We start from the raw sequence: 187,405 nt of genomic DNA, 5'->3' as shown, positions 1-187,405 counted from the left end.
ATAAGCAAAGCTTTCTTATGTTCAAAGCGGAGCGTTGAGGAAGGGCGAGCGCAGTGAGTCAATCCGAAGTTCAAAGCAAACTGGCAAATAGAAATGAATTTGTTTTATAAACATTTAGTCAAAATATATTAACTTGACAAAAACTTAAAAAAGCCCTATTGAGTTTCTCAACTAAAATTCTACTATTACAAGAAGCCAAAATGACACCAGAAGAAAAGGAGGTGGCCTACGTGGTTTATGTCATTTCTGCAATTTTATTTGCTATGATTTTTGCAAAAAAGATCTTTTACTTCTTCGAAATGGCCTATGTAGAATATATCAATAAGCGCCTGTTTTACAATCATATTTATTTCAGAAAACGAGCTTTATCCAACTCGCAACGGTCTATACTGAGACAGTATATTCATTTTTACAATCAACTATCGCTAAAGCATAAGTCTTTTTTTGAACATCGAGTGTATCAGTTTATGAAGAGAACGGAATTTATTGGTAAAGACATTAATGTAACAGACGAAATGAAGGTACTCATTGCAGGAACTGCCGTGAAGCTTACTTTCGGACTTAGGGATTATCATATCAAATCTGTAGAGCGTATTATATTTTATCCAGATGAGTTTTATTCGGAAACCAATAAAGCCTATCATAAGGGAGAGTTTAATTTGGGTTATAAAGCACTTGTTTTCTCTTGGAAGGATGTGTTATACGGATACGAAATAGAAGATGATAATTTAAATCTGGCTGTACACGAATTTACACATGCTATTCATTTTTATTATATGAGAGTGAGACGACAAAGTACAAGTTCAGCAATATTTCTGGATTCTTTTGTTGAGCTGACTAATTTATTGGATGGTAGTCCTGAGCTAAAATTGAAGTTAGTAAAGTCAAAGTTTTTAAGAGATTATGCTTTTACTAATCAATTTGAATTTTTGTCAGTAATCATTGAGACTTTTATTGAATCACCTGATGTTTTTAAAGGTCAATTTCCTAGAATATATAACAAAGTAAAATCAATGCTCAACTTTAATTTTGCAGGCTATTAAATGTCTAATATTGGTTGAACCAATCAAAATGATTATTGATAATTTTAGCTTTATGTTCATTGATATGATCTACAAAATGTTTAGCAATAGAGGATAAGTTTTTTGAGCTAAGCCATATGAGGTTCCAATTAGTAATCATAGGTAGGCCTTTCATAGGAATTACTTGCAAGTCGCCGTTATTGAGTTCGTTTTTGATTCCTATCAATGGCATAATTGAAAAACCTAATCCAGCTATTACAGCCTGTTTAAGAGCTTCATTCGATTTTAATTCCATCTTCTTATAGTTAGATATTTTATGTGAGGCTATAAAATATTCCATCTGATTGCGTGTTGCAGAACCTTGTTCTCTGTAGATAAGTGGAAGTTTTTCAAATACCGTTTTAGATACATTTTTTCCATTATGCTTGTATTGTTTACCTCCAACTAAATACAATTTGTTCTCCATGAGTTGAACACGATCAATTTTTAAATGCTTTGGAATAGTGGATACCATAGCAAAATCTACTAAGTTGTTTTCGAGAGATTTTACTACTTCAGCTTTGTTAGTTACATCCATACTGAGATCAACGCCTTTGTGTTGGTTCATAAATTCAGTTAGGAAATAAGGCATAGCATATTTTGCTGTTGAAACAATAGCTATTTTCAGCATTCCAGATAGTTCTCCTTGAAATGATAGGGCTTTATAATTAATAGCATTGACTTCATTTAGTATTTTTTCTGCAGCAAGAGAGATTTCCTCACCAAAGTCAGTTATGTAAATCTTCCGACCAACAACTTCAAATAGTGGAATTTGAAACTGATCTTGAAATTTTTTTAATTGAATTGACACTGCAGGCTGAGTTAAAAATAGCTCCTCGGATGCTTTTGTAACGCTCTTTAACTGTGATACTTTATGAAATATTTCTAGTTGATGTAAGGTGTAATGCATAACTATTGTTTATGTATAATATAATAAATATAAATAAAAATATATAAACTATACATGTGATATTTGCAAAAAAAATAAACATGAGTGATTTTATATTAAAGAAACAAAGACGTAAAGAAAGCAGAGCAAAATTTTTAACTTCAGCTTTGGCAAAACAGCAATTAGGATTAATTAAACTTGTTTTATTTGTAATGACCTTTGGCATATTTATCTATATGTCTGCTCAGAACAGTAATTTATTTCTTTCCGAATTATTAATATCAGGAGGTATTATAATGATGCTCTTAATTATTCATTTTTTATCAAATAATGATAAATAGGTTTTAGGATTGAGAAGTTATGGACTTACATTTACTTATAGATAATCTTACCAATCCAGCGTTATTATTTTTCTTTTTAGGACTCCTAGCCGTTCAGGTGAAAAGTGATCTTTGTATTCCTGAAAATTCATCTAAATTCATATCGTTATATCTCTTACTATCAATAGGTTTTAAAGGTGGTCAGGAGTTAGCACATAGTGAGTTTAATATAGAAATCTTGTGGGCTCTTTTATTTGGGATTTTTCTGGCTTTACTTGTTCCTGTCTACACGTATTTTATACTTAGAAGAAAGTTTACAGTTGAGAATGCTGGTGCTATAGCCGCAGCCTACGGATCGGTTAGTGCAGTTACTTTTGTAACAACTATTTCTTTTTTAGAGTTAGAACAAATTCCCTTTAGTGGACACATGGTCGCTGTTATGGCATTAATGGAAGCCCCTTCTATTATGATTGGATTGTCTCTCATGACCCTCTTTAAGAAAAATAAAAAGAAAGATGGGGTACCTATGAAGAAGGTATTACATCATGCGCTTACCAATGGAAGTGTACTAATTATCTTAGGAAGTTTAGTTATTGGGCTTTTAGCAAGTGAAGCACAAGCTGAAGGCATTAAACCTTTCACTACTGATATATTTAAAGGGTTTTTAGCAGTGTTCTTACTCGATATGGGTATTACTAGTGGTCGTAAGTTATCTGATTTTATTAAAAAGGGATGGTTTGCTTTAATATTTGCAATCATTATACCAGTTATCAATGGATCAGCTGTTGCTGTATTAAGCGGATTAGTTACAGAAAGCGCAGGAAACAGATTGTTATTTGCTATTCTGGCAGCTAGTGCCTCATATATTGCTGTTCCTGCTGCTATGAAAATTGCAGCACCAAAAGCAAATCCAGGTCTTTATATTCCTATGGCTCTTGCGATTACGTTTCCCTTTAATATTACATTAGGAATGCCATTATATCTATGCATTATAAATTTATCATAATATTTACTTATGATATTTATTAAATATATAAATAAAAATTAATAAAAATAAAATTTAAACTTTGCACTATTAATAAATAAAAAACCATGGAAACATTAGAAGCGACGAAAAAGACACAAAAAATAGATTTGATTAATGGAAGTTATACAGCTTCTGAAGCGTCACATATTATCAATTCTGTACTTAAAGTAAAAATTAATTTTCACAAGTTACATCGCCTATCAATTACTGAAGGAAATGAGAAAGACAAATGTGAGTTTGATAATGGAAGAATCAATGAGTTAATTAATGAGCAGGAAATTGCAAAACAATTCTTCTCTCAAGCTAGACTAGATGGTAAAAAGCTTAAAATGACAAGTACAATTCATATAGAGATTGAAGATTAATTAGGGATTAGAGAATACTAATTAAAAAAGCCCAAATACATTACTTTGGTATTTGGGCTTTTATTTTTTTTACGAATTATCTTTACAATTTAAAAATACCTTGTAGCATGTATTGAAAATGGTTATTGTCAAAGCGGTTATCTTTGTGGTTAAACGCAAATTTACCTACACCTTGTAATCGTATGCCTATATTATCACTAATCCATATGGTGCCACCTAGTAAGAGATTTGCAGAAGTGTTTATTTCATCTATGGAAAATACTCCAAGCCCACCACCGACATATAGATCCAGCCAGTTTAAATTTGTGTTTTTAAATATTTCGTTTGAATAGTAATATTTTAAATAAGTGTTTGTTGAGAAATAAGTAAATTCTTCTGGTAGTTTACCATTATCAATTCTTGAAGTTATTTTAAACTTATTTAATGTAAAGTCTTGTTCAATTGATAAAAATCTAGACCATTGATGTTCAACTGCTAAGGCCAGAGGTTGGCTAAATTCAAATTCATCTAATCTTTCAACAGGATTTCTAGTGCCTAGACTACCCACAGCATTAACACCAACACTAATCATCCAAGAATCTATATTTCGGTATTGATCTTTAGTTAAGCTGGATTGTGAATTGCCATTAAAGCTAAACAACGCAATTAGGATTAAGAGTAAGACAGCCTTTTTCATGTTTTCAATATTGGGTTAACTCAAAGATATGCTTTGAACTAGAATATTACAAATAAAGACAAAGTTATTATATTTTGCCTTATGACTTCATGAATTTTGATTTTAATTCGTTCAGTATTCGTTTTCGATCTTTGTAGATTGCCACTCTGTAGTCTTTATTCTTTAAAAATAAGATGAAACGGGAAGGCACTAATTTAAGGTACTCAACTATTGCTAATCGTTTGGTTCGTATTCGATTTTGTTTAGGTGATTTTAATCTGGCTTCAAAAGTTTTAACTATGGCTACATCTGGCTCAAAACCACTAAGTATGTCTTTAAAGAAAACAGATATAAGATTAAAATAGGATCGTGTGTACTTGTTCTCAACTGCGTTTAATAATTTAGGTGAAGTGTTTAATAGTACAATAGAATCATAGGCTGAGCGCATACTTATATTTGAGTAATAATGTCCTTTATCGTTTATTTGAAAATTAAGAATGTTATGCATAAACATAACAGACTTGTCCGGAATTGCAATGTCTTCGATGTATTGTTTAGAATTAAAAATGTGACTACTTTTTAATAAGTTCTTTTCAGATGTATTAAGCACATATTTATGAAGTTCAACAGCACATAAACTATCCTCTTTAGCTAGTCTGTCCAGATGTTTATGATCAAAAAACTGAGCTCTAACACCTGAGGGTATTATAGAATAACCGTTTTGAATCATTAGGTCAAAAGCATCTTGAATTTGATTTTCATTAACTAAGATATCAATATCTCCAACCATACGTTCTCCTATATCTTGATAATAATCACCCATTAAAAAAGACATGCCTTTCAAGAACGTGTATTCTATAGTATTTGAATTAAAAATTTCAGCTATGGTTTTGGTTTCTTCAATAAGTGCTAGATTTCTGTTCCGGTTTATTGATGTAATATCCTGAAGGTAGTTTTCAAGATCTTTAGGTATATTATCTAGTAAATTTTTCTGTTTTAATCTGCAATAGCATGTTGTTAGAACGAGATGATCACTTGCTACTATCACAAATTGCTCCCAATCAATTTGTTCACTATTTAATTTTTGTTCTAGATCTCCAATAAAATGGTTAAAACTTAAAATATCAGCAATTAGCTGTAAAGTGAACTTATATGTATGGGTTGTTGAAGACAATTTTTTGGTTTAATTCATTTCAAAAATACGTAAAGAAATGACTCTAATGGCTTTATGAATCAAATAGTGTTTTGAATTTGGCTATTGCAAAATCATTATCGCTGTAGTTGAGTTCAAAACATTGCACAGTTTTAAGCCAATTTAGAAATTGTAGTGCGTGTGCATCGTTAGGAGATATCCAAGAATCTGGAATTAAAGTTTCTAATATGTTTTCTAATGAAATAGCTTTTAATTCAGATGCTTGGGATTGGTCGTACTTAACAAGTACTATTTTTTGACAAGGAAGCTTGGTCTTTGATTCTTTGGCGTCATTAGGAATGTATTTTAGATTTACTTTTTTAGGACCGTTGCTATAGGTTTTGAGTGTGTTAAAATTTTCTAATTCTGAAGCAAGCATATCAAAAGCTCCCTTTTTTATAGATATTGCTGAAGGATAGCGATATAAGTTCATGTCTTGATAAAGAGGTGTGAAATCATCTGCAAAAACATCAAAACCTTTTGTCATTAACAATGCAGATAATGTGCTTTTTCCATTTCCAGAATCACCAATAATCATGATAGCTTCTTTTTCATTAGATACGGTAGAAGCATGAAAAGTAGCAATCCATTTTTCTATGTCAGTGTTGTGAACAGTATTGGTAAGTTCTAGGGCAAATTTTCCTTGTAGAAAGTGAGCCATTTTTGTGGTGTAGCTTGCCACATGTGATTTGTTTTTGAAGAAATGTAAAAGATCATCTGTTCTAAAAATATCAAAAACAATAGGATGCTCTAAGTTGTTTTTAGTTTGATAATGGGAAATTTGAGGATGTATTAGACTTTCGAGATGTTTTGATTCAAAATTAATTTCTATACCAACCCCATTGATATTGTATGACTTTGTTATAGTGTCAATAGGAATATTTAGAGATGTACGAGGTTTAGGAGTTTCATTAGGCACTGTAATAGCATCCTTTAAAAATATGGTAATCTCATCGTAAATTGTACTGCATCTATCTGCTTCAATACTCAGTGAGTCATTTAGAGTACTGGTAAATAAAGCTTTTGATTCTACGGAAAGATACAGTTGTATTAATGAAAATAAACTTTCAGAAACTACCACATATCTGTTTGACTGTTGGAACCATAGTATCGAGGTTTCATCTACAGTGCATATGTGTTTCGGAGATAAGTCCGTTTTCAAAATAAAACTAAAAATTAATCAAAAGGATTTCCTCCTGGATCTGGTGGAGAAGATGCCTGTGCTTTTTTTGGATTAAGGATAAGAAACGTACCCATTGCAGTAAGTGCAGCGTACTTGCCCATCTTTTTCATGGCTTCCTTACGAGTGATTTGATTTTGAGGACTATTTCTTTTCATTACAATATATAATAAAGGTCAAAAGTAAATAAAATATTGTTATTAATGCCGTTAATTGATTTATTAATAACCATGTATTTAAATTGATCTTATTTAATAATTACTTTTTGTGTTTTCTGTTGAGAACTGTTACTTAATTTAACTATATAGACTCCAGAGTTGAAATTAGAAATATCAATTTGATTATTGGTACTCGAACTATCTAATGGAGTATTTAAGATCATACGACCTTGTATATCATAGATTTCAGCTTTAGTATCAGTATTCAATTCTCCTTTGATAAATAAAGCTTTAGGTGTTTTAGTTGTGTAAATTTGAACTGTGTCAAAGTTTTCTTCAGGTGTTGATAATACATCTGAAGTGAATCTCAAGAAGAAACGTCCAGTTCCAGAAAGGTCTGTATTTGGTGTAAATACATAATCTGACGTGTTTAATAATGTAAAGGTATTTGTTAAAGTATCTTCCAGATAAACATCAATACCGTCGGCTACATCAGTTTCAAAAATACTAATGGTTAATTGTTGACCTTGACTAGCATTAATACCTAATGGAATAATTACATCATTAATTGCATCATAGTTTAGAGATTGTACAGCTAAATCTAATCCGTTGTTATTTTGTGCTAAGTGAGAATAAAGTGCAAAGTCTGGAGTAACACTATTAAACATAGCAGTATCATAACCAGCATCCATACCTAGAGAAGCATTGTCATTAAAGTAAAAATCGGTTTTAAATAATTCATTTTCACTACGCATTTCAAGTTTTAAATGCGCTATTGGATTACTCATCCTTCCAGGAATGAAATCATCGCTGGTTCCAATAGATCGCATAGATGGACTGAACGTGATAGTACCTCCACCTACTTTAGATGATACAAAAAATCCTTGTCCTGGCGCAATTAAGGCTGTTGGGTTAGCATCAGAATAGGCCTGATTCCAGATAGTGAAGTCATCACTTAGATCTCCATCGTAAGCGTAAACTCCAGATGTAATAGCGTCAAATTCTGAATTATTGGCAGCCAAGAAATCTGCTAGTGTAATGTAAGATGGATAAGGATTTCCTATCAAATTAAAAGTACTACCTGCACCAACTGTTATTGGAACCAAATTGGTAGTAGTTTCTACATTACCAACAAATCTAAAGGTAGATCCAGTTGCTGCTGTAGATGCTGTTCTGTATCCAACACCTGCTTCTACCAGAGAAGCATCGTCTGCTGCTGTATAATTGATATACTCATTTGCAACATTATCAAAAGGTCCGAATAGAAAAGAAGGAACTCCGCCTATTGTTCCAGATGGAATATCAGGATTTGCAGTTCTGAGAGCAAGAAATGTTTGATCCGAATTTGTCACAGGTGCTGCAACCAGGTCATTAAATCCTGTTGTAGAACCTGTAGGTGCAAGTTGGTTGACATGACGATTATAAATAATTTCGCCTTGAGCATTACCAGTAGTAATTAAACTAGAGTAGGATGTAGAAACAGAGTTCATTTCTAAAGTACCAAAATTTACTAAACCAGAGTTTGAGGTAATTGATTGTCCAGCAGAGACTGTGGTTGTTGCAGAATCATTTATATATAAGTTGTTGATTTCAATGTTGGTTCCTACATTGTAAGTACCGTCTAGTACATAAGCGTTTTCTGTCCCAGTACTTCCAGATGGCGGATTAGGAGACCAGCCGTTATCTACATAAAGTAAACCATCAAACACACTGATAAGTTTGAAGTTATCAAATCCGGAGAATCCATTACTACCGTTGTTTCTTACTTTAATTTCTAGAGCTAAAGTTGATACTGCATCTGGGATTTCTAATGTAACAGTTCCTTGATCTGTATCAACAGGTCCATCTCCGTCTAGAAGAAATACTAATGCTTGTGGTACGCCATCATAAATCAATCTGTATTGCGCATCATCAGTATTGTTGACATAACCGTGAATATCCCAATCAAAAGATAAGGTTACATTTTCAAAATTGCTGATATCTATCGGGTCAAGAGTTAAGGTTGCAAAACCAGTAGTTCCATTCTCGCCTTCATCATTAAGATCATGTTCACCAAAGATATTATTTGAAAATGATGGATTGTCTAAAGGAGCAGCACTTGTGATATCTATGACACCATAGTAGCCATCAAACGCCCATCCATTATCAAATAGAGCGACATCGGTTGTGTAAGTCCATTCTGGTGTTGTTCCATCAAAGTCTTGTTGAGCAATAGTAATTAATGGTCCGTCGACATCAAACGGATTGCTAATTGCGGGACTTAGAGCACCACCAAAAGCTAAAAGTGTAGTTACTGTTTCTTTTTCAGTGTAAACAATTGTGTTAAGAATGGCTGTTCCATTGGTCATTGTGTAATCTATAATTCCAGGTTCTAAAGAACCACTGGATACTACCGAAACAGTGCCATTATAATCTAAATCTTGATTATCATTTCCATCTACTGCAAAAACAATTGGTGATGGGGTCATAGTTTCAAACTGAAAGGTGTCTACAGGTTCTTGGTTGAATATTAATGCGTTAGCAGTAACCTCTATTCTGTTATCATCAGCAACAATAGGTGTTTGAGCTCCACCAGCATCAAAGGCCAGGAATACAGATCCGGTAGATCCATCTGCAGTTGCTGAAATAATTGTTAGTTGAATTTGTTCATTGTCTGTCACTGTAGAATCGAACGTTGCATAAACATCGAATACTTTTGAGCTGTCATCAGTTGCTGAAAGACCAGTAATGCCTGTAAATGAGGTAACACCTGAAACTGTAGTTACCTCAGATATATTAATTGCACCATCAAAAATAGCCAATGCAGCAATATTTGAACTGTTAGTAACTCCAAAATCTATTTCCGATAATGTTGTATTTAGTGCATCTGCGTCGATAAGGTCGTCACCACCATCTTGAATAGAGAACTCTCCTATTTTAATAGCGTTTAAAGTTGTTAAGCCTGAGGTTGCATTATATGCAGAGTAATCGATATTATCGTTTGGATCAAATGCTGTAGAGATTATATTAGATTCAGTGCTATTGGGTGTAGTAGCATTAATTGTTCCGCTTAATCTAATTCCGGGCAATACGATTCCAAAGTCTGACCAACTTGGTTCTTGTCTAACCCTTAGCCAGCCTCCATTTGTAAGTCCTCCCCAAGCATAAAGCCTGAAAGTTATAGTGCCTGCAGTTCCTGAATTGATACTTAATCCAGTGATGTTTGTTGTTACGTTTGTAAATGCAGCTAAAGTTTGAGGTGTATTTACTGCAATACCTGCTGTTGCAAAATTATCTAAGCTGTAATACAGTTGCCAATTTTCTGGTCCATTTGTATTACGTCTTAATCTTATGTCTACTGTTTGAATTTCAATATCATTTGTTGCACTGGCAGTAGTAGACCATTGCATGTAATCATTATTGGTTATTGCATCAGCAAGTGAAGCTCCAGTCCAATTGTTGGAAGTAAAGTCTGTACCTGCTCTTAGATTTATGCCAGCTCCTCTAGTAATACCAACAGAAGAAATTGATGGGTCATTACCTGTAGCTGTCGGACCTGCAACATTATCTCTGTCAATTGTAACAATAGGTGTTTGACTAAATCCAATAGCAAAGAAAAAAAATGCAAAAAGCAATAAGTAGTTGTTTTTCATGACTTTAATAATTTTAGTTCTACTGTTAAATTGTTTAAAATTTAAACAAATTTTAAGTAGATTGAGGGAATGTCCAAAGATAGTAAAAGATACGAGTGATAAAAATTAATTACCAGATTTTTAGGGGTGAAACAGCTCTAAATGAAAGGTTTTTCTTTCAAATTTAAAAAGTAAGGCTGTTTTTCATAAAAATAATTAGTTTGGTTATCGTTAGAAAGCCATTATTTTTAGAATATATTTGCCCCATAAATGGTTGCTTTTTTATTAATCAATATCTAGGTTTAGTGTCTGAAAAATCATTAAAAAAACAAGTTATTAGTGGGTTAGCTTGGAGAGGTAGTGCAGACATTTTGCAACAAGTACTTCAAATAGTATTTACGATCATTTTAGCTAGATTATTATCGAGAGCTGATTTTGGTCTGGTAGCAATGGCACTAATAGTAAACAGATTTGTAAAAGCTCTAACAAGTATTGGTTTTGGAGCTGCTATTATCCAAAGTCAAGAGATCACTAAGGGACAAACTTCAGCAATTTTTTATATACAACTTGCGCTAAATACAGTATTGACAACGATTGTGTTTTTTGGAGCAGGTTTGGCTGCAGCTTTCTTTGGTGAAGTAGAATTAGTACCAATTATAAGAGTGCTAGCTTTTGTGATTTTTCTTCAAACATTTCAATTTCCTAATATCATTCTAAGAAAACGAATGGATTTCAAAAGTTTTTCATTGGCTGAAATTTCTTCTATGATCTTAGCAAATATTATTGCTGTAATAATGGCTTTGTATGGTTTTGGTGTTTGGTCTCTGGTATGGCGATTAATTATTCAGCGTATTCTATTTGGAGCGTTATCTTTTTATTATGGAAAGTGGCTCCCATCCAAGCCAGAATTCAAAGGTATTGGCCCTTTGTTTAATTTTGGATTGAACATGCTGGGTGCTCATATTGTGTATTTTTTTGCTGAAAATATGATTGGATTACTTACAGGTAGATTTTTAGGAAAAGAAGTTATGGGATTATTTAATATAGCATATAATCTAGCAATAGTACCTGCAACTAAAATTCAATCGGTTCTTACCAATGTATTAACTCCTGGGTTTTCAAAATTACAGTATCAAGTTGAGAAGTTTAGAACAAACTATACAAGAGCATTAAATCTTACTTCACTTTTATTCTTGCCATTTATGGTTATGCTTATGGCTATAAGTAAGAATTTAATTCCTACGTTTTATGGCGATAAATGGAGCGAAGCTGGAAATTTTTTGCTGATTCTTGCTGTTGTAGGTTTGTTAAGAGGGTTGTCTCATATTTTACGAAGTGCAATTATTGCCAAAGGCAAATCCAGAATTATATTCGTATCTACTATAGTTGAAGTTGTATGTTCCTTGCCAATTATGTACTTTTTAATGCAAGACTTTAGAATATACGGTTTAATATCAGGATACTTAATGGGAGCAGTATTTGGCTGGATCTATACTTCATTTCAGTATGATAAGATACTTCAACAAAAACATGCAGCCCTTTCAGCAATAAAGGAGGCTATATTTATTGCATTATGTATTTTTATTCCAGTATACAGTGTCAATTATTTAAATATCAATTCTACTGTAGGCTTAATTATACAATTGGTATTTGGTTCTCTGATTTTTATTTTTATACTAAGGTATATGAAACAAGAGCTTTTCAGACAACTACTTTCAAAAGTAAAAATCAAAAGGAATAAATAGATAACTATTCGTAATAATATGCATCAAATCACGCTACTAGATAAAACATCAAAAGCACAAGTTAATCAGTTTTTAGATCTTCTATTGTCGAGTTTCAAAGGTGATTTAGAGTATTTCAAATGGAAGCATAACATAGATGAAACTTATCATATAGAAGAGTATACCTTTTGTGTTTTTGAGAATGACATCTGTATTGCTACAACTCAAGTGATAGTTCATGATATGATAGTTTCAGGAAAAACACATCGTTTTGGTCTTCTATGTGATGGTGCTACACACAAAGATTACAGAAGGTTAGGTCTATTTGAAAAGCTGCTAAGTCATATCAATACATTTTGTGTCCAAAAACATGTCGATTTTGTTTATAGCACAGGAAATGAGAAATCTAGAAAAGCACTCATTAAACTAGGCTTTCAAGATTTTTTCACAAGCTTACGAGCTTCAAAACGTCTAAGATTTAATCACCCAATATTGAACATGTATAATCTAGCGTTGAATATCTTCGGAAATATATCTTCACCAAAATTTGATAATATAAAGCCGCTTTCAATTGCTGATTACTCTAACTTCTCTGCCGATTCTAGAGCTAATATTAAAATATCATTTGATAAAAATGTAGACTATTTAACATGGCGATTAGATGAAACTTCAGGCACTTATGATGTTTACGGTTCTTTTGATAGTACTGATAAAGTTACTGGAGTTATGGTCTTAAAAACTCTAGATAACCGTATTTACATTGTAGATCTTTTAGCTTCAAATCCTGAGGATATTGATAGCTTATTAAAGTTTGCAACAGCTGTAGCTTTAAAAAATAAAGCCATACAAAAAATAAACACATCTCATAACAACTTTAAAGTCTACAAAAGCCACTTAGTGTCTAATAAGTATAAATTATTTGATGATAGTTCTGTTACATTGATCTATATATTGAATTCAGATTTTAAGTTGGCTAATTTAGATCTGGAAAACATGCATTATATGAGAATAGATAAAAATGAATAAAATGACCCCTAACATATATCTGGCTGTAACTATTGATACCGAATGTGATAAAGGAAAAAAATGGAAATTAAAACAACCATTGACCTTTAAAAATATTTACAATGGAGTTGTCAATAATCTTCAGCCTATTTTTGACAAGTATAATGTTAAAGCCACTTATCTACTGAGTCCAGAAATAATGATGGATGATAAATCTGTAGAAGTTTTTAAAAGTTTTGGTGATAAGGTTGAACTTGGAACACATCTACACGCTGAGTTTATTGAGCCAGAAGCTAATTTTGAATGTTCTAATACCAGTCACTTTCAAAATGATTTTGCACCAGAAATTGAAAGAGCTAAACTCCATAATCTTACCACTTTATTTAGAGATACTTTTGGGTATCAACCTTTAACTTTCAGAGCAGGACGCTTTGGTATTAGTAAATACTCGTTAAAAATCCTTCAAGATTTGGGATATACTGTTGATAGCTCTGTAACTCCTGATATGAAATGGACCAATCAGGTTAGTGGAAATGCAGCTAATTTTTTTGGGGCACCTTATCAACCCTATTATCCTTCCATAGACGATTTCCGAAGAAAAGGGGATATGAATATTTTACAGGTTCCTGTTACTTTGATCAACAAAAAAATAGCACATTTGCCTTTATGGATAAAAAGAGGAATTAAGTTGAATAAGTCTCATCAACACATTATCTTTAATTATGCCACAAATTTCTCTAAACCAATTTGGTTGAGACCAACCTATTCTGATGTAGACACCATGAAGGATGTAACGCATGAATTCATTAAAATGAATGGAAATAAGGACCTGTTTCTATGCATCATGTTTCACAGCAATGAATTTGAAATTGATATGAGTCCGTATAGCCTTACCAAAGAAAGAATGGATCAAATCATAGACAGACTTGATAGGTATCTCCATTGGTTGTTTAAAACTCATAAAACTCAGGGTGTCGGACTTTCAGAATTTAAGAATGTATTCGATAAAAACAAATCAAAAGTGCACTAGAATGGATAGAACTAGTATTATTCATATTGGCTATTTTAAAACAGGAACCACGTGGTTTCAGCATGTCTTTTTTCCAAAGGTTACTAATGCTGTATTTAGTAATCAAGCAAATGCTTCATTAGATGATAATTTGATTATAACGAGACCTTATGATTTTTCATCTGAAAAGGTCTCAAAACATATAGACCAATTATTTCCAGAACGTACCTCTAGAACGCTTATTTTATCAAGAGAGCGCTTGTCTGGTCATCCTTTTACAGGAGGATACGATGCGAAAATCATTGCAGACAGATTAAAGGAAACTTACCCAAATGCAACCATTGTAATTTTTATAAGAGAGCAAAAGAAAGCTATTATTTCAACTTATAAAGAATATGTAAAAAGAGGAGGAACAGCACCTTTTGATAAGTGGATTTTTACTCATGAGAGAACCATACCTGGTTTTCAATTGGATTATTTTAATTATCATAAACAGATTAAATACTATTTAGAGTTATTTGGAGTCTCACAAGTTAAAGTCTATGCTTATGAGGATTTTAAAGATCATCCGAAGGAGTTTTTAGAAGCATTCTCTAAGGAACTGAATTTAGAAATAGATTTATCTAACTTTGATTTTAGCAAAAAAGTTAATAAGGGTTTTTCAACAGGAGCGCTTAAATTAATCCGATGGTCAAATAAGTTTTCTAAAAGTAAAAATCTAAACCCCTATCCAGCAGTTAAGATTCCTTTTTTAAGATTTTTAGTAGAAAAGTGTAATACTATTTTTGATACCATGTTTTTTAAGCAACGAAATAATAGTTTTTTTAACTCCAAAACATTGTCTGAAATAGAAAATCTATTTGGTAAAGGTAATTATGAGTTAAACCAAATACTTGATATAGATCTGGAAAGTAAAGGATATAATTGCAATAATAAATAAGATGCGCTACAGATGCTCAATATAGGTTTTATTACAAATAATCACTATCCAAGAATGGGAGGTATGGAATACTGCACGCATTACTTGGCTAAGCATTTAAATGCTATGGATAGTATTGAGGCTTCAGTAGCTTGTAGCACTTTAAGAGATATTCCGCAGGATTTCCATTATCCCTATTTTTGCTATCGCGCCAAGAGTTTTTCTTTTTTAACACCATGGTTATTTCAAAAAAATCGTGAGCGTATGGTTAAAAATCAGAATGTAATGCTGTTGCACGGACAAATGTTACATGGTGGCGGATATGAGGCAATGAAGTTGAGTAAGAAGTTTGATCTTCCATTTGTGGCACAATCACACGGAGCAGATGTTCAAAAGGTGCCAGAAATAAACTATGGAGCTTTAAATGATAATACTCAAAAGAATAAAATAAAAGAGGTGCTTAAAAGTGCTCACAAGCTGATTGCTGTGAGTTCTATAAATAAACAGAATATGATAGATCTTGGAGCAGAACCAGATCGTATACAAGTGGTGCACAATGGTGTTGATGTAAAGCAGATTAATGCTATTCCGTTCAATGATCTGAGACCTCAATTTGGTTTAAAGCCTGATGATTTTGTTCTGATTACTGTAGGCCGAAATAAACCAGTAAAGCGTATGGAGTTATTGTTTGAAGCGTTACAAAAATTAAAAGATTATAAGTCTATTAAATGTTTGTGTGTTGGACCTAAACATAATCTCGAGAGCTTAGCTAATAGATATAACATTACCGATAAAATTGTTTTGACTGGTTCTATTCCTGAAAAATACAATTTCAGTAATCAACCTCCTTACACTGATTTAATAAATGCATATAGGGCTTCAAATGTGTTTGTATCATGTTCATACGTAGAAGCTTTTAGTGGTGCATCAACAGATGCTTTGGCTTGTGGTATACCTATTATTATAGGTCAAAAACATGGTGTAATAGATGTTATAGAAGAAGGTAAAACAGGTTGGGTTATGCCATATGAAACGCCTAGTGCTTTAGCAGATTTGATTGAAAACTTATACAAACAAAGAGACCTTATAAAGACAAATCATAACACAATTAAGAATTCTATCAAACCATTGTCTTGGGATACAATTTCAAATCAAATGGCAGAGGTTTATAAACGTATTATTTAAGATATTATAGTAATAAAGTTTAGCAAAAAAATGAAGAGAGTTTATAATTTTTTTAAGGAGATATATGTCTGGTATTTTCCAAAAAAAGAAAAAAAAATATTTTGTATTGGTATGCATAAAACTGGTACAACTTCATTGGCAAGCTCATTATCTATTTTGGGTTATAAAGTAAAAGACTATCCATCAGTTAGATTATTTGGTTCAAGATTTTTATGGTTTAAAGGAACCCAATTAAATGATTTTAATTGTTTTACAGACGCAACAGTTATCCCGCTGTATAAGAGGTTGGATAAAAAATTCCCAGACTCAAAGTTTATCTTAACTACAAGAGATTTGAATTCATGGCTTACTAGCTGTTCTAAATGGCCAAATTTTAACAGAGATGGAGTTGTAGGTAAGAGAAAAATCTACAGGGAAAGAGTGCTTGGGGCAAAAACATATAAAGAAGATATCTACAAGAAAAAGTTTATAGATTATCACATAGATGTTATGAAATACTTTGAGGGTAGAGAACATGATTTGTTAGTGTTAGATATATCGACTGACAATAAATGGAAACATATATGCGAATTTATTGATGTACCAATCCCAAATGTGCCTTATCCGCACTCCAATCAAAGTGCATCAAAAATTATGATAAAAGAAATTATACGAGAATTTAACTTGCCTTCTGAAAAAGCAGCTAAAGCACATCGATATTTTATTGATAAGACAGATTTAACCAAAAACGATGTCATTAATTATTTAAAAAAAATCCAATAATGATACTAGCTGTACTCGCACAATCGTATTTATTTGATGATTCGGCATCAATTAATGGTTCTTTAGTTCAGTTGTATAATTTAACTCAAGGACTAAAAGGTAAGAACGTCGAAGTTCATTACCTATGCTTGACAATTGATAAAGAAAAACCAAAAACAGAAACCATTGATGGAGTTCATATGCATTGGATACAATCTAAACGTGGTTTGTTTGAATGGAAACGCATCATGCCTTTGTATAAAGCCATTTTAGAAGAAATATCTCCAGATGCGCTCTATGTTAGAGGTAGAAACGTCATGCAATATGTTGCTGGTAAATATGCTATCAAACATAAAAAAGTTTTTGTTTGGGGAACTAATGGAGATGATAGTGCCGAGTTTTATAAAAATGTAAAACGACTCAATACATCAAAAAAGCCACTGTTTAAAAAGCTATTGTTGTACCCTTTAAAAGCTTTTGAAGATGTATACATCAATAAGGGTATGAAAATGCCTGACCATATTGTAAATCAAAATACTTATCAAAAAGATCAAACCTTTAAAATTTTAAAACGAGAAGGTGTGATTCTAAATAGTTATTATCACATAGATAATGCAGATCAAAAGAAACCCAGAAATCAAGTGCTTTGGTTGGCAAGATGGTCTAAAGAAAAGCAGCCAGAATTATTTATTGAATTAATCTCTAAATTAAAAAATAAACAAGTCAGCTTTGTGCTTGCTGGTGATACCAATGACGTTTCAAAGCGAAATTCAATAGTAGATAGCACTAGAAAATACCACATCGAGACACCAGGTAAAATTGCATATAATGATGTAAATACCTATTTTTCAGAAGCATTGGTTTTTGTAAATACAAGCTACAGAGAAGGGGTTTCAAATACCTTTATAGAAGCCATGCTGAATGGAGTTCCGGTATTATCACTAAATTCTAATCCGAATAATTGGCTAACCGATTTCAATATTGGCTATTGTGCTGATGGAGATTTAAATGAATTAAGAGCAGTATTGGAGGACCTATTGAACGACAGAGAAAAACTAAAAATAATGAGTGAAGCTGCAAAGAACTTCGCTAAGCAACAATTTTCTAATCCGCAAACGCTAGATAGCTACATAAATTTATTCCATAAACATGCGAAAAGGAAGTAAAATAGCTTTTGTGATGCCATGGCACATTTCAGAAAGAGGAGGAGGTGCTGAGGTACAGGCAAATTATTTAGCTCAAGAACTTGGGCAACGAGGATTTACTGTAACTTATATCTGCCAGACGAGAGTGCCAGATAAAATAGATACCGTAGAGCTGATTGGATGTGTTAAGGTCTGTTACCTTAAGCCATCTGGAAGATTTCAATGGCAGGATCAGAGTAAGTACTTGAAGCCCTTAAAAAATTTTGAACCAGATTACATATTACAGCGTCTGTCCTCAAATGTAATTTATGTTCTGGGAAAATATCGCAAAACACATAATTGTCAGCTTATCTGGTTTTGTACAGATAATAAAAGTCCGTTTTCTGATTTGTATGCTACAAAGTTTAAAAAGCAATCTGGGACCAAGAGATTAGGCTTTATAAAGCATATTATTTTTGCTTTCAATAGTAAGCTAATGGATTATTTCAGAAATAAAGGAATGAAGCTCGTTGATGTCGCTTTTAGCCAGAATAGTTTTCAGAAGGAACATATCAAAAAGAGTTTTGGCCTGGACTCATTACATATGATCTCTGGTCATCCTATTCCAGATCATCAGATTCCTACATCTAACCGTTTTGATCAAAAAGTAATCTTGTGGTGTGCTAACTTTGGAGCGCATAAAAGACCTGAATTATTTATTGAGTTAGCGTCTAAAATGCAACATACTAATCTGAAATTTATAATGGTTGGAGGGCATAGCAATCAAAATTATGTGGAAACGTTACTCAAAAATAAACCTGAAAATTTAACAGTAACCGGAAAATTGAGTTTCACTGAAGCGCTGTCATACTTTGATAGAAGCACATTGTTTGTTAATACATCAACTTCTGGAGGTGACGGATTTCCAAATACATTCATACAATCCTGGTTAAGATCTGTTCCTGTAGTAACCTTTGGATTCGATCCTGATGGTATGATATCAAAGAACAAACTTGGTTATAATGTAAACTCATTAAATGACGGTTCTTCAAAAATAGAGGAACTTTGTATTGATTACAAAACATATGAAGGCATGTCAAGACATGTTTATAAATATGCACTAGAGCATCATAGTGTAAAAATAATGACAGATAATTTTTTAAAGCAGTTAGAAGATGAAGGTACTGCATTGTATTAATAGCCCACACATTGGAGGTTTGGAGCGCCTTGTTATAGAACTGGCTATTGCGCAGTTTAAGAAAGGCCTTGAAGTGTCAATAATGCTTGACACTACAAAAGGGCAATATTATGATTATCTGAAACAACATAATATTCCTATTTTGATATCAGGAATTAAAGGTGGTTTTGATATCAATCTGAGAACCTATAAATACCTAAAACAAGTTTTTAACGATTTCGAAATTGTACATGTTCACAGTTTTTCACCAATACGATCATTAGCTTTAAAGCATTCTAAAGCGAAATCTGTTTACACCATGCATGGTTTGTCTAAAAACATTCGAACGGAAAATAAAATCAAATATATATTTAGGGAAATGCTAAAGCGTCATTTTCTCAATACCTTTGATATGTTTATCGCCAACTCTAAGCATACGCTAACCCAAGCAATAGATCATTACGGTTTAAAAGGTGTAAGAAAAAAAATGATTTTCAACGGAGTAAAACTTCCTGCTATTGTGCCAGATGAAAATAGCTATTCTGAGGATTTTGTTATTGGTTTGGTATCCAGATTTACATATAGAAAACGAATTGATAGACTAATACATGGCTTTGATATTTTTTTAAAGAAAGGCGGTAAGGGTAGACTTATTTTGGTTGGAGATGGTGAAGCATTTCCTGATGTGAAAAAGCAAATACAGACCATGAATTTGTCTGCTGAAATTGAATTAGTAGGTTATAGTAATACTGTCAATACTTATTATGCTAAATTTGATGTTTGTGTACATCCATCAGATAATGAGGGTTTTGGTTTAGTTGCAGTTGAGGCCTATTCGCATGGAAAACCAGTAATTGCCTTTAGTGATTCAGGTGGTCTTGTAGAGGTAATTGCACCATTAGAACCCGATAATATTGTTGATAATGAAACTCAATTGGCAGCACGTTTGTTTTACTATTACGAGCATAGAGATATAATTAAAAAAAATGCAAGCTCAAGAATAAGCTACGCTGCTAATATGTTCAGTATCCAACGAATGGAACAGGACTATTTAGAGGTCTATAAAACTTTGATTTGAATATGCTTACAATTTTATGGCTTGCGCCAAATTTCAATCATTATAAAGCACGTTTCTTGAACCACTTGGCCAAAGATAAAGAGGTTCAGCTTACTGTTTTATCGGGCAGTGGTAGACAGAAAATGGGCGATAAAAAATTGAATGGAGATTGGAGTTTTAAGCAGGTGCAATTGGAGGTGACCAAGAAGGATTTTGGAAACTCTAAGTTAGTGAAACAACATTTGAAATCTATATTTTCAGATTTTGATTGGGTACTTATTCCTGCTGAGAAAAAAAACTTACCACTATTTCTGTTTGCTCTCCGACTGCGAAAGACCTATCCGTCATCACGTTTATTTTCATATAACCATCCGATACTTAAGTCCAAACACGGAAAAATTACGTTTTTAGATAAAATATTAACCAAGTTTTATTATCGTAAATTAGACAGGGTGGTTTTTTATACAGAGATCAGTAGAGAATGGGCTCTGCAAGAGAAATTGATAAGCCCTGAAAAATCCTATTGGGCAAATAACACAATAGATACTATTGAAATTGGAAAATATTATACTTTTGAGTTGCCTCCAAGAGAACAATGTACTGTTGTTTTTATAGGAAGATTAATAAAGTCTAAACGGTTAGAGGATTTAATTCTTTATTATAAACGTTTGAAAGATGATTTGCCTGATCTTAAATTAGAAATTATTGGTGATGGACCAGAAAAAAGTGTCATAGAATCTGCAATTACAAAAGATAATAGTATCATATGGCATGGAACTCTTATTGATGAGGCAAAAATAGCACCTATTATGAAAAGAGCTTCATTGATATTTATCCCTGGTCATTCTGGTTTGTCTGTCAATCACGCATTTGCTTATGGACGCCCTTATATCACTATTGATGGCCAAAGTCATGCACCTGAAATAACGTATATTGAAAATGGGAAAAATGGTTTTGTTCTGAAAGGTGATTTCAATTCCAATCTATTAACTATTAAGTCATTGTTGACCAATAGACAAGAGTTAGAGGATTTTTGTGTGAATGCAAATTCTAAAGGAAAAGATTTGTCAGTGCTAAATTGGGTTGAAAAAATGAAGTCTAGCTTATTATGAGTATTAAAAAGCCTAAAGTATTATTTATTGGTCCAACACCACCTCCGTATTCTGGTCCTGAATTAAGTATGCAACAGTTTTTAGAATCAGATATATTAAACAGTGCTTTTGAAATAGTGTTTCTCAAAACAAATTTTAGAACTGATAATACAAAAAAAGGAAAGCTGGATATATCAATGCTCTCTAACTTTTTTATCTTTTTTTTTAAACTTATTAAGTTGCTTATCGTCAAACAACCTAAATGCGTATACTATCCTGTAACTCCTACTCAGATTGGTTGGATTGGAAGAGATGTTTGGACTATATTACTTAGTAAACTCTTTGGCGCTAAAGTGATTATTCATTTGAGAGGAAGTCATTTTAAATTAAATTTTAAGCAATTTAATAGTCTTATTAAGAGGCTAGTTGGATTTAGTTTGAGGAGAGTAAATTGTGCAATTGTTCAAGCATTATATCTAAAAAATCAGTTTGAGCCTTACATCAATTCAAGTAAAATGGTAGTGCTTTATCAAGCTATGAATGTTGATGAATATGCTCATGTACCATCACAGACTGTTGAAAAGGGAAAAGTTCTGGTCATGGGACATATGACTAAAGCAAAAGGGTATACAGATATTCTGAAAATAATTCCAGACATTTGTCGGGAGTTTCCATATGTAAAGTTTTATTTTGCAGGAAATATTAGAAAAGGAGAGAGAGGTGTGTTTTTTAATCAATTCACAGGAGAGAAAATCGAGTATGAAGATCCTTTTGAAGCTGAAGCGCGTATATTGATTTCAGAGTATAAAGATAATTATGTAAATCTTGGAATTATTAGTGGAGATGATAAAATGAAGCATTTGCAAACAACAGATATATTCTTAACAGCATCCTATTCTGAAGGGTTTTCCAGATCGTTACTAGAAGCGATGTCAATGGGTAAACCAGTAGCTTTTACACCTGTTGGAGCCCATAGAGAAGTATTCAAAGATGAAATTCACGGATTTTCTTTTGAACCAGGAAACTTAAATCAATTGAAGGAAGCGCTAAAACAGTTGTTGGTTGACAATCAAAGACGACATCTAATTGGTCAGAACAACAGGGCTTACGTTGTGTCTAATTTCTCAATTGAGAATATAGCTGGCCATTTTAAGACTATCATTTCAAATACCTTGACATCATGAAAATTATCTTACGTAAAATGGTGCATTACTTCGGAAATGTTCTCAGGTTCTTTCACATGTCATTCTTAAGAGCATCAGGTGCTAAAATTGGTAAGAATACCATGATTAGTTTAGGTGCTAAAATTGATGTAAGGCGAGGTAAAGTGACTATTGGAGATCATTGTTTGATTACTCATGGATGTTATATCTTATCTCATGATGGAGCTGCTCATATTATTAATGAGGAAGATAATGGTACTGGTTATGTTACTATTGGAGATCATGTGTTTATTGGTGTCAATACTGTAGTGATGAGAAATGTTACTATTGGAAGTCATTCCATAATTGGCGCTGGATCTGTGGTTAATAAAGATATTCCTGAAGGCGTTGTTGCTGCCGGAAACCCCATTAAGATTCTTAAAACAATTGAAAAACCTTATCGCCCTTTACCAAGAAGGCATAAAGATGTATCATGATTTTTGTCCCTGTACTCATATTGATAACTATGGTATTTGCCAAACTACAAAAAGGTGTATTTGCATCTTTTTTAGTTTTAGTAGCTACTAAATCTATTATGGATGCCTTCTGGGAATTAAAGTTTGGTCCACTATCTATATTATCCATTCAGGGAGTTTTAATTCCAATATTGTTTTATTCCGTAATTATTAAAAGAGCTGTGATTCCTAAACCGTGGTTGAGAACAGCAAAGATCTATATTATTGCACTATCTCTTGGATTGTTTTGGGCTCTGGCTATAAAACCATTGGCATTTGTAGAAACAATTGTCTTAAACATAAATATTTATTTGGGGTTTTTTTTAATCCCGTTACTTATTCAAGATCAAAAGCGACTCAAGCAGTTTTTATTTGCTGTAATGATTTGTGGTATTTTTCCAATTCTTGTAAGTATTTATCAGCTGCAAACTGGAATTATCTTCCAAGAGCGTGAAACAGCAGGTTTGATAAGATATGTAGGATTTTATCACGATGCTTTTCCAGTGCGATTTTATGGCTTAATGACACTTATTTCCATTTTGATTTATCAAACAATTTTTAAGGTTAAAGGTGTTTTTTTAAATGCTTTTATTTTATTATTGGCTATTGGAGCATTTATTTCAATTTATGCAGTGTTTAGTAAAGCAGCTGTTGGGATTTTAGGGTTATGGATAGTTTTATTGTTGTTGTTTTCAAAATCTAAGGTCAAACAAGGGTTTTCGGTTCTTGTAGGTTTATCTGTGATTTTTTTAGTTTTTGGAGATGTCGTTTTTGATAATCTTGAACAATTGTTTAGTAAGGAAGTAGGTTATCAAACAGGAGAAGTTACAGATGCCAGATATACGCTTGCTGGTAGAGGTTATATATGGGAAAATTATTGGCGCTTTTGGGTTGATGAACAAACTGTATTTTTTCAGTGGTTTGGTGATGGTCTAGTAAGACCTGTTCACAATGAAATTTTAAGAGTGCTAATGACTAATGGTATTATAGGAGTATTGTTTTTATTAGCCTTTATTCTGCGAAATGTCAAAAGTGCATTCAAAATACATAAAAACATTAGGGTTTTTGGCATGATGCTTCTCGGTATGTATATTATCGATGGTATTGGTTTAGTGCCTGGAGTTTATTATTATTATAATATATTAGTTTGGGGTATCTTTGGGGCGTTATTACTTAATCCCCAACTATTTTTAAAAAAACAAAACAACTAAATGCAACAACTGACACAAAAGCTAGGTTCTGGCGATATGATTATTCAAGATGTTCCTTATCCACAACTGGGAAAAGGTATGATTATAGTTAAAAATCATTACTCAATCATTAGCGCAGGAACAGAAGGTTCAACAGTAGTAGCTGCAAGAAAGAGTTTAATTGGAAAGGCTAAAGAACGTCCGCAACAAGTTAAACAAGTTATAGATACCTTAAAAAAGCAAGGTCCAATTCAAACATACAGAGCTGTAATGAAAAAACTGGATGCCTATTCACCACTAGGCTATAGTTGTGCAGGAGAAGTTATTGAAGTAGGAGAAGGTGTGACCGAATTTGAAGTTGGCGATACAGTAGCCTGTGCAGGTGCTGGATATGCTAATCACGCAGAAATCGTCTCAGTTCCAGTTAATCTATGTGTTAAACTAGATGGTGATGCCAATTTGAAAGATGCAGCATATAACACATTAGGAGCGATCTCTATGCAAGGGGTTCGTCAAGCTGATTTACGTCTGGGAGAATCTTGTGTCATTATTGGTCTTGGTTTGTTAGGCCAATTAGCTGCTTTAATATTAAAAGCATCTGGTGTTACTGTTATTGGAGTTGATGTTTCCGAAGCTGCTGTAAAGCAAGCTGTAGATAATTCGGTAGTTGATCTTGGATTAACAAGAAATGCAGCTGGAATTGAAGAGCAGATTCAAAATGCAACACAGGGTTATGGTGCAGATGCGGTAATAATTGCTGCTGCCACCTCAAGCTTAGATCCCATTAATTTTGCAGGAGCAGTTGCCAGAAAAAAAGGTAAAGTTATTGTATTAGGTGCTGTGCCTACTGGTTTTGAACGTGATCCATACTGGTACCGAAAAGAGTTAGAGCTTAAAATGGCTTGTTCTTATGGTCCTGGTCGTTATGATCTTAATTACGAGGAAAAAGGTATTGATTATCCTTTGCCTTATGTACGTTGGACAGAAAAGCGTAATATGGAAGCCTTTCAAAATTTGATAGCAACTAACCGTATTGATATAGCATATCTTACAACTCATGAGTTTGATTTTGAAAATGCCAAATCTGCTTTTGATCTTGTCGTGTCTAAGGCAGAGCCTTTCACAGGAATCGCTTTAAAATATGACACATCAAAAACCAGTTCTAAAGCTAAAATTTCCACTTCGAAACATACGAAACTTGGAATGGTTAATATTTCATTTATAGGTGCTGGAAGTTATGCTCAGGGTAATCTATTGCCAAATATTCCTGATTCAGCTGATATTGGAAGAGTAGGTGTGTTAACTAATACAGGAACAACCTCAAAACGTGTAGCAGAAAAGTTTAAATTTCAATTTTGTGCTACTAACGAAGCCGATATTTTAGATGAAAAGACCAATACTGTTTTTGTAGCTACACGTCATGACTCTCATGGGACTTATGTATTGAAAAGTTTAGAAGCAGGCAAAAATGTATTCGTAGAGAAACCATTATGTTTACTAGAGTCAGAGTTAGAGGCAATTATTGATGCACAGTCTAAAGTTAATAAGACCGTTATGGTTGGATTTAACAGACGTTTTTCTCCATTAACGTTAAAGTTGAAAAAGGCTTTGGGTAACAATCCAATGACAATGTTATACCGAATAAATGCTGGTGCTATTCCTGCAGATAATTGGATTCAAGATTTGGAAATTGGTGGTGGACGCGTGTTAGGTGAAGTTTGTCATTTTATTGATTATCTCACTTACCTCAATGGAAGTCTTCCCACTAAGATATCTGCAGTTGCTATACCTGATGCTAATCAATTGAATGATACATTAAATATTCTAATTCAGTTTGAAAATGGCTCATCTGGAGTAGTTGGTTATTATGCTAACGGATCAAAATCTATGGCCAAAGAATATGTTGAGGTCTTCTCTGCTGGAATGTCGGCAACATTAAAAGACTTTAAAGAACTTAAGATCTACGGAAAAGGAAAACCAAAAAAAGATAAGCTTTTCAATCAAAATAAAGGACAGAAAGAGATGGTAAATGCATTTTTGAATGGTTTGCTTACAGACGGTAAAGCACCAATTCCATTTGAAGATATTGTTGCAGTTACCAAAGCATCTTTTAAAGTTTTAGAATCAATAAAACGTGGAGGAGAACAGGTTGTTATATAAAGTGTCATCAAGTTTTTTAAAACTTAAAGCCTATTGTGAAGCAGAAAACTTTAAAGGTTGGGATCCTTACGACGGTCTAAACTCTAAAGTATTTCAAGCATTACCTTTTAAACACTGGGATCTAGCCAGATTGGCATGGATTCAAGGATTTAAACGAAGTCCGATAAATTTTAGAACATTATTATTAGTGCCTAAAGAACACAATGCTAAAGGTGTAGCATTATTTCTTTTAGGTTATTGCCGATTATATAAATTAGCCGAGAGTGGTTGTCATGATTTTGGAACTAAAGAAGAACTTTTAAATCGTATCAAAGAGATTACAGACTTATTATTAAACCTCAGAAGTAAAGGATATTCTGGTTCGGCTTGGGGTTATAATTTTGATTGGCAAGCCAGGCGATTATTTCTATTTCCAAAGCATACACCAACCGTTGTTGCTACGTGCTTTTGTGTTGAAGCCTTATTAGAAAGTTTTGAGATTACAAAAGATGATGTGGTTTTGAAAGCGACATTGTCTGCTGCAGATTTTGTGCTTAATGATCTATCTCGAACGCCTCATGGCAATGGCATTATTTTCTCATACAGTATTAAAGACGGGAATAATACTGTGATTAATGCATCATTATTAGGAGCAAAAATTCTAAGCTACTCTTACAAATACACAAAAAATAAATTACATGCTGAAATAGCTAAGCAAGCTGTTACAGCCGCTTGTGATCTTCAGGAAGAAGACGGATCCTGGATTTATGGATTGTTACCAATTCAATCATGGAAGGATAGCTTTCATACTGGATTTAACTTGGATGCTATTGAAACCTATCAGCAAAATACTGAAGATTTAAGCTTTCAGAAGTATATAGATAAAGGAGTCAGGTATTATTTAGATCATTTTTTTGAAGCTAATGGAATGCCTAAATATTATCACAATAAAACGTACCCAATAGATATCCATTGTCCAGCTCAAGTTATTGTGACTCTATCTAAGTTAAATAGGTTTAAAAATAATGAAGAGCTTTTAACCAAAGTTTTAGATTGGACCATAGCTAATATGCAGCATAAGAAAGGTTACTTTTATTATCAGTTAAAGCCAGGAATGAGTTCAAAAATATCTTACATGAGATGGAGTAATGCATTTATGTTTAATGCCATGTCTCACTTTTTATTAGAAACCAAAGCCACAGGATATGGAAGCTAAGTCACTAAACGGAGTTATGACTTACGCTCCAGGGTCACGAGAAGAGTTAATGCAGTATGCCTTTGATAATCATAAGATAATGGTTGCTGTTAATGCGGAAAAAATTCTTCACGCAACCGATGATAGTCGTGCTTTAATAAATAGAAATTTGGGGTATCCAGATGGTATTGGAGCCGTTTGGGCACTTCAGAAGAAAGGAGCGAAGCATGCCGTTAAAATTCCTGGTTGTGAACTTTGGTTAGATGTCGTTCAAAACTATTATAAGACGAAATCGTTTTATTTGGTGGGCGGAAAACAGGAGATTATTGAGGCTACAGTTAAAAAGCTCCAATCTGAATTTGTAGGCATTAATATTTGTAACTATAGAAATGGCTACATTAAAACCGAAGAAGAGAAACAGGCACTTATTGAAGATATAAAGACTCTCAAACCAGATGTTGTATTTGTTGCTATGGGATCTCCAAAACAAGAAAATCTAATGGAGCGTATTCAAAGATCACATGAGGCTGTCTATCAGGGCTTAGGAGGAAGTTTTGATGTGTATACTGGTCACGTGAAACGCGCACCTGAATGGTGGGTTAAAAATAATATGGAATGGACTTATAGATTATTAAGTCAACCTTCAAGGATAAAACGCCAGATACACTTAGTGCGTTTTTTCGTTAATTTGCATTTAAATCGTTACTAATACGATTTACAAACTAAAATTCAATATGTACAAAGTCACAATAATTGCTGGAGCTAGACCCAATTTTATGAAGATAGCACCAATTATTCACGCTATTCAAAAAGCTAAACTAGAAAATTTTGACATTGATTATAGACTAGTTCACACAGGTCAGCACTATGATAAAAATATGTCAGGTAGTTTTTTCGAACAACTTGAAATTCCTGAACCGCATGTCAATTTAGAATGCAGTGGTGGAACTCACGCTGAGCAAACGGCAAATATTATGGTGCATTTTGAAAAAGAATTGATGGCGAATCCAGCTAATCTGGTTTTGGTGGTTGGAGATGTAACATCTACAATGGCTTGTGCATTGGTAGCTCAAAAATTACATACTAAAGTAGCACATGTTGAAGGAGGAATACGATCTGATGATTGGACAATGCCTGAAGAGATCAACAGACTGGTAACCGATAGTATAACTAATTATTTCTTTACAACTTCAGATACTGCAAATCGTACGCTAAGAAATAGCGGTGTTAATAAGGATCAGATCTTTTTTGTTGGAAATACAATGATTGATACCTTACTAAAACAACGGCCTAATTTTAGACAACCAAATATTTGGAATACACTCGGTCTTAAAAACGAAAATTATATTGTTATGACACTTCATAGGCCAGCTAATGTTGATGAAGAGTCTCAGCTAAAAGACATGATTGATGAAATTACATCAAACACACATGATTTACCTTTGGTCTTTCCTGTGCATCCAAGAACAGCTAAAATATTAAAACGTCTTAATGTGAGTCATCCTAGACTGCATATGGTTGAACCTTTAAGCTATCTTGAATTTAATTATTTAGTTGAAAGGGCTAAAGCTGTGATAACTGATTCTGGAGGAATTACCGAAGAGGCCTCAATACTTAGAGTGCCTTGTTTAACGCTTAGAGATAATACTGAACGACCAGAAACAATTACCTTAGGTACAAACGAATTAGTAGGAACCAATCCGGAAAATCTTAAGCCTTATTTAGATAAATTATTTGCTGGGAATTGGAAGCATGGTAATGATATTCCGTTATGGGATGGTCGCACAGCAGAGCGCATTGTTGAATGCCTAAAGACCTTAAGTGTCTAGATTTTCTTATGTATTAACCTTTTATCAAAGGATAAATAACAATTAGCCAACAACCTTAGTTTATTAATTTGTATCTTGTAATTACTATTAATGGATGCATGAAAATTTACCAATTCTACTATGCTTAAAACATTACTTGAAAATTTTAATCCTGAGAATAGTCCAATCATCTGGTTGATTTCTGCTTTTGCCTTGGCGTTTTTAATTGCTCAGCAAACCTTTCCTACTATTCTCTATGTTGCAAAGAAAAAGCATCTTATGGATGAGCCAGATAGTAGAAGTTTACATTCTAACAATACACCAACTTTAGGAGGTATTGGTATTTTTTTAAGCCTTGTGGTTGTTATGACAATCGTTGGTGCTATGTTGAATACTAAAGTTTTGCTCCTTGTTATGGGAGGACTTACAATTTTATTTTTTCTTGGGCTTAAAGATGACCTCACAGTTCTTTCTGCCAGATCTAAATTTCTGGGTCAATTAGTGGCTGCATTATTATTGATTGTTTTTACTGATACGAGAATTATTGGTTTTTCAAAAATACTTGATGTTGATGTTTTGCCATATTGGGTTTCCATATTTTTCACTCTTTTTGTGTATATATTGATCATTAATGCATACAATTTAATAGATGGAGTTGATGGTCTTGCAGGAAGTATAGCCTTACTAATTAGCTTAGTGTTTAGTGTGTTGTTTTACAATTCTGGAGCGCTTAGCTTAGCTACTATTTCAGTGGCATTAATTGGTGCTTTATTAGCGTTTTTACGACTTAATTTTTCATCAAAAAATAAAATTTTTATGGGAGATACGGGCTCCATGATTGTCGGATTTCTATTAGCCTTTTTTACGATTAGTTTTATCTCACAATCACAAACAAATCTCGAATCTGAATATTTTAAGGCATCGCCAGCTTTAGCATTGGCAATGCTCTTTTTTCCATTGATGGATACATTTAGAATTTTCTTTATAAGGATCTTTATTTTAAAAAAGAGCCCATTTGAAGCAGATAAGAATCACATTCATCATAGGTTTGTACAATCAGGTTTTACGCATGTACAGACTACTATATGTATCGTATTAATAAATCTGCTCATAATTTTTATTGCATTTAATATGCTTCATTTAAATTTAAATACTCAAATAGGATTATTGCTAGTCTATGGGTCGGTTCTATATTATATTCCATTTCTTTTAAAACGAAATCTTAATAGGCGAAAAAATGAAGTAAAAGTCTAATAACCCATAGGTGTTAAAGCTTTGAGATTGCTTCAAATAGGTTATATTTGCCTCTTGATAAACTATAGAAATATGAAAATTAGGTTTTTAGGAATAGTGTTACTTTTTGTCTTGGTGTCCTGCGCTTCAAAAAAGGATATTTTGTACCTGCAAGATGCCAATGTTAATAGTAGTTCTAATATTACTTACCAAAGTGCTTCTATCCAACCTAACGATATTCTTAGAATTACCGTGGAAACTCTTGTCCCTGAAGCTGCCATTCCTTATAACAGAGGCGCAAACTCAGGAACTCAGGCAAATGCTGTCGAACTATTGAAATTACAAGGGTATTTGGTGTCTAATTCAGGTACTATCAATTTCCCTATTTTAGGTCATATAGAGGTTTCTAACCTCACTACTTTTGAAATCGAAGAAAAAATAAAAACACTATTAGTAAATGGAGGTCATTTAAATAACCCTACTATCGATGTGAGGTTGCTCAATGCGAAAATTACAGTTTTAGGAGAAGTTAATTCGCCAGGAACTTACTCATTTACTGAGCAGAATATTACTTTATTACAAGCACTTGGATATGCTGGAGATTTAACCATCAATGGCAAAAGAGATGATATTATTATGACTAGAGATGTTAATGGTGTTCGAAAAATTACACACATTGATTTAACATCTACAGATTTCATGAATAGTGAGTACTATTTTATCAAGCCAAACGATGTAATTATAGTGAATCCTAACAATCCTAAAGTGAAAACAGCTGGATTTGTTGGTAATGTTGGTTTGGTGTTAACTATTACTTCTTTGGTTTTAAGTTCAATTGTACTATTGTCACGATAATTATGGATACTTCAATGAACAATCAATATAAATTTCAAGAGGAAGAGGGTGTCGACATCAAGCGAGAACTTGCCAAATATCTTAGATATTGGCCATGGTTTGTAGTTTCATTAATCATAGCACTTATAAGTGCTTATAGCTACTTGCGATTCGCTCCTAGGATTTATCAAACGACTGCTAAAATGAAAATTTTAGATGAATCTGAAGGTTTGGAATTACCAACTTCAGCATTTGTCTTTAAAAGGGTTAATATCAATTTAGAAAATGAAATTGAAATTTTAACTTCTTATTTAATTTTAGAGAAAGTTGCAAGAGAATTACAGCTTAACACACGTTTTTTCGAAGAGGGTACCATACAAACAACACAAATCTCAGAGCTTCCATTTGGCTATACACAAATTATACATGTTGATAGTATAGTTAACTCAATGACCTATGTAATCAAGGTTGAAGATAAAGGGTTTGAAGTGACCAATGTGAAAACTGAAAAATCATTTGAAATACCAAACCACAATAGTGATAATGCAAATCATAACTTACCTTTTAAATTAAAAATTGAGGACAAAACCTTATTAAAAAAACTAATAGGGAAGAAATATATTATTAAATACGGCCCTCTTAAATCTACTGCACTTAGCTTAAAGTCCAGAATCAAAGTTGAACCAATTGGAGAGCAAAGTGACTTATTGAAAATGACCATTAAAGGTGAAAGTAAAGTACGATCAGAATGGATCTTAAATACACTAATGGATGTTTTTGATAAGGACGGAATTAATGACAGGCAGTTGGTTTCAAAAAGAACAATAGATTTCATTGAAGAACGATTTATCTATTTAGCTGAAGAATTAGATTCTATAGAATCTGACAGAAAAGAGTTCAAACAACAAAACAATTTGGTTGATTTAACTGCTGATGCTGAGTTAGGTTTACAACAACGTACAAAATCTGATGAAGAAGTGTTTCAAATTGAAAATCAACTCGCATTAGCTGAATTACTTCAAAATGCTTTACAATCCAGCTCTGATGATGGCTTGCTTCCATCAAATATTGGCTTGGATAGTGGTAATATCAATTCGCTTATTAATCAGTATAATATTGCAATTTTAGATAGAGATAAGCTAACAAGTAGTGCAGGGGAAAATAATCCTACAGTGCAGTTAGTGAAATCTAAGATTACCGACTTAAGATCTAATCTAACACGCTCTCTCAATTCTTATACTCAACAATTGAGGGTGTCTCAAAGTCAGTTGAGAAAAAGGAACAGCAGATTTATAGGACAGGTGTCTCGAATACCAGAAAAAGAAAAACTTCTAAGATCCATAGAGAGACAACAAAATATTAAAGAAAGTTTATACCTGTTATTGTTACAAAAAAGTGAAGAAGCTGCTATTAATTTAGCAATTACAGAGCCATCAATTAAAGTCGTTGATTATGCAATATCTGGTGCTGGACCAATTTCTCCTAAATCAAATATAGTGTATGCAGGAGCAATTTTAGGCGGATTATTAATTCCGTTTGGTTTGATGTATTTGCTTTTTATGTTTGATACAAAATTACATGGGAAAGAAGATATTGTGAAGCACAATAACAACATTCCAATTATTGGTGAGATACCTGAGACGAAGAAAAAGGAGAGTCTTGTTTTTAGTAATCCTAACGATCGTTCAGCTTTAGCAGAATCCTTTAGAATTTTGAGTTCAAATGTAAACTATTTGCTTCCGCTAAGCGATGGCAATTCGTCAGGTAAAGTCATTTATTGTACATCAACAATAAAAGGTGAGGGAAAAACCTATATTAGTATTAATTTATCATTGGCCTTGTCTAGTCTAAATAAGAGGGTTTTACTTATTGGAGCTGATCTTAGGAATCCTCAAATTCATTCTAAAATAGATGTTGATAAGAATTCAGTAGGATTATCTAACTACCTCCACGACCAATCCTTTGATTGGAAAAATAATTTGGTCAAAGGTTTTAATAAGCATCCAAATCATGATATTTTATTATCTGGAAGCATACCTCCAAACCCATCAAGTTTATTAACTAATGGAAGATTTAAGGAGCTTATTGAGGAGGCTAAAGACTTATATGATTATATTGTAGTTGATACTGCTCCAACAATTTTGGTAACTGATACAATGCTCATCTCTCAGTTATCTGATGCAACTGTTTACATTGTGAGAGCTAACTTTACCGATAAGAAATTATTGAGTTTTTCAAAAGATTTATTTGAATCTGGAAAACTTAAAAACATGGCTTATGTTATCAACGGTGTTGGTAACAATAAATCCTATGGTTATAATTATGGTTATAACTATGGCTATGGAGGAAAAACTTAACTGTTAGCTACTTCTTTTAAGTGCTTAATAGTTGCTGTTTGATCACTGCTTTTAAATATATAACTTCCCGCTACTAATACATCTGCTCCTGCATCAACAAGGTCTTTTGCGTTTTTATCAGTAACACCTCCATCAATCTCAATACGTGTATTTAATCCTTGATCATTGGCCATCTTACGCAATTTTTTTACGCGATTATAGGTCATGTCTTCGAATTTCTGACCACCAAAACCTGGATTAATTGACATTAATAGCACCATATAACATTTTGGTAAGATGTCCTCTAAAACCGATACTGGAGTTGTTAAATTAAGAACTACACCAGCTTTACAGCCTGCGTTTTCAATTTGTGTAAGCGTTCTGTGTAAGTGAACAGTAGATTCGTGATGAACTGTTATGATATCTGCTCCAACTTTAGCAAATTCTTCAATATACCGCTCAGGCTTTTCAATCATTAAATGAACGTCAAGTGGTTTTGTGGCGTGTTTTTTAATGGCTTGAATTACTGGCATTCCATAGGAAATGTTTGGTACAAAATGGCCGTCCATAACATCAATGTGAAACCAGTCTGCTTCACTATTGTTAACCATTTCTATATCGCGTTGGAGATTTCCAAAATCGGCAGCTAGCATCGAAGGTGCTATAAGTACTTTAGACATGTTTATGAGTATGCTTGGTTTGCGCAAAGATACAGTCTTATTTTGTAATGACTTTATATTTTACGATATTAGTTTTATGGATGAAAAGATAAAATTATTTTTTCTTGAATTAATCAAGTTGCTTATACCATCATTGATCGTTCTAATAATTGCAACTCTAGTAATGTATGGCTTATTTGTGCTTCTTGGTTGGATGTAAATAGGCTAAATTTCAGAAACATAAAGTTATAAAAGAAGTGAACCCAGAGTAATCAGCTCTGGGTTCTTTCATCAATCAAAAAACGAACAGTTATGTGTAACTGTTGTTGCTTTAATTTAGTCGTAATTACTATTAAATAATTACTATCCTAAATAGGTTTTCAATATTTTACTACGAGACGTATGTTTTAATCTACGAATCGCTTTTTCTTTAATTTGTCTTACACGCTCACGCGTTAAATCAAATGTTTCTCCAATTTCTTCTAAGGTCATTGGGTGTTGATTTCCCAAGCCAAAATACAATCGGATTACATCAGCTTCACGTGGTGTTAAGGTCTCTAGTGCACGTTCAATTTCCGTTCGTAAAGATTCATGTAATAAATCTTTATCAGGATTTGGAGATTCTCCACTACGTAATACATCGTATAGGTTAGAATCTTCACCTTCAACTAAAGGCGCATCCATTGAAACATGACGTCCTGAGTTTTTCATTGACTCTTTAACATCGTTAATAGTCATATCCAACTCTTTTGCAATTTCTTCTGCACTTGGAGGACGCTCATGACTTTGCTCTAAAAAGGCAAAGGTCTTATTTATTTTATTAATAGATCCAATCTTATTCAATGGTAAACGTACAATACGAGATTGTTCGGCTAATGCCTGAAGAATCGATTGACGAATCCACCATACAGCATAAGAAATGAATTTAAAACCACGAGTTTCATCAAAACGTTGTGCCGCTTTTATGAGCCCTAAGTTACCTTCATTTATTAAATCTGGCAAGGTTAAACCTTGATTTTGATATTGTTTTGCTACAGAAACTACGAAACGTAAGTTAGCTTTGGTTAATTTTTCTAAAGCAATTTGATCTCCTGCTTTGATACGTTGAGCTAATTCAACTTCTTCATCAGCAGTAATTAAGTCAACCTTTCCAATTTCTTGTAAATATTTGTCTAACGATGCAGTTTCTCTATTAGTAACCTGCTTCGTAATTTTTAGTTGTCTCATTTAATTATCTCCTTTAAAATTTGGGTAAATGTATTGTACTATATAGTTATACGTAACAAGTGCTAAAAATGTTACAAGAAAATGAAAATTAATTTAAATTTTGATTAATTTTTTGTCATTGAGGTTGATGTCATCTAACATTTCGTTTGTGAATTTGTAGTGACCTCTAGTTGTAATTAATCTGAAACGATGCGATTTAAGAGCGCTAAGTGTATTGAGAAATAACCATTTAGATTTTAATAGTTTTGGTTTTACACTTTTTAAGCTAATATCAAAATAATATTTGCGACCTTCCTTTTCAGCTACAATGTCTGGAGTAATCGTCACTTCACTACCTTTTTTAATGAACGATTTTGGTGTTTCATAACCTTCAGCATCTGCCTTAATGTTTTCAAATCCATGTTGCTCGAGATAGTCTACCGAGTTTTTTAAAATGTCTATATATTTTTCTTTATCTGAATGTATCATAGCTTACAATATAAGAAAAACTCTGACTTATGCAAATATTACTACGATTTCAGAAGGAATTAAAATCGATATTCAAGACCAGTATGGACCGAAAAAATAAATGGTTCTACACTGTTCTTTCTTGAGAATGGCTTGATTTGGTAATTGAAAACAGCTTCAGTGTTAAAGTAGATGTCTTTGATTATCTTAGTTTCAAGTCCTAATCCAAGATTTAATGACATAGTAGCTTTATATTCAAAATTTAAAGCATTGTTATTTGAGTTTTTATCTAGTTTAAAATAGCTCAATCCACCAATAATAAACGGATTTATTTTATGTTGTTTGGGTGTGTATTTTATTTCCAGAGGAAATTCAAGATACTCTACTAGTCGCTCTGTGCCATCAATATCTATAGTTTGATTTAATTCTAATTTTCTAATACCAATTCTTATATAGGTTTCTTTGGTCATTTTGTAACTTGCTAACAGACCGTAATTAAATGAGAAATTATCTGTTGTTTTTGTGTTTAAAGCACCATAATAAGAGAGTGTAGCCTGAGGCATGATTGTCCATCGTGACTGGTCATCAAGTTCTATAGAATCATTTAACTTTTCTTCGGAAGCTAATTTTGAATTTTGTTCTAATTTTAAAGAATCTCTTTTCTTTTTATTTGCTGTAATTAGGCTGTCACGTCGAATGATGGCTTTTTCTCTATCAGAAAGTTGTCTGCTTTTGTTAGTGTTCTTTTCTTCGGAAATAGTAACATCTTCGTTTAATCTATGTTCTGATGTACTCTTCTCATCCAATGATTTTTTAGAAGTATCTGAAAGGATAGCAGTGTTATCACTCTCTGATGTATTGCTATTAGTGTTTTGAGTTATTTGTAAGTTATTTGCCTTTCTTGAATTAGCAGTAGTACTCGTAGATATAACTGACGTGCTTTTGGTATTTTGATTGATCTTCTCCTCATTGGTATTTAAAGGGTTCGAAGTAATTATGTTGTTATTAGGTCTCTCATCTATAGCGCTATCAGTTTGTCCTGAAGTAGCAGTAACACTATTGGCAGGAGAGTCTTTTTGGATATCTGGTTGGTTAATGTTAACAGTATTAAATTCTGGTTTAGTAGTATTATTTTCATTTAGATTATCATAAGGGTTGATTATCCAAAGCATTAGCGTTAATACAACAAGACCAATACCAGACATCCAAAAAATGAAAGCTCTTTTTTTCTTCTTCTTTTTTAATTTGGCTTCAATATGAGTCCATACCAAATCATCTGGACTATCCTTAAAGTGATCTAATCTGTTTTTTACAGCTGCTCCAATATCTTTTTTAGTTTCCATTAGATGTCAGGTTTTTAGATGATACATTCGTTGGTTTTAGCATCTTGGTTTGTAGTATGTTCTTTGCTCTATGTAAATTTGATTTAGAGGTGTTTACACTAATATTTAAAAGTTCAGCTATGTCTTTATGTGAGTAGTTGTCAAGTTCATACAGATTAAATACCATACGATATCTTGGAGGCAAATCCTGAATATGTTTTAATATTTGATCTAAAGGAATGTGATCTATAGTACTAGTTTCGATAATTGTATCTTTTAATAAATCGTTATTAATGACAATGTTTAAATGGCTGTCTTTTTTGTATTTGTCTATGGCTTTATTTATAGTGATGCGTTTCATCCAACCTTCAAAAGAACCTACCCCTTTATAAGATTTTATATTGCTAAAGATGTCTATAAAAGCATCTTGTAAATTGTCTTGAGCTTCTTCTTTATTTTTACAATACTTTAAGCATAGGGTGAACATGTCATCTTTATACATTTGGTATAATTGACTCTGTGCCTTTAAGTTGTGCTTTTTACAAGCTTTTATTAATTGTTTTAAATTCAAATATTATAGTTATTCAAATACGTATTCTATTGTAAATTTTGAAGCTATTGATGTACCATCTTCTAGATAAGCAGTGTATTCATCAAAAGTAGCATATCCTTCATCATTAGTTGTACTATTAATATCAATAGGAAAAGTAATACTGCCAGGTGAAGTTAAGCTAAAGTCAATCATTGTATTTGGGGAAAGCATTTTAGGATTGAAGTTATTTAAAACATCTAATTCAAGATGGTATAAAAGCATTATATTTTTTCTCCCAAATGTATTTTCATTAATGTAATGTAAGGTGTTTTTATGGTTAAGGTTATAGGTGTAGGTTTGTAGATTAGAGAAAAAAGTTGATCCGTCAGGATAGATTGTCGAAGTCTCCTGACTTACCATATTATTATTGGCATCATAACTATTTGATTTGATTTCTATTTGATCATTAATGTTGATGTAATTAAAGGTTTGAAAATAGGTTCTATTATCATTAAGATCCAATACCATTTTTAAATCTGAAACAAGTGTGTTATAATTTATTCCATCGGTGCTTCGTCTGCGTTCTACAAAAACAGTATCAGCAGTATGAGTTAATGTATGTTTGTCATAAAAGGATTGCTGCGTATTCAAATTGTTAAATCTGTTGATGTATTCCGTAAGATCTCCATTAGAATCATAGATGTATTTTATATTTCTAATGACACTTCCATTATCAAAGGTTGTGATCTCTGAAATTTGATCATTAGCATAGCTGTAAACATCATTAGTCATGACATCATCAACACCTGGATTAAAAGATTGGGCAAAATGTGTTGAGCTCATTATTTTATTGTTCTCTAATAGATAATTTTTAGAGACAGAGGTCTCTTGTGTTAACGGACTAACTTCAGAATAGGTGAACTCTGAGATCAATACGTTTGTTTCTGGTGGATCATTAGGAGTTTGAGTCTCATCTGAAGAACATCCAAAAATAAAGACGACCAATAGTGTAGTAATAAATAATGCTGAGTTTTTCATGATATGTTTTGTGTTTAGCAGTTAACTGAAGAGAGTGTGATTAAGACATAATATTGTGTGTCGGTGTCACTATCATTAATTCTGACATATATGATCTGATCATTTTCAATGTTGGAGTAGGGCTCTTCTGAAACTATTGGGTTTGTCATTAGTAAGGCATCCGCTTCTGTTTCATGGTAGGAAATGTCGTAGTTATTATTTGTGTTATCAAACTCAAGCGTGTCAAAAATGCAAGCGGTATAATCATTCAGAATAAATTCAGAAATTCCACTGTTTAATTCGGTTTCACATGCTTCGAAATTAAAATTTCCGCAGTCGGCAAATTCTGGATCGCATCGCTGATTTAAAATCAGTTCACGATCAAAATGTTTAAGTTTTAAAGAATTAGCATCCAGATATTCTACTTTCCAATCAAAATTAAAGTAATTACCAACAGCAGTGGTATCGATAATATTCAGATTAATATGTAATTCATTTTCTATGGTAAACGGAGTCCAGGATCCAGTATACAGTTCGCCCTCATGATTTAAAGTTGTAAATCCGTCATTCTCTTGAATCAAGCTTCCCAGATAACTGTTGTCATCGATAAAACTATAGCCTACTTTCCAAATACATTCACGTATAATTGTTTGACATTCGCCAACCATTTCAATACTTAAACAACTGTCAATAGCTTCTTTAAGTTCTGCTTTAGTATTAATTTCAAAAGTTTCACCAGAATCCAGTGTGCTGGTAATAGGAAAGCTTATACTAATGGAATAGTTTTCGTCAATAGTTTCCAGAAAACTACTAAATTGATCGTCATCATCAATTCCTGATGTATATAGATATTCGTCGTTCTCATCAAAAGCAAAAAGGGTTAGTGGATATATAAAATTAATACATGTAATACTTTGGTCAGGGCGATCTTCATCGTTGGTTATGCCTACCAAATTATCAAATAGGTCTGAGTCTGCTGCAATAATTTCAACAGTATCCATATTTGGATTTTCACTGAGGAGATTATCATCAAGGTCGTATGCACATGATGTGATTACCACACTACAGATAAGAAGTAAAATTTTTGAGGGTTTCATAACGCTTGTTTTCCTATAGACTTGGAGATGTCAAAAAGGTTGCGTTAAAATTTAAAACTATTCGAAATCTAATACCTGAGTAGCTTCAATAAGCTGTTTTAAAGCATCAATTTTAGCATTGATTCTATTAAAGAATGTGCGTTTTTCCTTTTCTCCAGAAGTATTAAGTAATTTGGAGTGTTGCAATTGCTGGTTGAGATATGCTTCTGCTTGCTGACATGTAATTGTATCACTCGTTAGATAATAAGATAGAATGGAAAATGGAACATATAAAGACTGTTGATTTGGTGTTGACACTAACACGTTGTTATTCATCAATAATAGTTCGTTATAATACATTTGGTAATGTGAAGCATTTACATCAACACGATCTGAAATGGTTTTCATCAAAACCTTGAGAGCTTCACATAATTCTATGGCTATTGAGTTACTAATCTGACCAGCCTGATTGTAAAAATGAATTTGTTTAAGTGTACTATTTACAGTAGTAATATCCCAGATTTCAATAGTATTTAAATTCTGGTACAAACCTTTTAGATTTTTAGCGGCTTCTATAAGGCCAACACCAGGTGAAAACTGTTCAAAGGTTTTTGTATTAAATGAATTGTCTAAAAGCTTTAACCACACATAAGTTTTGAAGCGACTCAAAATGTCATCGCCAATGGTGTAAAATAAAGGGATGTCTTTTGCTGAGTACAAAATCCTACTAGCTTGTTGTTGTAATAAAGGTAGTAAGGAGTCATAGGAGGTTTTAAAGTAGTCTTCAAGTTCTTTTTCATTATGAATATGCTTTGTTTTTTCTACGGAAATAAAGCTCTTTTCAGTGGTCTCAAATAAACTATCCAGTGCAATATGATAGTGTTTAGCTAAAATAATACACTCATCAATGGACAATTTGCTTTTTAAACTTGTACGCCTATGCGCTGCATCGTAGCTAATATCTAAAGCTGTAGCTATAGCATCTATCAGAGAAGTATTGCCTGGTAATTGCGACTGGATTTCTTTTAAAAACTTAGACTGAAACATGATCTAAAGGTATTAATATTTGTGATTATCACAAATAATATATCTTTTATTCGTATTAATGACAAATAAAAATGTGATTATAGCAATAATTTTGGATTAATATTAAATCTAAAACTTATGAAAACTAGAGTCATTTTATTAATCATGTATTGTATTGTATTTGTTTTGCCAGCTCAAAATGATACCATTAAGGTAACAAGCAGTAAGCAGTATTATGATAGTGTAGATGCATATGTTAAAACCATAACAGTGAATTTTGGTACAGGAGTGTTTATACCTCAGGGAAAGCTACAGCGTTATTTTGGAAATGCACCTTTGTTTGAACTCAATGCTAATTTTCCGCTTAAAAAAGGAAAGTCGATTGATGGAGTATTTCAATTTGTAATTCCAAATCAACAAGATGATTTTTTGTATTTACGTACTATAGATACAGTTCAAGCCAAGAGTACACTGATGTTTAATCTGTTTTTAAGGTTTAAAAAAAGTATGTATAATTCTCAGAAATCAAAGGTTGATTTTGGTTTAGGTATAGGTGCATCAACTATTACAACAGATGCGAGAAATCCATTTTATAGTGGAGAAGATGATGAGAATAAATATGAGCTTATTACTGCATTCTTATTAATGCCTGGTGTAGAATTAAAACATAAATTTTCAGAACATACAGAGTTTACATTTAGCTTTGATTTGCAATATTCGCCTTATAAGATAGAAGGTGCTTTAAGAGAAGATATTGGGACACTAGCCCTTATACCTAAAATTAGTTATAGGTTTTAATCAAAAAAAGCCCCACAATTTGTGAGGCTTTTTTAATTATTGAGAAAAGAAATTAATCTTCTTTCTTGTCATCATGTCTTGGTTTACGATCATCACGGCGATTATCACGTCCGCGATTATCTCTACCTTTGTTGTTATCACGTCCACCTCTGTTGTTATCTCTTGGAGGTCTTGGTTTATAACCTTCTGGTTTTGGTAAAATAGCTTTTCTAGATACTTTCTCTTTACGAGTTCTAGAATCAATACCAAAATACTTCACATCAAAAACATCTCCCATGTTCACAACATCAGATACGTTTTCTGTACGTTCCCAAGCCAGTTCACTTACGTGTAATAAAACTTCATTTCCTGGTGCTTCAGTGTACTCAACTACAGCTCCAAAATCTAACATTTTGATTACTTTAACTTCGTAAACACTTCCAACTTCTGGCTTAAACAATAAAGAGTCTATTTTTGCCTGAACAGCATCTATACCTTCAGAACCAACACCTAAAATCTCAACAATTCCCTCTTCAGTTACAGGATCTTCATTGATTACAATAGTTGTATTGGTTTCTTTCTGTAATTCCTGAATGACTTTTCCTCCTGGGCCAATTAAAGCACCAATAAATTCATTAGGAATTCGTCTTGTTACCATTTTAGGCGCATGAGCTTTAACATCTGCATTTGGTGTAGCAATGGTGTCAGTCAATTTTTCTAAGATGTGTAAACGACCATCACGAGCTTGCTTAAGTGCATTTACCAAAATCTCATAGGATAAACCTTTCACTTTGATATCCATTTGGCAGGCTGTGATACCATCTGCAGTACCAGTCACTTTAAAGTCCATATCACCTAAATGATCTTCATCACCTAAGATGTCAGATAGTACAGCATATTTTCCAGATTCTGCATCAGAAATTAATCCCATTGCAATACCAGAAACAGGCTTCTTTAATTGAACACCTGCATCCATTAGTGCCATTGTTCCTGAACATACAGTTGCCATAGAAGACGATCCGTTAGATTCTAAGACTTCAGATACAACTCTTACTGTGTAAGGACATTCATCAGGAACCATTCCTTTTAATGCACGTTGTGCTAAATTACCATGACCTACTTCTCTTCTTGATGTTCCTCGAATTGGTCTTGCTTCTCCTGTTGAAAACGGAGGGAAGTTATAGTGTAAATAGAAACGCTCTTCACCTTCATAAGATGGCATATCAATTTGATTTGCTTCTCTTGATGTTCCTAATGTTACTGTGGCTAGTGCTTGAGTTTCTCCACGTGTAAAGATTGCTGAACCATGTGTAGATGGTAAGTAATCTATCTCACACCAAATTGGTCTAATCTCATCTGTTTTACGACCATCTAAGCGTAGCCCTTCATCTAAAGTCAGGTTTCTAATAGCCTCTTTTTGAGCCTTAGCTACATATTTGTGGATGAGCTTTCCTAAATCTTCTTGCTCTTCTTCAGAGAAGGATTCAAAAACTTCTTCTTTTATTTCACTAAATGCAGCACCACGTTCATGCTTTGCAGAACCTGCTTTTGCAATTGCGTAGGTTTTGTCGTAAACCATATCGTGAATCTTCTTCGCTAAATCTTCATCAGAACGTTCAGGATCGTACTCACGGACTTCCTTTTTACCGAAAGCTTCTGCTAATCTTACTTGAGCCGCACATTGTACTTTAATAGCTTCATGTGCAAACTTGATCGCTTCTGCCATTTCTTCTTCAGAAATTTCATCCATTTCACCTTCTACCATCATTACTGAGTCAGCCGATGCTCCAATCATCATATCGATGTCAGATTCTTCAAGCTGCGCTCGTGTTGGGTTGATGATAAATTCACCATTAATACGACCAACTCTGGCTTCAGAGATCGGACATTCAAAAGGGAAATCTGATAATTGTATAGCTGCAGAAGCTGCTAATCCTGCCATAGCATCTGGCATTACGTCTTCGTCATGAGACATCAATTGAATCATCACTTGAGTTTCAGAGTGATAATCTTTTGGGAATAGTGGACGTAATACACGGTCTACTAGACGCATTGTTAATACTTCACCATCACTTGGTCTTGCTTCTCTTTTGAAGAAACCTCCAGGGTAACGTCCAGCCGAAGCAAATTTTTCTCTGTAATCTACAGTTAATGGTAAAAAATCAACATCTGCCTGATGATAATTGGAAACTACTGTACATAATAACATACATTTTCCAGATTGCACAACAACGCTACCATGCGCCTGTTTTGCAAGTTTTCCGGTTTCAATAGAAATTTCTCTACCGTCACCAAGGTCAATGACCTCTTTAAATGTTTTTGGAATCATAAATTTTTAATTCTGGTTCAAGCACTAATAGTCATGCCTGAACAATGTTAAACAATGGTCGTTGTGTTGTTGTAGTTGTTGTGTGACATTGTAAATGTCGTGACCAATGAAAAACCTATTGCTCCGAAATTCATTCGGAATTCAGCTTCTTATCTACGATGGTTATACTCTATCGTAAGAGTTGGGTATATAAAAAAAAGAGGCACGAAGCCTCTTTGATATTATTTTCTTAATCCTAATTCTTTTACTATCGCACGATATCTCATGATATCTTTCTTAGTTAAGTAATCAAGTAACGCACGACGCTTACCTACTAACTTTACTAATGAACGCTCTGTGTTATAATCTTTACGATTGTTTTTTAAGTGCTCAGTTAAGTGGTTAATTCTGTAAGTGAATAATGCAATCTGACCTTCTGCAGTTCCAGTGTCTTGTGCGTTTTTGCCATGTTTTTTGAAGATGGCTTCTTTTTCTTTTTGATCTAAATACATGCTAATATTATTGTAAATGATTGTTATGTACGTTGAAAGTCTTTCTTTCAAGCGGCAAATATAGTAATTTTTAACCATTTGCAACCATTTGAAGATGTGTTTTCATTTTTTTATTCTGAAAATTAAACGTTTTGAGGTTTCGGTAGTCTTAACATCATATTAACATTAAAATTAGCAATTATGAATTTTTTAAATCATGAACTCAATTCAAACAACAAAATTGGATTGCGTAACGTAATGAAAGTAGTACCAAAATTGATGTTAGCCTTTGTGGTTTTAGGTTTGACATTTACCAGTTGTACTAGTGACAACAACACTGTAAGTGATCCTCAGGAGACTGAAATTACTGAAGTTAGATTATCATCTGAAATTGATGTCGCTGCAAATGTTGTAGGTGATATTATTATTGATGCCTATGAGTTGGAAGAGTCTGATAATCTAGATCGTCAGTCTCAAGAGCAGTCAGCATTACCTGATTGTGTTACTATTACAGTTGTAGCACAACAATTTTTTAGAGAAGTAACTGTCGATTTCGGTACCGAAGGGTGTGTTGTACATGGTCATTTATTAAAAGGACAAATTGTATTCTCTTACACCAGAGATCCCGAAGCACAACAAATACTGATTACTTATGATCTTGTAGACTTTTTCTTTGACGCCAAAAATGTTTTGGGAAGCAAAACTATATTAAGAGAATTGTCCAATGAGAATGGAAATCCGCAATTTACTCACACTTTAGATCTAACTGTAATTTGGCCTAATGGTGCACAAGCGAGTAGAGAAGGCCTTCGCGTAAGAGAATGGGTTGAAGGTTTTGGAAGTGGTGTTTTTAGCGATAATGTTTTTGAGATTACAGGAAACTGGTCAACAACGTTTGTAAATGGAAATCAGCATACCTATGAAGTACTAACACCTCTTAGAAGAGAAGTAATCTGTTTCTACTTAGTTAGTGGAAGTGTAGATGTACAACGTACAAATTTTGGTGGAACTTTTGATTATGGAGATGGAGATTGTGATAATCAAGCCACCTTTACAACTAATAATGGTAATGTGATTGATGTGACCTTAAATTAGTTTTTACTTCTTCGGAAGACAAAAAAAGCGAGCCACTAGGCTCGCTTTTTTTTAAAAGATATAAGAGTAATTATGCTCTTAAAGGTTGATTTGTGATCAAATCGATATACAAATTCACCTTGTCTTTGAGATCTTTTCGGTGTGTAATAAAATCTAAGAATCCATGTTCTAATAAAAACTCTGAGGTTTGAAAACCTTCTGGTAATTCTTGTCCTGTTGTGTCTTTTACAACACGAGGTCCAGCAAAACCAATTAAGGCTCCAGGCTCACTAATATTGATATCGCCTAACATAGCAAACGATGCTGTGGTTCCTCCAGTAGTGGGATCGGTACATAACGAGATGTATGGTATTCCAGCATCAGCTAATTGTGCTAATTTTACTGAAGTTTTTGCCAATTGCATTAATGATAAAGCAGCTTCCATCATACGCGCACCTCCAGATTTAGAGATGATCATAAAAGGTGTTTTCTTTTTTAGTGCATAATCTGCAGCTCTGGCAATTTTTTCACCTACAACACTACCCATAGAACCTCCAATAAAAGAGAAATCCATACAAGCAATGACTAAGTCTTTTCCTTTAGATTTTCCAACAGCTGTTTTAACCGCATCTTTGAGTTTGGTTTTTTCCTGAGCAGCTTTTAAGCGGTCTGGATATTTTTTAGTGTCTTCAAATTTAAGTGGATCTTTAGACGTTAATCCAGGATCTAATTCTTTAAACTTATTATCGTCGAATAAAATTTCGAAATATTCTTTACTTCCTATTCTTACGTGATACCCATCTTCAGGACTCACATAGAAGTTTTGCTCTAATTCTTTTGTGTCAACAATCTTGCCTGTTGGAGACTTGTACCACAGCCCTTTGGGTGTGTCTTTTTTCTCCTCAGTAGATGTTTGTATTCCTTTATCTTTTCTTTTAAACCAAGACATTAAACATTGTTTTAATTAGTAGTTAGTGGTGCAAAGTTATAAAGTATTTACATTATTAAGGTCTTCAAACGCCTTTTTTAAACGTTCAACAAATGCTTGCTCACCTTTTCTAAGCCAAACTCTAGGGTCATAATATTTCTTATTTGGAACATCATCTCCGTCAGGATTTCCAATTTGAGCTTTTAAATATTCCGATTTTTCTCCCATATAATCACGAACACCACTCATAAATGCATATTGCATATCAGTATCGATATTCATTTTAATAACGCCATATCCAATAGCTTCTCTGATCTCTTCAACTGTTGATCCAGATCCACCATGAAATACAAAATCAATATGATTATGAGGTAAATTGTGTTTTTGAGATAAGTATTCCTGTGAGTTTTTAAGAATTTTAGGTGTTAATTTTACATTTCCTGGTTTATAAACACCATGCACATTTCCGAAGGCAGCAGCAATTGTAAATTGGTCACTTACTTTAATAAGCTCTTCGTAAGCATAGGCCACTTCTTCAGGTTGAGTATATAATTTAGAATCGTCTACATCTGTATTGTCAACACCATCTTCTTCACCACCAGTGATTCCTAATTCAATTTCAAGAGTCATTCCCATTTTACTCATGCGTTCAAGATACGCTTTACAAATCTCGATATTTTCTTCTATAGGTTCTTCGGAAAGATCGATCATGTGAGAACTGTAAAGTGGTTTTCCAGTCTCTTTAAAATGTTGTTCACTTGCGTCTAATAAACCATCGATCCATGGTAATAATTTTTTAGCACAATGGTCAGTATGTAAAATTACAGGAACTCCATAAGCTTCTGCCATAAGATGTACATGTTTTGCGCCAGCAACAGATCCTGCAATTGCAGCTTTTTGGTCATCATTGCTTAATCCTTTTCCAGCATTAAATTGTGCACCTCCATTTGAAAATTGGATAATAACTGGTGCATTTAGTGCTTTTGCAGTTTCTAGAACACCGTTTATGGTGTTAGACCCAATGACGTTTACTGCTGGTAAAGCAAAGCCTTTTTCTTTTGCTAGTTTAAAGATTTCTTGAACTTCACGTCCTGTAGCTACTCCTGCTTTTATAGTATGACTCATGATTTATTTTGGTTGAAAATTAAAAGTCAAAAATAAGGAAAATTTGACTAACATCTCAGATTTTTTGAGACTTAGAAATGGATTGAGTTCACGAAAACGTTATCGTTTCAGATCAAAAAAAAAGGTTTAGAAAGGATAGTTAACACCAATATTATAGACAGCATTACTGAAATTGTAATCTTTAAACCAACGGTTGCCTAATTCTCTCGATGGGTCGTAAGTTTTAAAACCTATATCGCCTCTGAGAACAAAGAAGCTAAAATCATAACGAATACCAAAACCTGAACCTACAGCAATATCTTTTAATGAGCTTAAACCACTAAAAGTGGCGCGTTCATCTTCTACATTATCAAACACATTCCAGATGTTTCCTGCATCTACAAAAACAGCACCATTAAATCTGCCCAATAGATTAAAACGCTGTTCGGCGCTAAGTGTGATTTTTAAGTTGGCTTCGTTGAATTCATTAGTGGATAGCGAACTACCTGGTCCGAGGTTATAGGCTGTCCATGCTCTAATATCATTTGGACCACCAGCAAAGAAACTTTCAGCAAAAGGAATACTATTAGAGTTTCCGTAAGGAATAGCAATACCAAAATAGCTTCGTATAGCCAGTTCATTTTTCCTACCCAGATCCCAGTGCTTTACATAATCTACTTCGGTTTTAACATATTGTGAAAAAGGCACGCCAAACATTTCAAATCGTCCGTCGTCATTTCTCGAAAGATTAAATACATTAGATAAATTGGAAAGTAGGTTTCCTGCTAATTCAAGTCTCAATCTCAGTATTGAGAAATCATTATCAAATAAATTTTCACGCCTGTTTTTGACATAATTGAAACTGGATGAGAAAATAAGGTTGTCTTCCGTAAGTCGGTCTTTACGTTGCTTGATATTGTTAACCGTTATAAAATCATCATCAGTTGAGGTCAAGGAAGTGTTGCCGTTTACAACATCACTAATAAACATGTCAGCTTCATTCGGTATGCTCAGATCATCTGTGGTGTAGCCAATGTTTTGAGCAATTTGATTTAATCGATCAAAGGAGTTTTGATAGACACCAAAATAATTTGCCGTATTTAGATTTTTTACAAACTGAACATTAAAAAGGTCCAAATTATTGGTCACCTTAGTAGACGGATACCAATTGTAGTTTACAGTTCCTGTAAAGGCCTGTTTATCCAATCCGATATTACGTTGACTCGTTGCATTAAGCGTAATTCTTGTGCTTGGCGACATATATTTTGGAATGATTCTTTCCGTATTAAACGGAAGAAAAAACCGAGGAATCTTAAGCCTTAAGTTTCCTCCAAGCTCATTGATGTCAAAGAATTGGTCTTTAGTGTCAGAGGCATCTCTGGAAGAACCTATAGCGCCAAGAGCAGAAATTTCTAGCGTTTCAGCTCCTCTAAAAATATTTCTAATCACAAGTCCAGTACTAAATGCAAAACCTACGGTTTGAATATTACTTTGTGAGATTTCAAAACTACTGGTAAGTTCAAACTTCTTTCTAGGAACTAAATATACATTTGCAGTAAGTGTTGTGTCATTTTCATTTTCGATGTATTCAATTCGTGGATATCTAAAAGCCTGTAATTCGCTTAAATAGCGATAGGTTCTAGTTCTATCAATATCCTTAAACACATCTCCTTTATGAATAAATACGGCATCAGTTATAGCTTTAGGTCTATACTTTAATTTGTCAAAACTATACAGGTTGTAATCTTTAAATTGTACCGAATCTGTAATGGTGGAATCTCTATTTTCATTCTTAAAATCAGGAAAAATATTCACATCTTTGATTTTATAGATTTTAAACGGAATTCGTGTTATAGAGTCTTCGGTTCTTATAGCTCTGTCAGCAATGTATAATTCAGTATTTATTTTTTTATTGGTTCCTAAAGTATCAAGATCAAAGGTGATGTAATCTTGACCGAAATGGTAAAAACCAGAATTTCTGAGTCGTTCTGTAAGTCTATCTCGTTCGGCAGCAAAATTTGCTTCATCGTATTGTTGTCCTTTTTTAATTAGAGCACCTTTTTCTAAAGAAGACCTGTAAAGCGAATCCATAATTGGTGTTTTTACAAACGCTTCGATACTATCTAATATATAAGGGTCACCTCGGTCTACTTTAAAGGTTACTCGTGCTCTCTGATTACTGTCTTTTTCTGTTTCAAATGACGTCTGGACATTAAACCATCCTTTACTGAAATAATATTTCTTGAGTGCATTGGTTGTTTTTTCTGCGCGTTCTTCACTGTAAATAGCTGGAGCTTCTCCTGTCTTTTTTAACCATGAATTGAAGTTTTTCTTAGACCTTATCCAGGCTTCGTATTGTTTTATTGATAATAGGTTTTTAGCTCCAGTATTTGGATCATCAGGATTGCGATATCTTGCATTTAAAATAGAATCAATATTAGGTCTTGCTAAATTGTAAATGTGTAATCGCAAAGGAATTCCTAATAAAGTACCATTGGGTTTTTGATAAATGAGGTCTGTGACTGTTTCTGTATTATTTTTTTTGTCATCTACTAATACAGTATTGTTCATCAATAAATGCTCGTCTTTTTTGACACGTTTCATGACATCACAAGACATGAGTGTACATATCATACAAAGGACTGTGATTCTGGTAAATTGAAATTTCAAAAAAGAAAAGGTTTGCATTTAAGTTCTACCCAAATTTACTGTTTATTGTGTTCTCTATATAACAAATAATAGACCAAAAAAGTTTTACTTTGTGATATATTTATAATCTTAACAAAAGTAAATAGATTTTGATGTTAACAAAGAGCCACATAAAATTAATTACGAGTCTAAACCAAAAAAAGTTTAGACAGCAGCATCAATTATTCGTGGTTGAAGGTATAAAAGGTATTCAAGAGTTTTTGAATTCTCATTATGAGTTATACCAATTGTTTTCAACAGAACCTATTTTTAATGCTGAAATCATACAGATCTCAGAGCAAGAACTTCAAAAGATAAGTAGTCTTAAAACTCCTAATACAGCTGTGGCAGTATTCAAAATTCCGAAGACAAGCAATGGTACTTTTGACGGATTGGTTTTAGCTCTAGATGATGTTAGAGATCCAGGAAACTTAGGGACTATTATCAGATTGTGTGATTGGTTTGGAATACGACATCTCATTTGCAGTAAAGCAACTGTGGATTGTTACAATTCTAAGGTGGTGCAAGCTACAATGGGCTCTTTGACCAGAGTTGAGGTTCAGTATCTGGATTTGAAATCTTTTATTGAAGTATCAACTATTGATGTTTTTGGCACTTTTATGGATGGTCAAAATATTTATAATGAAAGCTTACCAGAGGAAGGTATTATTATCATGGGAAATGAGGCAAATGGAATTTCTGAAGCCATAGAGCAATTAGTCACCACAAAACTAAGTATTCCTAGATTTGGCGATTTAAAAGCTACTGAAAGTTTAAATGTGGCAACAGCAACCGCTATTGTTCTAAATGAATTTAAACGACATTCTACTGAAATGTAAAATTTAAGAAGATGCCACGAGTTTTCATGGTTGTGATATTACTTGTCCATGGGCTATTAGGATCTTCATCTCTTACTAGCTCATCATTAAGTGCAAATACACCACGTATTGAAGGTGTGAATTTAAACCATTGGTTGTAAAAATCTATACCAAAACCTAATTCGTAAAATACAACGTTCTTCTTGGTTCTAAATTGACCTGAAGCATTATCATCAGGATTTTCTTCATTACTTGATAGATTCAAGGATGTTGAAAATCCACCTATAATAAATGGTTTAAAGTTGTTAATACGCTTAGTTGACACTTTGAGCAATAATGGAAAATGAACGTAAGTTGATTTCACTTCACGCAATAAATCAGAACTAGTAGGTTCTTCAAAGCCATTAAAATAACTTGGGTCGTATTGTAAATTTCTTTGGGTAATAAAAAGACCAGGTTCAAATCTTAAGTCTAAGTGATCATTAATTCTAAGATTAGATATTAATCCTACACTAAACCCAAAATTAGTTTCCACTAATATGTCTGGTTGGTCTTCTTCATAATTAAATTGATAATCGTAATTATTGAGTCCGAGATAAAATCCCCAAGTCAATAATTTCTTATCAAAATTCTCCTGATTTCTTATTTTTTCTTTACTAAATAATTGCGCTGATGCATTTTGTGACGCAATTAATAAGGCTAAAACTATAAGTACTTTCTTCATAAATATCACGTTAATGACGTGTTCTGCATGTTATGCTTTTGATGCCGAATAAATTGTGGCAACACCAAAAGTTTGAGGTTTGTCTTGCACGTTAATAAACCCAATTTTACGTAAAATATTGTTTAAAACCTCACCATAAGGAAAAACAGATGCAGATTCACTGAGATAAGTGTAAGCAGATCGGTCTTTTGAGAAGAGCTTTCCTATAGCAGGTAAAATGTATTTAGAATAGAATTTATAGCCTTGTTTGTATGGTGTTTTAGTAGGTACTGAGGTTTCCAAAATTACAAATATCCCATTAGGTTTAAGTACTCTAAAAATTTCGGCAAGACCTTTTTCAAGAGTTTCAAAATTTCTAACGCCAAAGGCAACAGTTATAGCATCAAAGCTATTGTCGTCAAACGGTAAACTTTCAGAATCGCCAATGACCATTTTGATAAGGTTATCAAGTTCTTTATGTTTTATTTTTTTTCGACCAACTTCCAACATACCATCGCTAATGTCTAATCCAATGATTTCTTTAGCATTGGTTTTTGCTAGACTAATAGCTAAATCTCCTGTGCCAGTTGCAATATCTAAAATGCGTTCCGGTTGCGTTTTAGAAACAAGATCTACCACCTTATTACGCCATTTTATATCAATTCCAAAAGAAATTACACGATTTAGTCCATCGTATTCTTTTGAGATATTATCAAACATTTGGGTGACTTGTTGCTTTTTATTCAAATCACTATCCTTATATGGAGTAACTTTTGAGGACATTCTTTTTTTTTGCAAATATACTTAAAACTAATAGCTTTAGGTAATTTGCAATTACTTTTAAGACGCTTTTAATAAGATAATATTGTAGTATATTTGTATGTTTTTTTGAATAAACATATCAATGAAAATAATTATTGCAGGTGCTGGAGAAGTAGGATTTCATTTGGCTAAGTTATTGTCTTATGAATCACAGGAGATAACCTTGATAGATACAGATAAGAATAGCTTGGCTTATGCTAGTGATCATCTTGATATCAGAGTCATCAAAGGAGATGTTACTTCTATTGCCATTTTAAACGATGCCAGAATAAATACGGCTGAATTATTTATAGCAGTGACCTCTTCAGAAACTACAAACATTACTGCATGTGTGCTTGCAAAACAATTAGGAGCTAAGCAGACCATAGCCAGAATATCAAACTCAGAGTTTTTAGATCAAAAAGATAAAGTTGGATTTACCCAATTTGGTATTGACGAGTTGATTTCCCCTGAAACCTTAGCTGCAGCAGAAATTGAATTACTTCTCAATCAATATGGGTTTAACGACACTTATGAGTTTGAAGATGGTAAATTAACCATGCTAAGCTTACGGTTGTCCAGAACAGCAAGTTTCGTTGGAAAAACGGTTAGAGAAGCAGCTCAGGTATTCCCAGAATTACATTTTGTGCCTATTGCAATTCAGCGTTTTGGAACACAGTATACCATTATACCTAGAGGTGATACCGAATTTAAAGAAGGTGACAAAGTTGTGTTTATGACTTCTAAAGGAGGTGATGATGAATTGTTTCAACTATCAGGAAAGGTCAAGACAGAACTAAAGAACATAATGATCCTTGGTGGTAGCAATATTGGTTATAAAACCGCAAAAGACTTATGTGAGAGTAAATTTAAAGTCAAATTAATTGAAAGCGATAAAGAAACAGCTTTTGAATGTGCTGATGATTTACCTAATGCCTTGGTTATTAATGGTGATGGTAGAAATGTAGAATTACTTGAAGAAGAAAGTATTTCTGAAATGGATGCATTCATATCTGTTACTGGAAATTCTGAAACTAACATTATGTCCTGTTTGGTTGCTAAATCAAAAGGTGTTAAAAAAACCATAGCTCTGGTAGAGAATATGGATTATTACCAATTGTCTCATTCTATTGGAATCGACACATTAATTAATAAAAAACTTTTGGCTGCTAACAATATCTTTAGATACATAAGACGAGGTGAGGTGTTAGCTATGACCAAATTGAGCAATATGAATGCTGAGCTATTGGAGTTTGAAGTGAATTCAAATTCAAAGATTACACAAAAGAAAATCAAGGATCTGGATTTTCCGCGTTCTGCAATTATTGGAGGTGTGATACGAGATGATGTTGGTATTATACCTTTAGGTGATTTTCAAATACAAATGGGAGATAAAGTTGTAGTGTGTTGTTTGCCGAGATCTATAACTCAGGTAGAGCGGTTCTTTTTTTAATATCTTTTGAATGATATATATACATGAAACTCAACTATAAAATTATTTTTCATTTCTTCGGATTGTTATGTTTGTTCAATGGTGGTTTCATGCTATTGTCAACAATAATCAGCCTAGTATACAAAGATGGCGTCACTTTAGAGATATTTGGTGCAGGTATAATTGTACTTCTTTTAGGTGTTGTTGCAATGCTTATGACCAAAAATCATAAGAAGGAACTTGATAAACGTGATGGTTACATTGTAGTTGCTTTTGGGTGGATTGTCATGGCGTTGACCGGAACTTTGCCCTATTTGATCACTGGATCAATTCCGAGTTTTACAGATGCTTTTTTTGAAACTATGTCTGGTTATACAACCACAGGTGCCAGTATATTAAATGATATTGAATCTATTCCAAAGGGTGTTTTGTTTTGGCGAAGTATGACCCATTGGATAGGAGGTATGGGGATTATTGTTCTTGCTATAGCTATTCTGCCATTACTTGGTATTGGAGGAATGCAATTGTTTGCTGCCGAAGCTCCAGGACCTAATGCAGATAAACTTCATCCAAGAATCACTGATACTGCAAAGCGATTATGGCTCATTTATTTTGGATACACAGCTGCCGAAACCATATTACTACAAGTAGCAGGTATGTCATTTTTTGATGCAATAAATCATTCGTTATGTACGCTTTCTACTGGAGGTTTCTCTACAAAGAATGCAAGTGTAGCTTACTGGAATGGTCAACCAGTTATTCAATACATCATTATTGTGTTTATGTTTTTAGCAGGAACGAATTTTGTACTTAGTTACTTTGCATTTAAGGGAAAAGTACAAAAGGCGATTCGTGATGAGGAGTTTAAACTCTATTTTAAGTTTATAGGCTTATTTACCATTATAGCAGCTCTTATTATTTACTTCAAAGCAGATTTTGGTGTTTCATCAATCGATCACCCTATGGTATTGGGTAAAGCAGAAGCATCGTTTAGGCATGGTCTTTTTCAAGTTATCGCCATTATAACCACAACAGGTTTTGTAACTGCAGATTATACCTTATGGACGCCCTTTTTAGTTGTGTTCTTTTTCGGAATTATGTTTTTAGGAGGTTCGGCTGGAAGTACTTCTGGTGGTGTTAAAGTTGTTCGCCATATGATCATGATAAAAAATGGATTTCTTGAATTTAAACGCGCTTTACATCCTAATGCTATCCTTCCTGTACGTTACAATAAAAAAGCAGTTTCAGGAGATATTGTGTTTAATATTCTTGGTTTTTTCATCTTATATATGCTATCATTTATTGTAGGTGCATTGGTGTTTTCAATGTTCCAAATTGATTTTGAGTCGGCTGTCGGCTTATCTGCATCAAGTTTAGGAAATGTAGGTCCTGCTCTTGGAGATTTCGGACCAGTTAATAACTACTCGACATTACCTGCTTTAGGAAAATGGTGGTCGGCATTTTTGATGCTTATTGGTCGTTTAGAATTATTCACTGTGCTCATATTATTGACTCCTTTTTTCTGGCGAAACAGATAAATTTTCAGAAATTTTTCAAATTTTTTTTTCTTCGGAAATATTAATATTTATAGGTATTTCAGGAGTTTTATGTTGATTATAAATGATTTACAAGATCATCTGCTTGTAACATTTTATTTCATTATACGTCATATAGTTGTAATCAATTAAATAATCAATCATGGAATTAGTATTAAAATCACAAGAATTAGAACCGTTTCCCAATCATGGGTTAGAATCAGAATTTATTAGACCTGAAGGTTTATTAAACTCAAACTACAAATCTGTTGTTAAATGTAATTTAAGCAATACAGATTCAAATTCAATCTTTGGTATCAAGCAACGTGTAAGAAGCAGACAATATCAAATTACTTCAAGTATCTCTACACTTTTAAAATTGTCTGTTTTTGTAACAGTATTAGCATTTATCCTATAAAAACTAATACAAATGGACCTTTTTAACTGGTACGATTGAGCTCAAACTCAAAACTATCTTTTATCATTCTTAAATACTACAATGTCGATGCTTATATAGCATCGATTAGTATTTTACACTTTAATCACAATGTTAAACGTCTGAGATTTTCAGAATTAAATATGATATTATGAGCTCAATTGGAACAATGAACTCTGTTATAAATAATAACAGAAAGCTTTTAAAGGATGGAAAACGCAAGCCATTTTCAAAGTCGTTAGGAGGAACTTCAAAAAAGAGTACCTACAAGCAATATGTATTGCCTGAAGTATCACCACACGTATTACGTCGAGTTAGAATAAAGATGAAGCGCCAAAACCGACGCTTATTAATTAAGCAGTTGGTGATAGGTTTTGTAACTTTAGTTCTTATGATGTTATATATAATATACTTAAGTCAGTAGATATGGGTGGAGAAGGAGCAATGATGCACATGATTACGTCTTTGAAAAATAATAAACGAAGACGAAGAAAACGAAAGTCATTTAGTAATGATAGCCTTAACAGTGTTGGAGCTGAAAAGCCTGTTTATGACTTTCCTGAAGCTACACCTGAGGTTTTATCAAAAATAAAAAAGGATATGCTTAAAGATCAGAAAACGGATCGTATTAGATCTATAGTCATCATTATATTTATTTTAACCCTTATTATTTACGGTATTATAAAAGCGTAACTATGCCATTAGGAGAATCAATGATAAGCTCATTAAAGAGCAATAAAAGTATAACGCTTGATAAGTCATCACGGTTTAAAAAGACCCTTGGCGGTTACGGAAAAAATAGGAAACATGAATTTAATTTCCCTGATGCTAGTCCGCAATTATTAGAGCGCATACGATTAAAAGCAAAAAAAGAGCACAAAAGAAAACAGCTTATTTTTACTGTGTTTTTTGTGCTCCTTTTTATTATTTCTGTAATAAGTGTATTTTACTTCAATATCATCTAGCTAACCGCTTCTTTAATACGTTTTATAGCTTCAATGATTTGCTCTTGAGAGGCAGCATATGATATTCTGATACAATCTGGATTGCCAAAGGCAATTCCAGTAACTGTAGCTACATTGGCGTGTTCCAGTAGGTATAAGGAGAAATCTGTAGCGTTCTCTATCTTTTGTCCTTTTAATGTTTTTCCAAAGAAATAAGAGACATCGGGAAATACATAAAAAGCTCCTTCAGGCTCATTAGTTTTAAACCCTTCAATATCATTTAGTAAACCTAAAATTAATTTTCGTCGTACTTTAAACTCGTCTACCATGAATTGTACTCGAGAAGGAGGCTCGTTAAGTGCTGTTATCACTGCACGCTGAGCAATACAATTTGCACCACTAGTCATTTGACCTTGCATTTTGTTGCACGCTCTGGCTATTTGTTCCGGACCGCCAATATAACCAATTCTCCAGCCTGTCATGGCAAATGCTTTGGAAACACCATTTACAGTTATAGTTCTATCAAACATATCGTCAAACTGAGCCATGCTTTCGTGACCTCCTATAAAATTGATATGCTCATAGATCTCATCAGATACTACAATGATATTTGGATACTTTTGAAGCACATCAGCTAAAGCTCTCAGCTCATCTCTACTATATACGGATCCACTTGGATTGCAAGGAGAGCTGTACCAAATCATTTTTGTTTTGGGTGTTATTGCAGCTTCTAATTGTTGAGGAGTTAGTTTAAAGTCGTTTTCTATAGAGGTTTTAACTTCAACAGGTACGCCTTCATTTAATTTAACAATATCACTGTAGCTCACCCAATAAGGACAAGGCAAAATAACTTCATCACCTTTATTAAGTAATACTGCAGCGATATTAGCTAGAGATTGTTTTGCACCAGTTGACACAACAATTTGAGATCGTTTGTAATCGAGGTTATTATCTCTTTTAAATTTATTGATAATGGCATCTTTTAACTCCACATAACCATCTACAGGAGTATAAGAGTTATAATTGTCGTTAACAGCTTGTATAGCTGCCTCTTTAATGTAGTCGGGAGTGTTGAAGTCTGGTTCACCAAGACTTAAGCCAATAATATCTTTTCCTTCTGCTTTTAGTTCTCGTGCTTTGGCTGCCATAGCTAGTGTGGCAGATGTAGCCATGTTGAGAACTCTATCTGAAAGTTGTGCCATTTAAAATAGTTTCAGTTAGCGCATTGCAGGTTTCATTCCCATTTCTTTTAAGAATTTAAAATGGGCTACAATGGCTTTTCTTGTGGTTTCGTATTCTTTGTAAGGTAAATTGAATTCTTTTGCTGTATCTCTAACAATCTTAGAAATTTTTCCGTAGTGAATATGGCTTATATGCGGAAAAATATGGTGTTCAACTTGATGATTTAAACCACCTGTATACCAGTTAATAATCTTGCTTTTTGCACCAAAATTAACAGTAGTTTTTAATTGATGAATGGCCCATGTGTTTTTCATTGTTCCATCTTTTTCAGGTAAAGGCATTTCGGCTTCATCCATAACATGTGCCAACTGAAATACAACACTAAGTATCAATCCAGCAACATAATGCATGATAAAGAAACCGAGTAGAATCTTCCACCAAGCAATGTCTAAAACTAGCATTGGAACAACAATCCAGATAGATACATAAATCAGTTTTGAGATTACTAATTTACTCCAGTTCCAAACAGGATTTGGTAATTTTCCGTAAGATAATTTACGTTTCATGTAGCGATACATTTGTTGAAAATCTGTAGTAATAGCCCAATTTATCGTTAGTAATCCATATAATAATACTGAGTAGTAATGTTGAAATTTATGATATTTACGCCATTCAGCATGCTTTGAGAAACGTAATATACGTCCTGCTTCTAAGTCTTCGTCATGGCCATGAATATTCGTGTAGGTATGGTGTAATACGTTATGCTGTACTTTCCAATTGTAAACATTTCCAGCAAGAATGTATATACTACTTCCCATTAAGCGGTTAACCCATTCTTTATTAGAGAATGAACCGTGATTTCCATCATGCATAACGTTCATTCCAACACCAGCCATTCCTATACCCATAACAACTGTTAATAATAATTGCAGCCATCCTGGGATGTCTAAGGTTAAAATTAAGAAGTATGGAGAAAGGAATAGTGAAAACATGATTATAGTTTTCAACCATAATTTCCAGTTACCTGTACGTTTTATGTTATTTTCTTTAAAGTAATCGTTTACGCGTTTGTTTAATGTTCTGAAGAACTTAGCCGAGTCTTTCCTTGAGAAGGATAAGGTTTGTTTTGTCATTGATCTGGTATTTTCAATACTAACGCAAAATTTTGCGTTGTCATATTTCAAAAACAAATATAATTAATAAAAGTTCCTGATAGGCTAATTATATGCTAAAAATATCCACATAAAAATGTATACTTTTGTGAAAATTTTAAATGAATGGATCTGATACACCAATATTTCCCAGATTTGACTGATGAGCAAATTGTTCAATTTCAGAAGTTGGAGCATCTTTATCAAGATTGGAATTTAAAGATTAATGTGGTGTCTCGTAAAGATATAGATGAGTTGTATCTACGGCACGTATTACATTCTTTAGGAATAGCGAAGGTTATGAGGTTTAAGTCTGGTTCTCATATTTTAGATGTTGGAACTGGTGGAGGGTTTCCTGGAATTCCTCTAGCCATTTTACATCCAGACAGTGAGTTTCATTTAGTTGATAGTATAGCTAAGAAGTTAAAGGTTGTCAATGAGGTTGTAGATGGTTTGGGATTGACAAATGTAAAAACTACACATAGTAGAGTTGAAGAAATCGATGAACAGTTTGATTTTATTGTGAGTAGAGCAGTGGCTGCAATGCCTACATTTGTACATTGGGTTAAAGGAAAAATTGCCAAAACTCAAAGACATGATCTCAAAAACGGAATTTTATATCTCAAAGGAGGTGATCTTTCCGAAGAATTGAAAACCTACCAAACAGCAACAATTTATAACTTGAGTGATAACTTTAAAGATCTATTTTTTGAGACTAAGAAAGTGGTCCATTTACCTCTTAAATACCGTGGATAAAAAAAAGCTCCAATTCAATAGGAGCTTTTTAATGATGATGTATTTTTTTTCTAGAAGGACGTTGATAGGTTTAAGGTGAATCCAGTATTTTCTGGTACAAAACGACAAATTCCACCAACACAAACAAGTCCGCCTCGTTGTCTACCATAACTCGCACCAATACGTGTAGCGCCTTTAGTGAAGCTTCCACCTACTGTATAGTAATGTATTTGACGATCTGCATCTGGATTACCATAATTGTAAATATCGGTTGCAAAAAATGAAATTCTAGGATTGAGATTGAATTCTATGGTGCCTCCAGCCCAATCTTCAGCCCTTTCAGAAAGTTGATCGTCTGAGAATAAATGCGATAATTCCATTCTTACAGATTTGCCACCACCAAGTTTATGAGTGACTTCTCCCACTATGGCTGTTGCATTAACTTCACCAATTCTGTCTTCCACAAATCGAGCATTATAAAAGGTATTTACTACTGAAAAGATCGATGACCATTTAGGCGACCATTTCTTTTTGATGTCTAAACTAAATTCTTCAAAGTACTTTTCTCCAAATCCAAAGAATTCGGTGTCTTCGTAAGTTCTGTCGTTCACATTAAAATCACCTTTTAAACCAGACCATGTGGCAAAGTTAAAAGCGAGTTTAGTACCATATTTACCACCAAGAGTTGTTCCTCTTTTTATGTTGTAGAAAATATCGATTTGTCCACCAATTTCTCCAGATTTGAATAACGGATTAAATGTAAGTCTTGGCTGTGATTGATAGACGTAAATATTTGTGAGTCCGTAGTCATGCTGTTTAGTAAGTCCAGGAATAAAGTTGATGAAGTTTTGATTGAATACATTAGCAGATTGATCTCTTTGAGAGAAAAATGCCATATTCTCCATTCGTCTAAATGTAGCATCAATACCAAGACCTGATTGTGCATACCCAAAATTGAATAATACGGCACTTCCATCAAAATATCTATCGTCTATTATATTACCTAATTCGGCGTAAACATCTTCTCCTTTTTTTATGTATTCAATCGAGGAGTAGATATTTCCTTCTGAAAAGTCTAATCGCGCAGAGAACGAATTAGTTAATGATTCAAAATTAGGATTATCAATATCGAGATCTTCGTCACGTCCTACATAGCTTAGTCCAAGATCTAATCCTGTAGTTTCAAAATTAAATAGAGAAGATAATCCTATTTCGGCATTGAATCCAAAAATAGAACCATCTGAAACAGAAAAGCCATCACGTTGTCTTCCATAGAGAGCAGAAAACTCAAGCGTATTAGTAGGTCTATATTTAACATTAGCTCCTCTAATGGAGTTGTTGATACCTAATTGACGATCTTCCCATGAGCGTAAAATAAGTCCGCTTCCAAATTGTTCATAAAAGTGTCCGAGAGTAGCTTCTATTTTCTCGTTTCTATACCCAACAGCAAACGTTCCAATGCCTGTACCTTGGAATTCAGGGTAAAGATTTAATAGGGCATTAGGTTCATAAGATTCTACTTGAATATGCGCAAACCAACTTTTGTAGTCATAATTAAGTCTTAAATAATTATTAGATCTAAAATGGTCTTCTTCAGTAAAGTCTCCTGTTTTAGGATCATCCACATAATACTGAGAATTGGATTCTATACCTCCACTTAATTTTCCGTAATCTTTTTTATCGTCTTCTTGCGACAATGCAAAAAAAGGCACACATAGCATTGCTGCTATAAATTTGTAGTGATTCATTTGGTTGAGGGTTGTTAGTTATTGTTTATTTGGAGAATTCTAAGATTTTTTCGTAAAGTTCATCTTCACTTCCAGGCGTATATCCAGAATGTCTGTAGAGAATTTTATTATTCTTAACTAATAAAGTTAAAGGAATAGTTGGTGCATTTAGTTGTCTTTTTAGATCACTGTTAGTGTCTAGAAGAATATCAAACTCCCAACCTTTGCCACTTACTAATGGCTTAACTCTCTTTACGGTTCTGGAGTCATCTACCGATATAGCATATAGTTTGACGTTGGTCTCATCTGTCCAGTCATCATAGACTTCACTAATGGCGTCTAATTCATTTTTACAAGGGACACACCAAGTTGCCCATAAAGACACAATAACTAATTGGTCATTATCAGAAATGCTTTGCAAGCTTATGTCTTTTCCACTTAAAGTTTCTAATTGCATTTTAGGCATGACCTCCTGAGCATAAAAGAGGGTTGAAAAAGAAAGTGAAAGAAATAGTGTAATTAGGGTTTTCATTAAATAAGGTGTTAGGTTTATTTTGAGCAAAGTTAATTTTTTTTAAAAAATATAATTGATTGTGCTATTTTTTTTACAAACTATGTGCCAATTCGTCAAAGAAAAATAAAATATATTTCTATATTCGTAAATCTTAAAATTTAAACATTTAACACATTACTTATTATGAAAATCAAAAGTTTAACTAAAATCTTCCTGTTCGTCGCAGTTGCTGCATTATTTTCGTGTAGTTCATCAGAAGACGGTGGAGGCGGAGATGGTGGTGGAAACAATGGACCTACTTCTTTAACAATAAATGCCAGTTCGTTTTTTGTTGATTTTGGTGAAGCAGTTACCTTTGACGTTAAGACAAATGAAGGTACTGATGTCACTTCTGAAGCTACAATTCGTGTAAACGGAACACCAATTTCAGGAGCAACTTACACAGCATCTGAAACTGGAACTTACACAATAGATGCTACTTATGAAAATTTAACTAGTGCATCAATTACCTTGCAGGTATTACCGGTTATCGAATCAATTTCAGTAGAGGTGAATAGTGCTACGGTTAATTTGGGAAGTAGAATTGATTATACAGTTTTAGCTAGAGATACTCAAGGAAATGATATTGATGTTACTGATGCTTCAGTAGTTTATATTAACGATAGTGAATCTGACACAGGTGCTAAATACGTTCCGGGATCAGTAGGTGCTTATAATGGATATGCAGTTTACAATGGATTCACTTCTGAAACAGTTACAGTTACTGTTGAAGATAACGCAACAACACCAGCTATGTATAATAAAAAAGCTCTAGTTGAAGATTATACAGGAACATGGTGTGGATTCTGTCCAAGAGTTTCTTATGGGATAGAACAACTCCAGGACGCTACAAATGATGCAGTAATTGTAGCAGTTCATAATGGTGATGAAATGTCTAACTCGTTTGGCGGACAAATGGAATCTGCTTTCCAAATTACAGGTTTCCCAACAGCATGGGTAAATAGATCTGAAACTTGGAATTTTCCTGAACCAAATAATTTGGATCAAGTGATGAATTTTGCAGAAGGAATGTCATCTTCAGGGATCTCCATTAGCTCTGCAGTTAAAGGAAATGATTTATCGTTTATGGTGAATGTTGGTTTTGGTCAAAATGCTTCTGGAAATAGATTAGTTGTATTCTTATTAGAGAACGGACTTATTTTTGATCAGGAAAACTACACAAGCTATTACGGGGGAACTGCTACAATTAATAATTTTGTACACGATCACGTATTACGTCACTCATTCACAGCGGTATTAGGAGATGCAATTCCTAGTGGTGAAGCCGTTGCTAATAATACTTACAGAATGAAGGTAGATTATGCTATTCCTCCTGGTTCGGTTGCTAATACAAGCAACTTGGAAATTGTAGCGATGATAGTTGGATCAAATAATCAAGTAATCAATGTTAATAAAGTAAGTGCAGACTCAGTGGTTGCCTTTGATTAATAAAAGTCTACATATATTTAATAAAAAAGCCTTTCCAAATTGGAAAGGCTTTTTTATATGGTAAAAAACTATTAAATATCTTCTTGATCTCTTAAATTTTGGATATATCCAGCTTTTTGAATTTCACGTCTTCTTTTTACTGATGGTTTAGTGAAAAATTGGTTTTCACGAATGTTTTGCATCGTTTTAACGTTACGGTGTTTTCTTTTGTAACGCTTTAAAGCACGTTCTATGCTTTCTCCTTCTTTAACTAAAATTTTAATCATTGTAATACTTGTGGTTATCTATGTATTAGGTCTATCCTAAATACGTTTTTAATATTTTACTTTTTGAATCCTGACGTAAACGCTTGATTCCTTTTTCTCTAATTTGTCTTACACGCTCTCTTGTTAAATCAAATGTTGCACCAATTTCATCTAAAGTCATTGGAGGTTCATCACTTAATCCAAAATTTAAACGTATCACATCACTTTCTTTTTGTGATAATGTGTCTAAGGCTCTGTTGATTTCAACATTAAGCGATTCTTTCATTAAATCTCTATCTGGATTTGGCGACTCACCAGATTTTACAACATCGTATAAACTTGATGTCTCACCTTCTTTAAGAGGTGCATCCATTGATAAATGTCTCCCAGAATTTTTTAATGACTGCTTCACTTCTGTTACTGTCATATCTAATTCCTGTGCGATTTCTTCAGCACTAGGAGGTCTTTCATGGGTTTGCTCCAAAAAAGAATAGGTCTTATTAATCTTGTTAATTGAACCAATTTTGTTCAAAGGTAGTCTAACTATTCGAGATTGCTCTGCTAAAGCTTGTAAAATTGCTTGTCTTATCCACCAAACTGCGTAAGAAATAAATTTAAATCCTCTGGTTTCATCAAAACGTTTAGCAGCTTTAACTAATCCAGCGTTACCTTCATTGATAAGATCAGGTAATGTTAATCCTTGATTTTGGTATTGTTTAGCAACAGAAACTACAAAACGTAAGTTAGCCGTTGTAAGTTTATCTAAAGCCAGTTGATCTCCTTCTCTGATACGTTGTGCAAGTTCGACTTCTTCTTCAGCTGTGATCATTGGAAGCTTGCTTATGTCTTGTAGGTATTTATCTAGGGATTTAGATTCACGGTTGGTAACTTGTTTAGTGATTTTTAATTGCCTCATGTATAAATGTATGTTTTAAAAAGTTTGCAAGAGTACAACATAACTTTTAAAATGAGAAAAGCAAATATTTGTACAGTTCTTTCAAAAAAAAAGTCAAAATTCGTTATATTTTAATCTTTTTTTAACTAATGTGACTGAAAAACACATTAATTTTTTATTGTATCCTTCTTTTTCTTTCGGTTTTTTATCAATCCTCCAAGAATATTCTTTACGCCTTCTTTCAATGGGTCAGTAGTTTTAGAGGTGTCTGTTTTTACTGTTGTTGAGTCTTTTGATTGACCTTTTGTACCTGTAATACCTCCTAAAATATCTTTTATTTTATCTGTACCTTTATCTATGAGTTTACTCTTTTCAATCTCAATAAGTTGTTTGGTTAAGTTTGAAATACCACTAGTTAGATCTGTTTGAACTTTAGGATTGGAATAACTACCAGTAATGTTAGCTGTTACCGGAATGGTGATTTTTTTGACTTCATCATCATTAATTCTTCCTAGTAATTGGTTGACCTCGCTACCCAAATATTTTGCTGGAACATCAAATACAGCATTGTAGTTTAAGCTTTTATCAAACCCGTGAGCACCAGAGACTACTATGTTGATGTCTTCATATTTCAGATTAAATGGTTTTACTGTCACTTGTCCTTGTGAAAATTCTAATCTTGTTTTTAAATCTTTTAGATTGAGTTTATCAAAATCTATGAAATTCAAAGCATTATCTAATTTGCTAAGAATAGAGGTTTCATTTTGATTAATGCTTGTGGTTAATAGTTCAGCAAATGCATTTCCTGAAACTGTATTTAGATTTGGGGTGAATTCGCTATTCAAAGTCCCTTGTAATTTAATCATGGTGTTTAATTTACCCTGAAGCGCTTTTGCAATAGGTGCTAAATTTTGTAGAAGCTCTAAATCTTTGAATGATTTAGAAATATCAAAACCTTCAGCTCCAATATTTAGGTCAAAAACAGGAGTGTCTGTTCTTGTAGATACTTTTCCTGTTAATGCCAATACACCATCAAATAAACTAGACGTTAAGTTATTTAAATTGGCTTCTTGATCTTTAATAGTTAGTGTTCCATCCACATTTTTTAATTGTAAGTTGTCATAAACCACAGTTTTGGCATTGGCATTTATGGTACAATCCAGAAAGTCTGGTATTTTTAGTGATTCAGAAGCTGAGGTTGTTTTATTTGAATTGCCATTAGATGTTTCATCTTCAACCATAAAATCACTTACAACAAATGTGTTAGAATTAACATTAAAATTGCCTTGTAGTTTCTTGTTGCTCAATAAAAAACCGAGTAAATTTTTAATGGTTCCTGTGGCTCTAAAATCACTAGTGCCAGTTTTAGCGTCGAAGCTATTTAACGAAACGTTGCCTGGCTTAAAGGTCATATCTGCTGTATTGATTTGAATAGGATTTACGATATCTTCCGAAGAAAAAATAAAATCGCTTACACTCACACTTCCATTATTTTTAATGCGTTCATAAGCATTAGTTTCAATGGCATTCATGTCAAATGATGTATTGAGTTTTCCTTTTAAAATTCCACTCAATTGTTTGTCAAAGTCAATGGGATAGGCTTTAGTGATGTTGCCAAGATTTAATGTCCCATCTACATCAGCATTAATCAGCATATTTCCAGTCAGATTTCTTATGATAGCACTTGATTTGAAAATATCGTTGTCAATCTTGAAATTAAGTGTTTTGATATTTACATACGTATCATCTGCATTACCATTGGTGTTCTTTATTGCTGCATATATTGTAATATTATTTACGCGCTTAGGTAAATCTGGATATTTAAATGAAGCGTTGTTAGATGAAATATTAATATCTAATTGAGGAATTGTAGTTTCAGTGACCTTTCCTTTGATCATTCCATTAACTTTGAAGTCTCCTGAAGTTTCTACGTTTTCAATATTTTTAGAATAGGTTTCAGGTATGACCGCTAAAAAATCTTTGAATGACGATTCTGGATTTTCAAAAGTGATATTGATGTCCTGACCATCTTCTAATTGTTGTACGTAACCATCAAAAACAAGTGGCAATTGATTGATATAACCTTTGTTTTCCATAAAGGTATACTTTTGCTCCTTCAAATTCATGCCAATAAGTGCATCGAGTTTTATAGTGTTGTCATTTAAGTAATTAGTGCTGTCTATACTCATACTCACATTTGCATTTGTTTGTGTGTCAAGTTGAGATGTGTCTTCGGAAAACGTCCCACTTCCAGAGTGGTTTAATTCTGAAACATAGATCTGAGTATTCGATTTTTCATCTAAATAGGTGAAAGCACTGTTGCTGATGTTGTAGTCTTCAATGTCGAAAGCAAATCCGCCAGTTGAATCTGAAACTGCAGCAGCATTTTCTTTTTCCTTAGTAATATCATAATTGTTATTACCTGTTCCATCTGTCTTTAAAGTAAGAAGTGCTTCGTCTATGGCAATAGAATTTACAACTATAGGATCCTCATCTGCACTTTTGAATAATTCTTTAACCGACATGGTGAAAGCGATATTCTTAGCAGTTGCTAAAGTTTCATCTTCAAAAGGTTTGTAATTGGTAATCACCAAGTCGTCTACAGTCACATAGACTTGAGGAAAGCTTCTAATAAAACTTAAGCTAACATCGCTAAACTCCACCTTAGCGTTGAGATTCTCGTTGATAAAGTTTTTTACCATATCCTTGATTTGATTTTGAAATGCAAAAGGAATAGCGATAAGTAAGAAAAATATAATTAGAATTGTAATTCCAGTAATCTTGAGTACTTTCTTCATTGAAAATTTATTTTATTTCCACAATTGTGGAAACGCTGTTAGTTAAGTAATGTATATACGTACAGGATATAGTTTAGGCTCTAGGATTCCAAAAGTTTAATAAAATTTTAACCCAATAGTTTTAATAGTAGTCCTTTTAAACGAGCTCGATCTCTTCATTAATCTTCAAATTGAAACGTTTTCTAAACAGGAAAACACCCAAATATAAAAAAGGTGTATCTAATGCGGCAACAAGGACTTTAAATAAAAAACCACTCACTAATAGTCCTTTGAAACTGCTCCATGGTAGTACTTCGAACATACATAACAGAAACACAATAGAAAAGGTGTCAATAAATTGGGAGAACCAGGTTGAAAAATTATTTCTTAGCCATAGATGTTTCCCTTTGGTTAATCGTTTCCAGAAATGATAGATTTGAATATCTACAAATTGTGCAAATAAATAGGCCGACATACTGGCAAAAACAGCAATAGCTGAATTTCCAAAAACTTTGTTGAACAATTCATCCTGAATAGGAGACTCTGCAATAGCAGGAACACTGCTGGATACTAAAATGATCAATAATGAAAACACCGAAGCAAAAATACCAGCTACAACCACTTGATTAGCGCGTTTCTTTCCGTAGATTTCGCTAATGAGGTCGGTTATTAAAAATGTGATTGGGTAAGGAAGAATACCTACTGAAATTTCAAATAGCTTCGCGCCAAAAATTTCCACATCAAAAGGATACCAATAGAAAAACTTTTGAAAAATAAGATTTGAAACGACCAACGAAGTAATAAAAAGTGCGGCTAAAAATAAATAAATACGCTGTGCGGCGAGTTTGTCTTTTAAGGTCATAAATTGTGAATAAAAACTTACTGTAAATATACGTCAAAGTGATTTTCTTTTCATTATTTTGAAAATTCAATATGAATTCAACCAATCACGTTTACATCGCTCTTGGGAGTAATAAAGGCGACAGATTAAAATATCTGCAAGACGCTGTTAATTTGATATTTACTGAAATAGGCAGCGTTAATAGTATTGCTAAAGTTTACAATACACCAGCATTAGGATTTGAAGGTGATGATTTTTTAAATACGTGCATCTCTATTCAAACCTCCTTTTCTGCGGAAGCGGTTCTTGAAAAACTTCAACATATAGAACAAAAGTTAGGTCGTGAGAAAACACAATCTAATACCTATGAATCCAGAATTATTGATTTAGATATTCTGTTTTTTAATGCGGAAAGTGTCACTAATGCTGAACTTACTATTCCTCATCCAGAACTTCACAAGAGACAGTTTGTATTGCAACCGTTAAGAGATATTGCAGCAAAGTTTGAACATCCAAAACTAAAAAAAACTATTTCCGATCTATTGTTGGAGTGTGAGGATAAAGCCGAAATTGAAGACATTAAGATCTGGTTGAAAAACCCGTCAAAACAGTTTGATTTTTCCAGTTACAATTACATTGCTATTGAGGGAAATATTGGTGCAGGAAAAACAAGTTTAGCGCATCAAATTTCAAATGATTTCAATGCAAAATTGATCTTAGAACGTTTTGCTGATAACCCGTTTTTACCAAAATTCTACGACGAGCCACAGCGTTATGCGTTTACGCTAGAGATGTCTTTTCTAGCCGATCGTTATCAGCAAATTAGTGATGATTTGTCGCAATTAGATTTGTTCAAAGATTTTATTGTAAGCGATTATGATATTTACAAGTCGTTGATCTTCTCAAAGATCACTTTGCCAGAAGATGAATTTAAACTGTACAGAAAACTTTTTTACCTGATGTATAAAGACATCGCTAAACCTGAGCTGTATGTGTATTTATATCAAAACACAGAACGTTTACAGGAAAACATCAAAAAACGTGGTCGTGATTACGAACAAAATATCGACGATGAGTATTTAGAAAAGATCAATTCTGGTTATTTGGACTTTCTGAAAAAACAAACCGAACTCAATGTCAAGATCATTGATATTTCCGATAAGGACTTTGTAAACCATCGAGCCGATTATCTATGGCTTTTGGACGAGATTTGTGGTGAATAAAAAAGAATGGATTATGAGAGATTTAGTGATGTCACTCTTCGTATAGAGAATAATCTTTAAAAGTTTGAAATTTGAAAGATAGTAATGGGTTGTTTATTGGTAAGGTTGTCGCTTTAATCGTTGTCATTCTCTCTATTTTTTATGCCATATATGAAGTTGATGACTTAAGAGAAAACAGAGCAATTTCAGTTGCAAAAGTTTATGATATTTCATTTACAAGGTATTCTTCAAAGTATGCTCATTATGAATATTATTATAATACTGAAAGATATACTGGAGTCAAAGCATTGAAGATAGGTAGAAATAAAAAAGTACTAAACAAGTTTTTTGAAGTTAAATTTTCTTCGGAAAATCCAAAAAATAGTGAGATTGATCTAACAATAGAAGTAAAGGATACTTTAAGAATCAGAAGAGCTCACTTTATTTTGAATTAGCTTATCACTATTCAGCCTTATCTGAGATGAATAAGGTTGTTACAATCTGACCTTTATTGTCCTCAGGAATAACACTACTTATAACCGATTTTTCAATAACGTTTAGGTTGAATGGATCTGCTAACACGTCAACACCACTATGGTATTTAAGTCTGTTGCCTTGTCCTGAAATGATATCTTTGTTTGGTATAAATTCTCCAATGGGAATATGCTCGGTCAAAATGATATATTTAAACGCTTTGAGTTTGTCAACGATATTTTTAATTTCTGAATTAGACAAGTGCTGAAGTACCTGTCTTAATAGGATGCAATCTGCACTTGGAAGTTGATCAATAGCAGCATCTAAACAACGAAATTCGAGACGCTCATCTTTAAATATAGTTTTATTTCGTTTGATAAGATTCTCTACAATATCAATAGCTATGTATTTTTTTGTGTAGGTAACGAGGTGTTGCCCAATATTGAAATCGCCACAACCTAGATCACAAACTGTGAGATTATTATTGTGTAATTCGAAGAAGGAAATAACAGACTCCAAATACGGTTTTACAATTTTTGGATCATGAGAACCATCGCCCGAATAAAAATCAAATGCGTTACCACCCCAAAGATGTTGTTCATAGATTTGATTCATGACGTCTTGTGTTGGCCAGGGTTTTTTCACCTTTTTTTTCATAGTCAAATCTCTTTTTGAATTTGGATGAAACTTCTCGTCGCTGTACTCTATAGAAATAACATAAAAACAAGCTTTCTAACCTCTAACCTCTAACCTCTAACCTCTAACCTCTAACTTCGAAAACACATCCCAAACCACAACACCACAACTCACAGAGATATTTAAAGAATGTTTAGTTCCATATTGTGGGATTTCAATCACAAGGTCACTAGCATCAACCACGTCTTGTGCCACGCCTTTCACCTCGTTGCCAAAGACCAAAGCGTATGTTTGGTTGGGTTCAGGTTGAAAGTTATTAAGCATGATTGCGTTTTCAGCTTGTTCGATAGAGATGACTTTAATGTTTTCAGATTGTAGATGTTTTACCACATCCATGGTATGCTCAGAATAATGCCAATCTACGGTTTCGGTACTTCCCAAAGCTGTTTTTCTAATGTCATTATGAGGAGGTGTTGCAGTAATTCCGCAGAGATAAATTTTCTTAATTAAAAAAGCATCACTAGTTCTAAATACCGAACCAATGTTATTTAAACTCCTAATGTTATCAAGTATGATAATGACAGGTGTTTTTTCTGCCTGCTTGAATTCATCAACATTCAATCGGTCGAGTTCGCTGTTTTTTAGTTTTCGCATGTTAAAATCTTACACGTTTTGTAGATAACTTATGTGACTTGAGCTTTATAAAACTTTAAATTATAAGTATTTTAGCAGTCTTACAGTTTTGACAAAAGTACTATTAAAAAAAGATAAACCATTGGCTAAAAAAGCAAAAAAGGAGACACCGTTAATGAAGCAGTATAATGCCATCAAGGCGAAATATCCTGATGCGTTATTATTATTTAGAGTCGGTGATTTTTACGAAACTTTTGGTCAGGATGCTGTGAGGGCCTCTAAAATATTGGATATCATCTTAACCAAACGAGGAGCAGGAAGTGAAACCGAAACCGAACTGGCTGGTTTCCCGCATCATTCTTTAAATACGTATTTGCCTAAGTTAGTAAAAGCTGGTGAGCGCGTAGCTATTTGTGATCAACTTGAAGATCCTAAACAAACAAAGACCATTGTAAAACGTGGTGTGACTGAGCTGGTTACTCCAGGTGTGGCGTTAAATGACGATATTTTACATTCTAAAACTAATAACTTTTTAGCGGCTGTTTACTTCGGAATAAAGACTATTGGTGTCTCTTTTTTAGATGTCTCAACAGGAGAATTTTTCATTTCTCAAGGCAACGAAGAGTACATTGATAAATTACTTCAAAATTTTAGACCAAGTGAGGTTTTGGTATCAAAACCTAAACGAAAAACTTATGATGAGGTTTTTGGAGCTGATTTCCATGCCTTTTATTTAGAGGACTGGGTGTTTCAGGATGACTATGCCAATGAAACCTTACTTAAGCATTTCAATACGAAATCCTTAAAAGGGTTTGGAATAGATGACCTTTATGAAGGTATTGTGTCTGCTGGAGCTATATTACATTATCTAGGAGAAACTCAGCATCATAAATTACAGCATATCACATCTATTCAACGGCTGTCTAAAGGAGAGCATGTTTGGATGGATCGCTTTACCATAAAGAACTTAGAGTTGTATCATTCAACCAACCAGAATGCAGTAACTCTGGTAGATATTATCGACAAGACTATTTCTCCAATGGGTGGACGTCTTTTAAAGCGTTGGTTGGCTTTACCCTTAGTCAATCTGGAGCACATATCTCAGCGTCATGAGGTTGTTGAATTTGTCAAGACCGATTCAGAATTATTAAGCAAATTTCAGCATCAACTAAAACAAATAGGAGATATAGAACGTCTTATTTCTAAAGTTGCAACTGTTAAAATTACTCCTCGGGAAGTAGTTCAGCTTAAGAATGCATTAGAGGCTTTGGTTCCAATTAAAGCACTGGCACTTCAAACAAAAAACAAAGCGTTGCAGGAGCTTGGAACTCAAATGGATGCTTGTGATGAATTAAGAAAACGTATTAAGGCAACTTTAAATGAAGGTGCGCCAGTAAATATTTTGAAAGGGAATACGATTTCTTCCGATTTCTCTTCGGAATTAAAAGAACTTCGTGATCTATCGGCTTCCGGAAAAGATTACCTGGATCAAATGCTGGAGCGGGAGAGTGAACGTACAGGAATTACCTCACTTAAGATAGCTTCTAATAATGTGTTTGGTTACTATATCGAAGTGCGACATACTCATAAAGATAAGGTTCCTGAAGAATGGATACGAAAGCAAACTTTAGTAAGTGCCGAACGCTATATTACAGAAGAACTTAAAGAATATGAAACTAAGATTCTTGGAGCTGAAGAGCGTATTTTGTTAATAGAGCAACAATTATTTGCTGAACTCGTGAATTGGATCGGACAGTACATTAAGCCTGTTCAAAAGAACGCTGCGTTGATTGCACAGGTAGATTGTTTAACTGGTTTTGCACAGTTAGCTATTGAAAATAATTATACCAGACCAACACTTACTCAAGGTTACGAACTCGATATCAAAAACGGAAGGCATCCGGTTATTGAAAAGCAACTACCACATGGAGAACCTTTTATTGCTAATGACGTGTATCTGGATAGAGAACAGCAGCAGATTATTATGATTACAGGACCTAATATGTCTGGTAAATCGGCTATTTTACGTCAAACAGCGCTAATTGTTCTTTTAGCTCAAATGGGAAGTTTTGTTCCTGCGGAAATGGCAACGATTGGGCTGACCGATAAGATATTTACCAGAGTAGGAGCCAGTGATAATATTTCGATGGGTGAATCTACTTTTATGGTTGAGATGAATGAGACAGCATCCATATTAAATAATATTTCAGACCGAAGTTTGGTATTGCTAGATGAAATCGGTCGTGGTACAAGTACCTATGATGGGATCTCTATTGCCTGGGCCATAAGTGAGTATTTGCACGAACATCCAAGTAAAGCCAAAACATTGTTTGCTACGCACTATCATGAGCTTAATGAAATGTCTGAAACCTTTGAACGCATTAAGAATTTCAATGTTTCGGTAAAAGAACTGAAAGATAATGTGCTTTTTCTTAGAAAGTTAGTTGAAGGCGGTAGTGAGCATAGCTTCGGAATACATGTAGCAAAAATGGCTGGTATGCCACAGCAGGTGATACATCGTGCAAATAAAATATTAAAGCAATTAGAGAAATCGCACTCCAGTGAAGAGTTAACCGATAAGGTGAAGACTTTAAATAATGAGATGCAATTGAGTTTCTTCAATTTAGATGATCCATTACTGGAACAAATAAAAGACGAGATTGTCAATACTGATATTGATACATTGACACCTGTAGAAGCGTTGATGAAACTCAATGAAATTAAGCGTATGTTATTGAAAAAGAAGCGCGCATAAAAAAAGTGTATTTTTTTATTAAAAAGGCTTTGCTTTTCTAAGAAAAGTCTTAAATTTGCGCTCGCAATTACAACAAAACGTTCTTTTAATAATTGCTATAATGCGAAAGTAGCTCAGGGGTAGAGCATCACCTTGCCAAGGTGAGGGTCGCGGGTTCAAATCCCGTCTTTCGCTCTAAACCTAAAAGATATACCAAGCTGAAGTGGTGGAATTGGTAGACACGTTGGACTTAAAATCCAATGTCCATTAGGACGTACGGGTTCAAGTCCCGTCTTCAGTACAGATGAAAAGCCGAAACGTGAGTTTCGGCTTTTTTGTTTTCAAAATGTCCGAAAACGTGTTTTCAAGGTCATTTTGAAAACAAAAAAGCGATCCAAACTATTGGATCGGCTTTACTCAAGATGTTGATAAGGGACTCGACGGAGTCAAGTCCTATTAGAGATAATGTCCGAAAACGTGTTTTCAAGGTCATTTTGAAAACAAAAAAGCGATTCAAGGTATTGAATCGGCTTTTCTCAAGATGTTGATATGTGACTCGACGCAGTTAAATACTGTCTTAGTTCTGCTATTTAACCTGTAACTTTCAATACTATTTCCGTACTAATAAGCGTATGAAACTCCTTATTATTCTTATCATTATCGTCTTGGCAATTATCTTTGCGTACTTTTTTCCTAAAGGCGTTAAAATATTTGGTATACCAGCCGATATCTTTTTTTCGAAAGATAAATCTGAAAACGAAGATTAAAAATAAGCACAAAAAAAGACCTGAAATCAATCAGGTCTTTATACTATAAAAGCAACTAGGAGTTTAGTTGTCTTTTGTCATTTTATCTGCTTTATCCAGTACTTTAGCACCTTCTTCTTTAGCTTTTTCAGCAGCATCATTAGCCGCATCTTTAGCATCGTTCATTGCTTTTTCAGCACCTTCTTTCACTTTGTCTGTTCCCTCTTTAGCAGCATCCAGAGCATCATTAGCGCCTTCTTTAACATTTTCGACTGCGTTATCTACTGCGTCTTCAACGTTTTCAGCAGCATCATCTATTGCGTCTCCTGCCTCTTCAGCAGCATCTTCGATAGCATCTCCAGCTTCTTCAGCAGCATTTTCTACTTTGTCTGCTGCATCCTCAGCTCCTTCTTTAGTTTCTCTACATGATGTTACAGACACAACAAGTGCCAATACCAATGCGATGTTTAAAATCAATTTTTTCATTGTAATTGTTTTAGTGTTAATTGTTAATACACGAAATTAGTAACTTAAATTGAATTTTTGTTAAAAAATTTAACATTTATTAATTTTTTATAAAATTCAATCAATGCACTATATACGAATGTAGTCCATTATTTGGACTACCGCTCCTTTGTTTTTCTTTATAAATTCTGAATTTTTATCACCTATGTTTTTGCGATAATTAGCCGAGTTTATGAGCATATCTAAAACCGTATTTAAGTCGTTTAGGTTTTTTACTGAAGTGACTCCTGCCTCTTTAATCATAACAGAAGCTTCCGGAAACTTATCATAGTTTTCACCTATTATAATTGGAACTCCAAAAACTGCAGGCTCTAAGATATTGTGTAAGCCTGTTTGACCCATTGCGCCTCCTACATAAGCAATGTCAGCATAGCTGTAGATTTTAGATAATAATCCTATAGTATTAATGACAAATACAGAATGGTCATTTAAATTTTTAGTTGCTTTTTCAGAAAATAAAACAGTCGGTACCTCTAATCGTGAATGGATATCATTGACATGTTTTTGATGAACCTCATGTGGAGCAATAATAAACTTTAAGCTATTAGAAGCATGAGTGTTAATATAAGGTATAAGAATGTTCTCATCCTCAGGCCAGGAACTTCCAATGACCACGCAAATGGCATCGCCTTTAAAATCTGAAATAAAATCCAGTGTATTGTTTTGAGATAATTGATTGGTTACACGATCAAAGCGCGTGTCTCCGGTAATAGTTACCGATTGGTAATTGATTCCGTTAAGTAATGCTTTTGATGATTCGTCCTGAACGAAGATATGTTCGAAAGCAAACAATGCTTTTTTCCGTTTTCCACCGTAAAACTTAAAATAAGATTGGTTTTTTCTGAATAGTGCTGAAATCAAAATGGCTCGACCTTTTTGTCCTTTTAATTCCAGTAGTACATGTGGCCATATGTCATATTTAACGAAAACTGTAAGATCAGGATGAAGTAGTTTTATAAATCGTTTGGCATTCGCTTTGGTGTCTAATGGAAGATATACAACGATATCTGCTATTTGAGTGTCTTTTCTAATCTCATAACCTGAAGGTGAAAAAAAGCTCAATACAATTTTATGATTCGGATAGTATTCTCGTAGTACTTCAAAAACAGGAAGCCCCTGTTCATATTCACCTAAAGAAGCGCAGTGTAACCAAATGGTCTTATCGGTTTCATTAATGTTTTTCTCAAGTATATCAAAGGTTTTACTTCGGCCTTCAATACCTAGTTTAATCTTAGGATTAAAGACTGCCAGAATCTTGAGAATAAAAGAAAGTAGATATATTCCTAAATTATACAATACACATACGATTAAGTTGTTGCTAAAATACTGTTCTTTACAATAATTTCATTGCTTAATGCTAATGAATTTCGTAAATTCGTCAGGTATGAAAAAAATTCAAATGGTTGACCTAAAAGGTCAATATAGTAAAATAAAAGATGCTGTAGATACCTCGGTTCTTGAGGTTTTAGAATCTACCGCTTATATCAATGGACCTAAGGTTCATGAGTTTCAGAAAAATTTAGAAAACTATCTAGGCGTTAAGCATGTCATTCCGTGTGCTAATGGTACAGATGCCTTGCAAATTGCTATGATGGGATTAGGATTACAACCTGGCGATGAGGTGATCACAGCAGATTTTACATTTGCTGCGACTGTAGAGGTGATTGCATTGTTGCAATTAACACCTGTGCTTGTAGATGTAGATCCTGTGACATTCAACATTGATATTGAGGCTATAAAAAAAGCTATCACCCCAAAAACTAAGGCTATTGTTCCTGTACATCTCTTCGGAATGTGTGCTAATATGGAAGCCGTTATGGAGATTGCTAAAGCACACGATCTCTTTGTTATTGAGGATAATGCACAGGCCATTGGTTCTACATATACCTACAGTGATGGTAGAAAGGCTAAAGCCGGAACAATAGGTCATGTGTCTTCAACATCATTTTTTCCGTCTAAGAATTTAGGATGCTACGGAGATGGAGGTGCCATTTTTACAAATGATGATGATTTGGCGCATACTATTAGAGGTATAGTTAATCATGGAATGTACGTACGTTACCATCATGATGTTGTTGGTGTTAATTCGAGATTAGATTCCATTCAGGCAGCTATATTAGATATTAAATTAAAGAACCTGGATGCCTATAATGCTGCTAGACAGCAAGCGGCAAGAGCCTATAATAAAGCTTTTGAAGGACAGGATAATATTATTGTTCCGTCTGGTAAAACAACTTGTACAGGTATCTGTGATACGTGTGATTGTCATGTATTCCATCAATATACTTTAAGAATTTTAAATAGTGATCGTGATGCATTAGTGAAGCATTTAAATGAGAAAGGAATTCCATGTGGTGTGTACTATCCAATTCCATTACATCGTCAAAAAGCGTACATGGATTCAAGATATGATGAAGACGATTTTAAAGTAACCAATCAGTTAGTTAAAGAAGTTATTTCGTTGCCTATGCACACTGAGCTTGATGACGATCAAATAGAATTTATTACCTCTACAGTTATAAATTTCGTTAATTCATAACATGAAAAAAATCCTTGTTACAGGAGGTCTTGGCTTTATCGGTTCTCATACAGTAGTAGAACTTCAAAATGAAGGTTTTGACGTTGTAATTATTGATGATTTATCTAACTCCTCAATAGATGTTTTAGAAGGTATTGTTTCCATAACTGGTAAGTCTCCCATATTTGAAAGACTAGATTTAAAAGAAAAGTTATCAGTTGAGCAATTCTTTATGAAGCACAAAGATATTGTTGGTGTGATTCATTTTGCTGCAAGTAAAGCTGTTGGTGAAAGTGTTGAAAAACCTCTTGATTATTACGAAAACAACCTTAACACACTGATATACATGCTTAAGGAAGTGTTAAATTTAAATACTTCTAATTTTATTTTTAGTTCATCTTGTACTGTATATGGTCAGGCAGAGCAGATGCCAATTACTGAGAATGCTCCTGTTCAGCCAGCAGAATCTCCTTATGGAAATACCAAACAAATAGGAGAGGAGATCATAAGAGATACTTGTAAAGTAAAGCACGAATTAAATGCTATTGCTTTGCGTTACTTTAACCCGATTGGAGCACATGAAAGTGGTAAAATTGGTGAGTTGCCTATTGGTATTCCTCAAAATTTAGTACCTTTTATTACACAAACAGGAGCAGGACTCAGAGATTGCTTGTCTGTTTTTGGTAATGATTATCCAACAGACGATGGAACATGCATAAGAGATTATATTCATGTGGTTGACTTAGCAAAAGCCCATGTGGTTGCTTTAATGCGATTACTAGATCAGAAGAATATCTCTAATTTTGAAACTTTCAATATTGGTACTGGTGTTGGAAGCTCAGTACTTGAAGTTATAGCATCTTTTGAGAGAGTGTCTGGTAAGTCTCTCAATTACAAATTTGCTCCAAGGCGTGAAGGAGATGTAATTTCTGCCTATGCAAATACCGAAAAAGCAAATACAGTTTTAGGTTGGAAGGCTATGTCTAATCTTGATGATGCTATGCGATCAGCTTGGAACTGGGAAAAAAATATTCGAAACATTTAAATCAACCATAATGAAACTAGTTTTAAAACTTATTGTCCTATTATTGACCATATCAGTAATGGGACAGAATACGTATTTACATTGCGGAAAATTAATAGATACAAAAAGCGGAAATGTCTTAACAGAAAAAACTGTTGTAGTTTCAGGTGATAAAATTACTGCTGTTAAAGATGGATATGTATCAGCTAATTCTCCTAAAGATATAGTTATTGATCTAAAAGATAAAACGGTAATGCCCGGACTTATAGACATGCATGTCCATATTGAACATGAAACTAACCCTAAACGTTATTTGGAAGCCTATACACTTAATGATGCTGATGTTGCTTATAATGCGCAACGTTATGCCAAAACAACCTTAATGACAGGTTTTACAACAGTTAGAGATTTAGGAGGTTCTGGAGTAAATGTATCCTTAAAAAATGCTATAGCTTCTGGTAAAGTAATTGGACCAAGAATTTTTACTGCCGAAAAAGCATTGGCAACAACTGGTGGTCATGCCGATCCAACCAATGGAGCCAAGCAATCACTTATTGGTGACCCAGGTCCTAAAGAGGGTGTTGTTAATAGTATTGAAGATGCAAAAAAAGCGGTAAGGCAGCGTTATAAAAATGGTGCAGACCTTATTAAGATTACTGCTACTGGAGGTGTGTTAAGTGTTGCTAAAAGTGGTCAAAATCCACAGTTTACAATTGAAGAGATTAAAGTTATTTGTGAAACTGCTAAAGATTACGGATTTCACGTTGCAGCACATGCTCATGGTGATGAAGGTATGCAACGCGCTATAAAAGGAGGAGTTAAAACAATTGAGCATGGTACTTTAATGAGTGACGAGACTATGGAGCTCATGAAACAGTATGATGTGTATCTTGTGCCTACCATTACCGCAGGAAAATCAGTTACAGATAAAGCAAAAATACCTGGATATTATCCTGACGTTATTGTTGGAAAGGCTTTAGATATTGGACCAAAAATTCAGAATACTTTCGGTAGAGCTTATAAAAAAGGTGTTGGTATCGCTTTTGGAACAGATGCTGCTGTATTTGTTCATGGCGATAATGGAAAAGAATTTGGATATATGGTCGAAGCTGGAATGCCTGCTATGGAAACCATTCAAAGTGCTACAGTGACCAATGCAATGATACTTAAGATGGAGAATGAATTAGGGCAAATTAAGGAGGGTTTTATTGCAGATATTATTGCCGTAAACGATGATCCAACTAAGAATATTTCTACTATGGAGAATGTTGTATTTGTGATGAAAGAAGGAACAGTTTACAAAAATTAAGTTGTGAATCTGCTAAGCGAAACTCTAATTAATTGAAGCTTTCTTAATGAATTTCATCTTATATTAAAACATTCATAATTAAAATATTGATTAACAATGATTTAATGTTTAGAATTTGACATCAATGATGAGTTTTTGTTTATTTGTAACTAATGATAAATGAAAATAAATGAAATTGATTAGTATTAAACGAGAGACAAAACCTGAGGTCAGGTTCACCAAAAAAATGGGTGCATTGTCTACCAATGTAACTTACATTAAAAAACAGTTTTTAAGTATTCCTTATAAAACACTCCACAAATATCGTGAAACTTATTACGGAGAAGTTAAAGATTGTGAACACATAAGCTTAGTTAAATAAACAAAAAGCCTCACTATTAATGAGGCTTTTTTTATGCTGGTTGCTCTGTCTTCTTTTTTGAAAAGATAGTTGTGTATAACAAGACTAAAATACCAAATGTAACACTCATGTCTGCCACGTTAAAGATTCCTGTTCTAATGGTATCATTAAAATGAATGTAGAAGAAATCTGTTACTGAACCAAAAACAATTCGGTCAAATACATTGGCAATACCACCTCCTGCTATTGAACATAAAGCAATTAAACTAAGCTTATCTAATGATTTATTTTTTATGATGTAATAAATCAAGTATCCTAACACCACAGTTGGCAGAATAAGTAGTACGATTAGTTTTAGAGTAGGATTCATATCACTTCCCATACCTAAAAAGGCACCTTCATTTTCTACATATTGCATGATAAAGGTATCACCTATAAGCTGTTTGATCTCTCCATATTCAAAATTTGCTCGAACGAGTACTTTAGAAATTTGGTCAATAGCAATATTGAAGGCAATGATTAAAATTATGCCTGCGGTTCTGGATAATTTCATAACTGTTAAGCGTTAGATTCTAAAGTAGCTGAGGCTGTTTCTGCTTCTCTATTGATCTTTCTTACCAGACCTTGAAGTACTTTTCCCGGACCAACTTCGGTAAAGTGAGTAGCACCATCTGTAATCATTTGTTGTACAGATTGTGTCCAACGTACCGGAGCAGTCAACTGGGAAATGAGATTGGCTTTTATTTCGGTTTCATCAATTACTGCAGAAGCTGTTACATTTTGATATATTGGGCAATTAGGCTTGCTGAATGTTGTATTCTCAATGGCAGCTGCTAATTCTTCTCGGGCTGGCTCCATAAGTGGAGAGTGAAATGCACCACCAACAGGCAGTACAAGAGCACGACGAGCACCTTCTTCTTTTAAGGTTTCGCATGCTGTATTAATAGCGTCAATCTCACCAGATATTACCAATTGGCCCGGACAGTTATAATTTGCTGCCACTACAATACCATTGGTCATTGCACATACTTTTTCAACTATATCATCATCTAATCCAAGAACTGCAGCCATTGTACTTGGCTGTAATTCGCAAGCTTTTTGCATGGCTTGAGCACGTTGAGAGACTAACTTTAATCCATCTTCAAAATTCAATGTTCCGTTAGCAACTAAAGCAGAAAATTCACCTAAAGAATGACCTGCAACCATATCTGGTCTGAAATTGTCACCTAAAGTTTTGGCTAAAATTACGGAGTGTAAAAAAATAGCTGGCTGAGTCACTTTGGTTTCCTTAAGGTCTTCTGGAGAACCCTCAAACATAATGTCAGTAATGTGAAACCCTAAAATACTATTGGCATTTTCAAATAGCTCCTGAGCTTGTGGTGAGTTTTCATATAGGTCAAGTCCCATTCCTGTAAACTGAGCCCCTTGACCAGGAAAAATATATGCTTTCATTAAATCAAATTTTATGCGACAAAAATAGGAATAATATCTTAAAACCAATCAATACAACACAGTACTCAAAAACAACAATTTCTAATATCCATATTTAAAGATACCCTATTGCTTTTCACTATATCTTTTCAGTTCATTTGAAATAAGTTCTGTGTTAAGAAATGCTCTAAGTATATTATGTTCTGGATGCTCATCTTGAATTGAAGCATTCAAAAAATTATTACGAATTACAGATAAATCTTTTTTTGGAATGAGTGCAATATCTTCTTCTTTATACTTTTTCATTAAAACCACTGCCAGATAATAATTAGCGCTAAGATGCATAGGCTCAAGCTCAAGTGCTTTTTTAAATTCTTTTATGGCTTCATCAGTATCATTTAGAAGACTTTTTATAATACCTCTTGCTAAATAATAGGTATCAATCTCGGGGTTTTTTGTAATGCGTTTGTCAAATTTTTTCAAGAACTTTTTTAGCTTGTCTTTATCTGGGAATTCTTTGGTTGTATCTAAAACATAGCGACGAAAATCATGTCCTTCAAAAAAGATGTTGAAATCTTTAATTTCATAACCCAAACCCAAGTTTATTGTGTTTTTTATTTGCTTAAGCTGTCCTGTTGAATAATACTCTTTTACTTTTCCCTGCAATTTTTCACCATTACTTAAATATTCTTTTTTCACTATTCCGTTTGGGAAGTATAGTGTATTTTGTCCATTTAGTTTATTGTTTACATAATATTTTCTATTGCTTACTGTTCCATTTAAATAAAAATTTAGTTGTTCACCATCCAATTTACCATTCTTGAACTGTTTTATGGCTCTTTTTTTGCCTTGATAAAAGAAGTATGTGACCTTTCCATTTACTTTTCCATTTATCATTTGTCCAATCTCTTGAATAGAACCATTGATGTAATAATCAATATATTTTCCCGTGTAATTTTGCCCATTGAGTTTCCAATAAAAATTTTCTAATACCATTTGTCTTTTGGTAGGTATATTCTTTATTTGAGAAGATCGATTGCTATGAGCTTTAGTAATTATATAAGCTAAAGTGTCATAACTCTTGTAGCCAAGAGCGTTAATTAACTTTTTATCAACCTCATAATTAATGGTTGAAATTTCAGAAGGTTTAAGCTCAATTCTTTGGTCGCTGTGATACTTATTTATCGGAATATTATCAATCACATAGAATGTTTTGTTTTGACAGTAAAGCAAAGTAGTAAAAACTGAAAATAGAAATAATACTATTTTACCTTTAATCAAATCATACTTTTTCATAAGTCAGAAATGTAAATGAATACTTATGTTTATCATCTTTCTCATGAAATTCACGTTGTGTCTCTTTCCAAATAGAAGTATCGATATCAGGAAAAAAAGTATCGGCATTTTCAAAGCTATGATGTACACGAGTGATCTCAATTTTATCAGCAAGTGTCATGGCTTGTTTGTAAATTTCTCCACCACCAATAATAAAAGGTTGTTTGTCATTTCGGGCAGCATCCAGAGCATCATCCATATTGTTTACAACGATGACACCATCAGGAGCTTTATATGTCTCTTGTCTGGTGATTACTATATGAGTTCGGTTAGGTAATGGCTTAGGAAAGCTTTCAAAAGTTTTTCTTCCCATGATAATATGATGACCATTGGTTAATGATTTAAAGCGTTTGAGATCGTCACTTAGATGCCAAATGAGGTCGTTATCTTTACCAATTGCATTGTTTTCTCCAGCAGCAACAATGATGGTTAATTCAGATTTTTTTTTTTGAGTTGAGGTGATGTTCTCTATGGTTTCATTATAAGCTTGAGATTTCGCAATTTCACGCTCCTCCTTTAGATACTCCTGTTTTAGTTTGTCTATACGTTGTTGTTGTTTTGCTACTAAAGCTTCACGTTGTTGGTCTTCCCAATCTTTACCCATAAAACTATGAGTGATAAAAACAGTCACAAAGTGATATATGAACAATGCTAACCACAACACAATGGCTATTACAAACCAGTCTAGTCCTGCAATCTTAAGATCTTTACCTATGCCTAAAACTGTATTGGCTAATATGAGAAAAACAGCGCCAATTAAAAAGACCACAAAATGGATGTAAACACGCTTTTTTTGCTTGATGCGTTTTTCGGCGTATTTTATTAAGGCTAATTGCTCCTTGTCAATTTGAGGAACTGGTTTCTTTTTTCCAAACATAAATCAAAAAATTAGTAATTGTAAAGTTAATCTTTTTAACGCAAACGTTGTAATAATTTTTCTCTTCGGTAAACCACAAAATACGAAAACGTTATAGTGTCTAACTTAATGAAAATCAATAGTTAAGGTGTTGGTTTTTAATTATCAATCTCATAATTTAAGTTAGGCTTTATTCAATATATTAAATAAATATCACTTTAAATTTATCAAAATGATAATTCTTTCAATGTAAGTATTTGTTTCGTTTGAGTCTGCACATTTCTTTTATACATTTGACCCATAAATTAATTCAATGTATTATGGCAATTAAAAAGCAATATTTAAAAAGCAAGCCAGTTTGTAAGGTAACATTTTCTGTGCCTGCTGAAGAAGCAAAAAAAGTAGCAGTTCTTGGAACATTCAATGAATGGAACCAAAAGAAAGCTGTCCAACTTAAGAAATTAAAAAACGGAACTTTTAAAGGTACTGTAGATTTAGAAAAAGACAACTCTTATGAGTTTAGATATGTAGTAGATGGTCAATGGACAAACGATGACCAAGCCGATGCTTACGCATGGAGCGATTTTGCTGCTGCCGAAAATGGTGTTCTAAATGTATAACCTAGAGTTATGAACTAAAAAAAGCGTCCTGTTATTCAGGACGCTTTTTTTAATCATTTTTTTTCTCTTTTTTGTTACCACCTGTGACCGCAAACTTAATAGGTAAACTATAAGGTACAACTACGGGTTGACCCTTGTGAATACCAGGCTTTATCATATCTGGTAGCAAAGCAAGAACGCGTTCAGCTTCCTTTTCAAGTTCAGGATGTGCAGCTCTAGCTTGGATCTGAATGATCTTTCCATCTCTATCAATTTTGAACGTTGTATTTATTCTAACATAACCTGCTGGTAGCCCAAGTTTACTTGCCAAACTAAGGTCAAACTCAGAGCCTACGAGTGCAGCAATTTTACTACTCATACACCTTTTGAGATACGTATTAGATTGTTTTTCATCACAACCTGGATAAATAGGAACATTTTCTACAACAACAAAAGGGATTTCATTTGAATGATATCCATATATCGGAACCAATTTATTATTATTTCTATCTAGCTTGAACCCCAATCTTTTTTTAATAGTTATCATAATAGTACTACCAGAAGCATCAACCGCAGGTTTCACTTTAGGTAATTTTTCATGAATAAGCTCATTGATTTTTATATCTAATTTTTGGCTCAAGCTATTAGCAACAGAATTACTCCTAATGGTTTCTCCAAAATAGTCAAATCTAATTGCAGTGTACACAGTTATTGTATCTATTTCATTAGATTTGATAGTTTCTTCAATGGTTTGACTATCAAGATTGTTTGAAATAAAATCTTGAAGTTTCATTTCATAGCAGCGCTCAATATCTTCAGCATTATCACAGCCTTCAAAAATTACAAATGATTTTGCCTTTTCAGATGTGTCGTTTTGCGAATACACTGAAAATGTACATGCCATAAAGCATATTAAAAATAAGTTTTTCATATGAGTAGTTTATACCGCTACAATCCCTTTAATATGAGGATGTGGATTATAATTCTCTAAGGTAAAATCTTCAAATTTAAAATCAAAAATATCTTTGATTTCAGGGTTGAGTTTCATTGTAGGAAGCGGTCTGATATCTCTTGATAATTGTAATTCTAATTGTTCGTAGTGATTACTGTAGATGTGTGCATCACCAAAAGTATGTATGAATTCACCAGCTTGGTAACCACAAACCTGAGCCATCATCATGGTAAATAATGCATAAGAAGCAATATTAAAAGGCACACCTAAAAAGATGTCTGCACTTCGTTGATATAACTGACAAGATAATTTTCCATCAGCAACATAAAACTGAAAAAAAGCATGGCAAGGAGGTAAAGCTGCTTTTCCGTTGGCTACATTTTCGCTGAATGATTTTGAAGTATCTGGTAATACAGATGGATTCCATGCCGACACCATCATTCTACGACTATTAGGATTGTGTTTTAATGTATGGATAACGTCTTTAATTTGATCAATTTCATCATCATTCCAGTTGCGCCATTGGTGTCCATATACAGGTCCTAAATCTCCATTCTCATCTGCCCATTCATTCCATATACGAACGCCATTTTCAGTAAGATAATTAATATTTGTATCGCCTTTTAAAAACCAAAGCAGTTCATAAATAATCGATTTTAAATGTAGTTTTTTTGTGGTCACCATTGGAAAACCTTCACTAAGATCAAAACGCATTTGGTAGCCAAAAACACTTTTTGTTCCTGTGCCAGTGCGATCTTCTTTCTGATTTCCGTGTTCTAATACGTATTTTACTAAGTCGTGATATTGTTTCATATGAATTGTGGGAACCTGATTTAGTTGTACTTCATTTTCAGCAGATAAAAATAAAAATAAGGGTTGAATCATAATACACTCAACCCTTTATAATATTAAAAGTTATTAACTAATAATTAAAACCTATTTTTTGCAATTGAGTGAGTTAATCCATCTGTGGTGATTCACCACTATCCAATGATCATTCCTGCTATAGTTGCCGAAACTAACGAAGCTAATGTTCCTCCAATGAGAGCTTTCATTCCAAATTGGGATAATACCTTACGTTGGCCTGGAGCTAAAGAACCTATTCCTCCAATTTGTATACCTATAGAAGCAAAGTTGGCAAAACCACAAAGCATATAAGTTGCCATGATGATGGATTTCTCATACTTCAAATGTGTGGCATTAGCGGCATTCTTAAGATCTGCTAATTGAATGTAACCAATAAATTCGCTGGCAGCCAGTTTTATACCAAGAAGCTGTCCCATAAGCGCCATATCTTCAGTAGCCACACCAATAAGCCACATTAAAGGCGCAAAAACATACCCAAGAATGAGTTCTAAGGATAGTGATTGGTAAGAGGTGTTAGCTGCTATCCATGTGTTGAGAGAGGAAACATCACCAACCCAGCCTAAAATTCCGTTTACCATAGCAATAAAAGCGACAAAAACGAGAAGCATAGCGCCAACATTAACAGCAAGTTTAAGACCTTCTGTGGTTCCATTAGCAATGGCGTCTAACAAGTTAGCACCAATTTTTTCTTGTGAAACAGTAACGTCTGTATTGACTTCTTCTGTTTGTGGATATAATATTTTAGAAATCACAATGGCACCCGGAGCAGCCATAACTGAAGCTGCTAATAAATGCTTTGCATAAAATAATCGAAGCGCTTCATCTTCACCACCTAAAAAACCAATATAAGCGGCCAATACGGCTCCAGCTACTGTTGCCATACCACCAATCATAACCAGTAACATTTCAGATTTATTCATTTTCTCAAGGTAGGCTTTGATTAGAAGTGGCGCTTCTGTTTGACCTAAGAAAATATTTCCAGCAACACTTAAACTTTCAGCTCCAGAGATTTTCAGCGCTTTAGATAGTAGCCATGCCAATGCTTTTACTGCTTTTTGGATAATTCCTAAATAGAACAAGACAGAGGTTAATGCAGAGAAAAATATAATGGTAGGCAATACCTGAAATGCAAAGATGAAACCATACGAGTTAATGTCCATCACTCCGCTAAACAAGAACTCGCTTCCAGCTCTGGTAAAATCCAGAATACTCACAAATACCTGTCCGACAGATTCAAATATGTCTTTGATGAAATCAACTTGTAATACACCTACTGCTATAATCAATTGAAATGCCAAACCAATTGCAACAGTTTTCCAATTGATGCCTTTTCGGTTACTACTGAATAAAAAGGCAATAATTAAAAGTGTTATCATACCTAAGGCACCTCGCCAAAGACTATTTATACTAAAGCCTTGGCTTTTGACAATATCATCGGTAACAGCACCTTGAGCAACATAACTATTATGCTGTTCTGATATAAAAGTATAGACGTCATTAGCATTCTTGATGATGAGTTGTGTTTTAGTTTCTTCAATAATCTGGTAATACTTATCTACAGTAGTAGGTACTTTTTGCTTAAACACGATAAGATCATTATTCTGTAACCAAAACCCCTTATTGAAACTATTATTTAATATGGAAGTGTATTCTCCATTTTCTCCAAGATTTAAGAACTCTTTGCCTTTAATAAAATCAACGTCTGCTAGTTTATCATCAGGATAATTTTCAAAGGTTTCGTGTTTTAAAAGTTGCCAGTTATTGATTAAGAAATTTATGGATTCAGTATCACTTTTTGTAGTTTGAAATTTTTCAACTACAGATAAGCTATCAGTAACATTTTCTGGATTATCTTGACTAAAACTTGTGGTGATTCCAAAAAAAATAGCTGCAATAGCTAGTAAAAAATGTCTCATGTGAAAGGGATTAGCGTTTAGAAATTTCGTCTCTTATTTTTGCTGCTTTTTCGTAGTCTTCATTTTTTACAGCTTCCTCTAAGAGGGTATGCAGTTCTTGGATAGATTTGTCCATGTAGCTATCTTGAATACTGGCTTCAATTTCTTCAACTACCATATCATCAACAAGAATAGAGTCTTGATCTTCGTTTTCTTTTTTAGGACTTACCTTTAAGTAAATTCCTGCTTTATCAAGTATATTTTTATAAGTAAAAATAGGTGCTTTAAAACGCAGTGCTAGTGCTATAGCATCACTGGTTCTGGCATCAATAATCTCTTCAATTTTATCACGTTCGCAAATTAAACTGGAATAAAATACGCCATCTACCAGCTTGTGAATAATAACTTGCTTGACAATAATGTCAAAACGATCAGCAAAATTTTTAAAGAGGTCGTGTGTTAATGGTCTTGGAGGTCTGATTTCCTTTTCAAGAGCTATGGCTATAGATTGCGCTTCAAATGCACCAATAACGATTGGTAATTTACGATCACCATCAACTTCATTCAAAATCAAAGCATACGCACCATTTTGGGTCTGGCTGTATGAAATTCCTTTTATGTTTAATCTTACTAAACTCATAACATATAAAACGCAAAGAACTGTTTTAATTCGGACTTTAACAACTGCAAAGGGCAGATTTATGTCTAAAGAACTAAATCAAAACAGCTCTTTTCAAACTACAATTTATAAAAAATTATGCGTTTTGAGCTTTAAATGCTTTTAATTTTTCTATTAGTGCAGGTACAACTTCAAAAGCATCACCAACAACACCATAGTCGGCTGCTTTAAAGAAAGGCGCTTCTGGGTCAGTGTTGATAACTACTTTTACTTTAGAAGAGTTGATTCCAGCTAAATGTTGAATTGCTCCTGAAATACCAATAGCAATGTATAAGTTAGACGCTACAGGCTTTCCTGTTTGTCCTACGTGTTCGCTATGAGGTCTCCACCCTAAATCTGAAACAGGCTTAGAACATGCTGTTGCTGCTCCAAGAACATCTGCTAATTCTTCAATCATTCCCCAGTTTTCTGGACCTTTAAGTCCGCGTCCACCAGATACTACGATCTCAGCATCTGCAATAGTTACTTTGTCTGTAGCTTTATCCACAGATTCTACAGTTACTCCTGAGCTAGGAATAGCAGGCGAAAAATCTTCCGAAGTTGCATTTCCGTTAGATTCAACTAATCCAAATGCATTTTTTGATACACCAACAACCTTTGTATCTGTATCAATAGTTGTCATATTAAACGCTTTATTGGTAAAAGCCGTACGTTTCACTGTAAATGGAGCAGTGCTTGAAGGTGTTTCAACTACATTTGACGCATAACCTGCATCTAAACCAATAGATAGAATAGGAGCTAAGTACTTGCTATCTGCACTAGAACTAATAACAACTACATTTGCATTTTCTTGTTTAGCTGCCTGCTCGATTGCACTGGCATAAGCGTTGGCGTTAAATTTATCGAGATCACTGTTTGTGATACTTAATACTTTATCAACACCGTAGGTTCCTAATTCTGAAGTATCTCCTGCATTAATAGCTACTGCAGTTACAGTGGTTCCCATTTGATCTGCAACAGCTTTGGCGTATGAAGCCACTTCAAAAGCTGTTTTCTTAAATTTTCCTTGTTCTGATTCTGTATATACTAAAACTGACATGTGTTTTCTTTTAAAAGGTTAATTAAATCGCTTTAGCTTCGTTGTGAAGTAAGTTGATTAATTCATCAATATTATCAGCATCTACTAAAGTTACTGCTCCTTTAGGTGCTGGTTTTTCAAATTTTACCGATGCGGTTTCTGCTGAAGCATTTAGAGGCTCAACAACCGATAATGGTTTTTGACGTGCCATCATAATTCCTCTCATGTTTGGAATACGAAGATCACTTTCCTCTACAAGTCCTTTTTGACCTCCAATAACTAAAGGCAGACTTGTAGAAACCGTTTCTTTTCCACCATCTATCTCACGCATTGCAGTTGCATTGGTTCCATCAACTTCAAGGCTGATACAATTGGTAACAAAGTTTGAATTGGTAAGAGCAGCAAGCATTCCTGGTACCATTCCACCATTGTAATCGATAGATTCACGCCCAGCAATCACTAGATCATAACCGCCATCTTTAACAACATTTGCTAATTCTTTAGCGACCTGAAAACCATCTTTAGCTTCAGTGTTAACTCTAATTGCAGCATCTGCGCCAATAGCTAGAGCTTTACGCAGTGTTGGCTCAGTTTCAGCTCCACCAACATTTACAACAGTTACTTTTGCACCTTGTTTTTCTTTGAACCACATGGCACGAGTTAAACCAAATTCATCATTAGGATTGATCACAAACTGTACACCGTTAGTGTCAAATTTCGTGTCATTTTCCGTAAAATTAATCTTTGAAGTCGTATCAGGAACATGGCTAATACATACTAATATATTCATATCGAAATAATTTATTTTGAGTGTATATTTTTTCTAAAGCACGAAGATAATTATAATAATTTGAATTTTACTATGCATGCATAATAAATTTTTCTGAAAATTTTAGTTATTCCTATTTTGGTTAATAAATTCTCAGATTTTTTGAGCTTTATCGAGAATTATTCAATTTTTTATCGTTTGAATGGACATTCAAATCTGTGTTTACATATAAAATATATGAAATGAAGCACATTGAGGTAGTTTGATTCTGTTTTTCAAACCTAATTTCTTGTTATTTTATTACTAAGAATTCTTACTTTTGCTATTCGTTTAAAAAACTGATAGATGAAGACAATTCAATTTAGAGAAGCAATTGCCGAAGCAATGAGTGAAGAAATGCGCAGAGACGAGAGTATTTACTTAATGGGTGAGGAGGTTGCTGAATACAATGGAGCTTACAAAGCTTCAAAAGGTATGTTAGATGAGTTTGGTGCAAAACGTGTTATCGATACACCTATTGCTGAGTTAGGTTTTGCTGGTGTAGCCATTGGATCGACAATGACTGGTAATCGTCCTATTGTTGAGTATATGACCTTTAACTTCTCTTTGGTTGGTATTGATCAAATTATAAATAATGCGGCTAAGATCAGACAAATGTCTGGTGGGCAATTTAAATGCCCAATCGTATTTAGAGGACCAACGGCTTCTGCAGGACAATTGGCAGCAACGCACTCTCAAGCTTTTGAGAACTGGTTTGCAAATACACCAGGTTTGAAAGTCGTAGTACCTTCAAATCCATATGATGCTAAAGGCTTATTAAAATCGGCTATTCGTGATGACGATCCAGTAATTTTCATGGAAAGTGAGCAAATGTATGGTGATAAAGGAGAAGTTCCAGAAGGCGAATACACAATTCCATTAGGAGTTGCTGAAATAAAGCGTGAAGGAACAGATGTTACTATTGTATCCTTCGGAAAAATCATCAAAGAGGCTTATAAGGCTGCTGATGAATTAGAAAAAGAAGGGATCTCTTGTGAGATCATCGATTTACGAACTGTTCGTCCAATGGATAGAAAAGCTGTGGTGAATTCGGTTAAGAAAACAAACCGACTTGTGGTATTAGAAGAAGCATGGCCTTTTGGTAATGTTGCTACTGAGATTACATACTTAGTGCAATCTGAAGCTTTTGATTATTTAGATGCTCCTATTGTAAAAATCAATACTGCTGATACACCAGCACCTTATTCTCCTGTATTATTAGAGGAGTGGTTGCCTAATAGCAATGACGTAGTGAAAGCTGTTAAAAAAGTCATGTACAAATAAATAAACCGCAAATTTTTACGTTATCAAAACTTCATTAGCATGATTGTTGATGAAGTTTTTACATATATGAAAAAGCTCCTAACTTTATTTATCCTCTTCGGAACAACGATTGCGTTTGCACAAACCAAAGTGAGTGGTTATGTCTATGATGAATTCAACGAACCTGTTGCCTTCGCAAATATCTTATTCAAAGGGTCTACAGAAGGTACAATTTCTAATGAAGACGGTCGCTTTTACTTAGAATCTGAAAACACTTGGGAAACGCTTATTGTGTCTTTTTTAGGTTATGAGCAATTAGAGATCAAGCTTGAAGGTAAAGTCAACTACGATTTGAAGTTTATTTTAAAAGAAGAAGCTGGAGCATTGGATGAAGTAGTTATTGTTACAGGTAAACAATCTAAGAAGGCTTCAGAAAATCCAGCAATTCGAATTCTCAAGAAAATTTGGGAGCGTAAACGTCAAAATGGCCTCAGACAATTCAAACAATACCAATACGATAAATACGAAAAAGTAGAGTTTGACCTTAATACCATTGATAGCGCACTAATCAAAAGTAAGTTGTTTAGAGGTATGGAGTTTGTTTTTGAAGAGGTTGATACCTCCAGTGTTACAGGTAAAACGTACTTGCCAATTTTTCTTAATGAAGCTGTAAGTAAAGTCTATGGTGATAATCTAATTAATAAAGAAAAGGAAGAACTTAAAGGGAATAAGAATTCAGGATTTAGTAATAACCAGATTATTATTGATTTTATTGATGACCTTTATGCCGATTTTGATATTTACGACAACTATCTCAAATTCTTTGATAAGAGTTTTGTGAGTCCGTTATCGCGGACAGGAATCCAAACGTATAATTATGTGCTATCTGATAGTGCCTTTATTGATAACAAATGGTGCTACAATATTATTTATTACCCAAGACGAAAAAACGAACTTACTTTCAAAGGTGACTTTTGGGTTAATGATTCTACCTATGCCATTAAAGATATCAACCTTCAAGCTTCAAAAAGTGCCAATATCAACTGGGTTAAAGAAATTTATATTGAGCAGGAATTTGAAGTGCTAAACGACTCGTTATTCCTTATAAAACGAGATTATATGTTGTCTGATTTCGCATTGAACAAAAAAGAGAAATCACGAGGTGTCTACGGAAAGCGAACCACTTTATACGATAATTATAAGTTTGATATTCAAAAAGACGAGAAGTTCTATGACGAAGAAGTTTACAATTATAATGAAGATGTCTACAACAGGACTGATGACTTCTGGAAAGACAATCGTTTGGAATCCTTGAACAAAGACGAGAAGGGTGTTTACAAAATGTTAGACACACTAAAGACAGTGAAAAAGTTTAAGCGATTGTATAATATAGGAAGTATTCTCGCTTCAGGCTATGTTGAATTTCCTAGTATTAATTTTGATTACGGACCTATATTCTCAACATTCGGATTTAACGAAGTGGAAGGTACCAGAATTCGTACAGGTGGTAGAACCTATTTTGGACCAAATGACCTTTGGCGAATTGAAGGTTTTCTCGCTTACGGTTTTAGAGACGACAAGTTTAAATATGGTATTTCTGGAAAATGGTTGTTAGATAAGAAACGACGGATTATCATTTCCGGAGGAAATAGGAGAGATGTAGAACAGATAGGTGCAAATTTAACTGCATCTACCGATGTTTTGGGTCGAAGTTTAGCCTCATCAGCAGTTGTTGGTACAGCGGTTAATGACAAGTTGACCACAATCAATTTGACCACTATGTCGCTGGAGATTGAACCTACCAAGAATTTTGTGATACGCACCAGCGGAACCTATAAAACCTTAGAATCGGCATCACCAACGTTTAGTTTGGATTATAACGATCCTGAGTCGCCAACAGGCATTTCTTCCGAAGTTAAACAATTTGAAACCACCTTATCCTTATCGTATTTTCCAAATCGGAAAATGACAGGTTTTGGTGTCGAGCGTCGAACAGCTAATGATTATTTTTCAAGATTATTTGCACAGGTAACTCGTGGTGACAGAGATTTTTTTAATAGTGATTTTGATTATACCAAAGTACAGTTTTCCTACGTTCAGCCATGGCAAGTTGGCGGATTTGGAAGGTTGACCACCACAATAGAAGCAGGAAAAACCTTTGGAGAAGTGCCGTTAGCGCTATTAAGTGTCGTGCCAGGAAACCAGTCGTATTTTTCAATATACAATACATTTCCGCAGTTAGATTTTTATGAATTTGTAACTGATACCTATACGTCATTACATTTAGAACACAATTTCAACGGACGCATATTTTCACGTATTCCTTTTTTGAAGAAGTATAACCTTAGAGCCATTGTTGGAGTTAGAGGTGTTTGGGGAGATATTTCCGCAGAGAACATTGCTTTGAATACTACAGGAAATCCAGTTGAAACGCCTTTAGTAGCACCAAGTCAGGATATTTATTACGAATATAGTTTTGGTATTGGTAATATTTTTAAGATCCTACGAATTGACTTCAATTTTAGAGGCAACTATTTGTCTAACCCAGATGCCAGACCTTTTGGTGTGACTGGAAGTTTTGGGTTTAGTTTTTAGATTTTTTATTTGACCTAATTTCTGATTGCCGCATTGGCATAGCATCTATGGTGTTGAAGAGTTGTTCAGAAGTCAGTAATGAGTTTTGTCTCAGTTTGATGTTTCCATCCAAACCGATAAGTATTGTTTCAAATGCTTTATGATCTGTTTTAAATTTTTGATAGAGTTCAGATTGTCCTTCTATCCATGACGATGTTTCTGAAACTCCTAAACGATATTTTTTTGGTGTAATCTGAAGGATTAAAAGTTTTCGCTCTTCTAAGGCTTTATCATGATTTTGTAAAGCTGTAATCTGTTTTTTAAATTCTACAGTACTGATATCCTCAGACATAATGATGAGAATTCTGTTGTTCCACTGATATTTTGAGAGATCTTGGGCTTTCATAGTATTATTAAATAACAGAAAAAATAAGAGGATACTTAATCTTGTAAATGTCATGTCATTGTCATTAGACAACTAAGTTAGCAAATAAAATTACAATCTGGTCGTTTCGCTTTGTGCCTTAAATACTTGTGTAATTCAAAACAACAACTTGATAAAGACACCCAAATTTTCAAGGTTGAATTTGTTTTTCATGCCATTCTCCGTGCTCAAATTCATATAATGTCCTATGATGAAATCTGGAGGATTTAAATACCATAAATTCAATTCTGATGGGTTTAATTTGAAATCCACTCCAGTCTTTTGGTTTGTTCAATTCTGTATGGTTTGAAACTTTGTCCAGAACTTGAGTCTCTAATTCTTGTAAATTGTCAATGTCTTGCCCTTGCTCACATACTGATGATACAGCCTTAGAAGTTGTACTACGTTCATTAAAGTATTTGTTGGCAAGTACTTCAGAGATTTGTTTTGCTGAGCCTTGAATTCTGATTTGTTTTTCGGTGGCTGTCCACCAGAAGGTTAAGGCTACATTGTTGTTGTTCTCAATCTCAATACCTTTTCTGGAGTTTAACGGACCAGTAATGACAAAAGAATCATCAACTAGCTCTTTAAAGGACACAAATCTTGCATTGGGATAATTATCCATTCCAAAAGTTGATAGGCAAACTGCTGATGGGATTTTAAGATCAGATAGTTTTAATTCTTCGTCATACCATTCAGAAAAAAGAGAGAATGGGTTTTTAATAGTTTTCATGTGGTTATGTGTTCTTTGTTGATTCTGAAATATCTATAATGTCTATATCGCTTTTGAACTCTAGTTAGATAGAACTATTTCCATAGGAATTATAAAGCCGTTGCCTGTGTTTTTATACATTTCCCATTGATTAGAATTTAGAGAGTATAAGTCGCCAAAATCTTCATGTTTTGCTTTTTTTTCAGTTAAATAGATTACAGGCGCATAGAGCGTCACTTCGTTTCGATATTTTTCAAAGCTTAATAGTTTTGATTTTTCAGAATCTTCTGAATATGTTTTCTTTTTAAATTCTGCGGTATATCTAGGATATGTAGAACGTTCAATAGGAGCAATAAAGCACCTATTCATTGGAACAATAAATTTTTCAATGGCAACAAAAAAACCATCTTTAGGTACTTCAATTACAAATTCAGAAAAATCGATGTCATAGATCTTTTGATTTCTGGTAATTGTAATGATGACGCTTTCTGAGAGTAGATCATTTTCAGGAGCGCCTGTAACTTCATTTCTATCAAAAATTCGAATTCTGGCTTGTGAAGGCGTAATGATTTTGTTAGTAAATTTCAGTGTTACTGTTTTCAGGTAGTTATAAGTTGAATCTATTTTATTACCATTAATAAACTGGGCTATCATTATAGTGTCTCGCCTATGTAGATGTCTGTTTGTTCTTTTTCCCTTTGTAGAGCCAAACGAAATTTCTTTAGATTCATATTTTTCTACTATAACTTCATCCAATATTTCTGCTTTAGGTTGTAAGTGAAAAATTTTATTCTGTAATTCACTAGCATTAACTAAAGTGTCTTTATAGCTCAAACAAGAGATGTGTACTTTAGACTTTAAAAGAGCATTATCTATAACGAGTTTAAAATTTCCATCGTTGGTTGTTGAAACGCCAGTACTTGAATTTTTAAATTTTATATGGGCGAATGCCACAGGTTCATTGTTATAATAATCTAAAAGTTTACCTTCGAAAGGTGTGATTTGAGCATAAAATGCGTTAGTTACAAGAAAGAAAATAAATATGAATTGTTTCATTGAATGCGGTTTATATATGTAACAATTGAATGCGTGATTATCCTGAAAATGTCATAGCGATTAACTGTGTAGTCATTTTTGATAGTGTCAATATTTAGAAAAGGTTGTGTCGCTCAAGCAGGCTTTTAAAATTTTCAATGTCATTGATGTTGGGCTTGTCTGTTCTGTACTTATGCAATATAAAATCATGTACATCTTTGTTGTTAAATTTTATCAATTCGTCTAAAAACCTGTAGTAGGTTGATGAGTTCTTACCATTAAAGTATGTTTTTTTTAATGCCTCAACAAGAAATAATTGAAGTTCATAGTTGTATTCAGACCTGTGCCAATTACATAAATAAAAGATAGCTTCTTTATAATTCTTTTCGAAGCCGAGTTTGTAAATTAAGCGCTTGTAATTATCATCGTACATTCTGTTATCTAAAGCTCTGCATAGCAATAGCCAATCAGGATCTTCTTGTTTAATGATGATTTTATCAAGCTCAAAAAGGACATCATCTTCAGCCTTTTCCATTTGTACTAAATTCCAATATCTATAATAGAATTCTCTTGATATTTTATCTTCATTAATGAGGCAGCCAGAATGTGTTTTGACTGTTCGCTCATCTATAAGTAGCGTTTTAAAAACGTTTGGAAGATTTTTATACTCTTGTTCAATTAATGCCCAACTGGCATAACATGTAACTACTGGGTTTTCATGTGCTAACAAGACCAGAAGTTGATTAGTAGTTGCTTTTTTACTTAATTCTTCAAAATTTGTGTAGTTCGGTCCGGTCCATCCTCCAATTCCAATGTGTTCATATTCAACAATATTTGAGTCTGAAATATCACAAATTAACTGGTCTAAATTTTGACTACAGGATGACGTTGATATTACAATTAAAAAAACGAACAGAAGATGTCTCATAATGATAACCTAACGTGTTCGTGGAAGTTTTGTTGTTTAGACTTTAAGTTGTGTTAGTAATAGGAAATAGACTAAGGAAAATAGTAGAGATTTTTTCATTTACTCAATTACAAGATTCACATATATTTTTTTGTCTTCTCCAATAGAATCTCGATTAAAGATTTTTCTTCCAATGATCTCATTTTTAGCTTTTATAATATCGTCTAAATCACCACCTAATTCAATTTTAAACATATTCTTCTTTTTTCCGAATTCATGAGACACGAATAATAAGTACTTATCTAGAATATCTTCAAGTGGATATTGATTGTTGGTTTTATCAGACTCTAATACATATGATATACTCATTCTATATTTGAAAACGTCTTTCTCTTTAAGATCAAGGTAAACTCCCTTTTCGATAAACTTATAACGCTTCTTATTCTTGTACCTCCTAGGATTATCCAATGTAATATTGTTCATTACATTGTATTCTAGGTTAAGTTTATATCCTTCTGATGTAATAGAGTCATTTTTGCTTGTTTGAGCAAATGAAAAATTTGTAACAGCGGTTAGACTAAAAATGACTATTGCTTTTCTTATGATGTTTGTCATAGGTTCAAAATTGTGGTGCGCAACGGTGTCGGCTATGAGTAATTGCTTAGGTTAGAATTACTCATAGTCATTGTTGTACCACTTTATTTTTTTATCCGATTATACTTTTTTAAAGTTTCAATAAGTAGATCGTGTGGAATAGCATACGCCTTATTTCCATTAATGCCTTCCATAGTTTCAGCAGCTACCATTGCATTAATGATTGCTTCTTCAACAGCTTGGACAGTGGCTTCAAAAACTGGCATAAGTAAATCATTCGACATGGTCTCTACAGTGGTCATTTCATCACGACTAAATGCCTTTTCATTTGCGGTTGAAAATGCTAAAAATATGTCTCCAGAACCATTACTTCCTCGTCCGCCAACAATACCTACTCCCAAAGGAATTCTTTGAGCAATTCTTTTTAATTGATGTGGTAATAAAGGAACATCGGTTGCAACTATCACTATAATTGAACCATCTCCTTCTTGTCGTCTTGATTTTGGAGGCGCATTATACTCGTAATTTAAGGTGTCTTTTAATTCAATTCCAACAGGAACACCTGCGATTGATAAATTTCTTTTAGCTCCAAAATTAGATTGTACAATTACTCCAACGGTATACGTTGAATCTTTAATTTTAAAAACTCTTGATGACGTTCCTGTACCTCCTTTAAAACCTAAACACATCATTCCAGTTCCTCCGCCAACATTTCCTTCAGCTATTTTTCCATTTGAAGAATTCTCTATGGCCTCTAAAACGTGCTTGTCTTTCACATGAAATCCGTAAATATCATTAAGAAACCCATCATATGTTTCCGCTACTACTGGATAGGTATACCACCAGTTTTCTCCACTGTACCAATCCGTATCAACAAACCATTTAAGTACAGCTTGTCTTACTTCGCCAACACTATTAGTATTGGTTATCATTATTGGCGTTTCAAGAAAGCCTGATTCAGTTACCCAAGTTGTACCTGTCATTTCCCCATTTCCGTTTAGACTATACCAATTGGCGTAAACCGGACTAAATTTTTTGGCTTTTCCTCTTGGGAATATAGCAGTAACTCCAGTTCTAATAGGTCCTCTGCCTAAAATATTTTCTCCATCACCCGAAATAATTGTGCTATATCCAACCTCCACACCTTTTACATCTGTAATTGCATTGAATTCTCCAGTTACACCAACAAATGGAATTCCTAAATCCCTTGCTCTTGGCTTTTGTCCGTAAGATTGATAACAAATAAGTAATACTATAAAAACTAAAGATATTCTAATCATTTGTGTTGATTTTTAATGTGGTACACATGTGTTTTGTCTTCATAAAGATAATCATTATCCCTATCTGTTATAAGGATAGCTGTAACTTTAGTTTTTAATTACAATATTTAAGAAAAACACCTACTATTTTAATTGTTAAACTCAAACAATACACTATCTTTGCAGCCCGAAATTTGAATAGTAATTCAAATTCAGTAGGATAAACCATAGTATAATGACAACAGCCGGAAAATTAACCTTTGATGTATTAATCGAAATCCCAAAAGGGAGTCGTAATAAGTATGAATATGATTTTGAATTGAATAAAATACGCTTTGATCGTATGTTATTCTCATCAATGATGTATCCAGGAGATTATGGTTTTATCCCAGAAACTTTGGCTTTAGATGGTGATCCATTAGATGTATTAGTCATGGGAACAGAGCCTACATTTCCTATGTGTGTCATGGAGGTGAAGCCTATTGGTGTGTTCCATATGGCAGATGAAAAAGGGCCTGATGAAAAATTGATCTGTGTTCCTGTAACTGATCCAATCTGGAACAGCTATGAGGATATTACCGATTTAAATCCACACAGAAAAGAAGAGATCACACATTTCTTTCAGGTGTATAAAGATCTCGAAAAAAAGAAAGTTGATGTTGGTGGATGGGGTGATGCTAAAGAAGCATATGATATCCTGAATAAGTGTATAGACAGATACGAAAACAGTGTGCATAAAACCAATGGTGACTTCACCATTTAATTTATAAACAACAATTGAGTCGTCAACCCTTCGTAATAAACGCGAAGGGTTTTTTTTGTTTTAATGGTTTTCACTACTTTTGCGCAGCTAAATAACAAATCAAATAAACTACAATATGGAATCAAATATGATTTTAGTGCCAATCGGATTGGCAATTTTAGGGCTGATCTTTATGCTAATAAAGATGGCTTGGGTAAAAAAACAAGCTGCCGGAAGTGAAAAAATGCAGGAAATCTCAAAGGCAATTAAAGAAGGTGCTTTAGCATTTTTAGCTGCTGAATACAGATTATTATTAATATTTGTAGTCATTGCATCAGCGGCTTTATTTGGAATTTCTCAAGTGGTAGATACTACAAGTTGGATGATTGTTCCAGCATTTATATTTGGTGCAATATTCTCTGCACTAGCAGGAAATATCGGAATGCGAATTGCTACAGAGGCTAATGCGCGTACTGCAGAAGCTGCTAAAACGAGTTTACCACAAGCACTTAAAGTGTCATTTGGTGGTGGAACTGTAATGGGACTTGGTGTAGCTAGTTTAGCTGTATTAGGATTGAGTTTGTTCTTCATGTTCTTTGTAAGCCAGTTTATGGGCGAAACAGGAACATTTTATAATAATATGACCGTAGTGTTAGAAACCTTAGCTGGTTTCTCATTAGGTGCTGAATCTATCGCATTATTTGCAAGAGTAGGTGGTGGTATCTATACCAAAGCTGCCGATGTAGGAGCTGATTTAGTTGGTAAAGTTGAAGCAGGAATTCCAGAGGATGATCCACGTAACCCAGCAACCATTGCAGATAACGTAGGTGATAATGTAGGTGATGTTGCAGGTATGGGAGCCGATCTGTTTGGGTCTTATGTAGCCACAGTATTAGCGGCTATGGTATTAGGTAATTACCTTATTAAAGATATGTCTGCTACAACTCAGTTTACAGATGCTTTTAATAACATGGGACCTATCTTACTACCAATTGTAATTGCAGGTGTTGGAATCTTAGCATCTATTATTGGAACATTCTTAGTTAAGATTTCTAATAACGACGCTAAAGAACCTCAGGTACAAAAAGCATTAGACCTAGGAAACTGGGTAGCGATTTTAATCACTGCAGTTGCAGGATGGTTCTTAATCGACTTGATGTTACCAGAAACGATGACTATGAAATTCTTTGGTGAAGGTATGAAGGAAATTCCTTCAAGACATGTATTTTACTCAACATTGATTGGATTAGCAGTAGGTGCCCTGATTTCTGTAGTGACAGCATACTACACGTCTTTAGGAAAGAAGCCTGTTTTAGATATTGTTAAAAATAGTTCTACAGGAGCGGCAACTAATATCATTGCTGGTTTAGCAGTTGGTATGAAATCAACATTCTTGTCAGTAATCTTATTTGCTGCAGCTATCTATGGATCTTATGCATTAGCTGGATTTTATGGAGTAGCTTTAGCAGCATCTGCAATGATGGCAACAACTGCAATGCAGTTAGCTATTGATGCCTTTGGACCAATTGCTGATAATGCAGGTGGTGTTGCTGAAATGAGTGAATTAGAACCTCACGTTCGTGAGCGTACAGATATATTAGATTCAGTGGGTAATACAACTGCTGCTGTTGGTAAAGGGTTTGCTATTGCATCTGCTGCCTTAACAGCTTTAGCTTTATTTGCAGCTTATGTCACCTTTACAGGAATTGACGGAATTAACATCTTTAAAGCTGATGTATTAGCAATGTTATTTGTAGGAGGTATGATTCCAGTAATCTTCTCTGCATTAGCTATGCAATCTGTTGGTAAAGCTGCTATGGAAATGGTACAAGAGGTACGTCGTCAGTTTAAAGAGATTCCTGGAATTATGGAAGGAACTGGAACTCCTGAATATGCAAAATGTGTTGATATTTCAACAAAAGCTGCACTTAAAGAAATGATCTTACCTGGTTTAATTACCATTATAACTCCTATCATCATCGGATTAGTGTTTGGTGCTGAACCATTAGGTGGATATATGGCTGGTGTTTGTGTGTCTGGTGTAATGTGGGCAATCTTCCAGAATAATGCTGGTGGTGCTTGGGATAATGCTAAGAAGTCTTTTGAAGCTGGTGTTGAGATTAATGGAGAAATGACATATAAAGGTTCTGATGCACACAAAGCTGCTGTAACTGGTGATACTGTTGGAGATCCATTTAAAGATACTTCAGGACCATCAATGAACATCCTAATCAAATTAACCTGTTTAGTTGGTTTAGTGATTGCTCCAATTTTAGGCGGACATACTTCAGAGGAAGGTTTAGCTGATGGAGACGTAAAAGTTGAAAAGACAATGGAAGTATCTAACGACCTTGCTCAGGCAACTATTACTTATACAACCATTGAAAACGGTGAAGAAATCACAAGAGAAGAAAATTTCTCAGGTACTGAAGCTGAAGTTGAAGCGAAGTTAGAAGCGTTCGAAAAATCAAAGGTAGCTACTGAAGGTGACGCTAAAAAAGTAATTAAGAAAATGGAGGTTAATAAGTAATCGTCCAAATCATAAATTTTAAAAAGCCACGTTTATCGTGGCTTTTTTATTAATTTTAGTTTTTAAATTCTAATCGTCTTAGATGAACTGGTTCAAGAAAGATCCTTTACAAATCATTACATTTCAAAGTTATGGTACAGATACACACTTTTATATGCGTGGTCGTGCTTTGGAAGACGAAACGATAAATTTAGAGCAAAAAGGATTGTTTGGCTTATTTATCAATTCGTGGAAACGATTTGAAACCGATGAGATTAAGAACACAACACTCAAAATCAAATTACCTAACGGAATCATCTTAAAAACAGTTACAGACGATCATGGTTATTTTAAAATTGATGAGCAGGTAAATGATCTGCATAGTTTAGCAAATGCCGAAGGTTGGCTTAATATGGAAGTGTCTTATGATGATGCTAATATCAGTAGAAGTATACAAAAATCTAATCGCTTTCCTGGAGAGTTATTAATTCCTTCAAAAAAAGCCGACTATGGTGTGATTAGTGATATTGATGATACTATTATTCACACAGGAGTTGCTTCGACCTTGAAATGGAAAGTGTTATTCAATAGTATTTTTAAAAGTGCGGCTAGCCGAATTCCATTGGAAGGTGCTGCTGAATTCTATCATAAACTACATCGTGGTGTGTCTGGAGCTAATGCCAATCCCATATTTTATGTCAGTCATAGTCCGTGGAACCTCTACAGATACCTCGAATTTTTTCTAAAGCAAAACGACTTCCCAAAAGGTCCAATCCTGCTGAGAAGCTTTAAGGATATTTTCAAAAAGAAATCTGGTGATCAACCTCAAAAACAAATCGAGATCATCAATATTTTGAAAGCGTATCCTGATTTGAAATTTATACTCATTGGTGATAGTGGTGAGTATGATGCAGATATTTATATTGAACTAGCAAAAACCTTTCCTGATCAGGTCATGGCAATTTACTTGAGAAGTGTTAAACACAAAAAGAAAATGCTTCGTGTACGCTCTTTATTTAATCAATATGATCAAACTCCTGTACTATTGGTAGAAAGTAGTGCTCAAGCTATTGAACATGCCAGAGCAAATGGGTTTATCAATAAATTTGTCTGATTAAAACAATCCGTTTATTTGAGCATCAATCTTATTGATGATACCACCAAGATCTTCTGGGTTGGCAACAAAATCTAAATTGTCAACGTCAATAATAAGTAAGTTTCCTTTGTTGTAACCATGTATCCAAGCTTCGTAGCGTTCGTTCAGGCGACTTAAATAATCGATACTAATCGAGTTTTCATAATCGCGACCTCGTTTATGGATCTGAGAGACCAAATTTGGAATGGTACTACGTAAGTAAATTAGCAAGTCTGGGCCTTCTACAAATCCTTCCATAAGATCAAAAAGGGAACGATAATTCTCAAAATCGCGATTGGTCATCAATCCCATTGCATGAAGGTTAGGTGCAAAAATGTGCGCGTCTTCGTATATGGTTCTGTCTTGAATGATGTCTTTACCACTCTGACGAATTTGCGCAACCTGACGAAACCTGCTATTGAGGAAATAGACTTGTAAGTTAAAACTCCAACGTTCCATTTGATTGTAGAAATCGTCTAGATATGGATTGTCAACCACGTCTTCCAGTTGCGGTTCCCATCTGAAGTGTTTTGCTAATAATTTAGTGAGTGTTGTTTTTCCAGCACCTATATTTCCTGCAACTGCAACATGCATATCTAATCGATTTTTAGTTGGTATTCATGAAGTTTTTCCGAATCGTAAATATACAAGGTTTCATTGGTTAGTAAAAACTGATTTATTAACAATTTAGGTGTTTCTAACTGAATGATTTCATCGCTTTTTTTCGACTTGTAAAATAAGCCTTCATCTGATCTGAGAATGAGGTTTTCGTTATCCACTACAAGTGAAGTATAACCTTTGTTCTCAATCTTTGATATTAAACTTCCAAAGTAAGTGTATTGGTATAAATAGTTTTCAGTAAGCATCCAGCAGTAATTGTAATCACTCTTAAGATCCAATACATTGGATTGAATAGGTACTGTTGTCACTCTGAGTTTCTCGTTTTTATAATCGTATAATTCCAGCTGTTGAATGTCTTGGTTGAAAATCCAGAGCGTGTTGTCATAACCTGTAGAAATATGCGTTACATTTTTATAAGGTTGAATGAGATTAAAATCTATTTTAAAGATTTCAGCTAAACGATTGTCAAGAATGATAACCGAATTGAAATCCTGAAAGAACATATTAATCTTTAAGGGGTTAAAGACATTAATACTTGTTGGGACACCTAATTGCACATTACTGTAATTGATTGCAGGTTGTGCTTTGGGTTTCTTATATAGAATATTATTTTTTAGATAATAAATGGTTTCAAAATTATCAACGGCAATAATTTGATCGGCTTTTATTGAGATTGAGTCCACCAAAGTTAATTCAACAGGAGATTGTGCCACTGTAATTGTGCTCATCAATAAGAGAATATATCTAATAAAGGTCATATTTAGTGTATAGAACGGAAATGTACAAAAATTGAACCAGTATTAATACAACTTCATTGGAGAATGAAAATTGCTTTAATTCACTAATTTGTAACCATAACCTCTTACATTGATGATTTGAATGGTCTCATCTTTTTGAAGTTTTTTTCGGAGTTTACTGATGAATACATCCATACTTCGCGCAGAGAAAAAATCGTCATTTCCCCAGAGTTTGTTGAGTATGAGCGAACGATCCAAAACTTGATTTTTATTCTTAATCAGATGAAATAATAAATGAGCTTCTCGGTGTGTGAGTTGTTGCGATTCATTTTCGAAATGCAATTGTTGCTTCGGAAAATCAAAGGTAAATGCCCCTATGCTTAAAATATCTGATGTTTTTTGAACTTTGGTACGATGGAGAAGGTTATTGATTCTTACAATAAGTTCTTCCATACTAAATGGTTTTTTTAGATAATCATTTCCGCCAATAGTGAAGCCTTCAACAACATCCTGTGTTTGAGATTTTGCTGTTAAAAAGATAATTGGGATGGTATCGTCTATAGCTCGTATGTCTTTTGCGAGTGTAAACCCATCTTTTTTTGGCATCATCACATCAAGGACCAGAATTTCGGGTGATTGACTTTGATAGGTTTCCAAAGCCTTTTCGCCATCAGGACATAAGAGCACATGAAAGTCTCGTGTTTCTAAACTCTCTTTTATGATCTGTCCTAAAGCAGGTTCATCTTCAGCAAGTAAAATCGTGGTTTTAGACATTTGGTAGCGAAATTTTAAATGTAGTTAGTCCATTCTTAAGGTCTAATGAAATGGTTCCTTGGTGTTTTTCAATTATTTTTTTGGTGTAATACAGGCCAATTCCGAAGCCTTTGACATCATGAGTATTTCCCTGAGGTACGCGATAAAACTTTTCAAACACTTTGTCTTTATTGGCTTTAGATATGAAGTTACCATTATCAGCAATGGAAATATCTATCTGTGATGTCTGACGTTTAAGATCGATAAAGATGTCGTTTCCACCATATTTAAACGCATTGTCTACAATATTATTAATGGCGTTTTCAAAATGAAAAATATCAACATTGGCGTAAATATCATCTTCTACGGTGTAGGTAATTGTTTTTTCAGTGTTATGAAGTTTATGTTTTTCAGCAATGGTTGTGATCACTTCGGAAATGTTATAACTATCGGTATTGAGCTCCAAATTCTCACTGTCCAGAGAGGCAGTTTCCAAGAGTTTTTCTACCATAGTGTTGAGCTTTGACAGTTGTGTTCGGGACATGTCCAGATAGGTCTTGGCTTTTTCTTTATCGTCTATAGCATTAAAGTTTTGAATGCTCTCCAATGCAACACCGATTGTTGCTATTGGTGTTTTGAATTCATGCGTAATATTGCTGATGAGGTCATTTTTTACTTCGGCTAATTGCTTTTGATGTTTTATGATTTTTAATAGGTAGAATAAACAACTAATAACTGCCAATACTAACAAGGTGGAAATTAAAATTCCCCAAATGATACGTTGTAATACAACCCAGGTTTCATTTTTATATTCAATGGATAATGAGCTACCCATTGGTAATAGCGTTGACTTTGATGTGGCACTCAGGAATAATTTGTCTTTTGACAAACTTTTATGGGTTTTGTTGTGCTCTATCGTATTAACCATCAAACTATCTGTATCAGGTGCTTTGTAATCTAAACGATAATCTAAATCTATGTTTTTACGATTCAAATCTAATTTAAATAAGCTATCAATTTGGGATATATTGAGAGTGTCATTGCTAATGGTCATCACAACTTTTGAGGTGAGCATCTCAAAATTAGAAATGTCAATTTGAACACTATCCTTAGCTTTGATGTCTTTGATTAAATCTTTAAACTCTTCAGGGCTTAGCGACTTCTTTTCTGACTTCTGATCTTGTTCTATCATAGAATCTACTTCAAAACCTCTCAGAACTGTTATGCCTTCAAGATTTTCAATGCCAGCAGAGTCAATCTCAATAAACTCGCCTTTTGATTCGTCAATGGACTTTGATATTCTATCGAGAACACCACCATCTTTAAATACATCTTTTTGAGCACTGCCTTCAAGTTTTAGGGCTAGAGTCGTTTTTTGAGCTAAAGCGGTGTAATAGTCATCTACTGCCTTATCCAAACTTACTTGTACATCATTAATAAGTTGCTGTTTACTGGATAGGTAATTCTTGTAATTCCAATAGGCTTGAATTCCTATAGTTGATATAATTACAATGATGATGACATATAATATGTATCTGTATTTAGAATCATTCATAAATCAAAAGTAAATGTTAAAACCGTTAAATACTAATCGGTTAACACACGTTAACACTGGTTAACTAAAAACGTCAATAGTGAAAATTACATTTGTAGTGTATTAATCATAAAAAACCAAAAACAATGAAAACAGTATTTACAATTATCGGACTTTTAATCGCGACAGTTAGTTTTGGACAAACGAATAACTTCAATGGAAAAATTAATTCAGATGAAGTGAAGATTAGCGATTTGAATATTTCAGTAACTGTTGATTCAGCAGAAGAAGTTGAATCCACATTCAACATGAGAGATATTAAAGAGCTTCTAGACGAAACCGAAGCAGATGAAGCCATTACATTTGAAATCATTTGCAACGGGAATATAATGTCTAATGGAAAAAAAAGCACCTTGTCTTACAAAGTGACAGGAACAAAAGAAGAGGCACGTAATTTTTTAAAAAGTGTGAAGAAAATTAGAAAAGCAGCAATTAAATATTACAAAAACAAAGAGTAATCATGAAAGTATTAGTAAAATTAGTTGTCCTGTCAACGCTTTTGTTGGTCTCTAAAGTTAGTGCTCAGGATTTTCAAGGTGTAGCGACTTATAAGTCAAAACGAAAAGTGGATATTAAACTGGATAGTACTCAGGTAAATTCTGAAATGCATCAACAAATGATGGAAATGCTCAAGAAGCAATTTGAAAGAACCTATATTTTGACCTTCAATAAAGAAGAGTCGATGTATACAGAGGAAGAATCGTTAGCACCACCACAACCACAAGGCATGCAGATGGTTGTGGTGAGTTCGGGAGGTTCTGATAAGTTGTACAAGAACATGAAAGAGAAACGATATACCAATCAAAACGAATCTTTTAGTAAACTGTTTCTTATCAAGGATAGCTTACAAGTACATGATTGGACACTTGGTTCAGAAACCAAGAATATAGGTGAGTATACTTGTTTTAAAGCCACAATGACCAGAGAGATCGAAGACGTACAAAGTGGTATAAGTGTTAATGGTGATAAAGACCTGAGTAGAGACCAAACCCCTAAAATGAAAGAGATTACAATTACTGCCTGGTATACACCTCAAATTCCAGTGAGTGCCGGACCAGGAAATTATCATGGTCTTCCAGGTTTAATTCTTGAGGTTAATGATGGTAGTGAAACTGTGATTTGCAGTAAGATTGTTATCAATCCTAAAAACGGATCAGATATTACAGAACCAACAAAAGGTAAAGCGCTCAATCAAGAGGCGTATGATAAGATCATGGACAAGAAATTAAAAGAAATGGAAGAGCGAATGCGATCAAATTCCCGAACTCAAGATGGTGAGAGTATCGAGATTAGAATAGGGGGTTAAATATTTTAAGAAAATTTTAACCTTTACTGAATTAACATTTAGTGTTTTTTTGAGTCTTACTGTTTTAATTAAATTACATTTGAGCGTTAATGTTATTATAAATTAATAATTATTGTTCAATTCTTGTTTAGATTTGTTAAACAATTTAAAACCATCGACTTATAAAAATGAAAAAATTAGTATCCACATTTAGCAGTATAGTTTTACTTCTATTTTTATCACTTAATGCCAATGCTCAAGATTTTCAAGGGCAGGCCATTTATCAAACTAAAACCTCTGTAGACATGAGTAGTTGGGGTGGAGGGCAAATGAGTGAACAGCAAAAAAGACAAATTGCAGAACGAATGAAAAGTATGTTGGAAAAAACCTATGTACTTAATTTCAATCGTAGTGAGTCTACTTATAAAGAAGAAGAAAAGCTGGATACACCAGGTTCTGGTGGTGGACGTTGGAGAGGAATGATGAGTAGCTTTACAGGAGGACCTCAGTATAAGGATGTAAAGTCTGGAGTTATATTACAAGAGCAGGAGTTTTTTGGAAAAGAGTTTTTAGTTCGTGATTCCTTACCAAAGCTAGAATGGAAACTAGAAAATGAAACCAAGCAAATTGGACAATATACATGCTTTAAAGCCACAACCACAAAACCTGTTGATGAAATGGATTTTATGAGTATGCGTAGACGAAACCGAGGCGATGACAAAAAAGATGAAGAGAAGAAAGAAGGAGAAGAAACAGCAGACTCAACAAAGACAGCATCTGATGATCCTTTTGATGACGTGGAAGTTCCAAAATTTGTTGTGGTCACTGCTTGGTATACACCTCAAATACCAGTAAGTACTGGTCCTGGAGAATACCATGGATTGCCAGGGTTAATTCTTGAGGTGACAGCAGATCGCACAGTGATGTTGTGTACTAAAATTATTATGAATCCAAATAAAAAGCTTGAAATTGAAAAACCTGAAAAGGGTGAAATCGTAACCCGAGACGAATACAATCAGATCATGAAAGATAAAATTCAGGAAATGAGAGAGATGTATGGAGGTCGAGGTAGAGGACGAAGAAATTAAATTACAATCTTTAACTATATATTTCTAATCTAAAACGAAGTATAACCAAACCAATGTTAGTCAATAAAAGTTGTCTCAATCACAGATAACTCCAAAATGACTATAATACTTACCAAACAAAACAGAAATCAGCAGATGAAAAATCTATTCCTACTAGCGTTACTATGTGTAACAAGTTTTGCTAGTGCTCAAGTTACAGTTCGAGGTGTTGTTAAAGATAGTATCGGTAGCCCTTTAGAGCTGGCCAATGTCATTGCTATTAATAAGGAGACCAAAGCTATGGCGTCTTATGCCATTACAAATGATAAAGGACTCTTTAAACTCGATTTAGAAAAGAATACTACGTATACAGTTCAGGTGAGTTATATTGGAATGAAGACGCTTTCCGAAGAAATAACAACAAAAGAGAGTAATATCAATAAAGACTACATACTTAAAAGTGACAACGCCCTTGATGCAGTAGAGCTAACCTATGAGATGCCTGTAACCATAAAAGGGGATACATTAGTATATAATGCGGATTCCTTCAAAAATGGATCAGAACGAAAATTGGAAGACGTCCTCAAAAAATTACCAGGTGTTGAAATTAATGACGACGGTCAAATTGAGGTCGAAGGTAAGGTCGTTAATAAGCTCATGGTCAACGGAAAAGATTTTTTTGACGGTGATACGAAAGTTGCTACAAAGAATATTCCATCAAATGCAGTGGATAAAATTCAGGTACTGCGAAATTATTCCGAAGTTGGTCAATTGAGAAGTGTTCAAAATAATCAGGATAATGTCGCTATAAACATTAAATTAAAAGAAGGTAAAGAGAACTTTTGGTTTGGTGATATTACAGCAGGAGCGGGTTCTGCGCCATCACCAAATAATGAATTGTATCTTTTTCAACCAAAATTATTTTATTACAGTCCAAAATATAGTCTAAATATTATCGGCGATATGAATAATATTGGCGAAGTTGTCTTGACAAATAGGGATATTCGAAACTTTGGTGGTGGTTTTAGAAGACCGAGTGCAACTAGTGGAACGAACATTAATTTAGGAAATAATGGGCTTAGTGGACTCGGCAGTATTCAAAATGCTCAGGAAGTAGTAACTAAACTGGCAACAGCTAATTTCAGTTATTCTCCAAATAAAGCTTTAGATCTAAGTGGATTTATAATTTATAATAGTAGCCGTCTAAGAACTCGTGAAGATAGTTTTACAGATTATATAGAAATTGAAGACGATCCAAGTACTCCAATTGACGAATCTACTGGTCTTCCACCAGATGAGGCAACTGTACAAAGAGGTAGAGAGGCAACAAATCAGGCTATTGTCAAGTTAAGTGCTTCATATAAACCAAATATTGATAATCAATTGGATTATGATATTCTAGGTCGTATTTCTGATGATCAAGAACTACAGGATGTATTTTCTTCTGTTGTGGGGCAAACTAATCAATTAGACGAAGCAAAGCCATATAGTATTAATCAGAATCTGAATTACTATTACACTTTGAATGAGAATAATATTTTTGCATTCGAAGCCCAACACTTAATAAGCGATGAAGATCCATTCTATAATGCTTTATTAGTTAATGATCCTACCAATAACAATGATCCAGACCCTAGCAATAGAGATGCTTTTGACAATACAGCGGCAGGTTTGGGTTTTAATACAGATCAATTTGGTTATAATATCAATCAAGAAAACCGTATAAAGACGAATCAATTAGATGCCAAATTAGATTATTATCATATCATTAATACTAAAAGTAATATCAACTTTACATTAGGAACTATTTTAAGTAATCAAAGATTTAACTCCAACATTTTTCAGTTTTTAGATGACGGTTCGCTGTTTAATCCAACACCTAATATCGAAGATACAGATGGTAATACATTATCTGGTAGTAATGATGTTGAGTATAATTTTAGTGATTTTTACTTAGGCGTACATTATAGGTTTAAAACAGGTAAATTTACGTTTACTCCTGGTGTTTCTTTTCATGCATATAGCAATAAAAACACGCAATTTGGAGAGACGTTTAAAGATAATTTCTTTAACGTATTACCAGATTTTGAAGCACGAATTCAGTTTAAAAAGAGTGAGAGCTTACTTTTTAATTACAACATGAGAAATACGTTTACAGATGTGACCAATATTGCTGAAGGTCTAGTATTAAATAACTTTAATAGCATTCAGTTTGGAGAACAAGAATTGCAAAATGCCTTATCTCATAATTTGAGTCTGTTTTATAGTAGTTTCAATTTGTTCAACTATACCAATGTCTTTGCAAGATTAAGTTATAATAAAAATATTGACCAAATCAGACCTCTAACAAATTTTGAGAGCGTTATAAGAACCAGTACATTTTTTAACTCGCAATTTGCCGATGAAAGTTTTAACGCTTCAGGACGTGTTCAACGTACGTTTGGTAAAATTAGAGCCAGTCTTACAACTAGCTTTAATTACTCTTTAAATAATCAATTTGTACAAGGAGTTCAGTCTGTTTTGGAAACTTTTAATCAGCTCTATAGACCAGAAATTAGAACTAACTTTAGAGAAGCACCTAATGTGAGTTTAAGATATACCTATAACATAAGGAATACAGACCAAGGTTCAAATTCTACTCGTTTTACAACTAGTACACCATCAATTGAATTTGATGCCTATATATGGGATGCCATTACGTTTGTAACAAATTTCAGCTATACACTGCAGGAAGGTAATGGTCAGTCTGATTCATTTAAAACATGGAACGCATCTTTGCGTTATAGAAAAGACAGAGACGCAAAACTAGAATATTCAATTAGAGCCTCAAACTTATTAAATATAGATTCTAATGTTAATAATGGAGGTGGTAACATTTCTGTATTTAGTTCTGAAACGTTTGTACAGCCACGCTTCATAACCTTCAGGATGACTTATTCTCTTTAGAACGCTTTCAACATAAAAAAACCAGATTTCTGCTCTAAGCTAAAATCTGGTTTTTCTGTTAACTAAACTCTGGTTTTATTTACAATAGGCTTTTCTCTGTGCTTTTATATCAGACATTGTAGACTCATAAGCCCACCAAATAGTGTCGGTTACAAATTCATCATTCCCAAATCCATTGTCTAGTGCCCAAACCATATTATTGACTAAATCTGTCTCAGCTTGAGCAGCCAATATATCGTAAAATTCATTACATGCGCTAGTAGATCTAACAGACAAGGTGGCTTGATCTGTGTCAATGATCTCAACTCCTTTGTTTTCAGTATCAGTACTTGTAAAGTTTAAGGTTAAAAAAAATAGTGGTAATCCTAATAAAATACTTTTCATAATAATGTTTTTTAGATTTCTATCAAAGTTACTTAAGTTCGATTCATAATTTTTATTTATATATTTTATGATATATATTAAATTTACTTATGGGAATGTATAATTCAATTATGCCTTAATCGCTTTGACTATAAAGATAAATGAAATTGAAAGATTAACATTAGATAATGGCGTAAGACCGTCTCAATCTTTCCAAACATGGGATGCGAGTTTGGCTTACAAGAAAGATAGAGATGCCAAATGGGAATACGAGCTAAAAGCGTCTAACTTATTAGATATTGATGCTCGTGTAAACAACAGTGCAGGTAACATCTCTGTATTTAGTTCAGAGACGTTCATTCAACCAAGATTTATCACTTTTAGAGTCATCTATACCTTATAGGATTTGTGGGCGTTTCCCTCTTTCGCTAATGCTACAAGAGGATCAGGCTATCGGCAGTCGCTTCCTCCAAAGCTTAATGCATAGGAGGAGAGCTCCAACAAAGCCTCTATCCTTAACGCATAAAAAGCCTTCTCAATTGAGAAGGCTTTTTTATTGAGTATTAACATTCCAAAGCACTGTATATAATGCAAAAAATAAAATAGATTTAAATTAGTTTATTAAATTTGACTGACGGTTTAATTATCTGGATCTCTGATAACATGAATTACTCCATCCATGGTGTGAAGTTGACCATCTGAGTCATTATAATCTAGTGAAAAAGTTAAATCAATAAATTGACCAACTTCTCCAACACCATTTAAGTTAAAAACGGCATTATTATCAGGTGTCACGAAATAACCACAATCAGCATCAGTGCTAAAAGTTATTCCTCTATTGTCATTTTCATCTTCCATGTACCAATAGTCATAAGTACCTTCAAGCGTATTAAAATCTTGTGTTAGTATACCAATTATTCTGAAGCAAGGTGCTTCACTCGCGAATGTTTCAATTTGTAGCAAATACGTGTTTAAAGGAAACGTTGAATTGTTCGTATTATATATTAGTTTTACTTTATTAATAATGCTGCCTACAAATGCAAAATTTTCTGTGCCATCAATCGTGTATTGGATGGATTGAACACTAGAGCCACAAGCACTTATGGTTCCAATATCAGTGACTGGAGTAGTAAAAGAGAACGTCATCTCATTGGCACTTTGAAAAGTACTGGCATCATGAGCTTGCAAAGTAAAATCACTTTCATTAGCACAGCGCAGGATAGTTGTATCAATACTGCCATCTGTTACTAATTGATATGATGAGTAATAATCGGTTTGAACCAACACGTATCCCTTTTCAATTGCCTGTTGATCGCAATTGGTAAAGTTGCCTGTTATTGTTTCAGAAATTATTGAGCTATTATCTGTAATGACAATTTCAACATATGAGTCTTCTATAAACGGACCAATAACGTTGATGTTTTGATGGCAATTACCAAATGATGTATTAATGACAAGAGTCTCGCTACTTGGAACTAATCCACAAACTTCCCCTTTATGATTTGTGATTTCATCACGAGAACCTGATAAGTCACTTGTAAGTGTTACTGTAACTCCTGTCAAGTCATTTCCGTTTGAGTCTGTCACATTTAGGCATAAAGTAACCACACCTCTGGGAATATCACAATTCCAAAATGAGAAATGCGACACCGTTCCAACATAAGTATTGCCAACTAATGTAGCTTCACCATCTTCAATCCAATAACCATAATCTTCATCAAAATACCACAACGGAATTGTGCTAGGAGCTGTAGCAATCAAGCTAGCATCTAAAGGTACTGTAATTTCAGCAGTTGAGCCTTCAGCTAAATTTAAATCTTCACCATTCTCACCTCTTAATTCAACAGCTAACATTCCGAAGGTTTGAAGCATACGTTCTTCATTGTCTGAGTTTGCAGCATAAAGCATGCCTGGCATTTGATCTTGCATATTGTTATCAACTGGGTCTAGATGATGCATAATAACATTGACATTTCCATCATAAACAGTGCCATCAAGTTTAACATATTCGCCTTCTAAAGCCACTTTGGAGCCATTGGATAAACTTATGGTTTCTTGAGAGCCACTATTAGTGGTTCCTGTAATAGTTTCTGTCAGCATCATGATACGCACTTTGTTTGTTCCGCTACTAGGTACTACAGATCTTGAGGCATGGATATAACCAGTTTTCTCTGCTTTAACATATCCGAAGCGTTGATTGACCGTCGCATTATTAATGATAAAAACACCATTACTATCAGTCATTGCAGTAGAGCTACCTATGGTAATCATTACATTCTCAATAGGATCATTGTTAGTATCTACAACCGTTCCTAAGAAATTTCTTGAGATCTCATTTCCAAAATTTTGAGCAAATGCTGTTGGGTTATGGTCTTGATTCTGATTAGGATTTTGTTCACCTCCTGAATTGTCGTCGTCAGAGCATGATGCGAATATTAGAAAGGCTGAAAACAGAAAAGTTAGGTATTGAATTTTCATAAGAGGTCTGATTTAATTTTGACGTAATTACAAGCAATATAAGAATTTACTATTATCAATAATGATATTGTTAATATTATGATAAAGATGTAAATTATGTTTAACTTTTTATTAAATTTGTTAAACACTAATCAATTATTACGATTATTATGAACGCATTAGTTAAAAGCATTGGCATATTAGCTTTCGGTGCATTAGTATCACTAAATCTTAATGCTCAAGATTTTCAGGGACAGGCGACCTATATCTCCAAATCTACCATGGATCTTGGCCGTTGGGGTGCACGTTTGAGTGAAGCTCAAAAAAAGCAGGTCATGGCTCGAATGAAAAACCGTTTGGAAAAAACCTATACATTGACCTTCAATAAGGAAGAATCAATATTCAAAGAAAATGACATGTTAGATGCCATGTCTGGTGCCACAGATTCTTGGGGAAAGAACTTTGCTGCAGGAGAACAATATAAAAATGTGAAGACGAACATACAATTACAAGATCAGGAATTTTATGGGAAGCAATTCTTAGTCAAAGATAAATTACAGCCCATAGAATGGAAAATGGGAACAGAATCTAAGCAGATAGGAAACTATATGTGTTTTAAAGCTACTGCTTCTATTCCAACAGATGAGTTAACATGGTATAATTTTTCCTGGGACAAATTAAGACGAAGCGAAGCTGCGAAACAAAATGCTGATGGAGACACTGAAGCAACAGAAGAACCAGAGGTTGCAATGACCGAAGTTGAAGCGTGGTACTCACCTCAAATACCTGTGAGTCATGGTCCTTCTGAATATTGGGGATTACCAGGATTAATTCTTGAAGTCAGTGCAGGCAATACAACGATGCTATGTTCTAAATTGGTAATAAACCCACAAGATAAAGTAGATATTGAAGCTCCAGATAAAGGAAAAGAAGTGAATAAGACAGAGTACCAAGATATTATTTCTAATAAAATGAAAGAATTTCGTGATAATCGTGGACGACGACGAAGCGGAAGATAATAACTATTGCTATGAAAGAAAAAAGCCTTCTCATTTGAGAAGGCTTTTTTTGTATTAGTAATCTCTTAGAACATGTATTGTACCAGATATTGGAATTTGATCTGGACTATTATACTCGATAAGTACACCATTAAAGTTAATATCAATGTATTCTCCTACGTCACCAAAGGAGGAGACATTGAACGTGCCTTCAAATTCAGTCTCCAGACTTGTTCCATCATTGTTCTCATCGAAAAAATTCAACAAAAAACTGTCGGTATAAGTGTTTGGACCGTTAAACGGGTTTATAGAAAATTCAAAAATGTTTTGCTGATTTTCAGAATAGTAAAACACACTCAAATAATCTCCATCCAAACCACCTTGAACATTAAAGAAGTACGAAATTTCTGGATGATCATCGACTTGATATGTAATAAATTCTTCAACAGTATTACACGATTGAATGGTGCCTAAATTAGTAACTGGTGTTGTAAAGGTATAGGTAAGAGAATCTGTTTCTTGAACATTGACAAAGTCATATGCTTTTAAACCAAAAGTGTTATCGGCATTACAACGTAAAAGGTTAATCTCAAAGTCTCCATCAGATATAACATCTATAAAATTTTGATTACCATATCTCAAATTGATATAACCGTCTGTTACAGGATTATCACTACAAGTATTAAAAGTACCAGTCACAGTTTCAGAAATGATATTAGGACTTTCCATCAAGGTAATAGTGATTGATGAATCTTCCGTGAACGGTCCTGTAGTTTCATTGTGTAACGGACTATCTCCACAAATATCATAGCTATACACATTGAGCTCTAAAGATTCATTACTTGGCACAAGTCCGCAGGTCTCACCATTCTCATTAGTATAACCAGTGCCTGTTCCAAAGTTTGTGCTAGTTAACGTGACTTGGCTATTAGCAACAGGATTGCCATTTTCAGTCACGACAGTGACACATAAATCAACATATTCTGTAGGAATATCACAATTCCAAAATGAAAAATGAGTTACGGTTCCTATGTATTCGTTACCAATTAAAAGGGCAACACCTTCTTCAACCCAATAGCCGTTGGTTTCATCAAAATACCATAAAGGGATTGAAGGCGGAGCGTCTGTCATTAAGCTTGGATCAAGAGGCACTTTTATTTCAGCAGTTGAGCCTTCAGCTATATTTAAATCTTCGCCATTCTCACCACGTAATTCTACAGCCAGCATTCCGAAGGTTTGAAGCATACGTTCCTCATTGTCTGAATTAGCAGCATACAACATACCAGGCATTTGGTCTTGCATATTCTCATCTACGGGATCTAAGTGATGCATGATTACATTTACACTTCCTGAATATAAACTACCATCTGGTTTAACATAGGCGCCTTCCAAATCTACTGAAGCACCTCCTGGCAAACTAATGGTTTCCTGCATACCACTTGAAGTGGTTCCCGTAATAGTTTCTGCCAGCATCATGATGCGTACTTTGTTTGTTCCGCTAGTAGGTACTAGAGAACGTGAGGCATGTATGTAGCCTGCTTTTTCAGCTTTGATATATCCAAAGCGTTGGTTAACTGTGGCGTTGTTAATGATAAAAACACCATTACTATCAGTCATTGCAGTTGAACTACCAATAGAAATCATCACATTCTCGATAGGATCATTGTTAGTGTCTACAACCGTTCCTAAGAAATCTCTTGAGATCTCATTTCCAAAGTTTTGAGCAAAGGTTGTTGGATCTGGGCCTTGATTTTGAGGTGGTGTACTTCGAGTATCGTCTGATTCACACGATAACACCAATATGAGGCTAATAAAAACGAGGGTAATGGATTTTTGAAATAGTTGAATTGATTTCATAAATGTTGTTTTGTTGTTGTAATTATAACAGTTAAAGTGTAAAAATTACTAGTCTTACTATTGTTATAGTAGATTGATTTCTACTAAGATGGAAAAACTCGCAAATGGTTGCGTACTTTTCTGTAAATAATTATAAATCAATTACTTTTTGTACTTTTTTCGCTTAACAAAACGAGTGGCATCATTTTGAATAAGATGATTTTCTTTATTGAAAGATTTAAGTTCGTAGGTAATACCCGGATTATCTTTTAAATTATTGGCAACAATCTCATAAGCTATAGTCTGAGTAAAATCCTGGATGGATTCGTGCTTCTGGTGTTCGACCTTTAAAGCTTTTAAAAATAAGGTGAGGTTTTTTGGGCTTGTTTCTTTTTTGTAGATGAATTCAATGCCTTTTTTTAGAATGTCAGTATTTGGAAAATTGCTGAAATAATTAGTCAAACAGTTATAGGCATCTTTATCTTCTCGCCATCCTTTGAGTAGAATAGTTTGTGCTTTGGGAGCGTCTTCAATTTTATATTTGTAGATCAATGATGCCTTTACATATTGGTCATGTTCCAAATAGTCCTCAATAACCATTTGGTAATAGGTATTAGCTTCATTGGTATTGTGTATGGCTTTATAAATATCGCCAACTTTCTCATGAGCATTGAGTTCTTTGTAAAGTCTTATTGCTTTGTCATAGATCTTACCCTTTTCATAGACATTAGCCGCTTTAACTTTATCCTTATTATATTTTAAATGAATGAGTGCAGATTCCTGAAAGTAATTACCATCTTCTAATGTGTCTGCTGCTGCATAGTAGTCTTTTAAAAGTTTGATGTATATGGATGCAGCTTTCTTATAATCCTTTTCAGCTATGGCTTCTTTTGCTAATTTCTCGTATTGTTCTCTTAAGGCATTTAATCGATCAGCATCTACAGTGCCTGAGCCTCCGCTACCTCGGTTTCCTCCAAAAAGTCGCTCAAAAATAACAATGAGTATTACAACTGCCACAATGATTCCAATAGTTTTAATTAAGACACTTAGAAAAGGTATTAAGTTACCACTAAAAATACCTGAGAATAATAGATAAACCAGATATACTATAGCAAACAAAGTAAAGAGGGTTAATATTCTAATCACAATGTTAGAAAAAGCACTATCTCCATCAGTGTTTTTAGAAAAGATATTTATGGGATTATGCCCTGAATCTCTGGATGATCCTATGAGATCCAAAGGAACAGCAAATTGTAAGGCCGATTTAGGATTGAGCTTAAGCATATGTAAAAGCTTGTCGGCTTCTTTTTGATTTCTATACAATAGCTTCTCTAAATTCTTTTCCCATTTAGAACTGCGTCTGCTTTTAGACTTAGACCCGGAACCAGATAAATTATCCAGCCATTTCATAAACCCTTTACGTTCCACCGAAAAATTTCCGTTACTTGTTTTTGATGATGTGAACAATCGTTTTAAAACATTCAGTTTTATCTTGTCAAGTGTATTGAGTTTGTCTTTCTTAGGTGTTTCTAGCTTTAGATCCAGATCTTTTGTAATGGCTTCATCAGATTTTGATACCAGCTGAAAACTTAATATATCATTTTGAATTTGAACAGCATCCTGCGGCACTGTGATGTTTAACAAGACAGGTGGTCTCAATTGTATAATCTCAGACCAGTTGATCGTTTCCTGGAGTTCTACCCATCCAAAATCAGGATGATAAATGTGAGGAAATTTAAATAATTTAGTACATTCTTGTTCTGATAATATTGGTGTGATCTTTGAAAAATCAGGAATGTAAATGTGATTATTTACCGATTGAAAGACTGTTACATTAGATACATGTAGGTTGTTTTTTAATGAATTTAAGATCACAAAACAACCATACAATGTATTAGCTTTATGACTTGGTATTGCATAGGCTTTTGCATTCTCTAAAGTAACACCAAGATTTTGCAATTCATGTATCCACTCATACGGTTGATTACTTCTAATAAGAATCCCTGTTTTAGGATATCTACTCAGTTTTGTTGGTGTAATATTAATCTTCATAATCTAGAATATGCTTTAGAAAAGGATTAATATATTTTTTGTAAAATTCCTGTACTTCAATAACAGTTAGTTTATGGTTAACAGGTAAAAAATAGGAGTTTCCAGCAAACTCTCCATCAGTGGCCATAGCAACAGTTTGGTTAATCACAGAAGTGATATAAAACGTAGGAATAAAATCTTTACTACTATTAAAAATAAGTTGTCCGTTCTTTATATGAATCGTGCTTCCGTCTTTACTTTCATAATAGGCTGTTTTTACATAGCAAGTTGCTCCTAGATCTTCAATGGTTTTTTTTAGCGTTTCAGCACTTTCAGCCAATAAACCACTAAATAGTGTGCATGGAGGAATAGAAACTAATTCTTTAGCGTCTTTTAAACTGTATATTTTATTATCATTTAAATACTTTATGATTGATATGGTGTGACCATTCGTACGTTTTAAAATTAAGTCTTGTCTTTGACTTATGTCGTGAGATTCAGCTGCTTTGATCACATAGTTATATCGACTTCGGTTGCCAAGTTTTATATGATCATTCTCCAAAATAAAATCGTTAATCAAAAGATAGAGAATATCATAAGAGGTCTCTTTGATGCTAAATTGATTAATGTTTTTAAGGATGTTATATCTCACCTTATGAATTCGTAGGGATTGCCTAAACTCATAAATACGATTTCTGTATTGATCTAAAGATTTCGAAAAGGCTAGATGTCCAGAAAGCAAAAATAGTTTAGAGTCGTTTGTTACATTCCAAAACTGTTTATCATCAGTTAATACAATATTGTTTCCTTCGGAAAAGAGCACAGTATTACTATCTGTAATTTCAACATTATTAATTTGTTTACCTGTTGTAATTTTAGTTTTTAAATTAGTCTTAGAGAGGCGTTTTTCCGAAGTATTAAAACATACTAAAATTAATGCCATGGCCTCATCTCTTACCATTGTAAACTGGTTGTTATGATGGTATGGAATTCCTTCATAAACTAACTGAATCCCTTTCTCAAAAGCCACTGAAGTTAACGTGTAAAGATTTTCATTTTGAACAAGATAATACGTGTCTTCAAATGGTATAATAACTGCCGAAGCAGTATCTATTGGTTCTAATAAAAGATGATTGATATCTATATCCTTACCAGTAGTGATATGTTTTTGCTCTACTTTAGGTCTATGAGTTTCCCAAAGTTCTTCATAAGGCAAAAGGATATGTTGAAAATGTTTTCGACTTCTGTTTTGATGTTTGTAAAAATCAATTGCTCCACTAGTTTGTGTAGTGATAATATAATTGAATTGATCATGATAAGCATACAACACATTTTGAAGTTCTGGTTGTTCCAAATTCTTGGCTTCGGTTAGAAAGAATAGTTCTCTGTTTGAATTGTCGTTGAAGTCTCCAAAGAATTGTGTTAAACCTTCCGAAGGGTGTAATCCGCCAGATAAAATTTGCTGACTATCAATAACATCATAGACTGTTTTTATAGGTGCTTCTTTATAATCCTCACCAACAATATAAGCACTATAGTCATAATCAGATTTTGGATGTTGTGCAATGGCAAGACTTGTCGCAAACGACAACACTTTTGGAATGCCCCAGTTTTTTAAAGAAGCATCTATTAAAAACACACGGTGTTTATCGTTAGTCTCTGGTGGTGTTTCTCGTTCAATATAGAGCGCTTCATTATTGGCAATACGCGACATGAAAGTGTCATCTTCATAAGCAAATTCTGAAATTAATAAACGACTAAAATCACCTTTATTAGTAATATCAGAAACGCCTCCAAGTGGTTGAGAGCTTGGTAAATTGTGGTGCATTGGGATGTTTAATCCAGACCAAATGCGTTTGATTAAACTTCCTATTTGATAGGTGTTTTTATGTTCGGTGAGTTGCTCAACAAACGACTTGTCTATATCATTTTCATTTGAAATTTGCTCTTCTAACTCAACGGTTTCAGAAATATCAGTATCAGGTATATTTTGCATCGCATTAATAATATCCTGAGTACTTTTAAAACGTCTTATGAGTAAGGCAATAGCTCTGATGTCTTTATGAAAAACTTTAAAATCTGGCTCTTCATGAACATAAGCGGTTATGTAGCTTTGGTAATAATCATTTGCAACATTTTGTAACAATTCTTTAGATCTAGCTTTTCCAAGTCGGTTATGACAATCCTTAAATAGTGTTTGAAATAATAGGGTGAGATTGGATCCGGTTTTGAGACGATATGGTAATTCTCTTATGAGATCTAAAACTTCAATGGCATTAAGTGTGGTTCTGGACTGTTCGTTATTTAAAAGAATACGCTCCAGATGGTTGATTGTAATCTCGTCTATATTTTGATTGGTAGCAATCATGACCAATAAAATGGCCCCAAAAGGAGGGAGCCCCTGAGGTGCAAGATCTTCCAAAACGTCGTAGACTTGAGGAAAATAAGCTATAGATTGCCCATCTCTAATCGTGGCAACATATCCTTCCTGACCCTTTTCATAGTCAGATTCCCAGTGCCAAAAATAGTCTTTGTATGTTTTAAAATAGTTAGTCATAGCTATTCAAGCAAACGTATTGTTCGTCTAAAAGAGCTAATAGACAATGGTTTAAAATCTGTTTTTTTGATCAATACGTAACTGTTATTTTTTTGCCATAACACGTAATGATCTCCAGACGGATTGGCGGTTTGTTTAATACTTTTACTAAGTATTGGAAATTTGAAATGAAATCCGTTAGGTAAAATGAAATCATCGTATAACCAAAAGGATTGTCCTCTAATGGCTAATGCAGGATGACCTAAGACCAACAATTTTGAATTGTTGAGTATGACATATTTCAGATGTTCTAAACGGAAATCAGGTGAACTTTGAATTACTGATTTTGTATGGTCATCAAGGTTAATAAGAATAGCATAAGTTTGCATCTCTTCCCTAAATGGTGCTATTTGAATATCGATATGCTCATGGATGCCAAAAAAGTTGTGATTGAGTTGAGGTTCCTCTAACAAGAGTGCTTTTTGAATGGGTGTCCATAGTAAAGACGTTGGTAATTTATCAGTTGGAAGCAGACTTCCTTTAGGAAATAGCTTTGAATTATTGACGTAGAATATATCTTTCTTCGGAAGCGTTTTAACCTCTGCACCATTGATTTGTTCCATACTAAAACCAGAGACCCAAACATCATTTTCGCTGAGGGCCATTTTTAAATTTTCAAAATGACGAATCTGTGCTAATGTGTTAAGGTCGGTTTTGTCAACACGGACTAAAAATTCTATAATGTCTGCAGAATTTTTTGCCATAAAGTATCTATTTCGGTTTTAATAAATTGTTTTTGCTCATCGTTGTTGATCCAATCTGCACGACTTTGGATATATCTTAATTTATCTTTAATGACATTCTGATCTTCAAACGATAAGGTTTCTTTTTCCCATCGTTCTTTTAATAGATTGACTTCCTTGATTACCTCTTCAGGATTTGGTGCTTTATTGTATAAGGCCTGTGGATGAGAATCATCAGTAATGTCTTTTTCAATGATATTATTGATAATACCTTCAAGAATTTCAATTTGCTCTTCGGTATCCCAAATATATTTTAATATCCAAAGATCACTTAAGATGGCTTCCTCTCTTCCACACATAATAGCACTTGCAGCAATAAGATTTTGAAGTTTAACGGCACGCCTGTCTGATACATTAATACCTGTGTTTCTCAAATTATGGATAACATCAACATAAGTTGATATAATAGGATTAAGATTAACTTTCTTAGTGAGGTTTTGAAGTTCAATGATGGTTTCAGGTTGAATGACAGGAAACTCTGCAGTTGTGTTTTTTTCCAATTTCCAACCAGCAAGTAACACCTGATTGAGAAGATCTGGATTGACGTAATCACATTTCACACGAACTAGAAACCGATCAAAAAGGGCGTTCAAGGCTTCATCTTCTGGTAAGACGTTACTAGCTCCAACAAACATTAATGCAGGTAATTTTAAAACTTGTTTACCTCTACGCAATACTTTTTCATTTAGTGCCATAAGTAAACTGTTAAGTATAGCACTATTAGCATTAAAGATTTCATCCAGAAAGACCATAGAAGCTTCTGGCATCATTCCATCTGTGTTGGTTACTAGTTCACCTTCTCTTAGTTTTTTAATGTCAAAGGGTCCAAATAACTCGTTAGGTTCTGTGAATCTTGTTAGCAAATATTCAAAGTTTTTACCATTTTCAATGCCTTTTGATAAGGATTTGACAATAGCACTTTTTGCAGTTCCTGGAGGGCCTAACAAAAAAGTATTTTCTTTTGCTATAAGACTAATGCCAAGTAAATCGATAATGTCATCTTTTCCAACAAATGTGGCTTTGATATGGTCTAAAACGGCTTTAAGTTGTTCTATGTTGTTCGACTTCATGTGTTATTTTTTATAGGTTGGAGGGCTTTCCAAATGTCATTTTTATAGAATCCTAAATACTGAACAAGAATGGGGTTGATGGTCTCATCCTGAGCCCAATTTAGTGCTTTTTTATTTACAATTCTATCTAAAAATAGTTGTTTTAATACAGGTGATTTTAAGTAATGACTTGCATTGATCTCATCAACTTTAAAGTTGGATCGAATAGATGAATACTGCCAGATTTCTAATAGTGTTTTAATGATGTCCAGCAAAGGGTCTTGATGGTCAATACTTTCTAGCTCCATATAGATTTGAGGTAAATAACGTAGTGTAAGATCTACAGAGAGTATAGTGGATACATTTTGTGGTTCGTTAAAATTAGGAAATAATACCTCTAGCTCTTTTTTAGTGTCTTTGCGATGTAATAATAGCAATGAAGCATAATACACAATCTTAGCTGCCCACAAGGCTGCTTTAGCACTAAATTGAGGAGCTTCAATGGGTAAGGTCAGACATTCTTTTTCAAATTCCTGCTCTAAGTATAAAACGATCTCGTCATCTTCTGTTCTAGTGGTTTTAAGTAAGTCATCACTAATGATCAAATGACCATGCGTTCTCAAATGAGAGATCGAATCAAGAAAAAAGTTAGGCTTTAATTTAGGCATTCATTATAAATAACGGATCACAATTTAAGTCAAAAGAATGAAAGCAACTAATTTGAATATTTAACATCAATATTGATTGTAATGTCAACACTATATCTAACAAGCTATAAAATAAAAAACCTCTAAATGTAATGTTTAGAGGTTTGTATATATAAAGCGTTTTAGATCTTACAACCCAAAAGCATCTTTTACTTTGTCTACGTAGTCAAGCTTTTCCCAAGTAAACAATTCAACATCCATAGTTACAGGGTCACCATTGGGCTGGTCAAAGGTTTTACTTACCATTTCTGCTTCACGTCCCATATGACCATATGCTGCTGTTTCGCTATACATTGGTTGACGTAACTTTAAACGTTCCTCAATAGCTGCAGGTCGCATATCAAAGATTTTTGAAATCTTTTCTGCAATTTCACCATCAGTTAAATTAAACGGACAAGTACCATAGGTATCCACAAAAATTGATGTCGGCTCTACCACACCAATAGCATAACTCACCTGTACCAATATTTCGTCACAAATACCTGCTGCGACCATGTTTTTAGCAATATGCCTTGTTGCATAAGCAGCACTTCTATCTACTTTACTAGGGTCTTTCCCTGAGAACGCTCCACCACCATGAGCTCCTTTTCCACCATAGGTGTCTACAATAATCTTACGACCAGTTAAACCAGTGTCTCCGTGAGGCCCACCAATTACAAATTTTCCGGTTGGATTTATATGATAAGTAATATCATCATTAAATAAGACCTGAATATGTTCTGGTAACTTTGCGACTACTCTAGGAATGAGAATTTCGACAATGTCTTTTCTGATTTTAGATAGCATTTCATCGTCTGCTCCAAAATCATCATGTTGCGTAGAAATAACAATAGCGTCAATTCGTTGCGGAATATTATCATCGCTATATTCAATGGTCACCTGACTCTTTGAATCTGGACGTAAATATGTAATATCTTTTTGTTCACGCCTTAAGTCGGCAAGTTCCTTTAATATTCTATGAGATAGATCGAGTGCAAGAGGCATGTAGTTTTCGGTTTCACGAGTAGCATAACCAAACATCATTCCCTGATCACCTGCACCTTGCTCATCTTTATTCGCTCTATCAACGCCTCTATTAATATCTTCTGATTGCTCATGAATAGCAGAAAATACACCACAAGAATTTCCATCAAACATATATTCACTTTTGGTGTATCCAATCTTATTGATAGTATCACGTGCTATTTTTTGCACATCTAAATAAGTATTTGATTTTACTTCACCTGCAAGAACAACTTGACCAGTAGTAACTAAGGTTTCACACGCCACTTTTGATTCTTTATCAAATGCTAGAAAATTATCTATTAGAGCATCACTAATTTGATCTGCAACTTTATCTGGATGACCTTCTGAGACACTTTCCGATGTAAATAAATATGCCATATAGCCTTTTAAATTTTGTTTTTCTGAAAAATAAATTGAGATTGCTGAGTCGCTAGAGAAGTTGAAAACTAACTGCTTTAGCATTTTTTTTATGAGGTTGCAATCAGAACAAATTTTTCCTCTAAATTAATCTTTGGCAAAAGTAAAAAAATAAAAGTGAAAGTAGATTTATTTTAATTTTTTTATGATTTATTTGGATTTTAAACTATTCTGTCGCAATATTTGTATTCACAAAGTTCAATAACTTATTGAAATGTTATCAAGAAAGGCGGAGGGAATAGACCCGAAGAAGCCTTAGCAACCCTTAAGCCATTAAGAAGGTGCTAAATTCTACTTAAAAGCGTGATTCATTTATTGCGATTTAGATAGATAACTCAAAAGTAATTACCCATCTGTAGTTACTCTTTTTCTTGATAACATTTTCATTTAACCTACAGACAACACAAGCTCGTCATGAGTTTTTGATGTTTGTTTTACAGATTATGAAAATGAGTAGAATAAGAGAAGAAGTATCAAAACGAATTTTAGTCCTTGATGGTGCTATGGGAACCATGCTACAACGCTATAATTTCTCCGAAAGCGATTTTAGAGGCGAACGGTTTAAAGATTATCCAACACCATTAAAAGGAAATAATGATCTATTGTCTTTAACACAACCACAAGCCATTGCTGAAGTTCATCGTAAATACTTTGAAGCAGGAGCTGATATTGTAGAAACCAATACTTTCTCAGGGACAACAGTTGCTATGGCTGATTATAACATGGAGGATTTAGTTTACGAACTTAATTTCGAATCGGCTAAAATTGCCAAACAAGTTGCGAATGAATTCACAAAACAAAATCCTGAGAAACCTCGATTTGTAGCAGGTAGTATTGGTCCTACCAATAAAACGGCCTCCATGTCTCCAGATGTTAATAAACCTGAGTATCGCGCGATTACTTTTGAAGAATTACGTGTGGCTTATAAAACACAAGTGGAAGCTTTGATTGATGGAGGAGTAGACGTGTTACTGGTAGAAACTATTTTTGACACACTAAATGCTAAAGCAGCTCTTTTTGCTATTGAAGAAGTCAAAGAAGAGTGTCAAATAGATATTCCAATAATGGTATCTGGCACTATTACAGATGCTTCAGGTAGAACATTATCGGGTCAAACGGTAGAAGCGTTTTTAACTTCAATTTCTCATGTGCCTTTGTTAAGTGTCGGTTTTAATTGTGCTTTAGGAGCAGAACAGCTCAAGCCGTATTTACAACGCTTATCATATGAAACTCAATACTACACATCAGCACATCCCAATGCAGGCTTGCCTAATGCATTTGGTGAGTATGACCAATCGGCTAAGCAGATGCAACTATTGATTGAAGCCTACTTAAAAGATGGTTTGGTAAATATCATTGGAGGTTGCTGCGGAACAAATCCAGAACATATTAAAGCAATTGCTGAGGTTGCTAATACATATAAACCAAGAGAAATTAATGTTGAAGTATAATGGGAGAACGTCACACTAAAGCATATTTAACCTTATCAGGCCTTGAACCATTGGTCGTTACTCCAGAGAGTAATTTTATCAATGTTGGAGAGCGAACAAATGTTACTGGATCACGAAAGTTTCTCCGATTAATTAAAGACGAAAAATTTGATGAAGCCTTAGATGTGGCAAGAGATCAAGTTGAAGGTGGTGCACAAATTCTCGATGTCAATATGGATGAAGGTATGCTCGACGGGAAGCACGCAATGATCAAGTTTCTTAACCTTATTGCATCAGAGCCTGATATTGCGCGAATTCCAATAATGATCGACAGCTCTAAATGGGAAATTATTGAAGCAGGATTGCGTGTTGTACAAGGAAAAAGTGTAGTCAATTCTATTAGTCTAAAAGAGGGAGAGGAAGAGTTTATCCGACAAGCAACATTGGTGAAGCGTTATGGCGCAGCAGTAATTGTAATGGCTTTTGATGAGAAAGGTCAGGCTGATACATATCAAAGACGAATAGAAATTTGCAAACGTTCATATGACATCTTATTACAGAAGGTGAATTTTCCACCACAGGATATCATTTTTGATCCTAATATTTTTCCTGTAGCTACAGGGATGGATGAACATCGTTTAAATGCATTAGACTTTTTTAGAGCTACTAAATGGATTCGTGAGCATTTACCACATGCCAATGTCTCTGGTGGAGTGAGCAATGTGTCGTTTTCATTCAGAGGAAATACTGTGGTTAGAGAAGCTATCAATTCAGCATTCTTATATCACGCGATTCAACACGGAATGAATTTAGGAATTGTCAACCCAACAATGCTTGAGGTATACGATGAGATTCCGAAGGATTTATTACAGCATGTTGAAGATGTACTTTTTGATAGAGATGATGGAGCAACAGAGCGATTAATAGAATTTGCTGAAACCGTAAAAGGACAGAAAAAAGTAGATAATATAGAAGTTCTAGAATGGCGAAATGCACCTTTACAAGAGCGCATTACTCACGCTTTAGTTAAAGGTATAGATACCTTTATTATAGACGATGTTGAAGAAGCTCGTGTGTTATCTGTTAGACCTATTCAAGTCATAGAAGGACATCTTATGATTGGCATGAATGTGGTTGGTGATCTCTTTGGAAGTGGAAAAATGTTTTTACCTCAAGTTGTAAAATCAGCACGTGTGATGAAAAAAGCAGTTGCCTATTTGCAGCCATTTATTGAGGCTGAAAAAGAGGGAAAACAAGAGTTCGCTGGTAAAATTTTAATGGCTACTGTAAAAGGTGATGTTCATGATATTGGTAAAAATATTGTCAGCGTGGTTTTAGGCTGTAATAATTATGAAATTGTCGATTTGGGTGTTATGGTTCCGCCAGAAAAAATTATTGAAACAGCAATCAAAGAAAATGTAGATGTCATTGGATTAAGTGGTTTAATAACACCATCATTAGATGAAATGGTATATCTCTCGAAAGCTATGAAAAAGGAGAATTTAACGATTCCATTAATCATTGGTGGTGCTACCACTTCCAAGGCACATACATCTGTAAAAATTGCACCAAATTATGACCATGCTGTGGTTCATATAAATGATGCGTCAAGAGCTGTAACCGTTGTTGGTAATTTATTACAGGAGGATAGCTATATCTATAAAGCACAAATAAGAGAAGAATATGATACATTTCGTGCTAAGTTTTTAGATCGTGGAAAGCACAAAAAATATCTAACTCTAGAAAGTGCTCGAAAAAATAAATTTCATATGGATTGGACGACTTCTGAAATTGTAAAACCAGAGCAACTCGGTCTGCAGATTATAAGCGATTTCGATATTACCAAATTAGAATCCTATATCGATTGGAGTCCGTTTTTTAGAAGTTGGGATCTCCATGGAAAATTTCCAGACATTTTAAATGATGATATTGTTGGGCAACAAGCAACCGACTTGTTTAAAGATGCACAATACTTGCTTAAGCGCGTATTTGATGAAGACTTACTGAAAGCAAAGGCTGTTTTTGGACTATTCCCTGCTAAAACCATTAACGATGATGATATTGAAGTCTATGATGATGCTGGTAATGTGAAAGCAATATTTTTAACACTACGTCAGCAGCTTAAAAAGAGAGAAGGTATTCCAAATTTGGCATTGGCTGATTTTATTGCACCTAAAACCTTAAATAAACAAGATTATATTGGTGCGTTTTGTGTTACTACAGGTTTCGGAACTCATGAACTGGCTGCGCAATTTGAAGCTGATAATGATGTTTATAATGCAATTATGATAAAAGCATTAGCTGATCGTTTAGCCGAAGCTTTTGCGGAATATTTACACAAGGAAGTGAGAACTGTCTATTGGAGTTACGCTAGACATGAAGATTTATCCAATGATGAATTAATTAAAGAACAATACCGAGGTATTCGACCAGCACCTGGTTATCCAGCATGTCCTGATCATTTGGAAAAAAATACAATTTGGAATCTGTTAGATGTAGAAAAAAATATTGGTGTAAAACTTACCGAAAATTTAGCAATGTGGCCAGCAGCAAGTGTAAGTGGTTATTATTTTGCTAATCCGCAAGCTAAGTATTTTGGATTAGGAAAAATAAGCGATGATCAATTAAAAGATTACGCCAAACGACGGCATATTAGTGAAGATGAAGCCAGAAAGTGGCTTAATCCAAATCTTAATGAAACTTAACGATTTCTTAGGAATATACTCACAATTAGATCGTAATCAATTAGTAATCTTGTATCAAAATTTAAGGTATGAAGAGTATTAAAAAGTATAAATCAGAAATAAGGTTTGCCCTACAATTATTATTGTTGGCAGTAACAGCATTACTAGTTGCCTCTGTGACATGAATAACTTAATATGAAAGTAACTGAACACATAAAAAATGCCAATGGAAATACACAATTTTCATTTGAGATATTACCGCCTCTAAAAGGCCAACATATTCAATCTATTTTTGATAATATTGATCCATTGATGGAGTTTAAACCACCTTTTATTGATGTGACTTATCATCGGGAAGAATACACCTATAAAGATGTTGGTAATGGTCTGTTAAAAAAACAAATTGTAAAAAAGCGACCTGGAACTGTTGGGATTTGTGCAGCAATTCAAAATAAATATGGTGTGGATGCAATTCCTCATATCTTGTGTGGAGGATTTACCAAAGAGGATACAGAAAACTTTCTTATCGATCTGGATTTTTTAGGTATTGATAATGTGATGGCACTTCGTGGAGATGCAGTTAAAACTGAAACTTATTTCAAGCCTGAACCAGAGGGTCATCATTATGCCAGTGATCTGGTGCATCAAATTTCAGAATTAAACCAAGGCACTTATCTTGATGAGGCTTTAGAAAACACATCACCAACTAATTTTTGTGTTGGAGTGGGAGCTTATCCCGAAAAACATGCCGAAGCACCAAGCTTAGATAGTGATATCCATTTTCTGAAAAAGAAAATAAAAAATGGCGCAGAGTACATTGTGACTCAAATGTTCTTTGACAACGAGAAGTACTTTAGTTTTGTTGAGAAATGTAGAAATGCAGGTATCACAGTTCCAATTATTCCTGGTCTAAAACCCATTGCAACCAAAAAGCAACTCAACTTGATTCCGCATCGGTTTCATGTAGATTTACCTGAAGATCTAATTGTCGAAATTGTAAAGTGTAAAGACAATAAAGCGGTGAGGCAAGTTGGAGTAGAGTGGTGTGTTCAACAATCTAAAGCGCTTCAAAATGCTGGAATTTCAGTGTTGCATTATTATTCGATGGGAAAAAGTGATAATATAAAAGCTGTTGCGTCGCAGGTGTTTTAATGTAAATAATGTTCGTTGGAATTATTGAAATAGAAATCGTATTTTTATTTTAAATAAAGATATGAAGGATACTTACGATATATATTTAGATTACAACAAGGAGTCCAATTTTAATAATTATTATTTAAATATTAAAGCAGAGGAGTCATTAAAATATTTATATAATTTTAACTCTATAAACATATTTATTGGAGCAAATAATAGTGGGAAGAGTAGGTTCCTAAGAACTTTCATGAATTTGACCAAAATAGATGGAATTAATAACACTAAATATTTGCTCAATTTAGTTGATGAGTATAACAAATCTATTGAGAGCTTAGATTTAAAATTAAAGTTAACTTCTCATCCTATTGCGATATTGGTAAAAGAATATGGGGAAACTTTAATAGACGAACTTAAGTTTAATCAGTCGGAAGTTATTTTTCTTTCCAAAATTTCTACTGAAACTAATATAGAAACTTTTGTAAAAGAAATAAAAAGTAATATTGCAGCATTTGATAAAATAAATCTCATTTTCAAGTTTATTGAGTCTAGGAAATTGCCTCTAAATAGTTCTTTTTTTCGTGGAATTTATAACGGTAGGATAGAAACTTCAGGTGTAACTTTTTCACGCAAAAGCTCTCATTACCTCAAAATTAGCGAGATTTTTACCCGAGTTTTAAACCTAATAAAGTATCGTAAAACATATATAAATAAGAAAATATATATACCAACATTAAGATCTGCTCATTCATTATTTAAAATTCAAGAAATAAAAGGTGACAACTCAATCTTAGAGACAAAAAAAATACGAGAAGATATATTTCATGACACAATAAGAAAGAATTATAGTAGCCTTAGAGATAATATCGATATTTTTACAGGGCTTAGTTTATACAACGAAATAGTTAATGTTAGAAATAGTCGCAAGGAGAAAAGAAATCGTTTTCATGCATTTGAAAGGTTTTTAAGAGATAATTTTTTCAATGGAAAGGATATAGACATCATAGCAAATTTCAATATTCATCGTAAAGATGAGGGAATTGAAGATGAAGATTTAATAGAAATATATATTGGTGATAATACTAAATCCCTACATAATTTGGGAGATGGAGTTCAGGCATTAATTATTCTGATGTATAAAATATTCTTGGCAGATAAGAATTCTATGGTTTTTATAGATGAACCTGAGCTTAATTTACATCCAGGTTATCAACGCTTATTTCTGGAGCAAATTACATCTAATCCGATTTTAACTGAAAAAGATTTAACCTATATTATAGTTTCTCATTCTAATCACTTTTTGGATTTAACTTTAGAAAAGGATAATGTTTCCATTTACTCATTTAGCTCCTTAAAGAAGGATAAGTTCTTGATAAGAAATGTTAATGCTGGAGATAATCAAATGCTAAGAGATTTAGGAGTTAATAATTCTTCAGTTTTTTTAGCAAATTCTAGTATTTGGGTTGAAGGTGTTTCTGATAGGTATTTTATTAAGGCCTTTTTGCTAGCTTATTGTGAAGAATATAAAAAAGCTAAACCTCGAGAAGATATTGATTTTGCATTTTTTGAATATGCAGGCTCTAATTTGGTACATTATAACTTTAAAAAAGGCACTAATGATTATGATGAAGTTAAAGACTTGATCACCTCTTATGCTTTAAATAATAGAATTTTATTACTGTCAGATTTAGATTCAGGTAAGGATGCTAAACATAATAATATTGAAGAAATAGCGAAATCTACAGATGGCTTTGAATATAAAACAACAAAACCATATCGAGAGATAGAGAACCTACTTAGCGATTCAGTTTGGAAAAAAGTTTTGATAGAATTCTGTAATAAAAATGATGTCAAAAAAAACAAGGCAAATATTCAGAAAAGAATTGATGCATCTTTAAAAGATGTTAAATCTGAAAAATATAAAAGTAAATACATCGGTGAGTTTTTAAACGATCTAAAGATTACTGAATTAAATAAATCTATTTATAAAGTTAATGAAGATAAATCTCTAGGCACGTTTATTCCAAAGGCTGAGTTAAGTCAAATCGTTCTTGAAAAAGTTAGAAAAAATGAAATTACATGGGAAGATTTTTCAAAGAATCAAACTATAGTTGATTTGACAAAATCGATTTACGATTTTATTGAGAAATCTAAAAACTAAGACTGTCATTAAAAATGTTATTTTTGCCCCATAACTAAATTTAATGAAGCGTTTTTTTACCTGCTTTTTTTACTTGCTTTGTAGTTCTGTATTAGCTCAAGATAAAGATCCTAATGTATTCAGTATTGATGCCAGTGTATACTACGGAACCATCTTTGAGCATAATTCGGATATTTCACATTTAATTACAGGACATCCTACAGGATTGATTTTGAGCTATAACCGAAAAACTTTCGGATATGAAGACTGGGAAAGTCGCTATAATTATCCAGATTGGGGATTTTCTTTCGTTTATCAGAATATGAAAGACCGAACACTTGGTGAAAATTACGGACTCTACGCACATTACAACTTCTATTTTTTAAAACGACATTTGAATTTGCGTATCGGTCAAGGTATTGCTTACACAACTAATCCATATGATAAAGTGACTAACTTTAGAAACAGTGCCTATGGATCAGATTTACTGAGTACAACCTACGTGATGCTCGATTATAAAAAGGAAAACCTGTTTAAAGGATTTGGTTTGCAGGCTGGTATTTCTCTCATTCATTATTCTAATGCAAATTTCAGAGCGCCAAATACATCAACGAATACTATAGCATTCCACCTCGGAACCAATTATGTGTTTGATTATGAAAATACACCTGAATATATACCATCTTCCGAAGAGAAAACCTATAAGGAACCTATCAAGTACAATCTTGTATTTAGATCTGGCGTGAATGAAAGTGATATTATTGGTTTAGGCCAATATCCGTTTTATATTATATCTGCTTATGCCGATAAACGTTTGAATAGAAAAAGTGCCATTCAATTAGGTACAGAAGTTTTCTTTTCAAAGTTTTTGGAGGAATTGATTTATTTTTATTCTGTAGCATTTCCTGAACTCAATGTCAAAGGTGATGAGGATTGGAAACGTTTAGGTGTATTTGTTGGACATGAGCTGTTTATTAATAAAATGTCTATTATAACCCAATTGGGTTACTATGTATATTATCCTTATGATTTTGAAGGGCAAGTGTACAATAGAATTGGACTCAAACGTTATTTTGGAGATAGATTCTTTGGTGCTGTTACCTTAAAATCGCATGGAGCAAAAGCTGAAGCTGTTGAATTTGGAATAGGTGTAAGATTATAGAATATGAGAGGTGTTGTAATTATATTGTTGTCAATTGTACTCTGGTCTTGTAATGGCGAGAATGTGCCTGATTGTTTTCAAAATGCTGGAGACATTATCGAAAAAGACTTTGATGTCAATGCTTTTTCTGAAATTATAGTTTTTCCACGTGTTGAATTAATTATTACAGATGCACCTGTACAAGGAGTCACAGTCCAAACTGGAGAATATCTCATGGAAGATATTGAAGTTATTGTAGAGGAGGGACAACTTAAGGTATATAATAATAATTCGTGTAATCTAACCAGAGATTATGGATTAACAAAGGTGTTTGTAAGTGCGCCAAATTTGACAAAAATTACTAATGGATCTAGTTTGCCAGTTAGAAGTAATGGTGTGCTGACTTACGATTCTTTAGAGTTAATTTCTGAAGATTTTAATGAAGAGAACAATGTTAACACAGATGGTAATTTCATATTAGAAGTCAACTGTGACAACTTTAGAGTGGTAGTTAATAATTTGTCAAGCTGCTTTATTTCTGGTCAGGCCAATACAGCCTATGTTGGCTTTTTCTCAGGAGATGCACGCTTTGAAGGACGTCATTTTATTACTCAAGACATGACTGTTTTTCAGAGGAGTAGTAATGATATGATCATCAATGCACAGCAATCTATAATAGGTGAAATTAGAAGTACAGGTGATGTAATCTTAGTAAATACTCCTGTAACTGTTGATGTAGAACAGTTTTACACAGGACAACTTATTTTTGAATAATTTATTCTGAAGTCAACTCTCTGAACAGACTTTCTAAACTTGCATTTTTCTGATTGAGCTGAAGAATCTTCAATTCATTATCATGAGCAAAATCAAATACGTGAGATCGCATGTCTTCTGTTGTAGAGAACGTAATCTCGTAAGTGAAATCATGAATATTCTTTACGGTCTTAGCATTTGGAAGTTTTAGTAAAAACGTGTCTTCCACACGATAATCAAATTCAACCACAACAGTTTGTTCTTGATCATCACGTAAGTCTTTAAGCTTTTTATCGGCTACAATTTGTCCTTTGTTGATAATGATCACACGATCGCAAATGGCTTCAACCTCTTGCATGATATGTGTAGATAAAAAGATCGTTTTATCTTTACCAATATTTTTTATTAAATGTCTGATATCCACCAATTGATTAGGATCAAGACCTGTTGTAGGTTCATCTAAAATAAGAACTGATGGATCATGTAACAACGCATTAGCGAGTCCAACACGCTGACGATATCCTTTAGATAATTGACCGATTTTTTTGTGAGCTTCGGGTGATAGACCTGTGAGTTCTATGACATCTTGAATTCTGGATTTCGATGTTTTGTACACACCTGCATTGAATGTAAGATATTCTTTAACATACATGTCTAAGTACAACGGATTGTGTTCTGGCAGATATCCAACATTGTTTTGAACAGCTTTCTTATCAGTTTCTACATGGAAACCACTAACTTTGGCAATACCCTTGGTGGCATTGATATAAGTAGTTAAGATCTTCATAAGCGTAGATTTTCCTGCACCATTCGGACCTAAAAAACCTACAATTTCACCTTTATTTACAGTAAATGAAATGTTATCAAGCGCTTTTTGTTCGCCATAAACTTTAGAAACATTTTCTACTTCAATAGACATATATCAATTTGTTTATTCAAAAATACTAATTATAACTAATGCGATGATTTAAATTAAGAATTCTTTAAAACTGAAATGTTAAACCTAAAAATATGGGTTAACAATTTTGATTTCTTAAAATAATAATTACATTAGCAATCTAATAACGATATGAATACACTAAATCATACATATTATAGCTGGTTTTATTTCTTTTTTAACGAAAAGAGAGAGACGTTGTATGTATAATTTATATAAAATAATAATACTATGAGTCTCGATGAAAATCGAGACTTTTTTTATGATAAAATCAGTCGCCATACAGGGAATTAAAGGATCATTTCATCACATTGTGTCACAACAATTCTTTGATGACACAATTCTTGTTAATGAGTATCTTACTTTCGATAAAGTTGTTGATAGTATAATAAGTCAAACAACTGATGCTGCTATTATGGCTATTGAAAATTCAATAGCTGGATCTATCATACCAAATTACGCACTGATAGATCACCATAACCTTCACATTGTTGGAGAGCATTATTTAGATATTCAACATCATTTAATGGCTTTGCATGGGCAGTCCATTGATGATATTAAAGAAGTATATTCGCATCCAATGGCACTTCTACAATGTAAAGAGTTCTTCAAACAATATCCGCATATCAAATTAATTGAGGATAAGGATACTGCTGAAGTCGCTCAACGCATTCAGAAGCATCAAACTAAAAATACAGCGGCTATTGCGTCAAAATTAGCAGCTCAACTCTTTGATTTGCAGATTATTTCAGAGAGCATTCAAACAATTAAACACAATGAAACCCGCTTTTTTGTTGTAAAAACTAAAAATTCTGAAATATCAGAAGCTCAAATAAACAAAGCGTCGGTAAAATTTGAATTAGACCATAAAAGAGGAAGTTTAGCGACTATTTTGAATGTTTTAAGTGATTGTAAGTTAAATTTAACCAAGATACAATCACTGCCAAAAATTAAGACACCTTGGAAATATGCTTTTTTTGTAGATATCACTTTTGAGGCCTATGACGATTACAAAAAAGCTAAATCCATTATGGAAATAATGGCTCAGGATTTTAAAGTTTTGGGAGAATATAAAAATGCAAGACTATGATACAGATTGCTGACCGACTAAAAAATGTAGAAGAGTATTACTTTTCAAAAAAATTACGTGAGGTAAGATTACTGAAGTCTCAGGGGAAACCTATTATAAACTTAGGTATTGGTAGTCCGGATCTCAATCCGCCAGAGCGCGTACTCAACGCACTTGTTGAAACCTTTAATGAAGATGGTGCTCACAAATATCAAAGCTATCAAGGAATACCAGAACTAAGAGAAGCTATTGCTAATTTCTATAAGACACACTTTAATGTGCCCTTGAGTCCGTTGACTGAAGTCTTGCCACTCATGGGAAGTAAAGAAGGGATTTTGCACATTTCAATGGCATTTTTAAACAAAGGCGATGAAGTATTGATTCCAAATCCGGGTTATCCAACCTATAAATCGGTGACTAATTTGGTTGGAGCTACTCCTGTATTTTATGATCTGACTGAAGAGAATAATTGGTTTCCAGACCTTGTAGCTTTAGAAAAACGTGGTCTGGAAAATGTAAAACTCATGTGGGTAAGCTATCCGCACATGCCAACAGGAGCACAAGGCACTAACAAATTATTTGAAGATCTCATCACCTTTGCCAAGCGCAATGATATTTTAATTGTTAATGATAATCCTTACAGCTTTGTACTGAATCGATACCCAAGAAGTATCCTTAAATATAAAGATGCTAAAGATGTTTGCTTAGAGTTGAACTCCTTAAGTAAAACCTTTAATATGGCAGGTTGGCGTGTAGGTATGGTATTAGGGAAAAGTGAATACATAAATGCCGTTTTACGTGTGAAAAGTAATATGGATTCTGGAATGTTTTTGGGTATTCAAAAAGGTGCTATTGAAGCGCTAAACTGTTCAGATATTTGGTATCTAAGTCTTAATAGCGTTTATGAGCAACGTCGGAAAATAGTATGGCAAATTGCTGAGGCTCTAAATTGTACTTACGACGTTGGTGCAGCCGGATTATTTGTTTGGGCAAAATTACCAGACTATTTAGATGCTGAAGAATATGTAGATCTCATATTAAAAGAAAAATCCATTTTTATAGCGCCTGGTACCATTTTTGGAACTAATGGAAGTAGATACATACGAATTTCACTTTGCGCATCTCAAGACGATTTAGAAGAAGCATTAGCAAGATTAACTTAACATGAATAATATATACATCATAGGCGTTGGATTGATTGGTGGGAGCATGGCTTTAGATATGAAGTCTATGGACGCTAATATTGATATCTTCGGAATAGATACCAATAGTGATCATTTGGACGAAGCTTTAGCGCTTCAAATTATAGATCATAAAGCGACTTATGAAGATTTACATAATGCTGATTTGGTCATACTTTCCATACCTGTGGATAAAGCCGTTTCAGAATTGCCTAAAGTGTTGGATGCTATATCAGATTCAACCTTGGTCATCGATGTTGGATCTACTAAACTTCCGGTTTGTAAAACGGTTGAATCTCATAATAGACGTCGAAATTTTCTAGCAACACATCCTATAGCAGGTACTGAGTTTTCTGGACCAAAAGCAGCTATTCAAGGTCTGTTTCAGAAGAAAACTAATATCATTTGCGAAGTAGAAAAAACAACATTTAAACTTCAGGAGAAAGCCTTGAAATTATTTTCCGACTTAGGAATGCGTATTCGATACATGAATCCTGAAGCTCATGATAAACATATAGCTTATGTGTCACATTTATCACACATCAGCTCATTTATGTTAGGAAAAACAGTTATTGAAAAAGAAAAAAACGAACGTGATATTTTTGATATGGCAGGAAGTGGTTTTGAGAGTACAGTGCGTTTGGCAAAAAGTTCGCCTGCGATGTGGACTCCAATTTTTAAACAAAACAGAGCCAATGTTATAGAGACTTTAGAAGAGTATATCAATAATTTGAAACAGTTTAAATCCTTAATGGAAGCCGATGATTTTGATGAGATCTACAACGAAATGAAAAATACAAATCATATAAAAGAGATATTAAAAGGAATTGCTTAATAAAAAACTATGGAAAATAAAAAGGAATTGAGAGGTTGGTTAGATGCATTCGGATTAGAACATCCGTTGGTTATCGCTGGACCATGTAGTGCCGAAACCGAAGCACAAGTTTTAAAAATTGCACACCAGTTGAAAGATAGTGATGCTACAGTATTGAGAGCAGGAATCTGGAAACCAAGAACACGACCAGGTAATTTTGAAGGTGTTGGTGCTCTAGGTTTAAAATGGTTGCAAAAGGCAAAGGAGGAAACAGGAATGATGACCACTACAGAAGTGGCTAATGCCAATCACGTTGATTTGGCATTAAAACATGATGTTGATATTTTATGGATTGGTGCTCGTACTACTGTAAGTCCGTTTATTGTTCAGGAAATTGCAGATGCATTACAAGGAACAGATAAAACTGTATTGATCAAGAATCCGGTAAATCCAGATCTGGCATTATGGTTAGGAGCTGTAGAACGTTTCTACACGGCAGATGTCAAAAATTTAGGGGTGATCCACAGAGGGTTTTCAACGTATGAAAAAACCAGATATAGAAATAATCCTGAATGGCAAATTGCTGTTGACCTGCAAGACCGTTTTCCAGATTTACCATTGATATTAGACCCATCGCATATTGCTGGACGTCGCGATATCATATTTGATCTTTGTCAGACTGCGTTAGATCTCAATTATGACGGATTAATGGTTGAAACACATCACGATCCTGATAATGCATGGAGTGATGCTGCTCAGCAAATTACGCCTGATACGCTTATTAAATTTACTGAAGATCTACGTATTCGTAAAGAAGTAGGTGAAGCAACTGAGTTTAAAAACAGAATTAATACCATGAGGACTCAAATTGATGTAATCGATCATCAATTGATAGAAATGTTAGGAAAGCGTATGAATGTGGCTGATGATATCGGACAATTAAAGAAAGATCATAATGTTGCTGTGTTACAATCTAAACGTTGGAATGAAATTCTTGGCAAAATGATTCTTCAGGGTGAAGAAAAAAATCTAAGTGAAGAATTTATCTTGCGTGTATTTAAAGCGATTCATCAGGAATCAATCAATCATCAGGAGAAGATTATTAATGGATAGAAAAAAAGCCTCAATTTAATTGAGGCTTTTTTATTCACTCACTCAAAAGTACCATTCACTCATTATCGATTTTAGTTGATTAAGGTTTCATATAGGTTTGCAGTGTAAAATAATAATCTAAGCCAACCATGAAACATGTATTTTTCCTATTCGTCACGCTTTTAACATTTTCAGCTTCTGCACAGCAATTGATTAAGGGCTCTATTTTAGATGCCGAAGGAGAAGTCCCTTTTGTAAATATCATTATCAAACATTCTACTAAAGGTGTATTGTCTGATGAAAAGGGCAATTTTGAGATAGAAGCCAAATCAACAGACACCTTACAGATTTCTAGTTTAGGGTATGCCACTAAAGAGTTAAGTGTAGGCGATCAAAAGCAGTTACAGGTCACATTAGATGAGTTTGAACAACTGGATGAGGTTCTCGTCATTGGATATACGCCAAAGTATAAAACAGTAACTACAGTTTGTTGTGGTAAGCGTTTAGGTTGCTACACTGAAACTGTATGCTGTTGTGAAGACAATTTATTAAGCAGAAATGATATTGCTGAACAGTCTAAGCTTTACCCAAACCCTTCCAGAGATGGTATCTTCAATCTAAAGATTCCTAATGATATACCAGATGTTGATGTAACTGTTGCAGATCTCACTGGTTGTGTAATTTTAAAAACTACAAGAACAAAATTAGATTGTAACATGGTTTTAGATCTCTCTCAACAACCTACAGGCATCTATATTGTTAACCTGAGTTCCCGCGGAAAACAGATCACTTCAAAAAAAGCGATCAGGATATAAAAAAAGACCGTCTGTTGACGATCTTTTTTATCAATATATATATGAGGTTTATTGCTTGTTTCTTTTAAATAAGAATCGTGTGATAAAAATTCCATTTCCATCACCTTTTCCAGCACTTTCAACTGCACTAGTCACGAAAGCTAATTCCCAGCCTTCTTCAATCATCGTATTTACTTTTGAAGTTAAAACAGCATCATTAGCCGCAATATTTTGAAAACGAATTCCTCCTAAGTTAAAAAAGTTTAAGAGTTTAGTTTCTTCAAAATTCTTTACTCTAATCTCACTTCTGTCAGATTTATTTCTTTTGTCCTCTTTCTTGTCATCACTTCTTGTAGATGTAAATTCTTTATAATCTCTTTCATCATTAGCAGAGATAAGTCTTGAACGTCCTAAACCATTTGGAACAATAGATTCTACACTAGTAATGATTTTGTATTCTACTTGTGCAAGTGCATCAGAAAAAGATAAAAATCCGAGTGCAATGAATAGTACTAATTTTTTCATGTTGTTAAGTTTTAAAATTAAGTCTCTAATATAAGATTTCGTAAAAATTAAAATCGTTATTTTGTTAAATATTTTTTTAAATGACAGGAATAGTTTACAAATCTACAGGAAGTTGGTACACCGTTAAGACTGATTTTGGTGCTGTATATCAATGCAGAATCAAGGGGAAATTTCGGTTAAAAGGGATAAAGAGTACAAATCCTATTGCTGTTGGAGATCATGTGGATTTTGAGTTAGAAACTAATAACGATGACACTACAGGTGTCATTCATAATATTCATGATCGTGTCAATTATATTGTTCGGAAATCGGTAAACCTGTCCAAGCAAACCCATATCATTGCTTCTAATATCGATCAGGTGTTTTTATTGGTTACCATAGATAATCCACCAACTTTTACCAGTTTTATTGATCGCTTTTTAGTGACTGCCGAAGCGTATTCTGTAAAAACCATATTATTATTTAATAAAATCGATATTTACGATAAAGAAGCTTTAGACGAGGTAAGGTATTTGGCTCATGTCTATAGAAAAATAGGGTATGAGTGCATCGGAATATCTGCGGAAACTGGAAAAAATGTAGACAAGGTTAAATCATTAATGGTTGGTAAAGTAAGTATGTTTGCTGGTCATTCTGGTGTTGGTAAATCCACATTGGTTAATGCTATAGAGCCTGGTTTAGAACTTAAGACAAAAGAAATTTCAACCCAACACAGTCAAGGGCAACACACAACCACATTTGCTGAAATGTTCGATTTGAGTTTTGATGCTAAGATCATCGACACACCAGGAATCAAAGGCTTTGGTGTAGTCGATATGGATCGAGAGGAAGTAGGGGATTATTTTCCCGAATTCTTTGCGCTGAAGCAAGATTGTAAATTTAATAATTGTTTGCACATCGAAGAACCTAAATGTGCTGTCAAAGATGCTCTAGATAATGATGAGGTTGCCTATTCAAGATATCGAAGTTACCTTCAAATCTTAGAAGGTGAAGATGAACATTATAGAACCGATAATTGGGAAGCTCAGTAAATTATGAAAGCAGTTATTCAACGCGTATCTAAAGCATCAGTAACCATTGAAGGTGAAAAAGTAGCCGATATTAATTCTGGATTGCTCATTCTTCTTGGAATTGTAAATGATGATACATCAGAGGATATCAAATGGTTATCGAATAAGATTTCTAATCTTCGTATTTTTTCTGACGATGATGGTGTAATGAACCGCTCGCTATTACAGTCTGGAGGCGATGCTATTGTGGTGAGTCAGTTTACGCTACATGCGAGTACTAAAAAAGGCAATCGACCAAGTTATATGATGGCAGCAAAGCAATATATTGCAGTTCCTTTGTATGAAGCTTTTGTGAAACAACTCGAAAAAGATCTTGGTAAATCTGTACAGACAGGAGAGTTTGGAGCTGATATGAAAGTAGAGCTACTTAACGACGGACCTGTAACCATTATTATTGATACAAAAGACAAAAAATAATGGCATCAATTTTTGGTCACGGGTTAGTGGCTTACACCACAACTAAAGTCATTGATTCAAAAAGTAATAAGCTATTGGTGTTCTTAGCTATTCTATCGGCAATACTTCCAGATTTAGATGTAATTGCATTTAAATTTGGTATTGACTATTTACATCCTTTAGGCCATAGAGGATTTACACATTCCATTCTTTTTGCGTTGATATGGAGTGGCTTTGTGTCACTATTGTTAGGAAAAAACAGAAAGCTCACTTTTATGATTGTCTTGTTTTTATCTACTGTATCTCACGGCATTTTAGATGCAATGACTACTGGAGGAAAAGGTGTCGGTTTCTTCATTCCTTTTGAGAATTCGAGGTACTTCTTTCCAACGCAAGTCATCAAAGTCTCACCTATTGGTGTCGAGCAGTTTTTTTCTGAATGGGGACTACGAGTCATTTGGAGCGAATTAAAATATATAGCCATACCTTGTTTTATTATTCTAATCGTACATTATGTCGCTAGAAAGCTAAAGTCCCAGATATAAGCACTTAAACGAGATTTACGATTTTTTACACATGCTGTTTCAATAAAACTTTTATATTTGAGATAACGACAATTATCTGCGTTGCTAAACCCTAACTTATGCGTTTCAGAATATTGCTGACATTGTTCTTAATGTCTTTTATTACAATCACTTTTGCTCAGGATCAAACTCTTTTTGACACAAGCACCATTCCTCCAGCATTACTCATCAAATCCAATGCCGTTATTCGATATAATGATACTCAGGTAGAAGTGGATGACTACGATAAATTCACCTTAAAAAAGAAGCGTATTGTTACTATTTTTAACGAAGAAGGTATTTATAAACAAGGAACAGTAGTGCATTATGATGATAATATCAAAATAAAAACACTGGAAGCCAAAATTTACGATAAAAACGGCGATGAACTTAAGAAGTATAAGAAAAATGATTTTGAAGATGAGAGTGCTGTAAGTGGAGGTACGTTGTATTCTGATAGTCGTGTTAAATATTTAGACTATACACCTATTAAATATCCATACACTGTGATGTTTGAAGTTGAAATGGAATATTCTAGTACTGCTTTTTTTCCGGGATGGAGACCCATTGAAGGGTTCTATGTAAGTACTGAAAACTCAGAATATAAGATCATTAATAATTCGGATATTGATATTAAGATCAAAACCACCAATTTTGAAGATTATGATATTGAGATGCATAGTGATTATCATTATTCTGCTAAAAATCTGACGTCTCTAAAACCAGAATCTTATAGTCCGTCATTTCAAAGTTTTGCACCATCTTTAAAGGTAGCTTTGACCGAATTTGATATGGAAGGTGTAAAAGGCGTTAACAATACCTGGGAAGACTTTGGTAAATGGATGTATGATAAGCTACTAACCGGAACCGAAGAGTTGCCAAATCATATAAAGGAAGAAATTATCGAACTCACAAAAAATGCCGATTCTGATATTGAGAAAGCCAAAATTGTTTATCAGTACATGCAAGATAAAACACGTTATATCAGTGTGCAAATTGGTATTGGAGGTTGGAAACCCATGCTGGCAAAAGATGTAGAGCGTTTAGGTTATGCCGATTGTAAAGGGTTGACCAATTATACAAAAGCGTTATTGAAAGAAGTGGGTGTAGATTCACATTATACAGTCATCTATGGTGGAAGAGAATTGACCAGTATTGATAAGGATTTTTCAGCTACTGAAGGTAATCATGTTGTGCTTTGTATTCCTCGGGAGGATGAGAATATCTGGTTAGAATGTACCAGTCAAACTAATCCCTTCGGTTTTATTGCCAGTTTTACAGATGATAGAGATGCCTTGTTGGTTACTCCTGAAGGTGGAAAAATAGTTCATACAACAACGTACAGCACAGAAGACAATCTTCAAACAACAAAAGCAAAAGTTAAGTTGTCTCCAGATGGCGCCATTAAAGGTGATGTGACCATAACCACCAAGGGCTATCAGTATGCGCTTCATGAAGGTATTCAGAATAAACCGCAAAGAGATCAGGAATTACACTTTAAGAATTACTGGGATTACATCAACAACCTTTCTGTTGAGTCTATTAATTTTGATAATGATAAAGACGATGTTGTGTTTACTGAAACAATAACAATGTCATCCTCTAATTTTGCCAATAAAAGTGGTAAGCGATTGTTATTTCAACCTAATGTGTATAACCGAATAAAAAAGATTCCAACACGATATACGAAACGAACTTTAGATTTTGAAATTGAAAGAGGCTACACCGATACCGATGAGTTTATTATAGAGATAGATCCTGCTTTGACTGTTGAGGCTATGCCAAAACCTGTAGAGATCTCTAACAAGTTTGGAGTCTATAAGTTTTCCATAGAAAAACAATCAGATCATACATTAGTCTACAAAAGAACTCAAATCTTAAATAAAGGCTATTATCCAAAAGAAGAATACGACGAGTTTAGAGCATTTATGTCTAAAATTGTTAAACATGATAAAACCAAAATTGTCCTAACCAACTAAATCAACCTAACATTTATGAAATACATTTTCACCACCATTATTTGCTTTGCATTTGTATGGACCACGCCAGCACAAAATTTTAAATTTGGAAAAGTATCTAAAGAGGAATTAAATCAAAAACAACATCCATCAGATTCTACAGCCAGTGCAGCTGTTCTTTATAAAAATGAGAATATTTATTTCTTTTTTACTGGAGATAAAGGTTTTGAACAACATAGAGAAGTTTACAAGCGTATAAAAATATATAACAAGGAAGGGTACGATTGGGCTACACATAAAATTTTACTCTATGAAGCTGGTGCTGGAAGCAAAGAAAAATTGTCTAATCTCAAAGGATATACGTACACTTTAGAGGGAGGAAAAGTTAAAAAAGAAAAATTAAAGAAAGATGGCGTATTTGAAGAAGAAGCCAACGACTTTATAGAAATTAATACAATTACATTACCTAATATTCAGGATGGTTGTATTATCGAGTATAAATATGAAATTGTCTCTCCGTTTTTAGCTATTGATGATATTAATTTTCAATACGCAATACCTATAGATAAGTTTGATTTTAGTGTGTCTACACCAGAATATTACCGTTACAATAAGCAAATTAACCCTAAGGCATTTTATTATCCTAATTTGATCGAATCTACTAAAGCTAATAGTGCTACAATTGCTAATAAAAAAAATTACATCGCCAAAAATACAACTCCTGGTACCACAATATCAACGGGTACTTTTGACTATAAAGAGCAAGTTATTAAAGCAGAAGAGTATAATATTCCTGCACTCAAAGGTGAAGCATTTGCTGGCAATATGGATAATTACAGAGCGAAAATGAGTATGGAACTATCGGCTATTTTGAATAGTTATGGCGCTGTGGAAAAATCGTTTTCAGCAACCTGGGAAAAGGTGTCTAAGTCTATTTATGACGATTCCGATTTTGGAAATCAACTCAACAGGTCTGGATTTTTTAAAGATGAAGTAGCCGCTTTAGCAAGTAAAGCCAATAATGATTTTCAGAAAGCATTCTTACTACAATCTTTTGTGAAGTCGAAAGTAAAATGGAATGGTGTTTATGGGTTTAGAGCACAAAAAGGAACTCGTAAAGCCTATATAGAAGGTGAAGGAAATGTTGCTGATATTAACTTGTTATTAATTGCCATGCTGAGGTCACAAGGGGTTAATGCAAATCCTGTCTTAGTGAGTACCAGAAATAACGGAATTCCATTATATCCAACACGTAAAGGATTTAACTATGTGATTTGTATGGTAGAAAGTCAGGATAGCTACGCCTTGTTAGACGCAACTGATGTGTTTAGCATGGTCAATGTATTGCCAACACGTACGTTGAATTGGCAAGGTCGCGTGATCAAAGATGATGGCACATCTGGATGGATCTCCCTGAGACCAACTGGTAAAGCCAAAGAATCCACGTCACTCAATGTAAAGATCAATAGCGATTTTACTATTGATGGTAAAGTCCGACAAAATATTACCGAACACTTAGCATTATCCTATCGTAATCGTTTTACTGGTGTTAGTGATGATGAGCATATTAAAGCACTCGAAAAGGATAAAGGCGACATTGAGGTGTCTGAGTTGAGCTTTGAAAATGATAAAGACATTACACAACCGGTTAAACTTTCATATAACTATCTGTTGCGTGATGGTGTAGATGAAATAGGCGATAATCTTTATTTTTCACCAATGCTCTTTCTAAGTACAAAAGAAAATCCTTTTAAATTAGAAGAACGACAATATCCTATAGATTTTGCATTTCCGTTTGAGGACAAATACATGATCAATATTATGTTGCCTGAAGGTTATCAGGTGGAATCTCTCCCACAGAGTGAAGTCTTCGAATTTAAAAATAGTGATGCTAAATTCACCTATATCATCAAAGAAAATGGTAAATTTCTACAATTGAATATTATACTTGAAATGAATGCTTCAATTATTAGTTCAGATGATTATTCGGTATTTAAAGATTTTTTTGGAAAGGTAGTTGAAAAGCAAGCAGAGCAGGTAGTACTTAAAAAAGTGTAATCATGGATTTAAAAAATGCACAACGCGACGTTGATACCTGGATAAAGGAGCATGGTGTTAGATATTTTAATGAGCTTACTAATATGGCTCAGCTTACTGAGGAGGTCGGTGAAGTGGCCAGAATTATAGCAAGACGCTATGGCGAACAAAGCGAAAAGGAAAGTGACAAAGATAAAGATCTTGGTGAGGAGCTGGCAGACGTAGTTTTTGTAGTTTTGTGTCTGGCAAATCAAACAGGAATAGATCTGCAAAGTGCTTTCGACAATAAAATGGATAAAAAAACCAAACGAGATCACGACAGGCATCACAATAATGAAAAACTAAAATAATCCATTCCTGCTCAGGCAGGAATTTTTTTATGAGAATCAAGCTTCATAAATCAGACATCAATACACAGTCAAAGATCACAATTACAGGTTCTAAGAGTGAATCTAACAGATTATTATTATTACAGGCCTTATACCCAGAATTAGAGATCGCTAATGTGTCTAACTCCGATGATAGCAAAGTCATGGCAAAAGCACTGTCGTCAACTTCAAACCTTATCGATATACACCATGCAGGAACAGCCATGCGTTTTTTAACAGCGTATTTCGCTATGCAAAATGGAAGAGAGGTCGTGCTCACAGGCTCTGATCGTATGAAAGAACGACCAATAGAGATTCTTGTTGATGCCTTAACACAATTGGGTGCAAACATATCGTATACAGAACAACATGGATGTCCGCCATTACATATAAAAGGCGCTAACCTTGTTAAAGATAAGGTGACTCTAAAAGCCAATGTGAGTAGTCAGTACATTTCAGCATTATTGCTTATCGCATCCCGTTTGGAAAACGGATTAGAACTAAGCTTAGAAGGAAAAATAACATCAGTTCCATATATTAACATGACATTAGATCTGTTACGCCAAGTAGGAATTGAAACAAGATTTAAAGATCAGGTGATCACTGTGCAGCCTAAACATTCAAAGCTATCATCTCGCACTTTGGTTGTGGAGTCAGATTGGTCTTCAGCTTCTTATTTTTATAGTATTATTGCTTTAAGTCCAATTGGTACACAAATCACACTATCCGCTTACAGGAAAACATCTTTGCAAGGTGATTCTGTTCTAGCAGAATTATATCAGGCTTTCGGAGTTCAAACCAGTTTTGAAACGGATAGTATAACACTAAAAAAAATTGAGAGTCATCAATCGCAGCATTTACAATTTCAGCTCAATAATTCACCAGATATTGCACAAACTATTGCGGTTACATGTCTTGGTTTAGGAGTTAACTGTGTATTGGATGGATTACATACCCTGAAAATCAAAGAAACAGACCGATTAGTTGCACTGAAGAACGAATTGGAAAAACTAGGAGCAACAGTTGATATCACTGAAGATAACCTAAAATTACACGCAACTTCTAACATTGAAAATGAGGTCTCAATTGCTACATATAACGATCATAGAATGGCTATGGCTTTCGCACCACTAGCACTTAAAACGACACTTTTTATAGAAGATCATATGGTGGTTTCTAAATCATATCCTACGTTTTGGGAGGATTTAGAATCGATAGGATTTAAGTTTTCTAAATAAATACCGCATTTTACTTGACAACCCCTATGTTGAGATTGTATATTTGCAACTTCTAAAATAAAAATATAGCAGATGAAATGAGTCACAGTATATTTAGATAATAATTTCTAAAATACCAAAAGACGAATTCCATCTGCCAAACTGAGACAAATAAAAACTTACAGATGAAATTATCACACTTCAATTTTGACCTTCCAGAAGAATTATTAGCAGAACGTCCATCAGATATTAGAGACGAATCTCGATTAATGGTTTTGGATCGAAAAAATCAAACAATCGAACACAAATTATTTAAAGATGTCATTGATTATTTTGATGAAGGTGATGTGATGATTTTGAACAATACCAAGGTGTTTCCTGCACGTTTGTATGGGAATAAAGAAAAAACAGGTGCCAGAATTGAAGTATTCTTGTTAAGAGAGTTAAATGAAGAACAACGTCTCTGGGATGTATTAGTAGATCCTGCTCGTAAAATCAGAATTGGAAATAAACTGTATTTCGGCGAAGACGAAACTTTAGTCGCTGAGGTTATCGATAATACAACGTCAAGAGGCAGAACATTACGTTTCCTTTACGACGGATCGTATGGTGAGTTTAGAAGAAAATTAACGGAACTTGGTGAAACGCCATTACCAAAATATATCAAGCGAGATGTAGAGCCAGAGGATGAAGAACGCTACCAAACAATTTTTGCTAAAAACGAAGGAGCAGTTGCTGCGCCTACAGCAGGTTTGCACTTTTCGAAACACTTATTAAAACGATTAGAGATCAAAGGTGTTCATTTGCCAGAAGTTACACTTCACGTTGGTTTAGGAACATTTAACCCAGTTGAGGTTGAAGATTTGTCAAAACATAAAATGGATAGCGAAGAGATCTTTATTACTAAAGAAGCTACCGAAATTATCAATAAAGGAATTGTAGATAAAAAACGTGTGTGTGCTGTTGGGACAACCGCTATGCGAACTATCGAAAGTTCAGTGTCTTCAAATGGAATGCTTAATGAATTCTCAGGATGGACCAATAAATTTATTTTCCCTCCTTACGACTTTAGTATTGCTAACTGTATGATTACAAACTTTCATACACCAAAGTCGACACTATTAATGATGGTTTCTGCATTTGCAGGTCATGAGTTTATGAAAAAGGCTTACGAAGAAGCTGTAAAAGAAAAGTACCGTTTCTACACCTATGGAGATGCGATGCTAATTATCTAAACAAGATAACATAACATGAAGAGCCTCTTTTTTAAGAGGCTTTTTTTATTTGGGCATTCCTCTACTTCGTATAAACTTCGTAGAGTCGTGTTTTACACTATATCTTTTTACAGGTTCTCGATACAATGCTTCCCTTTGGTTGCATCACTCGAACTGACGTAAAAAGGATGCCGTTTCAACCACTAATGCAGATATCGTCATATTATTTATCTATTTTTGCAAAACTTATGAGCACCAAAAAGAAAGACATACGCGCATTAACTAAAGAACAACTAAGAGACTTTTTCGTCAAGGAAGGGGATAAGGCCTTTCGTGGAAATCAAGTCTATGAATGGTTATGGAATAAGGGGGCACACACTTTTGAAGATATGACCAATATTTCAAAAGAAACCCGACAAAAACTTGAAGACAACTTTGTAATCAATCACATCAAAGTTGATCAAATGCAACGTAGCTCTGATGGTACTGTTAAAAATGCTGTTCGCCTTCATGATGGTCTTATTGTAGAATCTGTTCTCATACCAACAAATACTAGAACCACAGCCTGTGTATCTAGTCAGGTTGGTTGTAGTTTAGATTGTAGGTTTTGTGCGACGTCGCGATTAAAGCGTATGCGAAACCTCAATCCTGATGAAATTTTTGATCAGGTCGTAGCCATCGATAATGAGAGTCGCTTATATTTTGACAGACCATTGACTAACATTGTATTTATGGGTATGGGAGAACCACTCATGAATTATAATAATGTACTTAAAGCTATTGATAAAATTACATCTCCTGAAGGTTTGGGCATGTCTCCAAAACGTATTACAGTATCGACTTCAGGTGTGCCTAAAATGATTAAAAAGATGGCTGATGATGAGGTGAAATTCAATCTGGCTGTATCGCTTCATTCAGCAATTAACGAAATACGAACCTCAATAATGCCATTCAATGCTACATTTCCGTTGGAAGATCTTAGAGAAGCATTGGAGTATTGGTACGCAAAAACCAAAAATAGAATTACCTATGAGTATGTGGTTTGGGAAGGTATAAACGACACTAAAAGAGATGTAGATGCGTTGATCAAGTTCTGTAAGTTTGCACCTAGTAAAGTCAATTTAATTGAATATAATCCTATTGATGATGGCGAGTTTCAACAAGCCAGTTCTAAGGCAATAGACATGTATGTTCAAATGTTAGAAGCCAATCATATTACAGTAACTGTTAGACGTTCCAGAGGAAAAGATATTGATGCTGCCTGTGGGCAACTCGCTAATAAAGGCTAAAAAAAAGAGCGACTCATGAGTCGCTCTTTTTGAATATATAAATATATCTGTGTTTATTGTTTAACCATTTTAAAGGTCTTACTGCTTCCGTTAATCGTAACCGTTGCTAAATATACACCATCAGTCAATCTAGACAAGTCAATAACTTCACTAGTTTGTGATAGCACTTGAGCTTTCACTTTTTGACCTAAGATGCTGTAAAGCTCAATACGATCAAAAGGTAAATTAGAGGATTCAATAGTCAACTGATCAGTATCCTTATTGTAAGAATAGTTAAAGTTGTTACTGTCAAATTCACTAACACTTAATGTAGTGTCTAATGACGAATTGAACATCAAAACAAAACCTGTGTTTGCAGCACCAAATGAACGGTATGCAATGTGATAGTCACCATCTGCAAGCGGAGTAAATGTATTTACCTCTGTAATTGCTGTTGGTAATAAATCAGCAAGAGCTGTTTGTCCAGTTACATTAGCTTGAGAGAATAATGTAGCTTCTACAGTAGCAGTAGACGATGGAGCATTTACAATAAATGCTTCTAAGCTACCATCTCCATTAAACATATTAAATGTAGTAGATACTTCATATTGTGTACCACCAGTAAGTGAAAATGCTGGACTAAACATCCAATCATTTTTATCATTTGCTGTTGAGTTACCATTTGTAGCAAATGTTTCGTTTACCATATCACCATCTAAATCGAGATCTTGTTGTGTGATCCATGCTATACTATCAGCATCCACATCTTCAACTGTAAAACACGATTGGAAGGCATTATCATTGTCAAAGTTTTGATCATATGGAATACCAAATGTAGTGCAATCAAAGAGCGTAGTAAAACTAATAGGACCAACCCACTCGCTGTTCCCATTTCCACCACTACAGTTACTTCTAATGTAAAAGTCATAAGTAGTATCAGCAGATAATCCCATAAAGTCATAAGTTGGTGCAGTTAAACCAAATACTGGAGTTCCAGTACCTTGAGTAAATCCTTCAGCACCCCAATCTAATTCCCATGATGTACCTGCGCCATTACCATCTAACCATGACACTTCAAAAGATGTGGTGGTTACTGTACCTGCAGTAAAATCAGTTGGTACTGTACAAGAAGGTCCTTCTTCAACAACAACATCATCAACGGCCCATCCCCAGGCATAATCTCCAACCCATCTAAAACGAACCTGGGCATTTGCTACACCTGCTAGTTCAGTTGATACGTCTATTTGCTCTCCTCCAAAAGAAGAAGCATCTTGATCTGCTCCTGCGTAAGACGCCACTTGTAACCATGTGGTTCCGTTAAAAACTTCAACAAAACCTTGTCCGCCATAACCTGCAGTAAAAAAGTGGTTATAAGATAATCTAACTGCAGTCAATGCAGCACAACTAAACACAGGGCTAGTTAGTGCAACTTCTTCGGCAGTTCCAGGGCCAAAACCATCACTATCCATGACAGCGTAGTTGCCTGATAAATTTCCATCTGTGTAATAAATGGTGTTAGGATCTAGAAAACCAACAGCTTCTCCTGTGTCTTCAATGATCCATACTTCTCCACCACCAGCAATATCATCATTAGACCATGTTGCAGGAATTGTAAGTCCACCTTCAAAATCTTCAGTTAGTACCTGACTAAAAGAAAACGAAATGGATAATAAGAATAACAATAAAGTAATTTTTTTCATAAAGTTCGGATTTTTAATTAATTAACAATTAAATATACAAAAATATATTGTAGCCTTTTTTTTACTCTTAAATTTTAACTAATTATTAAAGGTATTTCAATTCCATAAGCTCTTAATTAGTAATTTTGTAAAAACACGATATTAATAGCTAACATAATTGAAAATTACCGAACAAATAAAGCAGCCTATTGCCTATGAAATGGAACTTTTCGAACAGAAGTTCTTGCTCTCCATGTCCAGTAAGGTCGCTTTATTAAATAGGATTACACACTACATCGTTAACCGAAAAGGGAAACAAATGCGACCAATGTTCGTATTCTTGGTCGCTAAAATGGTGGATAATGGTCAGGTTAGTGAGCGCACATACAGAGGTGCTTCAGTTATTGAGTTGATTCATACAGCTACATTAGTTCATGATGATGTGGTTGATGATAGTAATCGAAGACGAGGCTTCTTTTCCATAAATGCGTTATGGAAAAATAAAATAGCCGTACTCATAGGTGACTATTTACTATCTAAGGGATTACTACTTTCTATAGATAATAATGATTTTGATTTGCTTAAGATCATATCTGTTGCTGTAAGGGAAATGAGCGAAGGCGAACTACTCCAAATCGAAAAAGCCAGACAATTAGATATTACAGAACAAGTGTACTATGATATCATCAGGCAAAAAACAGCAACATTAATAGCTGCATGTTGTAGTCTTGGAGCAGCTTCTGTGAAACCAAATTCACCTGATGTTGAAGCCATGAGAAAGTTTGGTGAACTGATTGGTATGGCGTTCCAGATCAAAGATGATCTCTTTGATTATGGAGAAGAAGCCATAGGTAAACCAACAGGAATAGATATTAAGGAGCAGAAAATGACACTACCTTTGATTCATGTATTGAATAACTGCACTAAAAAAGAAAAATCCTGGTTGATTAATTCAGTAAAAAATCATAATAAAGATAAAAAACGAGTTAAGGAGGTGATTGCTTTTGTAAAAGCCAATAACGGACTGGAGTATGCTGTTCATAAGATGAAAGAATTTCAGGCAGAAGCACTAGAACTCCTAAAAGCTTATCCCGAATCTGAATATAAAACTGCACTTGAACTCATGGTTAATTATGTCATTGACAGAAAAAAATAAATTTTAAAACCTTGTATTTCAAGGCTTTAAAAAATATTTTAATTTCAAGGCAACCTTTTTTATAAAATGTGCGTCTTTATAAATAGAAGACCAAACGAAAGCTATTTTGAAAGTCATTCAACTACATCATCAAAACAATGCAGCGCTTATTAAAAAAGCAGCTAAGGGAAAGCGTGATGCTCAACATACACTGTACGAGATTCATGCGCCAAAAATGCTGAGTGTTTGTAGGTATTATGTGAAAGACATGCAACATGCAGAGTCGGTGATGTTAAACGGATTTTTCAAAGCGTTTACAAATCTTAAGAATTTCAAGAATGAAGGAAGTTTTGAAGGTTGGTTAAGACGAATTATGGTTAGAGAATCTATTTCATTTTTAAGACAACAAAAACATGTAGAATTCTCAGTTGAAGATGAAACTATTCATCAGGAGCAATACAATAATATAGAATCACAAATAGAAGTTGCTCAAATTCAACAAGTCATAGACGAGCTTCCAGAAGGTTACAAAATGGTATTTGTCATGTATGCAATTGAAGGTTACAAGCATAGTGAAATTGCTCAAGTATTGAACATCTCAGAAGGAACTTCAAAATCGCAATTGTTTAAGGCAAGACAAATGCTTCAAAGAAAAATTAAAGACATAAACACAACAAGTTATGGCACCAATTAAATTTGACGAGACAATAAAAGATAAGCTTGAGAAGCGTACATTACAGCCATCGAATGATGCCTGGAATCAGCTTTCAGCAAGACTTGATGCAGAGGATAAAAAGAGTTCAAGAAGTTTGTTCTTCTATATTGGGATAGCAGCGAGTATTGTTGGTGTTTTATTTGTAACTACCTTATTTTTCCAATCTTCAGAAAACCAGTCAGTGTCTCCAACTGTTGTAGATACAGACGTTGAAATGATACCTAAAAACAAGGTGTCTATTCCTGTTGATGATAATACTAAAGTTGCAAACTCAAACGAAAAAGAAATTATTACAAATCAAGAGATGACTGAAAAGAAGTCTCCTGTAACATCATCAATCAAAAACGAACTTCAAGTTGCTACTGTTTCCGAAGAAGAGAAAGTTAAAGATATCAATAAAAATGAAGCTTTACCAGGTTTTGAAACACAGGAATCAGTAGCAACTATAGATCGCCCTAGTATTGAAAAAAAGGAAGTTTCGCCACTTAACACCTTGACCTTTGAACAAGTTAAAGTGAATGAGGTTGTTGCCGAGATAAAGAAATTAGAGGCTGACGGGAATATTGTTACAGATGCTGAGATCGAAGACCTTTTAAAAGCTGCGGAAAAAGATATTTTAAGACAACGTATATATAATGAAACTACACGAACCGTTGATGCAGATGCACTACTTCAAGACGTTGAAGAAGACCTCGAACAATCGTTTAGAACCAAAGTATTTGAAAGCTTAAAATCTAATTTTAAAACAGTGAAAACTGCAGTTGCCGAGCGCAACAATTAAATAATCATCAATTTAAAACAAACATTATGAACACTATTACTAAGTACGTAGTGCTGCTCACCTTATGCTTTATTGTAAGTAATGTGAATGCACAAGAAACAGAAAAAGATTCTACAACAACTACAATTCCATATCGAGAAAATGGATTTAGGATAGATAAGTTGGAGTTGTTAAAGAAGACAATCCAGGAGGAAGAACGGGAATTTCTTAAAAAGGAAGTTGAATTCATCAATCAACGTTTAGACAAAGGTGAAATCACTAAAGAGGAAGCTGAACAACTTAAAAAGGAAGCGGCTCAAAAAAGAGCACTGAACATTGAAAATCGCTTAGCTATTGTCGATAATAAAATAGAATTGCTCAAACGAAATGATGGACTATACGATGAGAATAATGACGAAACTCTGAGTTTTGGTATCAGTTTAGGAGAATTTAATGGGTTTAAAATCAATCGAAACAACAGACCTAGAAAGTATGATAAACGAACTACTAGTGATCTAGTGTTTGCTATCGGATTTAATAATGCCATTGGTGACGGACAAAAGATAGGAGATGAATATTCCTTTTTAGGTTCAGGTTTTGTAGAGTTAGGATGGGCATGGAAAACCAGAGTTTTTGAAGAATCAAATGCTGTTAGATTAAAGTATGGGTTTTCTATTCAGTGGAATAAATTAACTCCAAAAGATGATCGGTATTTTGTTCAAAACGGAAATACAACAACCTTAGAAGCATTTCCAAGCGAATTAAAAGAGTCTGAGTTTAGAGTAACTAACCTTGTGTTTCCAGTTCATTTTGAATTTGGACCATCAAAAAAGGTAGAACGCAAAAATTATTTTAGATATGATACTTCAGATCGTTTTAAAATTGGAATAGGAGGATACGCTGGTTTTAGAATTGGAACACAACAAAAATTGCGTTTCAAGGAAGATGGCGATCGTGTGAAACAAAAAATCAGACGTAATTATAATGTATCTCCATTTGTTTACGGATTAAGTGCTTATGTTGGATATGGTGGAGTAGGAATCTATGCTAAGTACGACTTAAATCCATTATTTGAAGATCAATCATTTGATCAGAATAACCTTTCATTGGGTTTCAGATTTGATTTGGATTAATCAATTAATAAGTTAGTCAACCAAAATTAGAGGGTGAGAATCATAGCTGTTCTTACCCTCTTTGTTTATTCTAAATTGAGATCCAATATCTCCTGGTCATCAAGATTATAATTATAAGCACGCCAGAAGTTTTTTCCTAGTCCGTTATATTTCCAAACCACTTCACTATCTTCTGTAACTTCCCAAAAGCCATAATCGCCTTCTGCAATTAGTGTGTTTCCATTTTTTAATCGAACAGCACCAGAGATTCTTCCATGAAATAGATCAGGATCAGTAAAGCTCCAGACCACATTAGGCTCATTATCAGTATTGGGAGTGAGATTAAAATTTACAGGCATTTCAAGTTCATAAATTACAGACTGCCCTGTATTTCCACCATTCATAAAAACAATAATATGTCCAGCTCCTGGATTATTGTCTTTGATAACATTAGGAAAATGATTGTTATAAAATAATCGGGTACCTTGTGTGTTCTTATAGGCTGTTGGATTTCCAAATCGGTAGAGTAGATCGCCACCTTTGTTGTAATTTCCACCAGAATTAGTGGCTGCTTCGGCAGTTGTTGTGCTATGGTCGATGACCCATACTTCGCTGTAATAGTTAACGCTTAAATAAATAATATCGTTGTCAGCATCGTAATCGATACTATTGGCATGCATTATGTCTCCATTATCAATAACATCATAATTGATGTCTATGCGTTGCGGGTTTTCACTAACATTACCAAAATTAAGAGCAGTATCATTCGAGTCTTGAATGATATGTTCAAAACTTCGCCATTGCCAAACAATCTCATTAGTTTGTGGATTAATTTCAATAAGTATTTCAGGATAAATAGGATTTACTGTTTCAACACCATGAGATTGAGCTTCCATAGTCTCTATTTTTTCCCAGGCGATAAATAACACATTTCCGTTAGGTAATAGTTCGGCATCATGGTGAGCAATATAGTCTTCAGAAGCGTATTCAAACTCCCAATCTACAGAGCCATCGTCATTAATAATCATTAGTTTTCCACCATAACCTCCAAAAAAGAAGTCGGGATCCTCGACTTTAAAAATACCCAGAAGTTTTCCGTTAGGTAATAATTCCAGATCGTTGCCAAGATTATCTGCAAATTCCCACTCTTTGATTTTATGTCCAGCTTTGTCCAGTAAATAAGACGCTGTGCCTCCATTTTCAATAGCAAATGTGTAGCTGTTATCTATAAGATTACCGTTATAAATCTCAACATTCTCTGTGAGTTGAGGATCTGGTGGATCTATTGTTCCTATATCGTCATCATTTTTGCAGTTGAATGATAAGATTGATACACAGATCAATATGGTGTACGTTATAAACTTCATGAGCGTAATTTTATGGTGAAAATAATGAATTTATTAGCACAATGAAAGTATGTATATAAAACTTGAGTCATTTTTGTAGGATTCATTATTTTACAAGAATTAGAATCTGAATAGGCTATTTTGATTCGCCTTACAGGTGTTTTTTATGATTTAATTTGTTTATTTTTATCGTCTTTAAAATGTATTAATTTTGATATCAAAATCCACCATAGAACAAGTATTTGAAACTGCTCGAGTAGAGGAGGTTATTGGTGATTTTGTACAATTAAAGAAGGCTGGAAGTAATTTCAAAGGATTGAGTCCGTTTAGTGATGAGCGCTCTCCAAGTTTTATGGTGTCTCCGGTAAAACAGATCTGGAAAGATTTTTCCAGTGGAAAAGGAGGAAATGCTGTTACTTTTTTAATGGAGCACGAACACTTTACCTACCCAGAAGCTATTAAGTATCTCGCTAAAAAATACAATATTGAAATAGAAGAGACCGAACAAACCGATGAGCAAAAGCAGGAGGCTAATGAACGCGAGAGTCTGTATTTGGTGAACGAGTTTGCTAAAGAATATTTTGAGCGTATTATGTTCAAAACAGATCAAGGGCAAGCTATTGGTTTGAGCTATTTCAAAGAACGTGGATTTACCAATGAAACGATCAAGCAATTTAATTTAGGATACTGTCTTGATGAATGGCAAGCTTTTACAGACGAGGCCTTAAAGAAAGGATATCAACTAGAGTTTTTAGAAAAAACTGGACTTACCATAGTTAAGCCTGATAAAAAGTTTGATCGTTTTAAAGGGCGTGTTATGTTTCCTATACATAGTATGAGTGGTCGCGTACTAGGATTTGGTGGACGAATTTTAACTTCAGATAAAAAAGCAGCTAAGTATTTAAATTCTCCAGAGAGTGAAGTATATCATAAGAGTAAAATTCTTTATGGGATCTATCATGCTAAACAGTCTATTGCCAAGGAGGATAATTGTTATTTAGTTGAAGGGTATACTGATGTGATTCAGTTTTATCAAACAGGGATTAAGAATGTTGTAGCATCTTCAGGAACAGCCTTAACTCCAGAACAGATCAGACTTGTTAATCGTTTGACCAATAATATCACAGTGCTTTTTGATGGAGATGCTGCTGGAATTCGAGCATCACTTCGTGGTATAGATTTGATTCTCGAACAAGGGATGAATGTAAAGGTGTGTGGTTTTCCGGAAGGAGAAGATCCCGATAGTTTTGCTAAGCAAAATACCTTAGAAGAGTTAACCTCATATCTCAACGATAATTCTAAAGATTTTATCCAGTTTAAAGCATCTCTTTTGATCAAAGAAGCTAATAATGATCCTATAAAAAAGGCTGAAACCATAAGAGATATCGTTAATAGTATTTCTAAAATTCCCGATCAGATTAAAAAAGAGATCTACATACAAGAATGTTCACGTATTATGGATATAAGTGAAGATGTCTTGTTTACAACCTTGGCTCAGATTAATAAGAAAGATGCTCAGGAGGCTAATAAAACATATAAAGCACAGCAAAAGCAAAAGGCATTTGATGTGGTTAAGTCTGAAACTAAAGCGCCCAAAATTGACCTTCAATATGAGCTAGAGCGAAAGATTATAGAGATACTTTTACTTTACGGAACAGAGACTGAAGATTTTGAAGATTTGGTATTGAAGGAAACAGAAGATGGAGAATTACAGTTAGAGCCTGTGATTCATAGTGCTAAAGTTTTTGAAAAAATATATCTGGACTTGCAGGAGGATGAAATGCAGTTTACAAATCCTAATTTCAAATTGTTGTACTATTCTATCATAGACACTCTTCATCAGGAACCAGAGTTTTCTACACGAAATTTTGTAAATCAATTGGATCAGGAATTGGCTAGTGATGTTACAACGATTTTAATGAATGATGAGCGTTACAGATTACACGACTGGGAACGCAATAATATCATTCCCAAGGAGAAAAAACATACCATTGCTCAATTAGTTACACAAACTATTTTGACCTTAAGATGTTTCTTGATTGATAAAAAAGTTGCTGAATACCAAAATGATACTTTATCAGAAGACTCTAACTCACGAAGTATTCTTGAGGATGTAAAAGATTACGTAGGCCTAAAAATGCTACTCTCAAGAAAACTGGGTAAAGTTGTTGGAGGTAAAGTCTAAGTTAGATCTAACTGCTTACCTTGATTCACAAGATCAATAAGATTACTTACATTTAACTTTTTGAACAAACGAGCTTTATAAGTGCTTACGGTTTTTTCGTTTATGTTTAGCTCTTTAGCTATTTCCTTGTTTTTCTTACCAGAGGATAACAGTTTTAGTACTTCAACTTCTCTAGTGGATAATCGTTTATAGATTCTGCTTTTAGATTTCCTAGTATCGTTATAGTTAAGATGTTTTGACATCTTATCACTTAAATGAATCTCACCTTGATGAGCTAATTTGATAGCTTTAATAATGACATCTGTTGGTTCTGATTTTGAAACATAGCCTGAAGCTCCAGCTTTAATAGTGCTTATCGCATAAATCTCCTCAGGATGATAGCTAAACATGATAATATTAATATGTCCATGTTCTTTTTTAATTGCTCTAAGTGCAGTAATTCCGTTTAATTCTGGGAGTTCAATTTCTGAAACTATGACATCGACTTCATGTCGTCTTACAAATTCAAAAATATCCACACCACTTGCTACAGTACCCACAACTTTAATTTCGTCATGATTTTCAAACAATAGTCTAAAGCCTGTAGTTACGATAGGATGGTTGTCAACGACTAATACCTTGATCATAATACATAAATTAATTGGTTAGTTAGTTAGTATAGAGTGCCAGAACCTATTAAAACAAGTTCAAGAATGTGGAGATTTGCACCATAAAATTAGTAAAAAAATGATTATAATCGGTCGTTTTTAATAATAAATTCAATGATTATTTTAATTCTTTAGGAATTTCGCAAATTGGAATTGGAATCATTTTATGGGTATTTGAGCGATTATATCTCATAAATATTTGAAACACTTGCTTTTGGCGTCCTTCAAAGTCATTCTCAGTTTTGCCCTCATCCTTCATTTGCATAGCCCATTCTAATTCAGGGTAAGTGGCTCCAATTTGATCTTCATCGCTTCTAGCGTCTCCAAAAAGGCCATCACTAGGCGCTGCATTCATTATTGAATCGGGTACGTTTAGATAGGCTCCTATCTGATAGACTTCAGATTTAAGTAAATCGGCTATTGGACTCAAGTCAACTCCGCCATCACCATATTTAGTGTAAAATCCTACGCCAAAATCTTCAACCTTATTTCCGGTACCAGCAACTAATAGTCCTAAAAGTCCGGCATGATAGTATAGAGTGGTCATTCTTAATCTAGCACGTGTATTAGCTAAAGCCATATCTACAGTAGCCTGTTTGCCATCAAGTGAGACTTCAGTTTTAAACTCTTCAAATACTGGAGTAAGATCTACACGTGTGTCTCTTACATTAGAAAAACGTTGTTTTAGTTGCGTAATGTGTTCTTGTGCTCTGCTTACATGGCTTGCAGCTTGATGGATAGGCATTTCAATACAAAGCAGCTCTAAACCTGTTTTTGCACATAATGTTGAAGTTACAGCAGAATCTATTCCGCCTGAAATTCCAATAACAAAACCTTTAACACCAGCGTTTGTAGCATAATCTTTAAGCCAGTTTACAATATAATCAACAACTTTTTCTGTTTGCATTTTAGTAAGTTTTTTTTATCTAATAATAGTACCTTTGCAAAACAAAAATAACGTAATAGCGTTAGTAATAAAAATTTACTAAGATTTAGTTTTTGTATAACAGCTTATGAAACAAATAGCATTATTTGGTCTTATTCTATTGACCCTTTTTGGATGTAAAGATGATAACGCCATTGAAACTGAAATTTCAAAAATTGAAACTAATTTTATTGTAGAACGTTTTGATCGTGCTTTTGCTAATTCTACACCAGATGGTTTAGCAGACTTGAAACAAACATTTCCCTTTTTATTCTCAAATAAAATTCCTGATTCAATTTGGGTAACTAGAATGAAAGATTCAAATCAAGTTTTACTTAATAAAGCTACTCATGAGACGTTTGGAGACTTTAAGTTAGTTACCAATGATATTGAAGGTTTATTTCAGCATCTAAAATATTATGATAAAACCTTTAACGAACCAAGAGTTATTACACTTACTGATTTTGTGAATTACAGAAATAAAATAGCAGTAACAGATAGCATTGTTTTAATTGGTATTGATAATTATTTAGGAACAGATCATGAGTTGTATGGTAACATGCAAAGGTATTTAGCTAATAATATGAAATCGTCTCAAATTGTAGTCGATTTAGCAGCTGAATACAGTAAACGTCAAATATTCCAATCACAAAGAAAGACTTTACTCGATGAGATGATCTACTTCGGAAAACAGCTCTATTTCAAAGACAAGATGATTCCGTTTAAAACAGATGCAGAGAAAATTGGGTATACACCAGAACAGTTAGAATTTGCTAAAGTTAATGAAGACATGATCTGGACGCACTTTGTTAAAGAAGAAATGCTATATGATACCGATAGTAGTTTACCTGGACGATTTATTGCAGATGCACCTTTCTCTAAATTTTATTTAGAATTAGACAGAGAAACTCCAGGTCGTCTTGGTCAGTATATAGGATGGCAAATCGTAAGAGCTTACATGAACAAAAATGATGTGACTTTAAAAGAAATGTTGCAAACTGAGGCAGTAGATATATTTAATAAATCAAATTATAAACCACAAAAATAATGGCAAATAACCATACATCTAAAATAGAACTTAGCGTTGAACTTGACGAAAATAGAGTGCCAGAAAAACTCAATTGGACAGCAGAAGATGGCGGCATTACTAATGAAGAAGCTAAAGCAATGATGTTAGCGGTTTGGGATGCTAAAGCAAAAGAAACTTTACGAATTGACTTGTGGACAAAAGACATGCCTGTTGATGAAATGAAACAGTTTTTTCATCAAACTTTAGTAGAAATGAGTAATACGTTTTACAGGGCTACTCAGGATGAGAAAATGACAGCAACTATGAAAGATTTCTGTGATTATTTTGCTGAAAAGTTAGAGCTTAAAAAATAGAATTTCTTATAAATCATTTAAAGATAAGTTAATACAAAAATACATCTCAAGATGTATTTTTGTAATGCTATTAATCAATAATAAAAACATTAGTTAGGCTTCAACCGTCGGAGAAAACTAATGTTTTTTTGTGTAAATTAGCATATGCGGAAAATACTATTCGGAGTTGTTATCACATTAATCGTGCTCTTCACGTTTAAGTATTGTGGTGATAAACGTGAAGACCAAATGGTGCTTAAAGAACATACAGCACTAATTAAAGAACAGGTGAAAAATGTAGGTAAGCTTGTGGTTACCGAAGGACATTTCAGTGAAGTCTTTACCTATAAAAATTCTAAAGCTGTTTTTGCCGATCTTCTAGAAGCTAAAAAGCAAGCTATAGTAATTGTTAATGCTGATGTGACCATTGGCTATGACCTTAGTCTGATAGAATATGAAATTGACGAACTAACCAAAACCTTACGTATTATCAGCATACCTGAAGAGGAAATAAAAATAAGTCCTGATTTTGAATATTATGATATTCAAGCTGATTTTTTTAATCAGTTTGAAGCTAAAGATTACAATAAGATAAAAGAGATTGTAAACAAATCTCTAATGAAAAAAATTGAAGCGTCAGATTTAAAGTCGAATGCACAAAACCGATTAATAAGCGAATTGGCTAAGTTCTATATTTTAACTAATTCCCTAGGATGGACACTTGAATACAATCAAAACCCTGTAAAATCTTCAGAAGAGTTATTAGAATTAAAGCTATAGCTTTTTCTTAACATCCAACCATCCACCACCATTGATAGCGTCAATGTTTTTTAAATTCAAGAATTTGGCTGCTTTAGCTGATCTAACACCACTTGCACAACAAGCAATTACGGGTTTGCCCAACTTCTGGATGTCTTCTACGCGATTATTTAACTCATTTAATGGAATATGAATGGAATTTTCAATATGTCCATTGTCCCTTTCGCGTTGTGTCCTTACATCTAATATCACAGCACCTCTATCAAGATATTGTGATACCTGACGTTTTTTTATTCCGAAAATAAAGTCTAATAATCCCATAATGTATAGTCTATTTATTTATTAATTCTAGTCCGTTATCAATCAAGTGGGCTATTTTAGGTTGTTTAATTTTTAGGCCTTTCAAATGATTTAAAATCGCCTCACCTAATGTTTTGTCGGAATAGGTAGTCAATTCATACAACTCCAAAGGCAAAAGCCAATCGTCGTTGTGTTCTGTTTTCAAAACATCAAAAATGGCTTCTATCTGTTCAGTACCGTTTGAAGATTCTCGTATAGTTCTTACTCTTTTATAAAGCAACTCCAATTTTTGTGTTTTGCTACTTTTGTCCTGTACAACCGTTTTGGTATCTGATACATGATACAAATTATCAAATGATCTGTAATCGGCAGCACCAGCAAAAGCAGAAACAATTGAAGAGCCTACTGCTAATTTAAAAGTGCCGTCTTCAGGAGAGAATAGTATTTTGTCTTTGTATGCCACAGTGCAATCTTCAAATTCTATGAGGATTAATTTCCCAAACACATTTCTAATACCTGTTACGTTTAAACCTTCAATGGTAATTCCGCTTTCGTATTCTATGGCTATGCGCTTTCCGTCGTAAAAATTATAAGCTTTCAGGTCTCTGGGTTGCATGTCTTCAATAGCTAAGCTAATGCCTTTTAGTTTTCCAATGGGAGAGCTAAAACCATTCGGATTAGCATCTTGGCCATGACCAATCAGCTCTTTTTCTCTATTGGCTAAAGCAGTTGGTCCTTTGGTTTTAAAGAAAACAACATTATTGTCTTCATCTGTGATCATTTCAGTAAATACACCAGAAATTTGTAAACCTGTATTAAGTTCAATACTTCCAATTTTTTGCGAATCTATAAGTTTTTGTAATCCTCTAAATCCACCTTTTCTCAATGCCATAGTTCCAGAAAATTCCTCAAGAACTTCCATTAAATAGGCAAAATCGGGAGTTACAAATAGTTGTGGCTGAGGTTTTGTGATATCAAACTCTATTTCTGCAGCGTCAATACTATAAAGTCGTTTTTCAACATTATGAGTCATACACCATTTACTTTCACCAATGGATGATAATAGTCCTGCTCCATATATTTTTGGGTCTTCAACAGTTCCAATGAGTCCGTATTCTACAGTCCACCAGTGTAAATTTCTAATTTTAGCAATTTCAGAAAGTGGTACTTTTTTATTCTGAAGTTCGTTTACTAGAGCTTCTGCTTTTTCAATAGCTTCAGGCGTAGAATCGGCAGCTTCTTTTAAAATTGATAATGACCTAACAGCTTCATACATATCATTGTCATGAGATGAGAGGATCGCCTTAGCACCAATCTCACCAAAACGTCTTAGGTATTCGGCATAATCGGGGTTTGCAATAATTGGTGCGTGACCTGCAGCTTCATGAATAATATCCGGAGCAGGTGTGTATTCAATATTTTCAAGTTGTCTTATTTCCGAAGCAATGACTAAAACTTTATAGGCTTGAAATTCCATAAACGCATTGGGAGGTATAAATCCGTCAACTGCAACAGCAGCCCAGCCAATGTCTTTTAAAATGCGATTCATTCCATACATGCTTGGAATACTATCAATAGAAATGCCAGTCATATCTAAGCCTTTCAAATACGAATGATGTGCTACTTTACTCAAATAGGATACATTTTTTCGCATCACATAACGCCAAACAGCCTGATTGATTGGTGAATAATCGTCATAGTTTTGAGGTTTGATAAATTGCTTCAAATGAGGAGGTAATCTATCAATTAAAGGATTGGTTTCTATTTTAGTGGTCATAGAATATTGAGATGGTATTAGCGTTAAAACCTTACAAAGTTATGAATTAAAAATGGCCTTGTTACAGTTCAAATGTTTCATCTCTTTATAGTTTAAATCGAATATGTATCTTAGTCCCAATGAAACCAGAAACCCGGAAGGACGAAATTATAAATACTGCAGCTAAACTTTTTAAAGAAAAGGGATATAGTGCTGTAACCATGCGAGATTTGGCTACTGCTATGGGAATGAAAGCAGCGAGTCTTTATAATCACATCAATTCCAAGCAAGATCTGTTAAAAGCGATTATTATTTCTATAGCTGAGGAGTTTACCAACGGAATGACTACCATTATTAATTCTGAAATGTCTAATATTTCAAAATTGAAACGTGTGGTTACTTTACATGTTGATATAACAGCCAACAATACTAATGGTATGGCATCATTAAATAATGACTGGATGCATCTTGAAGACCAATTAGAGTATTATCTGCAATTGCGAGATGACTATGAAAATAACTTCTTGCAGATTATTAAAGAGGGAATCTTAGCTTCAGAAATAAAACAAAGTAATCCTGAAGTGATTATGTTTTCTATGCTCTCAACATTGCGTTCTCTGTACCTGTGGATACCAAAAAAAGAAGACCTTAACGCAAACGATTTAGCTCAGAGCCTGAGCGAAGTTCTCATTGACGGAATTAACACTTAGTTAAGAATTAAATTTTGTATATTTGTTGACCAAACTAACAAGCGTTAGTTTAATTATTATTGCACACTTATGGCTCAATTTCATAAATTAAAAATTCAGGATATATACAAAGAAACAAATGATTGTTCGGTAGTCACATTTGATGTTCCAAAAGAACTTCATAGTGAGTTTGAGTTTAGACAAGGACAACATTTGACGCTCAAAGCTGATATCAATGGTGAAGATGTGCGCCGATCTTATTCGTTGTGTTCAAGCCCTATAGATCGTCAGTGGAAAGTTGCTGTAAAGCAAATTCCTGGTGGTAAGTTTTCAACCTTTATTAATGAAAGTTTGAAAACTGGAGACGTCATAGAAGTCATGCCTCCAAGTGGTGCTTTTGGTGTGTCAATAGCTCCAGACAAAGCAAAAAACTATTTGTTTTTTGCCGCAGGAAGTGGTATCACACCTGTACTATCCATGATAAAAACACATCTTAAATCTGAATCCAACGCAACTTGTAAGTTGTTTTATGTAAATAAAACAGCAAAATCTATTATCTTTAAAGAAGAACTAGAGCAATTAAGAAATGCATTTTTTGGTAGACTTGAAATCTATTATTTTCTTACCAAGGAACGTAGAGATATTGAGTTGTTCAACGGAAGATTCGATGATGAAAAAATGAATGTATTAACCAAAACATTTATTGATATTCCTGATACTAACGAAGTATTTCTGTGCGGACCAGAGCAAATGGTTAACTATGTAAGTGAGTATCTTGTTCAGGCTGGATTACCAAAAGAACTTGTGCATTACGAGTTGTTTGTCTCTGGGCTTTCTGAAGAAGATATTAAAAGAGCTGAACGCCTTGCTCAGCAAAATGTAGAAGGTACAGAAGTAGTCATTGTTGATGGTGGAAAAGAGTTTTTATTCACTATGACTAAAGACTATGACAACATTCTAGATGCAGCATTGAACGCTGGAGCCGATTTGCCTTTTGCCTGTAAAGGTGGTGTATGTAGTACTTGTAAATGTCAGGTAAAAGAAGGTGAAGTGGAGATGAAGATTAATTATGCACTTGAAGACAAAGAGGTTCAACAGAACTATGTGTTGAGCTGCCAAGCAGTTCCAACAACAGATAAAGTAGTTGTTGATTTCGATGTTTAATACTATTTGAAGAAGAAAATAAAAAAAAGAAAAAGAAAAAATAACTCGCTTGTGGCAAAAGCCAACAGCTAAAAGCTAAAAAACTATGAGTGAAGAACAGATCAAAAGTTTAGAAAGACAATTTGATGAACGAATTGCAAGAGATGAAAAGATCGAACCAAAAGATTGGATGCCTGAAAAGTATCGTAAGACACATATCAGACAAATCTCTCAGCATGCCCATTCAGAAATTGTAGGAATGCTTCCTGAAGGAAACTGGATTACCAGAGCACCTTCTTTAAGACGTAAAGTAGCACTACTGGCTAAAGTTCAGGATGAGGCAGGACATGGATTGTATTTGTACAGTGCTTGCGAAACTCTAGGTGTATCTAGAGATGAATTGTATGAGCAATTGCATTCTGGAAAAGCAAAATACTCAAGTATTTTTAATTACCCAGCACTGACTTGGGCAGATATGGGAGCAATTGGTTGGTTGGTTGATGGTGCCGCAATTATTAATCAAGTGCCATTGTGCAACACATCTTATGGTCCTTATGCTAGAGCGATGATTCGTGTTTGTAAAGAGGAAAGTTTCCACCAAAGACAAGGATTTGAGATCATGCTCAAATTAGCTAACGGTACACCTGAGCAAAAAGAAATGGCTCAAGATGCTTTAAATCGATGGTGGTGGCCTAGTCTCATGATGTTAGGTCCAACAGATGATAAATCGGTTCATACTGAACAATCAATGAAATGGAAATTAAAACGTAAGACCAACGATGAATTACGTCAACAATTTATTGACCAAACTGTGCCTCAGGCAGATGTATTAGGTCTGACAATCCCAGATCCAGATTTAAAATGGAATGAAGAGCGTCAAAGCTACGATTTCGGAGCTATTGATTGGGATGAGTTTTGGCAAGTAGTTAAAGGTCACGGACCAATGAATAAAGAACGTATGAAAGCTAGAGTAGGTGCATGGGAGCGAGGCGAATGGGTTCGAGATGCAGCAATGGCACATGCTCAGAAAAAGCAAGAGCGTAAAGAAAAACAAGCAGTTTAAAATTATAAAGTCATGTCAACAAAAAACTGGCCCCTTTGGGAAATCTTCGTAAGAAGTAAAAACGGATTAGAACATAGACACTTTGGAAGCCTCCATGCAGCCGATGCTGAAATGGCACTCGAAAATGCACGCGATGTCTACACCAGACGTAATGAAGGTGTGAGTATTTGGGTAGTCGAATCTAAACATATTACAGCATCAAACCCTGAAAATAATGGAGAATTATTTGAGCCTGCTCAAGATAAAGTCTATCGTCACCCAACATTTTATGATGTGCCAGATGACGTAAAACATATGTAATAAATTAGTGATATGATACCTTGAACTGTCACACTGAGCGAAGTCGAAGTGTCACATCAAGAATCTCATCAAACAAATTTTAAGATGAAAAACGAAAATTTATATAACTATATTTTAGGTATTGCAGATAATAGCTTAATCTTAGGTCAGCGTCTGGGAGAGCTTTGTGGTCATGGGCCAAATTTGGAAACCGATATCGCTTGTACCAATATCTCTTTGGATTTATTCGGACAAGTACGTAGCTATTTTCAATATGCAGGAAAAATTGCTGGAGATGGTCGTTCTGAGGATGATATCGCTATGCTAAGAAAAGAACGTGACTATAAAAATGTATTGTTGGTTGAACAACCTAATACAAATTTCGCATACACATTAGGACGACAATTCCTATTTGATGCTTACCACCTTATGTTTTTAAGAGAATTGCAAAAAAGTACAGATTTAACGCTGTCTGCAATAGCTAATAAATGTATCAAAGAAGTAAGCTATCACGAGCGTTTCTCTTCAGATTGGATAAAACGTTTAGGTGATGGTACCGATGAAAGCAAAGCTAAGATTCAGGAGGCTATCAATGATCTTTGGATGTATACAGACGAATTATTCCATCAAACCGATGCTGACAAGGCTATGGTTGCCGAAGGGATAGGTGTTGATGTGACCCAGCTTAAGGATGCATATTACAATTATGTCTCAGAAGTATTGGAAGCAGCTACGCTCCAAGTTCCTGAATCCAAATATTTTCACAAAGGTGGAAAACATGGCATCCATACAGAGCATTTAGGATATATTTTAGCCGAATTGCAATACATGCAACGCGCTTATCCAAACATGCAGTGGTAAATAATAATCTTGGCTTGCTGAGCGTACGCGTGTTACTGAAGCTTTAGCGTAAGTACAGTCGAAGCATCTTATAATTATGACAACAACAGAACAAAATATAGATAAGATTTTAATTCCAATATTGGAACAGGTCTCAGATCCTGAAATTCCGGTATTGTCTATTATGGATATGGGAGTTGTGCGATCGGCCACGATTATTGGTGATCTAGTTAAAGTTGAAATCACACCTACTTACAGTGGTTGTCCTGCAATGGATGTCATTGGAGATGATATAAAAAAAGCACTTAAACATGCAGGCTATGAGTCTGAAATTGATCTCATTTTGCATCCTGCCTGGACAACCGATTGGATTACGCCAAGAGGACGTAAAGCGCTCGAAGATTATGGAATAGCAGCACCTTTGGAAGCTGAGGCTGATAAAGATGTTTTGCTCCATGGAAAACGTATCGTGAAGTGTACCAATTGTGGTTCGCAAAACACACGATTAGTAAGTCAATTTGGTTCTACCGCATGTAAAGCACAATTTCAGTGTGATGATTGTCAAGAGCCATTCGACTATTTTAAATGTTTGAAGTAATCACGTGTTGAGATCCTAAACTTGATTCAGGATCTCATAAGGAATTAATAAAATAAGTATAGCGTTACCCTCTTTCGCTGAAAGCTACAAAGGGTCGCGCTTTCACTTCTCGCTTTCCCGACCATTATTTGTCGGGAAGAGCTTAAACAGACCGTTCAATCGCTAACGCGACCAAGGTCTATTGTAAAATAAAAGGTATGAGCAATAATAATTCAATTATTTTAAAAATTGAAAACAAAGTAGCGTATATCACGCTTAACAGACCAAACGTATTCAATAGTTTCAATCGTGAAATGGCTTTAAGCCTGCAATCTATTCTAGACGAATGCGAATCTAATAACGAGGTTAGAGCCATAGTCCTGTCTGGAAATGGAAAAGCATTTTGTGCAGGTCAGGACCTTAAAGAGGTTACCGATCCCGAATTAAATCCGGGTTTCAAAAAAATCCTCGAGGAGCATTACAACCCAATCATCTCCAGAATTCGACATATCGAAAAACCAATCATTGCAGCCGTTAATGGTGTAGCAGCTGGAGCAGGAGCTAATATTGCTTTGGCTTGTGATGTTGTGGTTGCCGATGAAAAAGCGAGCTTTATTCAGGCGTTTAGTCTTATCGGACTTATACCTGATAGTGCAGGGACGTTCTTTTTGCCAAGATTGATCGGATTCCAAAAAGCTTCTGCACTAGCGATGTTGGGCGATAAGGTATCTGCTGAAGAAGCTGAACGTATTGGAATGATCTATAAATATGTGCCTTCCGAAGACTTTGAAAACACCATTAATAGTATTGCAGCTAAAATGGCCAACTTACCTACAAAGGCTTTAGGATTAATAAAGCAAACATTTAATAAATCGCTAACAAACAATTTGAGTGAGCAGTTAGCATTAGAATCGAAAAATCAAATTGAAGCAGCAGGAAGTGATGACTATGCTGAAGGTGTTGCTGCATTCATTGAAAAGAGAAAACCAGAATTTAAAGGCAAATAAAAAGACCTGTCACCTTGAGCGTAGTCGAAAGGTCTCATTTAAAAATAAAATATGAACGTAGGAATTATAGGCAGTGGAACTATGGGTAGCGGTATTGCACAAGTGGCTTCAACTGCTGGTTGTAAAGTCAAATTATACGATACTAATCACGAAGCACTAGACAAAGCCAAAGCTGCTTTAGAAAAAATATTAAGTCGTCTTATTGAAAAAGGACGTATCGATGCCAATGAAAAAAACAGGATTCAAAGTAATATCTCTTATGTAGACAGCTTAAAGGACTTAGCAGATTCTAATTTGACCATTGAAGCTATCATTGAAAATCTAGACATTAAGAAAAAGGTCTTCTCTGAATTGGAAAGTTACGTTGCAGAGGATTGTATCATTGCGTCCAACACTTCTAGTTTGTCTATTGCATCTATTGCTGCATCTTTGCAAACACCAGAACGTTGTATTGGAATTCACTTTTTTAATCCAGCTCCTTTAATGAAACTGGTTGAGGTCATTCCTGCTATTCAAACTTCAAAAGACGTTTTAGATGTTTCAGTGAAAACTATTTCCGAGTGGAAAAAAGTAGTTGCAGTCGCTAAAGATACACCTGGTTTTATTGTGAATAGAGTGGCCAGACCATTTTACGGTGAAGCACTAAGAATCTATGAGGAAGGTATTGCTGATTTTACAACAATCGACTCAAGTTTAAAAACCTTAGGTGGTTTCAGAATGGGACCATTTGAATTAATGGATTTTATTGGTAATGATGTCAATTATACAGTCACTGAAACCGTATTTACAGCATTCTATTTTGATCCTAGATATAAACCAGCATTCACTCAAAAGCGATTTGCAGAAGCAGGATATTTAGGGCGAAAATCAGGTAAAGGTTATTATGATTATGATGAAAACGGAAAGAGAGTCGAAGATGATAGTGCCGCTCTAAGCGAAGTCGAAGCGTCTCTCAAGCAACAAATTTTTGATCGTGTGTTGGTCATGCTCATTAACGAAGCTGCCGATGCCTTGTTTTTAAATATTGCTTCCGCTGAAGATATTGATAATGCTATGACCAAAGGGGTTAATTATCCTAAAGGATTACTGGCTTGGGCAGATGAAAAAGGTATTGAATGGTGTGTACAAAAGCTTGACGAATTATATAACGAATACCATGAAGATCGCTACAGATGTAGCCCATTGCTGAGAAGAATGAATAAGAAAAACTTAAAGTTTTTTTGATTAATAAACAAGTCGACCTACTAAAGGTTGACGTAAAATTTGAATTGAAGAATTCGTAGAAAGCTTCCGCTTGTTCGAATTCAGCTTTTTAGCTGAAAAGGTCGGAAGGTTTAGAATTCAAAAGAAAAATTTAGTCAAGGTTTAGTCAGTCTAGATTTTTTGGTTTCTTTTTTCATCAATGGAAAAAAGAAAAATTAAAATATATGAAAGGAGAACAAATACCATATAAAATGTTGAGTCAGGACGCTTTTAGCCAATGGCTTGGTATTGAAATATTAGAATGTGAGATTGGTCGTTGCAAATTAGGTATGACCATTAGAAAAGACATGCTTAACAGTATGAATAAAGCTCATGGAGGCATTAGTTATTCATTAGCTGATACAGCTTTTGGATTTGCGGCCAATACACATGGTAAATATGCAGTGTCTATTGAGACTAGTATCAACCATATAGAAGCATTAAATGAAGGAGATTATCTGGTAGCTGAATCTGTAATAGAAAAAGTAAATAATAAACTAGGGTTTAATATTATAGAAGTCAAACGTGGTAATGAATTAGTAGCCCTTTTCAAAGGTGTTGTTTATAGAACTCAAAAAGATTGGACACATGATTAAGTTAAACAGAAAATATCTCGTTGTATTTATTACAATGTTATTTACATGCATCGGATTTACACAAGAGGAAGAAGTTAAAAATGAGGTTGAAGTTGAGAAAAAATTAGATATACTATTCAATTCTGTTATAGAGATGGATATTGATAAAACTATATTTACCCTGTCTGAAGGGAATTCTCATTTTACTGAGAATCAAAAATCAGGTATAGTTGCTATGCTTGCACCATCGTCTTTTGAAAAAATAGAAAAAGAGTTAGCGAACGAAATAACACAAGATAAAGGCTCTGAAATTCTTGATAAAGGCGAACTTAAAAATGATGGGAAACGTATTTTGTTTTTAAAACAATCAATGGAGCGTGAAGGTCAAATCTATTACATGCTCATGTTTGCTAAGGAACTTAATGATGAGTTTACTATTATGGTGACTGCAATATATGAATCAAGTAAGGATGCAACCTTTAAAACATACGCTGAAAAAGCAGTGAGATCTGCTAAGATTATCGAGAAAGAATAAAAGATAAAACTACATGAAAGAAGCATATATCATAGATGGCGTAAGAACGCCAATAGGAAATTATAAAGGGACACTATCTGCTGTGAGAACAGACGATTTAGGTGCATTAGTAATTTCAGAAATTGTAAAACGAAATCCGAACATTCCAAAAGCCGCCTATGACGATGTCATAATGGGTTGTGCCAATCAGGCAGGTGAAGACAACCGGAATGTAGCGCGAATGGCATCCTTATTAGCTGGATTGCCGTTTACAGTTCCAGGTGAAACGGTTAATCGTTTATGCAGTTCTGGCTTATCAGCTATTATTCATGCTAATCGTGCAGTTAAAGCTGGAGATGGCGACGTATTCATTTCAGGCGGTGTTGAGAATATGACACGTGGTCCTTACGTGATGTCAAAACCTTCAACTGCTTTTGGAGGTGATTCTAAAATGTATGATTCTACGTTTGGTTGGCGTTTTGTAAATCCGAAAATGCATGAAATGTATGGAACTGATGGTATGGGTAATACTGCCGAAAATCTTGTGGAAAAGTATAATATTTCTAGAGAAGACCAGGATAAATTCGCTTACTGGAGTCAGATGAAAGCCTCTAAAGCTCAAGGCAATGGACGACTCGCCAAAGAAATCGTAACGGTTGAAATTCCACAGCGTAAAAAAGATCCGATACAATTTTCAAAAGATGAATTCGTAAAGCCTAATACATCACTTGAAGTTTTGGGTAAGCTAAGAGCAGCATTTAAAAAAGAAGGAGGAAGTGTTACTGCTGGAAATTCTTCTGGATTAAATGATGGTGCAGCCGCAACAATTATAGCATCAGAGGATGCCGTTAAAAAATACAACCTCAAACCACTAGCCAGAATTGTAAGCTCAGCAGTGGTTGGTGTAGAGCCAAGAATTATGGGAATAGGCCCTGTCCGAGCCTCAAATAAAGCTCTGGAAAAAGCTGGATTAACAATGGACGATATGGATGTAATCGAATTAAATGAAGCTTTTGCTGCCCAAGCTTTGGCATGCACGAGAGCTTGGGGATTAGCAGACGACGACCCTAGATTAAATCCAAATGGAGGCTCAATTGCTATTGGTCATCCTTTAGGAGTTACAGGAGTAAGAATTGCTTATTCTGCAGCTTTAGAATTACATGAGCAAAATAAAAAGTATGCCTTAATTACCATGTGTATTGGTGTTGGACAAGGCTATGCGGCAATTATAGAACGTGTTTAGATGAAAATATTAATCATAGGTGGAAACGGAACTATTGGTAAAAAAGTAGTAGAACGCTTGTCTGAAAAACATGAAGTGCGTATTGCAGGAAGAACCTCTGGCGATGTAACTGTAGACTTTTCCGATTCAGTATCTATCAAAACGATGTTTGAATCTGTGGGAAAATTGGATGCCATTGTTGTTATTGCAGGTGATGCAAAATGGGATAAACTGGATAATTTGTCGGAAGACGATTTCTATATTGGTATCAAAAGTAAAATGATGGGACAGGTTAATGTGGTGCGAATAGGTAAAGACTACCTTAACTCTGGTGGGTCAATTACCTTATCTACCGGAATTCTAGCTGATGATCCTGTAGATATGACCACAAGTGCAGCTATGGTTAATGGCGCTATCAATAGTTTTGTGAAGGCAGTAGCTTTGGAGTTAAACGATGGAAAACGAATCAATGTGGTATGCTCAGATTTAGTAGAGGACTCTTTCGAAAAATATAAAGCGTATTTTCCAGGTAACACACCAGTACCAATGCATAAAATTGTAGATGGGTATGTGAAATCTATAGAAGGAAAAATCACAGGAAGAATATTAAGAATAATGGCATAAGAGTTATTATGAAAAAAATACAACATTACGTTCAAGGACATTGGACAACAGGAAAAGAAGACGGGACACCAATTCATGATGCCATCACTGGAGAAGCATTTGCCAGTGTCGCTATTGAAGGTTTAGATATTCCTGAAATTCTTAACTACGGAAGAACAAAAGGAGGTGAGCAACTTCGAAGAATGACCTTTCAGGAGCGAGGCAATATGCTGAAAAAATTAGCATTGTATCTCACTAAGAAGAAAGATGCATTTTATGAGTTGAGTTACAGAACAGGAGCTACAAAAGTAGATAGCTGGATAGATATTGAAGGAGGGTTTGGAAATCTATTTGCAAATGCATCTTTAAGGAAATTATTTCCTAATCAGCCTTATCATGTCGAAGGTGACCCAATAGATCTGTCTCGTGGCGGACGCTTTATGGCGCATCATATTATGGTGCCTAAAAAAGGAGTAGCCGTTCATATCAACGCCTTTAATTTCCCTGTTTGGGGAATGCTTGAAAAATGTGCTGTTAACTGGATGGCTGGTGTGCCAGCAGTAGTATTGCCTGCACCTTCATCATCCTATTTAGCCGAAGCAGTAGCCAAAACGATTATTGATTCTGGTATACTACCTGAGGGATCATTACAAATTATAAACGGAACAGTCAAAACCATTTTAGATACTGTTGAATCTCAAGATGTCGTAACATTTACAGGTTCTGCAGCAACAGGACGCTTGCTTAAGGCGCATCCAAGATTAATACAGGAGTCTGTCCCATTTACTATGGAAGCCGATTCATTAAACGCCTCTATTCTTGGAGAGGATGCTGTGCCAGGTACACCAGAATTTGACCTGTTTATAAAGGAGGTTAGAAAAGAAATGACTGTAAAAGCTGGACAAAAATGTACAGCGATCAGACGAATTATCGTTCCTGAGCACTTAGTTGAAGATGTTCAGATTTCCCTCGGAAAAGCACTAGATAAAGTCACTATTGGAGATCCAAGGTTAAAAGAAGTTCGAATGGGTTCTCTTGTTAGCCGTCAGCAAGTTGATGCGGTTAGAGATTCGGTAAATGATCTGGCTAAGGAAGCACAAATTGTGTATGGTGATTTAGACAAAATCGAAACTATTGGAGCTGATGCTAAAAAAGGCGCTTTTATTAGTCCGATACTATTGCGTGCAGATCATCCTTTTAAAAATACGATTATTCATGAGCGTGAAGCTTTCGGACCAGTGAGTACCATAATGCCGTATAAAAATTTAGATGAAGCCGTAACATTGGCTCAAATGGGTAAAGGGTCTTTGGTGTCTTCTATAGCTACAAATGATGATAAAATCGCCAAAGATTATGTGGTTAATGCCGCTAGTCATCATGGAAGAATTCTGGTTCTAAATCGTGAAAGTGCAAAAGAAAGTACAGGTCACGGTTCACCATTACCATATTTGGTTCATGGAGGTCCTGGACGCGCAGGTGGAGGTGAAGAAATGGGAGGAATGAGAGGTATTAAGCATTACTTACAACGAACTGCTATTCAAGGTTCGCCTACCACAATAACTGAGATTACAGGTATTTATCAGCAAAATGCAAAATATAAGGAAGCAGATCAGCATCCATTTAAATATCATTGGGAAGACATTCAACCAGGTATGTCTCTTAAAACGCATAAGCGAACACTTACTGACACCGATATCATTAATTTTGCCAATCTTACCTGGGATCATTTTTATGCACATACCGATATTACCTCTTTAGATGGAAGTATTTTTGAAAAGCGAACTGCACACGGCTATTTTATAATTTCTGCTGCAGCTGGGCTATTTGTCTATCCAAATAAAGGACCAGTAGCAGCTAATTATGGTTTAGATAGTATTCGATTTTTAAGACCATTGTACCATAATGATACCATTTACGTTCGATTGACTTGTAAAGAAAAAGTTGATCGTGATGTCGCTTCCGCAGAACATCCAAGTGGTATTGTGAAATGGCATGTAGAAGTATTCGATGCTAATTTTGAGGACAGACCCGAAAGTCAGAAAAACGAAAAAGATAGTCCTCTGGTTGCGGTTGCAACAATTTTAACTATGGTTCAAAAAAAACAAGATACTTTTGTTGAAATAACAGATAGTAAAATTGATGAATGTCTGGCAAAGCTTTCTGAAGACACTAAACCTAAATGGGGCATCATGACACCACAACACATGATTGAACATTTGGAGTATACCTACAAAATTGCAGCTGGAGAAATCCAAGATTTTGAAATTTCAACACCTGAAAAGATTCTTGAGAAAGTAAAGAATAGTTTATACAGCTATGATGAATTTCCAAAGAATAGTCAATTTCCATTGCTAGAAAAAGATACACTTGATGATTTAAAACACGAGAATCTAACTTCAGCAATTGAACGTTTTAAATCTCAAAGAGAAGCCTATTTGGAATATTTTAAAGAGCATCCTGAAGCTACATTGAACAATATGGTTTTTGGAGAGTTAAATAGATATGAGTGGTATTTATTAGAACGAAAGCATCTAAATCATCACTTTGAACAATTTGGATTAATATAAATTAAAAATAATGTTACCTCGAGCGCAGTCGAGAGGTCTCTTAAATAGATAAAATAAAAATATGAGCGACCCATACGTAAAACAAACTATAGAGAACGAAGTAGGATATATCGAATTTTTTCATCCTGCACATAATTCTTTACCAGGAGATATTTTAGCAAAATTAGCTCAGACCATTACTGATGCTGGTAAAAATGATGCTATCAAAGTCATTGTGCTTAAAAGCGGAGGAGATCGCACGTTTTGTGCAGGTGCCAGCTTTAAAGAATTGATTAATATTAATGATGCAGCCACAGGAAAAATCTTCTTCTCAGGATTTGCTAATGTCATCAATGCCATGCGTAAATGTCCAAAATTTATCATCGGACGTATACAAGGAAAAACAGTTGGAGGAGGTGTTGGATTAGCAGCTTCAACCGATTACTGTATGGGTACCAAATTTGCAGCAATTAAGTTAAGTGAATTGAATATTGGGATAGGACCATTTGTTGTCGGTCCAACCATAGAGCGCAAAATGGGACTCAGTGCAATGTCACAAATTGCAATAGATGCCAATTCATTCTATCCAGCAGAGTGGGCCAAACAAAAAGGATTATACACTCATGTGTATGAGTCTACAGAAGAACTTGACGAGGCGGTAAAAACCACTGCAGAGCATTTATGCACTTATAATACTGAAGCTATGATGGAAATGAAAAAAGTATTCTGGAAAGGTACTGATGATTGGGATGAACTTCTTGCTGAACGTGCTCAAACAAGCGGACGCCTTGTATTGAGTGATTTTACCAAAGAAAAACTAAAAGGGTTTAAGTGAAATGATTTACAGTTTCAAAGGTTATACACCAGTAGTTCACGAGAGTAGTTTCGTGCATCCTTTGGCTGCCGTTACCGGAAATGTCATTATTGGTAAAAACTGTTACATAGGTCCTGGAGCTGCGATACGAGGAGATTGGGGACAAATCATTTTAGAAGATGGGGTTAACGTTCAGGAGAATTGTACAGTGCATATGTTCCCGGGAAAATCAATTACCTTGAAGGAGAGTGCGCATGTCGGGCATGGCGCCATTATTCATGGTGCTAATTTGGGAAGAAATTGTTTGATTGGAATGAATACAGTAATCATGGATGATGCCGAAATAGGAGACGAATCTATCATTGGTGCTATGGCATTCGTGAAAGCAGAGACCATTATTCCCAAACGAAGCTTAGTTGTTGGAAATCCAGCAAAAGTGATTAAAGAGGTCAGTGATGATATGATTGCCTGGAAAACAAAAGGAACACAATTGTATCAACAATTACCATCCGATTGCCATGAGAGTTTAAAAGAAGTAGAGCCTTTGAGAGAGGTTCCAAAACATATGAAAATACAAGAAGATGTGTATAAGACACTTCGTGATTTTATGAAAAAGTAGTTAGGCGTTACCACAAGGGTCGCGCTTTCACTACTCGCTCTCTTTGAGGAGCTCAAACATGCCGTTCAATCGCTAACGCGAAAAAAATAAAATAAAAGATTGTCATTCCGAGCGCACACATGTCGCTGAAGCTTTAGCGCAAGTACAGTCGAGGAATATAACAATGAAAAATAAAGATGTCAAAAGTAGAATTTAAAATGCCCAAATTGGGCGAAAGTATTACGGAAGCAGCCATTATAACATGGTTTAAAAATGTTGGCGATACCATTGAGGAAGATGAAATGCTTTTAGAAGTAGCTACAGATAAGGTTGATTCAGAAGTGCCTTCAAATGTCTCTGGAATTATTGAAGAGATTTTATTCGAAGCAAACGCAGTGATCAAAATAGGTGAGCCTATTGCTATCATTAAAGTTGATGGAGAGGTCTCAGCTTCAAAAAAAGCGATTAAAAAAGTAGAAAAAAAGCCTGAAGAAAAGAAAACGAAAAAGCCAAAAAAGAAGAGAGCTATCACATCGAGCGTAGTCGAGATGTCTCAACCGACATCATTTTCAGTGTCTAATAGTAATACATTCTTTTCGCCTTTAGTTATTAAAATTGCTAAAGCGCATCACATTAGTTTTGAAGAATTAGCCAGAATTCCAGCTACAGGTCATGAAGGACGTTTGCGCAAAAGTGATGTATTTCAATACATAGATGATGGTCGTCCATATAAGTTTGCACAGCCAACAGTTCAACAAGACCCAACAGCTTATAGAATTCCGCAACTCACATTTGATAAAGGAAAAGGCAAAGTTATTGAAATGGATAGAATGCGTCAGATGATTGCAGATCATATGGTGTACTCCAAACATACCTCACCACACGTTACTGCCTATGTTGAAGCCGATCTTACAAACATGGTCAATTGGAGAAATGCTAATAAAGTAGCTTTTCAAGAGAAGTATGGAGAACGCCTGACATTCACACCATTATTTGTTGAAGCTGTGGCTAAAGCTGTTAAAGATTTTCCAAATATAAATGCTTCTGTAGATGGCTCTAAAATCATTGTTAAAGACGATATCAATATTGGAATGGCAACAGCATTGCCAAGCGGAAATTTGATTGTGCCTGTAGTTAAGAGTGCCGACACTAAGGATTTGAAAGCCTTAGCGGCTAATGTAAATGAATTGTCAGGAAAAGCAAGAGAAAATAATTTAAAAGCCGATGACATTCAGGGAAGTACATTTACTATTTCTAACGTTGGTACCTTCGGAAGTGTTATGGGTACACCCATAATCAATCAACCTGAAGTGGCTATTCTTGCCTTAGGAATTATAAAGAAGCGACCTGAAGTGATTACAACTGAAAAAGGCGATGAAATAGCCATCAGAAGTATGATGTATTTGTCCTTGTCTTTTGATCATCGTGTTGTAGATGGATTTTTAGGTGGAAGTTTTGTACGTCGCGTTGCTGATTACTTTGAGAAATTTGATGTCAATAGAAAAATATAGTTGAATTGTCATTGCGAGGACGAAGGACGTGGCAATCTCATTGAGATTCTTTGCTATCGCTCTGAATGACAAATAAAATAAAAATGAATAAAGACATATTAAAAAAAGGATTTTCAAATCTTTGTACCGCCAAAGCCATGGCAGAATTATACGAAGCTAATTTTAAACAAGTGTCTAAATATGTGCATGCCACTTCCAGAGGTCATGAAGCAATTCAGACAGCATTAGGAATGCAGTTATTGCCTCAGGATTATGCATTTCCATATTATAGAGACGATGCAATGTTATTGTCATTTGGATTACAACCTTATGACTTGATGCTACAATTGTTAGCTAAAAAAGATGATCCGTTTTCCGGAGGGCGTACGTATTATTCACATCCAAGTTTAAAAGATGATGATAAGCCTAAAATTCCACATCAATCTTCAGCAACAGGTATGCAGGCTATTCCGGCAACTGGAGTAGCCATGGGAATGCAATACAAGGAACTCCAAGGATTAGATGATAAAGCATTAAAAGATGCACCACTGGTGGTGTGTTCATTAGGTGATGCCTCAGTAACCGAAGGTGAAATTGCCGAAGCCTTTCAAATGGCTGCTTTAAAACAAATGCCAATACTATATCTGGTTCAAGATAATGGTTGGGATATTTCTGCTAATGCCGAAGAAACCAGAGCGCAAAATGCTTATGAATACGCCCAAGGATTTCATGGTTTGGATGCCATTTCAATTGATGGTGCTAATTTTATTGAAAGTTATGAAGCCATTGAAAACGTAATTGAGACTATCCGAAGCGAACGTCGTCCCTTCTTAGTGCATGCCAAAGTGCCCTTGTTAAATCATCATACTTCAGGTGTACGCATGGAATGGTATCGTGATGATCTCGAGGAAGCAAGATCTAGAGATCCCTATCCTGTATTAAAACAACAATTATTAGATAATGGATTTTCTATTCAAGATATTGAAGCAATAGAGAATTCGGTAAAAACGAAGGTTCAGTCTGATTTTGAAAAGGCATTGAAAGCAGAAGATCCTGAGCCTGAAGATTTATTTACTCACGATTTTGTGCCAACGCCAATTTCCGAAGAACAAGGTGTGCGTTCACCTGAAGGTGCTGATAAAGTGGTCATGGTAGATTGTGCCTTATTTGCCGTTGAGGAGCTCATGAAACAACATAAAGAATGCCTGCTTTACGGACAAGATGTTGGTGGCCGACTTGGAGGTGTGTTTAGAGAAGCTGCAACTTTAGCACAAAAATTTGGAGACGACCGTGTCTTTAATACGCCAATTCAAGAAGCATTTATTGTTGGCTCCACAGTGGGTATGAGTGCAGTTGGATTAAAACCGATTGTTGAAGTTCAGTTTGCTGATTATATCTGGCCTGGACTTAATCAATTATTTACAGAGGTGAGTAGGAGTTGTTATTTATCGAACGGAAAATGGCCTGTAAGTATGATTCTTCGTGTGCCAATTGGTGCCTATGGAAGTGGTGGTCCTTACCATTCGTCTTCCGTAGAAAGTGTGATCACAAATATTAGAGGCATTAAAATAGCGTATCCTAGTAATGGAGCTGATCTCAAAGGCTTGATGAAAGCGGCATATTACGATCCTAATCCAGTAGTGATACTAGAGCACAAAGGGTTGTATTGGTCCAAAGTACCAGGAACCCTTACTGCAACCTCAGTTGAACCTGATGAAGATTACGTCTTGCCATTTGGTAAAGCTTGGGTGCTTCAGGAAATCTGGAAGCAGGAAGAGGTAGAGACTTGTACTGTGGTTACCTATGGAATGGGAGTGCACTGGGCTTATAATGCATCTGGAGAATTAGACATGAGGGATCAAATTGAAATTATCGATTTGCGTACTTTGTATCCTCTCGATGAAGCTACGATAATGGCTTCAGTAAAGAAAACAGGAAAGTGTCTCGTGGTTACTGAAGAGCCATCAAATAATAGTTTTGCAAGAGCCTTAGCTGGAAAAATTCAGGAAGAGTGTTTTAAATATTTGGATGCACCTGTAATGACCATTGGTAGTGAAAATATGCCTGCTATTCCTTTAAACTCTACTTTAGAGCAAACTATGATTCCTTCTACGGAAAAAGTTAAAGATAAGATAGAACGGTTATTAGCATATTAAAAACGATAAATTTTAAAATACTTATCCTAATTTCGTATATTGAAACTTTAATCTATTTAACTAATATCATGAAGAAACTATTATCCATATTGTGCTTTGCCTGTTTTATGTTTGCAGGAAGTCAATTGTCTTTTGCTCAAAGTACAATCGAGCAACAAAAAACGACTATAAAAAATGCTGATGATTCTGTTAAGAAGAATGCTCAGAAAGTTATAAATGCACTGGAAAGAGGTGCTAAATTAGATGCCACACAAAAAAATAAAGTATATGATATTTTTCTTGCTGTAGACAAAAAGATGAAAGGGATAGAGGCTATTGAGGATGCTGCAGAACGTAAAGCCAAGCAAACGAAGTTACAAGATTATGTCAATCAAAAACTTCAGCAGGTATTGTCTAAAGAGCAATATGAATTATACATGAAAAAACTTTCAGGAAAACAGTAATATGTTACCATCATACATAAAAAAAGCGACCCTGAGGTCGCTTTTTTTATATGTTGTATTCAGAAAGTGGTTTGGTGAATTTTTCAGGATCTGCGGCTAAATGATAGCGAGGATCATCAATGTCTTCGACAATAACTTCCTCAAATTTTGGATTAGCCTTTCGAAGAAGTATTTTACAATCTTCACTTAAATGTTTAAGTGTAATTGTTTTGCCTTCAGCTTCATATTTGTTTACCAAATTAAATATAGCTTCTAATGCAGAGTGATCACTTACTCGAGATTCAACAAAATCAATCTCAACGCGTTCAGGATCATTTTTCACATCAAATTTGGCATTAAAATTCTGTATAGATCCAAAAAATAATGGACCCCAAATTTCGTAAGTTTTTGTGCCATCGGCTTGTATGCGCTTACGAGCTCTAATCATGGTTGCGTTTTTCCATGCAAACACCAAAGCCGAAATGATCACACCAGCGATAACAGCTACAGCAAGATCTTTCCAAACTGTTATTGCAGATACTGCAATTAATACAATAGCATCAGATAAAGGAATTTTTCTAATGATTCTAAAACTACTCCATGCAAAAGTTCCGATAACAACCATAAACATTACACCAACTAAAGCAGCAATAGGAATTTGCTCAATTAGAGGTGCTCCAAATAAAATGAAACAGAGTAGTGCGACAGCTGCAACGGCTCCTGAAAGTCGTCCGCGTCCACCAGAGTCTACATTAATGATTGATTGTCCAATCATAGCACATCCACCCATTCCTCCAAAGAGTCCGTTCAACATGTTAGCACCACCTTGCGCAATACATTCACGATTTCCATTTCCTCTGGTTTCAGTAATTTCATCAATTAAATTAAGAGTCATTAAAGATTCAATTAAACCAATAGCAGCAAGTACAAAGGCTGTTGGTAATATCGTACTCAAAAAGTGACCGTCAAGTGTACCAAATAACCCGAAGATCTGATCTTGAAATGTAGGTAAGCTTCCTTGTAATCCTTCTCCGCCTTTTTCAACAATGAAAGTGCCTACAGTACTCATTTCGACACCACCAAAGATCGTGATACAGGCAACCACTATGATAGCTACCAGAGCTGCCGGAACTTTTTTTGTGAGTTTAGGAAGACCAAACATTATACCCATAGTTAGACCAATAAAGGCCATCATTTTCCAAAATGTACCATTAGAGAATAATGCTGAAAACCATTCAGACGTGTTATCTGTAAAAGAAATATCTGTAGGAACAGCATTTGGGAACATGCCTAACTGAGAAATAAATATGACAATAGCTAGACCATTAACAAAACCCATCATTACAGGATGAGGAATTAATCTAACAAATTTGCCTAGTTTAAAAACTCCTGCGAGGATTTGTATACCGCCAACAAACAGTAAGGTAATAAACAGCC

At 34.3% G+C, this 187,405-nt stretch carries 171 protein-coding genes, 2 tRNA genes and 1 riboswitch (1 of these 174 running past the window's edge); of the genes, 102 read left to right on the top strand and 71 right to left on the bottom strand.

Translation table 11 applies throughout. The annotated features are described in order from the left end of the window. Positions 1-158: 158 nt before the first annotated feature. On the top strand, positions 159-1,043 hold the full coding sequence (locus Q0951_RS15110; protein ID WP_299338586.1) for a zinc-dependent peptidase: 885 nt from the start codon (positions 159-161) through the stop codon (positions 1,041-1,043). Between the two features lie 4 nt (positions 1,044-1,047). Here Q0951_RS15110 and Q0951_RS15105 read toward each other — a convergent pair whose 3' ends face one another. Beyond that, positions 1,048-1,971 (bottom strand): LysR substrate-binding domain-containing protein, encoded by a 924-nt coding sequence (locus Q0951_RS15105; protein WP_299338583.1) that lies wholly within the window; start codon positions 1,969-1,971, stop codon positions 1,048-1,050. Positions 1,972-2,051: 80 nt separating this feature from the next. On the opposite strand from Q0951_RS15105, the gene Q0951_RS15100 reads away from it, so the two are divergent. The 3 genes from Q0951_RS15100 to Q0951_RS15090 all read left to right on the top strand — a co-directional run bounded on the left by Q0951_RS15100 (position 2,052) and on the right by Q0951_RS15090 (position 3,662). Continuing rightward, positions 2,052-2,291, top strand: coding sequence for a hypothetical protein (locus Q0951_RS15100; protein ID WP_299338581.1), 240 nt, complete (start codon positions 2,052-2,054; stop codon positions 2,289-2,291). A gap of 19 nt (positions 2,292-2,310) precedes the next feature. After that, positions 2,311-3,276: a sodium-dependent bicarbonate transport family permease gene (locus Q0951_RS15095; RefSeq protein WP_299338578.1), complete on the top strand. Its 966-nt coding sequence runs from the start codon at positions 2,311-2,313 to the stop codon at positions 3,274-3,276. Positions 3,277-3,362: 86 nt separating this feature from the next. Then, positions 3,363-3,662: a hypothetical protein gene (locus Q0951_RS15090; RefSeq protein ID WP_299338575.1), complete on the top strand. Its 300-nt coding sequence runs from the start codon at positions 3,363-3,365 to the stop codon at positions 3,660-3,662. 82 nt (positions 3,663-3,744) lie between these two features. Here the strand turns inward: Q0951_RS15090 and Q0951_RS15085 are convergent, their stop codons facing one another. The 5 genes from Q0951_RS15085 to Q0951_RS15065 form a co-directional block, all read right to left on the bottom strand. Continuing rightward, positions 3,745-4,338, bottom strand: a complete 594-nt coding sequence (locus Q0951_RS15085; RefSeq protein ID WP_299338572.1) for a hypothetical protein — start codon at positions 4,336-4,338, stop codon at positions 3,745-3,747. 79 nt (positions 4,339-4,417) lie between these two features. Beyond that, positions 4,418-5,491, bottom strand: a complete 1,074-nt coding sequence (locus Q0951_RS15080) for a nucleotidyltransferase family protein (protein ID WP_299338569.1) — start codon at positions 5,489-5,491, stop codon at positions 4,418-4,420. A gap of 52 nt (positions 5,492-5,543) precedes the next feature. Then, positions 5,544-6,671, bottom strand: a complete 1,128-nt coding sequence (locus Q0951_RS15075; protein ID WP_299338567.1) for a hypothetical protein — start codon at positions 6,669-6,671, stop codon at positions 5,544-5,546. A gap of 14 nt (positions 6,672-6,685) precedes the next feature. Then, a complete protein-coding gene (locus Q0951_RS15070; RefSeq protein ID WP_299338564.1) occupies positions 6,686-6,847 on the bottom strand; it encodes a hypothetical protein in 162 nt (53 codons plus the stop codon). Between the two features lie 89 nt (positions 6,848-6,936). Next, the gene (locus Q0951_RS15065) at positions 6,937-10,479 is read right to left on the bottom strand and encodes a T9SS type A sorting domain-containing protein (RefSeq protein ID WP_299338562.1); all 3,543 of its coding nucleotides are present in this window, start codon (positions 10,477-10,479) and stop codon (positions 6,937-6,939) included. Between the two features lie 284 nt (positions 10,480-10,763). On the opposite strand from Q0951_RS15065, the gene Q0951_RS15060 reads away from it, so the two are divergent. The 20 genes from Q0951_RS15060 to Q0951_RS14965 all read left to right on the top strand — a co-directional run bounded on the left by Q0951_RS15060 (position 10,764) and on the right by Q0951_RS14965 (position 33,903). Next, positions 10,764-12,203, top strand: coding sequence for a lipopolysaccharide biosynthesis protein (locus Q0951_RS15060; protein WP_299338559.1), 1,440 nt, complete (start codon positions 10,764-10,766; stop codon positions 12,201-12,203). Positions 12,204-12,221: 18 nt separating this feature from the next. Beyond that, complete coding sequence (locus Q0951_RS15055) at positions 12,222-13,208, top strand: GNAT family N-acetyltransferase (protein ID WP_299338556.1); 987 nt, start codon at positions 12,222-12,224, stop codon at positions 13,206-13,208. 1 nt (position 13,209) lies between these two features. Continuing rightward, positions 13,210-14,217, top strand: coding sequence for a polysaccharide deacetylase family protein (locus Q0951_RS15050; protein WP_299338553.1), 1,008 nt, complete (start codon positions 13,210-13,212; stop codon positions 14,215-14,217). Position 14,218: 1 nt separating this feature from the next. Next, positions 14,219-15,136 carry a hypothetical protein gene (locus Q0951_RS15045; protein WP_299338550.1) on the top strand — a complete coding sequence of 306 codons (918 nt, stop codon included), beginning with the start codon at positions 14,219-14,221 and terminating at the stop codon, positions 15,134-15,136. A gap of 12 nt (positions 15,137-15,148) precedes the next feature. Further along, positions 15,149-16,300, top strand: a complete 1,152-nt coding sequence (locus Q0951_RS15040) for a glycosyltransferase family 4 protein (protein ID WP_299338547.1) — start codon at positions 15,149-15,151, stop codon at positions 16,298-16,300. Positions 16,301-16,330: 30 nt separating this feature from the next. Continuing rightward, positions 16,331-17,062 (top strand): sulfotransferase, encoded by a 732-nt coding sequence (locus tag Q0951_RS15035; RefSeq protein ID WP_299338545.1) that lies wholly within the window; start codon positions 16,331-16,333, stop codon positions 17,060-17,062. Beyond that, entirely contained in the window at positions 17,062-18,207 is a 1,146-nt protein-coding gene (locus tag Q0951_RS15030) for a glycosyltransferase family 4 protein (protein ID WP_299338542.1), read from the top strand. The genes Q0951_RS15035 and Q0951_RS15030 overlap by 1 nt, the downstream gene beginning before the upstream one ends. Further along, positions 18,191-19,363: a glycosyltransferase gene (locus tag Q0951_RS15025; protein WP_299338539.1), complete on the top strand. Its 1,173-nt coding sequence runs from the start codon at positions 18,191-18,193 to the stop codon at positions 19,361-19,363. Before Q0951_RS15030 ends, Q0951_RS15025 begins: the two co-directional genes overlap by 17 nt. Beyond that, positions 19,341-20,420, top strand: coding sequence for a glycosyltransferase (locus Q0951_RS15020; protein WP_299338537.1), 1,080 nt, complete (start codon positions 19,341-19,343; stop codon positions 20,418-20,420). The genes Q0951_RS15025 and Q0951_RS15020 overlap by 23 nt, the downstream gene beginning before the upstream one ends. Positions 20,421-20,422: 2 nt before the next feature. Beyond that, on the top strand, positions 20,423-21,511 hold the full coding sequence (locus Q0951_RS15015) for a glycosyltransferase family 4 protein (protein ID WP_299338534.1): 1,089 nt from the start codon (positions 20,423-20,425) through the stop codon (positions 21,509-21,511). Next, positions 21,508-22,674: a glycosyltransferase family 4 protein gene (locus Q0951_RS15010; protein WP_299338531.1), complete on the top strand. Its 1,167-nt coding sequence runs from the start codon at positions 21,508-21,510 to the stop codon at positions 22,672-22,674. The genes Q0951_RS15015 and Q0951_RS15010 overlap by 4 nt, the downstream gene beginning before the upstream one ends. After that, positions 22,671-23,129 carry a DapH/DapD/GlmU-related protein gene (locus Q0951_RS15005; RefSeq protein WP_299338530.1) on the top strand — a complete coding sequence of 153 codons (459 nt, stop codon included), beginning with the start codon at positions 22,671-22,673 and terminating at the stop codon, positions 23,127-23,129. Before Q0951_RS15010 ends, Q0951_RS15005 begins: the two co-directional genes overlap by 4 nt. Further along, positions 23,126-24,358 carry a hypothetical protein gene (locus Q0951_RS15000; protein WP_299338527.1) on the top strand — a complete coding sequence of 411 codons (1,233 nt, stop codon included), beginning with the start codon at positions 23,126-23,128 and terminating at the stop codon, positions 24,356-24,358. Before Q0951_RS15005 ends, Q0951_RS15000 begins: the two co-directional genes overlap by 4 nt. Beyond that, positions 24,359-26,497, top strand: coding sequence for a bi-domain-containing oxidoreductase (locus tag Q0951_RS14995; protein WP_299338524.1), 2,139 nt, complete (start codon positions 24,359-24,361; stop codon positions 26,495-26,497). Beyond that, entirely contained in the window at positions 26,472-27,692 is a 1,221-nt protein-coding gene (locus Q0951_RS14990; RefSeq protein WP_299338521.1) for a delta-aminolevulinic acid dehydratase, read from the top strand. Before Q0951_RS14995 ends, Q0951_RS14990 begins: the two co-directional genes overlap by 26 nt. Continuing rightward, complete coding sequence (locus Q0951_RS14985; protein WP_299338520.1) at positions 27,682-28,380, top strand: WecB/TagA/CpsF family glycosyltransferase; 699 nt, start codon at positions 27,682-27,684, stop codon at positions 28,378-28,380. Before Q0951_RS14990 ends, Q0951_RS14985 begins: the two co-directional genes overlap by 11 nt. 25 nt (positions 28,381-28,405) lie before the next feature. After that, complete coding sequence (gene wecB / locus Q0951_RS14980) at positions 28,406-29,500, top strand: non-hydrolyzing UDP-N-acetylglucosamine 2-epimerase (RefSeq protein ID WP_299338517.1); 1,095 nt, start codon at positions 28,406-28,408, stop codon at positions 29,498-29,500. Between the two features lie 120 nt (positions 29,501-29,620). Then, on the top strand, positions 29,621-30,733 hold the full coding sequence (locus Q0951_RS14975) for an MraY family glycosyltransferase (protein ID WP_299338515.1): 1,113 nt from the start codon (positions 29,621-29,623) through the stop codon (positions 30,731-30,733). Positions 30,734-30,805: 72 nt separating this feature from the next. Next, a complete protein-coding gene (locus tag Q0951_RS14970; RefSeq protein WP_299338512.1) occupies positions 30,806-31,567 on the top strand; it encodes a polysaccharide biosynthesis/export family protein in 762 nt (253 codons plus the stop codon). Between the two features lie 2 nt (positions 31,568-31,569). Then, positions 31,570-33,903: a tyrosine-protein kinase family protein gene (locus Q0951_RS14965; RefSeq protein WP_299338509.1), complete on the top strand. Its 2,334-nt coding sequence runs from the start codon at positions 31,570-31,572 to the stop codon at positions 33,901-33,903. Here Q0951_RS14965 and rpe read toward each other — a convergent pair. The 8 genes from rpe to Q0951_RS14925 form a co-directional block, all read right to left on the bottom strand. After that, positions 33,900-34,562 carry a ribulose-phosphate 3-epimerase gene (gene rpe, locus Q0951_RS14960; RefSeq protein ID WP_299338507.1) on the bottom strand — a complete coding sequence of 221 codons (663 nt, stop codon included), beginning with the start codon at positions 34,560-34,562 and terminating at the stop codon, positions 33,900-33,902. The two genes, Q0951_RS14965 and rpe, sit on opposite strands and share 4 nt — an antisense overlap. Before the next feature lie 342 nt (positions 34,563-34,904). Continuing rightward, on the bottom strand, positions 34,905-35,768 hold the full coding sequence (locus tag Q0951_RS14955; RefSeq protein WP_094967995.1) for a sigma-70 family RNA polymerase sigma factor: 864 nt from the start codon (positions 35,766-35,768) through the stop codon (positions 34,905-34,907). A 93-nt stretch (positions 35,769-35,861) separates the two neighbouring features. After that, on the bottom strand, positions 35,862-36,236 hold the full coding sequence (locus Q0951_RS14950; protein ID WP_299338504.1) for a hypothetical protein: 375 nt from the start codon (positions 36,234-36,236) through the stop codon (positions 35,862-35,864). 59 nt (positions 36,237-36,295) lie between these two features. Continuing rightward, the gene (locus Q0951_RS14945) at positions 36,296-37,558 is read right to left on the bottom strand and encodes a hypothetical protein (protein WP_299338501.1); all 1,263 of its coding nucleotides are present in this window, start codon (positions 37,556-37,558) and stop codon (positions 36,296-36,298) included. Then, entirely contained in the window at positions 37,548-38,108 is a 561-nt protein-coding gene (locus Q0951_RS14940; RefSeq protein ID WP_299338498.1) for a sigma-70 family RNA polymerase sigma factor, read from the bottom strand. Before Q0951_RS14940 ends, Q0951_RS14945 begins: the two co-directional genes overlap by 11 nt. Positions 38,109-38,117: 9 nt before the next feature. After that, the gene (locus Q0951_RS14935) at positions 38,118-39,107 is read right to left on the bottom strand and encodes a hypothetical protein (protein ID WP_299338496.1); all 990 of its coding nucleotides are present in this window, start codon (positions 39,105-39,107) and stop codon (positions 38,118-38,120) included. A 14-nt stretch (positions 39,108-39,121) separates the two neighbouring features. Then, a complete protein-coding gene (locus tag Q0951_RS14930) occupies positions 39,122-40,183 on the bottom strand; it encodes a hypothetical protein (RefSeq protein WP_299338493.1) in 1,062 nt (353 codons plus the stop codon). A 57-nt stretch (positions 40,184-40,240) separates the two neighbouring features. Continuing rightward, positions 40,241-41,209, bottom strand: coding sequence for a hypothetical protein (locus Q0951_RS14925; protein WP_299338490.1), 969 nt, complete (start codon positions 41,207-41,209; stop codon positions 40,241-40,243). Positions 41,210-41,326: 117 nt separating this feature from the next. Here Q0951_RS14925 and Q0951_RS14920 point away from each other — a divergent pair, with 117 nt between their 5' ends. Beyond that, positions 41,327-41,986: a hypothetical protein gene (locus Q0951_RS14920; RefSeq protein ID WP_299338489.1), complete on the top strand. Its 660-nt coding sequence runs from the start codon at positions 41,327-41,329 to the stop codon at positions 41,984-41,986. A gap of 52 nt (positions 41,987-42,038) precedes the next feature. On the opposite strand, the gene Q0951_RS14915 is transcribed toward Q0951_RS14920, so the two are convergent. Beyond that, on the bottom strand, positions 42,039-44,294 hold the full coding sequence (locus Q0951_RS14915) for a polyribonucleotide nucleotidyltransferase (protein WP_299338486.1): 2,256 nt from the start codon (positions 44,292-44,294) through the stop codon (positions 42,039-42,041). A 221-nt stretch (positions 44,295-44,515) separates the two neighbouring features. Then, the gene (gene rpsO / locus Q0951_RS14910; RefSeq protein ID WP_299338603.1) at positions 44,516-44,785 is read right to left on the bottom strand and encodes a 30S ribosomal protein S15; all 270 of its coding nucleotides are present in this window, start codon (positions 44,783-44,785) and stop codon (positions 44,516-44,518) included. 180 nt (positions 44,786-44,965) lie between these two features. Here rpsO and Q0951_RS14905 point away from each other — a divergent pair, with 180 nt between their 5' ends. After that, positions 44,966-45,859: a hypothetical protein gene (locus Q0951_RS14905; RefSeq protein WP_299338483.1), complete on the top strand. Its 894-nt coding sequence runs from the start codon at positions 44,966-44,968 to the stop codon at positions 45,857-45,859. Positions 45,860-45,929: 70 nt separating this feature from the next. Here the strand turns inward: Q0951_RS14905 and accD are convergent, their stop codons facing one another. The 3 genes from accD to Q0951_RS14890 form a co-directional block, all read right to left on the bottom strand. After that, positions 45,930-46,787, bottom strand: coding sequence for an acetyl-CoA carboxylase, carboxyltransferase subunit beta (gene accD, locus Q0951_RS14900; RefSeq protein WP_299338480.1), 858 nt, complete (start codon positions 46,785-46,787; stop codon positions 45,930-45,932). A 36-nt stretch (positions 46,788-46,823) separates the two neighbouring features. Then, positions 46,824-47,891: a class II fructose-bisphosphate aldolase gene (fbaA, locus tag Q0951_RS14895; protein WP_299338477.1), complete on the bottom strand. Its 1,068-nt coding sequence runs from the start codon at positions 47,889-47,891 to the stop codon at positions 46,824-46,826. A 126-nt stretch (positions 47,892-48,017) separates the two neighbouring features. After that, on the bottom strand, positions 48,018-50,540 hold the full coding sequence (locus Q0951_RS14890) for a BamA/TamA family outer membrane protein (RefSeq protein ID WP_367179769.1): 2,523 nt from the start codon (positions 50,538-50,540) through the stop codon (positions 48,018-48,020). Between the two features lie 131 nt (positions 50,541-50,671). Here Q0951_RS14890 and Q0951_RS14885 point away from each other — a divergent pair, with 131 nt between their 5' ends. Continuing rightward, positions 50,672-51,397: an RNA methyltransferase gene (locus Q0951_RS14885; protein WP_299338475.1), complete on the top strand. Its 726-nt coding sequence runs from the start codon at positions 50,672-50,674 to the stop codon at positions 51,395-51,397. Here the strand turns inward: Q0951_RS14885 and Q0951_RS14880 are convergent. Then, entirely contained in the window at positions 51,384-52,100 is a 717-nt protein-coding gene (locus tag Q0951_RS14880; protein ID WP_299338473.1) for a porin family protein, read from the bottom strand. The genes Q0951_RS14885 and Q0951_RS14880 overlap by 14 nt on opposite strands. 30 nt (positions 52,101-52,130) lie before the next feature. Beyond that, positions 52,131-52,862, bottom strand: a complete 732-nt coding sequence (gene ubiE / locus Q0951_RS14875) for a bifunctional demethylmenaquinone methyltransferase/2-methoxy-6-polyprenyl-1,4-benzoquinol methylase UbiE (RefSeq protein ID WP_299338470.1) — start codon at positions 52,860-52,862, stop codon at positions 52,131-52,133. A gap of 121 nt (positions 52,863-52,983) precedes the next feature. Here ubiE and trkA point away from each other — a divergent pair, with 121 nt between their 5' ends. The 6 genes from trkA to Q0951_RS14845 all read left to right on the top strand — a co-directional run bounded on the left by trkA (position 52,984) and on the right by Q0951_RS14845 (position 57,248). Continuing rightward, on the top strand, positions 52,984-54,333 hold the full coding sequence (gene trkA, locus Q0951_RS14870) for a Trk system potassium transporter TrkA (protein WP_299338468.1): 1,350 nt from the start codon (positions 52,984-52,986) through the stop codon (positions 54,331-54,333). A gap of 23 nt (positions 54,334-54,356) precedes the next feature. After that, positions 54,357-55,850, top strand: a complete 1,494-nt coding sequence (locus tag Q0951_RS14865; RefSeq protein ID WP_299338465.1) for a TrkH family potassium uptake protein — start codon at positions 54,357-54,359, stop codon at positions 55,848-55,850. A 160-nt stretch (positions 55,851-56,010) separates the two neighbouring features. Then, positions 56,011-56,265 (top strand): hypothetical protein, encoded by a 255-nt coding sequence (locus Q0951_RS14860; protein ID WP_299338463.1) that lies wholly within the window; start codon positions 56,011-56,013, stop codon positions 56,263-56,265. A gap of 169 nt (positions 56,266-56,434) precedes the next feature. Further along, the gene (locus Q0951_RS14855) at positions 56,435-56,707 is read left to right on the top strand and encodes a hypothetical protein (RefSeq protein ID WP_299338461.1); all 273 of its coding nucleotides are present in this window, start codon (positions 56,435-56,437) and stop codon (positions 56,705-56,707) included. 2 nt (positions 56,708-56,709) lie between these two features. Next, positions 56,710-56,976: a hypothetical protein gene (locus tag Q0951_RS14850; RefSeq protein ID WP_299338458.1), complete on the top strand. Its 267-nt coding sequence runs from the start codon at positions 56,710-56,712 to the stop codon at positions 56,974-56,976. Positions 56,977-56,978: 2 nt separating this feature from the next. Then, positions 56,979-57,248, top strand: coding sequence for a hypothetical protein (locus tag Q0951_RS14845; protein ID WP_299338456.1), 270 nt, complete (start codon positions 56,979-56,981; stop codon positions 57,246-57,248). Here the strand turns inward: Q0951_RS14845 and Q0951_RS14840 are convergent. After that, positions 57,245-58,429 carry a pyridoxal phosphate-dependent aminotransferase gene (locus Q0951_RS14840; RefSeq protein ID WP_299338454.1) on the bottom strand — a complete coding sequence of 395 codons (1,185 nt, stop codon included), beginning with the start codon at positions 58,427-58,429 and terminating at the stop codon, positions 57,245-57,247. The two genes, Q0951_RS14845 and Q0951_RS14840, sit on opposite strands and share 4 nt — an antisense overlap. A gap of 15 nt (positions 58,430-58,444) precedes the next feature. Then, complete coding sequence (locus tag Q0951_RS14835) at positions 58,445-59,542, bottom strand: acyl-CoA desaturase (protein ID WP_299338451.1); 1,098 nt, start codon at positions 59,540-59,542, stop codon at positions 58,445-58,447. A 144-nt stretch (positions 59,543-59,686) separates the two neighbouring features. Between Q0951_RS14835 and rsmG the strand changes: the two genes are divergently transcribed. Next, positions 59,687-60,316, top strand: coding sequence for a 16S rRNA (guanine(527)-N(7))-methyltransferase RsmG (gene rsmG, locus Q0951_RS14830; protein ID WP_299338448.1), 630 nt, complete (start codon positions 59,687-59,689; stop codon positions 60,314-60,316). Between the two features lie 50 nt (positions 60,317-60,366). Here rsmG and Q0951_RS14825 read toward each other — a convergent pair whose 3' ends face one another. Both Q0951_RS14825 and Q0951_RS14820 read right to left on the bottom strand, forming a co-directional pair. Further along, complete coding sequence (locus Q0951_RS14825) at positions 60,367-62,043, bottom strand: DUF6029 family protein (protein WP_299338445.1); 1,677 nt, start codon at positions 62,041-62,043, stop codon at positions 60,367-60,369. A 25-nt stretch (positions 62,044-62,068) separates the two neighbouring features. Next, positions 62,069-62,554 (bottom strand): TlpA disulfide reductase family protein, encoded by a 486-nt coding sequence (locus Q0951_RS14820; RefSeq protein WP_299338442.1) that lies wholly within the window; start codon positions 62,552-62,554, stop codon positions 62,069-62,071. Between the two features lie 165 nt (positions 62,555-62,719). Here Q0951_RS14820 and Q0951_RS14815 point away from each other — a divergent pair, with 165 nt between their 5' ends. After that, complete coding sequence (locus Q0951_RS14815) at positions 62,720-64,024, top strand: Omp28-related outer membrane protein (protein WP_299338438.1); 1,305 nt, start codon at positions 62,720-62,722, stop codon at positions 64,022-64,024. 71 nt (positions 64,025-64,095) lie between these two features. Here the strand turns inward: Q0951_RS14815 and rpsU are convergent, their stop codons facing one another. The 4 genes from rpsU to Q0951_RS14795 form a co-directional block, all read right to left on the bottom strand. After that, positions 64,096-64,290, bottom strand: a complete 195-nt coding sequence (rpsU, locus tag Q0951_RS14810; RefSeq protein ID WP_033957818.1) for a 30S ribosomal protein S21 — start codon at positions 64,288-64,290, stop codon at positions 64,096-64,098. Between the two features lie 31 nt (positions 64,291-64,321). Next, complete coding sequence (locus Q0951_RS14805; RefSeq protein ID WP_299338418.1) at positions 64,322-65,185, bottom strand: RNA polymerase sigma factor RpoD/SigA; 864 nt, start codon at positions 65,183-65,185, stop codon at positions 64,322-64,324. A 146-nt stretch (positions 65,186-65,331) separates the two neighbouring features. Continuing rightward, complete coding sequence (locus Q0951_RS14800; protein WP_299338417.1) at positions 65,332-67,962, bottom strand: AsmA family protein; 2,631 nt, start codon at positions 67,960-67,962, stop codon at positions 65,332-65,334. 136 nt (positions 67,963-68,098) lie between these two features. Next, on the bottom strand, positions 68,099-68,803 hold the full coding sequence (locus tag Q0951_RS14795) for a queuosine precursor transporter (protein ID WP_299338416.1): 705 nt from the start codon (positions 68,801-68,803) through the stop codon (positions 68,099-68,101). A 71-nt stretch (positions 68,804-68,874) separates the two neighbouring features. Here Q0951_RS14795 and folK point away from each other — a divergent pair, with 71 nt between their 5' ends. Then, positions 68,875-70,005 (top strand): 2-amino-4-hydroxy-6-hydroxymethyldihydropteridine diphosphokinase, encoded by a 1,131-nt coding sequence (gene folK, locus Q0951_RS14790; protein ID WP_299338414.1) that lies wholly within the window; start codon positions 68,875-68,877, stop codon positions 70,003-70,005. 71 nt (positions 70,006-70,076) lie between these two features. Continuing rightward, positions 70,077-70,439, top strand: a complete 363-nt coding sequence (locus Q0951_RS14785) for a hypothetical protein (protein ID WP_299338413.1) — start codon at positions 70,077-70,079, stop codon at positions 70,437-70,439. A 7-nt stretch (positions 70,440-70,446) separates the two neighbouring features. Here Q0951_RS14785 and Q0951_RS14780 read toward each other — a convergent pair whose 3' ends face one another. After that, the gene (locus Q0951_RS14780; protein WP_299338411.1) at positions 70,447-71,115 is read right to left on the bottom strand and encodes a class I SAM-dependent methyltransferase; all 669 of its coding nucleotides are present in this window, start codon (positions 71,113-71,115) and stop codon (positions 70,447-70,449) included. Positions 71,116-71,211: 96 nt separating this feature from the next. Further along, complete coding sequence (locus Q0951_RS14775) at positions 71,212-71,748, bottom strand: RNA methyltransferase (protein ID WP_299338410.1); 537 nt, start codon at positions 71,746-71,748, stop codon at positions 71,212-71,214. Between the two features lie 121 nt (positions 71,749-71,869). On the opposite strand from Q0951_RS14775, the gene mutS reads away from it, so the two are divergent. From mutS to Q0951_RS14760, 3 genes are all read left to right on the top strand, one after another. Next, complete coding sequence (mutS, locus tag Q0951_RS14770) at positions 71,870-74,482, top strand: DNA mismatch repair protein MutS (RefSeq protein ID WP_299338598.1); 2,613 nt, start codon at positions 71,870-71,872, stop codon at positions 74,480-74,482. 102 nt (positions 74,483-74,584) lie between these two features. Next, positions 74,585-74,656: transfer RNA gene (locus tag Q0951_RS14765), tRNA-Gly, on the top strand. A gap of 22 nt (positions 74,657-74,678) precedes the next feature. Then, a tRNA-Leu gene (locus tag Q0951_RS14760) sits at positions 74,679-74,762 on the top strand. A 529-nt stretch (positions 74,763-75,291) separates the two neighbouring features. Here Q0951_RS14760 and Q0951_RS14755 read toward each other — a convergent pair. Beyond that, a complete protein-coding gene (locus Q0951_RS14755) occupies positions 75,292-75,693 on the bottom strand; it encodes a hypothetical protein (protein WP_299338408.1) in 402 nt (133 codons plus the stop codon). Between the two features lie 108 nt (positions 75,694-75,801). Next, positions 75,802-77,028, bottom strand: a complete 1,227-nt coding sequence (locus tag Q0951_RS14750) for a glycosyltransferase N-terminal domain-containing protein (RefSeq protein WP_299338406.1) — start codon at positions 77,026-77,028, stop codon at positions 75,802-75,804. Positions 77,029-77,116: 88 nt separating this feature from the next. Between Q0951_RS14750 and Q0951_RS14745 the strand changes: the two genes are divergently transcribed. The 4 genes from Q0951_RS14745 (at position 77,117) to Q0951_RS14730 (ending at position 80,944) form a co-directional block, all read left to right on the top strand. Beyond that, positions 77,117-78,271 (top strand): DegT/DnrJ/EryC1/StrS aminotransferase family protein, encoded by a 1,155-nt coding sequence (locus tag Q0951_RS14745; RefSeq protein ID WP_299338404.1) that lies wholly within the window; start codon positions 77,117-77,119, stop codon positions 78,269-78,271. A 1-nt stretch (position 78,272) separates the two neighbouring features. Then, complete coding sequence (gene galE / locus Q0951_RS14740; RefSeq protein ID WP_299338402.1) at positions 78,273-79,295, top strand: UDP-glucose 4-epimerase GalE; 1,023 nt, start codon at positions 78,273-78,275, stop codon at positions 79,293-79,295. Positions 79,296-79,305: 10 nt separating this feature from the next. Continuing rightward, on the top strand, positions 79,306-80,583 hold the full coding sequence (locus Q0951_RS14735; RefSeq protein WP_299338400.1) for an amidohydrolase family protein: 1,278 nt from the start codon (positions 79,306-79,308) through the stop codon (positions 80,581-80,583). Positions 80,584-80,752: 169 nt separating this feature from the next. Beyond that, positions 80,753-80,944, top strand: coding sequence for a hypothetical protein (locus Q0951_RS14730; RefSeq protein ID WP_299338398.1), 192 nt, complete (start codon positions 80,753-80,755; stop codon positions 80,942-80,944). 31 nt (positions 80,945-80,975) lie between these two features. Here the strand turns inward: Q0951_RS14730 and lspA are convergent, their stop codons facing one another. The 4 genes from lspA to Q0951_RS14710 all read right to left on the bottom strand — a co-directional run bounded on the left by lspA (position 80,976) and on the right by Q0951_RS14710 (position 84,566). Next, complete coding sequence (gene lspA / locus Q0951_RS14725) at positions 80,976-81,476, bottom strand: signal peptidase II (RefSeq protein WP_299338397.1); 501 nt, start codon at positions 81,474-81,476, stop codon at positions 80,976-80,978. 5 nt (positions 81,477-81,481) lie between these two features. Further along, on the bottom strand, positions 81,482-82,375 hold the full coding sequence (gene fabD / locus Q0951_RS14720) for an ACP S-malonyltransferase (RefSeq protein WP_299338395.1): 894 nt from the start codon (positions 82,373-82,375) through the stop codon (positions 81,482-81,484). A gap of 105 nt (positions 82,376-82,480) precedes the next feature. Further along, entirely contained in the window at positions 82,481-83,650 is a 1,170-nt protein-coding gene (locus tag Q0951_RS14715; protein ID WP_299338393.1) for a hypothetical protein, read from the bottom strand. Beyond that, the gene (locus tag Q0951_RS14710; RefSeq protein WP_299338391.1) at positions 83,637-84,566 is read right to left on the bottom strand and encodes a dihydrofolate reductase; all 930 of its coding nucleotides are present in this window, start codon (positions 84,564-84,566) and stop codon (positions 83,637-83,639) included. The genes Q0951_RS14715 and Q0951_RS14710 overlap by 14 nt, the downstream gene beginning before the upstream one ends. 299 nt (positions 84,567-84,865) lie before the next feature. On the opposite strand from Q0951_RS14710, the gene Q0951_RS14705 reads away from it, so the two are divergent. Next, a complete protein-coding gene (locus Q0951_RS14705) occupies positions 84,866-85,165 on the top strand; it encodes an isoamylase early set domain-containing protein (protein ID WP_299338388.1) in 300 nt (99 codons plus the stop codon). 49 nt (positions 85,166-85,214) lie between these two features. Here the strand turns inward: Q0951_RS14705 and Q0951_RS14700 are convergent, their stop codons facing one another. The 6 genes from Q0951_RS14700 to Q0951_RS14675 form a co-directional block, all read right to left on the bottom strand. Then, on the bottom strand, positions 85,215-86,075 hold the full coding sequence (locus Q0951_RS14700) for a hypothetical protein (RefSeq protein WP_299338385.1): 861 nt from the start codon (positions 86,073-86,075) through the stop codon (positions 85,215-85,217). Between the two features lie 9 nt (positions 86,076-86,084). Beyond that, the gene (locus Q0951_RS14695; RefSeq protein WP_299338596.1) at positions 86,085-86,909 is read right to left on the bottom strand and encodes a thymidylate synthase; all 825 of its coding nucleotides are present in this window, start codon (positions 86,907-86,909) and stop codon (positions 86,085-86,087) included. 170 nt (positions 86,910-87,079) lie between these two features. Next, entirely contained in the window at positions 87,080-88,879 is a 1,800-nt protein-coding gene (locus Q0951_RS14690) for a nucleoside transporter C-terminal domain-containing protein (protein ID WP_299338382.1), read from the bottom strand. A 10-nt stretch (positions 88,880-88,889) separates the two neighbouring features. Beyond that, positions 88,890-89,498: a bifunctional nuclease family protein gene (locus Q0951_RS14685; protein WP_299338379.1), complete on the bottom strand. Its 609-nt coding sequence runs from the start codon at positions 89,496-89,498 to the stop codon at positions 88,890-88,892. Positions 89,499-89,613: 115 nt separating this feature from the next. Further along, positions 89,614-90,576: an electron transfer flavoprotein subunit alpha/FixB family protein gene (locus tag Q0951_RS14680; RefSeq protein ID WP_299338376.1), complete on the bottom strand. Its 963-nt coding sequence runs from the start codon at positions 90,574-90,576 to the stop codon at positions 89,614-89,616. Between the two features lie 22 nt (positions 90,577-90,598). Further along, positions 90,599-91,345 (bottom strand): electron transfer flavoprotein subunit beta/FixA family protein, encoded by a 747-nt coding sequence (locus Q0951_RS14675; RefSeq protein ID WP_299338374.1) that lies wholly within the window; start codon positions 91,343-91,345, stop codon positions 90,599-90,601. Between the two features lie 324 nt (positions 91,346-91,669). On the opposite strand from Q0951_RS14675, the gene Q0951_RS14670 reads away from it, so the two are divergent. Together Q0951_RS14670 and Q0951_RS14665 are read left to right on the top strand one after the other, a co-directional pair. Next, the gene (locus Q0951_RS14670) at positions 91,670-92,647 is read left to right on the top strand and encodes a pyruvate dehydrogenase complex E1 component subunit beta (RefSeq protein ID WP_299338372.1); all 978 of its coding nucleotides are present in this window, start codon (positions 91,670-91,672) and stop codon (positions 92,645-92,647) included. Positions 92,648-92,713: 66 nt separating this feature from the next. Continuing rightward, positions 92,714-95,221 (top strand): DUF5686 and carboxypeptidase-like regulatory domain-containing protein, encoded by a 2,508-nt coding sequence (locus Q0951_RS14665; protein WP_299338593.1) that lies wholly within the window; start codon positions 92,714-92,716, stop codon positions 95,219-95,221. On the opposite strand, the gene Q0951_RS14660 is transcribed toward Q0951_RS14665, so the two are convergent. The 6 genes from Q0951_RS14660 to Q0951_RS14635 all read right to left on the bottom strand — a co-directional run bounded on the left by Q0951_RS14660 (position 95,211) and on the right by Q0951_RS14635 (position 100,152). Then, the gene (locus tag Q0951_RS14660) at positions 95,211-95,606 is read right to left on the bottom strand and encodes a DUF4174 domain-containing protein (protein WP_299338369.1); all 396 of its coding nucleotides are present in this window, start codon (positions 95,604-95,606) and stop codon (positions 95,211-95,213) included. The genes Q0951_RS14665 and Q0951_RS14660 overlap by 11 nt on opposite strands. A gap of 169 nt (positions 95,607-95,775) precedes the next feature. After that, complete coding sequence (locus tag Q0951_RS14655) at positions 95,776-96,390, bottom strand: pyridoxal 5'-phosphate synthase (protein WP_299338591.1); 615 nt, start codon at positions 96,388-96,390, stop codon at positions 95,776-95,778. A gap of 27 nt (positions 96,391-96,417) precedes the next feature. Next, positions 96,418-97,392 carry a carboxypeptidase-like regulatory domain-containing protein gene (locus tag Q0951_RS14650; protein WP_299338366.1) on the bottom strand — a complete coding sequence of 325 codons (975 nt, stop codon included), beginning with the start codon at positions 97,390-97,392 and terminating at the stop codon, positions 96,418-96,420. Positions 97,393-97,486: 94 nt separating this feature from the next. Beyond that, positions 97,487-98,299, bottom strand: a complete 813-nt coding sequence (locus Q0951_RS14645) for a hypothetical protein (protein WP_299338364.1) — start codon at positions 98,297-98,299, stop codon at positions 97,487-97,489. Positions 98,300-98,398: 99 nt separating this feature from the next. Beyond that, positions 98,399-98,893 carry a hypothetical protein gene (locus Q0951_RS14640; protein WP_299338361.1) on the bottom strand — a complete coding sequence of 165 codons (495 nt, stop codon included), beginning with the start codon at positions 98,891-98,893 and terminating at the stop codon, positions 98,399-98,401. An 83-nt stretch (positions 98,894-98,976) separates the two neighbouring features. Beyond that, positions 98,977-100,152, bottom strand: a complete 1,176-nt coding sequence (locus tag Q0951_RS14635) for a P1 family peptidase (protein ID WP_299338358.1) — start codon at positions 100,150-100,152, stop codon at positions 98,977-98,979. A 214-nt stretch (positions 100,153-100,366) separates the two neighbouring features. Between Q0951_RS14635 and Q0951_RS14630 the strand changes: the two genes are divergently transcribed. From Q0951_RS14630 to Q0951_RS14620, 3 genes are all read left to right on the top strand, one after another. After that, positions 100,367-100,894, top strand: a complete 528-nt coding sequence (locus Q0951_RS14630; protein WP_299338355.1) for an inorganic diphosphatase — start codon at positions 100,367-100,369, stop codon at positions 100,892-100,894. Between the two features lie 115 nt (positions 100,895-101,009). Beyond that, positions 101,010-103,403, top strand: a complete 2,394-nt coding sequence (locus tag Q0951_RS14625) for a sodium-translocating pyrophosphatase (RefSeq protein WP_299338352.1) — start codon at positions 101,010-101,012, stop codon at positions 103,401-103,403. Between the two features lie 82 nt (positions 103,404-103,485). Continuing rightward, positions 103,486-104,496: an App1 family protein gene (locus Q0951_RS14620; RefSeq protein ID WP_299338349.1), complete on the top strand. Its 1,011-nt coding sequence runs from the start codon at positions 103,486-103,488 to the stop codon at positions 104,494-104,496. Here Q0951_RS14620 and Q0951_RS14615 read toward each other — a convergent pair whose 3' ends face one another. From Q0951_RS14615 to Q0951_RS14600, 4 genes are all read right to left on the bottom strand, one after another. Then, positions 104,497-105,111, bottom strand: coding sequence for a deoxynucleoside kinase (locus Q0951_RS14615; RefSeq protein ID WP_299338347.1), 615 nt, complete (start codon positions 105,109-105,111; stop codon positions 104,497-104,499). A 2-nt stretch (positions 105,112-105,113) separates the two neighbouring features. Then, complete coding sequence (locus Q0951_RS14610; protein ID WP_299338344.1) at positions 105,114-105,866, bottom strand: hypothetical protein; 753 nt, start codon at positions 105,864-105,866, stop codon at positions 105,114-105,116. 105 nt (positions 105,867-105,971) lie between these two features. After that, positions 105,972-106,649 carry a response regulator transcription factor gene (locus Q0951_RS14605; RefSeq protein WP_299338341.1) on the bottom strand — a complete coding sequence of 226 codons (678 nt, stop codon included), beginning with the start codon at positions 106,647-106,649 and terminating at the stop codon, positions 105,972-105,974. Beyond that, complete coding sequence (locus Q0951_RS14600) at positions 106,642-108,183, bottom strand: HAMP domain-containing sensor histidine kinase (protein ID WP_299338338.1); 1,542 nt, start codon at positions 108,181-108,183, stop codon at positions 106,642-106,644. Before Q0951_RS14600 ends, Q0951_RS14605 begins: the two co-directional genes overlap by 8 nt. A 125-nt stretch (positions 108,184-108,308) precedes the next feature. On the opposite strand from Q0951_RS14600, the gene Q0951_RS14595 reads away from it, so the two are divergent. From Q0951_RS14595 to Q0951_RS14580, 4 genes are all read left to right on the top strand, one after another. Then, complete coding sequence (locus tag Q0951_RS14595; protein WP_299338336.1) at positions 108,309-108,680, top strand: hypothetical protein; 372 nt, start codon at positions 108,309-108,311, stop codon at positions 108,678-108,680. A 2-nt stretch (positions 108,681-108,682) separates the two neighbouring features. After that, complete coding sequence (locus Q0951_RS14590) at positions 108,683-109,528, top strand: GLPGLI family protein (RefSeq protein ID WP_299338333.1); 846 nt, start codon at positions 108,683-108,685, stop codon at positions 109,526-109,528. A 167-nt stretch (positions 109,529-109,695) separates the two neighbouring features. Continuing rightward, positions 109,696-110,595, top strand: coding sequence for a GLPGLI family protein (locus Q0951_RS14585; RefSeq protein ID WP_299338330.1), 900 nt, complete (start codon positions 109,696-109,698; stop codon positions 110,593-110,595). Positions 110,596-110,730: 135 nt separating this feature from the next. Further along, positions 110,731-113,520, top strand: coding sequence for a carboxypeptidase-like regulatory domain-containing protein (locus Q0951_RS14580; protein WP_299338327.1), 2,790 nt, complete (start codon positions 110,731-110,733; stop codon positions 113,518-113,520). A gap of 75 nt (positions 113,521-113,595) precedes the next feature. Here the strand turns inward: Q0951_RS14580 and Q0951_RS14575 are convergent, their stop codons facing one another. Next, positions 113,596-113,904 carry a hypothetical protein gene (locus Q0951_RS14575; RefSeq protein WP_299338324.1) on the bottom strand — a complete coding sequence of 103 codons (309 nt, stop codon included), beginning with the start codon at positions 113,902-113,904 and terminating at the stop codon, positions 113,596-113,598. 124 nt (positions 113,905-114,028) lie between these two features. Between Q0951_RS14575 and Q0951_RS14570 the strand changes: the two genes are divergently transcribed. Next, a complete protein-coding gene (locus Q0951_RS14570; protein ID WP_299338321.1) occupies positions 114,029-114,286 on the top strand; it encodes a hypothetical protein in 258 nt (85 codons plus the stop codon). A 236-nt stretch (positions 114,287-114,522) separates the two neighbouring features. Here the strand turns inward: Q0951_RS14570 and Q0951_RS14565 are convergent, their stop codons facing one another. Then, on the bottom strand, positions 114,523-116,361 hold the full coding sequence (locus Q0951_RS14565; protein ID WP_299338319.1) for a carboxypeptidase-like regulatory domain-containing protein: 1,839 nt from the start codon (positions 116,359-116,361) through the stop codon (positions 114,523-114,525). A 149-nt stretch (positions 116,362-116,510) separates the two neighbouring features. Between Q0951_RS14565 and Q0951_RS14560 the strand changes: the two genes are divergently transcribed. Next, complete coding sequence (locus tag Q0951_RS14560) at positions 116,511-117,359, top strand: GLPGLI family protein (RefSeq protein ID WP_299338316.1); 849 nt, start codon at positions 116,511-116,513, stop codon at positions 117,357-117,359. 54 nt (positions 117,360-117,413) lie between these two features. On the opposite strand, the gene Q0951_RS14555 is transcribed toward Q0951_RS14560, so the two are convergent. From Q0951_RS14555 to metK, 7 genes are all read right to left on the bottom strand, one after another. Then, entirely contained in the window at positions 117,414-119,195 is a 1,782-nt protein-coding gene (locus tag Q0951_RS14555) for a hypothetical protein (protein ID WP_299338313.1), read from the bottom strand. Between the two features lie 141 nt (positions 119,196-119,336). Continuing rightward, positions 119,337-121,226 carry a hypothetical protein gene (locus Q0951_RS14550; protein WP_299338310.1) on the bottom strand — a complete coding sequence of 630 codons (1,890 nt, stop codon included), beginning with the start codon at positions 121,224-121,226 and terminating at the stop codon, positions 119,337-119,339. After that, positions 121,216-123,762, bottom strand: a complete 2,547-nt coding sequence (locus Q0951_RS14545; RefSeq protein ID WP_299338308.1) for a ribosomal protein L7/L12 — start codon at positions 123,760-123,762, stop codon at positions 121,216-121,218. Before Q0951_RS14545 ends, Q0951_RS14550 begins: the two co-directional genes overlap by 11 nt. Before the next feature lie 2 nt (positions 123,763-123,764). Continuing rightward, entirely contained in the window at positions 123,765-124,505 is a 741-nt protein-coding gene (locus Q0951_RS14540; protein ID WP_299338305.1) for a hypothetical protein, read from the bottom strand. After that, on the bottom strand, positions 124,478-125,614 hold the full coding sequence (locus tag Q0951_RS14535) for an AAA family ATPase (protein ID WP_299338304.1): 1,137 nt from the start codon (positions 125,612-125,614) through the stop codon (positions 124,478-124,480). Before Q0951_RS14535 ends, Q0951_RS14540 begins: the two co-directional genes overlap by 28 nt. Then, complete coding sequence (locus Q0951_RS14530) at positions 125,611-126,261, bottom strand: hypothetical protein (RefSeq protein ID WP_299338301.1); 651 nt, start codon at positions 126,259-126,261, stop codon at positions 125,611-125,613. Before Q0951_RS14530 ends, Q0951_RS14535 begins: the two co-directional genes overlap by 4 nt. Before the next feature lie 168 nt (positions 126,262-126,429). After that, a complete protein-coding gene (metK, locus tag Q0951_RS14525) occupies positions 126,430-127,683 on the bottom strand; it encodes a methionine adenosyltransferase (RefSeq protein ID WP_299338299.1) in 1,254 nt (417 codons plus the stop codon). A 253-nt stretch (positions 127,684-127,936) separates the two neighbouring features. Next, positions 127,937-128,059, top strand: a riboswitch (SAM riboswitch). 112 nt (positions 128,060-128,171) lie between these two features. Here metK and Q0951_RS14520 point away from each other — a divergent pair. From Q0951_RS14520 to Q0951_RS14495, 6 genes are all read left to right on the top strand, one after another. Further along, complete coding sequence (locus Q0951_RS14520) at positions 128,172-129,173, top strand: homocysteine S-methyltransferase family protein (protein ID WP_299338296.1); 1,002 nt, start codon at positions 128,172-128,174, stop codon at positions 129,171-129,173. After that, positions 129,173-131,857: a methionine synthase gene (gene metH, locus Q0951_RS14515; protein WP_299338293.1), complete on the top strand. Its 2,685-nt coding sequence runs from the start codon at positions 129,173-129,175 to the stop codon at positions 131,855-131,857. Before Q0951_RS14520 ends, metH begins: the two co-directional genes overlap by 1 nt. Positions 131,858-132,031: 174 nt before the next feature. Further along, complete coding sequence (metF, locus tag Q0951_RS14510) at positions 132,032-132,988, top strand: methylenetetrahydrofolate reductase [NAD(P)H] (RefSeq protein WP_299338290.1); 957 nt, start codon at positions 132,032-132,034, stop codon at positions 132,986-132,988. A gap of 61 nt (positions 132,989-133,049) precedes the next feature. Beyond that, positions 133,050-135,131, top strand: a complete 2,082-nt coding sequence (locus tag Q0951_RS14505) for an AAA family ATPase (protein ID WP_299338288.1) — start codon at positions 133,050-133,052, stop codon at positions 135,129-135,131. A gap of 43 nt (positions 135,132-135,174) precedes the next feature. Continuing rightward, complete coding sequence (locus Q0951_RS14500; protein ID WP_299338285.1) at positions 135,175-136,272, top strand: acyloxyacyl hydrolase; 1,098 nt, start codon at positions 135,175-135,177, stop codon at positions 136,270-136,272. A 3-nt stretch (positions 136,273-136,275) separates the two neighbouring features. Then, complete coding sequence (locus tag Q0951_RS14495) at positions 136,276-137,025, top strand: head GIN domain-containing protein (RefSeq protein WP_299338282.1); 750 nt, start codon at positions 136,276-136,278, stop codon at positions 137,023-137,025. A 1-nt stretch (position 137,026) separates the two neighbouring features. Here the strand turns inward: Q0951_RS14495 and gldA are convergent, their stop codons facing one another. After that, positions 137,027-137,923 (bottom strand): gliding motility-associated ABC transporter ATP-binding subunit GldA, encoded by an 897-nt coding sequence (gldA, locus tag Q0951_RS14490; RefSeq protein ID WP_299338280.1) that lies wholly within the window; start codon positions 137,921-137,923, stop codon positions 137,027-137,029. A gap of 280 nt (positions 137,924-138,203) precedes the next feature. Between gldA and Q0951_RS14485 the strand changes: the two genes are divergently transcribed. The 5 genes from Q0951_RS14485 (at position 138,204) to Q0951_RS14465 (ending at position 142,912) form a co-directional block, all read left to right on the top strand. After that, on the top strand, positions 138,204-139,031 hold the full coding sequence (locus Q0951_RS14485; protein WP_299338277.1) for a prephenate dehydratase: 828 nt from the start codon (positions 138,204-138,206) through the stop codon (positions 139,029-139,031). Continuing rightward, a complete protein-coding gene (locus Q0951_RS14480) occupies positions 139,028-140,173 on the top strand; it encodes an aminotransferase class I/II-fold pyridoxal phosphate-dependent enzyme (protein WP_299338274.1) in 1,146 nt (381 codons plus the stop codon). The genes Q0951_RS14485 and Q0951_RS14480 overlap by 4 nt, the downstream gene beginning before the upstream one ends. Position 140,174: 1 nt before the next feature. Further along, positions 140,175-141,026: a prephenate dehydrogenase gene (locus Q0951_RS14475; RefSeq protein WP_299338273.1), complete on the top strand. Its 852-nt coding sequence runs from the start codon at positions 140,175-140,177 to the stop codon at positions 141,024-141,026. 9 nt (positions 141,027-141,035) lie between these two features. Beyond that, positions 141,036-142,118: a bifunctional 3-deoxy-7-phosphoheptulonate synthase/chorismate mutase type II gene (locus tag Q0951_RS14470; RefSeq protein WP_299338271.1), complete on the top strand. Its 1,083-nt coding sequence runs from the start codon at positions 141,036-141,038 to the stop codon at positions 142,116-142,118. A gap of 128 nt (positions 142,119-142,246) precedes the next feature. Further along, on the top strand, positions 142,247-142,912 hold the full coding sequence (locus Q0951_RS14465; RefSeq protein ID WP_299338269.1) for a carboxypeptidase-like regulatory domain-containing protein: 666 nt from the start codon (positions 142,247-142,249) through the stop codon (positions 142,910-142,912). A gap of 48 nt (positions 142,913-142,960) precedes the next feature. Here Q0951_RS14465 and Q0951_RS14460 read toward each other — a convergent pair whose 3' ends face one another. Then, positions 142,961-143,416 carry a hypothetical protein gene (locus Q0951_RS14460; protein WP_299338267.1) on the bottom strand — a complete coding sequence of 152 codons (456 nt, stop codon included), beginning with the start codon at positions 143,414-143,416 and terminating at the stop codon, positions 142,961-142,963. 80 nt (positions 143,417-143,496) lie between these two features. On the opposite strand from Q0951_RS14460, the gene rsgA reads away from it, so the two are divergent. The 9 genes from rsgA to rlmN all read left to right on the top strand — a co-directional run bounded on the left by rsgA (position 143,497) and on the right by rlmN (position 153,528). After that, positions 143,497-144,447, top strand: coding sequence for a ribosome small subunit-dependent GTPase A (rsgA, locus tag Q0951_RS14455; protein ID WP_299338265.1), 951 nt, complete (start codon positions 143,497-143,499; stop codon positions 144,445-144,447). 3 nt (positions 144,448-144,450) lie between these two features. Beyond that, positions 144,451-144,903 (top strand): D-aminoacyl-tRNA deacylase, encoded by a 453-nt coding sequence (dtd, locus tag Q0951_RS14450; RefSeq protein ID WP_299338263.1) that lies wholly within the window; start codon positions 144,451-144,453, stop codon positions 144,901-144,903. Then, the gene (locus Q0951_RS14445; protein WP_299338260.1) at positions 144,903-145,427 is read left to right on the top strand and encodes a metal-dependent hydrolase; all 525 of its coding nucleotides are present in this window, start codon (positions 144,903-144,905) and stop codon (positions 145,425-145,427) included. The genes dtd and Q0951_RS14445 overlap by 1 nt, the downstream gene beginning before the upstream one ends. Before the next feature lie 98 nt (positions 145,428-145,525). Continuing rightward, the gene (locus tag Q0951_RS14440; RefSeq protein WP_299338258.1) at positions 145,526-147,424 is read left to right on the top strand and encodes a DUF3857 domain-containing protein; all 1,899 of its coding nucleotides are present in this window, start codon (positions 145,526-145,528) and stop codon (positions 147,422-147,424) included. Between the two features lie 15 nt (positions 147,425-147,439). Further along, the gene (locus Q0951_RS14435) at positions 147,440-149,461 is read left to right on the top strand and encodes a DUF3857 domain-containing protein (RefSeq protein WP_299338255.1); all 2,022 of its coding nucleotides are present in this window, start codon (positions 147,440-147,442) and stop codon (positions 149,459-149,461) included. Positions 149,462-149,463: 2 nt separating this feature from the next. Beyond that, entirely contained in the window at positions 149,464-149,790 is a 327-nt protein-coding gene (locus Q0951_RS14430) for a nucleotide pyrophosphohydrolase (protein ID WP_299338253.1), read from the top strand. A gap of 29 nt (positions 149,791-149,819) precedes the next feature. After that, on the top strand, positions 149,820-151,046 hold the full coding sequence (locus Q0951_RS14425) for a 3-phosphoshikimate 1-carboxyvinyltransferase (protein ID WP_299338250.1): 1,227 nt from the start codon (positions 149,820-149,822) through the stop codon (positions 151,044-151,046). Positions 151,047-151,210: 164 nt separating this feature from the next. Then, a complete protein-coding gene (gene queA / locus Q0951_RS14420) occupies positions 151,211-152,260 on the top strand; it encodes a tRNA preQ1(34) S-adenosylmethionine ribosyltransferase-isomerase QueA (RefSeq protein WP_299338247.1) in 1,050 nt (349 codons plus the stop codon). A gap of 227 nt (positions 152,261-152,487) precedes the next feature. Next, on the top strand, positions 152,488-153,528 hold the full coding sequence (rlmN, locus tag Q0951_RS14415) for a 23S rRNA (adenine(2503)-C(2))-methyltransferase RlmN (protein ID WP_299338245.1): 1,041 nt from the start codon (positions 152,488-152,490) through the stop codon (positions 153,526-153,528). Between the two features lie 53 nt (positions 153,529-153,581). Here rlmN and Q0951_RS14410 read toward each other — a convergent pair whose 3' ends face one another. Then, positions 153,582-155,207 (bottom strand): T9SS type A sorting domain-containing protein, encoded by a 1,626-nt coding sequence (locus Q0951_RS14410; protein ID WP_299338242.1) that lies wholly within the window; start codon positions 155,205-155,207, stop codon positions 153,582-153,584. A gap of 157 nt (positions 155,208-155,364) precedes the next feature. Here Q0951_RS14410 and Q0951_RS14405 point away from each other — a divergent pair, with 157 nt between their 5' ends. The 4 genes from Q0951_RS14405 (at position 155,365) to Q0951_RS14390 (ending at position 158,929) form a co-directional block, all read left to right on the top strand. Further along, positions 155,365-156,342 (top strand): polyprenyl synthetase family protein, encoded by a 978-nt coding sequence (locus Q0951_RS14405; protein ID WP_299338239.1) that lies wholly within the window; start codon positions 155,365-155,367, stop codon positions 156,340-156,342. 106 nt (positions 156,343-156,448) lie between these two features. Then, positions 156,449-157,015, top strand: a complete 567-nt coding sequence (locus Q0951_RS14400) for an RNA polymerase sigma factor (RefSeq protein WP_299338237.1) — start codon at positions 156,449-156,451, stop codon at positions 157,013-157,015. Further along, positions 157,002-157,817, top strand: a complete 816-nt coding sequence (locus Q0951_RS14395) for a hypothetical protein (RefSeq protein ID WP_299338235.1) — start codon at positions 157,002-157,004, stop codon at positions 157,815-157,817. The genes Q0951_RS14400 and Q0951_RS14395 overlap by 14 nt, the downstream gene beginning before the upstream one ends. Positions 157,818-157,843: 26 nt before the next feature. Next, complete coding sequence (locus Q0951_RS14390; RefSeq protein ID WP_299338232.1) at positions 157,844-158,929, top strand: hypothetical protein; 1,086 nt, start codon at positions 157,844-157,846, stop codon at positions 158,927-158,929. A 65-nt stretch (positions 158,930-158,994) separates the two neighbouring features. Here Q0951_RS14390 and Q0951_RS14385 read toward each other — a convergent pair whose 3' ends face one another. Continuing rightward, a complete protein-coding gene (locus Q0951_RS14385; protein ID WP_299338229.1) occupies positions 158,995-160,275 on the bottom strand; it encodes an aryl-sulfate sulfotransferase in 1,281 nt (426 codons plus the stop codon). Positions 160,276-160,465: 190 nt separating this feature from the next. On the opposite strand from Q0951_RS14385, the gene dnaG reads away from it, so the two are divergent. After that, entirely contained in the window at positions 160,466-162,439 is a 1,974-nt protein-coding gene (dnaG, locus tag Q0951_RS14380) for a DNA primase (RefSeq protein WP_299338227.1), read from the top strand. Here the strand turns inward: dnaG and Q0951_RS14375 are convergent. Next, positions 162,436-163,065 (bottom strand): response regulator transcription factor, encoded by a 630-nt coding sequence (locus Q0951_RS14375; RefSeq protein WP_299338224.1) that lies wholly within the window; start codon positions 163,063-163,065, stop codon positions 162,436-162,438. The genes dnaG and Q0951_RS14375 overlap by 4 nt on opposite strands. 139 nt (positions 163,066-163,204) lie before the next feature. Next, the gene (gene nadE / locus Q0951_RS14370; protein ID WP_299338221.1) at positions 163,205-163,993 is read right to left on the bottom strand and encodes an NAD(+) synthase; all 789 of its coding nucleotides are present in this window, start codon (positions 163,991-163,993) and stop codon (positions 163,205-163,207) included. Between the two features lie 106 nt (positions 163,994-164,099). Here nadE and gldB point away from each other — a divergent pair, with 106 nt between their 5' ends. From gldB to Q0951_RS14355, 3 genes are all read left to right on the top strand, one after another. Continuing rightward, positions 164,100-165,059 (top strand): gliding motility lipoprotein GldB, encoded by a 960-nt coding sequence (gldB, locus tag Q0951_RS14365; RefSeq protein ID WP_299338219.1) that lies wholly within the window; start codon positions 164,100-164,102, stop codon positions 165,057-165,059. Beyond that, complete coding sequence (gldC, locus tag Q0951_RS14360) at positions 165,059-165,394, top strand: gliding motility protein GldC (protein ID WP_299338216.1); 336 nt, start codon at positions 165,059-165,061, stop codon at positions 165,392-165,394. The genes gldB and gldC overlap by 1 nt, the downstream gene beginning before the upstream one ends. Before the next feature lie 144 nt (positions 165,395-165,538). Continuing rightward, positions 165,539-166,153, top strand: coding sequence for a DUF4230 domain-containing protein (locus Q0951_RS14355; protein WP_299338214.1), 615 nt, complete (start codon positions 165,539-165,541; stop codon positions 166,151-166,153). Here the strand turns inward: Q0951_RS14355 and Q0951_RS14350 are convergent. Both Q0951_RS14350 and Q0951_RS14345 read right to left on the bottom strand, forming a co-directional pair. Then, positions 166,148-166,453, bottom strand: a complete 306-nt coding sequence (locus tag Q0951_RS14350; protein ID WP_299338211.1) for a rhodanese-like domain-containing protein — start codon at positions 166,451-166,453, stop codon at positions 166,148-166,150. The genes Q0951_RS14355 and Q0951_RS14350 overlap by 6 nt on opposite strands. Before the next feature lie 10 nt (positions 166,454-166,463). Continuing rightward, entirely contained in the window at positions 166,464-168,209 is a 1,746-nt protein-coding gene (locus Q0951_RS14345) for an aromatic amino acid hydroxylase (RefSeq protein WP_299338208.1), read from the bottom strand. Positions 168,210-168,328: 119 nt separating this feature from the next. Here Q0951_RS14345 and Q0951_RS14340 point away from each other — a divergent pair, with 119 nt between their 5' ends. The 18 genes from Q0951_RS14340 (at position 168,329) to Q0951_RS14255 (ending at position 185,989) form a co-directional block, all read left to right on the top strand. Continuing rightward, positions 168,329-168,898: a TetR/AcrR family transcriptional regulator gene (locus tag Q0951_RS14340; protein WP_299338206.1), complete on the top strand. Its 570-nt coding sequence runs from the start codon at positions 168,329-168,331 to the stop codon at positions 168,896-168,898. A 69-nt stretch (positions 168,899-168,967) separates the two neighbouring features. Beyond that, complete coding sequence (locus Q0951_RS14335; RefSeq protein ID WP_299338203.1) at positions 168,968-170,041, top strand: 2Fe-2S iron-sulfur cluster-binding protein; 1,074 nt, start codon at positions 168,968-168,970, stop codon at positions 170,039-170,041. 85 nt (positions 170,042-170,126) lie between these two features. Beyond that, positions 170,127-171,083, top strand: coding sequence for a 1,2-phenylacetyl-CoA epoxidase subunit PaaA (gene paaA / locus Q0951_RS14330; protein ID WP_299338200.1), 957 nt, complete (start codon positions 170,127-170,129; stop codon positions 171,081-171,083). A gap of 12 nt (positions 171,084-171,095) precedes the next feature. Then, positions 171,096-171,383, top strand: coding sequence for a 1,2-phenylacetyl-CoA epoxidase subunit PaaB (gene paaB, locus Q0951_RS14325; protein ID WP_299338197.1), 288 nt, complete (start codon positions 171,096-171,098; stop codon positions 171,381-171,383). A gap of 48 nt (positions 171,384-171,431) precedes the next feature. Further along, entirely contained in the window at positions 171,432-172,223 is a 792-nt protein-coding gene (gene paaC, locus Q0951_RS14320; RefSeq protein WP_299338192.1) for a 1,2-phenylacetyl-CoA epoxidase subunit PaaC, read from the top strand. A 76-nt stretch (positions 172,224-172,299) separates the two neighbouring features. Continuing rightward, positions 172,300-172,800, top strand: coding sequence for a 1,2-phenylacetyl-CoA epoxidase subunit PaaD (gene paaD / locus Q0951_RS14315; RefSeq protein WP_299338190.1), 501 nt, complete (start codon positions 172,300-172,302; stop codon positions 172,798-172,800). A 197-nt stretch (positions 172,801-172,997) separates the two neighbouring features. Continuing rightward, positions 172,998-173,786: an enoyl-CoA hydratase-related protein gene (locus tag Q0951_RS14310; protein ID WP_299338187.1), complete on the top strand. Its 789-nt coding sequence runs from the start codon at positions 172,998-173,000 to the stop codon at positions 173,784-173,786. A 51-nt stretch (positions 173,787-173,837) separates the two neighbouring features. Beyond that, on the top strand, positions 173,838-175,010 hold the full coding sequence (locus Q0951_RS14305; protein WP_299338184.1) for a 3-hydroxyacyl-CoA dehydrogenase NAD-binding domain-containing protein: 1,173 nt from the start codon (positions 173,838-173,840) through the stop codon (positions 175,008-175,010). Between the two features lie 203 nt (positions 175,011-175,213). Then, positions 175,214-175,624: a hotdog fold thioesterase gene (locus tag Q0951_RS14300; protein WP_299338182.1), complete on the top strand. Its 411-nt coding sequence runs from the start codon at positions 175,214-175,216 to the stop codon at positions 175,622-175,624. Continuing rightward, on the top strand, positions 175,617-176,138 hold the full coding sequence (locus tag Q0951_RS14295; protein ID WP_299338179.1) for a hypothetical protein: 522 nt from the start codon (positions 175,617-175,619) through the stop codon (positions 176,136-176,138). Before Q0951_RS14300 ends, Q0951_RS14295 begins: the two co-directional genes overlap by 8 nt. A 13-nt stretch (positions 176,139-176,151) precedes the next feature. Beyond that, complete coding sequence (gene pcaF, locus Q0951_RS14290; protein ID WP_299338176.1) at positions 176,152-177,360, top strand: 3-oxoadipyl-CoA thiolase; 1,209 nt, start codon at positions 176,152-176,154, stop codon at positions 177,358-177,360. Further along, complete coding sequence (locus Q0951_RS14285) at positions 177,361-177,963, top strand: short chain dehydrogenase (RefSeq protein ID WP_299338173.1); 603 nt, start codon at positions 177,361-177,363, stop codon at positions 177,961-177,963. Positions 177,964-177,971: 8 nt separating this feature from the next. Continuing rightward, positions 177,972-180,509: a phenylacetic acid degradation bifunctional protein PaaZ gene (gene paaZ, locus Q0951_RS14280; protein ID WP_299338170.1), complete on the top strand. Its 2,538-nt coding sequence runs from the start codon at positions 177,972-177,974 to the stop codon at positions 180,507-180,509. A gap of 61 nt (positions 180,510-180,570) precedes the next feature. Continuing rightward, positions 180,571-181,323 (top strand): enoyl-CoA hydratase/isomerase family protein, encoded by a 753-nt coding sequence (locus tag Q0951_RS14275; RefSeq protein WP_299338168.1) that lies wholly within the window; start codon positions 180,571-180,573, stop codon positions 181,321-181,323. Position 181,324: 1 nt separating this feature from the next. Continuing rightward, on the top strand, positions 181,325-181,921 hold the full coding sequence (locus tag Q0951_RS14270) for a transferase hexapeptide repeat family protein (RefSeq protein WP_299338165.1): 597 nt from the start codon (positions 181,325-181,327) through the stop codon (positions 181,919-181,921). Between the two features lie 176 nt (positions 181,922-182,097). Further along, positions 182,098-183,411: a dihydrolipoamide acetyltransferase family protein gene (locus tag Q0951_RS14265; protein WP_299338162.1), complete on the top strand. Its 1,314-nt coding sequence runs from the start codon at positions 182,098-182,100 to the stop codon at positions 183,409-183,411. 83 nt (positions 183,412-183,494) lie between these two features. Further along, the gene (locus Q0951_RS14260; RefSeq protein ID WP_299338160.1) at positions 183,495-185,546 is read left to right on the top strand and encodes a thiamine pyrophosphate-dependent enzyme; all 2,052 of its coding nucleotides are present in this window, start codon (positions 183,495-183,497) and stop codon (positions 185,544-185,546) included. Positions 185,547-185,614: 68 nt separating this feature from the next. Beyond that, complete coding sequence (locus tag Q0951_RS14255; protein WP_299338157.1) at positions 185,615-185,989, top strand: hypothetical protein; 375 nt, start codon at positions 185,615-185,617, stop codon at positions 185,987-185,989. 46 nt (positions 185,990-186,035) lie between these two features. Here Q0951_RS14255 and Q0951_RS14250 read toward each other — a convergent pair whose 3' ends face one another. After that, on the bottom strand, positions 186,036-187,405 hold the 3' portion of the coding sequence (locus Q0951_RS14250; protein WP_299338154.1) for a SulP family inorganic anion transporter. It continues 310 nt past the right edge of the window; only the last 1,370 of its 1,680 coding nucleotides appear in the window; its start codon lies off the right edge, out of view — the gene reads right to left on this strand; the stop codon is at positions 186,036-186,038.

It is taken from the genome of uncultured Psychroserpens sp. (assembly GCF_947501425.1).
In the GTDB taxonomy this organism is placed as follows: domain Bacteria; phylum Bacteroidota; class Bacteroidia; order Flavobacteriales; family Flavobacteriaceae; genus Psychroserpens.
The sequence above is the reverse complement of the archived record's forward strand: the minus strand, read 5'-3'. Positions and strand labels throughout refer to the sequence as shown.

Bases quoted from the DNA above. Each gene is read 5' to 3' on its own strand.
- Q0951_RS15105 (WP_299338583.1), bottom strand. From the start codon at position 1,971: ATGCATTACACCTTACATCAACTAGAAATATTTCATAAAGTATCACAG.
- Q0951_RS15100 (WP_299338581.1), top strand. From the start codon at position 2,052: ATGAGTGATTTTATATTAAAGAAACAAAGACGTAAAGAAAGCAGAGCA.
- Q0951_RS15095 (WP_299338578.1), top strand. From the start codon at position 2,311: ATGGACTTACATTTACTTATAGATAATCTTACCAATCCAGCGTTATTA.
- Q0951_RS15090 (WP_299338575.1), top strand. From the start codon at position 3,363: ATGGAAACATTAGAAGCGACGAAAAAGACACAAAAAATAGATTTGATT.
- Q0951_RS15085 (WP_299338572.1), bottom strand. From the start codon at position 4,338: ATGAAAAAGGCTGTCTTACTCTTAATCCTAATTGCGTTGTTTAGCTTT.
- Q0951_RS15070 (WP_299338564.1), bottom strand. From the start codon at position 6,847: ATGAAAAGAAATAGTCCTCAAAATCAAATCACTCGTAAGGAAGCCATG.
- Q0951_RS15065 (WP_299338562.1), bottom strand. From the start codon at position 10,479: ATGAAAAACAACTACTTATTGCTTTTTGCATTTTTTTTCTTTGCTATT.
- Q0951_RS15055 (WP_299338556.1), top strand. From the start codon at position 12,222: ATGCATCAAATCACGCTACTAGATAAAACATCAAAAGCACAAGTTAAT.
- Q0951_RS15050 (WP_299338553.1), top strand. From the start codon at position 13,210: ATGACCCCTAACATATATCTGGCTGTAACTATTGATACCGAATGTGAT.
- Q0951_RS15045 (WP_299338550.1), top strand. From the start codon at position 14,219: ATGGATAGAACTAGTATTATTCATATTGGCTATTTTAAAACAGGAACC.
- Q0951_RS15040 (WP_299338547.1), top strand. From the start codon at position 15,149: ATGCTCAATATAGGTTTTATTACAAATAATCACTATCCAAGAATGGGA.
- Q0951_RS15035 (WP_299338545.1), top strand. From the start codon at position 16,331: ATGAAGAGAGTTTATAATTTTTTTAAGGAGATATATGTCTGGTATTTT.
- Q0951_RS15030 (WP_299338542.1), top strand. From the start codon at position 17,062: ATGATACTAGCTGTACTCGCACAATCGTATTTATTTGATGATTCGGCA.
- Q0951_RS15025 (WP_299338539.1), top strand. From the start codon at position 18,191: ATGCGAAAAGGAAGTAAAATAGCTTTTGTGATGCCATGGCACATTTCA.
- Q0951_RS15020 (WP_299338537.1), top strand. From the start codon at position 19,341: ATGAAGGTACTGCATTGTATTAATAGCCCACACATTGGAGGTTTGGAG.
- Q0951_RS15015 (WP_299338534.1), top strand. From the start codon at position 20,423: ATGCTTACAATTTTATGGCTTGCGCCAAATTTCAATCATTATAAAGCA.
- Q0951_RS15010 (WP_299338531.1), top strand. From the start codon at position 21,508: ATGAGTATTAAAAAGCCTAAAGTATTATTTATTGGTCCAACACCACCT.
- Q0951_RS15005 (WP_299338530.1), top strand. From the start codon at position 22,671: ATGAAAATTATCTTACGTAAAATGGTGCATTACTTCGGAAATGTTCTC.
- Q0951_RS15000 (WP_299338527.1), top strand. From the start codon at position 23,126: ATGATTTTTGTCCCTGTACTCATATTGATAACTATGGTATTTGCCAAA.
- Q0951_RS14995 (WP_299338524.1), top strand. From the start codon at position 24,359: ATGCAACAACTGACACAAAAGCTAGGTTCTGGCGATATGATTATTCAA.
- Q0951_RS14985 (WP_299338520.1), top strand. From the start codon at position 27,682: ATGGAAGCTAAGTCACTAAACGGAGTTATGACTTACGCTCCAGGGTCA.
- wecB (WP_299338517.1), top strand. From the start codon at position 28,406: ATGTACAAAGTCACAATAATTGCTGGAGCTAGACCCAATTTTATGAAG.
- Q0951_RS14975 (WP_299338515.1), top strand. From the start codon at position 29,621: ATGCTTAAAACATTACTTGAAAATTTTAATCCTGAGAATAGTCCAATC.
- Q0951_RS14970 (WP_299338512.1), top strand. From the start codon at position 30,806: ATGAAAATTAGGTTTTTAGGAATAGTGTTACTTTTTGTCTTGGTGTCC.
- Q0951_RS14965 (WP_299338509.1), top strand. From the start codon at position 31,570: ATGGATACTTCAATGAACAATCAATATAAATTTCAAGAGGAAGAGGGT.
- rpe (WP_299338507.1), bottom strand. From the start codon at position 34,562: ATGTCTAAAGTACTTATAGCACCTTCGATGCTAGCTGCCGATTTTGGA.
- Q0951_RS14955 (WP_094967995.1), bottom strand. From the start codon at position 35,768: ATGAGACAACTAAAAATTACGAAGCAGGTTACTAATAGAGAAACTGCA.
- Q0951_RS14950 (WP_299338504.1), bottom strand. From the start codon at position 36,236: ATGATACATTCAGATAAAGAAAAATATATAGACATTTTAAAAAACTCG.
- Q0951_RS14945 (WP_299338501.1), bottom strand. From the start codon at position 37,558: ATGGAAACTAAAAAAGATATTGGAGCAGCTGTAAAAAACAGATTAGAT.
- Q0951_RS14935 (WP_299338496.1), bottom strand. From the start codon at position 39,107: ATGAAAAACTCAGCATTATTTATTACTACACTATTGGTCGTCTTTATT.
- Q0951_RS14930 (WP_299338493.1), bottom strand. From the start codon at position 40,183: ATGAAACCCTCAAAAATTTTACTTCTTATCTGTAGTGTGGTAATCACA.
- Q0951_RS14925 (WP_299338490.1), bottom strand. From the start codon at position 41,209: ATGTTTCAGTCTAAGTTTTTAAAAGAAATCCAGTCGCAATTACCAGGC.
- Q0951_RS14920 (WP_299338489.1), top strand. From the start codon at position 41,327: ATGAAAACTAGAGTCATTTTATTAATCATGTATTGTATTGTATTTGTT.
- Q0951_RS14915 (WP_299338486.1), bottom strand. From the start codon at position 44,294: ATGATTCCAAAAACATTTAAAGAGGTCATTGACCTTGGTGACGGTAGA.
- rpsO (WP_299338603.1), bottom strand. From the start codon at position 44,785: ATGTATTTAGATCAAAAAGAAAAAGAAGCCATCTTCAAAAAACATGGC.
- Q0951_RS14905 (WP_299338483.1), top strand. From the start codon at position 44,966: ATGAATTTTTTAAATCATGAACTCAATTCAAACAACAAAATTGGATTG.
- accD (WP_299338480.1), bottom strand. From the start codon at position 46,787: ATGTCTTGGTTTAAAAGAAAAGATAAAGGAATACAAACATCTACTGAG.
- fbaA (WP_299338477.1), bottom strand. From the start codon at position 47,891: ATGAGTCATACTATAAAAGCAGGAGTAGCTACAGGACGTGAAGTTCAA.
- Q0951_RS14885 (WP_299338475.1), top strand. From the start codon at position 50,672: ATGTTAACAAAGAGCCACATAAAATTAATTACGAGTCTAAACCAAAAA.
- Q0951_RS14880 (WP_299338473.1), bottom strand. From the start codon at position 52,100: ATGAAGAAAGTACTTATAGTTTTAGCCTTATTAATTGCGTCACAAAAT.
- ubiE (WP_299338470.1), bottom strand. From the start codon at position 52,862: ATGTCCTCAAAAGTTACTCCATATAAGGATAGTGATTTGAATAAAAAG.
- trkA (WP_299338468.1), top strand. From the start codon at position 52,984: ATGAAAATAATTATTGCAGGTGCTGGAGAAGTAGGATTTCATTTGGCT.
- Q0951_RS14865 (WP_299338465.1), top strand. From the start codon at position 54,357: ATGAAACTCAACTATAAAATTATTTTTCATTTCTTCGGATTGTTATGT.
- Q0951_RS14860 (WP_299338463.1), top strand. From the start codon at position 56,011: ATGGAATTAGTATTAAAATCACAAGAATTAGAACCGTTTCCCAATCAT.
- Q0951_RS14855 (WP_299338461.1), top strand. From the start codon at position 56,435: ATGAGCTCAATTGGAACAATGAACTCTGTTATAAATAATAACAGAAAG.
- Q0951_RS14850 (WP_299338458.1), top strand. From the start codon at position 56,710: ATGGGTGGAGAAGGAGCAATGATGCACATGATTACGTCTTTGAAAAAT.
- Q0951_RS14845 (WP_299338456.1), top strand. From the start codon at position 56,979: ATGCCATTAGGAGAATCAATGATAAGCTCATTAAAGAGCAATAAAAGT.
- Q0951_RS14840 (WP_299338454.1), bottom strand. From the start codon at position 58,429: ATGGCACAACTTTCAGATAGAGTTCTCAACATGGCTACATCTGCCACA.
- Q0951_RS14835 (WP_299338451.1), bottom strand. From the start codon at position 59,542: ATGACAAAACAAACCTTATCCTTCTCAAGGAAAGACTCGGCTAAGTTC.
- rsmG (WP_299338448.1), top strand. From the start codon at position 59,687: ATGGATCTGATACACCAATATTTCCCAGATTTGACTGATGAGCAAATT.
- Q0951_RS14825 (WP_299338445.1), bottom strand. From the start codon at position 62,043: ATGAATCACTACAAATTTATAGCAGCAATGCTATGTGTGCCTTTTTTT.
- Q0951_RS14820 (WP_299338442.1), bottom strand. From the start codon at position 62,554: ATGAAAACCCTAATTACACTATTTCTTTCACTTTCTTTTTCAACCCTC.
- Q0951_RS14815 (WP_299338438.1), top strand. From the start codon at position 62,720: ATGAAAATCAAAAGTTTAACTAAAATCTTCCTGTTCGTCGCAGTTGCT.
- rpsU (WP_033957818.1), bottom strand. From the start codon at position 64,290: ATGATTAAAATTTTAGTTAAAGAAGGAGAAAGCATAGAACGTGCTTTA.
- Q0951_RS14805 (WP_299338418.1), bottom strand. From the start codon at position 65,185: ATGAGGCAATTAAAAATCACTAAACAAGTTACCAACCGTGAATCTAAA.
- Q0951_RS14800 (WP_299338417.1), bottom strand. From the start codon at position 67,962: ATGAAGAAAGTACTCAAGATTACTGGAATTACAATTCTAATTATATTT.
- Q0951_RS14795 (WP_299338416.1), bottom strand. From the start codon at position 68,803: ATGACCTTAAAAGACAAACTCGCCGCACAGCGTATTTATTTATTTTTA.
- folK (WP_299338414.1), top strand. From the start codon at position 68,875: ATGAATTCAACCAATCACGTTTACATCGCTCTTGGGAGTAATAAAGGC.
- Q0951_RS14780 (WP_299338411.1), bottom strand. From the start codon at position 71,115: ATGAAAAAAAAGGTGAAAAAACCCTGGCCAACACAAGACGTCATGAAT.
- Q0951_RS14775 (WP_299338410.1), bottom strand. From the start codon at position 71,748: ATGCGAAAACTAAAAAACAGCGAACTCGACCGATTGAATGTTGATGAA.
- Q0951_RS14755 (WP_299338408.1), bottom strand. From the start codon at position 75,693: ATGAAAAAATTGATTTTAAACATCGCATTGGTATTGGCACTTGTTGTG.
- Q0951_RS14745 (WP_299338404.1), top strand. From the start codon at position 77,117: ATGAAAAAAATTCAAATGGTTGACCTAAAAGGTCAATATAGTAAAATA.
- galE (WP_299338402.1), top strand. From the start codon at position 78,273: ATGAAAAAAATCCTTGTTACAGGAGGTCTTGGCTTTATCGGTTCTCAT.
- Q0951_RS14735 (WP_299338400.1), top strand. From the start codon at position 79,306: ATGAAACTAGTTTTAAAACTTATTGTCCTATTATTGACCATATCAGTA.
- Q0951_RS14730 (WP_299338398.1), top strand. From the start codon at position 80,753: ATGAAATTGATTAGTATTAAACGAGAGACAAAACCTGAGGTCAGGTTC.
- lspA (WP_299338397.1), bottom strand. From the start codon at position 81,476: ATGAAATTATCCAGAACCGCAGGCATAATTTTAATCATTGCCTTCAAT.
- fabD (WP_299338395.1), bottom strand. From the start codon at position 82,375: ATGAAAGCATATATTTTTCCTGGTCAAGGGGCTCAGTTTACAGGAATG.
- Q0951_RS14715 (WP_299338393.1), bottom strand. From the start codon at position 83,650: ATGAAAAAGTATGATTTGATTAAAGGTAAAATAGTATTATTTCTATTT.
- Q0951_RS14710 (WP_299338391.1), bottom strand. From the start codon at position 84,566: ATGTTTGGAAAAAAGAAACCAGTTCCTCAAATTGACAAGGAGCAATTA.
- Q0951_RS14705 (WP_299338388.1), top strand. From the start codon at position 84,866: ATGGCAATTAAAAAGCAATATTTAAAAAGCAAGCCAGTTTGTAAGGTA.
- Q0951_RS14700 (WP_299338385.1), bottom strand. From the start codon at position 86,075: ATGAAAAACTTATTTTTAATATGCTTTATGGCATGTACATTTTCAGTG.
- Q0951_RS14695 (WP_299338596.1), bottom strand. From the start codon at position 86,909: ATGAAACAATATCACGACTTAGTAAAATACGTATTAGAACACGGAAAT.
- Q0951_RS14690 (WP_299338382.1), bottom strand. From the start codon at position 88,879: ATGAGACATTTTTTACTAGCTATTGCAGCTATTTTTTTTGGAATCACC.
- Q0951_RS14685 (WP_299338379.1), bottom strand. From the start codon at position 89,498: ATGAGTTTAGTAAGATTAAACATAAAAGGAATTTCATACAGCCAGACC.
- Q0951_RS14680 (WP_299338376.1), bottom strand. From the start codon at position 90,576: ATGTCAGTTTTAGTATATACAGAATCAGAACAAGGAAAATTTAAGAAA.
- Q0951_RS14675 (WP_299338374.1), bottom strand. From the start codon at position 91,345: ATGAATATATTAGTATGTATTAGCCATGTTCCTGATACGACTTCAAAG.
- Q0951_RS14670 (WP_299338372.1), top strand. From the start codon at position 91,670: ATGAAGACAATTCAATTTAGAGAAGCAATTGCCGAAGCAATGAGTGAA.
- Q0951_RS14665 (WP_299338593.1), top strand. From the start codon at position 92,714: ATGAAAAAGCTCCTAACTTTATTTATCCTCTTCGGAACAACGATTGCG.
- Q0951_RS14660 (WP_299338369.1), bottom strand. From the start codon at position 95,606: ATGAAAGCCCAAGATCTCTCAAAATATCAGTGGAACAACAGAATTCTC.
- Q0951_RS14650 (WP_299338366.1), bottom strand. From the start codon at position 97,392: ATGAAACAATTCATATTTATTTTCTTTCTTGTAACTAACGCATTTTAT.
- Q0951_RS14645 (WP_299338364.1), bottom strand. From the start codon at position 98,299: ATGAGACATCTTCTGTTCGTTTTTTTAATTGTAATATCAACGTCATCC.
- Q0951_RS14640 (WP_299338361.1), bottom strand. From the start codon at position 98,893: ATGACAAACATCATAAGAAAAGCAATAGTCATTTTTAGTCTAACCGCT.
- Q0951_RS14635 (WP_299338358.1), bottom strand. From the start codon at position 100,152: ATGATTAGAATATCTTTAGTTTTTATAGTATTACTTATTTGTTATCAA.
- Q0951_RS14630 (WP_299338355.1), top strand. From the start codon at position 100,367: ATGACAACAGCCGGAAAATTAACCTTTGATGTATTAATCGAAATCCCA.
- Q0951_RS14625 (WP_299338352.1), top strand. From the start codon at position 101,010: ATGGAATCAAATATGATTTTAGTGCCAATCGGATTGGCAATTTTAGGG.
- Q0951_RS14620 (WP_299338349.1), top strand. From the start codon at position 103,486: ATGAACTGGTTCAAGAAAGATCCTTTACAAATCATTACATTTCAAAGT.
- Q0951_RS14615 (WP_299338347.1), bottom strand. From the start codon at position 105,111: ATGCATGTTGCAGTTGCAGGAAATATAGGTGCTGGAAAAACAACACTC.
- Q0951_RS14610 (WP_299338344.1), bottom strand. From the start codon at position 105,866: ATGAGCACAATTACAGTGGCACAATCTCCTGTTGAATTAACTTTGGTG.
- Q0951_RS14605 (WP_299338341.1), bottom strand. From the start codon at position 106,649: ATGTCTAAAACCACGATTTTACTTGCTGAAGATGAACCTGCTTTAGGA.
- Q0951_RS14600 (WP_299338338.1), bottom strand. From the start codon at position 108,183: ATGAATGATTCTAAATACAGATACATATTATATGTCATCATCATTGTA.
- Q0951_RS14595 (WP_299338336.1), top strand. From the start codon at position 108,309: ATGAAAACAGTATTTACAATTATCGGACTTTTAATCGCGACAGTTAGT.
- Q0951_RS14590 (WP_299338333.1), top strand. From the start codon at position 108,683: ATGAAAGTATTAGTAAAATTAGTTGTCCTGTCAACGCTTTTGTTGGTC.
- Q0951_RS14585 (WP_299338330.1), top strand. From the start codon at position 109,696: ATGAAAAAATTAGTATCCACATTTAGCAGTATAGTTTTACTTCTATTT.
- Q0951_RS14580 (WP_299338327.1), top strand. From the start codon at position 110,731: ATGAAAAATCTATTCCTACTAGCGTTACTATGTGTAACAAGTTTTGCT.
- Q0951_RS14575 (WP_299338324.1), bottom strand. From the start codon at position 113,904: ATGAAAAGTATTTTATTAGGATTACCACTATTTTTTTTAACCTTAAAC.
- Q0951_RS14565 (WP_299338319.1), bottom strand. From the start codon at position 116,361: ATGAAAATTCAATACCTAACTTTTCTGTTTTCAGCCTTTCTAATATTC.
- Q0951_RS14560 (WP_299338316.1), top strand. From the start codon at position 116,511: ATGAACGCATTAGTTAAAAGCATTGGCATATTAGCTTTCGGTGCATTA.
- Q0951_RS14555 (WP_299338313.1), bottom strand. From the start codon at position 119,195: ATGAAATCAATTCAACTATTTCAAAAATCCATTACCCTCGTTTTTATT.
- Q0951_RS14550 (WP_299338310.1), bottom strand. From the start codon at position 121,226: ATGAAGATTAATATTACACCAACAAAACTGAGTAGATATCCTAAAACA.
- Q0951_RS14545 (WP_299338308.1), bottom strand. From the start codon at position 123,762: ATGACTAACTATTTTAAAACATACAAAGACTATTTTTGGCACTGGGAA.
- Q0951_RS14540 (WP_299338305.1), bottom strand. From the start codon at position 124,505: ATGGCAAAAAATTCTGCAGACATTATAGAATTTTTAGTCCGTGTTGAC.
- Q0951_RS14535 (WP_299338304.1), bottom strand. From the start codon at position 125,614: ATGAAGTCGAACAACATAGAACAACTTAAAGCCGTTTTAGACCATATC.
- Q0951_RS14530 (WP_299338301.1), bottom strand. From the start codon at position 126,261: ATGCCTAAATTAAAGCCTAACTTTTTTCTTGATTCGATCTCTCATTTG.
- metK (WP_299338299.1), bottom strand. From the start codon at position 127,683: ATGGCATATTTATTTACATCGGAAAGTGTCTCAGAAGGTCATCCAGAT.
- Q0951_RS14520 (WP_299338296.1), top strand. From the start codon at position 128,172: ATGAGTAGAATAAGAGAAGAAGTATCAAAACGAATTTTAGTCCTTGAT.
- metH (WP_299338293.1), top strand. From the start codon at position 129,173: ATGGGAGAACGTCACACTAAAGCATATTTAACCTTATCAGGCCTTGAA.
- metF (WP_299338290.1), top strand. From the start codon at position 132,032: ATGAAAGTAACTGAACACATAAAAAATGCCAATGGAAATACACAATTT.
- Q0951_RS14505 (WP_299338288.1), top strand. From the start codon at position 133,050: ATGAAGGATACTTACGATATATATTTAGATTACAACAAGGAGTCCAAT.
- Q0951_RS14500 (WP_299338285.1), top strand. From the start codon at position 135,175: ATGAAGCGTTTTTTTACCTGCTTTTTTTACTTGCTTTGTAGTTCTGTA.
- Q0951_RS14495 (WP_299338282.1), top strand. From the start codon at position 136,276: ATGAGAGGTGTTGTAATTATATTGTTGTCAATTGTACTCTGGTCTTGT.
- gldA (WP_299338280.1), bottom strand. From the start codon at position 137,923: ATGTCTATTGAAGTAGAAAATGTTTCTAAAGTTTATGGCGAACAAAAA.
- Q0951_RS14485 (WP_299338277.1), top strand. From the start codon at position 138,204: ATGATAAAATCAGTCGCCATACAGGGAATTAAAGGATCATTTCATCAC.
- Q0951_RS14480 (WP_299338274.1), top strand. From the start codon at position 139,028: ATGATACAGATTGCTGACCGACTAAAAAATGTAGAAGAGTATTACTTT.
- Q0951_RS14475 (WP_299338273.1), top strand. From the start codon at position 140,175: ATGAATAATATATACATCATAGGCGTTGGATTGATTGGTGGGAGCATG.
- Q0951_RS14470 (WP_299338271.1), top strand. From the start codon at position 141,036: ATGGAAAATAAAAAGGAATTGAGAGGTTGGTTAGATGCATTCGGATTA.
- Q0951_RS14465 (WP_299338269.1), top strand. From the start codon at position 142,247: ATGAAACATGTATTTTTCCTATTCGTCACGCTTTTAACATTTTCAGCT.
- Q0951_RS14460 (WP_299338267.1), bottom strand. From the start codon at position 143,416: ATGAAAAAATTAGTACTATTCATTGCACTCGGATTTTTATCTTTTTCT.
- rsgA (WP_299338265.1), top strand. From the start codon at position 143,497: ATGACAGGAATAGTTTACAAATCTACAGGAAGTTGGTACACCGTTAAG.
- dtd (WP_299338263.1), top strand. From the start codon at position 144,451: ATGAAAGCAGTTATTCAACGCGTATCTAAAGCATCAGTAACCATTGAA.
- Q0951_RS14445 (WP_299338260.1), top strand. From the start codon at position 144,903: ATGGCATCAATTTTTGGTCACGGGTTAGTGGCTTACACCACAACTAAA.
- Q0951_RS14440 (WP_299338258.1), top strand. From the start codon at position 145,526: ATGCGTTTCAGAATATTGCTGACATTGTTCTTAATGTCTTTTATTACA.
- Q0951_RS14435 (WP_299338255.1), top strand. From the start codon at position 147,440: ATGAAATACATTTTCACCACCATTATTTGCTTTGCATTTGTATGGACC.
- Q0951_RS14430 (WP_299338253.1), top strand. From the start codon at position 149,464: ATGGATTTAAAAAATGCACAACGCGACGTTGATACCTGGATAAAGGAG.
- Q0951_RS14425 (WP_299338250.1), top strand. From the start codon at position 149,820: ATGAGAATCAAGCTTCATAAATCAGACATCAATACACAGTCAAAGATC.
- queA (WP_299338247.1), top strand. From the start codon at position 151,211: ATGAAATTATCACACTTCAATTTTGACCTTCCAGAAGAATTATTAGCA.
- rlmN (WP_299338245.1), top strand. From the start codon at position 152,488: ATGAGCACCAAAAAGAAAGACATACGCGCATTAACTAAAGAACAACTA.
- Q0951_RS14410 (WP_299338242.1), bottom strand. From the start codon at position 155,207: ATGAAAAAAATTACTTTATTGTTATTCTTATTATCCATTTCGTTTTCT.
- Q0951_RS14395 (WP_299338235.1), top strand. From the start codon at position 157,002: ATGGCACCAATTAAATTTGACGAGACAATAAAAGATAAGCTTGAGAAG.
- Q0951_RS14390 (WP_299338232.1), top strand. From the start codon at position 157,844: ATGAACACTATTACTAAGTACGTAGTGCTGCTCACCTTATGCTTTATT.
- Q0951_RS14385 (WP_299338229.1), bottom strand. From the start codon at position 160,275: ATGAAGTTTATAACGTACACCATATTGATCTGTGTATCAATCTTATCA.
- Q0951_RS14375 (WP_299338224.1), bottom strand. From the start codon at position 163,065: ATGATCAAGGTATTAGTCGTTGACAACCATCCTATCGTAACTACAGGC.
- nadE (WP_299338221.1), bottom strand. From the start codon at position 163,993: ATGCAAACAGAAAAAGTTGTTGATTATATTGTAAACTGGCTTAAAGAT.
- gldB (WP_299338219.1), top strand. From the start codon at position 164,100: ATGAAACAAATAGCATTATTTGGTCTTATTCTATTGACCCTTTTTGGA.
- gldC (WP_299338216.1), top strand. From the start codon at position 165,059: ATGGCAAATAACCATACATCTAAAATAGAACTTAGCGTTGAACTTGAC.
- Q0951_RS14355 (WP_299338214.1), top strand. From the start codon at position 165,539: ATGCGGAAAATACTATTCGGAGTTGTTATCACATTAATCGTGCTCTTC.
- Q0951_RS14350 (WP_299338211.1), bottom strand. From the start codon at position 166,453: ATGGGATTATTAGACTTTATTTTCGGAATAAAAAAACGTCAGGTATCA.
- Q0951_RS14345 (WP_299338208.1), bottom strand. From the start codon at position 168,209: ATGACCACTAAAATAGAAACCAATCCTTTAATTGATAGATTACCTCCT.
- Q0951_RS14340 (WP_299338206.1), top strand. From the start codon at position 168,329: ATGAAACCAGAAACCCGGAAGGACGAAATTATAAATACTGCAGCTAAA.
- Q0951_RS14335 (WP_299338203.1), top strand. From the start codon at position 168,968: ATGGCTCAATTTCATAAATTAAAAATTCAGGATATATACAAAGAAACA.
- paaA (WP_299338200.1), top strand. From the start codon at position 170,127: ATGAGTGAAGAACAGATCAAAAGTTTAGAAAGACAATTTGATGAACGA.
- paaB (WP_299338197.1), top strand. From the start codon at position 171,096: ATGTCAACAAAAAACTGGCCCCTTTGGGAAATCTTCGTAAGAAGTAAA.
- paaD (WP_299338190.1), top strand. From the start codon at position 172,300: ATGACAACAACAGAACAAAATATAGATAAGATTTTAATTCCAATATTG.
- Q0951_RS14310 (WP_299338187.1), top strand. From the start codon at position 172,998: ATGAGCAATAATAATTCAATTATTTTAAAAATTGAAAACAAAGTAGCG.
- Q0951_RS14305 (WP_299338184.1), top strand. From the start codon at position 173,838: ATGAACGTAGGAATTATAGGCAGTGGAACTATGGGTAGCGGTATTGCA.
- Q0951_RS14300 (WP_299338182.1), top strand. From the start codon at position 175,214: ATGAAAGGAGAACAAATACCATATAAAATGTTGAGTCAGGACGCTTTT.
- Q0951_RS14295 (WP_299338179.1), top strand. From the start codon at position 175,617: ATGATTAAGTTAAACAGAAAATATCTCGTTGTATTTATTACAATGTTA.
- pcaF (WP_299338176.1), top strand. From the start codon at position 176,152: ATGAAAGAAGCATATATCATAGATGGCGTAAGAACGCCAATAGGAAAT.
- Q0951_RS14285 (WP_299338173.1), top strand. From the start codon at position 177,361: ATGAAAATATTAATCATAGGTGGAAACGGAACTATTGGTAAAAAAGTA.
- paaZ (WP_299338170.1), top strand. From the start codon at position 177,972: ATGAAAAAAATACAACATTACGTTCAAGGACATTGGACAACAGGAAAA.
- Q0951_RS14275 (WP_299338168.1), top strand. From the start codon at position 180,571: ATGAGCGACCCATACGTAAAACAAACTATAGAGAACGAAGTAGGATAT.
- Q0951_RS14270 (WP_299338165.1), top strand. From the start codon at position 181,325: ATGATTTACAGTTTCAAAGGTTATACACCAGTAGTTCACGAGAGTAGT.
- Q0951_RS14265 (WP_299338162.1), top strand. From the start codon at position 182,098: ATGTCAAAAGTAGAATTTAAAATGCCCAAATTGGGCGAAAGTATTACG.
- Q0951_RS14260 (WP_299338160.1), top strand. From the start codon at position 183,495: ATGAATAAAGACATATTAAAAAAAGGATTTTCAAATCTTTGTACCGCC.
- Q0951_RS14255 (WP_299338157.1), top strand. From the start codon at position 185,615: ATGAAGAAACTATTATCCATATTGTGCTTTGCCTGTTTTATGTTTGCA.